The organism is Hymenobacter sp. HDW8 (assembly GCF_011305775.1).
GTDB classification, from domain to species: domain Bacteria; phylum Bacteroidota; class Bacteroidia; order Cytophagales; family Hymenobacteraceae; genus Hymenobacter; species Hymenobacter radiodurans.
This window is the reverse complement of the sequence record NZ_CP049907.1, coordinates 3,907,858-4,138,543: the sequence shown is the minus strand read 5'-3', so window position 1 is coordinate 4,138,543 and position 230,686 is coordinate 3,907,858. Positions and strand designations below refer to the sequence as shown.

General features: G+C 53.3%; 183 protein-coding genes, 4 tRNA genes and 9 pseudogenes (1 of these 196 cut by a window edge). 97 read left to right on the top strand and 99 right to left on the bottom strand.

The genetic code is table 11. The features are described 5' to 3' along the window. The first annotated feature begins 156 nt into the window (after positions 1 to 156). Entirely contained in the window at positions 157 to 810 is a 654-nt protein-coding gene (locus G7064_RS17710) for an HAD family hydrolase (RefSeq protein ID WP_166074617.1), read from the top strand. A gap of 11 nt (positions 811 to 821) precedes the next feature. Here the strand turns inward: G7064_RS17710 and G7064_RS17705 are convergent, their stop codons facing one another. Then, positions 822 to 1,802 carry a polyprenyl synthetase family protein gene (locus G7064_RS17705; RefSeq protein WP_166074616.1) on the bottom strand — a complete coding sequence of 327 codons (981 nt, stop codon included), beginning with the start codon at positions 1,800 to 1,802 and terminating at the stop codon, positions 822 to 824. Between the two features lie 122 nt (positions 1,803 to 1,924). Between G7064_RS17705 and G7064_RS17700 the strand changes: the two genes are divergently transcribed. Together G7064_RS17700 and folK are read left to right on the top strand one after the other, a co-directional pair. After that, positions 1,925 to 2,827, top strand: a complete 903-nt coding sequence (locus tag G7064_RS17700; RefSeq protein ID WP_240935559.1) for an alpha/beta hydrolase family protein — start codon at positions 1,925 to 1,927, stop codon at positions 2,825 to 2,827. 1 nt (position 2,828) lies between these two features. After that, on the top strand, positions 2,829 to 3,341 hold the full coding sequence (gene folK / locus G7064_RS17695) for a 2-amino-4-hydroxy-6-hydroxymethyldihydropteridine diphosphokinase (RefSeq protein WP_240935558.1): 513 nt from the start codon (positions 2,829 to 2,831) through the stop codon (positions 3,339 to 3,341). 80 nt (positions 3,342 to 3,421) lie between these two features. Here the strand turns inward: folK and fabD are convergent. Together fabD and G7064_RS17685 are read right to left on the bottom strand one after the other, a co-directional pair. Then, positions 3,422 to 4,305 (bottom strand): annotated as a pseudogene (fabD, locus tag G7064_RS17690) (ACP S-malonyltransferase). A 200-nt stretch (positions 4,306 to 4,505) separates the two neighbouring features. Further along, on the bottom strand, positions 4,506 to 7,379 hold the full coding sequence (locus tag G7064_RS17685; protein ID WP_166074615.1) for a gliding motility-associated C-terminal domain-containing protein: 2,874 nt from the start codon (positions 7,377 to 7,379) through the stop codon (positions 4,506 to 4,508). Positions 7,380 to 7,613: 234 nt separating this feature from the next. Here G7064_RS17685 and G7064_RS17680 point away from each other — a divergent pair, with 234 nt between their 5' ends. From G7064_RS17680 to G7064_RS17665, 4 genes are all read left to right on the top strand, one after another. Beyond that, a complete protein-coding gene (locus G7064_RS17680) occupies positions 7,614 to 8,285 on the top strand; it encodes a succinate dehydrogenase cytochrome b subunit (RefSeq protein ID WP_133273599.1) in 672 nt (223 codons plus the stop codon). 19 nt (positions 8,286 to 8,304) lie between these two features. Continuing rightward, a complete protein-coding gene (locus G7064_RS17675; protein WP_166074614.1) occupies positions 8,305 to 10,239 on the top strand; it encodes a fumarate reductase/succinate dehydrogenase flavoprotein subunit in 1,935 nt (644 codons plus the stop codon). Positions 10,240 to 10,373: 134 nt separating this feature from the next. Next, a complete protein-coding gene (locus tag G7064_RS17670) occupies positions 10,374 to 11,129 on the top strand; it encodes a succinate dehydrogenase/fumarate reductase iron-sulfur subunit (protein ID WP_166074613.1) in 756 nt (251 codons plus the stop codon). Positions 11,130 to 11,211: 82 nt separating this feature from the next. Beyond that, a complete protein-coding gene (locus G7064_RS17665) occupies positions 11,212 to 11,739 on the top strand; it encodes an NADPH-dependent FMN reductase (RefSeq protein ID WP_133273602.1) in 528 nt (175 codons plus the stop codon). Positions 11,740 to 11,754: 15 nt separating this feature from the next. Here G7064_RS17665 and G7064_RS17660 read toward each other — a convergent pair whose 3' ends face one another. Continuing rightward, the gene (locus tag G7064_RS17660; protein ID WP_166074612.1) at positions 11,755 to 13,029 is read right to left on the bottom strand and encodes a voltage-gated chloride channel family protein; all 1,275 of its coding nucleotides are present in this window, start codon (positions 13,027 to 13,029) and stop codon (positions 11,755 to 11,757) included. A 390-nt stretch (positions 13,030 to 13,419) separates the two neighbouring features. On the opposite strand from G7064_RS17660, the gene G7064_RS17655 reads away from it, so the two are divergent. After that, positions 13,420 to 15,963: an outer membrane beta-barrel family protein gene (locus tag G7064_RS17655; protein WP_166074611.1), complete on the top strand. Its 2,544-nt coding sequence runs from the start codon at positions 13,420 to 13,422 to the stop codon at positions 15,961 to 15,963. Between the two features lie 364 nt (positions 15,964 to 16,327). Here G7064_RS17655 and ftsZ read toward each other — a convergent pair whose 3' ends face one another. The 13 genes and pseudogenes from ftsZ to mraZ form a co-directional block, all read right to left on the bottom strand. Continuing rightward, positions 16,328 to 17,833: a cell division protein FtsZ gene (gene ftsZ / locus G7064_RS17650; RefSeq protein WP_166074609.1), complete on the bottom strand. Its 1,506-nt coding sequence runs from the start codon at positions 17,831 to 17,833 to the stop codon at positions 16,328 to 16,330. Between the two features lie 132 nt (positions 17,834 to 17,965). Further along, on the bottom strand, positions 17,966 to 19,309 hold the full coding sequence (gene ftsA, locus G7064_RS17645; RefSeq protein WP_166074608.1) for a cell division protein FtsA: 1,344 nt from the start codon (positions 19,307 to 19,309) through the stop codon (positions 17,966 to 17,968). 104 nt (positions 19,310 to 19,413) lie between these two features. Continuing rightward, positions 19,414 to 20,178, bottom strand: a complete 765-nt coding sequence (locus G7064_RS17640; RefSeq protein ID WP_166074607.1) for a cell division protein FtsQ/DivIB — start codon at positions 20,176 to 20,178, stop codon at positions 19,414 to 19,416. After that, a pseudogene (gene murC / locus G7064_RS17635) lies at positions 20,162 to 21,588 on the bottom strand (UDP-N-acetylmuramate--L-alanine ligase). The gene G7064_RS17640 and the pseudogene murC overlap by 17 nt, the downstream one beginning before the upstream one ends. After that, positions 21,585 to 22,721: an undecaprenyldiphospho-muramoylpentapeptide beta-N-acetylglucosaminyltransferase gene (gene murG, locus G7064_RS17630; RefSeq protein ID WP_166074605.1), complete on the bottom strand. Its 1,137-nt coding sequence runs from the start codon at positions 22,719 to 22,721 to the stop codon at positions 21,585 to 21,587. The pseudogene murC and the gene murG overlap by 4 nt, the downstream one beginning before the upstream one ends. A 45-nt stretch (positions 22,722 to 22,766) precedes the next feature. Beyond that, positions 22,767 to 23,945 carry an FtsW/RodA/SpoVE family cell cycle protein gene (locus tag G7064_RS17625; protein WP_166074604.1) on the bottom strand — a complete coding sequence of 393 codons (1,179 nt, stop codon included), beginning with the start codon at positions 23,943 to 23,945 and terminating at the stop codon, positions 22,767 to 22,769. A gap of 10 nt (positions 23,946 to 23,955) precedes the next feature. Beyond that, positions 23,956 to 25,335 (bottom strand): UDP-N-acetylmuramoyl-L-alanine--D-glutamate ligase, encoded by a 1,380-nt coding sequence (gene murD, locus G7064_RS17620; protein ID WP_166074603.1) that lies wholly within the window; start codon positions 25,333 to 25,335, stop codon positions 23,956 to 23,958. A gap of 52 nt (positions 25,336 to 25,387) precedes the next feature. Beyond that, on the bottom strand, positions 25,388 to 26,608 hold the full coding sequence (mraY, locus tag G7064_RS17615) for a phospho-N-acetylmuramoyl-pentapeptide-transferase (RefSeq protein ID WP_166074602.1): 1,221 nt from the start codon (positions 26,606 to 26,608) through the stop codon (positions 25,388 to 25,390). Between the two features lie 110 nt (positions 26,609 to 26,718). Next, the gene (locus tag G7064_RS17610; RefSeq protein WP_410505508.1) at positions 26,719 to 28,206 is read right to left on the bottom strand and encodes a UDP-N-acetylmuramoyl-L-alanyl-D-glutamate--2,6-diaminopimelate ligase; all 1,488 of its coding nucleotides are present in this window, start codon (positions 28,204 to 28,206) and stop codon (positions 26,719 to 26,721) included. A gap of 22 nt (positions 28,207 to 28,228) precedes the next feature. After that, positions 28,229 to 30,568, bottom strand: coding sequence for a penicillin-binding protein (locus tag G7064_RS17605; protein WP_166074601.1), 2,340 nt, complete (start codon positions 30,566 to 30,568; stop codon positions 28,229 to 28,231). A 93-nt stretch (positions 30,569 to 30,661) separates the two neighbouring features. Next, entirely contained in the window at positions 30,662 to 31,303 is a 642-nt protein-coding gene (locus tag G7064_RS21970; RefSeq protein WP_205711134.1) for an FtsL-like putative cell division protein, read from the bottom strand. A 6-nt stretch (positions 31,304 to 31,309) separates the two neighbouring features. Further along, positions 31,310 to 32,257, bottom strand: coding sequence for a 16S rRNA (cytosine(1402)-N(4))-methyltransferase RsmH (gene rsmH, locus G7064_RS17595; protein ID WP_166074600.1), 948 nt, complete (start codon positions 32,255 to 32,257; stop codon positions 31,310 to 31,312). Then, positions 32,254 to 32,727 carry a division/cell wall cluster transcriptional repressor MraZ gene (gene mraZ, locus G7064_RS17590; protein ID WP_166074599.1) on the bottom strand — a complete coding sequence of 158 codons (474 nt, stop codon included), beginning with the start codon at positions 32,725 to 32,727 and terminating at the stop codon, positions 32,254 to 32,256. Before mraZ ends, rsmH begins: the two co-directional genes overlap by 4 nt. Positions 32,728 to 33,112: 385 nt before the next feature. On the opposite strand from mraZ, the gene G7064_RS17585 reads away from it, so the two are divergent. The 4 genes from G7064_RS17585 (at position 33,113) to G7064_RS17570 (ending at position 37,544) form a co-directional block, all read left to right on the top strand. After that, positions 33,113 to 33,562, top strand: coding sequence for a hypothetical protein (locus G7064_RS17585; RefSeq protein WP_166074598.1), 450 nt, complete (start codon positions 33,113 to 33,115; stop codon positions 33,560 to 33,562). Between the two features lie 101 nt (positions 33,563 to 33,663). Continuing rightward, complete coding sequence (locus tag G7064_RS17580) at positions 33,664 to 35,970, top strand: TonB-dependent receptor plug domain-containing protein (RefSeq protein WP_166074597.1); 2,307 nt, start codon at positions 33,664 to 33,666, stop codon at positions 35,968 to 35,970. Positions 35,971 to 36,052: 82 nt separating this feature from the next. Continuing rightward, positions 36,053 to 36,445, top strand: a complete 393-nt coding sequence (locus G7064_RS17575) for a heavy-metal-associated domain-containing protein (RefSeq protein WP_166074596.1) — start codon at positions 36,053 to 36,055, stop codon at positions 36,443 to 36,445. 361 nt (positions 36,446 to 36,806) lie between these two features. Further along, the gene (locus G7064_RS17570; RefSeq protein ID WP_133273619.1) at positions 36,807 to 37,544 is read left to right on the top strand and encodes a LytR/AlgR family response regulator transcription factor; all 738 of its coding nucleotides are present in this window, start codon (positions 36,807 to 36,809) and stop codon (positions 37,542 to 37,544) included. Here the strand turns inward: G7064_RS17570 and G7064_RS17565 are convergent. The 3 genes from G7064_RS17565 to G7064_RS17555 all read right to left on the bottom strand — a co-directional run bounded on the left by G7064_RS17565 (position 37,525) and on the right by G7064_RS17555 (position 41,624). Next, positions 37,525 to 39,519 carry a tetratricopeptide repeat protein gene (locus G7064_RS17565; protein WP_166074595.1) on the bottom strand — a complete coding sequence of 665 codons (1,995 nt, stop codon included), beginning with the start codon at positions 39,517 to 39,519 and terminating at the stop codon, positions 37,525 to 37,527. The two genes, G7064_RS17570 and G7064_RS17565, sit on opposite strands and share 20 nt — an antisense overlap. Positions 39,520 to 39,926: 407 nt before the next feature. Beyond that, a complete protein-coding gene (locus tag G7064_RS17560; protein WP_166074594.1) occupies positions 39,927 to 40,679 on the bottom strand; it encodes a fatty acid desaturase in 753 nt (250 codons plus the stop codon). Positions 40,680 to 40,775: 96 nt separating this feature from the next. Beyond that, a complete protein-coding gene (locus tag G7064_RS17555) occupies positions 40,776 to 41,624 on the bottom strand; it encodes a 4-hydroxy-3-methylbut-2-enyl diphosphate reductase (RefSeq protein WP_133273622.1) in 849 nt (282 codons plus the stop codon). Between the two features lie 269 nt (positions 41,625 to 41,893). Between G7064_RS17555 and G7064_RS17550 the strand changes: the two genes are divergently transcribed. Beyond that, the gene (locus G7064_RS17550; RefSeq protein WP_166074593.1) at positions 41,894 to 42,361 is read left to right on the top strand and encodes a DUF2141 domain-containing protein; all 468 of its coding nucleotides are present in this window, start codon (positions 41,894 to 41,896) and stop codon (positions 42,359 to 42,361) included. 9 nt (positions 42,362 to 42,370) lie between these two features. Here G7064_RS17550 and G7064_RS17545 read toward each other — a convergent pair whose 3' ends face one another. The 11 genes from G7064_RS17545 to G7064_RS17495 all read right to left on the bottom strand — a co-directional run bounded on the left by G7064_RS17545 (position 42,371) and on the right by G7064_RS17495 (position 52,985). Next, complete coding sequence (locus G7064_RS17545) at positions 42,371 to 42,841, bottom strand: hypothetical protein (RefSeq protein ID WP_166074592.1); 471 nt, start codon at positions 42,839 to 42,841, stop codon at positions 42,371 to 42,373. 83 nt (positions 42,842 to 42,924) lie between these two features. Further along, the gene (locus tag G7064_RS17540; RefSeq protein WP_133273625.1) at positions 42,925 to 43,767 is read right to left on the bottom strand and encodes a phytoene/squalene synthase family protein; all 843 of its coding nucleotides are present in this window, start codon (positions 43,765 to 43,767) and stop codon (positions 42,925 to 42,927) included. Positions 43,768 to 43,843: 76 nt separating this feature from the next. Then, positions 43,844 to 45,322, bottom strand: coding sequence for a phytoene desaturase family protein (locus G7064_RS17535; protein WP_166074591.1), 1,479 nt, complete (start codon positions 45,320 to 45,322; stop codon positions 43,844 to 43,846). A gap of 243 nt (positions 45,323 to 45,565) precedes the next feature. Further along, a complete protein-coding gene (locus G7064_RS17530; RefSeq protein WP_084444619.1) occupies positions 45,566 to 46,081 on the bottom strand; it encodes a sigma-70 family RNA polymerase sigma factor in 516 nt (171 codons plus the stop codon). Between the two features lie 339 nt (positions 46,082 to 46,420). Beyond that, entirely contained in the window at positions 46,421 to 47,308 is an 888-nt protein-coding gene (locus G7064_RS17525; protein WP_166074590.1) for a MerR family transcriptional regulator, read from the bottom strand. Positions 47,309 to 47,330: 22 nt separating this feature from the next. After that, the gene (locus G7064_RS17520) at positions 47,331 to 47,798 is read right to left on the bottom strand and encodes a sterol desaturase family protein (RefSeq protein WP_133273628.1); all 468 of its coding nucleotides are present in this window, start codon (positions 47,796 to 47,798) and stop codon (positions 47,331 to 47,333) included. 84 nt (positions 47,799 to 47,882) lie between these two features. After that, positions 47,883 to 48,716 (bottom strand): enoyl-CoA hydratase/isomerase family protein, encoded by an 834-nt coding sequence (locus G7064_RS17515; protein WP_133273629.1) that lies wholly within the window; start codon positions 48,714 to 48,716, stop codon positions 47,883 to 47,885. A 149-nt stretch (positions 48,717 to 48,865) separates the two neighbouring features. Next, entirely contained in the window at positions 48,866 to 50,476 is a 1,611-nt protein-coding gene (locus G7064_RS17510) for a ComEC/Rec2 family competence protein (protein ID WP_166074589.1), read from the bottom strand. Further along, positions 50,368 to 51,105, bottom strand: a complete 738-nt coding sequence (locus G7064_RS17505) for a ComEC/Rec2 family competence protein (protein WP_166074588.1) — start codon at positions 51,103 to 51,105, stop codon at positions 50,368 to 50,370. Before G7064_RS17505 ends, G7064_RS17510 begins: the two co-directional genes overlap by 109 nt. A 188-nt stretch (positions 51,106 to 51,293) precedes the next feature. Further along, the gene (locus G7064_RS17500) at positions 51,294 to 51,821 is read right to left on the bottom strand and encodes a GNAT family N-acetyltransferase (RefSeq protein WP_317172785.1); all 528 of its coding nucleotides are present in this window, start codon (positions 51,819 to 51,821) and stop codon (positions 51,294 to 51,296) included. A 78-nt stretch (positions 51,822 to 51,899) separates the two neighbouring features. Continuing rightward, on the bottom strand, positions 51,900 to 52,985 hold the full coding sequence (locus G7064_RS17495) for a PhoH family protein (RefSeq protein ID WP_166074587.1): 1,086 nt from the start codon (positions 52,983 to 52,985) through the stop codon (positions 51,900 to 51,902). Positions 52,986 to 53,126: 141 nt separating this feature from the next. Here G7064_RS17495 and G7064_RS17490 point away from each other — a divergent pair, with 141 nt between their 5' ends. From G7064_RS17490 to G7064_RS17470, 5 genes are all read left to right on the top strand, one after another. After that, positions 53,127 to 53,900, top strand: a complete 774-nt coding sequence (locus G7064_RS17490) for an S-adenosyl-l-methionine hydroxide adenosyltransferase family protein (protein ID WP_166074586.1) — start codon at positions 53,127 to 53,129, stop codon at positions 53,898 to 53,900. Between the two features lie 178 nt (positions 53,901 to 54,078). Then, a complete protein-coding gene (locus tag G7064_RS17485) occupies positions 54,079 to 54,369 on the top strand; it encodes a putative quinol monooxygenase (RefSeq protein WP_166074585.1) in 291 nt (96 codons plus the stop codon). Positions 54,370 to 54,467: 98 nt separating this feature from the next. Further along, entirely contained in the window at positions 54,468 to 55,001 is a 534-nt protein-coding gene (gene hscB / locus G7064_RS17480; RefSeq protein ID WP_166074584.1) for a Fe-S protein assembly co-chaperone HscB, read from the top strand. 19 nt (positions 55,002 to 55,020) lie between these two features. Next, a tRNA-Leu gene (locus G7064_RS17475) sits at positions 55,021 to 55,102 on the top strand. 99 nt (positions 55,103 to 55,201) lie between these two features. Beyond that, the gene (locus G7064_RS17470; protein ID WP_166074583.1) at positions 55,202 to 55,924 is read left to right on the top strand and encodes a M48 family metallopeptidase; all 723 of its coding nucleotides are present in this window, start codon (positions 55,202 to 55,204) and stop codon (positions 55,922 to 55,924) included. Between the two features lie 111 nt (positions 55,925 to 56,035). Here the strand turns inward: G7064_RS17470 and G7064_RS17465 are convergent, their stop codons facing one another. The 6 genes from G7064_RS17465 to G7064_RS17440 form a co-directional block, all read right to left on the bottom strand. Then, the gene (locus tag G7064_RS17465; RefSeq protein ID WP_166074582.1) at positions 56,036 to 57,250 is read right to left on the bottom strand and encodes an aminopeptidase; all 1,215 of its coding nucleotides are present in this window, start codon (positions 57,248 to 57,250) and stop codon (positions 56,036 to 56,038) included. Between the two features lie 549 nt (positions 57,251 to 57,799). Beyond that, entirely contained in the window at positions 57,800 to 58,648 is an 849-nt protein-coding gene (locus G7064_RS17460) for an oxidoreductase (RefSeq protein ID WP_166074581.1), read from the bottom strand. A 96-nt stretch (positions 58,649 to 58,744) separates the two neighbouring features. Continuing rightward, entirely contained in the window at positions 58,745 to 59,662 is a 918-nt protein-coding gene (locus tag G7064_RS17455; RefSeq protein WP_166074580.1) for a DUF6929 family protein, read from the bottom strand. A gap of 154 nt (positions 59,663 to 59,816) precedes the next feature. Further along, positions 59,817 to 61,859, bottom strand: a complete 2,043-nt coding sequence (locus G7064_RS17450) for an RICIN domain-containing protein (RefSeq protein WP_166074579.1) — start codon at positions 61,857 to 61,859, stop codon at positions 59,817 to 59,819. A gap of 165 nt (positions 61,860 to 62,024) precedes the next feature. Beyond that, on the bottom strand, positions 62,025 to 62,231 hold the full coding sequence (locus G7064_RS17445) for a hypothetical protein (protein ID WP_166074578.1): 207 nt from the start codon (positions 62,229 to 62,231) through the stop codon (positions 62,025 to 62,027). A 404-nt stretch (positions 62,232 to 62,635) separates the two neighbouring features. Further along, positions 62,636 to 63,310 carry a response regulator gene (locus G7064_RS17440; RefSeq protein ID WP_133273638.1) on the bottom strand — a complete coding sequence of 225 codons (675 nt, stop codon included), beginning with the start codon at positions 63,308 to 63,310 and terminating at the stop codon, positions 62,636 to 62,638. A gap of 402 nt (positions 63,311 to 63,712) precedes the next feature. Here G7064_RS17440 and gntA point away from each other — a divergent pair, with 402 nt between their 5' ends. Next, positions 63,713 to 64,405, top strand: a complete 693-nt coding sequence (gntA, locus tag G7064_RS17435) for a guanitoxin biosynthesis heme-dependent pre-guanitoxin N-hydroxylase GntA (RefSeq protein WP_166074577.1) — start codon at positions 63,713 to 63,715, stop codon at positions 64,403 to 64,405. Next, entirely contained in the window at positions 64,374 to 64,964 is a 591-nt protein-coding gene (locus tag G7064_RS17430) for a DUF1989 domain-containing protein (RefSeq protein WP_166074576.1), read from the top strand. Before gntA ends, G7064_RS17430 begins: the two co-directional genes overlap by 32 nt. A 195-nt stretch (positions 64,965 to 65,159) precedes the next feature. On the opposite strand, the gene G7064_RS17425 is transcribed toward G7064_RS17430, so the two are convergent. The 3 genes from G7064_RS17425 to G7064_RS17415 form a co-directional block, all read right to left on the bottom strand. Then, positions 65,160 to 66,473, bottom strand: a complete 1,314-nt coding sequence (locus G7064_RS17425; protein WP_133273641.1) for an amidohydrolase family protein — start codon at positions 66,471 to 66,473, stop codon at positions 65,160 to 65,162. A gap of 67 nt (positions 66,474 to 66,540) precedes the next feature. Further along, entirely contained in the window at positions 66,541 to 69,594 is a 3,054-nt protein-coding gene (locus G7064_RS17420; protein WP_166074575.1) for an amidohydrolase family protein, read from the bottom strand. A gap of 108 nt (positions 69,595 to 69,702) precedes the next feature. Then, complete coding sequence (locus tag G7064_RS17415) at positions 69,703 to 70,971, bottom strand: dipeptidase (protein WP_240935557.1); 1,269 nt, start codon at positions 70,969 to 70,971, stop codon at positions 69,703 to 69,705. A 176-nt stretch (positions 70,972 to 71,147) separates the two neighbouring features. On the opposite strand from G7064_RS17415, the gene G7064_RS17410 reads away from it, so the two are divergent. Beyond that, entirely contained in the window at positions 71,148 to 71,366 is a 219-nt protein-coding gene (locus tag G7064_RS17410) for a DUF2945 domain-containing protein (protein WP_205703431.1), read from the top strand. Positions 71,367 to 71,441: 75 nt separating this feature from the next. Here the strand turns inward: G7064_RS17410 and G7064_RS17405 are convergent, their stop codons facing one another. Further along, the gene (locus G7064_RS17405; RefSeq protein ID WP_166074574.1) at positions 71,442 to 73,025 is read right to left on the bottom strand and encodes an amino acid permease; all 1,584 of its coding nucleotides are present in this window, start codon (positions 73,023 to 73,025) and stop codon (positions 71,442 to 71,444) included. Positions 73,026 to 73,234: 209 nt separating this feature from the next. On the opposite strand from G7064_RS17405, the gene G7064_RS17400 reads away from it, so the two are divergent. From G7064_RS17400 to G7064_RS17380, 5 genes are all read left to right on the top strand, one after another. Then, on the top strand, positions 73,235 to 73,642 hold the full coding sequence (locus tag G7064_RS17400) for a multiple ligand-binding protein 1 (protein ID WP_166074573.1): 408 nt from the start codon (positions 73,235 to 73,237) through the stop codon (positions 73,640 to 73,642). Positions 73,643 to 73,882: 240 nt separating this feature from the next. Next, positions 73,883 to 75,331, top strand: coding sequence for an MBL fold metallo-hydrolase (locus tag G7064_RS17395; protein WP_317172784.1), 1,449 nt, complete (start codon positions 73,883 to 73,885; stop codon positions 75,329 to 75,331). Between the two features lie 127 nt (positions 75,332 to 75,458). Continuing rightward, positions 75,459 to 76,685, top strand: a complete 1,227-nt coding sequence (gene sbcD / locus G7064_RS17390) for an exonuclease subunit SbcD (RefSeq protein ID WP_166074571.1) — start codon at positions 75,459 to 75,461, stop codon at positions 76,683 to 76,685. 130 nt (positions 76,686 to 76,815) lie between these two features. Then, complete coding sequence (locus G7064_RS17385) at positions 76,816 to 80,253, top strand: SbcC/MukB-like Walker B domain-containing protein (protein ID WP_166074570.1); 3,438 nt, start codon at positions 76,816 to 76,818, stop codon at positions 80,251 to 80,253. Positions 80,254 to 80,296: 43 nt separating this feature from the next. Beyond that, complete coding sequence (locus G7064_RS17380) at positions 80,297 to 80,815, top strand: SMI1/KNR4 family protein (protein ID WP_166074569.1); 519 nt, start codon at positions 80,297 to 80,299, stop codon at positions 80,813 to 80,815. 12 nt (positions 80,816 to 80,827) lie between these two features. Here the strand turns inward: G7064_RS17380 and G7064_RS17375 are convergent, their stop codons facing one another. Both G7064_RS17375 and G7064_RS17370 read right to left on the bottom strand, forming a co-directional pair. Further along, positions 80,828 to 81,895, bottom strand: coding sequence for a DUF6687 family protein (locus tag G7064_RS17375; protein ID WP_166074568.1), 1,068 nt, complete (start codon positions 81,893 to 81,895; stop codon positions 80,828 to 80,830). 78 nt (positions 81,896 to 81,973) lie between these two features. Then, a complete protein-coding gene (locus tag G7064_RS17370) occupies positions 81,974 to 82,294 on the bottom strand; it encodes an HNH endonuclease (protein ID WP_133273652.1) in 321 nt (106 codons plus the stop codon). 281 nt (positions 82,295 to 82,575) lie between these two features. Here G7064_RS17370 and G7064_RS17365 point away from each other — a divergent pair, with 281 nt between their 5' ends. The 4 genes from G7064_RS17365 (at position 82,576) to G7064_RS17350 (ending at position 86,976) form a co-directional block, all read left to right on the top strand. Then, on the top strand, positions 82,576 to 83,025 hold the full coding sequence (locus G7064_RS17365) for a hypothetical protein (protein WP_166074567.1): 450 nt from the start codon (positions 82,576 to 82,578) through the stop codon (positions 83,023 to 83,025). Positions 83,026 to 83,222: 197 nt separating this feature from the next. Further along, on the top strand, positions 83,223 to 83,531 hold the full coding sequence (gene trxA / locus G7064_RS17360) for a thioredoxin (RefSeq protein ID WP_133273654.1): 309 nt from the start codon (positions 83,223 to 83,225) through the stop codon (positions 83,529 to 83,531). A 220-nt stretch (positions 83,532 to 83,751) separates the two neighbouring features. Further along, positions 83,752 to 86,103, top strand: coding sequence for a TonB-dependent receptor (locus tag G7064_RS17355; protein WP_166074566.1), 2,352 nt, complete (start codon positions 83,752 to 83,754; stop codon positions 86,101 to 86,103). Positions 86,104 to 86,136: 33 nt separating this feature from the next. Further along, positions 86,137 to 86,976 carry a DUF4249 domain-containing protein gene (locus G7064_RS17350; RefSeq protein ID WP_166074565.1) on the top strand — a complete coding sequence of 280 codons (840 nt, stop codon included), beginning with the start codon at positions 86,137 to 86,139 and terminating at the stop codon, positions 86,974 to 86,976. An 83-nt stretch (positions 86,977 to 87,059) separates the two neighbouring features. On the opposite strand, the pseudogene G7064_RS17345 reads toward G7064_RS17350, so the two are convergent. The 3 genes and pseudogenes from G7064_RS17345 to G7064_RS17335 all read right to left on the bottom strand — a co-directional run bounded on the left by G7064_RS17345 (position 87,060) and on the right by G7064_RS17335 (position 91,727). Further along, positions 87,060 to 87,901, bottom strand: a pseudogene (locus tag G7064_RS17345) (purine-nucleoside phosphorylase). Positions 87,902 to 88,552: 651 nt separating this feature from the next. Beyond that, entirely contained in the window at positions 88,553 to 90,316 is a 1,764-nt protein-coding gene (sppA, locus tag G7064_RS17340; protein ID WP_166074564.1) for a signal peptide peptidase SppA, read from the bottom strand. 59 nt (positions 90,317 to 90,375) lie between these two features. After that, positions 90,376 to 91,727, bottom strand: a pseudogene (locus G7064_RS17335) (replication-associated recombination protein A). 169 nt (positions 91,728 to 91,896) lie between these two features. Between G7064_RS17335 and G7064_RS17330 the strand changes: the two are divergent. Further along, positions 91,897 to 92,817: a DMT family transporter gene (locus tag G7064_RS17330; protein WP_166074563.1), complete on the top strand. Its 921-nt coding sequence runs from the start codon at positions 91,897 to 91,899 to the stop codon at positions 92,815 to 92,817. Between the two features lie 61 nt (positions 92,818 to 92,878). Here the strand turns inward: G7064_RS17330 and lpdA are convergent, their stop codons facing one another. Next, entirely contained in the window at positions 92,879 to 94,117 is a 1,239-nt protein-coding gene (gene lpdA, locus G7064_RS17325; protein WP_410505558.1) for a dihydrolipoyl dehydrogenase, read from the bottom strand. After that, entirely contained in the window at positions 94,060 to 94,272 is a 213-nt protein-coding gene (locus G7064_RS23325; RefSeq protein WP_410505507.1) for an FAD-binding protein, read from the bottom strand. The genes lpdA and G7064_RS23325 overlap by 58 nt, the downstream gene beginning before the upstream one ends. Positions 94,273 to 94,491: 219 nt before the next feature. On the opposite strand from G7064_RS23325, the gene G7064_RS17320 reads away from it, so the two are divergent. Further along, entirely contained in the window at positions 94,492 to 94,686 is a 195-nt protein-coding gene (locus G7064_RS17320; RefSeq protein ID WP_166074562.1) for a hypothetical protein, read from the top strand. A 144-nt stretch (positions 94,687 to 94,830) separates the two neighbouring features. On the opposite strand, the gene G7064_RS17315 is transcribed toward G7064_RS17320, so the two are convergent. Continuing rightward, entirely contained in the window at positions 94,831 to 96,075 is a 1,245-nt protein-coding gene (locus tag G7064_RS17315; RefSeq protein WP_166074561.1) for a geranylgeranyl reductase family protein, read from the bottom strand. A 96-nt stretch (positions 96,076 to 96,171) separates the two neighbouring features. Between G7064_RS17315 and fabG the strand changes: the two genes are divergently transcribed. Then, complete coding sequence (gene fabG / locus G7064_RS17310) at positions 96,172 to 96,921, top strand: 3-oxoacyl-[acyl-carrier-protein] reductase (protein ID WP_133273665.1); 750 nt, start codon at positions 96,172 to 96,174, stop codon at positions 96,919 to 96,921. Between the two features lie 365 nt (positions 96,922 to 97,286). Next, positions 97,287 to 99,404, top strand: a complete 2,118-nt coding sequence (locus G7064_RS17305) for a VWA domain-containing protein (RefSeq protein WP_240935556.1) — start codon at positions 97,287 to 97,289, stop codon at positions 99,402 to 99,404. A gap of 35 nt (positions 99,405 to 99,439) precedes the next feature. On the opposite strand, the gene G7064_RS17300 is transcribed toward G7064_RS17305, so the two are convergent. Beyond that, entirely contained in the window at positions 99,440 to 100,153 is a 714-nt protein-coding gene (locus G7064_RS17300; protein ID WP_166074560.1) for a hypothetical protein, read from the bottom strand. 128 nt (positions 100,154 to 100,281) lie between these two features. On the opposite strand from G7064_RS17300, the gene G7064_RS17295 reads away from it, so the two are divergent. The 5 genes from G7064_RS17295 to G7064_RS17275 all read left to right on the top strand — a co-directional run bounded on the left by G7064_RS17295 (position 100,282) and on the right by G7064_RS17275 (position 106,397). Further along, on the top strand, positions 100,282 to 100,767 hold the full coding sequence (locus G7064_RS17295; protein WP_166074559.1) for a hypothetical protein: 486 nt from the start codon (positions 100,282 to 100,284) through the stop codon (positions 100,765 to 100,767). Between the two features lie 143 nt (positions 100,768 to 100,910). Further along, positions 100,911 to 101,693: a pseudouridine synthase gene (locus G7064_RS17290; protein ID WP_166074558.1), complete on the top strand. Its 783-nt coding sequence runs from the start codon at positions 100,911 to 100,913 to the stop codon at positions 101,691 to 101,693. Next, positions 101,690 to 102,631, top strand: coding sequence for an alpha/beta hydrolase (locus G7064_RS17285; RefSeq protein ID WP_166074557.1), 942 nt, complete (start codon positions 101,690 to 101,692; stop codon positions 102,629 to 102,631). The genes G7064_RS17290 and G7064_RS17285 overlap by 4 nt, the downstream gene beginning before the upstream one ends. Before the next feature lie 484 nt (positions 102,632 to 103,115). Next, positions 103,116 to 105,062: a molecular chaperone DnaK gene (gene dnaK / locus G7064_RS17280; protein ID WP_166074556.1), complete on the top strand. Its 1,947-nt coding sequence runs from the start codon at positions 103,116 to 103,118 to the stop codon at positions 105,060 to 105,062. A gap of 189 nt (positions 105,063 to 105,251) precedes the next feature. Beyond that, positions 105,252 to 106,397, top strand: coding sequence for an FAD-dependent monooxygenase (locus G7064_RS17275; RefSeq protein ID WP_166074555.1), 1,146 nt, complete (start codon positions 105,252 to 105,254; stop codon positions 106,395 to 106,397). On the opposite strand, the gene G7064_RS17270 is transcribed toward G7064_RS17275, so the two are convergent. Both G7064_RS17270 and purE read right to left on the bottom strand, forming a co-directional pair. After that, the gene (locus tag G7064_RS17270; protein WP_166074554.1) at positions 106,394 to 107,563 is read right to left on the bottom strand and encodes an endonuclease/exonuclease/phosphatase family protein; all 1,170 of its coding nucleotides are present in this window, start codon (positions 107,561 to 107,563) and stop codon (positions 106,394 to 106,396) included. The two genes, G7064_RS17275 and G7064_RS17270, sit on opposite strands and share 4 nt — an antisense overlap. A gap of 80 nt (positions 107,564 to 107,643) precedes the next feature. Further along, positions 107,644 to 108,198, bottom strand: a complete 555-nt coding sequence (gene purE / locus G7064_RS17265) for a 5-(carboxyamino)imidazole ribonucleotide mutase (RefSeq protein WP_133273670.1) — start codon at positions 108,196 to 108,198, stop codon at positions 107,644 to 107,646. A 156-nt stretch (positions 108,199 to 108,354) separates the two neighbouring features. On the opposite strand from purE, the gene G7064_RS17260 reads away from it, so the two are divergent. Continuing rightward, positions 108,355 to 108,972 (top strand): MarC family protein, encoded by a 618-nt coding sequence (locus G7064_RS17260; protein WP_133273671.1) that lies wholly within the window; start codon positions 108,355 to 108,357, stop codon positions 108,970 to 108,972. A gap of 162 nt (positions 108,973 to 109,134) precedes the next feature. Further along, a complete protein-coding gene (gene hemE, locus G7064_RS17255) occupies positions 109,135 to 110,181 on the top strand; it encodes a uroporphyrinogen decarboxylase (RefSeq protein WP_133273672.1) in 1,047 nt (348 codons plus the stop codon). A 64-nt stretch (positions 110,182 to 110,245) separates the two neighbouring features. Here hemE and G7064_RS17250 read toward each other — a convergent pair whose 3' ends face one another. The 6 genes and pseudogenes from G7064_RS17250 to G7064_RS17225 form a co-directional block, all read right to left on the bottom strand. Beyond that, on the bottom strand, positions 110,246 to 111,301 hold the full coding sequence (locus G7064_RS17250; protein ID WP_166075189.1) for a bifunctional heptose 7-phosphate kinase/heptose 1-phosphate adenyltransferase: 1,056 nt from the start codon (positions 111,299 to 111,301) through the stop codon (positions 110,246 to 110,248). A 239-nt stretch (positions 111,302 to 111,540) separates the two neighbouring features. Continuing rightward, positions 111,541 to 112,761 (bottom strand): pyridoxal phosphate-dependent aminotransferase, encoded by a 1,221-nt coding sequence (locus G7064_RS17245; protein ID WP_166074553.1) that lies wholly within the window; start codon positions 112,759 to 112,761, stop codon positions 111,541 to 111,543. Positions 112,762 to 112,852: 91 nt separating this feature from the next. Next, entirely contained in the window at positions 112,853 to 113,587 is a 735-nt protein-coding gene (locus G7064_RS17240) for a hypothetical protein (protein WP_166074552.1), read from the bottom strand. A 35-nt stretch (positions 113,588 to 113,622) separates the two neighbouring features. Continuing rightward, positions 113,623 to 114,822, bottom strand: coding sequence for a glycosyltransferase family 2 protein (locus tag G7064_RS17235; RefSeq protein WP_166074551.1), 1,200 nt, complete (start codon positions 114,820 to 114,822; stop codon positions 113,623 to 113,625). 190 nt (positions 114,823 to 115,012) lie between these two features. Then, positions 115,013 to 115,620 (bottom strand): annotated as a pseudogene (gene recR, locus G7064_RS17230) (recombination mediator RecR). 84 nt (positions 115,621 to 115,704) lie between these two features. After that, the gene (locus G7064_RS17225; RefSeq protein WP_084444557.1) at positions 115,705 to 115,986 is read right to left on the bottom strand and encodes an ATP-dependent Clp protease adaptor ClpS; all 282 of its coding nucleotides are present in this window, start codon (positions 115,984 to 115,986) and stop codon (positions 115,705 to 115,707) included. Positions 115,987 to 116,147: 161 nt separating this feature from the next. Between G7064_RS17225 and G7064_RS17220 the strand changes: the two genes are divergently transcribed. Then, positions 116,148 to 116,705 carry a hypothetical protein gene (locus tag G7064_RS17220; RefSeq protein ID WP_133273676.1) on the top strand — a complete coding sequence of 186 codons (558 nt, stop codon included), beginning with the start codon at positions 116,148 to 116,150 and terminating at the stop codon, positions 116,703 to 116,705. 55 nt (positions 116,706 to 116,760) lie between these two features. Here G7064_RS17220 and G7064_RS17215 read toward each other — a convergent pair whose 3' ends face one another. Both G7064_RS17215 and G7064_RS17210 read right to left on the bottom strand, forming a co-directional pair. After that, positions 116,761 to 117,432: a YceI family protein gene (locus G7064_RS17215; protein WP_166074550.1), complete on the bottom strand. Its 672-nt coding sequence runs from the start codon at positions 117,430 to 117,432 to the stop codon at positions 116,761 to 116,763. 49 nt (positions 117,433 to 117,481) lie between these two features. Continuing rightward, positions 117,482 to 117,931, bottom strand: a complete 450-nt coding sequence (locus G7064_RS17210; protein WP_133273678.1) for a MarR family winged helix-turn-helix transcriptional regulator — start codon at positions 117,929 to 117,931, stop codon at positions 117,482 to 117,484. Between the two features lie 406 nt (positions 117,932 to 118,337). Between G7064_RS17210 and G7064_RS17205 the strand changes: the two genes are divergently transcribed. From G7064_RS17205 to G7064_RS17195, 3 genes are all read left to right on the top strand, one after another. Next, positions 118,338 to 119,117, top strand: coding sequence for a DUF3667 domain-containing protein (locus G7064_RS17205; protein ID WP_166074549.1), 780 nt, complete (start codon positions 118,338 to 118,340; stop codon positions 119,115 to 119,117). Between the two features lie 94 nt (positions 119,118 to 119,211). Further along, on the top strand, positions 119,212 to 119,982 hold the full coding sequence (locus G7064_RS17200) for a helix-turn-helix domain-containing protein (RefSeq protein WP_166074548.1): 771 nt from the start codon (positions 119,212 to 119,214) through the stop codon (positions 119,980 to 119,982). A 74-nt stretch (positions 119,983 to 120,056) separates the two neighbouring features. Beyond that, positions 120,057 to 120,566, top strand: coding sequence for an SgcJ/EcaC family oxidoreductase (locus G7064_RS17195; protein WP_166074547.1), 510 nt, complete (start codon positions 120,057 to 120,059; stop codon positions 120,564 to 120,566). Positions 120,567 to 120,667: 101 nt separating this feature from the next. On the opposite strand, the gene G7064_RS17190 is transcribed toward G7064_RS17195, so the two are convergent. Next, positions 120,668 to 121,699 carry a dipeptide epimerase gene (locus tag G7064_RS17190; protein ID WP_166074546.1) on the bottom strand — a complete coding sequence of 344 codons (1,032 nt, stop codon included), beginning with the start codon at positions 121,697 to 121,699 and terminating at the stop codon, positions 120,668 to 120,670. A gap of 201 nt (positions 121,700 to 121,900) precedes the next feature. Between G7064_RS17190 and G7064_RS17185 the strand changes: the two genes are divergently transcribed. The 4 genes from G7064_RS17185 to G7064_RS17170 all read left to right on the top strand — a co-directional run bounded on the left by G7064_RS17185 (position 121,901) and on the right by G7064_RS17170 (position 127,559). After that, on the top strand, positions 121,901 to 123,316 hold the full coding sequence (locus G7064_RS17185; RefSeq protein WP_166074545.1) for a dicarboxylate/amino acid:cation symporter: 1,416 nt from the start codon (positions 121,901 to 121,903) through the stop codon (positions 123,314 to 123,316). 276 nt (positions 123,317 to 123,592) lie between these two features. Next, positions 123,593 to 124,243 (top strand): hypothetical protein, encoded by a 651-nt coding sequence (locus G7064_RS17180; protein WP_166074544.1) that lies wholly within the window; start codon positions 123,593 to 123,595, stop codon positions 124,241 to 124,243. A gap of 265 nt (positions 124,244 to 124,508) precedes the next feature. Beyond that, the gene (locus tag G7064_RS17175) at positions 124,509 to 125,105 is read left to right on the top strand and encodes a hypothetical protein (protein WP_166074543.1); all 597 of its coding nucleotides are present in this window, start codon (positions 124,509 to 124,511) and stop codon (positions 125,103 to 125,105) included. A gap of 126 nt (positions 125,106 to 125,231) precedes the next feature. Further along, the gene (locus G7064_RS17170) at positions 125,232 to 127,559 is read left to right on the top strand and encodes a GAF domain-containing protein (RefSeq protein ID WP_133273686.1); all 2,328 of its coding nucleotides are present in this window, start codon (positions 125,232 to 125,234) and stop codon (positions 127,557 to 127,559) included. Positions 127,560 to 127,581: 22 nt separating this feature from the next. On the opposite strand, the gene G7064_RS17165 is transcribed toward G7064_RS17170, so the two are convergent. The 3 genes from G7064_RS17165 to G7064_RS17155 form a co-directional block, all read right to left on the bottom strand. Beyond that, complete coding sequence (locus G7064_RS17165) at positions 127,582 to 128,268, bottom strand: phosphatase PAP2 family protein (protein ID WP_166074542.1); 687 nt, start codon at positions 128,266 to 128,268, stop codon at positions 127,582 to 127,584. A gap of 190 nt (positions 128,269 to 128,458) precedes the next feature. After that, positions 128,459 to 128,540, bottom strand: a tRNA-Leu gene (locus tag G7064_RS17160). A gap of 119 nt (positions 128,541 to 128,659) precedes the next feature. Then, entirely contained in the window at positions 128,660 to 129,379 is a 720-nt protein-coding gene (locus G7064_RS17155) for a phosphatase PAP2 family protein (RefSeq protein WP_133273688.1), read from the bottom strand. 122 nt (positions 129,380 to 129,501) lie between these two features. Between G7064_RS17155 and G7064_RS17150 the strand changes: the two genes are divergently transcribed. From G7064_RS17150 to G7064_RS17095, 12 genes are all read left to right on the top strand, one after another. Then, positions 129,502 to 129,930 (top strand): hypothetical protein, encoded by a 429-nt coding sequence (locus G7064_RS17150; RefSeq protein ID WP_166074540.1) that lies wholly within the window; start codon positions 129,502 to 129,504, stop codon positions 129,928 to 129,930. A gap of 429 nt (positions 129,931 to 130,359) precedes the next feature. Further along, complete coding sequence (locus G7064_RS17145) at positions 130,360 to 132,180, top strand: M61 family metallopeptidase (RefSeq protein ID WP_240935555.1); 1,821 nt, start codon at positions 130,360 to 130,362, stop codon at positions 132,178 to 132,180. Positions 132,181 to 132,194: 14 nt separating this feature from the next. Next, a complete protein-coding gene (locus G7064_RS17140; RefSeq protein WP_166074539.1) occupies positions 132,195 to 133,427 on the top strand; it encodes an MFS transporter in 1,233 nt (410 codons plus the stop codon). A 121-nt stretch (positions 133,428 to 133,548) separates the two neighbouring features. After that, positions 133,549 to 134,127 carry a hypothetical protein gene (locus G7064_RS17135; RefSeq protein WP_240935554.1) on the top strand — a complete coding sequence of 193 codons (579 nt, stop codon included), beginning with the start codon at positions 133,549 to 133,551 and terminating at the stop codon, positions 134,125 to 134,127. A 121-nt stretch (positions 134,128 to 134,248) separates the two neighbouring features. After that, positions 134,249 to 135,262, top strand: coding sequence for an MBL fold metallo-hydrolase (locus tag G7064_RS17130; protein ID WP_166074538.1), 1,014 nt, complete (start codon positions 134,249 to 134,251; stop codon positions 135,260 to 135,262). A 186-nt stretch (positions 135,263 to 135,448) separates the two neighbouring features. Continuing rightward, a complete protein-coding gene (locus tag G7064_RS17125; RefSeq protein ID WP_166074537.1) occupies positions 135,449 to 136,465 on the top strand; it encodes an ABC transporter ATP-binding protein in 1,017 nt (338 codons plus the stop codon). Then, positions 136,458 to 137,846 carry an HlyD family secretion protein gene (locus tag G7064_RS17120; RefSeq protein ID WP_166074536.1) on the top strand — a complete coding sequence of 463 codons (1,389 nt, stop codon included), beginning with the start codon at positions 136,458 to 136,460 and terminating at the stop codon, positions 137,844 to 137,846. The genes G7064_RS17125 and G7064_RS17120 overlap by 8 nt, the downstream gene beginning before the upstream one ends. Then, positions 137,843 to 139,378, top strand: a complete 1,536-nt coding sequence (locus tag G7064_RS17115; RefSeq protein ID WP_166074535.1) for a TolC family protein — start codon at positions 137,843 to 137,845, stop codon at positions 139,376 to 139,378. Before G7064_RS17120 ends, G7064_RS17115 begins: the two co-directional genes overlap by 4 nt. Positions 139,379 to 139,508: 130 nt before the next feature. Then, positions 139,509 to 141,002, top strand: a complete 1,494-nt coding sequence (locus tag G7064_RS17110; protein WP_133273697.1) for a sodium:solute symporter — start codon at positions 139,509 to 139,511, stop codon at positions 141,000 to 141,002. Positions 141,003 to 141,104: 102 nt separating this feature from the next. Beyond that, on the top strand, positions 141,105 to 141,581 hold the full coding sequence (locus G7064_RS17105) for an energy transducer TonB (RefSeq protein WP_166074534.1): 477 nt from the start codon (positions 141,105 to 141,107) through the stop codon (positions 141,579 to 141,581). 117 nt (positions 141,582 to 141,698) lie between these two features. Beyond that, positions 141,699 to 143,534 (top strand): ABC transporter ATP-binding protein, encoded by a 1,836-nt coding sequence (locus G7064_RS17100; RefSeq protein WP_166074533.1) that lies wholly within the window; start codon positions 141,699 to 141,701, stop codon positions 143,532 to 143,534. Positions 143,535 to 143,681: 147 nt separating this feature from the next. Next, positions 143,682 to 144,563 carry a DUF2911 domain-containing protein gene (locus tag G7064_RS17095; RefSeq protein WP_133273699.1) on the top strand — a complete coding sequence of 294 codons (882 nt, stop codon included), beginning with the start codon at positions 143,682 to 143,684 and terminating at the stop codon, positions 144,561 to 144,563. An 89-nt stretch (positions 144,564 to 144,652) separates the two neighbouring features. Here the strand turns inward: G7064_RS17095 and G7064_RS17090 are convergent, their stop codons facing one another. Further along, positions 144,653 to 146,356, bottom strand: coding sequence for a sodium:solute symporter family transporter (locus G7064_RS17090; RefSeq protein ID WP_166074532.1), 1,704 nt, complete (start codon positions 146,354 to 146,356; stop codon positions 144,653 to 144,655). A gap of 237 nt (positions 146,357 to 146,593) precedes the next feature. Then, positions 146,594 to 149,191, bottom strand: a complete 2,598-nt coding sequence (locus G7064_RS17085; protein WP_166074531.1) for a PIG-L family deacetylase — start codon at positions 149,189 to 149,191, stop codon at positions 146,594 to 146,596. Positions 149,192 to 149,412: 221 nt separating this feature from the next. Here G7064_RS17085 and G7064_RS17080 point away from each other — a divergent pair, with 221 nt between their 5' ends. The 4 genes from G7064_RS17080 to G7064_RS17065 all read left to right on the top strand — a co-directional run bounded on the left by G7064_RS17080 (position 149,413) and on the right by G7064_RS17065 (position 156,069). Continuing rightward, a complete protein-coding gene (locus tag G7064_RS17080; protein ID WP_166074530.1) occupies positions 149,413 to 151,875 on the top strand; it encodes a T9SS type A sorting domain-containing protein in 2,463 nt (820 codons plus the stop codon). 116 nt (positions 151,876 to 151,991) lie between these two features. Further along, positions 151,992 to 152,810: an MOSC domain-containing protein gene (locus G7064_RS17075; protein WP_166074528.1), complete on the top strand. Its 819-nt coding sequence runs from the start codon at positions 151,992 to 151,994 to the stop codon at positions 152,808 to 152,810. Between the two features lie 222 nt (positions 152,811 to 153,032). After that, positions 153,033 to 155,228, top strand: coding sequence for a T9SS type A sorting domain-containing protein (locus tag G7064_RS17070; RefSeq protein ID WP_166074527.1), 2,196 nt, complete (start codon positions 153,033 to 153,035; stop codon positions 155,226 to 155,228). A gap of 232 nt (positions 155,229 to 155,460) precedes the next feature. After that, positions 155,461 to 156,069 (top strand): DUF2461 domain-containing protein, encoded by a 609-nt coding sequence (locus G7064_RS17065; RefSeq protein ID WP_166074526.1) that lies wholly within the window; start codon positions 155,461 to 155,463, stop codon positions 156,067 to 156,069. 95 nt (positions 156,070 to 156,164) lie between these two features. Here the strand turns inward: G7064_RS17065 and G7064_RS17060 are convergent, their stop codons facing one another. Together G7064_RS17060 and G7064_RS17055 are read right to left on the bottom strand one after the other, a co-directional pair. Then, positions 156,165 to 156,788: a deoxynucleoside kinase gene (locus G7064_RS17060; RefSeq protein WP_133273705.1), complete on the bottom strand. Its 624-nt coding sequence runs from the start codon at positions 156,786 to 156,788 to the stop codon at positions 156,165 to 156,167. Between the two features lie 103 nt (positions 156,789 to 156,891). Continuing rightward, on the bottom strand, positions 156,892 to 157,551 hold the full coding sequence (locus G7064_RS17055) for a hypothetical protein (RefSeq protein WP_166074525.1): 660 nt from the start codon (positions 157,549 to 157,551) through the stop codon (positions 156,892 to 156,894). Between the two features lie 138 nt (positions 157,552 to 157,689). Here G7064_RS17055 and G7064_RS17050 point away from each other — a divergent pair, with 138 nt between their 5' ends. Both G7064_RS17050 and G7064_RS17045 read left to right on the top strand, forming a co-directional pair. After that, on the top strand, positions 157,690 to 158,211 hold the full coding sequence (locus tag G7064_RS17050; RefSeq protein ID WP_166074524.1) for a GNAT family N-acetyltransferase: 522 nt from the start codon (positions 157,690 to 157,692) through the stop codon (positions 158,209 to 158,211). 107 nt (positions 158,212 to 158,318) lie between these two features. After that, entirely contained in the window at positions 158,319 to 158,540 is a 222-nt protein-coding gene (locus tag G7064_RS17045) for a CDGSH iron-sulfur domain-containing protein (RefSeq protein WP_084444526.1), read from the top strand. A gap of 84 nt (positions 158,541 to 158,624) precedes the next feature. Here the strand turns inward: G7064_RS17045 and G7064_RS17040 are convergent, their stop codons facing one another. Then, positions 158,625 to 158,882, bottom strand: a complete 258-nt coding sequence (locus G7064_RS17040) for an acyl-CoA-binding protein (RefSeq protein WP_133273708.1) — start codon at positions 158,880 to 158,882, stop codon at positions 158,625 to 158,627. Positions 158,883 to 159,064: 182 nt separating this feature from the next. On the opposite strand from G7064_RS17040, the gene G7064_RS17035 reads away from it, so the two are divergent. Then, on the top strand, positions 159,065 to 160,315 hold the full coding sequence (locus tag G7064_RS17035; RefSeq protein ID WP_240935553.1) for an amidohydrolase family protein: 1,251 nt from the start codon (positions 159,065 to 159,067) through the stop codon (positions 160,313 to 160,315). A 137-nt stretch (positions 160,316 to 160,452) separates the two neighbouring features. Further along, positions 160,453 to 161,133, top strand: coding sequence for a DUF4148 domain-containing protein (locus tag G7064_RS17030; protein ID WP_166074523.1), 681 nt, complete (start codon positions 160,453 to 160,455; stop codon positions 161,131 to 161,133). 65 nt (positions 161,134 to 161,198) lie between these two features. On the opposite strand, the gene G7064_RS17025 is transcribed toward G7064_RS17030, so the two are convergent. Next, positions 161,199 to 162,233, bottom strand: coding sequence for a hypothetical protein (locus tag G7064_RS17025; RefSeq protein WP_166075185.1), 1,035 nt, complete (start codon positions 162,231 to 162,233; stop codon positions 161,199 to 161,201). Between the two features lie 134 nt (positions 162,234 to 162,367). Between G7064_RS17025 and G7064_RS17020 the strand changes: the two genes are divergently transcribed. The 3 genes from G7064_RS17020 to G7064_RS17010 all read left to right on the top strand — a co-directional run bounded on the left by G7064_RS17020 (position 162,368) and on the right by G7064_RS17010 (position 165,713). Beyond that, complete coding sequence (locus tag G7064_RS17020; RefSeq protein WP_166074522.1) at positions 162,368 to 163,567, top strand: zinc dependent phospholipase C family protein; 1,200 nt, start codon at positions 162,368 to 162,370, stop codon at positions 163,565 to 163,567. A 327-nt stretch (positions 163,568 to 163,894) separates the two neighbouring features. Continuing rightward, entirely contained in the window at positions 163,895 to 164,800 is a 906-nt protein-coding gene (locus G7064_RS17015) for a manganese catalase family protein (protein WP_166074521.1), read from the top strand. Between the two features lie 175 nt (positions 164,801 to 164,975). Then, positions 164,976 to 165,713, top strand: a complete 738-nt coding sequence (locus G7064_RS17010) for a peptidylprolyl isomerase (RefSeq protein ID WP_166074520.1) — start codon at positions 164,976 to 164,978, stop codon at positions 165,711 to 165,713. Between the two features lie 14 nt (positions 165,714 to 165,727). Here the strand turns inward: G7064_RS17010 and G7064_RS17005 are convergent, their stop codons facing one another. The 3 genes from G7064_RS17005 to G7064_RS16995 all read right to left on the bottom strand — a co-directional run bounded on the left by G7064_RS17005 (position 165,728) and on the right by G7064_RS16995 (position 170,643). Further along, positions 165,728 to 166,123 carry a hypothetical protein gene (locus tag G7064_RS17005; RefSeq protein ID WP_166074519.1) on the bottom strand — a complete coding sequence of 132 codons (396 nt, stop codon included), beginning with the start codon at positions 166,121 to 166,123 and terminating at the stop codon, positions 165,728 to 165,730. A 144-nt stretch (positions 166,124 to 166,267) separates the two neighbouring features. Further along, the gene (locus tag G7064_RS17000) at positions 166,268 to 168,364 is read right to left on the bottom strand and encodes a M13 family metallopeptidase (protein WP_166074518.1); all 2,097 of its coding nucleotides are present in this window, start codon (positions 168,362 to 168,364) and stop codon (positions 166,268 to 166,270) included. 161 nt (positions 168,365 to 168,525) lie between these two features. Then, on the bottom strand, positions 168,526 to 170,643 hold the full coding sequence (locus G7064_RS16995) for a M13 family metallopeptidase (RefSeq protein WP_166074517.1): 2,118 nt from the start codon (positions 170,641 to 170,643) through the stop codon (positions 168,526 to 168,528). A gap of 119 nt (positions 170,644 to 170,762) precedes the next feature. On the opposite strand from G7064_RS16995, the gene xseA reads away from it, so the two are divergent. The 6 genes from xseA to G7064_RS16965 all read left to right on the top strand — a co-directional run bounded on the left by xseA (position 170,763) and on the right by G7064_RS16965 (position 175,438). Continuing rightward, positions 170,763 to 172,211: an exodeoxyribonuclease VII large subunit gene (gene xseA / locus G7064_RS16990; protein ID WP_166074516.1), complete on the top strand. Its 1,449-nt coding sequence runs from the start codon at positions 170,763 to 170,765 to the stop codon at positions 172,209 to 172,211. Between the two features lie 143 nt (positions 172,212 to 172,354). After that, positions 172,355 to 172,684 carry an exodeoxyribonuclease VII small subunit gene (gene xseB / locus G7064_RS16985; RefSeq protein ID WP_166074515.1) on the top strand — a complete coding sequence of 110 codons (330 nt, stop codon included), beginning with the start codon at positions 172,355 to 172,357 and terminating at the stop codon, positions 172,682 to 172,684. 199 nt (positions 172,685 to 172,883) lie between these two features. After that, positions 172,884 to 173,243 carry a hypothetical protein gene (locus tag G7064_RS16980; RefSeq protein ID WP_166074514.1) on the top strand — a complete coding sequence of 120 codons (360 nt, stop codon included), beginning with the start codon at positions 172,884 to 172,886 and terminating at the stop codon, positions 173,241 to 173,243. A 32-nt stretch (positions 173,244 to 173,275) separates the two neighbouring features. Then, positions 173,276 to 174,067 carry a hypothetical protein gene (locus tag G7064_RS16975; RefSeq protein WP_166074513.1) on the top strand — a complete coding sequence of 264 codons (792 nt, stop codon included), beginning with the start codon at positions 173,276 to 173,278 and terminating at the stop codon, positions 174,065 to 174,067. Positions 174,068 to 174,198: 131 nt separating this feature from the next. After that, positions 174,199 to 175,032: a sensor histidine kinase gene (locus G7064_RS16970; protein ID WP_166074511.1), complete on the top strand. Its 834-nt coding sequence runs from the start codon at positions 174,199 to 174,201 to the stop codon at positions 175,030 to 175,032. After that, a complete protein-coding gene (locus tag G7064_RS16965) occupies positions 175,025 to 175,438 on the top strand; it encodes a response regulator transcription factor (protein WP_165963637.1) in 414 nt (137 codons plus the stop codon). Before G7064_RS16970 ends, G7064_RS16965 begins: the two co-directional genes overlap by 8 nt. A gap of 87 nt (positions 175,439 to 175,525) precedes the next feature. Here G7064_RS16965 and G7064_RS16960 read toward each other — a convergent pair whose 3' ends face one another. Next, on the bottom strand, positions 175,526 to 175,888 hold the full coding sequence (locus G7064_RS16960; RefSeq protein WP_133273723.1) for an MGMT family protein: 363 nt from the start codon (positions 175,886 to 175,888) through the stop codon (positions 175,526 to 175,528). 171 nt (positions 175,889 to 176,059) lie between these two features. Between G7064_RS16960 and G7064_RS16955 the strand changes: the two genes are divergently transcribed. The 4 genes from G7064_RS16955 to G7064_RS16940 all read left to right on the top strand — a co-directional run bounded on the left by G7064_RS16955 (position 176,060) and on the right by G7064_RS16940 (position 182,606). Further along, positions 176,060 to 176,554 (top strand): ferritin-like domain-containing protein, encoded by a 495-nt coding sequence (locus G7064_RS16955; protein WP_133273724.1) that lies wholly within the window; start codon positions 176,060 to 176,062, stop codon positions 176,552 to 176,554. Between the two features lie 262 nt (positions 176,555 to 176,816). Further along, on the top strand, positions 176,817 to 177,980 hold the full coding sequence (locus tag G7064_RS16950) for an efflux RND transporter periplasmic adaptor subunit (protein ID WP_166074510.1): 1,164 nt from the start codon (positions 176,817 to 176,819) through the stop codon (positions 177,978 to 177,980). A gap of 52 nt (positions 177,981 to 178,032) precedes the next feature. Continuing rightward, the gene (locus tag G7064_RS16945; protein WP_166074509.1) at positions 178,033 to 181,125 is read left to right on the top strand and encodes an efflux RND transporter permease subunit; all 3,093 of its coding nucleotides are present in this window, start codon (positions 178,033 to 178,035) and stop codon (positions 181,123 to 181,125) included. A 92-nt stretch (positions 181,126 to 181,217) separates the two neighbouring features. After that, positions 181,218 to 182,606 (top strand): TolC family protein, encoded by a 1,389-nt coding sequence (locus G7064_RS16940; protein WP_166074508.1) that lies wholly within the window; start codon positions 181,218 to 181,220, stop codon positions 182,604 to 182,606. Positions 182,607 to 182,665: 59 nt separating this feature from the next. Here G7064_RS16940 and G7064_RS16935 read toward each other — a convergent pair whose 3' ends face one another. Together G7064_RS16935 and G7064_RS16930 are read right to left on the bottom strand one after the other, a co-directional pair. Further along, entirely contained in the window at positions 182,666 to 183,943 is a 1,278-nt protein-coding gene (locus G7064_RS16935) for a zinc dependent phospholipase C family protein (protein WP_166074507.1), read from the bottom strand. Between the two features lie 240 nt (positions 183,944 to 184,183). Further along, positions 184,184 to 186,334, bottom strand: a complete 2,151-nt coding sequence (locus G7064_RS16930; RefSeq protein WP_166074506.1) for a hypothetical protein — start codon at positions 186,332 to 186,334, stop codon at positions 184,184 to 184,186. A 241-nt stretch (positions 186,335 to 186,575) separates the two neighbouring features. Between G7064_RS16930 and G7064_RS16925 the strand changes: the two genes are divergently transcribed. The 9 genes from G7064_RS16925 to G7064_RS16885 all read left to right on the top strand — a co-directional run bounded on the left by G7064_RS16925 (position 186,576) and on the right by G7064_RS16885 (position 197,089). Next, on the top strand, positions 186,576 to 187,034 hold the full coding sequence (locus G7064_RS16925) for a TlpA disulfide reductase family protein (protein WP_240731454.1): 459 nt from the start codon (positions 186,576 to 186,578) through the stop codon (positions 187,032 to 187,034). A 48-nt stretch (positions 187,035 to 187,082) separates the two neighbouring features. Next, on the top strand, positions 187,083 to 187,700 hold the full coding sequence (locus tag G7064_RS16920; protein ID WP_166074505.1) for a thioredoxin family protein: 618 nt from the start codon (positions 187,083 to 187,085) through the stop codon (positions 187,698 to 187,700). A gap of 430 nt (positions 187,701 to 188,130) precedes the next feature. Then, entirely contained in the window at positions 188,131 to 188,904 is a 774-nt protein-coding gene (locus tag G7064_RS16915) for a polysaccharide biosynthesis/export family protein (protein ID WP_166074504.1), read from the top strand. 10 nt (positions 188,905 to 188,914) lie between these two features. Beyond that, the gene (locus G7064_RS16910) at positions 188,915 to 191,263 is read left to right on the top strand and encodes a GumC family protein (RefSeq protein WP_166074503.1); all 2,349 of its coding nucleotides are present in this window, start codon (positions 188,915 to 188,917) and stop codon (positions 191,261 to 191,263) included. Between the two features lie 138 nt (positions 191,264 to 191,401). Continuing rightward, on the top strand, positions 191,402 to 192,421 hold the full coding sequence (locus G7064_RS16905; protein ID WP_166074501.1) for a glycosyltransferase family 4 protein: 1,020 nt from the start codon (positions 191,402 to 191,404) through the stop codon (positions 192,419 to 192,421). A gap of 138 nt (positions 192,422 to 192,559) precedes the next feature. Beyond that, positions 192,560 to 193,912 carry a flippase gene (locus G7064_RS16900; protein WP_166074500.1) on the top strand — a complete coding sequence of 451 codons (1,353 nt, stop codon included), beginning with the start codon at positions 192,560 to 192,562 and terminating at the stop codon, positions 193,910 to 193,912. 18 nt (positions 193,913 to 193,930) lie between these two features. After that, positions 193,931 to 195,175 carry a VpsF family polysaccharide biosynthesis protein gene (locus G7064_RS16895; protein ID WP_166074499.1) on the top strand — a complete coding sequence of 415 codons (1,245 nt, stop codon included), beginning with the start codon at positions 193,931 to 193,933 and terminating at the stop codon, positions 195,173 to 195,175. Continuing rightward, positions 195,141 to 196,016, top strand: a complete 876-nt coding sequence (locus G7064_RS16890; protein WP_166074498.1) for a glycosyltransferase family 2 protein — start codon at positions 195,141 to 195,143, stop codon at positions 196,014 to 196,016. The genes G7064_RS16895 and G7064_RS16890 overlap by 35 nt, the downstream gene beginning before the upstream one ends. Positions 196,017 to 196,036: 20 nt before the next feature. Then, complete coding sequence (locus tag G7064_RS16885; RefSeq protein ID WP_166074496.1) at positions 196,037 to 197,089, top strand: glycosyltransferase family 4 protein; 1,053 nt, start codon at positions 196,037 to 196,039, stop codon at positions 197,087 to 197,089. Positions 197,090 to 197,271: 182 nt separating this feature from the next. Here G7064_RS16885 and G7064_RS16880 read toward each other — a convergent pair whose 3' ends face one another. The 18 genes and pseudogenes from G7064_RS16880 to mltG form a co-directional block, all read right to left on the bottom strand. Further along, on the bottom strand, positions 197,272 to 197,838 hold the full coding sequence (locus tag G7064_RS16880) for a serine O-acetyltransferase (protein WP_166074495.1): 567 nt from the start codon (positions 197,836 to 197,838) through the stop codon (positions 197,272 to 197,274). Between the two features lie 97 nt (positions 197,839 to 197,935). Continuing rightward, entirely contained in the window at positions 197,936 to 198,637 is a 702-nt protein-coding gene (locus G7064_RS16875; protein ID WP_166074494.1) for a GAF domain-containing protein, read from the bottom strand. Between the two features lie 26 nt (positions 198,638 to 198,663). Next, positions 198,664 to 200,058, bottom strand: coding sequence for an undecaprenyl-phosphate glucose phosphotransferase (locus tag G7064_RS16870; RefSeq protein ID WP_166074493.1), 1,395 nt, complete (start codon positions 200,056 to 200,058; stop codon positions 198,664 to 198,666). A 234-nt stretch (positions 200,059 to 200,292) separates the two neighbouring features. Then, positions 200,293 to 201,347, bottom strand: a pseudogene (locus tag G7064_RS23320) (WecB/TagA/CpsF family glycosyltransferase). Next, positions 201,266 to 201,559, bottom strand: a complete 294-nt coding sequence (locus G7064_RS23315; RefSeq protein ID WP_166074492.1) for a transcription termination/antitermination protein NusG — start codon at positions 201,557 to 201,559, stop codon at positions 201,266 to 201,268. The pseudogene G7064_RS23320 and the gene G7064_RS23315 overlap by 82 nt, the downstream one beginning before the upstream one ends. Positions 201,560 to 202,137: 578 nt before the next feature. Next, a complete protein-coding gene (locus G7064_RS16855) occupies positions 202,138 to 203,352 on the bottom strand; it encodes a glycoside hydrolase family 26 protein (protein ID WP_166074491.1) in 1,215 nt (404 codons plus the stop codon). Between the two features lie 266 nt (positions 203,353 to 203,618). Then, on the bottom strand, positions 203,619 to 204,488 hold the full coding sequence (locus G7064_RS16850) for an aminotransferase class IV (RefSeq protein ID WP_166074490.1): 870 nt from the start codon (positions 204,486 to 204,488) through the stop codon (positions 203,619 to 203,621). Then, a complete protein-coding gene (locus G7064_RS16845; RefSeq protein ID WP_166074489.1) occupies positions 204,478 to 205,608 on the bottom strand; it encodes a P1 family peptidase in 1,131 nt (376 codons plus the stop codon). Before G7064_RS16845 ends, G7064_RS16850 begins: the two co-directional genes overlap by 11 nt. Positions 205,609 to 205,872: 264 nt before the next feature. Next, positions 205,873 to 208,122 carry a patatin-like phospholipase family protein gene (locus tag G7064_RS16840; protein ID WP_166074488.1) on the bottom strand — a complete coding sequence of 750 codons (2,250 nt, stop codon included), beginning with the start codon at positions 208,120 to 208,122 and terminating at the stop codon, positions 205,873 to 205,875. A 309-nt stretch (positions 208,123 to 208,431) separates the two neighbouring features. Then, positions 208,432 to 209,691: an efflux RND transporter periplasmic adaptor subunit gene (locus G7064_RS16835; protein WP_166074487.1), complete on the bottom strand. Its 1,260-nt coding sequence runs from the start codon at positions 209,689 to 209,691 to the stop codon at positions 208,432 to 208,434. Positions 209,692 to 209,721: 30 nt separating this feature from the next. Beyond that, positions 209,722 to 210,210 carry a TolC family protein gene (locus tag G7064_RS23120; RefSeq protein ID WP_317172860.1) on the bottom strand — a complete coding sequence of 163 codons (489 nt, stop codon included), beginning with the start codon at positions 210,208 to 210,210 and terminating at the stop codon, positions 209,722 to 209,724. Positions 210,211 to 210,390: 180 nt separating this feature from the next. After that, positions 210,391 to 214,100, bottom strand: a pseudogene (locus G7064_RS16830) (CusA/CzcA family heavy metal efflux RND transporter); the annotation flags it as partial. A 71-nt stretch (positions 214,101 to 214,171) separates the two neighbouring features. Next, positions 214,172 to 214,804: a hypothetical protein gene (locus tag G7064_RS16825; RefSeq protein ID WP_166074486.1), complete on the bottom strand. Its 633-nt coding sequence runs from the start codon at positions 214,802 to 214,804 to the stop codon at positions 214,172 to 214,174. A 231-nt stretch (positions 214,805 to 215,035) separates the two neighbouring features. Next, positions 215,036 to 215,120 (bottom strand) — tRNA-Ser (locus G7064_RS16820). A 25-nt stretch (positions 215,121 to 215,145) separates the two neighbouring features. Then, positions 215,146 to 215,231: transfer RNA gene (locus G7064_RS16815), tRNA-Ser, on the bottom strand. Positions 215,232 to 215,339: 108 nt separating this feature from the next. Continuing rightward, the gene (locus G7064_RS16810; protein WP_133273739.1) at positions 215,340 to 216,335 is read right to left on the bottom strand and encodes a YihY/virulence factor BrkB family protein; all 996 of its coding nucleotides are present in this window, start codon (positions 216,333 to 216,335) and stop codon (positions 215,340 to 215,342) included. Between the two features lie 122 nt (positions 216,336 to 216,457). Next, complete coding sequence (locus G7064_RS16805; protein ID WP_166074485.1) at positions 216,458 to 216,961, bottom strand: acyl-CoA thioesterase; 504 nt, start codon at positions 216,959 to 216,961, stop codon at positions 216,458 to 216,460. A 16-nt stretch (positions 216,962 to 216,977) separates the two neighbouring features. Then, complete coding sequence (mltG, locus tag G7064_RS16800; protein ID WP_166074484.1) at positions 216,978 to 218,054, bottom strand: endolytic transglycosylase MltG; 1,077 nt, start codon at positions 218,052 to 218,054, stop codon at positions 216,978 to 216,980. A gap of 297 nt (positions 218,055 to 218,351) precedes the next feature. Between mltG and G7064_RS16795 the strand changes: the two genes are divergently transcribed. Further along, a complete protein-coding gene (locus G7064_RS16795) occupies positions 218,352 to 218,981 on the top strand; it encodes an L-threonylcarbamoyladenylate synthase (RefSeq protein ID WP_133273742.1) in 630 nt (209 codons plus the stop codon). Between the two features lie 34 nt (positions 218,982 to 219,015). Here the strand turns inward: G7064_RS16795 and G7064_RS16790 are convergent, their stop codons facing one another. Further along, a complete protein-coding gene (locus G7064_RS16790; RefSeq protein WP_166074483.1) occupies positions 219,016 to 219,918 on the bottom strand; it encodes a lysophospholipid acyltransferase family protein in 903 nt (300 codons plus the stop codon). After that, complete coding sequence (locus G7064_RS16785; protein ID WP_166074482.1) at positions 219,915 to 220,805, bottom strand: hypothetical protein; 891 nt, start codon at positions 220,803 to 220,805, stop codon at positions 219,915 to 219,917. The genes G7064_RS16790 and G7064_RS16785 overlap by 4 nt, the downstream gene beginning before the upstream one ends. Positions 220,806 to 220,892: 87 nt before the next feature. Here G7064_RS16785 and G7064_RS16780 point away from each other — a divergent pair, with 87 nt between their 5' ends. From G7064_RS16780 to G7064_RS16760, 5 genes and pseudogenes are all read left to right on the top strand, one after another. Next, positions 220,893 to 221,525, top strand: a complete 633-nt coding sequence (locus G7064_RS16780; RefSeq protein WP_166074481.1) for a WbqC family protein — start codon at positions 220,893 to 220,895, stop codon at positions 221,523 to 221,525. 112 nt (positions 221,526 to 221,637) lie between these two features. Beyond that, a pseudogene (locus tag G7064_RS16775) lies at positions 221,638 to 224,252 on the top strand (ATP-dependent Clp protease ATP-binding subunit). Between the two features lie 172 nt (positions 224,253 to 224,424). After that, positions 224,425 to 225,993: an acyl-CoA carboxylase subunit beta gene (locus G7064_RS16770; protein WP_166074480.1), complete on the top strand. Its 1,569-nt coding sequence runs from the start codon at positions 224,425 to 224,427 to the stop codon at positions 225,991 to 225,993. Between the two features lie 156 nt (positions 225,994 to 226,149). After that, the gene (locus G7064_RS16765) at positions 226,150 to 227,220 is read left to right on the top strand and encodes a M42 family metallopeptidase (protein ID WP_133273746.1); all 1,071 of its coding nucleotides are present in this window, start codon (positions 226,150 to 226,152) and stop codon (positions 227,218 to 227,220) included. Between the two features lie 243 nt (positions 227,221 to 227,463). Then, positions 227,464 to 228,149: pseudogene (locus G7064_RS16760) on the top strand (ABC transporter substrate-binding protein). A gap of 57 nt (positions 228,150 to 228,206) precedes the next feature. Here the strand turns inward: G7064_RS16760 and G7064_RS16755 are convergent. The 3 genes in view from G7064_RS16755 to G7064_RS16745 are tightly spaced (at most 51 nt apart) and all read right to left on the bottom strand, a layout consistent with a single transcriptional unit that may run on beyond the window. Beyond that, entirely contained in the window at positions 228,207 to 229,439 is a 1,233-nt protein-coding gene (locus G7064_RS16755; RefSeq protein ID WP_166074479.1) for a 3-phosphoshikimate 1-carboxyvinyltransferase, read from the bottom strand. Positions 229,440 to 229,483: 44 nt separating this feature from the next. Beyond that, positions 229,484 to 230,530, bottom strand: coding sequence for a 3-dehydroquinate synthase (aroB, locus tag G7064_RS16750; RefSeq protein ID WP_166074478.1), 1,047 nt, complete (start codon positions 230,528 to 230,530; stop codon positions 229,484 to 229,486). Between the two features lie 51 nt (positions 230,531 to 230,581). Next, positions 230,582 to 230,686 carry the final stretch of a chorismate mutase gene (locus G7064_RS16745; RefSeq protein WP_166075184.1) on the bottom strand. 993 nt of this gene lie beyond the right edge of the window, so only the last 105 of its 1,098 coding nucleotides appear in the window; its start codon lies beyond the right edge, outside the window — the gene reads right to left on this strand; the stop codon is at positions 230,582 to 230,584.

Below are 230,686 nucleotides of genomic sequence, written 5' to 3'. Positions count from 1 at the left end.
CATCAGTACCCGCTGGGGCAATCTTCGATGGGTCTTTACACAATACACTTTCAGGCCTGATGGCTGCTTACATGGCAGTCGTCAGGCTTGTTGTTTGAAGCATTGTCTGACCTCGGGCTTTATCCCATTGCGCTATTTCTCTATTAAATCTTCCGAATGAAAGCTTTCATTTTCGATCTGAACGGTACCATGATCCACGACATGGAGTACCACACCCGCTCGTGGCAATCCTTGCTCAACAATGACCTGGGGGGCAATTTTACCTGGGACGAGGTCAAAACTCAGATGTACGGTAAGAATCAGGAGCTGCTGGTGCGGGTGTTTGGCCCCGATAAGTTCACGGCGGCTGAAATGGAAAGCTTATCTTTGGAAAAAGAAAAGCGCTACCAGCAGGAGTACGGGCCGCACTTGCAGCTGCTGCCCGGTTTGCCCGAATTTCTGGCCGCCGCCCACCAGCGCGGAATTCCGATGGCCATCGGCTCGGCGGCCATTCCATTCAACATCGATTTTGTGCTGGATAACCTCAACATCCGCCACTACTTCACGGCCGTGGTCAGCGCCGCCGACGTCACGCTGAGTAAGCCCCACCCCGAAACTTTCCTAAAAGCTGCCGAGCAGCTAGGCGCGGCACCGGCCGATTGTCTAGTGTTTGAAGACGTGCCCAAAGGCGTTGAAGCAGCTAAAAACGCGGAAATGAAAGCGGTGGTGCTTACTACCACGCACGAAGAATTAGAGTTTGCGGATCTACATAACGTGCTCCACTTCGCCGCCGACTTTCACGATCCGTTTATGCAAACCCTGCTAGACTAGGCGTCAAAAGCCTATTTCTCCCGCTCAATCGTGTAATTGATCAGCTGCTCCAGCGACATGCGCGAAGGCGACTCCGGGAATGTGCGCAGAATGGTTAGCGCCTCGTCGCGGTATCGTTCCATCACCTGCACAGCGTACTCAAGACCACCGGTTTTCTTCACAAACTCGATTACGGCCTGCACTCGGTCTTTGCGGCCGTCATTGTTTTTTACATTGAAAATGACGCGTCGCTTGGTCAGCCAATCGACCTGCTGTAGGGAATAGATGAGCGGCAGCGTCATTTTTTTCTCCTTGATATCGATGCCCACGGGCTTGCCGATTTCGTCAGTGCCAAAGTCGAACAGGTCATCTTTGATCTGGAAAGCCATGCCTACTTTTTCCCCAAAAAGCCGGGCCCGCTCAATCGTCTCCTTATCCGCCCCAGCCGAGGCGGCGCCCACGGCGCAGCAGGAAGCGATGAGCGAAGCCGTTTTTTGGCGGATAATGTCGAAGTACACGTCTTCGGTAATATCGAGGCGGCGGGCTTTCTCAATTTGCAGCAGCTCGCCTTCGCTCAACTCCCGCACCGCGTTATTAACGATTTTGAGCAGGTCGAAATCGTCATGTTCTAGGGCCAACTGCAAGCCGCGGGAAAGTAAATAATCGCCTACAAGCACGGCAATCTTGTTTTTCCAGAGCGCATTAATGGAAAAGAAGCCGCGGCGGTAGTTGCTTTCGTCCACTACGTCATCGTGCACGAGAGTGGCTGTGTGCAGTAGTTCAATAAGCGCTGCGCCCCGAAACGTAGCTTCCGGCAGTGGGTCGCCGCCGCTGATTTTGGCCGTGAAGAACACGAACATCGGGCGCAACTGCTTGCCTTTGCGCTTAATGATGTAGCCCATGATCTTGTCGAGCAGCAGTACTTTGGTCTGCATCGAAGCCCGGAATTTGCGTTCAAATTCCTCCATTTCGGCCGCTATCGGGGCCTGTATCACGTCGAGCGTTCCTTTCATGCGGGGCATTGGGCGCTGCAATGATACGCGGCTGCCGCCCAGTTTCCTAACTGGCTACCACAGCGCTGTTCTTGCGCTTTGTTCATTCCAACTCTGTGGGGGGCAAATTTCGTAGCTTACTTTTGCTTCTCTACTTAATCGGTACCAAAATGCCCCCCAGCCTCTCTCCTACCGCCGTTGAGTTCCTATTAACCTGCTCTCGCCACACCCGGCCTTTTGCCGCCGACGCCCGCTTTCTGCCCGATGGCCATCCTAAACCGGTAGTCGTGTTTGTGCATGGTTTTAAAGGCTTCAAAGATTGGGGCCATTTCAATGTGTTAGCCGATTACTTTGCGCGCCAGGGCTTTGTGTTTATCAAGCTCAACCTCTCGCACAACGGCATTGTGCCCGGCGGCACCGGCGACCTGGAAGACATGGAAGCCTTTGGCAACAACAATTTCAGCTTAGAACTGGACGATCTGGGCGCATTGCTCGACAGTCTTTATTGGCCCGGCGAAGCGCCCATTCCAGCCCCTGAGATAGATTTGAGTCGTCTGTTTCTGGTGGGTCATAGTCGGGGTGGCGGGCTAGCTATGCTGAAGGCAGCCGAAGATGCGCGCGTGCGCGCCGTAGCCGCCTGGGCGCCTATCAGCGACATAGATCAGCGCTGGTCGGAGGAGGTAATGAAGCGGTGGCAAGCTGAAGGTGTGCAGTACATCGACAACACCCGCACTGGTCAGCGCATGCCGCTGTACTATCAGCTGGTCGAAGATTTTCAAGCCAATAAAGCCCGCTTGGATATCCCAGGGAATGTACGCGAAAAGCTGAGCCAGCCACTCCTTATCCTGCACGGCGACGAAGACGAAACCTTGCCCGTAACAATGGCCCACGACTTAAAGAGTTGGAAACCCGATGCTGAACTGGTTATTCTGCCCGGCGCTGGCCACATGTTTGGTGGCAAGCACCCCTGGGAAGAGGACCAGTTGCCAACCCTAGCGCAGGAAGTCGCCGACCGTACGATAACCTTCTTTCAAGGCATCAAATAGCTTGGTCGCCATCCAGAATCATACGGCTTACCTTCTGCTCGGCAGTAACCTCGGCGACCGAGCCGCCACACTACGCACCGCCGTGCAGCAACTTAGCGAATTAGCTGGGACGATATCTTCTACGTCATCACTTTACGAAACCGCCGCCTGGGGCTTAGAGCAGCAGCCTGCCTTTCTGAACCAAGCTGTACAGCTTCGCACAAATTTACCCCCCGAAGCATTGTTGGATGTCTGTCTGCACGTGGAGCAACTGGCCGGCAGAGAACGACGTGTACGCTGGGATGCGCGCACCCTAGATGTGGATATCTTGCTGTATGATGAGTTGGTCTTGGATTCGCCCAGGCTAGTAGTTCCGCATCCAGCCTTGCCCCAACGGCGTTTTGCCTTGGTGCCGCTAGCTGAAATTGCTGCCGAGACCGTGCATCCGGTGTTTGGGCAAACAGTAGCCGAACTGTTGGCAGCTTGCACCGATGTGTTGCCTGTGACACAGTATTCTACCTATGAGGCTAACTAATGCAACAGACTCAGATGAGAAAAGCCGCGCTACAAGTATGTGGCGCGGCTTTTCTCATCTAAAGCTAATCAACTAACTGTTTATACAGCCGAACTGGCAGCCACCTGGGGGGCAATTTTCTTGACTAAGCCCTGCAATACTTTACCCGGTCCGCACTCTACGAATTCCGTAGCGCCGTCCTGCGCCATCTGATGAATGAGCTGGGTCCAGCGCACGGGAGCGGTTAATTGGCGCACGAGGTTTTCGCGAATTTCGTTGGGGTCACGGTGCGGAGCGGCGTCTACGTTTTGGTACACCGGGCAAATACCAGCCGCGAAAGGTGTCGTTTCGATGGCGCGGGCCAAGGCAGCTTCCGCCGATTGCATAAGCGGAGAGTGAAAAGCCCCCCGACGCTTAAGGGCAGCGCACGCTTGGCACCAGCCGCTTTCAACTGCTCGCACGCAATCGTGATGCCCTGCTGCGTACCCGAAATAACCAGCTGACCAGGGCAGTTAAAGTTAGCAGCAACCACAATATCTCCTTTTTGACTGATTTCCTGACAGATGCGCACCACTACGTCATCTTCCAAACCTAGAATCGCGGCCATAGTGCCGGGTTGCTCCTCACAGGCCGCTTGCATGGCCTGCGCCCGCTGTGCCACTAGTTGCAGCGCATCCTCAAACTTCAGCACCTTAGCCGCCACCAACGCCGAAAACTCGCCCAACGAATGACCAGCTACCATACTGGGAACTAGTTCTGGGAGGCTCGCGGCCAAGGCCACCGAGTGCAGAAAAATGGCTGGCTGGGTGACATTGGTTTGGCGTAAATCTTCGTCGGAGCCAGTAAACATGATATCAGTGAGGCGAAAGCCCAAGATGTCGTTGGCTTGGTCGAATAACTGGCGTACGGCTGGCTGCTGCTCGTAAAGGTCGCGGCCCATACCGCTAAACTGACTACCCTGGCCGGGAAAAATAACTGCTTTCATAAAGCGCGGATTGAAGCGAGATTTGGAATTGGTTGGGTTTAATGAGCGGCTTCGCAGCCAACTCAACGGTCGCGCAAGCTGCACAAATTGAGTGGTAAGCCCAAAAAAGCCCCCCAGCAACTGTTTTTACGGCCTACCAGAAATGAACAGGGCGAACCTGCTGGCTCGCCCTGTAGATAAGCACCTTATGGAAAGGGAAATCAGCGCGTGATTTCGACCCAGCCTTTATAGGTCCGCTTGGTGCTGTTGAAATCAGCGAATTCCACCTCCGCGATGTAGTAGTACACGCCTTCGGTCAGTTTCACGCCCGCTTGGCCTTCGGTCGCGTTGCTGGTGCCTTCCCAGTCAATCAACGGCTTCTGGTCGCTTTCGTACACCTTCACGCCCCAGCGGTTAAAGGCTTGGAAGCGGGTGCGGCGGATCGGGCTCGCCACCTTGGGCCGGAACGTGTCGTTGCGCTGGTCGGCATTGGGCGTGAAGATGTTGGGCAACACAAAGAACAAGCAGTTGTCTTTGCACTCGATGTTACTGAGTGCACTGCGGTTGCCGACCGCATCCACGGCCTGAATGGCATAGCAGCCCGCAAACGTGGCCTTGCCGGGCCGGTTGGGCCGATCCCGATCCAATCGGTCCACGTAGCTCGGCTGCGTCACCGAGTCGATGGCCACGAGCGCTCCTTCGGGCGTTTCCCGATATAGAATCCGGTAGTAGGCGATTTCGCGGCTGCAATCAGCGGGGGTGTTGCCTAGCGTCCAGCGCAGCTTGTTGCTATATACTTGGTTGGGGGCCGGGAAGCTCGGCAGCGCCGCCAAGCTGTCGCAGTTGGTTTGCACCAGCGTCAGCACCGGCGGACACGGCACCGTATTGAGGGCAATGCACTTCTCCTGACTCTTGTTCAGGAGCGGGTCGGGAATATCCGGGTTGCTGTACGTGCCGTTGGTTTCCACATAGTAGCAATACACCTGCCCTTTGCGCAAGGGCAGCGCCGTCGTCCCCTGATCGACAAAGGTGCCCCCCGTCGCGGTGCCCGTTACAGTTCCTACTTGCACAAACGGGCTACCCGGCGCCGGGTCCCGGCGATAGATAGTCGTGGGCCGTAGCGCATTGTTCCACGGCACTGTATACGTCCAGTTCAACGTGATACGGTTCAGATTCGGGTTGCTGACATCGGCCGTTCCTTCCAACCGTACGCTGGAGGCAGTCGAGGTTTCGGTCAGCACCGCCGAGCCGGGTCCGGCCACGGCATTGCTGAAGAACTCCAGCCGGTAGGTGAAGGTGTTAGCCAACGTATTTATGCCCGTATCGACGAAGGACAGCTCATCCAGATTATTTGTCGTGAAAACCACGGTAGGTGCAGCCGTACCCACGGAGCGCAACAGGCGATAGCCCACGGGCGGCAGGAAACCGCTTTGGCTGAACGGCTTGGTCCAGCGCACCGTAATGGCGCCGTTGGTGGCATCCGTCCGATCAACGGTCACATTAGTCAGCACCGCACTGCGCCCTTGCAGATTCAGACACACCTCAGCCGAGGCAATGCTGGCGCCACCCTTAGGCCGCGGAAACTCGGCGTAAATCCGGTAGCAATAGTTTTTGCCCCGCTCCAAGCCCAGGCCGCCCCGGTCATCCCGGAAGATATCCGTGCCGACGGGCACCGATCCAACCTGCACAAAACCGGAGCTGGCTGGAATACCGGTCTCGCACGGGCCCGGCGTAAAGGTAGACGGCCCCTCTTTCCGATAAATCAGAATGCGGCTGGCATTGCTGCACGTATATCGGTCCCAGGTCAGAATGGCCGTATTGCCTTCGCCGCGCACCCCTAAGTTCTGGGGCGGCGGCCCCACCACCGTAATGCGCCAGGCCTTCTCATCAATTAAGACGGTGCCCGAGGGCGGAATATCATCGGCTTTGAAAACAACGGTATACGGATCGGACGCCACATCCGTACACTGGGGTGTCCAGCGGAACGTGCCACTTGCCTGCGGGGGCCCCGTGGCATTCTGCACAAAGGTGGCCGGCGGGAAAATGCCCCCGAACGCGGCTAAGGTGATCCTGTCATTATTCGGGTCCGTGGCCGTCACGCTGGCCGTGATAGGCGTACCGGCAATCACGCACAGGTCTTGCGGAATGGTAATTGTGGGCCGTAGGTTATTCGTGGGCTCTACTAGGATCTGCATATCCCGGATTACCTCTCCAATCAGGCGCGCGGGCCCCGTACCGGTTCGGCGGTACTCTAAGACGGCAAAGGCAAAATTATACAGGCCTACTCGATTGGGGGCATTCCAGACAATCTGCCCCGTTCGTCGGTCCTGCGTAAAGGTGGATTGCCCGCCCCCAGGGTCATTCAGATAGGGCACCTGCACTCCCCGTGGTGGGGTCAGGTGAGGGAAAACATAATTATTAGTTACTGTCGGCCGGGGCTGGCATTTATCTATATCAACCGTTCCAGGTACTCCGCCAGCTACTTGCTGACTGGGGCGAAGTTCAAATACCAAGGAGTCCCCATCAGCGTCAGAGGCGGCCGGATTATGCAGCCATACCTGATTGACACCAGCCCTATCGTATGCCGGAGCATTTAATACCGGTGAACGATTGATATTCAGTTCAGGAGCGATAGTAACGCGGGTAGAAATATAAAATGTTTGCGAATTGGAGTCTGACATGTTAAGCACCCCTGCGTTGCGCAACTCACCAATATAGCTTACCAAATAGCTACCCGGAGCATTATAAGTATGCTCGAAGTAGTAGACGTTGATTTGGGTACCAGGTGCTACTTGACGTAACGTCGTACGAGGAACCTTAAACCCACCAGGAGGACAAGTACCATCTCCAAAAAATATGGTCACTTCTTTTTCATCAACCGATGAAGTGGCGTTGTCGGTATAAAGCACCATCTTGAAAAAGATGCGCCGCGGGTTGCGAGAGCTGACAGGCAGCGTGGTGTCTGACTTCGCCTGTATGTCGCCAGCCCGGAGGTGGGAGGCATGAGCAGTGGGCGTTACCCCTAAAGAAGCTAGTATACTAAGTACCAGCCCCACCAATAACCAACTAACGCGTCGAGGTAGCGGAAGCTTCATATTAAAGAGCGATTAAAGACAATTTATCGGAGAGCAGAAGGTCAGCAAAAATGCGCTGTTTACCTAACAAACAACGCGCGCGTGGTGTTACATATTCGCTATGAAGCTCTAACGGCCCCGCTGTCAGATTGATTCACGTCTTTTCTAAACGTCGGATGTCGATTGTTTCGTACTTGGTCGGCCCTTACCTTTGACCATATACAACCGACCTTTCCAAAATCACCAATAACTCCTATGAGTTGGATTACGAAGACGTTTACTAGTAGTATCGGCCGCAAGCTAATTGTGGCTATTACGGGCCTTTTTCTCTGCTCTTTCCTTGTTGTACACTTGGTAGGTAACCTCCAGCTGTTTAAGGATGACGGCGGAGCAGCTTTTAATATATACTCCCATTTTATGGGCACCAATCCTGTTATTAGAACCTTGGAATGGGTGTTAGTGCTCGGATTTGGCTTCCATATTTATGAGTCGTACACCCTGGCTGTACGCAACCGCGCCGCCCGCAAAGTAGGCTACGTGGATAGCCGCCCTTCGGAGAACAGCCCTTGGTATTCGCGTAGCATGGCGTTGCTCGGCACCCTGATCCTGGTTTTCCTGATTGTTCACATGTACAACTTCTTTTATCGGGCCCGCTTCGGTGATCTGGATCCTGATATCAATAACAATGACGACCTATATACTTTGGTGGTCAGCTCCTTCAAACAGTGGTGGTATGTGTTGCTCTATGTGGCCGCGCAAGCAGCATTGTGCTATCACCTTATACATGGCTTCCGCAGCGCTTTTCAGACCTTGGGCCTGAACCATCGCAAGTACACGCCTATTATCCGCGTCATTGGTTATGTTTTCGCCATTGTCGTGTGTGCCGGATTTGCGTCGATGCCGCTCTACTTCTACTTTTTTAAATAAGTCCTAACCTCGTATTACGATGAATTTGGATTCCAAAATTCCTGAGGGACCTCTCGCCGAAAAGTGGGAGAAGCACAAGTTTGGTGTGAAGCTTGTGAATCCCGCTAACAAGCGGAAGTACGACGTAATTATTGTAGGCACGGGCTTGGCAGGCGCTTCTGCGGCCGCGTCGCTGGCAGAGTTGGGCTATAATGTAAAGGCATTCACTTACCACGATTCGCCCCGTCGCGCTCACTCTATCGCTGCTCAGGGCGGCATTAATGCTGCGAAGAACTATCAGAACGACGGCGACTCGGTGTTTCGCTTGTTCTACGACACTATTAAAGGAGGTGACTATCGTTCCCGCGAGGCAAACGTGTATCGCTTGGCTCAGGTATCGGTTAACATTATTGACCAATGCGTGGCGCAAGGTGTACCCTTTGCCCGCGAATATGGTGGCTTGTTGGCTAACCGCTCCTTCGGTGGCGCTCAGGTAAGCCGAACCTTCTACGCGCGGGGCCAAACCGGTCAGCAACTATTATTGGGTGCCTATTCTGCACTCAGCCGGCAAATTGCTTACGGCAAAGTAAAGATGTACACCCGCTCCGAAATGCTGGAGTTGGTGGTAGTGGATGGCAAAGCCCGCGGTATTGTAACGCGTAACCTGATTACCGGTGAAATAGAAACGCACGCGGCTCATGCTGTAGTCTTGGCTACAGGTGGCTACGGCAACGTATTCTATTTGAGCACAAACGCCAAATACTGCAACGTAACGGCACCGTGGCGTGCGCACAAAAAAGGCGCTTATTTCGCGAACCCTTGCTTCACGCAGATCCACCCTACTTGTATTCCTGTATCCGGCGATTACCAATCGAAGCTGACGCTGATGTCGGAGTCGTTGCGTAATGACGGCCGGGTTTGGGTACCCAAGACCAAAGAAATGGCTGAGCGCCTCCGTGGGGGGCAAATCCGAGTAGCCGATATTCCCGAAGAAGAGCGTGACTACTTCCTGGAGCGCAAGTATCCTTCCTTCGGTAACCTCGTACCGCGCGACGTAGCTTCGCGCAATGCCAAGCAAGCCTGCGACGAAGGTCGCGGTGTGGGCTCAACTGGCTTAGCCGTATACCTCGACTTTGCCGACGCTATTAAGCGTGAAGGCGTTGATAAGGTGAGCCAGAAGTATGGTAACCTGTTTGCCATGTATGAGAAAATCACCGCCGAAAACCCGTACGAGTTGCCCATGCGCATCTACCCAGCAGTGCACTACACGATGGGTGGCCTGTGGGTTGATTACAACCTGATGACGTCCATTCCAGGCTTGTACGCTACTGGCGAGTGCAATTTCTCTGACCACGGCGCTAACCGCTTGGGTGCTTCGGCTCTCATGCAAGGCTTGGCGGATGGTTACTTCGTAATCCCATACACGATTGGTGATTACTTGGCACAAATGCCCCCCACCCCCGTTACCACGCAGCACGCAGCCTTTAAGGAAGCGGAGGAAGCAGTACACGCGCGTACTCAGAAGTTGCTCAGCATTAAGGGCAACCGGACGCCAAATGAGTTTCATAAAGCGCTTGGTCACATTATGTGGGACCACTGCGGTATGAGCCGCAGCGCCGAAGGTTTGCAATTTGCCAAGCAGGAGATTCAGAAGCTGCGCCGCGAGTTCTGGTCAGACCTGAAACTGACGGGAACCAACGAAGAGTTGAACCAGATGCTGGAAATTGCTGGTCGTGTGGCCGACTTCCTCGAGCTCGGTGAGCTTATGGTGGACGATGCTCTGAATCGCAACGAAAGCTGCGGTGGCCACTTCCGCGAGGAATATCAGACGCCCGAAAATGAAGCTCTCCGCGACGACGAGAATTACGCTTACGTAGCCGCTTGGGAGTGGACGGGTGACAATCAGCCCGAAGTTCTGCACAAGGAAGAGTTACAATTCGAAAACGTTAAACTCACGCAGCGTAGCTACAAGTAAGCCTAGAAGTGGGAGGCAACAAGAAATAAGCGAGACGTTAGCCCGATTTATTTCACTTTTCACTCCCTACTTCTCTCCCCTTAACTCTCAGTTTTCTACATAAAATGGCCGGTAATAACCCTAATGCAAAACCGATGAACCTTACGCTTAAGGTGTGGCGGCAGCGCAACCGTAATAGCGAGGGCAAAATAGTAGAGTATCAGGTAAAGGATATTTCGCCCGAAATGTCTTTCCTGGAAATGCTGGATGTGCTCAACGAAGACTTGTTGCTGAAAGGCGATGAGCCCGTAGCATTCGACCACGACTGCCGCGAAGGCATTTGCGGCTCCTGCGACTTGTTTATTAATGGCCGTGCGCACGGCCCGGAAAAAGGCACTACTACGTGCCAACTCCACATGCGCAAGTTCAGCGATGGCGATACCATCACCATTGAGCCCTGGCGTGCTAATGCTTTCCCCGTAAACCGCGACTTGAGCGTAGATCGCTCAGCCTTCGACCGGATTATTCAGGCGGGTGGCTACGTGAGTGTGAACACGGGCGGCGTACCCGATGGCAACGAGATTCCGATTCCGAAGAACATTGCAGACAAGGCGTTTGAGGCTGCTACTTGCATTTCGTGTGGTGCCTGCGTTGCCGCTTGCAAAAATGCATCTGCTATGCTCTTCGTATCCGCTAAGATTTCCCAATTAGCCTTGTTGCCACAGGGACAGGTAGAACGCAAGACCCGTGTAGAAAACATGGTAGCGCAAATGGACAAAGAAGGTTTTGGTGCCTGCACCAACATTGGCCAGTGCGCAGCGGAGTGTCCAGTGGGTATTTCACTCGAAAATATTGCTTTGATGAACCGCGAGTTTATCAACGCGAAAGCTACTTCTGACAACCTAGCATAGGGTTGTGCTGTTATAGTAAAAGAGGGCGAAACGGCTTCCGTTTCGCCCTCTTTTTTGCCCTCTACTTTCCGCTCCTTCGTACATGATTACTATTATTATCGGGACAAATCGTCCGAACTCCCGGGCCCGTCGGGTGGCTGTTTTATACGCTGACCTGCTGAAAAGCCAGGGTGCCGATTGCCAGCTTCTGGACCTCACTGAATTACCTTCAGACTTTATTACCTCGGCCCTCTACGCCAACACGGGTCAGCACGATGGCTTCAACGAGCTTTTTGAACTGACCAATAACGCCGACAAGCTGGTGTTTGTGGTGCCGGAATATAATGGCTCTTTCCCCGGCGTATTGAAGGCGTTTATTGATGGCCTACCCTATCCTGGCGGTATTCGGGGTAAAAAAGCAGCCTTAATTGGCGTGTCGACCGGGGTGCAGGGAGGCATTTTGGCTTTGAGCCACCTGACAGATATTTTGATGTACCTGGGTACGGCAGTGCTGCCGGCGCGTGTGCGTTTGCCAGCCATTGACAAGTATTTGAGTGACGATGGCAAGCTAACGAACCCGCTGTATCAGCAGTTGCTGGAGGAGCAGGCAGCGCAATTACTGGCGTTTTAAGCGGTGGCGCATCGGCTATAAATCGCGCAGGCGCTTTCCTTGCTGGCGAGCCCACAAACCATGTTTGGATTGCCCGATAATTTGCCCCCCATAAATACCTTGATGGCCCGAAAACAGGTAACTGACTACGCAGGCTAGACCCGCATATAAGCCGCATTCGTGGCCAAATAGCTCCATAGCCATTAGCGTGCAGGCAAGTGGCGTGTTGGCCGCGCCGGCAAATACTGCCACGAAACCCATGCCCGCCAGCAAAGGCATAGGCAAGGCCAGGCCGGGTGCTAATGCGTTGCCTAAGGTGGCGCCAATAAAAAACAAGGGCGTTACTTCGCCCCCCTTAAAGCTGGCGCCCAAGGTGAGGGCGGTGAGCATGAGCTTGAGCAGAAAATCGTAGGGTGGCACGGGTACGTTGAGGGCTTCCTTTATTACAGGAATTCCCAGCCCGATGTAGCGCGTGGTGCCCAGAGCCCATACGGCCAGTGCTACCAGCGCGCCGCCAACTACTGGGCGGAGCGGTGGCCAGACAATCAATCTTTTAAAAAAGCCCCCTAACAGGTGCGTAAGGCCACTAAAGCTCCGAGCGGCTAATCCGAAGATGATACCAGCGGCGGCGGCACTAAGCAGACTAAGCGGTGAGAGGACCGGAACTGCGAGCAACGGATAAGCCGTGTGCCCCACGCCCCAGAGCCGCGTGACGTAATCAGCAAAAATGGCCCCCAGAAAGCTGGGCAGAATGGCATCGTAGCGCAGCCGACCAATTAGGAATACTTCCAGCCCAAAAACGGCACCCGCCAACGGTGTTCCGAATACGGAAGCAAAACCAGCGCTGACGCCCGTAATCAGCAGCAATGTGCGGTCGCGGGGGCGTAGGCGGAGTGGGCCACGGAGCTGGTCGGCCAGCGCCCCACCCATTTGCACAGCAGTGCCCTCGCGGCCGGCCGAACCGCCAAACAGATGCGTCAGCAGCGTACCAATGAGCACAAGCGGCACCATGCGCAATGGCAGTGTAGCTTGCGGAGAATGAATCTCGTCGAGCAGCAGGTTGTTGCCGCCTTCCACGCTTCGGCCAAAAAAATAGTACAGAAGCCCTACCAAAAAGCCCCCCAGCGGCAACAAAGCAATAATCCAGGGGTGCGTTTCGCGCCAGTTCGTTACATAATCCAGCGCTACCAGAAAGCCGGCTGAGGCAGTGCCGGCAAGCCCGCCCACAATGGAACAAATCAGTAGCCAACGACCTGCAAAGAGCAGTAAGGGTGTGTACTCGGCGCGGAGAGCAGAAAAATAGCGATACATGGATAGGCAGTGCCGAGGAGGAAGTCAGGCGAAGATACATATCCGGCAATAAGCTCCTGCGCGTTTGCGTTAGCAGGCCCAGCGCCCAGCTCTGGGGGGCTTTTTACACACCTTATCTGCTTATTCTATAAAATTTAGCTCATCCATAAACAGAACAAGCAACTCCACGCTTGAATATTTGTCTGTTGGGCAAATCTGACTAATACTTACTTCCAGCAGCCGACGACTCTGCTGAGTTGCTCTCCTCCAGTCTGCGCTGTATTCCTTTTTACTTACTATCTCCAAAGCACTTATGCTAACCGCCCGGGAATTCCGGGTTTTGGCCCCCATCTGGCCTCCATTAGTCGAAATAACAAGACAAGCGCCCTTCGTCGCATCTACCTTCGCTTCATGAAACACACATTACCATTGCTGCTGGCCGGACTCGGCCTGTCCTTTCACACTCTTGCCCAAACGGCTCCAGCTTCTCCTTCTACCCCTACCCAGCGGCCTGCGTTGGTTACGCAACCAACTCCCCCGCGTGGCACCGCCGGCCTCAGCGGTACCGTAACGGATAGCAAAACCGGGCAACCAGTGGAATATGCGACCGTTGCACTGCTCGACCAAACCACCGACAAAGCTGTGGATGGAGGCATCTGCGACGAAAAAGGCAAGTTTGCTTTCAGCAAATTAGCGCCCGGCACCTATAAGGTCAGCATCAGCTTTGTAGGCTACCAGACAAAGGTGCTGGATAATGTGCGCCTTGCCGATGGCGACGTGAACCTAGGGGGCATTTCGCTCGCTGCTACTACGCAACAGCTTGGTGAAGTGAAGGTGACGGGTGAGCGGGAACTGGTGGAAAACAAAGTCGACCGCATCGTTTATAACGCCGACAAGGACATCACAAACAGCGGTGGCACGGCGGCTGATGTGCTCAAAAAAGTGCCATTGCTGGCCGTCGACCTTGATGGCAACGTGGAGTTGCGCGGCTCATCCAATGTACGCGTGCTCATCAATAACAAGCCCAGCACCATCGTAGCCTCATCGGTAGCCGATGCACTGCGTCAGATTCCGGCCGATCAAATTAAAACCGTGGAAGTCATCACCTCGCCCTCGGCGAAGTATGATGCGGAAGGCACGGGGGGCATTATTAACATTATTTTAAAGAAAAACGACCTAGCCGGTGTAAACGGCTCCGTAAGCGTATCAGCCGGTACGCGCTCCAGCAACCTGAACACCAGTCTGAATGCGCGCAAAGGAAAAGTAGGCGTAAATGCGAACCTGGGCTCCTTTGGCTTTTATAACCGCGGCCGGGGCGAAACCTTCCGCCGCGACTTTGAGGGCGCCACCACCATAGCGACGCTGACCCAACTCAGCACGAATCGTACCCTCGGTGGCGGCCTTTATGGCCAAGTTGGCGCCGATTACGACCTCACGCCCAAGGATGCTTTCAACATCAGTGCCCGCGGCAACCTGTTTCGCTTTAATGCCCCCCGCACGCTCAGCTCGGAGTACATCACCAGCGCTGGCCCCGACATTTACAGCCGCGATATTGAAGTCGACAACCAAAACCGCAACCTTGATCTGAACTTCGGCTACACCAAAACGCTGGCCAAGCCCCGCCAGGAATTCAGCGTTTTGGCTCTTTACAGCGTCAATAAAGGCCTGAACGAATACGACCTCGATCAATTCCGGCCCGAGCTTATCGAACCCGACTACCGTGAGCAGAGCTTCAACGACAGCCGCAACCGCGAGGCCACTTTCCAGGCCGACCTCGTGCAGCCCATCGACAGCACCAGCACGCTGGAGCTGGGCGCCAAATCCATTCTGCGTCAGGTAAACACCGATTATCAGATCGAAGCGGATAGCGTGGATGGCCGCGGCTTCCTGCTTCTCCCCGACCGTACCAACCAGTTTCGCTATAATCAGGACGTGTACTCGGGCTACGGCACCTACGGCTTTAGTTTGCAAAAAGTATACAGCTTCAAGGTGGGGGCCCGCGTGGAGCACACCCGCATCGGCGGCGACTTCTTCTCCAACGACACCGAAATTAGCCAGCAGTACACCAACTTTATTCCCAGCGTTGTAGCCTCCCGCGACTTTGGCAAGGATAAAAGTCAGAAGCTAAAGGTGAGCTATACGCGGCGTGTGCAGCGCCCTAACATCTACTTCCTGAACCCTTATCTGAACACCAGCGACCCTCGCATTTTCTCGTCCGGCAATCCCAATTTGGACGCCGAGCTAACTGATTCCTACGAACTGGGGTATAGCACGTATATCAAAAAGAGCAACCTCAATTTCTCGCTCTATTCCCGCCGCACCAACAACGCTATCGAGAGCGTCTCGCGCCTTGTTCCACTCAACACGCTGATTGAAACCGACGATACCGAAGCGGAGGTAATCTATACCACTTTCCAGAACGTAGCCCGCAATGCTACGTATGGCATGAGCTTATTTGGCTCGACAAAGCTGACGGATAAGTGGACCGTGAACGGCAACGTGAACACTTATTATGTATCGCTCAAAAGCCAGAGCTTAAATACCAGCAACAGCGGCGTAATGTATAACGCTAATATTTCGTCGTCGTATCAATTCGACAAAGGCTATAGTGCGCAGTTCTCCGGTTTTCTCAACTCGCCGCGTGTGCAATTGCAAGGTCGTACATCGGCATACCAGTACTATAGCATTGCTGCCAAAAAGGAGTTGTTCAAGAAGAAAGGCAGCATCAGCTTAGGCCTGGACAATCCATTCAACCGCACGATTCGCTTCCGTAATGAGCTGGACGCGGCTCGCTTTACCTCCCGCAGCAACAACTACAACTACAACCGCGGCGTGCGCGTGAGCTTCAACTATCAGTTTGGCAAAATGGATGGCAGCGCCGGCCGGCCCAAAAAGAGTATCCGCAACGACGACCAGAAGTCGGGCGGCGACTCTCAAGGTCAGGGGCAGCAGTAAGCAAAAAGAAGCAGGTGGATGCGCGCACCCACCTGCTTCTTTTTGTTATCGTTATTGTTTTCACAGCAACCAAGCCACTCACGTTTCAGCTAACTTTTGGCGACTAAAAAAGCCCCCCAGCGATGAAAAAGCTGTTTTTCCCACTTACGTTGGCCGCTATTTCTTTGCTAGGAGCGTGCAGCACGACAAGTTCTTCCGGCTCGCGAACGCTCAGTCCTGATAGGGAGCAGGCAGATCCGATTCGGCAAGATTCATCTGTAGTCGACACGCTTGCTCAACCTCAGTAAAGTGGTAAGCATAAAAAGGCAGAAGCCGCCGGAGACTCTCCGGCGGCTTCTGCCTTTTTAAGTCTGTTAAGTGAAATCTAATCTACGTTATCATGCAGAAACCGATTGTCGCCCAGCAGTTCATTATCGTCCGATAGATTGAAGCGGGAGATGTCACGCTCATTCGATGGCGTCACATTTTCCAGCTTAACGTGACGACGCAAGTAAGCAGGCGTTTCCAGCTGATCTTTGATGGCATCATTGGTTAACCCATTGCTTAAGTCTTGCAGGCGCCGACGGCGTTCTTCTGCGCGGGCATCCAATGTAGGACGCGGCGCAGCATGCTGCTGGGGCTGCGGTGCGGGCTGCTGCACAGCTACCAACTCTGGAGCCGGCGATGAAGGCGCAGCCACGGGCGGCACATAGTTTGAAACCGACGTTTCCAGATCAAAAGTCACCTTGGGTGGTTCTACCGAAGCGGGCGCGGGTGTAGGCGCAGGAGCCGGCGTGCCAAACGTAGGAACCATAGGCGCGGCGGGCGCTTCCTGACGGTCCTTGTCGAACAAATTGATCTGCGGATCAGGCTCTTGCTCTTCAGCAACCTTGTTGTTAACGAAACCCGTGTTGATAGTGTGGGCATCACGGGCAAAACCCGTAGCAATTACTGTCACACGGATGCTCTGCCCCAAAGTAGAGTCGATACCGTGGCCGAAAATAACTTCAGCGTCCTGGCCGGCTTTATCCTGGATGTACTCCGTAATCTCGGTCAGCTCATCCATTTCCAGCTCTGCCTGATCACCCGACATGATGCTGAGCAGAATTTTCTGCGCACCATGAATGTCGGTGTTGTTGAGCAGCGGCGAGGCAAGAGCCTCTTCGGCGGCGCGCTGAGCGCGGTTTTCGCCATCGGTAATGCTGCTGCCCATCACGGCTGCACCCGAGTCTTTCATGACGGTTTTCACGTCTTCAAAGTCTACGTTTACCTCGCTGGTTACCGTGATGATTTCGGCAATACTCTTGGCCGCCGTGCTCAGCACATTATCCGCTTTCGCGAAAGCCGCCCGGATAGGTAAGTTGCCAAAGATCTCGCGCAGCTTATCGTTAAGAATAACGAGCACTGTGTCGCAGTTCTCGCTCAGCTCCTTAATGCCGTGTTCAGCCTGCTGACGCTTCTTTTTCCCCTCAAAAAGGAAAGGTGCGGTTACGATACCTACGGTCAGAATGCCCAGCTCCTTGGCCACTTTGGCAATAACAGGCGCAGCGCCGGTGCCAGTACCACCGCCCATACCAGCCGTGATAAATACCATGCGCGTACCATTGCTAAGGAGTTCTCGGATCTGTTCGCGGCTCTCAATAGCGGCTTGCTTACCGCGCTCCGGGTTAGCGCCAGCGCCAAGGCCTTCCGTAAGGTCAACGCCGATCTGTAATTTGGTAGGCACGGTGCTGCTGTGCAGCGCTTGCTTATCCGTATTGCAGATAACGAACTCTACGTCCTTTATGCCTTGGCTGAACATGTGGTTCACGGCATTGGAACCACCGCCGCCAACACCAATTACCTTGATGATAGACTTAGAGGTGGAAGGAATATCGAATTTATAATTCATGAGGTGGAGTCTAAATGGGTGAATGGGCGAATGGGTGAACAAGGGAATTGGCGTTTGTTTGATGTAAACAGTCAGCCATTCGCTCATTCACCCATCCACTCATTTAGTATTGCTTATCGTCAAAATCGTCGATCAACAGACCTTTGGTGCGGCTGATGATATCCTGAAAGAACTTGCCGGCACCAGAAGGCTTTTTAGGTGGTGCAGGCGCCTGGGGGCTTTTTGGGTAGCAGCGGGAGCAACTGGCATTTCCATGCGCGGCTCTGGGGCGGCCGGACGATACACTTGCTCTTCGGGCTCGTAGCTGCGGTTCACGCGCTCATCAATGGAACGGTAGCCGGCCAACACCAAGCCTACAGTAGTAGCGTACATCGGCGACTTTACAGCTTCAATACGGCTCTTGCCTAAGTGTTCGTTGGGGTAGCCGATACGGGTATCCAAACCAGTCACGTACTCCGTGAGCTGCACGAGGTTTTGCAGCTGTGAGCCACCACCAGTCAGTACGATACCAGCGGCCAGCTTATCGGCGTGGCCGGTGCGCTGAATCTCGGCGTACACTAGCTCCACGATTTCTTCCATCCGAGCCTCAATGATGTGAGCAAGGTTCTTCAGAGAAATCTCCTTAGGAGCTCGGTCGCGCAGACCAGGAATGCTTACGATTTCGTAATCAGAAGCTTCCTCAGCAATGGCTTTCCCAAACTTTACTTTCAACTGCTCAGCCTGGTTCTGCATCACTAAGCAGCCCTGCTTGATATCAGAAGTCACAATGTTGCCGCCGAAAGGCAGCACCGCCGCGTGACGAATGATGCCATCTTTAAAGATAGCCAAGTCGGTAGTACCGCCCCCGATATCAATCAGCGCTACACCAGCTTCTTTTTCCTCGTCGCTCAGCACCGACATGCTCGACGCCAGCGGCTCCAGAATCAGATTATCGATTTCTAGCCCAGCCTTGGTAACACACTTGTTGATGTTGTTGATGGCTGTGCTCTGAGCAGTAATGATGTGAAAGTTGCCTTCCAACCGTACGCCCGACATGCCCACTGGATCCATGATGCCTTCCTCGTAATCCACCTTGTAGTCTTGGGGCATTACGTGGATGATCTCGGAGCCGGGCGGAGTTACCAGGCGGTACATATCGTTGGTCAGGCGATTCACGTCATCGACGGTAATCTCACTATCCTGCGAGGCCCGCGTGATGCTGCCGTTATGCTGTAAGCTCTTGATATGCTGGCCAGCAATGCCAACGTTCACCACGCCGATATTGATGCCAGATTGTTCTTCAGCCTGCCGAATAGCCTTCTTAATAGCGTCTACAGTTTTGTCAATATTGGACACAATACCGCGCACTACACCCTCTGACACGGCTTTACCCATGCCAAGGATCTCAAGTTTGCCAAACTCATTTTTGCGCCCTACCAGGACGCAGATTTTGGTGGTGCCGATGTCGAGGCCGACTACAATTTTATCGTTTTGCATGGGGTAGGTACTGGCAGGGTTTGCGGGAAGTTGCGGTATGTATCTAAAAAAACGCTATTTAGGACGATTTAAGGCCCTTTTTAGACGTTACAGAGAGTGTATAGTTATTCGCAAATGATCTGGTCTTTGAACTCGACATTGACGCGGTGGTATGTATCCCATCCTAAAACTGGTGGAATTTGCCGGTAAAATACCATTAGTTTCGCGAATTTTTCTGAAATATTCTCTGGAAACCCAAATTCTACTCGTTGATCTCCTATTTGTTGGGTGAAAGCAATCTTGCCGTTTGGCCCAATAAATACTTCGGCTACCTGAGCCCGCCAAAAGGGGTGCTCGTCGATGTAGCGCAACACTTCGAGGTAACGGCGGCCCGTGGAGTCGCGAAAGAACGTAGCCGAAATAGGAGTGCCCCCCTGACGAGCTACGGGCACCACGCGAGCCGTGAACAATGGCGATAGCGGTAACTCATGCCCTTCAGCATCGAGGTAGCTGTCGCGGCGAGTGTCAGCGTGTACTAGGCGGGCTATGGGACGATTCTGGCGCACGTCGGCGTGCAGGTTACCGGCTAGGTCACGGTACACCTCGGCTTCGCGCACAAAACTATGAGCCTTGAGGCGCGCTTCGAGGGCCTTAAGGTTTAATTCCTCGGGCCGGGCACCTTCTAGGCGTTGATAGCCATTGCGTGTGAGCAGAGCGGTTACCTCCTGCTCGCTAATGAAATAGTTATTGAACTCATTACTAATGGTCACGATAACCTGACCAACAGGGCGGTTTGCTTGGCGCAGGCCAGCAAACGCGGCCAAGCCGATGAGCAGCAACAGGCAAGCCGCTGCAAACAAATAATTTTTGGCGTTAGGCTTGAGTTTCATGCCAGCGGCTGGTTAAAATGGTTCGTAGCTGAGGCACCAATTGATCAATATCACCGGCCCCAACGGTAGCCAGCACATCAAAATCATCGTCGACAGCGGCGGCCGCCACGACTTGCTCCTTGGTTTGCAAAGACTTTTTAGGAGCTGTTAGTTGAGATAAAATCAGCTCGGAGGTAACGCCACTAATCGGCAGTTCACGAGCGGGATAGATGTCGAGCAGCACCACTTCATCGGCCAGACTTAAGCTCTCAGCAAAGCCTGGCGCGAAGTCGCGGGTGCGGGTGAAAAGGTGGGGTTGGAAGATGACGCGCAGGCGTTTCTGCGGGTACAACGCACGTAGGGAACGAAGGAAAGCCTCGATTTCGCGTGGGTGATGGGCATAATCGTCAACATACACCTTGTTTTTTGTGGTGACGATAAATTCAAAGCGACGCTTTACGCCCCGATACGCCGCTACCGCAGCGGCCAGCTTTTCAGCGGTTACGCCTTCCAGCTGGGCCGCAAAAATGGCCCCCAGCATATTTTCCACGTTGTGAAAGCCGGGCACAGTTAGCTGCAAGTCAGTTAGGTTGCCGAGGGGGCTATGTACATCGAAGCGAAACTCGTGGCCGTGAGCCGTTACGTTGGCAGCATACAGATTTGCCCCCTGCGCTGCTTCTAAGCCATAATGAATGACCTGTACACCAGTAGGTACCGCAGCGGCTACACTTGCATCGGCAGTATGGTTAAGCAGAAGGGTGCCACCGGGCTTTATTTGGCCCACAAACTGCCGGAAGGACTCTATCAGAGCAGCCTGAGTGCCATATATATCCAGGTGGTCGGCATCCGTGCTAGTTACGATGGCTACATCGGGGTGCAATGTCAGAAAGCTGCGGTCATACTCATCAGCCTCCACTACTACAGGCTTAGCGCCCGCGCCCGTGCCGGTACTCAATAGAAGATTTGACCCAAGGTTCACAGAAATGCCCCCAGGAAGGCTGAGCAATCGACGCCCGCGTGGTGGAGCAAGTGCGCCACCATAGATGAGGTGGTGGTTTTGCCGTGAGTGCCGGCTACAGCAATCGTGCGTTGGCCTTGGGTAAGAAGACCCAGCACTTGGCTGCGCTTGCGTATATCATAGCCCTTTTCGCGCAGCCAGGCCCACTCCTGATGGCCGGCAGGAATAGCCGGCGTGAGCACTACCAGTGTCTGGGGGGCATTTTCGCGTACCTCAACCGGAATATTCTCGACGGCATCCGCGTAATGCACGGCAATACCTTCAGCGGCTAACGCTTCCGTTAGCGGCGTTGGCGTGCGGTCGTAACCGCTTACTTGGTGGCCATTGGCTTGAAACCACCGAGCCAGCGCCGACATACCAATGCCACCGATGCCCAGAAAGTAGACGTAAGGAAATGCGGCTACAGGATTCATCGGCGGTCCATGATAGTGAGGAGTTCATCTACAATGGCAGCCGTCGCGTCGGGGCGGGCAAGCTGGCGCACGTTGGTACTTAGCTTCAATTGGCGCGGCTCATCGGCTAGTAAGCTCAAGGCCTCATCATACAGGCGAGCGGGCGCTTCCGCATCCGGAATGAGTAGAGCGGCTTGATGGCGAACCAAGGCCAAGGCGTTTTTGGTCTGATGGTCTTCGGCCACGTTGGGCGATGGCACCAGTAAACTAGGTTTGCCAGTCAGGCACAGCTCCGAAACAGACAAAGCGCCCGCCCGCGAAACCACTACGTCGGCGGCGGCATAAGCCAGGTCCATGCGCTGTACGAATTCTAATGCCCGAATGCCGTCGGCGGCGAATGGAGTAGTTTCCTCCTGCGCTTTAGGGTAGTAGAGCTTACCTGTTTGCCACAGCAACTGAACTCCAGCCGCTTTCAGGCGCGAAAGTGCCGCGGCAGTAGCTTCGTTCAAGGTGCGGGCTCCGAGGCTGCCGCCAATTACAAGTAGGGTTTTCTTGTCAGGCGAAAGCCCAAAAAACTTCAGTGCTTCGGCACGGTCGCCGGAAGCTATTTCGGTGCGGACTGGGTTACCAGTAAGAACGAGCTTATCCTTAGGGAAAAACTTCTCCATCCCATCATAAGCCACACAAATACGGTTTACGCGCCGACTCAGCAGTTTATTTACTAGACCAGCGTAGGAATTCTGTTCCTGAATAAGGGCTGGAATTCCTCGCGAAGCCGCGGCCAATAGAATAGGAGCCGAAGCGTAGCCACCTACGCCCACAACGGCTTCGGGGCGAAATTTCTCGATGATTTTGCCCGCTCGCTTCACACTCCGAATCACGCGCAACGGAAACAGCAGATTCTGGGGAGTCAGGCGGCGCTGTAAGCCACTAATATCAAGGCCTACAATGTCATAGCCGGCCTCGGGCACCCGGGTCATTTCCATCCGGCCGTTGGCGCCGACAAACAGGATTTCAGCCTCGGGCTGACGACGGCGCAGCTCGTTAGCAATGGCTACCGCCGGAAATATATGCCCACCCGTGCCCCCACCGCTAATAATAATGCGGTAAGGCTCGGGATGCGAAGAAATAAACTGGAGATTCGACTTGGGCATGTAAGCTTGAGCTGTGCGGATTTTTGGGTGGTTAACGTCTTGCTTTTACGCGTAGGCAGTTTTCTTCGGAATGCGAGCGGTGTCTTCCGGCTCGCCCGTCATAGGGCGAATTTCACGCTCACCACGGCTGACGCTCAGAATAATACCAATGCTGATACCCGTGAAAATAAGGGAGGTACCGCCCATGCTGAGCAGCGGCAGCGGCAAACCAGTGATTGGGCCAAGCCCCACGGCCACGCCCATATTTACCATCGCCTGCAAGACCAAACTAAAGGTTAGCCCTGCCGATAAAAGCCCCCCAAAGGCGCCGTAGCTATGGATAACGGTGTTCAGCCCCCGATAGAGGAAGGCCAGATATAGAAATAGGACCACCACACCACCAATAAGGCCATATTCCTCAATAATAACGGCGTAGATAAAGTCGGAATACGGGTGGGGCAGAATGTTGCGCTCGGTGCTTTTGCCGGGACCTTTTCCACTGATACCGCCCGTAGCAATAGCGATGTAGCTGTGCTCCAGCTGAAACGGCACTGGCTTGGTCTTGTCGGTAAAGCTTTCGATGCGGGTAAGCACCGTTTTGTAGCGCTGACCGGAGGAAAGGCCAATACCGCCTACCACTGCGCCGATGAGCACCATCACGGCCATTTGCTTGAGCGGCACCCGACCAATAAACATGAGCAGCAGGCAGGTAGCAAATAAGAGTAGCGCCGTAGAGGCATTACTCATAATGATGATGCCGCAGATCAAACCCACCCACAGCATTACCGGTAGCAGCGTCGTTTTGAAATCTTGCACGTGCTGCTGCCGACGGCTAAGCATACTCGCCAAGTGCGAAATCAGCGCCAGTTTGGCTAAGTCGGAGGGCTGGAAGGTTTGGTTGATGACCGGAATTGTAAGCCACCGCGAGGCCTCGTTGATATTCGAGCCCATGAAATAGGTAAACAGCAACAGCGGCACCGACAGCAATAGCGCGTACAGTGACAGGCGCGAGTAGTAGCGATAATCGATGCGGTGCGCCAGCCACATGAAGGCCAGACCCACGAAGATCAAGCCCGTGTGCTTAATCAGGAAATACTCCGTATTGCCCCCCATCTTCTTGTAAGCCAGCGTACCCGTAGCCGAGTACACCACCGCAATGCTGATGAACGAGAACAGCAGCACGATACCCCACAAAATGGGGTCGCCTTTGAGGTTGCGTTGCAGCCAGAGTTTTACGGGTTCCATAAATCGCAGATTAGGCTGATGGCACTGATTTTTCTTGGGACAATTTTTCCACGGCGGCGGCGAATTGCTGCCCTCGGTCTTCGTAGTTTTTGAATAGATCGAAGCTGGCGCAGGCTGGTGAAAGCAGCACCACGTCGCCGAGTGCAGCCAACTCTGCGGCACGACGCACGGCCGTTTCTATGCTTTGAGTTTCTTCCAGGTGAGGAACAACGGTACCGAAGCTGGCCTTCAGCTTTTCATTATCCACGCCGAGGCAAATCAATGCTTTCGCTTTTTGCTTTGCCAGCGGCAACAAGGAAGTGTAGTCGTTACCCTTATCTGTACCGCCGGCAATCCAGACGATGGGCTGCTGCACGCCATCGAGGGCAAACCATGCCGCCTCCACGTTGGTAGCTTTGCTATCGTTGATAAACTTAACGCTATTGACTTCCCCGACTAATTGAAGGCGGTGGGGGGCATTTTTGAAGGAAACCAAGCCCCGCTCAATTTGCTCCGGTGATAACCCAACAACGCGAGCCGCCAGGATAGCTGCCGCCATATTCTGCTGGTTATGTTGCCCAATTAGTGGCGAGTTGGCAACATTGACGCTATCAACCTGGCTTTTCGCCCATTCAGGTAAGTGCAACCGCAGCGTTCCATCTTGTCCGTACCAAGCGGCTAAGTTTTCGCCTGTATGACCGTCGAATTGCTGATCAAATGCCAAGGCATTTTTTTCAGTCCCTGAGGCTGCTACTGCTTTCCGCGTTTCCGGGTCACCGGCATTATAGATAAAATAACCGCTTACGTTGCGGGCAACGCGCATTTTGGCCGCCGCATAGTTTTCGAGGCTGTAGCCGTAGCGGTCGAGGTGGTCGGGCGTAATATTTAGCAGAATGGCCAGCCAGGGGGCAAAATCGTGGGTATCGTCGAGCTGAAAGCTGCTCAGTTCCACCACATAATAGTCGTGCTCATCCTCAATGATTTGCTCAGCGAGACTGTAGCCCACATTGCCGGCTAGGCCCACACTCAAGCCAGCTTCCTTTAGCAAATGATAGGTGAGTAGTGTGGTGGTCGTTTTGCCATTCGTGCCGGTAATGCAGATACACTTGGCCTGCGTATAGCGGCCCGCCAGCTCGATTTCGGAAATGATAGGCGTGCTTTTCGCGCGTAGAGCTTGAATGATAGACGCTTTTTCCGGAATGCCAGGGCTTTTAACTACTTCGTCGGCGCGCAGTATTTCATCCAGCGTATGCTGGTTTTCCTCGAAGCGGATACCTGCCTGGGTTAGTTTCTGCTTATAAGCAGGCTTAATAGAGCCACCATCGGACACGAAAACGGCGTGGCCTTTGGCTTGCGCCAACAGCGCCGCCCCTACCCCACTTTCTGCTGCTCCGAGAATGACTATTTGCATGACTTATAAACTTGAGTATCTGGCGGTGTAGTCAAACACCGCGGGGTAGCTTTTAGCGAAGTTTGAGGGTTACCAGGGTGAAGACAGCTAGCATAATGCCCACAATCCAGAAACGCGACACGATTTTGGATTCGTGGTAGCCAAGCTTTTGGTAGTGGTGGTGCAAGGGCGACATGCGTAGCAAGCGGCGACCTTCTCCATACTTGCGGCGCGTGTATTTGAAGTAGCTTACCTGCACGATTACCGAGAGATTTTCAATCAAAAACACTCCACATAGCACCGGAATCAACAATTCTTTACGAATAATAAGAGCTAGCACGGCAATGATGCCGCCGATAGCCAACGAGCCTGTGTCGCCCATAAAAACCTGTGCTGGGTAGCTGTTATACCACAAGAAACCTACGCAGGCCCCCACGAAGGCCGTACAGAATATTACCAGCTCACCCGAGTTCGGGATGAACATAATGTCCAAGTAGTCAGCCAGTAGCGCGTTACCACTCACGAAGGCGAAAATGGCTAGCGTGATACCAATGATAGCCGACGTGCCCGCCGCCAGACCGTCGAGGCCGTCGGTGATGTTGGCGCCGTTGCTCACGGCCGTGATGATGAGGATAACGATGGGAATGTAGAGGAAGCTGTAGAGGCCATTGAAGTAAGGGCCGGCGTAGGCGAAGAGGTTGCCGTAGTTCAGCTCATTGTTCTTAGCGAAAGGAATCGTGGTAATCATCAACTTCACGTCCTGATACACGGTGCTGGCATCAACAGCGGAAAGCTGCCCGTTGGGCAGCAAGTATTGGCGGACCGTTACATCGTTGCTGAAGAACAGTACCCAGCCTACTGTGATACCTAAACCAATTTGACCCAGCACTTTGAAGCGTCCGCTCAAGCCTTCTTTATTCTTCTGGAAGACCTTTATATAGTCGTCGAGAAACCCGATCAGACCTAGCCAAACCGTACTCAGCAGCATCAACACGATGTAGATATTGTCGAGCTTGGCAAACAACAGCACGGGGACCAAAATGGCCAGAATGATAATCAGGCCACCCATAGTTGGGGTGCCTTTCTTCTCCAGTTGTCCTTGCAAACCCAAGTCACGGATGCTTTCGCCCACCTGCTTTTTCTGCAAAATTCGGATCAGGCTTTTACCAAAAACCTGCGCAATAAGTAGGGAAGTAATAACGGCCATAGCCGCCCGAAACGAGATAAATTGAAACACGCCCGCCCCAGGCAGATTGTAGTGCTTACTGAGGTACGTAAAGAGGTAATAAAGCATGGGCGAGGGGTCAGCGGATAGAAAGTGGAGTTAGGCCAAGATGCAAAGGTTTAGTTTTTTAGGTTGAGGTCAAACGTTGTGTTTTCCGGATTTTTACTGTAGCGCATGGGTCATTTATTCAGCAAATCGAACATCTCTTGTAAGACCTGCTTATCGTCAAATGCCCCCCGCACGCCTTGAATTTCTTGGTAAGTCTCGTGGCCCTTGCCGGCTACCAGCACGATGTCGCCGGGCTGCGCTAAGGCAACGGCCGTTTTGATAGCCTCGCGCCGGTCGGGAATGGTCAAGACTTTACCTAAATCCTGCGCTTGCACGCCAGCCTGCATTTGGGTTAGGATAGCATTCGGATCCTCGAAGCGCGGATTATCAGAGGTGAGTACCACGCGGTTGGAGCCTTTGGCAGCCAAGTTGGCCATCACGGGGCGCTTGGCCGCGTCGCGGTTGCCACCGCAGCCCACCACCGTAATTACCTGCTGACTCGGTTGGCGAATCTGGGCAATGGTCGAAAGCACATTTTCCAACGCATCGGGCGTATGAGCGTAGTCTACAATGCCAGTCACGCGGGTGCGCTCCGCTACAATAGGCTCAAAACGGCCCGGCGCCGATGTCAGACCCGACAGTACAGTAAGTACTTCGGTTGGGTCTTCACCAAGTAGCACCGCTGCGCCATACACGGCCAACAGGTTGTAGGCATTAAATACCCCAATCAATCGAAACTGCACTTCCCGCCCATCTATTTCCAGATGCAGGCCGTGCACCGCGTTTTCCAACAGCTTCGCCCGAAACGTAGCCAGGCTACGCAACGAGTAGGTTTCGCGGCGGGCGGCAGTATTCTGGAGCATTACTGGGCCACGCTTATCATCGGCGTTGGTTAGCGCAAAGGCATCTTTACCCAACTGATCAAAGAAGCCTTTTTTGGCCTTTAGATACTCATCAAAAGTGCCGTGGTAATCGAGGTGGTCATGGGTAAGATTAGTAAAAATGCCCCCCACAAAACGCAACGCCGTCGTGCGATGCTGCACAACTGCATGGGAGCTAACCTCCATAAATACGTAAGTGCAGCCCGCCCGCAGCATCCGGGCTAGCAGCTCATTTAGCCGAATAGCATCGGGAGTAGTGTGGGTAGCGGGAATTACTTCCTCGTCAATCTGATTCTGAACCGTGGAGAGCAAGCCCACATGGTAGCCTAGCTCCCGGAACAGCTTATGCAGCAGCGTAGCGCAGGTGGTCTTACCATTGGTGCCAGTCACGCCTACGAGTTGGAGCTTGCGCGAAGGATGGCTATAGAAAGCAGCAGCCATGTGAGCCATAGCCTCGGCGCTATTAGGCACCTGCACGTAGGTTGTGGCCGGGTCGAGGATGGGGGGCAAATTTTCGCACACCACGACCGCCGTACCTTGAGCCACAGCTTTATCAATGAACTGGTGACCGTCGGTTTGGGCGCCGCGCAGGGCAAAAAACACCATGCTCGGCCCGGCCTGCCGCGAGTCTAGCGTGAGGCCCTGCACGACTATATCGGTAGGGCCATGCTGGGCCTGCACCGTTACGGCGGCTAGCAAATGGGCCAGTGGGTGCGCTATGGGAGTTGAATTGGTCAAGGTATTCGGGGTGCTGTTTGTGCTAGTGAAGGCTGCTGATTAATACCTTCTTCTTATCCTTACCGACTTCTGGCTTTTTGGCTTCTACTGGCTCCGATTCTTCTTCTCGAAGCTTCTTTTTCAGTTGCTCTTGGCGCAGCAGTAGCTTAGCTCGTGCTTTGGCTGGGTCCGGATCGGCGGGAGTGAGCAGCTTGTTTTCAACCAGTTTGGTGGGGGCCGGCGGAGGCTGCGGCTTCGTGCCCGCCATCGCACCAATGGGTTGCAACTCCAAAGTCACCAGGGTGCCGCGCCGCAAGGGCGTGCCCGCCGCTACCGACTGCCGGTTTACGCGTCCGCTACCTAGGGCTCGCACGCGCAGCCCGCGGTTTTCAAGTAAAAACAGCGCGTCGCGCAGAGTCATACCGCTTACGTCAGGCACTTGGCCGCGACGCACAGGCTGGACTTGCCACGCCAACGAGCGCGTATTCGTATCGGCCCGCACCCATTCTTCACCCGCCGCTTGCGACTGCTGGTTCACACCCAGCTTTTCGCACACCAGCGTTAGCTCGTCCTGCAAACCTGCTTTTACTACAGGCACCTGCGTTTTATTCAGCGGCACCCGCGCCAATAAGGGGCGCTGGCTGGCAATGTCGCGGGCCATTGCTTTGTCGGCCACCTCGCGGAAAACCGGCGCAGCTACATCAGAGCCATAGATACGGCCCCGTTTTGGCGAATCGACCACCACGATGCAGCTATACTTAGGCTTGTCGGCGGGGAAATAGCCGCAGAAGCTGGTGGAGTATGTGCGGGTGTACTGGCCATTCTTGAACTTCCAGGCAGTGCCCGTTTTGCCCGCAATGCTGAAGTCGTTCGATTTGATGGCTTTGGCCGTGCCTTGCAGCACCACGCCTTCCAGCATCGCACGCACTTTGCGCAGGGTTTCCTCCGAGCAGATTTTGGGGTTCAGAATTTTGGGCTCAAACTCCTCAATCACCTTATCAGCCTGCCGAATTTCCTTTACGATGATGGGCTGCACCTTCACCCCATCATTAGCAATGGCATTGTAGAAAGCCAGCGTTTGCAGGGGGGCTAATTTCAACTCGTACCCAATGCTCATGGTGGTAAGAGAGGTGCGGCTCCAGCTCCGATCGGTAGGGTCTTTCACGTAAGGCCGCGCCTCGCCGTGCATCTGGAAGCCCAGCGGTTTGTCGAGCCCAAACCGCTTGAGGTAATCGGTGTACTTATCGGGCTTTTGCTGAAAATGGTCATGGACCAGTTTTGCTACCCCAATATTCGACGATTGCTCAACTACCTTCTGCACCGAAATCTTGCCGTTGGCGTGCGAGTCGGTTTTCACGGCCCCACCGATGTACATACGACCGTTACCGGTGTCTACCATGTCGGTCAGCTCCAAGTCGGGGTTGTCCTCAAACAAGGCCATCATCGACGCCAACTTGAAGGTAGAACCTGGCTCAGTACGACCTTGGTCAGCAATGGCGTAGTTGTAATCTTCGCGGTACACGCCATCGGCCGCTTTGCCTAGGTTAGCTACAGCTTTGATTTCGCCGGACTGCACTTCCATCAGAATCACGCAGCCATATTGCGCATCATTATCCACCAACGACTTGTAGAGGGCGTTTTCAGCCACGTCCTGTAAGTTGATGTCGATAGTCGTCTTGATGTCGTAGCCGGGCAGGGGCTTTATTTCGGTACCATCATAAATGGGCTTATTGCCTCCTGGTAGACGCTCAAATAATGCTTCACCGTCTTTGCCGGCGAGTTGGCTGTTATAGGTAAACTCTAAGCCTGCACCGTTTTTATCTTCATTCAGAAAGCCCACGGTACGCTGGGCCAAGCCACCGAAGGGCCGGAAGCGCTTGTCAACCTTCTCGAAGATGACGCCTCCCTTATTCTTGCCTGCCCGAAAAATGGGCCACTGGGCCAGCTTCTTCTTGTCTTGATAATTGATTTGCCGCGAATTCAACCGCAAGTAGCGCACGGTCTCTTTCGAGTTTTTGGCATTCATCAGCTTGCGCTTGTACTCTTTGGCCGAACGGTCGCCGAAAAACTGCGATAAAAGCAAAGCCAGCGAGTCTACATTGCTGCGGAAGAGCTGCTTATCGACCACGCTTGGGTCCCAAGCCACGCGGTAAAATGGCAACGACGTGGCCATAATACTGCCGTTGTCCGATAGAATAGTACCGCGCGTAGCAAACACGGGCTGATACACTACCCGACGCTCCTGCTCTAGCGCCCGCCACCGGTCGCCTTCCTTAAACTGGATTCGGGACACCTTCCACACGATAGCCGCTGAGAATAGGCAGACGCCCAAAAACGCCAGCCGTACGCGGGTAACGATGGATTTTTTAACGTTGCCTTTCAAAGTATTCCGTGTGTATTGCGTTTAATTAAGTACTTAGGGGCTTTTTTACCCCCGCCACATCATAATCCAGGCTAGTGCCCGAAGCTGTTGTTCCTACTCTTCGACTTCGGTTGCTACTTCACCCTCTGCCAGCGCCACTGAATCAGCGACGACAGTGGCCAATGAATCGCGTACGGCCCGTGCTGCCAACGAATCGGCCGTGATGATGGGGAGTTTATCTAATTCCGCCTCGTCGAGACGGCCAGCGGGCACGGTGATGCGAAACGGCGGCGATGAGCTTTCCACCAAGCCGTAGGCGGCCACCTTACGAGCTACTTCGCTCTGCTTGCTGGCCTCCATATAGTCAGATTTCAGGGTGGTATAGTCAGCCCGTAAATCCTCTGTTTCCAACTTCAGCTTCTGAATGTTGCGGTTCATGCGGTAGCCGTAGTGCGTATTACCGATGTAGAGCAAGGTTAGGAACATGATAAACAGCACGTGCGGCAGATAGCGCACCGGCAGACCTTCTCGAAACAGGCCATCCATGCGCGTGATGCGCTCCAGCAGCGTAAATACGCTCCAGGAACTACGCGGCCGGGTAGGGCGCGGGGCGCGAGGCGCCTCTTCCTCCACAGGTTCTGGCTCTGGTTCATGCACCGGAAGTGGCTCGGGCTCCGGTGCTGGGGGGGCAATTACCGGCCGGGGCACGTTGGCGCGGGGCGTCGCCACAGGTGGTTTGATCGTATTTATAGCCATAACAACTCAACTCTTAGCTTTTTCCTGACTCCGCTCCGCGATGCGCAGCTTAGCACTGCGGGCACGGCTATTCTCGGCTACCTCTTCCGCCGATGCTTCCACCGGACGGCGCGTAAGCACGGTGAAGGGCGTATGTTGGTGGCCATAAAAATCCTTCTCGACATCGCCGAAGAATTTGCCCTTCGCCATAAAGTTCTTCACCAGCCTATCCTCTAACGAATGGTAGGACATGACCACCAGCCGACCGCCAGGCCGCAGCACCTGCGCCGTTTGCACCAGCATTTCCTGCAAAGCCGTCAGCTCATCGTTCACCTCGATGCGCAGGGCCTGAAATACCTGAGCCAAATACTTGTTCTCCTTGCCGCGAGGCGTGCAGGGAGCAATTGCTTTTTTCAGTTCACTGATGGTCCGAACAGCTTGTCCGCGCCGGGCCGTCACAAGGGTATTGGCTAGCGTGCGGGCGTTGGTCACCTCGCCGTACATTCCGAAGATGCGGTGTAATTCCGCTTCCGAATACTCAGCGACCACCTCGGCAGCCGTGCGGTCGGCCTCAGGATCCATGCGCATATCCAAAGGACCATCAAAACGCGTACTGAAGCCGCGCTCAGCGGTATCAAATTGGTGCGATGACACGCCTAGGTCAGCCAGAAGTCCATCGACGGGTAAGGCACCGTGAGCAGCCAGTTCCTGCTGTAAGTCGCGGAAGTTGGCGCGGATGAACGTAAAGTTTGGGCCAGCCAGAGCAGCGGCTTCGTGCTCGGCATCGGCGTCCTGATCGAAGCTGTAAAGGTGACCGGTAGTGAGTTTTTCCAGAATGGGCCTAGAGTGCCCGCCGCCGCCAAACGTGACGTCTACGTAGCGGCCGTCGGGCTTAATATCAAGCGCTTGCAGGCACTCGGCCAGCATCACGGGGCGGTGGTACACCGAGCCGTTGGTGGGCTGCGCGGTACTCATGCGGCCAGTTGCCCACCGGGGGGCGTTTCGGTGGACAAAAACTTTTGGGCTAGTTTGGAGAAGCTCTGTTGGTCTTTAATCAAGAACTCATCGTAGCGCTCCGGATCCCAGATTTCGCAGCGGTTACCCAACCCCACGATAATGGCTTCCTTTTCAATGCCGGCGTAGCGCAGCATAGTGCGCGGCAGCATAAAGCGGCCAATGCTATCAAAATCTACTTCCGTCATGCCGCGAAAGAAGTTGCGCTGAAACTGCCGGTACTCCTCGTTGAACTCATCGAGAGCCATCACCTTATCATGAATGATGCGCCATGCAGCACGCGGGTACAGTACCAGGCAGGGCTCAAAGCCGCGTACCAATACTAACTGATTGCCTGATGCCTCCGGCAGATTCCCCTTCACTTTGGCGGGCAGCACCAAGCGCCCTTTCGGGTCAAGCTTGCACTCATATTCGCCAGAGAGGAGATTCATAGGGGTAGATCAGGCCAACAAGCCATGAAAGAGGGAGGTTAGCAAAAGTACAGATTGCCTATGAAAAGGCAACCACTATTTACCATTTTCTACCACATCTTAAAAAGCCTTTTTTAAGATACTGAGGGCCTTTTTTACAATCTAAAATCGATTTTTGTGAGAAGAGTGGTAAACGGTGGTAGAAGTTTTGCCAAAATGTCAGGCTCCGTTTTGGCGCGACTCGCAAGCATATCCGCTGCAGCGGATTGCTTCCCTCATGCTTACTCTTCAAATCCTTTATCTACTTCTGCATCAAGGATTGCAGCGTGCAGACGCGCATACAGGCGCCCTCTATCTGCACCTTTTCTAGCGCATTTTGCAAGCTTCATATCGTATCTTTGCACTCGTGAAGCGCCCACTTACACATCGGATTTTTAGCGGTCTGCTGGCCCTGCTCATCCTCGCCGCATCGGTGGGGCTCACGGTGCAGCGGCGTACTTGCCACATTAGTGGGAGGAGCACGGCTAACTTCACCTTTAGTGCAGCCGTTGATGCGTGCCAGCCGAGCAACGAAGCGCTCCATTGTAGCGTCTCCGCTACCTCGCAGTGGCGGCAAGCCTGCTGCGACCTTGCCACCGATTTACACAAGCTAAGCGCACCCGCTCCCGCCACGCTGGGGGGCAAATTTCTGGCTGGTCTGGCCATTAATACGTGGGCCACTTCCTCCGTTTGGCCACCTGTTCCGGATGCACCTCTGCTGGCGCAAGCAGCTTACCGCTGGTATGCTAGCGACGCCTCGCCTCCACCCCGAGCAGGCCGCTTACTGCTCGCTTTTGGCTGCATTTTGGTAGTATAAAGTCTCTCCTATTCTCTGGCCTAGCTGAACTGTATCGGCTTAGGTGTGCGGATCATTTGGCTCCGCCATTACTTTAGGAAATACTTCTACCTCTTTCTGTCATGAATTTCTTTTCAGGGCGCAACTTACTGGCGCTGGGGGGCTTTTTGCTACTCTTCAGCCAACCAGTGGCCGCCCAAACTCCGGCCAGCTTGCCCATACGTGGGCAGGTGACCGACGCCGCTGCCGCGGCTCCATTGCCCGGCGCTGTAGTACGCTGGCTCGAAGAGCCCGCGGGTGCTACCACCACCGATGCGGGGGGCATTTTTAGCATCCTGCGACCCGCCCGTGGTGCCTCTCACCGTCTTATTATTCAAGCCTTAGGCTACCGGCCCGACACGGTTATTGTAGGAGCCACGGAGCAACTCTTTGTGCGGATGGCCCTGCGCCGCTCTGCCGAGCTAGGCGAGGTGCGCGTAGAAGAACGAGCGCCTTCTTACTCCGGCATTACTCCTACCAATACGCAGGTCATTACCAGCCGCGACCTAACTAAGTCGGCCTGCTGCAACTTGGCGGAGAGCTTCGAAACCAACGCCGCGGTTGAAGTTTCGACCACCGATGCAGTATCGGGTGCCAAGCAGATTCAGCTATTAGGCCTGGATGGGGCTTATTCTCTGCTTACGGTAGATAATCTGCCAGCGCTGCGTGGCCTGGCTACGCCGTATCGACTAAGCTATCTGGCGGGCCCCTGGATCGAGAGTATCGACATTATCAAGGGCATGGGCTCGGTGGTCAACGGCTACGAAAGCATGGCCGGCCAGGTGAATGTGCGCCTGCAAGATCCCGCCAAAACCGACCGTTTGCTCTTCAATGCGTACGTCAACGACCTCGGCAAATTCGATCTTAATCTCAACCTCTCGGCCCCCGTCAATAAGAAACTCAGCACGGCTCTCCTCCTCCACTCCGACCACCTCGGCCGCCGCGTCGACCGCAACAAGGACAACTTTCTGGATTTGCCTTTGGCCACTCAGTACAACGTGTTCAATAAGTGGAAATACCAATCGGGCAACGGCATTGTGAGCGAATTGGGGCTTGGTGCTCTGCGCGAAACCCGCCAGGGCGGACAAGTTGGGTTTCGGGAAGAAGCGGGCAACCCTTACTACGGCACCTCTCTCCAGACGGATCGCTACACGGGCTTTTCCAAAACCTCTTACACTTGGCCCGGCCGGCCCTATCAGAGCTTAGGCCTGCTGCTAACCGCCACCGATCACGCTTTTGATTCACAGTATGGTCGCCGCACCTACGATGGTCGCCAGCGTACGGGCTTGGCTACTCTGCTTTTCCAAAGCGTACTGGGCAATACTGCCCACACCTACCGCGTGGGGCTGAGCTATCTGCACGATAATTATCGGGAAGTATTATTACAACCTGATTACGCCTCTGCGCCCTCTGAAACGGCCGCCCAGCGCTATCAGCGCGAAAATCGGAGTCGCCAGGAACGGGTGCCGGGTGCCTTCGCCGAATACACGTATCAGAATGCTCGTAACCTAACTGTGGTAGGTGGCCTGCGCCTCGACCGTCATAACCTGTACGGCTGGTTCCTGACGCCCCGCCTCAATATCAAGTACGACGCCACCAAGAATACCGTGCTGCGCTTAGCCGGTGGCTCCGGTTTCCGCACCGCCAATCCCATTGCCGAAAATACGGGTATGCTGGTTAGTTCCCGCGACTTTGTGGTGTCTAATAACCTGCGGCCGGAGCAAGCCTGGAACGTGGGGGGCAGTTTTACCCAATACTTTACGCTACTGGGCAAGCCCGCTACCTTCGTAGCCGACTATTACCACACTGAGTTTCAGAACCAAGTAGTAGCCGATGCCTATTACTCGCCCTATCAGCTAAATATCAGCAATCTGCTGCCCGGTGGCCGCTCTTACTCACGCAGCTTCCAGGCGGAGGTGCAGGTAGAGCCAGTGAAGGGTTTGGAGGCTAAAGCGGCCTATAAATATCTGGATGTGCGCACCGATTACACAGGTCAGCTATTGGCCAAGCCGCTCACGTCTCCCCATCGCATTTTCGCTAATATCGGTTACGCCACTGCCTTTGATAAGTGGCGCGCCGACCTGACGATGCAGGGTTTCGGCAAGCGCCCCTTGGCTATGAGCCCGGGCGTGGAAGGACAGCATAGCGGGCACGTGCCAGGCGAGCCGCTGCCCATGGCGCCACGCTTTGCCTTGTTCAATACTCAGGTTACCCGCGCCTTCAAGCACTGGGAAGCCTACGCTGGCGTTGAGAACTTAACGAACTATCGCCAGCGCAACCCCATTATGGGAGCCAATGACCCATTTGGGCCGAATTTTGACGCAGCTATGGTCTGGGGACCAGTTTATGGTCGACTCACTTACGTTGGTTTTCGCTTCCGGCTGGAGTAGTTAACCGTCGACCTACTGTTAGAGATAATAAAAGCCCCCAGCAGCGTAAAACCTTATTATTTACTTCAAAAACAACCTTCGCATGAAAAGCCTTAAGTCCATCCTCTTCACTTTCCTGTTAGTAGTCTTAGCGCCGCTGGCCCACGCCCAAACGAAGGCACCCGCCAAGGTAAAAGCTGACGCTACGGCCCAGATTGCGCTTAAGACATCCGCCGTGTGCGACATGTGCAAAACCCGGCTCGAGAAGGCACTAGCTTACGAGAAAGGGGTTCAGGCAGCTAACCTCGATGTACCTACTCAGATGCTCACGGTTACCTACCGCCCTGATAAGACCAATCCTGCCGCCCTGCGCACGGCTGTACAGCGCACCGGCTACGACGCCGACGCCCAGCCCGCCGACACGCGCGCCTATGATAAACTGCCTGAGTGCTGCAAAAAAACCAACGCTGTTCATAGCGACGGGGCAAAACACTAGCCTGATGCAATCAACTAAAAAGCCCGGACCAGAAATGGCCCGGGCTTTTTAGTTGAGCTAAACTTTAGAACTACTTCATAGACTTTTTAAGATCTGAGCCTAACATATAACCTATCATAGACAAAAGCTAAAAATGTATGCTCCGGGAACGTTGCAACTTTTCCGGCAATACTTACAAACTGAGAATCTGTCTAAATAAGGCTTATCATTTTTTTATTATGCATTTAATAGATCAAGAAGGGGCAAGAGTAGATCAGCAGGCACTTTTTCTGGTTGAGTACTGAAAGATGTATACCAATGCTATTCCTAACTATCTAAATCTTATTATATTCACAGCCTACTAATTATCAAATTTCCATTTATGAAGATCAGTTGTCTGCTTCTCGACGATGACCCGCTGGTGCTGGAGTTGTTGCAGGCGTATATAGCCATGACGGATATATTGGAAGTCAAGGCCGTATTTACCGATCCGTTGGAGGCCCACAGCTACCTTACCAGCCACGATGTGCAGGTGCTGTTCTCTGATGTTACGATGCCTCACCTCAGTGGCCTCGATCTGGTACGAGCCCTACGTCAGCCGCCACTGGTAGTCCTGATGACTTCCTTTCCGCAGTACGCTATGGAAGCCTTTAACCTCGACGTCATTGACTTCTTATTAAAGCCTATTTCCCTCGATCGTTTTTTGCGCTCTGTCAGCAAAGCAGTAAGCTTAATTCGCAATTCTTCGTCGAGCGAAGCTGAGATATACGACCAGATTCTGCGCCCGGGCTCCTTCTTCATCCGCACAGATTCCCAGTTTGTACGCCTACACTACCGCGACGTACTGTACATGGAGGCCCTTAAGGACTTCACTAAGATTAATACCGCCGACGGGCGCACTCATTTAACACTGGTCAACCTCAAGAATTTGGAAGAACAATTACCCACTGGCATGTTCGTGCGCACCCATCGCTCTTACCTAGTCAATGCCAACCATATCGAGTCGGTAAGCACCCATGAAGTGCGCGTTGGTAGCCATTGCCTCCCTGTAGGGCAAACGTACCGGGAACGCCTGACGGAGGGTGTTATCGGCCGCTCACTTATCCGGCGGCAACATTAGGGTTCCGACTAATTCCGAGAATCTGAGTTGAGGCGGGCAAAGTGAACCGGAAGATACTGCCCTGCCCTACCTCACTCTCAAAGCTAAGTTTGCCGCCGTTGCGCTCCACAAAGTCTTTGCAGAGCAGCAGGCCCAGACCAGTACCTTTCTCATGGGCCGTGCCGAGCGTAGTATGAGGTCCGCCCTGCCCAAAGATTTTCTCCCGATCGGTAGTGGAAATGCCCATCCCTGAGTCGGTGACCGTAATTTCCCACATAGTGCCCAAGGGCTGCGCTGCTACGGTTACGGTACCAGCAGCAGGTGTAAACTTAATGGCATTCGCCACCAGATTGCGCAGCACCAATCGAATCATGTTCAGGTCGGCGTGCACTACACAGGGCTCCTCGACGTGGTTTAGCAAGTAAATTCCTTTTCGTTCGGCATCACTGAGCAGTAGAGATAGGGTTTCCTCCACAGCCTCATCAAGGTATACGGGCTCAAGCCGAGTTGCTTCGCCCCCCATCTGTGCCGCTGACCAATTCAGCAGGTTGTCGAGCAGGCTCAGAGTAGTATCCAGCATTCGGCTAAGCCGTTCGGAGTGTACTGCAAGCCGCTCAGGAGGCAATGCGCCCATGTTGAGTAGGGAAAGCATGGAATACAAAGACCCCAGCGGGCTGCGCAAATCATGCGAAATCACGGAGAACAACGTGTTTTTGGTTCGGTTTAGCTGTCCTAATTCATCACGTTGAGCCTGGATATCTACGTTCTGCTGCTGCAGCAAACTATTGAGGCGGCGATGGCGGCGACGACTACGATATAATACCCCAGCCAGCACAATCAGCACGGCTGTTCCGGTCAAGAGCACATCACGCAACAGTTGCTGACGGCGCAGCTGGCTGGCCTGAATTTGCCGGTCTTTAGTCAGTAACTGAATTTCGCGCTCCTTCTTTTCAGTTTCATAGCGCGTCTGTAATTCGGCTACCTGCGCTGAACGTTGCTCGGCAAATACACTATCCTGCAACGCAGCATAATGACGCAATGCATCCAGACTCAATGAATACTGGTTGTCGCGCTGGTACAGGTTTGACAGCGACTGATAAATGCTACTCACCCGGCTAAGCGCGCCTGCCTGCCGGGCCAAGGGCAAAGCTTGCTTTAGGTAAGCGCTGGACCGCTCATGATTGCCAATTGAATCGTGGGCAGTGGCCAAGGAGTGCAGCAGGTCGGCGGTATAGCCTGGAGCCGTGGTGGGGGGCAAATTGGTAAGCGCCTGGGTATAAAATCCCATTGCCACTTCCTGGTTGTTCATGGCCTGATATACCTGCCCAATGCTGGCAAGCGTTTGGCCGGTGCAGGCGCTATCCTGATACTCTAACGCCTTGCGGTAAGCACGTTGCAGATGATAAAGGGCGCGGCTGTAGTGGCGCTGTTGGCGGTGTACATGGGCCATATTGTTCATGGCTACCACCGTCTGGTACTCGTTGCCAGCCTTTTGCCAAGCTACTAGCGCCTGCTCGTGGTTTTTCAGGGCTTGGGGCCATTTGGCCTCGCTGGTATATAAATGCCCTAGTAATTCATGCCCATGAGCTACGCCAGCTAGGTTCTGAAGGACAGTAAACGATTTCAAAGCAAGCAGATATGTTTCGCGGGCCTTGCCGGTATCGCCTTGGCTAAACTGGGCACTACCTAACGCATACCGAACGGTGGCGGCTTTATCCGAATTACGCGTCCGTACATAGTAGCGTAGCGCGGCAGCGAAGTGTGGCTCCGCCTCATCATAGCGGTGCAAGGCTTCTAGAGCACGTCCTAGCTGCAATTGCGCAACAGCAGTCTGGGGGGCATTTTTAACTTTCGTAGCAGCTTCTAAAGCAATTTTGGCCTGCTTCAGAACGTGAAGTGGATCGGCTACAGTAACTGGGTGACTGGCTTGCTGATGCTGTTGGGCAAAGGTAAGAGGTGTCGGATTTGACGCATACGCATACACTGTAGTGTCCAAGCTGGCACCAATCAACAAGACGAGAATGACCCTACTTGCGCAGTTAATTGAGAGTCCTAATAGTAGGTTTGCTTCCCACCTTGTCCACAGTGAACCCGCCATACTCAGACAAGCCTGCGCTTGTTGAGCCCGGCGGGCACAAGTAGTGATTAAAGCCCTGAAAACGGTGGTAACTATCAAAACGTCAACCTGAAACACTATATAGTGACAAGTTGGTATTTTTTTAGTTATGAAAAAATATTAAGAGATATCTATCTACTATAAAAGAACGATTCAACCTAAACAGGGCCCATTTTGGTCCATTACTGAGTAAAACTATTTTATTTTTAAATATAATTATTCTTATTACAACATTCCAAATACGAACTAAATAAATGCTCAACACTGACCCTGATGTAGATAAAATACTAATGAGCAGCAGTCTCTTTCGCCTGCCACAGCCGCCACCAAGGCAAATAGGGCTGGTCGTGGTGTTCGTAGTGATAGCCGAAAAAATAACAGCTCATGAACGCCCACAAATGATGACGAAACTGACTGCGGGATTTATGCAAGTTGTGCTCGGCGTGCTCGCCGCGGTGGGGCAGATACGTACCAAAAAAGAATAGCTGCACCGTAGCCAGAATAGCCGGCACCATCCAGAAGGCAATGACATTCGCCTGCGGGAAAAATAGCTTTAACACATTGTAGGTTACCGCCATCAGCACAATCTGCCACCATGTGACGTAATTCCAGGCAAAGCGCGCCAGCCAGGGCAAAAAACCTGGGTGATGACCATCGTGAAAATCGGGGTCATCGTGGGTGCCCACATGGTGGTGATGCTGGTGATGCTTCGGCAGCATCCGAGGAAACCAGTTGAAAGCAAATAGCAATGCAGCCACAGTGCCCAAGCCATTATTCAGGCGTTTATCAGCGCTTACCACGCCATGCATTGCATCGTGGGCGGTGATAAATAGGCCCGTATACAAATGTGTTTGGAGCAACAGCAGTAAGTACGGCCACGGCGTGCGCCAATTAGGCTCGTAAAATGCCAGCAGAAACGTTAATAAAGCCCCCCAGCTCAGCATAATCACCCCAGCAACGAGCACACCCTTATTGCCAACTGGCGCAGGTTTGAGGCGCGTAGTAGCTGCGGAAGGATGAGCGGTTGCTGTTGTATGCATCAGGTGTCACTAACGTTGTATGAAGGATGTCCGCGCTTACCAACGCGAAGCATCTTAAAGAGCAAATACTACTTTATAATTCCGTTGTTGTCAGGCTCAGAGCGCCAACAGAGCGTCGCGTACATCTTCCATGAGCCACATGGGCGTACTGGTAGCCCCACAAATACCAACTGATTGGCCTGGCTCAAACCAACTGGCACAAATTTCTTCCACTTTCGAAATAAAGTGGGTTTGAGGATTGGTATCCTTGCAGACTTGATAGAGCACTTTGCCGTTACTGCTCTTCGTGCCCGACACAAATACAATTTGGTCGAACTGGGCGGCAAACTTACGAAGGTCCTTATCCCGGTTGCTCACCTGCCGACAGATGGTATCGTTGGCATTGATGGCGTAACCTCGCTCTTCCAGTTCGCCCTTGATGCGGTAAAAGCTGTCGGTGCTTTTCGTGGTTTGGCTGTAGAGCGTGATGTTGGGGGGCAATTCGTGGCCCAACAACTCGTCTAGGTTTTCGAAAACGACGGCGTTGCCGCTGGTCTGGCCCAGTAAGCCGCGCACTTCAGCGTGACCATGCTTGCCGTAAATGAATATTTTTTCCTGCTTATCGTAGCTGGTTTTTATGCGGTTTTGCAGCTTCAGCACCACCGGGCACGAAGCGTCAATCAAGGTCAGATTATTTTCTAAGCCTGTTTGGTAAGTACTGGGTGGCTCGCCGTGGGCCCGAATCAGTACTTTCTCATCGCGCAATTGCGCCAGGGTATCATAGTCGATGATGCGCAGTCCACGCTCTTCCAGGCGCTCTACTTCCTCGTCATTGTGCACAATGTCGCCTAGGCAGTATAAGTAGCCCTGTTCTTCCAGGATATCTTCGGCCATTTGGATGGCATAGATAACACCGAAGCAAAAGCCAGAGTTAGGGTCGATACGGACGCTCAGATGGTGCGGCATAAATCGGTAACCATGAAAATGGCCGGAAGGTTATCGGCCGAAAGGTGCCCTGCTGATATGGTAAGCAATAAGTTAGGCTTGTAGTTCAGCTTACAATGCATAGAAGCTGATTATCTGTCTTCTACAAGTTCTTAAATCCAATGTTTTCTTCAAAAGGAAAATAACAAGATTAAGCAGTCATGCGCGTTAGAAGGCGGCGGGTGATGTAGCTTTGAGCGCTGATTCAGCTGAACCCTCGCCATCCTACGACCCTTCCCTCCTACTGCCTCTTGGTTCGCTCCTTGTTTTCCCTCACCCTGCTACAAGTAATAGCATTCGTTTCGGCGGCCTCAGCGCTCTGTTGCACCGGCACTACCGATTCCGATATGTCTGCCAGCCATGCCATTAGCGGCAGCGTTACTAACCTGCGGAATGCTCGCGGCACCTGCTATGTATCGCTTTACAACCGCAAAGAAGGGTTTCCGGGCAAGAAGTCGATAGCGACTCAAAAAGTGCAGTTAACGGCTAAGGAGTGCGTTTTCATCTTTGAGAAGCTGCCTAAAGGCGACTACGCCATAGCGGCCTACCACGACGAGAACAACAACGGCCGTCTCGACACCAATTTCATCGGTATTCCTACCGAGGGCTTCGCGTTCTCCAATAACCCAAGTGCTGCGATGGGCCCGCCGTCTTTTGCCGAAGCAAAAGTAGTGGTGCATAGCAGCCGCGTGAAGGTGCAGCTAACGATGAAATATTAGAATCCGATACTAAGCCGTCAGTTGCTCTAGCTCCTGAGCCTGTTCCGCACTCACGTGACCGCGGCCTATTAGGAAGTTACGCACCGTATTGAAGGCCTCCGCATCAAGACCCGACTGCGGATGCTGCCGCAACGCATCCAGCAGATACTGTCTATCTTCCTCTACGTGAGGGCTCAAACCTAGGAAAGACGGAATGTTGCTTTCTACACTAAAACGCAAAAACCGCACTTCGCTATTATTAGAGTCAGCAGCGGCGGCTTGCTCAAATATGCGGGCGGCGGCCTGCGCGTACGTTAGCTTGTTAAACATGGACGCGTCGCGGGCCCTGATGGCCTCAGAAGCCGCTTTATAAGCCAGCGGTAAGGCGTCGTTGCCCTGGTAGTTATTCATGAGCTTATAAAACTTTTCACCGGCGGCTTTATCGGCGGCGGCTTGCTCATAGTGGCTGCGTAGGGTAGCGAGGTCGTAAGAAGAATCCATGGAAGGTGGGTGGGATGCTGGGTTGTGGTTTAGGATTGTCTGAAAAAGCCCCCCAACAGTTGGCTGGGGGGCTTTTTTTAAGATTAGATGGCGCGAAGCCGGTAGCGGAAGTACGAGCCGACCAGCAACAATAGTTTCGTGTTGTCGGGTACGCGCACGCGGCCGCCGAGGATTTGTGTGGCGGGCAACTGGCGGATTTTGTGAAAAAGCTTTAGGTAATACACATACGCGAGGTATACGCCCAGGCGCGCCGCCCGCGGCAACTGCACGATACCGGCGTAGCCAGCCTCAAAATCAGTACGAATGTCGGCCTCAATGTCGCGTTTCACGGTATCGTTGAAATGCTCGTAGCTCACACCGGGAAAGTATACCCGGCCCCGCTCTTCGTAGTCAGAGCGAATATCCCGCAAGAAATTGATTTTCTGGAAAGCAGATCCCAATCGACGCGCTGGCTCACGCAAGCGGTCAAACATAGCGGTATCGCCCTCGCAGAAGATGCGCAGACACATCAGTCCGACTACTTCCGCCGAACCGTAGATATAGTCGCTATAAAGCGACTGGTTGTAGTTGCGATCCTCCAAGTCCATCTCCATGCTCCGCAGAAAGGCCTCAATAAACTCCCGATCAATGCCGTAGCGGTGCACCATCAGCTGAAACGCGTGCAGCACCGGGCTCAGGCTGAAGCGCGTATCGAGCGCCTCGTAGGTCTGGCGCCGGAAATCGGCAAACAGAGCCGCTTTGTCGTGGTCGTGGAAAGTATCCACAATTTCGTCGGCCCAGCGCACGAAGCCATACACGGCGTACACCGGCAAGTGAAACCGCGGGTCGAGCGTACGGATGCCCAACGTAAACGAGGTGCTGTAGCGCTTCGTAATCAGCTTACTACACGCCAAGCTGGTTTGATCAAAAAGAGCTACGTGGTCCAAGGCTATGGAAATGCGAGGAGGTGAAAAGGATTAATTATCTCCCATAAGTGGACTGGGGGGCAATTTGTTCGGGCGGCTAGTCGATTGAGAATTCCTTAAATATTTCCCCGGCCACTACCTGCCCAGATATCAGGGAGGGCGGCACGCCGGGGCCAGGCACCGTAAGCTGCCCCGTAAAATACAGATTACTTACCTTTTTACTTTTCAGCGTAGGCTTGAAAATGGCGGTTTGCTTGAGTGTGTTAGCCAAACCATACGCATTGCCTTTGTAACTATGGTAATCGGCCACGAAGTCGCTGTGCGCATAGCTGCGCTTATAGATCACCGCATCGCGGATGCTCTGGCCGGTCAGTCGTTCCAAGCGGTCCATAATCAGGTGGTAATACCGCTCGCGGGTTTCCTCTGGGTCGGCTAAGTCTGGGGCAACGGGCACTAGCAGGAACAAGTTTTCGCAGCCTTCAGGCGCTACCGTGGGGTCAGTTTGAGAAGGCAAGGAGGCGTAAAACAATGGTTTGGTGGGCCACTGCGGCTGCTCATAGATCTCCTGGGCGTGGCGGCCAAAGTCCTCATCAAAGAAGAGGTTGTGATGACGCAAGTTTTTCAGCCGCTTATTCACTCCCAAATAAAACAGCAACGACGAAGGCGCCATTGTGCGCGAATCCCAATATTTTTCGTCGTAGTGCCGGTGCTGGGGGGCTAATAATTGTTGCTCGGCGTGATGGTAATCGGCGCCAGCTACTACGATATCAGCGGCACGAAAGCCAGCCGTAGTTTGCACGCCCGTCGCACGGCCGTTTTCTACGCGTATCTCTTGCACTTCTTGGTTGTATTCCAGCTTCACGCCTTGCTGCTGGGCCACCTGCACCATGCCTTCCACTATTTTGTGCATGCCGCCCCGCGGGTACCACGTGCCCAGGGCTAGGTCGGCGTAGTTCATCAGCGAGTACAGCGCGGGCGTATTTTCGGGCGTAGCACCCAGAAACAATACTGGAAACTCCATGAGCTTGATGAGCTTCTCGTGCTTAAAAAAGCGGCGCACGTGCCGGCTCATACTTTGCAGCACATCCAAACGCACCGCGTCAACAAGCAAGCGCGGATCGGCGAACTCCATGAGCGAGCGGCCGGGCATGTGTACGAATTTGTTGATACCTACCTCATACTTATATGCTGCCTGCCTCAAAAACTCGTCGAGTTGCACTGCACTTCCGGGCTCTAGTTGCTCAAACATGGCCCGAATAGCGGGCATAGCTGCCGGAATATCCAGAAAGTCGTTATCGCCAAAAATGACGGCGTACGAAGGGTCAAGGCGCACCAAGTCATAGAAATCAGCTACCCGATGCCCAAAACGAGCGAAGTATTGCTCAAACACATCGGGCATCCAATACCAGCTGGGGCCCATATCGAAAGTGAAGCCTTCGGCCCGAAACACGCGTGCTCGACCTCCCGGACCTTCGTTTTTCTCCAGCACTGTGACTTGGTAGCCGCGCTGCGCTAGGGATGTAGCGGCCGACAGTCCCGAGAAGCCTGCCCCAATAACTAAAACTTGTTTACTCACAAATCACAAATTAGGCTGATCGAATGGGTGTGCATAATCGCTTTGCAAAGCAGGTCAGCGCTGCTTCCTTATCATACCGTTGAGCTGGGTATAGGTTTACCAGATTTGCCCCCCAACTCTGCAAACCGTAGACAATCTGCGAAATATGCGATAAAAAAAGCGGGCCGCAGACACGCCACCTTTCGGTTTTGTACTCTGCGGCCCGCTGTACGCCCGGGCGGCGGTATTATCTCTCCCTATACTCTACACACCGGGGGCGTATACTTTCAATGCCTGCTTGAGTTCTTTGCGGGCAATGTGAATACGGTTTTTAACGGTACCAATCGGAATCTGTAGCTTCTCGGCAATCTCCAGGTACTTGTAGCCGATATAGTACATCATAAATGGAGTACGATAATCGGCCGAGAGCGTGGCAATTGCCTCGTTGATGTCGGTTACTACGAAGTCGCTCGAAGCACCATTGTGGGTAATGTAATTTTCGTCGGTATTGAAGTATTGGAAATACTCCGTGCTGTCAATATTGCTATTGCGCTTGGTGATCTTATTATAGTTATTAATGAAGGTGTTGCGCATGATGGTGTACAACCATGCCTTCAAATTGGTCCCAGCCTTGAACTTGTCCTTGTTCAACAACGCTTTGAGTAAAGTTTCCTGTACTAGGTCCTTTGCATCGTCAGCATCGCGGGTCAGGTTCATCGCCACGGGCTTCAGCGAATAGGAAATCTTTTGTACTTGATTGGTGAATTCCAGAGAGGTCATACTGTTTAGCTTTTCGTGGCAAAAAGTTAAACAAATATACGAGAAGATTTTAAAGTCGGATAGTTTTGAGGTAACTATTTTCTTGGGTCTTCAATACTTGCTTACGCTACGACAATGTACGAAGGCGCTGATAATCAGGTAGTATTACCGGAAACAAAATCGCTCTTCGCCCGAATTTGGCTGTTAAACCGGGCACTTTGCCAGACCAACCCCTATTTTCTCACGTTGGAGTTCTGAAGCAGAATAGAGCGATAAATAGGCTCCTTGTAGCCCGCATTTTTCTGTTTTTCAGCAAATATTTTTTACTAAAACGCACGTGTTCAAGACGTACGGTGCTACTTAATGGCGTCGCTCGTCGGCGAGGGCCAAAAAGTCGGTCATCAGACGGAGGCGGGCAGCTCTGGGGGGCAATTGTATTTCCTGATGCTGGGCCTGGCTTCCATACAGAAACAATTCGCTTTCGGGGCAAAGTCGCGCCAACTCGTTCACGTACGCCTGCACATGGTCGCGCTCAGGTCGCGCGGTCATCACGCAGCAAACAGCATGGGGCTTATAGGTAGTATAAACTAATTCTAGGTCATTGAGCGGCATATTCTGCCCCAAGTAGAGTACATGGTGGCCCCGCGAGCGCAGCGCATGATTCATAAATAGGAGCGCTAACTCATGCAGTTCACCCTCGGGTAGAAACAGCACCCAGCGCCGCGTAGTAGCCGGTGCGACCAGCGGTAAGTTGTCGGTAGCAACCAGCATTTTCTGCCGCAGCAGATTAGTAACTAAGTGTTCTTGTGCCGGATTGACACTCCCCGCCTGCCACAAAAGGCCGATACGCTGCAGAAACGGGTACACTACGTACATGATGGCCGTCTCGAAGCCTAGCTGACGAATGGTGGCGGTTAGCACTTTTGCCAACTGTTGCTCATTCATTTCGAGCATGGCGGCCAATAGCGCATTTACTTGGCGCGCATAATCATGCGGGTCGTCGGAGCCAGCCAACACGGCCTGCCCCAATTCCTCCTCGCTAAGCCGGGCAACCTGCGAAATACGATGGCCCCGGCTACATAGGGTAGCTACGTTGAGCAGGCGACGCAAATCAGCGTCGCAATACGTCCGGATGTTGGTAGCTGTTCGTTCGGGACGCAGCACATTGTAGCGCTGTTCCCACATGCGGATGGTGGGCGCCTTAATACCTGAAAGATTTTCCAGGTCACTGATTGAGAACTGTCCCACGGCTATAATTAATAATCAGAGGTTAATTATTAATTTTTTTGCGGCGGGCCAATGCAAAATACTTTGGTGATACCCATAGCATCCCAAACTCCTCGGAGCCGTCGCGGGCGCTGGTTTTGTGATGCATCTTATGGGCCATATTGAGGGCACGCAGATATTTGCTGCGCGATTTGCGCCAGAACCGCAGACGGCCGTGAATCAGGACATCGTGCACGAAAAAATAAACGGTACCGTAGGCTGCTATGCCTACTCCCACCCAAAAAGGCCAGTCCTTCGTTTCCGAACTGTACATTATAAATCCCATTGACAGGGAGCCGTAAAACAGAAAGAAGAAGTCGTTGCGCTCAAAGCGGTGCGGATGGCGCACATGGTGCGAACGATGCAAAAACCATAGTGCGCCATGAAGCACGTACTTGTGCATAAACCAAGCAACGAATTCCATTCCCAGAAAGGTGGCCGTCGTTACGGCAGCGGCTGCCAGTAGTGTCATAGGGGGTTAACCGAGGAGGAAGAGGGATGTTTAAAAGGTGCGTCTGAACTCCAACTGATGAGTTTAGAAATAATACAGCCCCCCTCAACTTCTCACATTAGCATCGGCATCTTCCCAGGTTATTTTCTCCTTACTCAAAAAAGCAGCGATACCCCGGCGGCAGTCGTTGGAGCCACGAGCCTCGGCATTCATCTGCGCAGCATAGCGCAAACTATCCTCCAGGGGCATTTCAGGGATGCGGGCCAGCATCTCTTTCGTCATTTCCATACTTTGCCTTGAGTTTTCGACACAAAGTCGGCGCGCAAACGTGCGCACTTTGTCGGCCAACTCTTCTTTGGGAGCCAGAAAATTGATCAGGCCAAAATCAACCGCCGCCTGGGCCGAAATAACATCGCCTGTAAGCAGCAGATGCTTGGTACGGGCCTCGCCAATTTTACGAAGCAAGAACACGCTCACAATGGCGGGCAGGAACCCTATTTTGACCTCAGTATAGCCAAACTTGGCTTCGGGCACCGCAAATGCAAAGTCGCAGATGCTGGCTAGGCCGCAGCCACCGGCTAAGGCATGTCCCTGCACCTGAGCAACAACGACCTTTTTCAGGGTATAAATCTGATGGAAAAGCTGCATCAGGTGCGTGGAGTCCGACAGGTTATCGGTATAGCTGAACCCCTGAAGATCCTGAATATATGCCAGGTCGGCGCCGGCACAAAACGCGTCGCCGGTGGCGCGTAGCACCACCACTTTGCAGGTCTCGTCGTCTTCGGCGTATTCAAAGGCCAGCTTCAACTCCGATACCATATCAGAGTTGAGGGCATTGCGCTTTTCAGGGCGGTTGAGCGTGATATATCCTATGGCTTCCTGGCACTCATAACGAATGTAGCGCAGGGCTTGCAGGTCCTCGGTTGGTGTGTTTTCCATGGTCGTTGGGATTAGCATTGTACGGGCAGCGCCGGGGAACGGAGAAAAGCCCCCCAGACGCCATTGAGCCGGCGCGGTAATCAAACCTAACAAAAATGGTGCGGTAAAAGAAGCGAAACAGGGTGAGGCCGCCGCTGGTTTTTCGAATTTTACTGCCTCGGCTGCTGCCGAAAAGCTCCCTGCGCAGTTATATCATGCGTGCGGAAACCTGCCTCGCGCAGCACCGAATCTTGGCGGGCCACATACCAGCTCCGGCACGAAGAATCGAAGACGATGGGGGGCTTTTTTCCGAATACCGCCGCCAGCTCGTCCGGCCGCACGCGGGCATTGCGGCGCAGGACTACTACGTCTACCTGCCAGGGTTGGCGAGCGGAGCTAAGGTGTCCTGTCACGAAAGCCAGCCGCAGGCCACGCCACACGACCAGCACTAGGCCATCATCGGCCTGCAAAGTAGCCGGCACGTGCGCTCCCTGCCAGCCCTGATGATAGCTTACACGACGCGCACCTCGTTGAATAGCGCCAGGCACAATACGGTAGGTTCGCTCGGTTTCCGAAAGCGGTAGCGAATCGACGGTTACAATATCAGCGGACGCTCCTTGCCAGAAGCCACACACCGAGCGACGCGGAATACTGTAGATTATCAGCTCCTCTTCGGTGCTTATGCGGTGTGCTGCCCACACGCGGCTACCAGCAAACACACCCAGCAACGCGCAGGCCAAGCTCAGCCAAGCAAGGCGTTTGACGGCCAAAAACAGGAGCACCAAAAGAATAACTGCAAACACCAGCCAGGTTTGAGGCGCCGTTAATTGAACGCCGCTAATAAGGGCATGCGGCATCTGACGCCCAATCCAGAAGATATATTCGTTGAAAGCCCAGATGATATTTTCTAGCAGAACTGCGACCACACGCGGCACTACATCCAGCTTCGAAGCAAAAGCCGGCACCAGTGCGCTAACGCCATGTGTAATACCAGTAATAGCCAGCAACCCCAGGCCCACATACAGCGCTCCCGACGACAGCGGCACGGCCACCAGATTGGACAGCAGGAAGCTGAGCGGAAACTGGTGGAAATAATACAGCCCTAACGGAAACGTCGCTATCTGCGCCGCTAATGTCAGGGCGGTTGCCTGCCATATCCAGTCGGCTGCCCAGCCGCTAGTTTGCCACAACTGCCGAACTAAGTAGGGCTGCCAGGGGCGCTGCCGGCGCGCGGCCCACTCCTGAAAGTCTATCCAGCCAGCAATTCGCGGCTGTAGATATACAATGCTGAGCACGGCCAAAAAGGAGAGTTGAAAGCCAACATCAGCCAGCAAGTAAGGATCGTAGCAGAGCAGTACAAAAGCGGCTACTGCCAACGTATTATACATCGTGCTTTGCCGCTCCGACACCCGCGCTACAATGATGAAGCTAAACATCACGGCCGCCCGCAGCACTGAGGCCGAGCATCCCGTGACAAAGGCGTAGCTCCAGATAACCAGCAGCCCCACGCCTGCCGACCAATACCGAAACCCAGGAGTGCCCCCAAACAAGCGGCGTAACGCCCAGGTAATCAATCCAAACAGCAAGCCTACCTGTAAGCCCGACACGGCCATAATATGGGTGGTACCGGTATTGGCGTAAGCCTGCTTAGTTTCCGAGTCAATATCATCCTTTATGCCCAAGACCAGCGCCGAAGCCAGTGCATATTCGCGCTTGGCCGTGATATAGCGCCTAAATACACCATCGAGTACCTGCGCCACCCGCAAACTAACAGCGCGCACATAGCTGGGGGCAAAAAGTCGATTTGACGGTATTGGTCGGGATGGATAAGCTGCTGATGATAGATTTGATGGTAACCCAGATAGCGCCGATAATCGAACTCGCCGGGATTGAGGGGTGCTTTGGCGGGCGCGGGCTGCCCGCGCACCAACCACACTTCCCCGTAGCGCGGCGCAGCTACGCCTTCCTCGCGCGGTACCGAAACACGAATGCCGCCTATCGCCGTTTGCCAGCGCCCCGTTACGCGTACCGCCGACACGCGCAATGTAGTAGCGTACGTAGCGGGCCGCACCACGGGGTTCTCATCAACTACTGCCCGATAAAACTCTACGGGGCCATGCAGCTGACTTAAATGGCTGGCCCTCCGCGACTCCGTAGCCAGCTGGGCGCTAGTAAGCCCCGCCAGAAACACGACAGCCAACGCCAGCAAACCTACTGCATCGTTTGCCCCAGCTGACCCACGGCGTGCAGCCCACCATTGACCGACAACGATCAGAAAAAAGCCCCCCAAGAGCCACGGCAGCAGCTCAGGCAGGGTTTGGCCTACATACAAATAAGTCAGAATACCAGCTACTAACGCAACAACCAATCTTACAAAAGCAAGAGGAGCCCACTTAATCTGACTCTTCATGATCAGATAATTGAGCAATAATCCACGAAGAAATCTTGATAGCCGTTGCCACTGGTAATTGATAAAAATTAAAATCACCCACTGGAATTATCTATAGCATCTGGGGGGCTTTTTTAGAAAGCAAAAGTCCTTCCGACTTTACGTGGGAAGGACTTTTTACAAATATATGCAGGCGAAGGCACAGCGGTTTATGCCTTTGGTGTGCCGCGCCAAATCATCTTATAATGCTCAATATCACATTCCGTAAACTGCTCACCCACTTTCTCAAACCCGTGGCGCTCGTAAAAGGGAATAGCTCGTAATTGGGCGTGCAAATACAGCGTAGCCTCAGGATAGGCAGCGTGAGCATCTTCCAGCACGCGGTGCAGCAGTGCGGCACCTACTTGCTGGTTACGGTAGTCGGCGAGCACAGCGAACCGCTCCAGTTTCACGCCTTTATCAGTAGGGCGCCAGCGGGCGGCGCCGCAGGGCGTGCCGTCGGCAGCGCGGGCTAAGTAATGGGTAGCGTCGGTGCGGTCGTGCTCGTCATATTCGTCGTTCAGGGGCACGCCTTGCTCGTGAACGAACACGGTTTCGCGGATAGTAAAGGCGTCATCAAGGTCGCGCAGGTCAGTAATTCTTTCGGCGGTAATCACGTGGGTGGCGGTTTTAAGCTGTTTTCGCTGGTGCGAGTAAATGGCAGTTTGGGCACTACTGCTTCGTAAGCGAAGGTACACGGAACAAAAAAAGCTGCCTCCATGGGGAAGCAGCTTTTTTCAAAAGCATTCGAGCTGATAGAGTTCAAAAACTACAATCTACATCTGCTGCTCGTGATTGACGGGCAGCGTCGTGTTGTTGACAGGTGGAAAATCCGACTCCGGCCGAGAATCTGGGTGCGGGCGATATAAGTCGCGGGCGGGGCGGGTAGCTTGGTCGCGCTGCGTCTGTATGTCGTAGCGGTCGTAGGCATACACGATTTCCTTCACTAGGCGGTGACGCACTACGTCCTCCGCAGTCATTTCCACGAAGCCAATACCACGCACATCACGCAGAATATCAAGCGCTTGTAGCAAACCCGATTTTTGCTTGGTGGGCAAGTCGATCTGGCTACGGTCGCCGTTTACCATCACCTTCGCGGTCGGGCCCATACGGGTCAGGAACATCTTGAGCTGAGAAGGCGTGGTATTCTGAGCTTCATCCAGCAGCACGAACGCATTATTCAGCGTTCGGCCGCGCATGTAGGCCAGGGGAGCAATTTCGATGATCTTATTTTCCTGGTAGAACTTCAGCTTTTCAGCCGGAATCATGTCCTCCAGGGCGTCGTAAATAGGGCGCAGATACGGATCAACCTTCTCTTTCATATCGCCGGGCAGGAAGCCCAAGCTTTCGCCGGCCTCTACTACGGGCCGCGAGATGATGATTTTCTTGACCTCTTTATTCTTAAGTGCCCGCACGGCCAGCGCCACCGACACGTAGGTTTTGCCTGTACCAGCCGGCCCTAGCGCGAAGGTCAAATCGTGCTTCATGACCGTATCCACCAGCTTCTGCTGGTTGGGAGTTTTGGCCTTGATGACGCCGCCTTTGGCCCCGAACACAATTACATCGGCTACGGAGGCTGTGGCAATAATGCGTTCTTGCTGCTCATCATCGGCGGCAGCAATGTACTCGGTCACGTTGCGGTCAGTGATAGCTCCGTACTGGTGGTAGTGCTCAATGAGCGATGATAAAATTTCGTTAATGCGGGCAATGACAGGCGTCTGGCCCTGGATTTTTATTTCGTTACCGCGGCTGATGATTTTGCTGCCGGGAAAAGCGGCCGCCAGCTGGCGTATGTTCTGGTTGTCGGGTCCGAGGAACTCGACGAGGGAGACATTTTCGAGGGTGATGATTTTCTCGACCAAATTATGAGTGCTTTAAGGCGAAGAAGAGGATAAAAAAACAAGCGGTAGAGCGTTGGTAGGAGCAAATGCCTACTTTTGCCGCCCCCACCCCAGCTTACAACGGGGTCAAACAATAGTACGAAGAACTCAGGATTTCCGGCAATGGGGTTGATTACGTTTCTGTCCGATTTTGGCTACCGCGACCATTACGTAGCCGCCGTGAAGGCGCGCCTACTGCAATTGGCCCCTACGCAGCCCGTAATGGACATTTCACATGCTATAGAACCCTTTAACATCGCGCACGCCCTACACGTTCTAAATGCGGTATTTCGTGATTTTCCGCGAGGCACAGTGCACCTCCTAGGTATCAATGATTACGGTGGAGCGCAGGGGCGGTGGCATGCTGTACAGTTTGAAGGTCATTATTTTCTGGCCGCCGACAACGGCCTGCTTACTCTGCTCACCGATGGCCGCCCGGCCGATGTAGTGCGCCTGCCCGCCCAGGATACGCCCTCTCCTACCCGCGATATTCTGGCGCCGGCCGCCGTTCATCTAGCCCAAGGTAGTTCGCTCGAAGATCTTGGTCCGCTAACTACAGAGCTATATCAGCTGCTCAACCGTCAGCTGCGCATCCAGGATCACCGCATCACGGGCCACGTGGTGCATGTGGATCATTACGGTAACCTCATTACCAACATCACCCGCACCGCTATTGAAGCAGTAGGCCACGGCCGCGCCTGCGCCGTGCATTTCGCCCGCGAAACCGTGCGCGAAATTGCCCCCCACTTTCAAGCTACTGCGCCCGGCGAAGCAGTATGCATTTATAACAGCCAAGAAGTACTTTGCATTGGCATTAACCAGGGTAATGCAGCCGAATTGCTAGGGCTTTATTTCGATTCGCAGGTAGATGTGCGCTTTGCGCTCGACTCAAATTGAGTACTATTTAAGCTACCAAAAGCCAATAGTATCACCTAGCAAAAGAGCGATTTGAGCCTCCTAAGGCACATAATATTTTGTTTATATATTATGTTAAATTAAATCGGTCAACGTGTCATACTACGAAATGCCTTCCTTTGGGGGGCATTTCTCGTTTCTTAAAAAGCTATTCTCACCTATGCTTATCCGAATCGTGCGCATGACATTTGCGGCAGAAAACATCCCTGCCTTTTTACAGCTTTTTCGGGCCACCGAAACTCGAATTCGTCAGATGCCGGGTTGTCAGCATTTAGAGTTGTGGCAAGATGCTAATACGCCTCATATCTATTGCACCTATAGCCATTGGGAATCAGAGGAGGCGCTCAACGCTTATCGTAAGTCAGCGCTATTTGGCGAAGTTTGGCCAGCTATTAAGGCCTTGTTTGCAGCCCCAGCACAAGCCTTCTCCGTACACCCCATTGCCCCATAGCCAGCTTGGGTAGGCCAATTATGGCTTCTTTTTGTTTCTACTGAATGAGCTAGGCACCCATACTAGTGAGTTCAGACCATTTCCCAACTCCGCAATTCATGACTGATTACTTTGAATTCTACGACTTACCCGAATCCTTTCAGCTGGATGAAGCTACTTTAAAACAGAAGTATTACGCCTTCAGTCGCGAGTTTCACCCCGATTTTCACGCTACTGCACCAGCGGAGCGCCAGCAGGAAATTCTGCATCTGGCCACTCAAAACACCAACGCCTACCGCACGCTCTCCGACCCCGATCAGCGCATGGCCTACATTCTTGGCCGACATAATCTGCTGGAAGAAGGCAAACAGGAAATTCCTTCCGATTTTTTAATGGAAGTAATGGAGCTGAACGAACAGCTGATGGAACTTGAGATGGAGCCCGATCCCAATGTAGTGGCAAGTGTTGAGAATGAGGTGAATGCCATAGCCGCAACCCTCGATGCGGGCATCGAGCCAGTACTCATTGGCTACCCCGGTTTGCCCCCCGATGTACGTCCTCAAGCCCTACAACAAGTGCGCACCTATTATTTGAAACGCCGATACTTGTTGCGTATTCGGGAAAGTCTGGCTAAGTTTGCCACCCGTTCCTGAGTCGTGGGAACGTAGTGAAGCCCAGATGGCGGAACCGGTAGACGCGTTGGTCTCAAACACCAATACCGCAAGGTGTGCCGGTTCGACTCCGGCTCTGGGTACAGAGTAGCAGAAACGAAAAGCCTGAGAAATCGATAATCTGGAAACGGATGCGATTTTTCAGGCTTTTTGCATTCAGTGATTTAATGCATTCACTCCGAATGGCACACATACACATCGACGGCCTGCAAATAGAAGTAGTGCGCAAAAACATCCGCACACTACGCCTGACGGTATATGCCCCCGATGGCAAAGTGCGCGTGGCGGCTCCAATGCGCATGGCTGCCAGCACCATCGAAGAATTTGTAGTAGCCCGGCGAGTTTGGATTCTGAAGCATCAGGCAAAATTTGCGGCGCGTGAGCGGCCTGTTGCCCTTGCGTATGTATCGGGGGAGGCGCATTTTTTTAAAGGCAAGGCCTATCAATTGCAAATACTCGAAGCGAAGGGGCGGCCACGAGTGGCCATTCGGGATGAGCAGTTTCTAGAGTTATCCATACCACAAGACGCTTCTAAGGAGCAGCGCGAAAGCGTGCTAACAGCTTGGTATCGGGCGCGCTTGAAAGAGCAGTTGCCAGCGTTACTTGCTAAGTGGGAGCCAATTGTAGGAAAGCAAGCCACAGCTTGGGGTGTAAAGCAAATGAAAACGCGCTGGGGCACCTGTAATATTCAGGCAAAGCGCATCTGGCTCAATCTGGAGCTGATAAAACGCCCCCCACTCTGCTTGGAATATGTGGTAGTGCATGAGTTGGTACACCTGCATGAGCGCTACCATAACGCCCGCTTTTGGGGATTCATGGACCAGTTTATGCCCGATTGGCGGACCTATAAGGCAGAGTTGAGCCAAGTAACGCTGGGCACTGCATCAGGGTCAGATGCGGATTAAAGGTGCTTTGCGTAGGAGTTGAGGTATTATAGTTTCAATACAATCGGCTAATACTAAAAGCCCCACATCCTCAGCTAGAGGGTGTGGGGCTTCGAACGGCAATTGACTACCTTACTTCTGCATTTTCTTGCCTCCCGAGGCGGCTTTGGCCGTAGTAGGCGACACGAGTTGGCCGTTGCGGACAATTACTTGGCCGTCCACTTCCACCGTCGCGTTGGCGATGGCGAGATTAATGCCAGTGCCACCCTTGTTTTGCCCGCCCTGCAGTTCATTGCCTCCAGCTCCTACTAGTACCATACCCGCAGCCGTAGCCGGGGTATAGCCTTTCTGCTCCTGCACCTTCATGGCCGGGTTCAAGCCGATTGAAAAATAGCCGAGCTTCATCAGGCTAGCATCATTCAGCGCCAACCACTTCTGAAAATCTTCGTCCCCCACTTCAGCCTTCGCGTTCGTCATCTGCCCACCTTTGAACTCAGCCTTGAAGCCTTGAAACGGTTTGCCATTCCACGTGCTGGGGGAGGCCACTAACCGGCCCGTGCCGGAGGTCTCCTGGCAGGTACCATAGATCCGTCCCCCAGGCAGGGCCACCGTGCGGTTCAGAATCATCTTTTCCTGCTGATCGGCGGCAGTTAGCACGCCATCGTCAACAAACATCGGGCGGGCAGCAAGCTGAAAGGTCAGGTCTGTGCCCGAGGGAGAAGTAATATGGACTTTTTTACCTGTCGCTAGCAACTGTTTGATTTGTTGCGCTTGGACTGAAATGGCCGCATAATCAGTACCAATACCCGCCCAAACCATCTGTTCATAGCTCGCGTAGTCCATCTGTTGATTCGCCGCAAAGCTCTTACTAGGGAAGGTTACCGAGACACCCCGCAATTTGGTGGCATCCAGCTTTTGGTTTACGCCGGCTTCGGCCGCCACTTTACTGAATTTGGCTTGGCGTTCCGGCGTTGTGCCTGCGAGTACAGCTTTGGTGTCTTCTACACTAGGTAGGGAGATGAGGACATCTGCCCCTAATAGCCAGTTACTGGATTTCGAGGCTTGAATCGCTGATTCAGGCATTTCTACGCTGGTGGCACGGGCTACTTTGTCCGTATTCAGCAGCATATTCGGTTGCCCCCCTGCGCGGGCTACTTCCACTGCAATAGCTTCCATTAGCGGCAGGGTATGCTTGCCACCGGTAATCATTACTAGCTCTCCGGGCTTGACGCCCGCAGAAGTGTTGACGATTTGCTTGGCGATCTGCTCATAGTTTTGCCCGAAGACAGGACTAGCCAGCAATAGCAGGCCGAGTAGCCCACTGGTTTGGAGGTAACGATTTTTCATGCTAATGGGGATTGGGGTGAGGGGTATATGGATAAAAAAGAAAAATCTGGGCAGCCACAGCTGTCCCAGACCTTTGGTAATGAACAGTAAATTGGTAACGCGTAAAAGCAACTGTTTTTTAATATTACATATAATATTTATAACTATCTCTATATAAATACGGGAACTGCTTTAATCATTTTATCATTCCCCCTTTCTTCATAGCTGTGGCGCTTTTATATATATAATTGGTAGCCAAATAATTAATACGAGCCTTGTTCGGTGGCTTTCCTGGCCAGTTGTTGTCTTATATCGACTGATGCTACTAAAGTGGAAAAATCGCCTTTTAGCGTGTCTTGTTGATTAACTGCAGCGACAAAAAGTCTCTTCAAAAAGAACGCGCCAGCTAGCATAGGTAGCGTATGCGCCCGCTGCTCATAACTCAAAAAATATCTAACCCGAGAGCAATTGAAGCAAATACATGAAATACTAACTTCCAATGCTTTTGAGCAATACAAAAAGCCCGGAAGCTAGTTGCTCCCGGGCTTTTTGTATTGCTTGTATATAATATTAAGCGCCTTCTGGAAAGTCGGCTGAATTACCAATTTCAGCTACCTCTTCTAGCTCCTTGACCAAACTGGTAAACTTGTCGCGGGCGCCTTTCACAGCGGCTTTGCCTAGGGGCAGGTGCAGCGGCGGATTCTCTTGGCGCACAAGGTCATACATGATTTGGGCGGCGCGGTCGGGGTTGCCGGGCTGGCGGCCGCTATAGCTCTGAATGCCTTTGAGGTTTTCGCCAACCGTGGCCCGGTAGTCCTCAATCTGAGTATCGACGAAGCTGGCAGAACGGCCGGCCCAGTCAGTGCGGAAGCCGCTGGGCTCAATGTTGGTCACTTTTATTCCCAACGGCCCTACCTGCTGAGCCAGGCTTTCGCCAATAGCTTCAAGCGCAAACTTCGAGGCATTATAAACCCCTACGCCAGGGAAGGTTTTTAGCCCCCCAATGCTGGTAATATTGATTACGTGGCCGCTTTTGCGTTCGCGCAAATGAGGCAACACGGCTCGTAGGACATGCAGAGGGCCAAATACATTCACATCGAATTGGCGGTGGACTTCCTCAGCGGTAATTTCCTCGATGCTGCCCAGGGAGCCGTAGCCCGCATTATTTACAATTACGTCGAGGTGGCCTAGCGCTTGCACAGCGTCAGCCACGGCCTGTTTTACCTCAGCTTCATTTGTCACGTCGCAGACGAAGCCACGACCATTATAGCCTGCTTTTTGGGTGAACTCGTCGGCTTGTTGCTGTTGGCGGAAGGTGGCGGCTACTTTGTCGCCTTTTTGTAAAAGCAATTCGGCTAGCGAAGCACCGAAGCCAGTGCTTACGCCTGTGATAAACCAGTTTTTAGTGGTGGTTGGCATTGTTCAGATAAACAAGAATGGATACTTAACGACCGAAATAGGTACGGCTGGATTTTTTAACTACGAATCCTGCCTTAGGGTTTAGGCAATTGGTCGCTAAGCCTCCAATTCCACGAGCACGGCGGTGGAGCCGCCGGCATCATCGTCGGTGACGAGTAGCAATTCGTAGCGTTGGGGGGCAATTTCTCGGCGCACGGTTATGCTTTCTACCTTGCCGCGGTAGGGTTGGCCATTGGGTAGAATCAGTTGGGTGAAGCGCGTCTGTAGTGGTCGGTTGGAACGCTGCGCAAGGTCCAGCATGCCTACGAAGCTGCCTAGCACTTCACCATCGGCTACGGGGTCGCTGGTATCTTCTACGGAGGCCGTTACAAACAGATTGCCCTTGTGCGTAGTGGCTCCGGAGAAGCCAGCTGGTATCTTTGCGATGGTAGGCAATTGATAAAACTGCGTTTGAATACTCGGCAGCTGGCTCGAACGATGCTGAATGAAGTCTAATGCCTGTTGCAAAGGCAGCCGAAACAACAGATTTCCTGCGCCCGAGCCCACGGTGCGTTGAAAAAGGAGCAACTCTGTAGTGGTGGCGGCCGCAGCCTCCAGATTCAACACGACGCTCTTAGGTAAGGCCTTACGAAGTGCAGTATATAAAGTACTCAAAGACAGAGGATATACTGCCGCTCCGGCACCCGCTTGCTTGGGCAGCGTCACCCAGAATCCCTTCTCCCGCTCCGCTGTAGCTCCCGATCCGCACACGAGCAGGGCCGTGTCGCCGCCGGCTGCGGGTACGGCTGTTAGGCACTCCAAGTCAGGCTTAAGGTTTTTGGGCAAACGACCGGAGCTAAAATGCACCGTTTCGAAAAGGGTGATACGGCCGTTGGGCTTGAGGGCCCGCGCATCAAAACAATAGAGAAAAGGCGAATCGTCGCCGATGATATAGGCTGTGTCGCCAACCACTTCTACCCCTGACGCCGAGGGCAGGTCGGGCAAATCAAACTGGCGCAGAATGGTTGCTTTCATGTGATAAGCTGCACTGGCTAACGTTGTTCTCTCGCTAACATACGTACGGGCGCCGCTGGGGGGCATTTTTGGCACTCAATAGCCAACGCATCCCCTACTCTACCGACGCATATGCGTCGGTAGAATGTACTAGGAAACCTAGTTGAAATAGAGTTTACTCCTTCGTAATAGTAAACTCCACGCGCCGATTCAGGCGGCGGGTTTCTTCGCGCTCGTTGCTGGCGCGCGGTTTCGTACCGCCGTAGCCTACGGTGCTGATTCGGTCCTCGGCTACACCGCGACTTACGAGGTAGCGCTTCACTTCCGTCACCCTATCCTCCGACAGCTTCTGGTTAAGAGCCGCATTCCCTTGGTTATCGGTGTGGCCTTCCAGACGAATATTTACCGTGGGATTATCGGTGAGAGTGCCGGCCAAGCGGTTCAGCTCCGCGTAAGATGCTCCGAGCAGATTGTATTTGCCCTGGGCAAAAATCAGCGTTGGCAACTCCAGTCGTGAGCCGACTCCAGCGGGCACCAAAAGGAGGTTGCGGGTGAGCGGTGCCGTAACGGTAAGCGTGTCCGTAGCCGTCAGGAACCCTCCGCTTACCGCCGATAGCCGGTAGCGGCCGGGCGGTAACGTAAACTGGTAAGTGCCCGTGCCGGCCTCTACGCGCGAGGTGGCATTGTACGAGAAATTGCCCCCCAGACTCGCGATTTTCACTTCGGCGGCTACTGCCTGCTGGGTTTTCGCATTAATAACGCGGCCCGTCAGCAGCGCCCGTGGTGGGGCAACCGCAAAAGTAGGCGCAGGCACCTTTTCCACTATGGAGTCGGGAGGCACTACGCCAACCTCTACTCGGAATAAGTCGGCGGGGCCATTAGCCGTGCGGGAGGCCGCATAATACGCCTGTTTGCCGTCAGGCGTGAGGCTGAAATATGCATCGAAGCCCGGCCCATTGAGCGTGGGCCCTAGGTTGCGCGGCTCGCTCCACTTGGTCCAGGAGTCGTCGAGGCGGGTGCTGGCGAAGATGTCGGCGCTGCCGTAGCCGCCGTGGCCGTAGGAAGAGAAGTAAAGGGTTTTGCCATCGGGAGAAAGCCAGGGGGCAAATTCAAAGCCCGGCGAGTTCACTATGTCGCCTAGGTTGCGCGGCTCTGACCACGAGCCTTTGCCCGCCGGCTGGCTGATATAAATATCGTTGCCGCCGTAGCCTTCAGGCCGCTCCAAAGAGAGCAGCAGAACCTTCTCGTCGTTTGTTTGAAAAAAAGTAGTGGCTGTACCGGTGGAGTAATAGTTGATAATATCCAGCTGCTCAGTACGGTTGCCATTTTTGCCCCCCACATTACGAGCAGCCCGCGAAATACCATCATCGTGAAAGGTACCGTCGCGCTCATAGTAGCCGCGCACCAATAGATAATAACCATCCTTTACTACGGCCATCACGCCGTTGTGCTGGGGCGTATTGAGCCCATCGAAGCGTGTGGCCGGGTTCCAGGTGCGGCCCTGATCCACGGAGCGGCTCATCCAGATATCCCCCGATTCAGCGTTGCCTTCCATATTGCCGGCAAACTTGGTGCGCACAAAAAACAAGGTCGAGTTATCGGGCGCCAGCACGGGTTGCAGCTCATTTCCAGATGTGTTCAGGGTATTCAAAGCCTGGGGTGGTCCAAAGCCGGGTAGGCTGGCATCCACATTCAGACGAAGCCTGAATAAGCGCCATTGCTGGGTAGCTCGGTTGGCGGGCTTCTGCGAAACCACGGGCGTTCCGTTGGCTTTATCGGCCGAGGCTACAGAGATGCAGCGATCGTTGCCCTTACTAATGAGTTGCAGGCTGCCCGCCGGCCCGCCTGGCACCAAGCGCCACTGCTGATACAGGCTGCCTGTATAGGGCCGCTGCACCAGGGGGGCATTTTCATCGGGTTTGTCTACTGTCAGGCATTTACCGCTTTGGCGACCCTCAATCCGAAAATAGTCGCTGCCGGGCATCACGCGCACAAAGCGCCACTGCTGGCTAGGGGCGTGGGTAAACTCCCACTGCACCATAGCCGCCCCCGACTCAAGCGAGGAATTGGCTACATCCAGCGACCGGCCGCTACCACGGGCGGCAATGCCATAGTAAGCCTTCTCATCAGGAATAAAAGGCGTGTTTTGGGCGAAAAGTGGGCCTGCCGTAGCGAAGGCCAGTAAAAAGAGCAGAAAGCGAAGCGGCGAAGGGAGCATGCACGCGATTAAATGGACTGGGCCGCAAGTTAGCGTAAATCTGAACTGCTTAGTCCCAAACGAGAACCGCCGCTCTTGCCTAGGGCAAGAGCGGCGGTTGATAATGATAAGTGTAGCTATAAGAAATATCGATAGGATTAACGTTACCTAAGCATAAAGCGGTAATTAGCTAATAGCATTGTTGATGTACTTGAAGCGAACGAACCGGTCGTTCTCATAAATAGCTGCGAAGTGGCCAGTTGGAGCGGCGGTGCTCTTGGCTTCTACCTTGCGCTCAGCAGACCGAGAGGTAGGCATAGTCGGAACTGATGGATACGACCCAGGCATCATTCCGGGAGCGTGGCAAATGAAGGAAAGGATCTTGGACGGCATGGTAAGTTTGCTTTATAGTGTGAAATTTTGGTGTGTAGAAATTGTAGGGAAAGTGATACCTGTGGCGAAAAGAACAAGTTCTATTTCTGTGTTTGCCAACTATGAAGATTGAAACATCTTTTTGAACGATGCTAAGGTAGCCTATTTAATATCCAAATGTAAATGCGTATTTCCCCGTAATTTTATGTCTGGGGCAGTACGTAACCTAACATCCGTACTAGCCCGGATACTACCTACGAATAGTGCATTTAAAGCTTAATTAAAGGCTTTATTGATTCGGATAAATCTCACCCTCAGTGCGTAACCTAAAATGATTCTTGATCGTAGGGCCGGCAACTTTGCCCAAAACGCATAAAAAAAGCCCCCACAAACTGTAGAGGCTAAGAGTATGCAGAAAGTTGCATTTACTGTATAAGCTTGTAGCGAAGCGCGTAGCGAATAAGGCCAATAATCGACTTAGAGTTGGTCTTGGTTAAGATATTCTTGCGATGCGTTTCCACCGTTCGTTCGCTGATGAACAGCTTTTCAGCAATGTGATGATTGGAGTACTCTTTACTGATTAGCTCGAGCACCTCCCGCTCCCGTTGGGTCAGGGGCACAGGGGCACCTACTGTAGGAGTTGGCCTCAGGGTAGCAAGCTCCATATTTTGCAGCAGCATCGAGCCTACCTCCGGGCTAAAGTACGTGTGGCCCGAAGCCACTTGCTCAATAGCATGGATTAGCTCATCCGGGCCCAAACTCTTGAGCATGTAGCCACAGCCGCCAGCGTTAAGCACGTCGGTGACGGATGCTTGGTCAAAAAACATGCTCAGCGCCACGATGCGCAGATTCTCGTTGACTTCACGCGCCGCCCGAATAAATTCCAGCCCCGACATTTGAGGCATACTCAGGTCAGTGAGTACTACCCGCACTTCCGGGTGCTTAAGTAGCAACTGCAGCGCATCAGCCCCCCGATTTGCTTCGGCTACCACCCGGATATTAGGCTTTGATTTCAGCAGCGTCTTCACGCCCTCAATCACCATTTGGTGATCATCAAGCACCAACACAGCAATAAAACCGTCGGCTACTGGCTCGTTCATATAGCGCAAATTATCAAGCAGAATAATCTACGCAGCTGCTATCCACCGCAGATTGCAACATGCCCAGATAAGTTTTCATCAACAGCATTTAGAAATATACGTTAAATCTTCTTGTATGATAGTTTCTAGCGTGTCGTATCAATTGCTTTAAAGGCGCAACTGAAACTAGCTTAAAATAGAAACTACCAGCGTCGCTGCGGTTTTCTTTGAGCTCCAAACCTAACGAAACAAAAATAAAAAAAGGCCTTTTTTACTGCGTAAAAGCGTATTTAACAAAACAAACGTTACTGTTCTGTTTAACTTTTTCTTGCAAAAAGCTCAACCTTCCAAATAATCTACTCGTTAACGAAAGCCAGGATTTTAATTATTCCGTGTACGCTTCGTTTCACCTGAGTAGCTTATATGCTTGATACTAAATATAATATTATATCATCGGAATACTTCGATTTTATAAATAACAAAGAATTCCCATGTGTAGCTGCCAAGACTGCCCTTACCTGGAATCAGATAAAGTGCTTGGTAGTAGATCATATGGCCTGCCCTAAGGACGACACAGCCATTCTGCAATTCATTTATGACTTTGTGGATGAATACCGGCAGTCGACTAAGCTATATCACAGCTTGGCCATCATTTTCAAAGGGCCTGAAAACCCCAACGAAGCTCAGTTTGAAGAGTTTTTGTGGCAGCGCTTACAGGCCTTATCCAACCTAGATGCGCAGCGCTACGGCTACGACAAGCGTGTAGTGTCTGACCCCAACTCCCCCGATTTCAGCTTTAGCCTTAAGGAAGAGGCCTTTTTTATCATTGGCTTGCATCCTGGTAGTAGCCGGCTGGCCCGCCGGTTTAAGTATCCTACGCTGGTATTTAATGCCCATGCGCAGTTTGAGCAGATTCGGGCGAACAGCCGCTACGATGGTTTGCGCAACACCATTCGCACCCGCGATGTGGCGTTTTCCGGCTCCATCAACCCGATGTTGGAAGATTACGGCCAAGCATCCGAAGTGTACCAATACAGTGGCAAGGTGTACGACCAAGCCTGGAAATGCCCTTTTTTAAGTCAACATGCAGCAGCTAACCATCATACCGCCGCGTAGCGGTACTTCCTTCTTAGTAAAAAAGGGCCAGCGCCTCCGAGTGGTCGATATCCAGGGCGAACAAGTGGCTGACTTTGTGTGCTATAACTTGGAGGATAAGGCCGAATACCTTTCTTCCGGCCGCACTATAGATTACGCCGAAACCATCTTCCTGACCAAAGGACACCCTTTCTATTCCAACCGCAGCAACATCATGTTTGACATGGTGGAGGATACGGTGGGCCGCCACGACTTTCTGCTTACGCCTTGTAGCGCCGATACATTCCGCATTATCTACGGGCACAAGCAGCCACACCGCGGCTGCTTCGGCAACCTTAGTGCTGCTCTCGCGGAGCATGGTATCAGCCCCGATGCCATTCCCATTTGCTTCAACATCTTCATGCACGTAACTGTGGATGGCAATACCGGCAAGGTGGATGTGCTCCCGCCCAAAAGCAAAGCTGGTGATTATGTGTTACTTGAGGCTAAAATGGATTTGCTGGTAGGATTAACAGCCTGCTCAGCAGAAATGTCGAACAATTACGCCTTCAAGCCCATTGGCTATCAAATCGAAGGTTGATGTAGCTGCCTCTACCATCCAATCTTTTTAATAAGACGGTCATGCAGAGGCGGAGCCGAAGCATCTCGCGTGCTGACGTCTGATTACCATTCTCACTAAACACGCGAGATGCTTCGGCTCCGCCTCTGCATAACACAAATAGAAAAAGCCCCCAGAAATCTTCTGGGGGGCTTTTTTAGTCAGCTTCTTACCTCCTTACTTCACTCCCACCGGCATACCATATTTGCCCCGAAACTTCCGGTTCAGATACACCTGCTTATTCTCTGGGCTGAAAGCGCGGCCATCTATGTAGGCATGAGTGATGTTGTTCGTGCGCATGTCCAGCAGGTCGCCGGTGCTCACGACTAGCGTGGCGCTTTTGCCGTTTTCGAGACTCCCGTAGTCTTTATCAATACCTAGGATGCGGGCCGGACTCAGCGTAACAGCCGTAACAGCCTGCTCTTGCGTGAGACCGTGGCCGGCAGCAGTACCCGCAATAAAAGCTAAGTTGCGGGAGCCGGCTGTTTCCATACTGCCTTCATAATCGAGGCAAAAACGGATGCCCGCTTGTTGCAACATATGCGGCAGTTTGTAGGGCAGGTCGTAGTCGTCGCCGGGGCGGCGGGGCAACGCGTGCGTGCGTGACAGGACAACGGCAATGTCGTGCTGCTTCAGAAAGTCGAGCATCATCCATGCGTCGCGGGCGCCGATAACGGCTACTTTTTGCACTCCTAAGCGCTTGGCAAAACTCACCGCTTCTATAATCTCCTTGCCGTAGTCGGCGTGGATAAACAGCGTTTTGGAACCATCAAAAATCCCCCCCAACGCGGAGAGGCGAAGGTTTTCGCGGCGGCTGGAGGGCAAATTCTTGTAAGCAGCCGCTTCCGTGAACATCACTTCCAGCTCGCGCAGCTGCGTCTGACGCTCCTTGATGCGCCTTTCTACTGCTTTCTCGTCCTCCGCTGGGCTCAGCTTCAGAATCATCTGCGGCCAGTTCAAGTGCATTCCATCATCGGCGCGTACGGCTGCATCCTGCCAGTTCCAGGCGTCAAGTTGCACGATGCTGCTTTGACCCGAAAGCATGCCGCCACGAGGCGTAATCTGGGCCAGCAGCACGCCATTGGTGCGCACCGTCGGGATGATATCGGAGTCGGTGTTGTAGGCAATAAGCGAGCGCACGTTGGGGTTCATCGTGCCTACTTCCTGCTCATCCACCGTTGCCCGAATCGACTCGGTTTCGGTAAGACCTAGGGTGGTGTTTGGTAAAATCAGACCAGGATAAATTTCCTGACCCTTTACGTCAACTACTTCGTAGCCTTCGCGTTGGGTAAAGCCGTTCTGCGCGCCAGCATACGTTATGCGGCCCTTATCGAAGGCCACGGCCGCGTTGGGCACCACGGTGCCGTTGCCTACGTGCAAATTGCCCCCCACCAGCAGAATAGGTCGCCCTTGGGCCGGAGCGGGCATCGGAACCTGCGCCGCCGCTGATACGGCAGTAAGCAGGCTTAAAGAAAGAAGTATATGCTTCATGATTGAGTTTCTATGGGTTTGTAATGCAGTTCTCTTACCCTTGTGAGGGCGGGAATGGCTTTACTTTTTACTTATCTAATTCCTTCTCCTCCCCTACCGAGTCGCAGTGGAAATGGCCAGTTGCTTTGGCGACCGGCGTTTGAGTAGGCGCACCGCCTTTCTTGGCAGCCAGCATTTTCTGCACGATTCGCAGGCGCTCTTTCTCCATTTCCTGGCGCATCACTTTATCCGATTCGATGTCAAACATCTGGCGGCCATCGACGAATGTGCGCTCCGCGTGAGCATAAATACTGAGCGGATGAGCGCTCCACAGCACCACGTCGGCATCTTTGCCTTCCTTGATGCTACCCATCTTATTGTCGACATGAAGCATTTTGGCCGGGTTGATCGTAACCAGCTTCATGGCTTCCTCTTCCGACAAGCCACCATATTTCACCGTCTTGGCAGCCTCCTGATTGAGGCGGCGGCTCATCTCAGCATCATCCGAGTTGATGGCCACCGTGAGACCAGCGTCGTGCATGATAGCGGCGTTGTAGGGAATGGCGTCGCGCACCTCATTTTTGTAGCCCCACCAGTCGGCGAAGGTGCTGGCCGCTGCGCCGTGGGCCTTCATTTTGTCGGCCACTTTGTAGCCTTCCAGAATGTGCGTGAAGGTGTTCACTTTGAAGCCCAAGCGGTCTGCTACGTTGATGAGCATGTTGATTTCGCTCTGCACGTAGCTGTGGCAGGTGATAAAGCGCTTGTTATTAAGGATTTCAACCAGAGCATCTAGCTCAAGGTCGCGGCGCGGGGCTTCGGCTTTTTTCTGCTTGCCTTTGCTGAGCTTGTTGTAAGCGGCCCACTCCTTTTCGTACTCCCTTGCCCGCGTGAAGGCATCGACAAACACCTGCTCCACGCCCATACGCGACTGCGGGAAGCGCAGCACATTGGCCTCTCCCGCGTTCGACTGCTTTACGTTTTCACCCAATGCAAACTTGATAAACCCGTCAGCGCCCGCCACTTTCAAATCCTCGGGAGCACCGCCCCAGCGAATCTTGATCAGCTGCGACTGGCCTCCGATGGGATTAGCTGATCCGTGTAGCAATTGAGCCGCCGTAACACCGCCCGCCAAGTCCCGGTACAAATCCACGTCTTCGGGGTCGAGCACGTCACCAATGCGCACCTCCGAAGTAACAGCCTGTGTGCCTTCGTTTACGCCACCGATTACGGCGATGTGCGAATGCTCGTCGATGATGCCGGGCGTGAGGTGCTTGCCTGTGCCATCAATTACGCGGGCATCCTTAGCCGACAAATTCTTGCCGACTTTGGAAATTTTGCCCCCCACCAGCAATACGTCGGTGCCTTCCAGCTTACCAGCGGCTTCGCTGGTCCACACGGTGGCGTTTTTGATTAACACGGTTTCCTGCTGAGGCATTGCCGCACGCCCGTAGGCCGCAAACGGATACAGCATAGAACCGAGTTGAATGGGTTCAGGCGCTTTAGCCGAGTCGCGCTTGGCAGCTTGGCTAGCTACCTCCTGGCGCTTCGCCGACCACTTCACGAGTGTTGCATCGGGCAATTGGCCGTCACCCTGAAACTGACGGGTTTCGGGCGTAAAGTAGCCACTCAGGCGCACGGAGGTAGTTTTGTCTTTGGGCGTGGGGTTGTACACGATGGTAGCCAACTCGCCCTGCACTGAAATTGCCCCCCGGACAGTGTCTTTAGGTGCCAACGCTATTTTCAGCTCCGGCGCTTCAGGCTTACCTGCCAACCGCATTTGCACGGCGGGGCGATTACCTACCTGCAATGTATACACGCCGCGGTAGTCGGCAGGCAGGTTGCTTAGCTGGTAGCGTTCGCCCTGCACCCAGTTGTCGAGCATCACGTTATCCTCAGCAAACAACCGATTCGAGCAGACCAGGAAATTGGCCGTCAGGCCCGGCTTCAAGCTGCCTACTTTATCCTGGGCTTTGATTAGCTCGGCGGGCGTAGCAGTAAGGGCACGCAGGGCTTGCTCTTCGCTCAGACCATATTGGATGGCCTTGCGCAGGTTGGGCAGAAACTTCTTTTTGTCTTTTAGATCAGTAGCTGACAACGCAATGGGTACGCCGGCTTTAGCAAGCAAAGCTGCGTTGGCGGGGGCCATTTCCCAATGCTTCAGATCTTCCAATAGAATGCGCGAGGCGTCATACACGTCGTCCACGTTGTAAGCATCCGGGAAGTTAAGGTTGAGGATAAATGGGGCGCCGGTAGCCTTGATGTCAGCAATGCGCTGGTACTCGTCGCCGCGGCCTTTGATGATGAACTGCGTTTTGAACTCATCGCCTAGTTTGTCGGCCCGCAGGGCGTTCAGCTTGTCGCTCACCTCAAAAAACTGGGGCAAACGGCGCTGCTCCTGAAATGCGCGCAACGACAAGTTCTGCTCTTTGGTGGGGTTGCGCTGATTCCATTCGGCGTCCAGATACGTTTGGCGCAGCAGCGCGATGCTGCCCATCAACGAGCCGGGATAATTCTGGGTGCTGGTGCCTTTGTTAAAGGAAAATCCAGCAGCAGCTCTGTCAGTAAGTATAACCTCGTTTTCGCGGCGGCCGGTGGTAGCCAGCGTTACGAGCGCCGCGGTACCGCGGGCAATCCCGTCGGGCTGCTGCGTGAGCACCGCCCCAAAGCCCATCTTACGATATGCATCGGCCTGTTCTTCGTTGAGTCGGAAGTCACTGGCCGCGTCGGTTTCGGGGTGCACGGCTTGGTTCCAGTCGTAGGCACCGCCTTTTTTGCTTTCGAACTGTGGCGGCGGCCGGCGAGCGGTTCGTTCCGCTGGCTTTACTTCGGGCAAGCCATAGCTAGCGGCCAAATCCACGAAGCCAGGGTAGATGTACTTGCCTTTCAAGTCTTGCACCACGGCACCAGCCGGAATCTTCACGTTGTTGCCCACCGCTTCTACCTTGCCATCCCGAATCAGGAGCGTAGCGTCGGTGAGCTTGGTTTTGTAATCGGTGAAAATGGTGGCGTGGGTGAAAGCGTACAGGCCCGGTCGCTGGTCGTACACGCCGTTGCGGGGAAATGTGCTGGTTTGAGCGTAGGCGCCGAGGCTACTCAGGACCAGCCCACCCACCAGTCCCAATCGAGGAATAGAAGTATGCATTAAGGTTTTGGGTTAGGTAAAGAACGAAAGAAGTATGCGCGCCAACCTTGCAGTCGGCATCAGATCAAATGTAGAAATAAGCCCCGCTACGGACCAGTAATTCATGCACTAAGGTTTAGAGGTGGAAGCCGTAGCCGGGCGGCTTTTGCCCTTCTCTACTGCTCTCATCACCCGAAATAGGTTGCCGCTCCAAATCTTAGCAAGGTCTCGGCGCGAGTAGCCCCGTCGCAGTAGCTCCTCCGTCAAAGCGGGCAAGTCGCCTACATCGCGCAGGCCGGTCAGCACGCTGCCGCCATCAAAGTCGGAGCCGATGCCTACGTGGTTGATGCCGGCGACTTTCACGGCGTGGTCAATTTGGTTGGCGGCATCTTGAACGGTAGCCAATGGCACCGGAAATTGCTTCTGTAATTGGCGCAGCTCAGCTAAAGCCTCTTTCTGCGATTCGGCAGGTAAGCCGTAAACATTCAACGATGTTTTGATTTGCCATTTAACGAAGAAAGCCTGCTCAGCCGCCACTCGCTCGGGGCTTTTGGCTTCCGTCTTTACATAAGGCCCGTAAAAATTAATCTGAATTACTCCACCATTCCGAGCCAAGGCGCGCAGCATTTCGTCGGAAAGGTTACGCGGCACATCGGCCAAGGCGCGGCAGCTGGAGTGAGAGGCAATGACCGGCACGCGTGAAAGCCGCAGTACATCGTAGAAAGTCGAGTCGGAGGTGTGCGATATATCGACCATCATGCCTAGGCGGTTCATCTCAGCTACCACCTGCTCCCCAAACGGACTCAGACCCTGATATTCGGGGCCTTTAGGGTCGGTAGCGGAGTCGCATATTTCGTTATTGGATGAGTGGCACAGTGTGAGGTAGCGCACTCCCTGATTGTAGTAGGCTTGCACTTTGTTTAAATCGCGGCCGACGGGAAAGCCGTTTTCCATTCCAATAAAGATGGCCCGCTTGCCAGCTTTGCCTAAGGCTAGCGCTTCGGCAGGCGTAGTAGCCATAGCTAACTCCGCAGGATGAGTTTGCACGGCCTTCTCAATACCCGAAAACATTGCCTGCGCCTGCTGCTGGGCTACTGCCGTACCTTCCTCGTTGCGCGGCCCTTGCCCCATATACACCACCCAGAAAGCGGCGTCGAGGCCACCCCGGCGCATTTTGGGCAAATCAACCTGGGCAGAGTCGGGGTTATTATCTTTCGTCAGATCAAAGCGAGGGTTCAGCAGATTTTCATTAGGAGTGTCTTCGTGGCTATCCACTGTATAAAGCCGCTCGTGCAGTTTGCGGGCCTTAGCTTGTTGCTTTGTGGCAGTTTGGGCATAAGCTGGGTCGCCAATCATCGTAACAAAGAAGAGCAGCGCGGCTACGTAACTTTTGGGCATAAAGTATGGCTAGAGGTACAAGACTGGCGGCCTAAAGTACTCATTTGAAGCTGGTAAGCCATAGGCCGGTTGCGCCGCATTATCCTAGCCCGCTTCGCAACAATGTGCTGACTACCTGAGTACACGGTTTATAGCAAACACAGCAGTACGTATCAAGCACTAAGCTCCTAATTCCCATGCGCAAAGGCACCACCGTTACCTGGAAATATGGCACTGGCACGGCCAGCGGCAAAATCGAGGAAGTCCACAAGGAATCCGTCACTAAAAAGATCAAAGGCAGCGACATTACCCGCAACGGCACCGCCGAGAACCCCGCTTTCGTGATTGTGCAGGAAAACGGCGACAAAGTGGTGAAGCTGCAAAGCGAAGTAACCGCTGCCACCAAGAAGAAATAACCTATTCTCTGGTTGACCGCGCAAAAAAAGCCCCCCAGAGTTGTTCTGGGGGCTTTTTTGTGCTCAAAATCGATATTACAAATTGTCTTTGTCGGGCTCGATAAAGGCTTGTTCTTCCATCTCAACCGGCACTACTACAATGCCTTGTTGCAGCTTGCTATTGCGCTTGCCATAGATAAAGTACACAATGAAACCGAGTAGCATCCAGCCCATTGCCACTTTCAAAGTGAACGCATCGAGGGCGGCAATCATGCCTAAGCACACTACGATGCCCATAATTGGCACGAAGGGGAAAGCGGGCGACGACAGCGGCGAACGGAACGGGCGGTGCTGCTGCGGATCGGTGCGACGCATGATCCACACGCCAGCCGACACCAGCACGAAAGCCAGCAGCGTACCAAAAGAGGTCAGGTCACCGGCCAAAGAGCCGGGTACGAAGGCAGCAAAAGCACCCACAAACACTAGCAACGCTAAGTTAGACTTATAGGGCGTGCGGAACTTAGGGTGCAACTCCGAGAAGGCTTTTGGCATGAGGCCGTCATTTGCCATCGAGAAAAACACGCGGCTTTGGCCCATGAGCATTACCAGAATAACCGAAGAGAAGCCGGCCAGAATAGCCACCGTTACGGCCGTAGCCAGCCAGCCGAAGCCGGGCATGTGGGCCGAAATAGCGTAGGTTACCGATGCTTCGCCGCCCAAAGCTGGGTCAGCAAATTCGCGCCAGTTGGCAACGCCCGTCAGCACGTGGCCGAAGAGAATGTACAGAACAGTACACACGGCCAACGACCCCAAAATACCGATTGGCATGTCGCGCTTAGGGTTTTTAGCTTCCTGCGCAGCAGTACTCACAGCATCGAAACCGATGAAGGCAAAGAATACGATGGCCGCACCGCCCAATACGCCGCCCCAGCCATGCTTATTCCAAGCCGTGTACTCGCGCACGACAGTGCCCGCCGCGTTTTTCACTGGCTCGGCGTTCTCAGGAATCAGGTAGGGCGTGTGGTTAGCTGGGTCGATAAACTGCCAGCCTACAGCAATGAAGATCAGAACGATAGCCACTTTCACTACCACGATGATAGCATTGAAAGCTGCCGACTCCTGCGTGCCTTTGATAAGAAGCAGCGATAACGCCACGATAACCAACAAGGCTGGCAGGTTGATGAGTCCGTGCTGCGTTACGCCATCCACCACGGCGCTTTCGAAGGGCGAGTGGCTTAAGTTGTAGGGTATACTGGTGCCAAAGACTTCCAAGAGCTTATTTAGGTACTCGCTCCAGGCAATAGACACCGTAGCGGCACCCAAGGCGTACTCCATAATCAGCGCCCAACCTATAATCCAGGCGACAAACTCGCCCATGGTGGTGTAGGCATACGTGTAAGCCGAGCCAGCGATGGGGATCATCGCGGCGAACTCGGCGTAGCACAAGCCTGCGAAAGCGCAGCCAATGGCAGCCACGATGAAGGCCAGCGTAACGCCCGGACCGGAAGCCTGGGCCGCCGCCGCCGCCGTGCGCACAAACAGGCCAGCTCCGATGATGGCCCCGATGCCCAGTGCCATCAGATTTAGGGCGCCGAGGGTACGTTTCAGCGTGCCTTCGCCGGAACTATTAGCTTCTCCCAGCAGCTGAGCCAGGGGTTTTTTGGCGAAAATGTTTGCCATAAAGGAAGAAAAGAGGAGAAATAGAAGGTGAGAATTGGAGTGAAAAGAGGCAATAGCGGCCCCTAAATAGCGGCTGCGTGGCCCGAATATAGGCGATATTCCGGTTCAGGCGGCGCCAACAGATATAATCTGCTCTTGGCTTGGGGCCATTAAACCTTGGAATGGCATCTGCATCCAAGCATCAAATTTCACCCACAGACTCACTTCCCATGAAAAAGATGCTCATCCTGTTCGCTGCTTTCACTCTGACTGCTGGCGCTGCATTTGCCCAAACTCCAGCCGCCAAGCCAGCCCAGGGCCGTGCTCAACGCGGACAGATGGCTAATAAAACCCCGGAGCAGCGCGCCGAAGCCCGGGCCGCTAACCTATCCAAGTCGTTGGGCCTGAGCGCTGAGCAAACGGAGAAAGTACGGCAATTGAACTTGGCGCAAGCCAAGGAGATGGATGCCGTGCGTGCCAAGAATGTCGAAAACCGCCAGAAAGCCAAAGCCGCCCGCGACCGGCACGATGCTCAGCTCAAATCTATCCTGACTGCTGACCAGTACGCCAAGTACGAACAACAGCGTACCGAGCGTATGGCCAACCGCAAAGGCGGCAGAATGAAAGCCCGCGGCTAAACGCCCGAGCAGTAGCAAAAAGCCCCCCAGCCACTCGGCTGGGGGGCTTTTTTATGTGAAGTCCAAGCGGTGCGCAATGGGTGCGATGAAGCCGGCACGTTCACAGTGAAGCGCATATAGCCGAAGCTCTGCACTTAATTTAACCAAGTATTCGCTTGACAATCATTTGCTTGATGAGTAAACTTAGGTTGGTTTTTCGCAGTTTCTGTTAGAGAAGGCTGCGCCTTCTTATATTTGAAAATGAGCGCTGGTCTAGCCGCCGGCCGCCTCTCCGTTACGGAAGGCGTTGCCTCGCCACCACAACCTACCACCATGAGCCCTTTGCCCAGTAGTACCGGGTCGGTACAGATTCAACAGTTTTATGATAAGGGCCTTGCCCACGCTAGCTACATTATCCGCTCCGGCCGCTACATGGCCATTATCGACCCAGCCCGCGATCCGCAACCTTACTACGATTTCGCCGACGAGCACGACGCTACCATCGTAGCCATTATTGAGACCCATCCGCACGCCGACTTCGTTTCCTCCCACCTCGAAATAGCCGAGGAAACCGACGCCACTATTTATTGCAGCAAGCTGGTAAAAGCACTCTATCCGCACCAGCCCTTTGACGACGGCGACCGCATCACGCTTGGAACCGTTGAGTTGCACGCACTGAACACGCCTGGCCACTCACCCGACAGTATTTCTATTCTGCTGATTGATGAGCTGGGCCAAACCCGCGCCGTATTCACCGGCGACACCCTTTTCGTGGGTGATGTAGGCCGCCCCGACTTACGCGAGGAAGAAGCCGTAGGTGGCCACAAGCGCGAAGAGCTAGCCGGCCAGCTTTACCAAAGCACCCGTCAAAAGCTGATGACTTTGCCCCCCACTACGCGCGTTTATCCGGCCCACGGCCCCGGTTCACTCTGCGGCAAAACTACCAGCACCGATCTGGACAGCAGCATTGGTAAAGAGCTAAAAACCAATTACGCCCTGCAGCCGATGTCGCAGGAGGAGTTTATTAAAGTACTGCTTGAGGATCAGCCTTTTGTACCTAAGTATTTTGGGCACGATGTAGTGCTGAACCGCTTGGGCGCTCAGCCGTTTGAGGATAGCGTGCGGGCCGTACCGCGCGTACATTCGGCTTCTGAGTTGGTGCCCAGCACGCTGATTATTGACACCCGGCCGGCTGCTCAGTTTCGTGCTGGTCACTTGCCGGGAGCCATTAATCTGATGGACGGGGGCAAATTTGAAACCTGGCTCGGCTCAATCGTCGGTCCAAAGGAGAAGTTCTACCTGCTGGCCGACACGCAGATTGCCCTGGATGCCGTGATTCGCAAAGCGGCTAAGATTGGCTACGAAACCAATATTGCAGGCGCGCTCCTCACTCCTGCTCAACTACCGGCCAACAGTCCCGACCTTGACGTTGCCCGCGTGCGCGAGCGGCCCGAAGACTTTACTATCGTAGACATTCGCAACCGCGCCGAAACCCAGCAACCTATTTTCCCGGAAGCGCTGAAAATTCCGCTGCCGGAGCTCCGCGAACGAGCCCACGAAGTGCCCACCGACAAGCCAATTCTGGTGCACTGCGCCGGCGGTTACCGCTCGGCGGCGGGCAGCAGCATATTGCAAGTGGCCCTGCCTCAAGCAGAGGTGTTTGACTTAGGTGAAGCCGTGACAGAGTTTCAGTCGCAGGCCGTGCATTAGTCGAGCTTGCACAAACGTCTCTCAGAGTAAAAACGCTGAGGCACGCTGAGGTCATTTGTGATCTTCAGGGTGTCTCAGCGTTTTTGTGCTGTGGGAACCTCCTGTTTGCGCTTTACCTTTGAAGTCTATGCGTGTACTACATACCGCCGATTGGCACTTGGGCCAACGCTTCAATGGCGGCCACGAGCGTACCGAGGAGCACCGTCATTTTCTGCGTTGGTTGGTTGAAACCATTCAGGCTCAGCGCGTGGAAGTGTTGGTAGTGGCCGGCGACATCTTTGATACCGGCTCGCCCTCCAATGCGGCTCTGGAGCTTTATTATTCCTTTCTGCTACAAATGCAGGCCACTGACTGCCGCGACATTGTGCTGGTAGGCGGCAATCACGATTCGCCGGCGACGCTCAACGCGCCCGCCCGCTTGCTGCGCCACCTGCGCGTACACGTGGTCGGGTGCGTACCCGATTGTTTTGAGGACCAAGTAATTGTACTAGATAACGCCGATGGAAAGCCGGGGCTTGTGGTGTGCGCCATTCCCTTCCTCCGCGACCGGGACGTGCGCCTGTCGGTGCCCGGCGAGGAAGCAGAAGAACGGGAAACACGGATTCGCCAAGGCATTGCTGATCACTACGCCCGCGTATCGGAAATAGAAATGGTGTGGCAGTTAAAAGCTGCTGGTGTGCCCGTGTTGGCCACCGGTCACCTTTACGCAGCTGGCGCTTCGCCTTCCGATTCGGAGCGCACTATTCACGTCGGAAATCTTGGTCAGGTCACCGCCGACCACTTCCCGGCTGTGTTCGATTATGTAGCCTTGGGGCATCTGCACCGCCCCCAACGCGTGGGTGGACGCGAGCATATTCGATATTCGGGTTCGCCAATTCCGCTGTCTTTCTCGGAGATAGATCATCCCAAAGAAGTATTGCTGCTGGAATTTGCCCCCCAGAGCCTTGCCATCGAAGCTCTGCCCGTGCCCAGTGCCCGGCGGCTGATTCGTTTCCACGGACCGCTTGATGAAGTACTGGTACTCCTGGCGGCCTACGACAACACCGGCTACCAACTGCCAGCCTGGGCCGATGTAGAAGTGCGCTCGGAGCTTTCGCAACTGGAAGTAGCTCAGCAGCTGTTGGCCGTCATCACCCAACTCGACCGCACTCAGCTGGAAGTTCTTGCGCGTCGCCACTTTCGCCTGCTCACACTTCGCCCCCTCGGCGAGGAGCCCGAACCGCTTACCCGCAGCCTCCACGATTTTACCGAACGCGAAGTGTTCGAGAAACGGTTGGAGGAAGAACCGGAAGAAGCGCGCACAGAGCTATTGGGCGCGTTTGATGAGTTACTGGAACTGATGCGACAAGGGTAGTCCTACCTTTTAAAGAAGCGGTCATGCTGAGCTTGTCGAAGCATCTCTACCGCTTAGTTGAGATTACCATTGCGGTAGAGATGCTTCGACAAGCTCAGCATGACCGCTTATCATTTGGTTTTATAAGTAAATGAAAATACTCCGCGTCCGTTTCTCTAATCTTAACTCGCTGCGCGGACAGCATGAAATAGATTTCAGCCATTCGCCTCTTTCCGATGCAGGGCTGTTTGCTATTACCGGCCCCACGGGTGCCGGCAAAACCACTATTCTTGATGCTATTACGCTGGCTCTCTATGGTCAGGTGCCGCGCCATGAGGGTGGCGTAGAGCAGGTCATGAGCCACGGTACGGGCGAGAGCTGGGCCGAGGTGGAATTTCAGGTGAACGGGCGGCGCTACCGCTCGAAGTGGGGTCAGTATCGGGCGCGCAAAAAAGCTGAGGGCAAGCTCCAGGATTCGCGCATGGAATTGAGCGAGGAGCCCACTACGCCCACTGACGCGCCCGAGGACAATTGGCCTATCATCGAGAGCTACAAATCCAGGGTGCCAGCGCGGGTGGCGGAACTGAGCGGACTGGAGTATCGGCAGTTTCTACGGTCTGTGCTGCTGGCCCAGGGCGAGTTTACGCGGTTTTTGAAGTCGAGCGCCGGCGAACGGGCTCAGTTGCTGGAGAAGATTACGGATACGCGCAAGTACTCCGATATTTCGGTTTTTGCCTTTCGGAAGGCTAAGGAAGAAGCCCAGCAGGTAGAGGTCCTTCGGACGGGTCTGGCCGGCGTTACGCTTCTATCCGATGAGGATGTAACGGCGCTGGAAACCGAAATGGCTGCTATTGCGCAGCGGGTACAAGCCAGCACTGCTACGCAGCAGCAATTACAGGAAGCCCAAATCTGGCTCACGAAACTCGCTGACTTAGCTACCCGCCAGCAGCGAAACCAAGCTAGCCTTGCGACTCTTGCTGCCGAGGCGGAAAACTTATCTCCCTTGCGGCAGCGCCTTACCGCGCACGAGCAGGCTCTTCCCTTTCGTACACCTTGGGAACTGTTGCAAGCTGCTGGTATCCGATTGCAGCGCATGCGTGAGGAGGAGGCGCTGGCGCTGGAGAAGCGTCCGCAGCTCCGGCAGCAGCTTGATGTGGCACTCGCGAGCAGGGCGACGGTACAGCAGGCCCGCGACGCGGCACTGGCACAGCAGGAGGAGCAAAACCCGAAGCTGCTGGAAGCTGAGAAGCTGGATGCTGTGATTCAGGCTGAGGAAGCCCAGCTCACAAGGGAAAAGCAGGAGTACGAGCAACGCAATGAACAGTGCAAGCGACAGAAAGCTGACTATGAGCAGGCTATAGCACAAGCCAGCCGCCTTAGTGACCAGCTAAAAGAGCTTTCTGCTTGGCTTACGCTGCACGGGCGGCGCATTGACTTGCCAACCATTCGGCCCCAACTTAGCAGTCATCTCGAAGACCTGGCCGACGTAGACCGGGAGCTACAGGAGCTCAAAACCCAGCAGAAGACGCAAACCCTGGCGCTGCAACAAGCCCAGCAGCTAAGCGCGCAGGCAACCGCCCGGCAGACTGAGGCTGTAAAGCAGGCCGGCGACTTAGCGACAGTCCAACAGCAAGCAGAAGCGGAGCGGGATACCTGGCTGGCGCGTTTGCAGCAGTTTGTGGCAGGCTTGCAGGAGCAGCACGCAGCGCAGGAAAAGCATCTGACGGATCTGCGCTTGCTGGTTCAGACCCAGCAGTTGATTTTAAGTCATGAGGAGGCGCGGCACTATTTGGAAGCAGGTCAGCCATGTCCTTTGTGCGGCGCCACGGAGCACCCCTTTGCGCTGGGGGCGCTCGGCGTAACGGCTGATTCGCTGCAACGTGACAAAGAGCGGGAAGAAGCATTGGGCCAACAGGTAAGAGCTCTGAATGGCCGCGTGCAGAAGCTGCTGACTGCGGCGGGCATGCTGGAGAATGCTGGGGGGCAAATTCTGAAGGAGAATCTACAGATTCACCGGCCGCTGTCGGGGGAAGAGGAAGAAATGGCCCCCAGACAAGCGCGCGCACTATCTCAGCAGCTGCGCGAACTTCAGGAGCAGCGTCATGCCGCGGCCATGCGCAGCACGGAGGCCCATGGCGAACAGCAGCTTGCCAGTCAGCAGCAACGCCAGGCGACTGAAGAATTAGCCAAGCTCTCCGCGAAGCTGGAGGATGTTCACGACCGAGCCCCAAAAATTAAGGAGCAGGTAACCAGCATGCTGGCGTACTTTCAACTCACTTTTACGGGAAACAATGGCGCGGCCCTGATTGAGCAGTTGGAGCAGCTGACGACGGAGTTTGAGCAACACAAAGAAGCGCTGAACAAGGCCGAAAGCCAGCGCGCCGCCGTTCAGGCCCAAAGCGAAGAGTTAAAAAAATCGCTTGCCCAAACGCAGGACTGGCTCACTGCGCGCAAGGCAGAACTGGTGCGCCACCACGAGGCAATTCAGCGTCGGCGGGAGCAGCGCCAGCAGTTTTTTGCTGGCTCCGATGTAGAGCAAGCACGTCGGCAGCTAACGGACGCGGTAAAAAAGCTAACGGAAGCGTATGAAAGCAGCCACCAGGCTTTCTGCGAGCACGAAAGTCAATTGTCGCGTGCTGACGAGCGACACCGCCAGTTGGAACTGGAAACGGCTCGTGAGCAGCAGGAGCACGATCAACTCTATACCAAGCTAGTAGCCGATCTGCAAGCCGCAAATTTGCCCCCCAACCCTGAGGAACTACGCACGCACCTCCTCCCCGATGCCGAAGCACGCCGCCTCGCCGACCAGCTACAGTCGCATGAACGTGCCCTTCTTACTACCCAAAGCGCTCTTACAGAAACCCAACAGCAGCTGGAGCTGGAACAAAGCAAGAAGTTGACGACAGAACCGGCGGAGGTAATAAGGGAGCAATTGCGAACTGCGGAGCGAACCGTAGCCGACCTGCATCAGCAGCTGGGGCAGCGGCGGCAGCGCCTACAAGATCATCACCAGGGTTTGGAGCGTCACGCCGAACTAGCGGCGACGCTGGAAAAGCAACAGCAGGAAGCCCGGCGCTGGCGCCAGCTAGCGGAGCTTATCGGTTCGGCTGATGGGAAGAAGTTCAGCGAGTTTGCCCAGGGCCTCACCCTCACGCGGCTAACGGAGCTGGCCAACCGTCACCTCGCCCGCCTCACCGAGCGCTACCGCATCACGCGCAACCCGCAGGAATATCTCGATTTGCTGGTCGTGGACCATTATCAGGCGGACAGCACACGCTCTATGAACTCGCTTTCCGGGGGTGAAAGCTTTTTGGTGAGCTTGGCGCTGGCGTTGGGGCTCTCGGAATTAGCAGGTCACAAAACCCAGATTGAGACGCTGTTTATCGATGAAGGTTTTGGCACCCTCGATGCCGACGCGCTGGAAGTAGCTCTTACTGCCCTCGAAATTCTGCAAGGCACAGGCAAAATGATCGGAATCATCTCGCACGTAGAAGCCCTGAAAGAGCGCGTGAGTACCCAAATCAATGTACGCAAAGGCGTGGGCGGTATTAGCACTCTGCGCGTGGTTGGGTTTGGGGAGAGCGAGTAGCGCTTTATAAAACAATAATTGTCCAACAATTGATATTTACTCCATGCAAGACATAATTAATAAAATAAAAGAACTCGCTGTTTTGTATCCTGATGATGTTGCATTACATCCACCGGCTGGCGAGTTAAGGATTGAGTTTATTGAGTCTAAGCTGCAAACTAAATTACCTGCTGAGCTAATAGAGCTGTATAATTTTAGTAACGGCTTTGCCTTTTTGAATTATGTAGTTGTTGGCTTGATGAATAAAAGACTACTCAATATATTAAGCATAAACCCAATGACTCTTAAGCCTAACGGGTTGCATAAAGAAGTAATTATATTTATGATTACTGAATTAGGCGAAAGCTTTGCTTATACAATCGATGCAAATTCAGATAATTTTCAAGTAATAAAAATGGAAGAATCAGATTCCATCTTTAAAGTGGTAGCGCCGGGTATTCGTTCTTTTTTTGAAAAGTTTTTAGATAAAATATCGGTGCTTCTTGAATATCATAGCCGAGATGAAGACGTGACATTTTTTGAAGATGAATTATTGCCGGAAGAGTTAGCTAAATGGAATTAGCTAAATTATATCTTAGCTAAACTCACCTCCAACGGCCTTCATTTCCGCCCACGTCCAATAGCGGCGGGGCGCGATGCCCGCGTAGCCTTGTTGAAAGAAATCCACCACTTCTTTTTCTATTGTCTCGGCATCAATAGATGATTGTTCGATGGGTCGCTGGTCGGGGTCGGCATAACGCTGGGCTTTGCTGAGCTTTTTGCCCCCCAGACGCAGCAATGGGCCTGTGTCGGTGATGGCATCAAAAACCCAGGCGCTGGGGGGCTTTTCCAGGCTGCTGAGGCGAGTGGCCAAGCCATTCAACGACAAGCGCGGCAGCGTGGGGCGCGACTCCAGATCAATCCAGGTGGTATACTTATACTCCAGCTCGTAGCGCCGACCGGCATAGCAGCTTAGCACAATATCGAAGCCGTTGGTCGGGCCAAACAAGGCGTAATACGGCAGTGGCTCGGGCGTGTGCACCACCAATAAGCCTAAGTCCGGATAGCGCGTGAGACGTGTAGCTGGGCTGTGCATTACCTCAATGGCGCGGCGCACCCGGTTATATTCTGGTTCCCAAGCGGCGCGTCCCCGCTCAGGGTTTTCTAGTATTTCGCCGAAAACGGGCAGAAACCAGGCAAATTTCTCCGCCGAAGCTTCGGCCTCGCTGCGCCGCAGGGCCGGCGCGCCAAAGGGCGGATAAAACAACTCCTTTTCCTTGGCATTGAGCCAGCAAACCAGCTTCAGCGCGTCATCGGCCAGCGGGTTCGCCCAGTCTAGCTCACGGAAGTCGCCGAGCGTGGCCACCAGACGTAGCAACGGTTCATAATGCAAGGCCAACTCGGCATTGAGCAAGCTCCAGACGCCGACAAAGCCGTCGATGTCGAAGTGGTTGGCGCTGACTGCCTGTACTACCATTTCTGGTGTATGAGGTGCGCGCAAAGCTCTGAGCACTGAGCCAGCGCTGGTGTCGTCGCGAAAGGCGACGGGCGTAGCGGCCCCGCGCCAGTGGGCCAATACCAACGCCGCCCGCAGACCGGTGCTATCGACTAAAATGGTGGGCTGATGCTTAGCCTCGGCAAAGGGAACAAAGTAATGCGCCAAAAACAGGATCTGTAAAAAGAGAAGAACCTATGTGCCAAGAACAAATTTCTTCATTCCTGCTCACATAGTATGGCCGGGTTAGCGCCGCTTACGACGATTGGAGATATGCTCTATACGACTACGACGCACCCAGTGCAAATATTTTTGTAGCTCCTCGGCTACCCGAAGGGCATCCACGGAAGCATATTTTTTGGCTAGCTCCCGATTAGTAAGCAGCAGGTGTACGGTACTATGGCAAGGTTGGCAGAGAGCCACAGTAGGCCCAAACCGACCGCCTTCTTCGCGCGGAATGAGGTGATGACGCGACACAAAACGTACATGCCGCTCACATAGCTCACACTGTGGCTCAGGATTAGCCGCAGAATTAATAGAAACATTTTTGAAGCGACGACGGGGCATAAAATGCAATTATGTAAGAAGTTGGCCCGATGATAGCAGAGAGATTCTATAGGAAGTCTGATGAACAAAGATTTTTGCTTACAATCGATCCTACTCGAATAAATTCTATATTTGATTGTGACACTACGTTTAATTACAAAAGCAAAAAACTCTTCACCTTGCTTACAATGTGTTGTTTAGTAGTTGAATTAAATAAATAACCGACTGTACTAGTTCAAAAATTCATCAAAATAGTTCTAAAAATAAATCTCGTCTTTTTCAACACTTTTACCACTTTCCCTATGCAAACTCTTACTCTTCGCTTACCTCGGCGCTTTGCACTTTTACTGCGGGTCGCTGGTTTTTTCTTAGCTCTAATCGTGCTGACGCCGACGAAAGCTCACGCGCAAACCTGGCTGGTTTCGACCGATGCGTACATCAAGCTGGGTGTGATGGATAAATTTGGTCAGTTGGGTACGTACCAGGCCACGTTTATTGTAGTAGATCAAACGTCGGGCAGAGAGTATTTGCTGACGAAAGAAGTAGAGAAGGGCAAAAATGGGATAGATGTACTTTTCCCATCGGAGCCTTCGGAGCCCGATTACTTTAAAACGGAGAAAGGTGAGGCCGCCCGCGCCGTTCCTGGCAAGTATGCCTGGGAATGCCGGGTAGGTGGAAAGCGGGTTGTTGGGGGGCGTTTTGAGCTTCCAGCAGTAGCCAACGATGTGACGGTAGTGGATAACCGCAAATAATTCGCTTTTTTTGTTCTCTCCTTTCCTCACTTAGTACTAGCCCGGCGTTGCAGCGCCGGGCTTTTTTTGTGCGTCTGTGGTAGCAGTGCGTGCCTTTTTGGTCGCAATTGCGTAGTAATAAGTTGGGGCTGGGGGGCGTTTTGCTCACTTGGCGGTTACCTATTTTTATAGTTCCAGCGTCGTTTACACCTCAGATCATGCCTAAAAAATCTTTTGCCGAACTTATCAGCAGCCCCGGAATGCCGGTCTTGGTCGATTTTTATGCCGACTGGTGCGGGCCCTGCAAAACAATGGCTCCTATTCTGGAGCAGGTAGCCAACCAGCATCAGGGGAAGGTTAAAGTGATTAAAGTAGACGTGGACAAGAACCCAGCGGCGGCGCAGCAATTCCGCGTGCAGGGCATTCCCACACTTATTCTCTTCCATAAAGGCCAGCCCGTGTGGCGGCAGTCGGGGGTGGTGCCGGCGCAGCAGCTCAGTCAGGCTATCGGGTCAGTGATTCACTGACGCACAGATTTTGCCCCCCAATCGCCTTTTTTTCTTCTCGGCTGTTATCCCGCTGTAAAGTGGGCTAGCTTGCTTTGCGGCTGTTTGTTTACAAGCAGAGAAAATTTGCCCATCGACTCGCCCAGCGCTCGTTACTTGGCTATTGATCTTCCATCCTACCGTGTCCTTAAATGCTCCCCTGCCCGCATAGTACATTTATGATTCTGTTCGTTGTCAAGCTATGCGTGTAGTGGTACCCTTTGTTCAGTCCATCCTTTTCTTACTGATTCTGTGCACGTTGCCCCAGGTGGCGCTGGCCCAAGCCACCGTTACGCTGAGCGGCTACGTGCGTGGCGCCACCGATCAGGGCGTGCTACCGGGTGCTTCCGTGGCCGTGCCAGCGCTGAATACCGGCGTAACGGCCGATGAGAAGGGATTTTACTCCCTGCCCCTACCCACAGGGCGTTATGAGGTAGTCATTTCCTTTATCGGCTACGAAACGGTGACGCGGGAGATAAACGTAAACCGTAGCCAGCGTATTTCCTTCGTGTTGCCGGAGGCGGCCAATGAACTTGGGGAGGTGATAGTAGAGGGCTCGGGCACTTTAGAGCAAAAGCTGCAAACTACCCAGATGAGCGTGGAGCGCCTCACGACCCGCGAGGCGAAGCTGCTGCCGGCTTTGTTTGGGGAAGTTGATTTGCTGAAAACCTTACAGCTCAAGCCCGGCGTGCAAAACGGTGGCGAAGGCACCAGCGGCCTCTTCGTGCGGGGCGGCTCCTCCGACCAAAATCTGTATCTGCTCGATGAAGCCGTGGTATACAATCCATCGCACTTGTTTGGGCTGTTTTCGGTGTTCAATCCGGATGCCGTGCAAAGCGTAGATTTATACAAAGGCGGCTTTCCAGCGCAGTTTGGGGGGCGTTTATCGTCGGTAGTGGATGTAAAGCTGCGTGAGGGTAACACCAAGAAGCTGGGAGTGAGCGGGGGCCTGGGCCTTATATCTTCGCGCCTTACAGTGGAAGGGCCTATTGTGAAGGATAAAGGCTCATTTATCCTGTCGGGGCGGCGTACCTACTTTGATGTATTTACGCGTCAAATCAATAAGCTAAACGCCGACGACCCGGAGTATAACCCCATTCCTAACTACTACTTCGCCGATTACAACGCCAAAGCCAACTATAAGCTCGGCGATAAAGACCAGATTTTCCTGACAGGCTACTACGGCCGCGACGTGTTTGGCTTCAACAGTACTGGCAGCTTCAACTTCGATTTTACCTGGGGCAATACCGTGGGCGCTTTGCGTTGGAACCATGTGTTTTCGCCAAAGCTGTTCGTGAATACCACGGCGTCATTCACGCGCTACGAGTACGACGTCACCAACAAGATCGACCAGTTCAGCTTCAACCTTGCCTCCGACATTCGCGATATAGCCCTCCGGACTGACTTTGAGTACCAGCCCAATGAGCGCCACACGCTTAAGTTTGGGGCCAGCGCCACCGACCATATTTTCGGCGTGGGCCGCCTGCAAGCTGGCAGCGAAGATGGGCGCCTCGACATTGGCTCCGATGTAAATTACCGGGGTCAGGAAGCCGCTCTTTATGCCAGCGACAACTTTAAGCCTACCGACAAGTTACAGCTAGAATACGGCCTGCGAGCAACTGCCTTCCAAAGCGGCTCCGACCGCTACGCGGGCCTGGAGCCCCGAGCGGCGGCGCGCTATTCGCTCACGCCCAACACATCATTGAAGGCCAGCTACGCCCTCATGTACCAGTACGCGCATTTGGTAACTAATTCGGGCGCATCCTTGCCCACCGATATCTGGTATCCGTCGCGGGAGTCGGTGAAGCCGCAACGCTCTCAGCAGGTGGCAACTGGAGTGAGCTTTTTGCTTGGCGGGGGGCAATTTTTGCTGACCAATGAGGTGTACTATAAGTGGGCTCAAAACCAGATTGACTTTAAAGATGGCGCCCAGCTATTTGTGAACCCCGATCTGGATCAGGAGTTTCTGTTTGGCAAAGGCTGGAGCTACGGCAACGAGTTGTACCTGGAGAAGAAGACGGGCCGCACTACCGGCTGGGTGGGCTACACGCTGGCCTGGAGTAAGCGCAAATTTGCCCCCCAGCGCGGCACCACGGGCATCAACAACGGCGCCGACTTCTACCCTACCTACGACCGTCGCCACAATCTTACAGTGGTGCTGTTGCATCAGCTCTCGGAGCGCGTGAACCTGACGGGATCATTCGTGTATAGCTCGGGCGCGCCCACCACGTTGCCCCAAGGACGATTTGTATTTCAGGAAGTGTACGGCGCCGAAGCCGCCGCCGTGCCCATTTACCCCGACCGCAACTCGTACCGCTTGGCGCCCTACCACCGCCTTGATCTGGGCCTGGTATGGAATATGAAACCTAACCGCTGGTTCGATGAGTCGGATCTGACGTTTAGCGTATACAACTCCTACAACCGGCGCAACCCATACTTCGTGTATTTCGACCAGGTAAAAGACCCCGCTACGGAGCAGGTAACTGGCTACCGCGCTCGGCAGGTGTCGCTGTTCCCAATTATTCCTTCCGTGACCTACAATTTCAAATTCTGACCGATGGCTGTGGTTCAATCTATGGGACTTTGTTTGAAAACAATCCTGACTTGCAGCATCCGGCGCGTACTACCGCTGGCTTTGCTGCTGGGGATTGTCGGGTGTGAAAACCTGCAACAGGACATTGATGTGGTCATTCCTACTGCGCCTGCGCAATTAGTGATTGAGTGTTATTTGGAACCTAACCAGCGCGCCCAGCTTACGGTGAGCGAAACGGCGCCTTATCTTTCTTCGCCCATACCAGTGGTGCCGGAAGATGTGACGGTGGTAATAGCGGGCCCAAATCGGCAACGCGAAACCTTGCTCTACGACCCCGGTTTCAACTTCGTGACGGGCAAAGTGTACACGCACCGCGGCCGCAATCGGCTTCTAATTCAGCCCGGCGACGTGTTTACGCTGGAGGCGAAGGATAAGAAAGGTCGGGTGGTGACGGGCACCGCCAAAATGCCTACCCCCGTACCACTCGATACAGTGGAGTTCAACTTCAACGACCGGCCGGTCCAACTGCGGGAGGCAATTGTGCTGGCCCGTTTCCGCGACCCGCTGGAAACCCTCGACTTCTACCGCTTCCAGATTCACCGCGACAGTATTTCCCAAGACCCTGAAGTAGATTATACCATCGAAGACCGCCTCAACGAGGGCAAGGAAGTGACCTTGGGCACCAGCTACATCTTCGACCCCGGCGACTCTCTGATTGTCTCGCTCTATCACTTCGATGAGCCCTACTACCGCTTTCTGCAATCGACTCAGAACGCGCGCAATGCCAACGGCAACCCTTTTGGCCAGCCTGCGGCCGTGCAATCCACGGTGCAGGGCGGCATAGGCGTGTTCACGATTCTGAGTTACGAAAGGCGCTCACTGGTTATTCCGTAAGACAGCATTAATTCAAACCTTATGATACAAAAAAGCCCCCCAGACAATGTCTGGGGGCTTTTTTGGAACCTTTAAATCAAAATCTACTGACGTTCTATCACCGCCCGAATCAAGGCCGTGAGGCGGGGCTCGGCAGCAGCGGCGGCGCGTAGAATGTCGGCAATATCTACCTTCTTGAGCTTGCCTGGCGAACATAAATCGGTGATGACGGAAATGGCTAGCACGGGCAAATCCATTTGGCGCGCCGCAATAACCTCGGGCACCGTGCTCATGCCCACGGCATCGGCCCCAATGGTGCGCAGGTAACGATACTCGGCGGGCGTTTCGAGCATAGGGCCCGGCAGACTAGCATACACGCCGCGGCGCACATAATTGGTGAAGCCTAAGTCGTGGGCCGCGCGCTGGGCCTGGGCCAGTAGCGTGTGGTCGTAGGGCTCCAACATATCGGGGAAGCGGGGGCCCAGTTCATCTAGGTTCGGTCCGATAAGCGGATTCGTCGGTTGCAGATTCAGGTGGTCTTCGATGAGCATTAGGTCGCTCATGGCAAAGTCCGGATGTAGCCCGCCGGCGGCATTGCTTACAAACAGCTTTTGGATACCAAGCAGCTTCATTACGCGCACCGGAAACACCACCTGTTGCATGGTGTAGCCCTCGTAGTAGTGAAAGCGCCCCTGCATCACCAGCACCCGGCGCCCCGCCAAAATGCCCCCAATAGCTTCCCGGAGTGACTCTCGACGGTCGAGGCCGAAAAGTGGGGCAAGTCGTCGTAAGAGAACTCATGATGGATTTCCAACTCCTTCACCAGAGCGCCCAGGCCGGTACCGAGGATGATACCAAATTCGGGCTGGAAGTCGCCGAGTTGGCGGCGGATGTGGTCAGCGGCTTCGCGCAATTGCGCAGTTTGTTGGGCAGCAGTAAGATTCATGAATACGAAATGATGACAAGCTGAATTTGTAGGCTATACAATATGTGAAGGGTAAGTAATAATCGTTACTTTTTATGTTGGACGCGACCTAAAACAATTACTTTTAGGATATATAATTTATGCAATATGACACGCTCTAATATATACTTAGTAAGCATTTTCGTGACTTTATTAAGTTGTAAAAAAAGCCCCCATCCCCCTTGTCACCACAGAAGCAGGCAGTAGGAAGTTATCGTTTCGATAAAATTATTGCTCGTTATTGGACTATACACCCAAGTGGAGGGCACATAGTGAATTTTAAACGCTTACCAGCAGCCACTTTTGATGTAGTAGCAATCGGTTCAAATTCAATAAAAATCAAAAACTACGTAGTGCCCTATAAGACTATAACTACTGAGTGGCCTGCCGTATCGGGCAAATCGTTGTCGAATTATAGTTTTGGCGATGTCAAAGCAGGAGCCTACTACGCCAGAGTCCATCTAGAGGAAAAAGGTGATAGCATACTTCTTATTTATAAGAATGGTGGGAATCCAGGCCATTTACCGGACACCACCTACTATGGAAGTAGAATACGCTAAGCGTATGCAAACAGAAAGACGAGGCAGTACGGGCCATGTGCCCGTGCTGCCTCGTCTTTCTGTTTGGCAAAACTTACTCAATGTTCATTTCAAACGGCATGCGCGCCTGCACGCCTTCTAGCTTGATAAGCTTTTGATACTGCTCGTACATGGGATAAAGCGGGCCTAGCTCCTGCTTCACCAGTTGCTGCCGCGCTTCTAAGCCAAAGCTCTCGAAGATATTTTCCACGAACGTTTTCTGGCGGGGCAAGCTTTGCAAGCGGTAGTCGCCCTCTTCTAGGTTGGCACGGCGAGCGGCAATGCGCAGGGCATCTTCAAAGGAGCCAAGCACGTCCACGAGGCCGCGCTCCTTGGCTTCCGAGCCCGACCATACCCGACCGGAGGCGTAGCCGCGCAGCTTTTCTACAGGCATGTTGCGGCCCTTGGCGGCTTTCGTGGTGAAGTCGGCGTAAATGCGGTTTACTTCCTCTTGCAGCTGCTGCTGTTCAAAGGCCGTGAGCGGACGCGTGATGGTCGGCAGATCGGAGAACTTACCAGTAGTCACGCGGTCGGTGGTAATGCCGAGCTTGTCGCGCATCAGCGGTTGAATGTTGGGCAACACGCCAAACACGCCAATGCTACCCGTAATGGTATTGGGATGAGCCACGATGGTATCGCAGGCCATGGCAATAAAATAGCCTCCCGAAGCCGCTACATCGGACATAGAGCACACAATGGGCTTCACTTTTTTGGTGAGCACTACTTCGCGATAAATAATATCGGAGGCCAGCGACGAGCCGCCGGGTGAGTTGACGCGCAGCACCACAGCTTTCACTTTGTCGTCGAGGCGGGCCTGGCGAATGGCTTCGGCAAAACGAGTGCTGCCGATGTCGTTGTTGCCGCCCTTGCCAGTTACGATGTCGCCATCGGCGTAGATGACGGCAATGCGTTTGAAGCCGCTGCCTTTGCTGCCACTGTCTTCGCCTCGCTGGTAGGTACTTAGGCTAACAAGGCCGAGTTTTTCGTCCTCTTCCACGCCCACTTTCTTTTTCATAAAGCTTAGGGCCTGATCATAGTAGCCGAGGTTGGTAACCAAGCCGAGACGCTTGGCATCGTCGGCGTTGTGTACCAGCATGGAGTCGGAAATGACGCGCAGACGGGCGGGGGCAATTTTGCGCGACTTCGCCACGTGGCTGAGCATGAATTCGTTCATCGAATTCAGAAACGACGAGGTTTGCAGCCGCGCCGAATCCGACATACTGTCCCGGAAATAAGGCTCTACGGCACTCTTGAACGAGCCTACCCGAAAGATATACGGCTCAATACCCAGCTTTTCGAAGAGGTTTTTGTAGTAGTACGTCTCCGAGCTTAAGCCATTGAATTCCAGTGTACCCTGCGGGTTCAAATAAATCCGGTTGGCCACGGAAGCTAAGTAGTAGCTCTTTTCAGATGCCAGATCATTGTAGGCAACCACAAACTTGCCCGACTTCTTGAAGTCGATCAGCTCGTTACGAATTTCTTCCAGCGTGGCCATACCGGCTTGCACCAGTTCCACATTCAGGAAAATACCCTTGATGTTGTCGTCCTTTTTGGCGCGGCGGATGGCTTCCTTTATCTGGTCCAGTCCGCTGCTGGCATTGCTACCACCGCCCATAAAGCTGCCCAGCGACTCCGGGTTCTCCCGCTCCGAAATAGGCTGATCGAGCTTCAACTCCAGCACCGAGTTCTGGGCAATCTCTACCTCATCTTCGGAGCTGGCAGCCGTCACCAGGACGCCCACGAGCAGCAGAAAGCCGATGAAGGCAAACGCCATTAGACCAACTATCGTGGCCAATACAAATTTCAAAAACTGTCTCATTGGAAGGGGAATTATATCCGCGTGCTTAACAAATGTAGAAGGGTTTGGTCAACGGTGGCTTACTGCCAACGCCCGAGGGTATTAGTAGTCGTATTTTGCCCCCACCACTGCCGCAGCCGCTCGCGCAGTTTCTGTTCGCTAGCGTTGTGGCCAGGGTCGTAGAAGCGCGTGCCGCTGAGGGCTTCGGGCAAAAACTCCTGGGGGGCAAAATTGCCTTCATAGTCGTGGGAATACTGGTATTGCTGGCCGTAGCCGAGCTGCTTCATCAGGCGCGTGGGGGCGTTGCGCAACGGAATAGGCACTGACTGCACGCCCTGCTGGCGCACCAGCGCCCGCGCCTCCCGGATGCCTTTGTAGCTGGCATTGCTCTTCACGCTGGTAGCCAGATACACAACAGTTTGCCCCAAAATAATGTCGCTTTCGGGCAGGCCAATAACCGTGACAGCCTGAAAACAACTTTGGGCCAGCATCAGAGCATTTGGGTTAGCATTACCGATGTCTTCGGAAGCGAGAATAAGCAGACGGCGCGCAATGAATTTCACATCTTCGCCGCCTTCCAGCATCACGGCCAGCCAGTATAGGGCCGCATTGGGGTCGGAGCCACGAATGCTTTTGATAAAAGCCGAAATGACATCGTAGTGCATTTCGCCGCCTTTGTCGTAGCGGGCGAGGTGTTGCTGCGCCAGTTCCTGCACCAACGCATCCGTAATGACAGTTTCGCCCGTTTTCGCATCAGCAGGGCTCGCTTCAACTACTATTTCCAGCAGATTGAGCAGCTTACGAGCATCGCCGCCCGAAATAGTGAGCAGGGCGTTGTACTCGGCTACGCGCACTTTTTTGCGCTGTAGAACTTCGTCTTCGACCAGGGCCTTATCCACCAGTTCAGTCAGTACTTCCTTGCTCAGCGGCTCCAGCACATACACTTGCGCCCGACTCAGCAAAGCCGGAATTACTTCAAACGAAGGATTCTCCGTTGTAGCGCCAATAAGCGTGACCACGCCACGCTCCACCGCCCGAGCAACGCATCCTGCTGCGACTTACTGAAGCGGTGAATCTCATCAATAAACAGCACCGTGCCCGGCCGCGACTTGGCTTTCTCAATCACGTCACGCACGTCTTTCACACCGGCATTAATGGCGCTCAGAGCCACGAAAGGCTGCTTTAACTCTTCTGCCAGTAAGTGCGCTAGGGTTGTTTTGCCCACACCGGGCGGTCCCCACAAAACGATAGACGGCAAACGACCTCCGGCCAAATAGCGCCGCAGTACGCCTTCTGGCCCCACTAAGTGCTGTTGGCCAGCATACTCCGCGAGCGTGCGCGGACGCCGACGCTCTGCGAGTGGAGCATTGGAGCTGGGCTTAGCGGTTTGGGCAGGCGTAGGTTCAGAATCGAAGAGGGAGCCGGTAGTCATGGAAGAATAACGTAAAACGAAGCTCAAATGTAGCGTAGGAGCCGACCGAATGAAGAATACTACAGATAAGCTACTGCTCGGTTGGCAGGTGGTGCAGTACTTGGGCAGGTAACCTTAGCTGAACAAAAGGCGCAGAAGAAGCTTCCTGCTACCCGTACCTTTGCCGGCGATGAAAAATTCCCTGCGCGTCCACGCGGCCTTGTTTCTGGTAGCCCTGATTTACGCTGCCAACTATAGTCTCTCCAAGGATGTGATGCCCGAGTATATGGGTCCCTTCGGCATCGTGACGCTGCGCATTGTGGGCGCTGCGCTGTTTTTTGCCATTCTCAGTCGTCTAATTGCCCCCCAAGACCGCATTCAGGGCCGCGCCGATACTATACGCTCAATTATCTGCGGCATCACGGGCATTGGAGTCAATCAGCTGCTATTTTTCTCTGGGCTGAATTATACATCGCCCATTAATGCGTCGTTGCTGCAAACTATTGCCCCCATCGTGGTAGTCATTGCTTCGGCCATTCTGCTGGGCGAAAAAATCACGAAAGCCCGCGTGGGGGGCATTTTGCTGGGGGCCATAGGTGCTGCTACGCTTATCCTGAGTCGCAACCCCACCGACGCTATCTACCCGAATGCTACGCTGGGCAATATTCTTATTCTGCTGAACGCCACCGCGTTTGGGGTATATCTGGTGTTGGTTACGCCACTCATGCGAAAGTATAATGCCTTCACCGTGCTGGCTCGGATATTTCTCGTAGGTGCCGTAATAGCCGTGCCTTTTGGCTGGCGCGATGCAATTACGACCGACTATGCACACTTCCCGCTTTACATCTGGGCCGAAGTGATTTACATGGTCCTTTTCCTGACCATCATTGCGTATCTGCTTAATAACTGGGCACTGAAATACGCCTCCCCTGCCCTGCTGGGCGTGTATATTTATTTGCAGCCGGTGCTGGCCGTGCTTATTGCCGTGAGCTTAGGCAAAGACCACTTTACCTGGGGCCGGGCCCTGCAAGCGGCCCTGATTTTTGGCGGCGTATTCCTAGTAAGCCGTAAGCCAAGGCCGCAGGTGCCGCTGGAGCCCGTGCAGGATTAAACCTTCACTAAAAAAGCCCCCAGCAAATAGCTGGGGGGCTTTTTTAGTTACTAAAGACGAATTATAAGTGGATTACCTCGCCGTAGGCAGCGGCGGCAGCTTCCATAATGGCTTCCGACATAGTCGGGTGCGGGTGCACCGACTTGATGATTTCGTGGCCGGTAGTTTCGAGCTTGCGCGCTACCACTACCTCGGCAATCATTTCGGTTACGTTTGAGCCGATCATGTGGGCACCGAGCCATTCGCCGTACTTGGCGTCGAAAATCACTTTTACGAAACCATCTTTCACGCCGCCGGCGCTGGCTTTGCCTGAGGCCGAGAAAGGGAATTTACCCACCAAAATATCGATGCCTTTGTCGCGAGCTTCTTTTTCGGTCATGCCGACGCTGGCAATTTCGGGCTGGGCATAGGTGCAGCCGGGGATGTTCTGGTAATTGAGCGGCTCAGGGTGGTGGCCGGTAATGGCTTCCACGCAGATAATGCCCTCAGCAGAAGCCACGTGGGCCAGCGCTGGGCCAGGCACGATGTCGCCGATGGCGTAGATGCCGTCCACGTTGGTTTTGTAGAACTCATCCACGATGATGCGGCCCTTCTCTACCTTAATGCCCAGCTCTTCGAGGCCCAGGTTTTCGAGGTTGGTTTGCACGCCTACAGCCGAGAGTACCACGTCGCACTCAATTTGCTGGTCGCCTTTAGCGGTTTTCACCGTCACTTTGCAGCCTTCGCCCTTGGTGTCTACGTTGGTTACTTCGGCGCTGGTGAGAATGGTCATGCCCATCTTTTTGAAGGACTTCTCCATCTGCCGCGACACCTCCTCGTCCTCCACGGGCACGATGCGGGGCATGAACTCTACGATGGTCACCTCCGAGCCCATGGCGCGGTAGAAGTATGCGAACTCAACGCCGATAGCGCCTGAGCCTACTACCACAAGACGCTTGGGCATTTGCTCCAGCGTCATGGCTTTGCGGTAACCGATGATTTTCTTGTTGTCGATGGGTAGGTTAGGCAGCTCGCGTGAGCGGGCGCCGGTAGCCAGAATGATGTGCTTGGCCTCCACGGTTTCTTTCGAACCGTCGGCTTTGGTTACTTCCACTTTGCCGGGAGCCAGCAGTTTGCCGGTGCCTGATACGGTTTCGATTTTATTCTTCTTGAACAGGAAGTTGATGCCCTTGCTCATGCCATCGGCCACACCGCGGCTGCGCTGCACTACTGCACCAAAATCGTAGCTCGGGTTTTCGACCTTCAGGCCGTAGTCTTCAGCGTGTTTGAAATACTCAAATACCTGGGCGCTTTTGAGCAGCGCTTTGGTCGGGATGCAGCCCCAGTTGAGGCAAATGCCCCCAACGACTCGCGCTCTACTACACCTACTTTCAACCCGAGTTGTGAAGCCCGAATAGCGGCTACGTAGCCACCCGGCCCACTGCCAACCACGACCAGATCATATTGCAATGCCATATTCTTGTGCTTGAGAAGAGATAGAAAATTTCGTCCGGAAGGCCAGCCGCCCGAGCCGGGCAAAGATAACCAGCGTTTGTTACTCTCAACAATAAGGTTTTGAAGAGCTGATTTACGTAAAAAGCACGTGAATTTGCCCCCCGGCGGCGGCCTCACCGTACAATACACAACCGCGTGACAACTGGTCCGGTTTGGGCTTCGTCCTTACTTTCTAGTGTTATGAAAACAGCCTTACGCTCACTCCTTGCGGCCGCCGTGTTGCTGCTCGCTTCGCAGTGCGCTTCCACGCCCGAACAGGAAGCCCCAACTAAGTATAAGTCAACCCCATCGGCCCGCCGGGCCATAGAGCGTGAGCCCGCCGCCCCCCGCAACCTCGATTCCCTCAGCACCACCCCACAGGATTCGACCCTTTAAAATAAGCTCAGTTATCTCACAAGGTGGTCATGCAGAGCGGAGCGAAGCATCTCGCCCGCGCCATTAGATTGCTATTCCTGCGTCAGCACGCGAGATGCTTCGCTCCGCTCTGCATGACCGCCTGTTTAAATTTGAGCGGCATACTTATTTACTACCCAACAACAGCTTCACATAGAAGCTTGGCTGCCGCAGCCGCTCGCGCAGGTTCAAATCCAAGAACATATTGCTAATGGTTTCGGCCAGGGTGGGATTATTGGCGGCGCGATTAGCTACCACATTGAATAACCACGGAAACGCTAACAAGCGCTGCATAGCCCGACTCAGGCGCAACTCCTGCCACAGCCGATTGTATACCGCTACATCATAGCCTTTGAGAAAGGCAGCCGAAAAATCATGCGCGGCTAGGGCCCGCGCGGCCCAATCAGCAGCGTGGCGGCCGCTTACCATCGCGTGACTGATGCCTTCGCCAGAGAATGGATCGATGAGGGAGCCCGCGTCGCCGAGCAGCATATAGGCGTCGCCGGAAAGAGAGCGACGTTTTGAGCCCAGCGGTAAGCCGAAACCGCGCACCGGACCTAAGCGTTCGGCGTCTTTAAATCGCTCACGCAAAGCTGGGTGCGTTTCCAGAATCTCGGTGAGGCGCTGACGCAAATTTATTTTCTTCTGGGAAACGGTTTTGCTCAGCATTCCTACGCCTACGTTGGCCTGTCCATTAGGCAACGGAAATACCCAGAGGTAACCGGGCAAAAATTCTTTGATGAAGTGCAGCTCTATAAAGTTGTCTTTGCTCAAGCCCGTTACGCCCTGATAATACGCCCGCAGGCCGGCGCAATGATGGTCAGGCTCCAGTTGATGCCCGCCAATCTGCCGCGCAAACGCCGACTGCGCCCCGTTAGCCACGAGCAATATTTTGGCTTTAATTTCTATTGCGCCATCAGCGGAGCGCAGGTGCCAGCGGCCATCAGCGGTGCGTTCGTGTTGGGTGATATCTACGCCTTCCAATAGCTCAATTTCGGGGCGCTGGCGCACTTCTTCTACCAGAAAATTATCGAAATCGATGCGTTTGGCGATGTGGCCGGCGGCGGGGTCGGTGGCTTTGTTGAAATGGGGCCGAAACGGAATACCGAGGCGGCGACCGTTGGGCGCAAAGAAATCAATGCCCCATGCGGGCAGTTGGGCAGCATCGGCGGCGAGTCTAGGGGGCAAATTTTCGTTGATGCGGCGCAGTTCACTTACGACTTTGCCGCTGAGCGCATCGCCACAGATTTTGTCGCGGGGGAAAGTGGCGCGGTCGAGTAGCAGGCAGCGCTGGCCGGCGTTGGCTAGGTGCAGGGCTGCTGTAGCACCGCCGGGTCCGGCCCCAAGAATGCAGATGTCGGTTTCACGCATAGATCGGGGCGAAGGTACGATGCCTTTTGAATGCCTACCAGCAGCGTTGCTGCAATTGGTTAGCGGATAATGCCCAGCCTTGTTACCTTCGCCCACATGACAAAACTGCTCGACGGAAAAACCGCCCTCATCACTGGCGCCTCCAAAGGAATCGGCCGCGCTATTGCTACCCATTTCGCCCAACTTGGCGCCAACATTGCCTTCACCTACCTCTCCAGCGTGGAGAAAGGCCAACAGCTCGAACAGGAGCTAGCTGCGCACGGCACCAAAATCAAAGGCTTCCGCTCCGACGCCTCCCTCTACGCCGAAGCCGAAAAGCTGGTCGATGATGTGATGACCGAATTTGGCCGCCTGGATATTCTGGTCAACAACGCTGGTATCACCCAAGATGGCTTGCTCATGCGCATGAGCGAACAGAACTGGGACCAAGTGCTGGCCGTCAACCTAAAATCGGTGTTCAACCTAACCAAAGCCGCCATCAAGCCGATGATGCGCGCCAAAGCCGGCAGCATCATCAATATGACGTCGGTAGTAGGTATCAAAGGCAACGCTGGTCAGGCCAATTATGCGGCGTCCAAATCAGGCATTATCGGCTTCACGAAGTCAGTAGCGCTGGAGCTAGGTTCGCGCAATATTCGCTGCAATGCCATTGCTCCCGGCTTCATCGAAACCGAAATGACCGACGCCCTCGACCCTAAGCAGGTAGATGAGTGGCGCAAGGCTATTCCGCTCAAGCGCGGCGGCACCCCCGAAGATGTAGCCAAAGCCACCGCCTTCCTAGCCTCCGATGACAGCAGCTACATCACCGGCCAAGTGCTGCAAGTAGACGGCGGCATGCTGACGTAGACCGGGGCAGTCGGTAATTGCTTGGTAAATGTCATGCAGAGGCGGAGCCGAAGCATCTCGCGTGAGGTCGTTGTACACACTGCTGCAACATCAGCAAGCGAGATGCTTCGGCTCCGCCTCTGCATGACCGGCAAATAGCTTTACTGTCTAAATTTTTAATATCAATCAGTCGAATACGAGCCGTTTTATTATAGACATTCTCCAATAGGCTATTATTCTCACCGCTATTTGCCCTTTCAACATACTAGACTCCAACTCACTAACTTCGCCACCAGACCCAGCTTTTTCAGCGTCATGTATAGGGCGCGCAACTCTACAGCCTATTTCGGGGTTTTTGGTACTCACACTTGCTGCTATTCCTTTCTTTGATTTCTGTCGCTGCTTCTCCCTGGTTGATTTTGTTGTGCCTGGCCGTGGGCGCGGGCTACGCGGCGCTGCTCTACTCGGCCAAAGCGCCGTGGAGCAAAGGCCTGAATTATGGGCTGGCCGCGTTGCGCTTCGTAGTTGTGAGCTTTCTGTGTTTTCTGCTGCTTTCGCCCTTCGTCAAAACGACTACCACCACGACCGAAGATCCCACCATTGTGCTGGCCGTGGACAACTCTCAATCGGTAGGGCTATTTACCCCGCCGGCGGTGCTGCGCCAGGCTACTACTGGTTTGCAGCAGCTGGCTACTACCTTGCGAGGCAAGGGTTTTCGGGTTGAGACGCAGGTTTTGCCCCCCAGCCCGGCTCGCGCTGTCCGGCCCGACTCGGTGCAGTTTCAGGCTCCTAGCTCTGACCTGGATGCCTTGCTTACGGATGTGCGTGAGGCTTACGACGGGCGTAATCTGGCGGGTGTGGTGCTTGTGTCGGATGGGCTGGTGAACCAAGGCCGCTCGCCGGTGTACTCCGAGTTTAACTTCCCGATTTATAGCGTGGCCGTGGGCGATACCGTGCCGAAGCGCGACCTAAGCGTGCCTACCCTAAACTACAACCGCGTCGCTTTCAGTGGCAACCGCTTTCCTATTGAGGCCGAAATTGCCTACGAAGGTTTCGGGGGCGGCACGGCTACAGTGCAGTTGCGCGAAAACGGCCGCGTGCTGCAAACCAAGCAAGTGAATTTGCCCCCCGGTCAGCGCCGCCAGAAAACCACCTTCTTGCTAACTGCTCCTGCTCCCGGCAAGCGTCGCTACGAAATAGCGATTCAGCCCCAAAATGGCGAATTCACGACACTCAACAACGCTAAAAACGCGTATATCGAAGTAGTAAAAGGCAAGCTGCGGGTGCTACTGGCCGGCGCCGCGCCCCACCCAGATATTAAAGCGCTCCGGGGGGCAATTCTGCAGAACGACAACTTCGACCTGACCATTTATCTGCCCGGCATTGCGCCCTTAAAAGCGCAGGATTATGATGTAGCTATTCTGCACCAATTACCTGCTCGCTTGGGCGTGGGTAATGAGGTCCTGGCCCAAGTGCGCAGCCGCCGCACCCCAACCTTATTTATCATTGGGGCGCAGTCCGATTTGACCGCCTACAATAACCTTGGTGCCGGCCTTACCATTGCGCCTCGCGGCCAGCAGACGGATGAGGTAACCCCCGTGTTGAACACCTCATTTTCGCGGTTTTCGTTCGAGGAAGATGCGCTGCAGCGCTTCGCAGCGTATCCGCCGGCGCCGGTGCCGTTTGGCGAATACCGGTTGGGCGGCGGGGCCGAGGTAGCTCTGTACCAGCAAGTAGGCCGATTGAAAACACAGAAGCCATTGCTGGTGTTTGGCGGCACGCCCGAGCAGCGCCGTGCTACCTTGCTTACCGACGGCGGCTGGCAGTGGCGCCTACAAGAAGCCGCCGACCACGCCGACCGCCCCGATGCTTACGACCGCCTCATCAGTCGCACCCTGCAGTTGCTGACTGCCAACGCCAACAAGAAGCGCCTCGACGTATATCCAACCCAGGATGCCTTCACTACCGCCGACGAAATTACTTTCGGGGCGGAAACATACAACGCTATTTTTGAGCGCATCTATGGCCAAAAAATCGAGCTAACGCTGACCGACGAGCAGCAGCGGACTCGCAATTATTCCTTCACGAATAGCGAAGATAGCGCGCCGCTGCGGCTGGGCACCTTGCCCGGCGGAGTGTACCGCTATGTGGCCCGCGCCACGCTTGGGGGGCAAAATCAGCAGGATCGGGGCGAATTGCTGGTGCAGGAGCAACAGCTTGAAGCTCTCAACGCCCGCGCCGACCACAACCTGCTCTACCAGCTCGCCCGCCGTAGCGGTTCGCGGCTCTATTATCCCCAGCAATTTGATCAGCTTACCCAAGACATTCAGAAAGCGAATTACAAACCTGTGATTTACAGCCAGGAAAACATTAAGGATTTAATAAATCTGAAGTGGCTGTTTTTTCTGCTGGTAGCGCTAGTATCAGCTGAGTGGGCGGCGCGCAAGTACTCGGGGGCATTTAGGTTAGGACCGACTTACCAGTACAAAGCAACGTTGTGCTAGTACAACCGCCCAAACAAATTAGCTAGATGCGTTTCTCAGGAAATCCAGGTTCCTTCAGCCTGTTTAATTCGCCAACGGCCTTGTATTTTCTCCACCCATAGTACTTCTCCAAACCCACACTTTGGGCCACATAGCCACCCATAAGAAAGCAGTGCTTGATCCTGAGATTTATTAAATACCACGTTAGAGAGAGTTAACACCCCGCCTCCTATGTTAAGAGGACGTGTATAAGGACGTGGCCTAGCAGGTAGCAATTTGGATGTACAAAGTTGAAATTCCGCCGCCTGCATCCGTGTTTGGATACCGTTAAGACTATCTAACGCCGCCTGTTCTAGGTGCGGCGCGAAGGTCGTAAGCATAGTCGCAATGCGCGAGCCAGCCCGAAAAGCAGTGAATTGACCAGGTAAATCGGCCAATTTTGGATTGCCTTGCCATACTGTATTCAAATAGAAGGTTTGAAACTGCGCCGTATCTTGGAAGAGTTGACGCTGAAAGCGCACTCGCTGCTTCCCTATCCATATTGAGTCAGCTCGGGTCGGTTCCAACAGGTTTACGCCACTGAAATAACGCTCAATCTCTTTGACGTTTTCGTCTGGGAGATAACTTAGATAGAAGCGTCGCTCAATTAGTTCAATCACCACGTCGTTGTAGAGGAGGTTAGTCGGATTCGTATGTGTTGCAGGACAAACACGATAATCCGATTCACAACTGCCAAGCACTAGAAGAAGTATGAGTAGAGAGAGGCGCATCAGTAATTAGTAGGAAATCAGGGAATACGCGACATGCGTTACATTCGCATCTGTGAATAAAGCCTTGATTTACTTAATTATTATTAGGCAGTATACTATTACTCTGGCTTACGCTTACAACTCACCATATGAAATCTGCCTTTTTCCACGCCTTTGTCCTCCTAGTTTTACTCGCCAGTTGCGAGCAAGCACCTGCCGAACACGCACAAGCAGCCGTATCAGAATATGTGCAGCATGGCATGAGCAAAACGGGCAATTACCGCGCTGAGGCATTCTATATTCAGCCCTTCACACGTCAGGATTCGATTGCTTACGTGGTAAAAATGAATCAGCGCAACCAAGCCACCGCAGCTGTTACAACTGTAGCTGATACTCCTCAGGCTCCGACGGCTGATTTCACCCGTCGTACGCAGGAGCATGAGCAATTATTAGCTCGAAAGACCGACACCACGCGCATAGGCCTTTTCGTGCGCCATATTTACCGCAATGAAGATAACGACGGTACCACGCGCCGTGATAGTGTAGACGCAGTGGTTTATCCACCGCGCGAGGTAACGGTACTGTTCACTGGTCAGGTGGAGCTGCAGCCGAGTAGCCGCGTAAAGGCCAAATAAAAGCCCCCCAGTCGTCTTCTTTCTCCTTTAAGCTAGGTTCTAGCGCGAAAGCGGCTGGTTCTGCCGACCTTTGCTTTTTCGCTGCCTTTTGCGAATCTTGATGGAGGGCAGGGAAACCCACTCTGCTTTACCCCTTCCGCCTCATGCGCTACGTCCTGCTGAACAAACCTTTCGAAGTTCTCACCCAATTCACGGACGAAAACGGCCGCGCTACGCTCAAAGACTTTGTTCCCATCCCCAAGATTTACCCCGTCGGTCGGCTGGACTTCGATAGTGAAGGCCTCGTACTGCTCACCGACGACAAGCCCCTGCAGCATCGCCTGTCGGAGCCGCGCTTTAAGGTGCCGAAAACGTATTGGGTGCAGGTAGAAGGGATACCGACGGAAGAGGCAATTGCTACTTTGCGGCGGGGGGTTGATATCAAAACCAGCTTCACTGCGCCAGCCGAAGTGGAACTACTGCCCGAGCCACCCGCTATTTGGGAGCGCCCTAAGCCCATTCGTTTCCGGGCAAATATTCCTACTTCTTGGCTGCAAATCACGATTTCACAGGGTATTAATCGGCAGGTGCGCAAGATGACGGCTGCCGTGGGTTTCCCTACGCTGCGCCTTGTTCGGGTGAAAATCGCGCATCTGGAAGTAGAAAATTTGGCCCCCGGTCAATGGCGCGAGCTAACCGCACCGGAAGCAGCCAAACTGAAAGCCGCTTTCTCGGCTACCAAAATGCCCGCCGAGCGTCAAGTGCAATCGAAAGAGGCAAAGAGCAAACCCGCTACTGCCTCCACTGCGCCCAGCACTGGTACGCCCGCCCGCAAAACCTTCAAGCCTGCTCCTTCCAATTTTAAGCGCCCGGCTGGCTCAGATAAAAGCCCCAAAGGCGCGAGTGACCGACCCAAGCGCGGCCCCAAAACTTCCCGCCCCCGATGAAACGGAGTTGGCTGACCGCAGGTGCGTTGGCCCTCGTATTGGTCAACGCGGTAGCTTTTTTTCACGCCTGGCGCTTCACCCATTTTTCTGACGAACCCGGCGCCAAGCAGGCGAGCCCCGAACAGCTTTCCGCGTTGCAGAAGGCGGCGCTGCTTCTTACGGGCGTCCAGAATCCGAAGCCGGTCAATCAGGCCACGCCGGCGTTTCCTTACGAGACCGTTTTGCTGGATAGCCCCAATGGGCGGCTGGAAGCCTGGTTTAGCTCCGTGCCCAATGCGCTGGGGCAGGTGGCGCTGTTTCATGGCTACACCGGCGACAAGTCGAAGCTCCTGACGGAGGCCGAGTTTTTTCGCACTCAAGGCTTTTCGGTGTTGCTACTCGACTTTGCTGGCAATGGCGGCTCGGAAGGCGTGCAAACTACCGTAGGGTATCGCGAAGCCGACGACGTAGCCGCTGCTTACGCATTTCTGAAAGCACAACAGCCAACGGCCCCTCTGTTTGTGTATGGGGTTTCGATGGGTGCAGTAGCAATTCTGCGGGCAGAGAGTGAGCTGGGTGTGCGACCAACGGCCGCTATTCTAGAATGCCCCTACGGCAGCATGCTCCAGACCGCCAAAAACCGCTTTCACGCGCTCCAAGTGCCCGCATTTCCGCTGGCAAACCTGTTGGTATTCTGGGGCGGCGTGCAAAACGGCTTCTGGGCTTTCGACCTAGATGCCCGCGCTTACGCCAGCCGCATTCAAACGCCCACTCTCCTACTCTACGGCCTCACCGACTCCCGCGTAACTCGCCAGGAAACGGATGCCATCTACGCCGCGCTAAGTGGCCCGAAGCAGCGCCGCTACTTTGCCGGCGTAGGCCACGAGCCCTACCATAGCAAACACCAAGTGGCCTGGCGCAGCACCATTCAACGGTTTTTGCAGCGAAATATGCTGTAAAAAAGCCCCCCAACGCTTTTTTACCCTTCTGAAGCGACGCCATAAGGACCTCATGCAGAGGCGGAGCATCTCCCGTACTGAGATTGTGCTAATCCAGAACGTCATGCAGAGCGGAGCGAAGCATCTCGCATGCTGATGAGAGGTTACTACTCTTAGTAAACACGCGAGATGCTTCTAGTAAACACGCGAGATGCTTCGGCTCCGCCTCTGCATGACATAGCCGGATACAAGTCATAAGTTCGATCGATTAAGCTTGGCTTAACTAGGCTATTCGTGGCCATCCCCCGACCTGACACACGATGCGACGCTAGTTCTTTATAAAAAGCCAGAGCGGCGGGAAATGGCCGATTGGGATATTCAAAAATGACAATCTGTCACGGAAATGGGCTGATTTGCCTGCTGGTACGCTGCTTGCCATTCACCCCGAGCGAGCAAATCGCATTATACACTCTGACATTTCCACTTACTTAACTATACCATTCAGATGGGCAAAATAATTGGTATTGACCTCGGCACCACGAACTCCTGTGTGGCCGTTATGGAAGGCAACGAGCCGGTGGTTATTCCGAATAGCGAAGGCCGCCGTACGACGCCATCTATCGTAGCGTTTCTTGACGGGGGCAAAGGTGAGCGTAAAGTTGGTGACCCAGCTAAACGTCAAGCCATTACCAACCCGCAGAATACGATTCAGTCGATTAAGCGCTTCATGGGCCGCGGCTTCGGTGAAGTAACTGAAGAGTCCAAGATGGTTTCGTATGCGTTGGAGCGTGGCTCTAACAACACGGTAGCTGTGAAGATTGGCGACCGCCAGTATACGCCTCAGGAGATTTCGGCAATGGTGCTTCAGAAAATGAAGCAAACCGCCGAGGATTATCTGGGCCAGAGCGTAACAGAGGCCGTTATTACGGTACCCGCTTATTTCAACGACGCCCAGCGCCAGGCTACTAAAGAAGCTGGTGCCATTGCGGGCCTTGATGTAAAGCGTATTATCAACGAGCCTACGGCTGCTGCGTTGGCTTACGGCCTTGACAAGAAGCACAAGGACCAGAAAATCGCCGTGTATGACCTTGGCGGTGGTACGTTCGATATTTCTATCCTGGAGCTTGGCGACGGTGTATTCGAAGTATTGAGCACCAATGGTGACACGCACTTAGGTGGTGACGACTTCGACCAAGTGATCATCAACTTCCTGGCTGAGCAGTTCAAGAGCGACAACGAAGGTCTCGACCTGCGCCAAGACCCGATGGCTCTACAGCGCTTGAAAGAAGCTGCTGAAAAAGCTAAAGTGGAGCTTTCCAGCTCGACCGAAACTGAAATCAACTTACCTTATGTAACGGCTACCGCTTCAGGTCCGAAGCACTTGGTAGTGAAACTGAGCCGCGCAAAGTTTGAGCAGCTTGCCGACAACTTGGTGAAGCGCTCGATGGAGCCTTGCAAAAAAGCTCTTCAAGACGCTGGCCTGAGCACTTCAGATATCGACGAAGTGATCTTGGTAGGTGGCTCGACGCGTATTCCACGCATTCAGGAAGAAGTTGAGAAGTTTTTTGGCAAGAAGCCTTCGAAGGGTGTGAACCCTGACGAGGTAGTAGCCATCGGTGCTGCTATCCAAGGCGGTGTATTGACCGGTGAAGTTAAAGACGTACTCTTGCTCGACGTGACCCCGCTTTCGCTGGGCATTGAGACGATGGGCGGCGTAATGACCAAGCTCATTGAGTCGAACACGACTATTCCGACCAAGAAATCGGAGACGTTCTCCACGGCTTCTGACAACCAGCCTTCGGTAGAGATTCACGTGTTGCAAGGCGAGCGCCCATTGGCTTCGCAGAACCGCACCATCGGTCGCTTCCACCTCGACAGCATTCCGCCAGCCCCCCGCGGCGTACCGCAGATTGAAGTAACCTTCGACATTGACGCTAACGGTATCCTGCACGTATCGGCCAAGGATAAAGGCACGGGTAAGGAGCAGAAAATCCGTATCGAAGCTAGCAGCGGCTTGACCGACGCCGACATTGAGCGGATGCGCAACGAGGCCAAGGCCAACGAAGAATCTGACAAGCAGGAGAAAGAGCGCATTGAGAAGGTAAACGCTGCCGACTCAATGATCTTCCAGACTGAAAAGCAGCTTTCGGAGTACGGCGACAAGTTAAGCGGCGGCAACAAGACAGCTATCGAGAATGCGCTTGCTGACCTCAAAAAGGCCCATGAAAGCAAAGATCTCGGTGCTATCGAAACCGCAATGACGGCTATCAATGCTGCTTGGCAGGCTGCCTCGCAAGAGATGTATGCCGCTACGCAAGGTGGCGACGCTCAGGGTCAGCCACAAGGCTACCCAGGCGGCGAAGGTCAGCCAAACGGCAACGGCCAGCAAGGCCAGCCAACTGCTGATAACGTAACCGATGTTGATTACGAAGAAGTAGGTGGCAACAAGTAAGTTGCCACTTCAAAAAAAGCCCCCCAGCAGTCTGTTGGGGGGCTTTTTTTATATGGTTTTGTTTGTAATTAGAATAGCGCGGAGACGCATCGTCGCAGTCGTTGTATATCCAGTGTAGTGCGAGTTGCTCACCTATTAGGCGCGACGACGCACCCTTACGCTGTTCTATTTAAGCTATAGACACTAAGCATGAAATTCATCATCGCTGGGGCAGGAATTGGAGGATTAGCTACGGCATTGGCCCTGCGCCAGCAGAACCACGACGTACAGGTAGTGGAAGCTGCCACTGAACTGCGCGAAATCGGAGCGGGCGTAGTGTTGGGCGCCAATGCCATGCAGGCGCTCGACCGTTTGGGCGTGCACGATGCCGTGCGTGTTGCGGGTTTTCCCATTACTCGGATCAGCTTGCTGGATCACCACGGCCGTATCCTCAATGACATTGATACCACGCCCTTCACCCGCCGCCTTGGCTATGAAAACCTAGCCATTCACCGCGCCGACTTACAACGGATTCTGCTAGCAAATTTACCCCCCGACGTCGTACAGTTGGGCAAGGCGCTGGAACGGTTTGAGGAAAAAGACAACCACGTAACTGCCTATTTCACCGATGGCGAGCACCTGGAAGCGCAGGCGTTGATTGGCGCTGATGGTATTCGGTCGCGAGTGCGGCGGCAGCTACTGCCCTCCTCGCAGCCGCGCTACGCGGGCTACACCTGCTGGCGGGGCGTAATACAAGCACAGTCACTGAACTTGTCCGCAGGTCGCTCTACCGAAACCTGGGGCGGCAACGGACGCTTTGGCGTGGTGCCATTAGGCAATGGACAGGTGTACTGGTTTGCCTGCATTAATAGCGCCCAAGCGCAAAATCCACAGTACCGCGCTTTCCACTTAGCCGATTTGCAGCGGCATTTTGCCGACTATCACTCCCCTATTCCCGAGCTGCTGGCGCTCACTACAAATGAGCAAGTTATCTGGGGTGATATTATTGATTTGAAGCCATTGGGGCGCTTTAACTTTGGCCGAGTGCTGCTCCTTGGCGATGCAGCCCACGCCACTACGCCCAACATGGGGCAGGGCGCGGGCCAAGCCGTAGAGGATGCTGCCGTATTAGCCAGTTGTCTGGCGCAAGCCAACGGCATTGAGTCCGCCTTTCAGGCCTTTGATGCCCAGCGTCGGCCGCGCACAACTCGCATTGTCAATCAGTCGTGGCAGTTAGGTAAAGTGGCCCAGATGGAGCAGCCGTGGCTGGTAGGCCTGCGCAATGCCGTAATGCGCCGCGTGCCCGCCACCGTGAACAATCATCAAATGGCTTTCCTGTACGAAACGGATATCTAGGTAGTCAACTCTTTCTTTTGGTCGGCGCCAGCGGCTTCCTCTAACTCCTCTTCGCGCTCCTCCTGAAAGCCATCCTTAATCTTTTCAGCGGCCTCTTCGTGGTCCTCAGCGTCAGCTTGCTCGGCATTCTCCTTCTGAATATGCTTATCGTGTGGTTCGTAGCTAAGCTTGATGTAGATGGGAAAATGGTCGGAGCCGACGTAGTTGAGCCGTTGAATGTCGTCTACTTTGAAGTCGGGCGACACGAATACGTGGTCGAGGGGCCAGCGCAAAAGGGAATAGTCGGCGTGGAAGGTAGGCAGCAGACCGCGGCCCACGCGTGGGTCCATCAGACCGCTGATGCGCCGAAACAGCTCGGACGTGTGTGACCATGCCACGTCGTTCATATCGCCAAATACAACCGTAGGCTCGTCTTTCTTCTCTATTTCTTTGCCCACCAGCAGCAACTCCGCGTCGCGCTTGGTGCTGGTTTTGGCTTCTTGGGGTGCTGGCGGCTTGGGGTGCAAGCCATACAGCCGAATCCAGGTTTTGCCATCAGGTAGCTGCACGTGGGTGTGCAGGGAAGGCACATCATCGTCGAGCAGGTACTTGATGTGACAGTCGCGGACGGGGAGGCGCGAGAAGAATAGCAGGCCATAGGTGTTATCGAGCGGCTCGTGACAGGTGTACGGATGGGTTTTCTCCAGCGGCCGCAGTTGCTCCAGCCACCATTTATCCGTCTCCACCGCCATGATAATATCCGGATCGATGCGCTCCAGCTCAGCCAGCGCTTCTTTGCCTTTCTTATTGAATTGCAGCACATTCATAACGGCCAGACTTAAGTGGCGGCCGTCATTATCAAGCTCCGTACTGTCGCCCACTTGCTTGCTCGCCAGCGGCGTATAAGGCACAATACGAACCAATTGGTACACCACGGCTGCAGCTAGAGCCAACAAGAGCCCGATGCCCCAATAGTCAGGCAATTTGTGCCATTCCAATACCAATCCGCCGGCAAGAGTCAGGAGGGCCAAACCGACAATTTGCAGACGCGGAAAGTCAAATACCCGTATCCACCAGGCCTCCGCGCGAAGCAGAGGAAGAAGTGTGCCTATTAGTGCCGCAACCGAAAGCAGCAGCACGAGGCCGTGCGCAAGCAAAATCCAAAGTGGTGCGTCGATGTCAGGCATGGGGCAGGAAATATTCGGAATACAAAATTTACTTGTTGAAAGAAAAAATGCCCCCCAACTGCAGCCGGGGGCATTTTACGCTATTCTTCGTTAAAGCCACCCTTTCGCAGCTCATCAATGGTACGCATTACTTTATCCTTCAGCGAGGTACGGTATTTTTCCAACGCATCTACCAGGCGAGCATTAGACAGACCCAAAATTTGGGTAGCCAGAATAGCGGCATTGGTGGCTCCATCAATAGCCACAGTGGCCACGGGTACGCCGGTTGGCATTTGCAGCATGGATAGCGTTGAGTCGAGGCCGCGAATGGAGGTAGTGGAATTGATGGGCACGCCTATAACTGGGATGGTAGTAAAAGAAGCCACCATGCCGGGCAGGTGAGCCGCGCCTCCCCCACCAGCAATTATCACGCGCAGCCCGCGCTTGCGGGCCGATTCAGCATACTCAATCAGGCGGTGCGGAGTGCGGTGGGCCGAAACCAGTGTGAATTCGTGCGGAATATTGAACTGCCGCAGCAGCTCAGCGGCGGCCATCATTACTTTGATATCAGACTGACTGCCCATAATAATGCCCACAATGGGCGTATCACGGGTTTCTTCAACTGGACTTGGAGTAGCAGGTGCGTTGGTGCTCATAAGAAAAATGGAGAAACTATAGGTGCCTCTGACGGCTGTACGCGACTTGTACGCGGCATTACCTCCGCGGTTGGTTCGTCAAACATAGCACTTTCCCGCCTTGCTCCTCTCCTGCCGCCTCGTACCTTTAGCCGCCTTCACCATGCTCCCCGCTTCATGGAAATTCTGCTTGCCACGTTCACTACGCTGTTTTCGGTCGTAAATCCGTTTGGAGCCATGCCGGTCTTTCTGACTTTAACAGAAGAAGACTCCCCCCAGGAACGGCGCCAAATTGGACTACGGGCCTGCCTTTACATGATAGCTGTGCTGACCGTGTCGTTTTTTGCAGGCCAGTATGTACTCAACTTTTTCGGCATCAATATTCACCATTTGCGCATCGCGGGGGGCATTTTGCTGATGCGCTCGGCCTTTGATCTGCTCACGCCTGGCGGCAACCGCGACCGGGTGTCGCCGGCCGCGCTGGAGGAGAGTATGCACAAGAACGATATTTCCTTCACCCCGCTGGCTATGCCGATGCTTTCCGGCCCAGGCTCTATAGCAGTGTGTATCAGCTTGTTCACGGAGCGCCTCAGCTACTTCGATATGGGCTTGATCTTCGTAGGGTTTGTGCTGGTGGCGCTGGCGGCTTATATTATTCTGATGTCGTCGCTGCGCCTCACACGGTTCTTGGGACGGCCTGGCATGGCTGCTCTAGCACGAATTATGGGATTTATTACGCTGGCCATCGGGGTTAATTTTATGGCTACGGCAATCAAAGCGCTATTTCAGGAGTAGCAAAAACCGGCGGCTTAACTCGACTTTAGGCTGACGTCCGCATAGTAAGTTTCTGGGTTGTTGGAGCTATTGCTTTAGCCACGGCTACATTCCTGCGTTGCTAGACGTACCTTTGCTTCCACGCCGCTACCCGGCAAAGCATCCGCCCAAATCAGCAAACCTGTGATTAAAAACGACCTCATACTTCGGGCCGCCCGCGGCGAACAAACCGAGCGTACGCCCGTGTGGCTGATGCGCCAGGCTGGCCGTATTCTGCCTGAATATCGCGCCCTGCGTGCCCGCCTCAGCGGCTTTAAAGAACTGGTAGAAACGCCCGATCTAGCTGCTGAAGTCACGATTCAGCCCGTTGATGCGCTCGACGTCGACGCCGCTATCATTTTCTCCGACATTCTGGTGGTGCCCGATGCGATGGGCCTTACTTACGAGATGGTGGAAGCCCGCGGGCCGCTTTTCCCCGAAACCGTCCGCTCCGCCGCCGACATTCAGAAGCTGCGCATCGCCGATCCGGAGGAGCATTTGGGCTACGTTCTGGAGGCTATTCGCGTTACCAAGCGCGCGCTGAATGGTCGGGTGCCGCTCATTGGTTTTGCCGGTGCTCCTTGGACTATTCTAGCGTATATGGTGGAGGGCCACGGCTCTAAAACGTTCTCTAAAGCGCGGCGCATGCTGTATGCCGAGCCGGCGTTAGCTCATCAGCTATTGGAGAAAATTACGGCTACCACTATCGCGTATTTGCAGGCACAGGTGCAAGCGGGCGCTAATCTTATTCAGGTGTTCGACTCCTGGGCCGGGATTTTGCCCCCCAGTCATTACCGCGAGTTCAGCACCCGCTACATCGCCCAAATCTGTGAGGCGCTGCCCGATGTACCTGTGACAGTGTTTGCCAAAGGCGCTTTTTTCGCGCTGGAAGACTTCGCTCAGCTCGATTGCCAAACCATCGGCCTCGACTGGAACCAGGACCCACGCGCCGCCCGCGCCATTATCGGCGATAATTATACCCTGCAAGGCAATCTCGACCCTTGTGCGCTCTACGGCTCCCCGGAGCAGGTGCAGGCTGCTACCATCGAGATGCTGCGCCAGTTTGGGCCTCAGCGCCACATCGCCAACCTCGGCCACGGCGTGTACCCCGATACCGATCCGGCGAATGTGCGCGTATTTATCCAAACCGTGAAGGAGTTCAGCGCTTTGGCCCGCGAGGGAACCATATAGTTTTCAAACCCATAAAAAAGCCCTCCAGATCATAGTCTGAGGGGCTTTTTTACGAACTTATGCCTTAGTCTCGAATTGAAACTGGCCCTTCTGTTTGTACGATAATGTTTAGTAGGCCTGCTTCCTGAGCTTCTTCCAGCAATCGGTCTTTCTCAATTGGTACTACGCCAACCTGCTCGCAAACCAACCCACCGCCTAGGTTAGCCAGAGCGGCTAATACCGGCGCTTCCAGTCCTAAGGCCACGCATAAAGCAGCAATGCTGATAACGGTGTCGCCGGCCCCAGACACGTCGGAAATAGCGCGTAAGTGAGCAGGAATGTAGTTGCGACCCGTAGCCGGTGCGTCGCTGAATACACCGCGCTCAGAAAGCGTAACTAGAATAATGGCGGGCGTGAGCAACTCACGCAGGCGCTGGACGGCAGCCTCAAACTGCGGACGGTCGGCGTCGGTGTCGTTGAAGTCCAGCTTTAGGCCCTCGCGCAACTCTTTCAGGTTTGGCTTGAAGAGCGTGCAATAGCGATACGCCAGAAAGTTTTTGCGCTTCGGGTCAACGACGGTTGGGATGTTGCGCCGCCGGGCCTGCGCGATGAAATGCTGAATCAGACTCTCATTGAGCACGCCTTTATCGTAATCTTCAAATACCACTACGTCGGCTTGGGGCAGCAGCGCTTCATAGCGCGCAATGAGGTCGGCGGCCTCGGTAGCGTTGAGGTCGGTTTCTACTTCTGAGTCGATGCGCAGCAGGTGCTGGCCGGCAGCCAGGATGCGCTGCTTGACGGTGGTTGGCCGGTCGGCGCTGCGCACAATGCCTTTCGCCGACAAGTTTTTGTCTTCCAACAAGCCCAGCAATTGGTCGCCGCCGGCATCCTCACCTACCACCGCGCACAGCAAGGGCGTCGCGCCAAGGGCCTGCACATTCAGCGCCACATTGGCCGCGCCGCCGAGACGCTGCTCGGTGCGGCTCACGTGCACAATAGGCACTGGCGCCTCGGGCGAAATGCGGCCAGCTTTGCCCCAAACGTAGGCATCCAGCATCACATCGCCCACAATGAGCACCGTGAGGCGGTTGAAGGCAGCAAATAATTCGGGCAGCGAGGCAGGCGGTACGGTGGGGGGCATTTTGACGACTTTCGACGAAGGAAGCCGCAAAGGTAGAAACTAGCCCGATGTAACGCAGAGCATCGGCGCGTCGAATCGTTGCAGCCGTTGCTTCAGGGACTCAACTTCTGCTTCACAAAGCAACAAACCGAGCGCTGGGGGGCTTTTTACGAAAAACCGCAATCGGCTACGAACTGAAGCACAGCGTTACTCCCTCACCCAGTCCAATGATTTCCCAAGCTAAGCTGCTGCTTGTGGCTTTAGTGCAGCTTTTCCAGACTTGCTTTAATGCGGATAAAGGCCTCGCGCAGCTTCTCATCGGCGGCGGCGGTACTGAACCGCATGCAGCTAGGCGCTCCAAACGCCTCACCCGAAACGGCGGCTACATGTGCGTCATTCAGCAGAAACATCGCCAAGTCGGTAGCGTTTTCGATTACGTCGCCTTGGGGGGCTTTTTTACCGAAATAAGCACTCACGTCCGGAAAAACGTAGAAAGCACCAGCCGGCGTTGGCGTCTGGAAGCCTGGAATTTCCTTGGCTAACTCCAACACTAAGTCGCGGCGGCGGTGGTAGGCGGTTACCATTTCATCGGCGGAACTGCGGCCACCTTCCAAGGCAGCCAGCGCGGCGCGTTGGGCAATGGAGCAGGTGCCCGAAGTAATCTGGCTCTGCATTTTCTCGCAGGCACTGGCAATTTCTTTACGCGCGGCCAGATAGCCCACGCGCCAGCCCGTCATGGCGTAGCCTTTGGAAAAGCCGTTTACAGTAATTACCTGGTCTTTAATCTCATCAAATTCAGCCAAGCTCACATGCTCGCCCTCAAAGTTGATGTACTCATAAATCTCGTCGGCCATGGCAAACACCTGCGGATGACGCGCCAGTACGGCCGCAATGTCGGCTAGCTCTTCGCGCGAGAATACAGCACCCGTGGGGTTGCAGGGCGACGAATACATGATGAGTTTAGTACGGGGCGTAATGGCCTCCTCTATCTGCGCGGCCGTGGCTTTGTAGTCGTTTTCCAACGAGCCCATCACCCGCACTGATACACCTTCGGCTAGGCGCACCATTTCCTCGTAGCTTACCCAGTACGGAGCCAGCACAATTACTTCCTCGCCAGGATTTACCATGCTCATCACTGCATTAGCCAAGGCCTGCTTTGCGCCCGTACTCACCACGATGTTCTCGCACTGATACTCAAGGCGGTTTTCGCGGCGTAGCTTGTCGGCAATGGCTTGGCGTAGCTCTACGTAGCCGGGTACAGGCGTATACTTGGTATATCCTTCGTCAAGCGCCCGCTTGGCGGCATCCTTGATGTACTGCGGCGTTTGAAAATCAGGCTCGCCAAAACTTAGGTTAATCACGTTGTGACCCTGAGCGGCGAGCTCACGCGATTTTTTGGCCATCGCAATGGTCTGCGACTCTTGTAGAGCGCTGATGCGATCAGAGAGAAACGTAGTAGCAAGCGTAGCGGAAGCTGACATAGACTGACGGGCTTTGGAGACATACGAAAGTACGGATTCGAGTTGAACCGTTCCTTACATGCACACAACTCTATTTGTGGGCCCGCTACGGCTATTCCTGCCCCAGCCACCGAAAGCGGCGCACCAGGATATTGAGGTCAGTAGAAGGCGTATAATCTTTGGCGTAAAGCAGCTCCAGACGGCGGCGAGTGGCCTCAGGCAACGGCGCGGCGGCCGTATCCGCAGAGTCGGCAGGAGAAAATACGGCCGGCGTGGTGCGGCGCGAGGCATCGGCATGGCGCAGGCCCACCCAGGTGCGCGTACCCAACAGAACCCGTAGACAGTTGCGCAGATAGCCTGCCTTTTCGCGGGCGAACCATACCAGCAACGGCGCCGCCAACAGTAAGCTCAAGCTGGTAAGCACGTCCAGCAGGCGCTTGGTGCGGGCACGTTGGGGCTGAAATAGGTTCAGGGCAATATCAAGGGCGTAATACTCGCCCGGCGCATCTTTCGAGGAGCTACCAATGATGTATTCACTGTCTTCAGGCAAAATCTTGTAGGCCACCGGCGGGTATTGCGGTAGCCGGATCATCAGGGAAATAATGCGGGTGGCCGACAAATCTTTGCCGCAGAAAATCAGCTCATCCAAATCGTGAATTCGGATAATTTCATCAAGCTGATGGAGTTGGCCCAGCAAATAGCGACTTGGCGGAGCCGTTGGGTCGGCCACAGGAGTCACGTGGCCCACAATGCGAGCCTGCACGCTGGCCGTTTCAAGCAAGTGGCGCACGCGCCGGCTTTCTTCCGCCGAGCCCACAATGGCGATTTTTTTCTGGTGGCTCTGCATGAGACGCAGGTTGCGATGCTGCACCACATGGCTCACTAACCGCCGACCAATAAGGGCAATGATACTCCAAATGCCCCCAGCAGAATCAACGCATTGGAGTAGCGGTAAGACTCCAGAAAATTGGAGCCAGCCGAGATAAGCACCGTACCGATGACAATACCCCGAATGATGCGCCAAGCGCTGAAAGGCTTATCATAGCTACCACTGAGGTAAGCGCAACCCAGCCACACGAGCACATAAGCCGGCACTACCACCTCCATCAGTGGGGATGGGTAATCGGCCGGCCCCTTCTTTTGATACTCCTCCCAGTAGTTTTTCAGCACATACATACCGCCGTACAACAGGCCAGCATCCAACAGAATAGGCGCTATGCTCGTGAGCACGCGGCGGCCAACGGCCATGCCCGCGCGCAACCAGATGGCCAAATGAATGAGCAGGGAAAAAACGCCAGCCTGATTGGGAGCAAAATGCTTGCGGGCAAACACGATCATGGCCCGATAAAACACGAATACGTAGTTGACGCTCGTGCGCTTTGTGCTTTCGCCTTTGTAGTGAATGATGCGAGTGCCGGGGAAGTAATAGTTTTTCCAGCCGCCCCGGGTAAGCCGATATGAGAGGTCAATATCCTCGCCGTACATGAAGTAGTCCTCATCGAGCAGGCCAACGGCATTAAGGGCACTTTTGCGCAACAGCATAAAGGCGCCGCTTAGCACATCTACCTCGTGAGTTTGGTCTTTGTCGAGGTAGCCGAGATGGTAGCGGCCGAAGGTGCGCGAACCGGGAAATAAGGCCGCTAGCCCGAAAACCTTGTAGAAAGCTACCCGCGGCGTAGGCAAGCCGCGCTTGCTTTCGGGCAAAAACTTCCCTTGCCCATCCAGCATTTTCACGCCCAGTCCGCCGCCGTCGGGGTGTTCGTCCAGAAACTCGCAGCAGGCGCGGAAGGTGTCTTCTTCCACTACGGTGTCGGGGTTGAGCAGTAGAACGTACTCGCCTTGGGCTTGCCGTATTGCTTGGTTGTTGGCCTTCGCGAAGCCGGGATTATGCTTGTTCTCCAGCAAGATGACCTCCGGAAACCGCGCCCGCACCATTGCCACGGAGCCATCAACGGAGTTATTATCGACTACAAATACCTCGGCGGGCGCATCCAGTTTTTGCAAAGCCCGCCGCACCGACAACAGCGTCTGGCTCAGGAAATAGCTGACGTTGTAGTTGACAATGATAACGGAGAGCTTCACAGTGGGTGGCAGCGGGAGTAGGAGGGGCCGGGGAAAGTTACGGACTAAACACCATCCCCAGATTCATATTTCACTTATCACGGAAGTTGCTCCGTGGAATTAGGCAAGAATAGCAGAAATAAAAAAGGCCTGCCGCGTACGACAAGCCTTTTCAAATGAGTTTAGTGGCCAAAAAAGCCCCCCAGCGCGGCTAACGAGCCTGGCGCTGCCGCTCTACAATGCTGCGGCCCAAGGTTATTTCGTCGGCGTACTCCAATTCGCCCCCACCGGGATGCCACGGGCAATGGTGCTGATGTGCACGTCGGGGAACTCACGGAGCTTACGGGTGAGGTAAAAAGCGGTGGTATCGCCCTCCATGGTGGGGCTGATGGCAAGAATAACTTCTTTGATTTCCGACTCCGGAATGCGCTTCAATAGCGAGTCAATCTGTAAATCGGAAGGGCCGATGCCTTCAATAGGGGAAATAACGCCCCCCAGCACGTGGTACACGCCTTGATATTGGCTCGTATTCTCAATGGCAATTACATCCCGAATGTCGGACACGACGCACACCATAGCGTGGTCGCGCAGCTTGTTAGCGCAAATGCTGCACTCCTCCGTATCGGCAATATTGTGGCAGGTGTGGCAATAGGTTATCTCAAAGCGCATTTTTGCCAGCGCCTCGGCTAGCGAAGCCGTGCTGTCGCTCTCCGCCTTCAGCAAGTGCAGAGCCAAGCGCAGAGCCGTTTTGCGGCCAATGCCGGGCAGCTTAGAAAGCTCCGATACGGCGTTTTCTATCAGTTTGGAAGGAAACTCCATCTAGGTTGAATGAGTGAACGGGCGAATGAGTAAGTGGGTGATCGTTTATCGCACTAATAGTCACCAACTCACCCTTGCAGCCATTTATAGAATATCGGCCGAGATACCACGGTCGTGGATGGCAGTGCACATACCAGCCAGCTCATCGTAGGCGCCGTGCTTTACAGTGCACTGGCCTTTGTAATGAATCAGCAGGGTGCACTGTTCGGCCTGTTCGGGCTCGTGCCCGCACACATCGATGAGGGTTTTGATTACGTGGTCGAAGGTATTCACGTCATCGTTGTACACGATCAGGTCGCGAACGTCGATGGTTTCTTCGAGCAGTAAAACGTCCTCGTTATAGTCAATCTGCGGCTTGGTGTTCATAGCGCAAAAGTACGGATTATCAAGGAAAAAGGCGCAGATTTGGCCCCGCACCGGTCTAGTATAACCACCACGCGGACAGATTCGTTTCGGGGTTTAGACAATCATTTATAGTGTAGCGCACAGCGTCAGACGCGGCGGTCCGCTTGCCCCTCCTCCCTCCTATGCCCGTTCCCTCCACCGATTTTAAAAAAGCGCTAAAGCAACTTCCCGATAAGGAAAAAGAAGCCTTGTTGCTGCGCGCGGTGCGCCGCGACGCGGAGCTCTACGAAACATTCGCCTACGAGCTGCTGCCCGATGTGACCGTGGAGCAGGTGTATGAGCAAACCGCCGACCGTATTCACGAGTTATTCAACGTGGCCGTTACGGGGCGGCTGCTCAACCGCAGCCTGAATAAAGCCCTAAGCAAAGCCACCAAAGAAACCGCCCGCGCCCGCCGCATTACCAAAGACAAGCGCCTCGAAATCGACCTGATTCTGTATACGCTGCGCCTGATTTTTGACAACTACACCGGCCAGTTTGATAGCCCTTACAACGGTTTTTACGTCAGTACCGCCCGTATGGCAACGCGGGCGGTGCAGCTTGTGCTAACCAACCTGCACGAGGATTTGTGGCTGGAATACAAATCGGAACTAGACGACTTTCTGACCCAGTTGCACAACCGTAGCAAAAGCCGAAACCTACGCTTCGAACTGCCGCGCGAGTTGGTCATACCAGATTAAAAAAGCCCCCCAGACTAGGTCTGGGGGGCTTTTTCGGCTTGTTAAAATGAGCTACTTAGTTAGCAGCAACACCATTGCCTTTCTTAGCAATTACGTTGAAGCTCAACGTGAACTCGTCGTAGATGGCTTTGTCGCCAATGCCTTCAAAGAACGACTTCGAGCCGTATTTGATGTCGTACTTGGTGCGGTCGATAGTAGCAACGCCCGTGGCAGCAGCCATACCGTTCTTCACGCCAATTTTAGCGGGGAAAGTGATTGGCTTGGTGATGCCTTTGATGGTCAGGTCGCCGGTGATAGTGGCGTTGTTGGCATCGGCAGCAGCACCTTTAATAGGCGTGATGTTCGTGATTTTGAAGGTAGCCGTTGGGTTTTTCTCCACACCGAAGAAGTCATCAGCCTTCAGGTGGCCTACCAACTTGCCATTGCTGTCAGCATCCTTCAGGTCGGTTACTTTCAGCGAGTTCATATCTACCACGAAAGTGCCGCCTACGAGTTGGTTGCCGCGCACCAGTACGTTGCCTTCTTTAAACTGAACATTACCGCTATGCTCGCCGGTTACTTTTTTACCTACCCAACCCAAGGTGCTGAGCTGAGGCTGAACCGCGTAGGCGGTGCCAGCGGCTTTGGCAGTGCCGGGGGTAGTTTTCTTAACGGCTGGCTGTTGAGCCATTGCGGGAGCAGTAAACAGAGCAGCAACGAAGAGGGCTGACAGAGCAATTTTTTTCATGATTGAGAGAGAAAAAATGGAGAATTAAACTTGAGTTAACTGAAAGCCGTCAGTCACGGATTTTATCAAGCAAGTCGCTGAGTTGAGCGGCTTCTTCGGGGGTAAGATTGTGCAGGCCCGTATTCTGATGACTAACCACGCTTTCCATATTGCGCAGCAGCTCTAGTCCAGCTTCGGTAATATGAATATCGACGGCGCGGCGGTTGCTGGGGCACACGGTGCGGGTAGCTAAATTTTTGGCAACCAGCTTATCCACAATACGGGAGGCGTTACTGGTTTTGTCCAGCATGCGCTCAATCAGCAGATTTACGGTTGAAGCCTTGGGGTGCTGACCGCGCAGAATGCGTAAAACATTGTACTGCGGCAGCGTAACGTCAAACTCGCGGAAAGCCGCTGCCTGACGCAGTTGGATCCAGCCCGTGGTGTATATCAAATTGATATGGGCTTTTTGGTAGTCGTCTTTGAATGTTGGCTGTTTGATTTCGTCTTCGATTTTCATGAGCGTTGGCATACTCCTGCCCAATGATGCTACAAATATATGTACATACATTTAATGTTGCAACATAGTTCGCAAGAATATTTTTTTTATTAAGTATTATATATATTAATTATCGTCACATTGTTTCAAAGTCAGCAAGCTTAAGACTGTTTTATCTCGTCTCAGGATCAAACATAGGCGAAAGTCTCTATTGCGCTGCGGAAGTTGCATGACCCCAGCCCGACTGACTACCGCGGGCGTTTTGTTAATCAGCAATCCGCCACCTAATTTAATACGCTATCCAGCAACAGGTTATCCAACCTTAGAAACAGTTATTTCATTCACTTAAGGGCAATATCAGAGAGGCCATTTAGTATGCTTACGATGAAAAGCCGATCAATCAGAATCACTCTTCTCGTTGCCCATCATGTCAACTGATACTACTGCTGCCTGTTTAAATTGCCAGCAGCAGCTTTCTGCTGGCTCTTTCTGCCCCAACTGCGGGCAGCGCCGCCCCCACCGCCTCACGGTAGGTCATGTGGCGCACGAGGTGTTCCACGTTTTTACCCACGCCGACAATACCATTCTGGGATACATACCGCAGGTATTATTCAATCCGGGCCGGGTGGTAGAAGATTATCTGGCGGGCCGACGCAAGCGTTACTTCAACCCGTTCCAATTTCTGCTGCTGGTGCTGGGCCTGACTACCTTAGTAGCCGTAGCCCTGCACTACTATGAAGCCACGGGCCTCGAAATACAGCAGCGGCTTGCGGGTCGAATGCCGGCTGCCGAACTGGCGCGCATGGTGCAATACTTTCATTACCTGGGCAAATATTACAACCTATGGTGGTTGCTGCTGGCTCTGCCCATGTACTCACTTTTTACGTGGCTGGTGTACCGCAGCCGCGGCGTCAACTACGCTGAAGCTTTCTTCGTGCACGTTGTCATCGGCTCGGCCGCCAACCTCTATTCCGTTCTGATATTATTGGGAATATGGCTCGCAGACCTCAAAGCCTCGGCCAGCACCAATATTAACAGCAGCTTGCAGGTAGTTGTCGGGTTGCTTTACCTGATTTTTATAGGCAAGCACGCCTTTGAGCTTAGCTGGCCGGGCGCAATATGGCGGGCCTTCTTAGCCGTTCTGCTCAGTATGGCTGGCAGTTATGCTATCAATACATTGGCTTTCCGCTGGTACGTATTTGGATGAGGCACGCACTTGAGTGAGAGTTATGGTAAAACCATTCTGCCAATTTTACCGCCCCTGTGCTGCGCTTCAACCCTTCGTCAGCAACTACATGCTCATGCATGTTCAGTTGAATCCGTGTGCGCCTAGGGTGGTAAATCCTTATCCTACCAACCCAGAGCAATGCTTGTTTTTCTACGCTCGCGACCCCATTGAAGTATTTAACTATCGTAAAGGCCAAGAAATCACCAGCCCGTATAGCGTGATAGTTGGCCCCCAAGTAGCGCGGGTAAATCTGCGGATGGGTTATAATCAGCTCACAATAAAGGTGGGTTTTCAGCCTGGGGGGCTTTTTCGGCTGTTTCGCACTCCCATGTGGCAGTTGCTTGATCAGACGGTGGATAGCTATGATTTGGTAGGGCGCGAAATCAATCAAGTGAATGAGCAACTTCAAGCGCTAAACGACTACGCGCAGATGATTGCCTTGGTAGAAACTTACCTGCTGAGCAAAGTAGCCGCGCTCAAAACCGACGCGCACGCAGTAGATAAAGTAGCCCAGCTCATGCTGCAGAGCCATTCACGGCAGTTCAGCTTAGACTGGTTAGCTGATCAAGCCTGCCTAAGTTCGCGCCAGTTTGAGCGAAAATTTCTGGAACGTATTGGCATGAGTCCAAAGCTGTTTATGCGCATCGTTCGTTTTGCCCAAGCTTACCGCTTAAAGGACCGGCAGCCGGAGCTTGATTGGCAAGATATTGTACAGCAGTGTGGCTACTACGACCAGATGCACTTGATAAAGGATTTCAAGCTGTTTGCCGCCGTCACGCCTACTATCCTGCTAAAAGAAGAAGCTGCTTCTCCCCTGCGGCTCTTTGCGGGCAGCCCGTTTTAAACGTCGTTTTTTTACTATTTCTCCCCTAGCTAGCTCTCTACCTTCGATTCATCACTTTAAAACGATGAAACGAAATGAAAAAGCTACTCAGTCTCCTTCTGATTTTGTGCCTGGCCGCCGCTGCCCACGCCCAGACCACTACTACCAAATATTCAGCCGATGAGAAGGCGGTTCTGCAAGTAAATCAAGGCATTGCCGAGGCGTGGAACAAGCACGATACGGATCTGTATTTCAGTTACTTTGCCCCCGATGCGCAGTGGGTAAATGTGGTAGGCATGTGGTGGCGCAATGCAGCGGAGCACAAATACGCCCTGGACATCTTCATGAAGGTCATGTTCAACAAAACCAAGCACAACATCCTGCACACGGAGGTGAGAATGCTACGGCCCGACTTAGCCTTGGTGCGCCACAACTGGGAGTTGGAAGGCTGGGTAATGCCCGATGGCCGCGACATGAGCGATGTATCCACCGGCGTAATGACGCTAATGCTTGAAAAACGCAAAGGCAAATGGCTTGTCATCGACGGACACAACACATCCATTGATAAAAAGGCCCAGGACCCTGTATTGACAATGAAGAAATAAGGGCCAATAAGAAAGTGACAGCCGCTCGCCTAGGTTATTTCTAGCGAGCGGCTGTCCTATTTCAATTGCTACCCATAAAGCAAACTACTTGTTGGGAAACGCTACTTCTCAAGATCAGGCACAGCGGTTTGAGCCCGAAGAAGGCCGTTCTTTTCCTGCACTAGCCCAAATGGCTCGTCGCGGATGATGATGAACCCATCTAGGTCGCATACTTGGGCTTGGCTGCTTATCTGGATTGCCCCCCAGATGCCCAGCGTCGTTTCCACCATGCAGCCAATCATCGTATCGAGGCCGTGGGCGCGGGTTTGCTGGAGTAAGCGCAAGCCGTTGCGGTAGCCACCGGCTTTCATTAGCTTCATATTCACACCGTGAAACTGCTGGGCGATGTCGGCAAAATCGGCGTCGTTGGTTACCGACTCATCGGCGAAAACGGGGTGTGGCGAACGGCTGCGCAGGTAGCGGTAGTGGTCGGTGCAGGCGGCGGGCAAGGGCTGTTCCAGCAACCGAACCGCAAGGCCGGGCAGGGGGGCAATTTTTTCCAGAAACTGCAACAGCGCATCGGCATCAGTCCAGGCTTCGTTGCCATCGATAATCAGTTGGCGACCTGGGAGCGCGCGCGTTACCTCGCGCAGAAGGTCGTAGCCACTGGCTTGATCAACCTTTATTTTAAGAATCGAAAAACGCCCCATATCCTGCTCCTGGATGAAGCTTGCCACATCGCCGGGGGGCATAATGGGGAGCGTAAGCGCAGTAGGAACGGACGCCGCCGGTTCGGGCAAGCCCAGCACCGCCGCCACCGATTGCCCCGTGTGCGCGGCCTGCCAGTGCACGTAGGCCGACTCCAAGGCGAAGCTCAGGGCGTGCGCTACGGAGTGATGTACCAAGAACTCCGTGAGTTCATCTAATGAGGTTACGCGGCTCAGTCCATCAGCAGCCAAGCGCGCAAACTCAGCTTGCAGTCCCTCCGGCGACTCACCGTAGCGCACATTGGGTGCGGCCTCGCCCCAGCCTACAGCACCGCCAGCTTCTTGCTGCACCCGTACCAATAGGTTGGTTTTGGCGGTAGAAGCGTTGCGCGATATTTTCCAGGTGTAGCGTAGCGGCAGCTCACGCGTTTCGATGGTCCAGAGCATGAAATAGAGTATTGAGACTGGCCGCCAGCATATCACGACCGAACGCAAAGCTACTTTTATACGGCACTAAAATCAGCGCTGCGGCGCAGTATAAAAAGCCCCCCGCCACGATTAAATAGCTGCACACTATGCAAACCCTCTAACTGTTGACTGAAAACTTATCTTTGCTGACAATCCCCGGTAATCTCCACCCTACTCTGCATGAAGTTTTCGCGCATCGTTCCGCTCATTCTGATTCTGTCCTTGGTGGCCATTGTGCTCACCGTGCTGTCAGCTTATAATATAGTGGCGTTGCCGCTCGCTGTGCCCCGCATAGCCCGCTGGCTAGCCCTGGCCGCAATGGTGGTCTATGCCTATCAGCGCCGCTCCCTTACTTTCTGGATAGTCGTCAGCATGTTCGTGGGGGCCGAAATTGGTAATGACTATCCGATTTTTGCCCAGAACCTGAAGGTGCTCAGCGACGTGTTTCTGCGCCTAGTAAAAACCATTATTGCTCCTCTGGTTTTTGCCACGTTGGTGGTAGGCATCGCGGGCCACGCCGATTTGAAGCAGGTAGGCAAAATGGGGATAAAGGCACTGGTGTACTTCGAGGTAGTCACCACGTTTGCTCTCTTCATCGGCTTGGCAGCCATTAACTTGAGTAAAGCCGGCGTCGGCATCAGCCAAGCCGGAGCTGATACAAGTGAGAAACTGCAAACCGTAGAACAATCTACTTACGATATTATTCTACACATCTTCCCCGAAAATATTGCCAAGTCGGTAGCGGAAGGACAAGTATTACAGGTAGTTGTGTTTGCTATCATCTTCGCAATTGGCTTGGCCATGGTGCACGGCAAGCACCGCCGGCCGATGCTGGAGGTGATGGAAAGCCTGTCGGAGGTTATGTTCAAATTCACCAACGTGGTGATGTTTTTTGCCCCCCTGGGCGTAGGTGGTGCACTAGCTTATACCGTGGGTAAAATGGGTTTTGCGCCGCTGTTCAACGCTTTTCAGCTACTGCTCACCCTGTATGTGGCGCTCATTGCCTTCCTCCTGATCGTGCTGCTGCCCATTGCCTTTTTCGCCCGCATTCCGATCAAACGCTTTATCCAAGCCATCGCAGAGCCAGTAAGTATTGCCTTTGCCACTACCAGTTCGGAGGCCGCATTGCCGCGGGCCATGGAAGCAATGGAAAGCATCGGGGTGCCGCGTCGCATCGTGGCCTTCGTCATGCCGACTGGCTATTCCTTTAATCTTGATGGCACCACGCTTTACCTTTCGCTCGCAGCCGTATTCGTGGCACAAGCGGCGGGCGTAGAACTAAGCTTCGGTCAGCAATTGGTCATGGTATTTACGCTGATGCTTACCAGCAAAGGCGTAGCTGGCGTGCCCCGCGCTTCTCTCGTTATTCTGCTGGCGACGGTAGCTTCTTTTAACCTGCCCTCGTGGCCAGTCTTTATCATTCTGGGCATCGATGCGCTTATGGATATGGCCCGTACTGCCGTGAACGTAATCGGTAACTGCCTAGCAACAGCCGTAGTAGCTCGTTGGGAAGGTGAGTTTGTAGACAACTACGTAGCCCCGCCCGTCGATGAACTCGCCGAAGCAGACAGTGCCTTAGCGCAGCACACTCACTAATTTACTCGAGGACTAACTTGTCATTCAATAGATTGTCGATTTAACGACACTAGGTTAAGTTGCTAAATTATTAGAATAATGAAAGAGGCCTACTTATTTCTAAGTAGGCCTCTTTCATTTGCAAAACATTAGCCTACCGTATACATAGGCAATCTGGTATTTAATCAATTAAATGTACTATTTATTGAATAACCGTATATAACGCTTCATATTCGGTGCTAAAGTTGTCTTATTTTTGATATAGCCATGCGCTTATCGCTCTGAATGACAACGCTTATGAGACACACTCTACGGTACTTAGCTTTCTTTCTATTGTCAGGAATTATCCTGGCAGGCTGCAAATCGGCGGATAAAGTTTTGTTTAAAGCCACGCCAGCCAGCCTTACCAGCCGCTTGCCAGCTCTGCAGGTCGATGTTGACAATAGTCTACTCATGGTATCGGAGGCCACCGAGTATGACGATGCGCGCAAGATGTTTGAGCAAGAGCTGAATCAAAACATCATTGATGCTGATGACAGTACCAAGTTTGGCTACGTGAAGCTTCAAATAATGGAAGCGTCGGTGTCTCGCCCAAGGAGGGCCGTGCAGGTTTTTCAGATGATGACCTTGCTTACGCCTTCTATGCTGGGCGTGCCGCTGGGCTGGTATTGCAGTCGGGTGAGAGCCGAAGTGCAACTCTATGATGCGCATGGCGAATTGCTGGGCACGTATGCCGGCACGGGCCAATCGTCGGTGCGGGTGGCGATGTACCACGGATATTCCCAGAGCGACGCTCCCCGCCTAGCCGATATAATAGCGCTTCGCCATGCACTCGACCAGATTCGGCCCCAACTAGAAGTAGACGCTGCCGCCCTGAAAACTGAATTCGCAAATCGTGGTCCCGTCGAAGTTATCATGGGCCAGACCGTAGCCACGAGCCCAAACTAAAAAAAGCCCCCAGCAACGTTACTGGGGGGCTTTTTTATGAAATATCCTGAAGCGGCTGATGCCTCAAACAATGGCGGCTACTCCCCTTTGTCCAGACAAGCCAGGCTAGATTATAACCGGTAGCGTCGCGCCCAAAGTACACAATGAGCCAAGTTAAGAGCCTCTGAAGAAGTTAGCAGACTTTCTCACAGCGATGTTCGTTAAGCGGTTGCGCTGGGGGCTTTTCTCCTGCTATCCTCGGCGCAGCTACTTATCTTTACCGGCTATGAGGCGTAACTTATTTACTTGGATGCTGGGGCTATTGGTAGCTATGGCAGTAAGTGCCTGCTGCGGCAGCGTATCCTGCGAGTGCGACGATACCCTGGAAGATGCTGTCTATTTTCAGTTTAACCTTGCTGACTCGTTGGGCGCCACTGGCTTCCGCGCCGCCGATGTAGATACCGTCGTGCTAGTACGCTACCCATATGTTGATCCGTTGGTACAGCTGCCACCAAACGCGCCCAAAGTACCCAATGATACCGCCCGCATTATTCGCTCGCGCAGCCTGGCCGCCGAGCCTATCGTGCTCAATACTTCCGCACCGTTCACCGCAGGCGGGGGGCGCAAACTTGATGCGTATAAGTATCAGCTATTTGTCGTTCGCCATTTTTCAGCCGGCATCAGTCCTCAACCGGTTTACTTCTCGCTTGACTCCATCAGCCTGGCGGGCAAGTTTGTAGGTGATGGCTGCTGCACCTGCTATCAAAACGAGGGCAAAAAGCTGCGCGTGACAAAGGCCGAAAAACCTGGCACTTCGGGCACAATTATAGATGTAACCTCAGCCGTAGGTGCCGAGCCCAAGCCCGTTGTTCTTAGCCGCTAGCGTACTGGTAATGACCGTGTGACTAACGGCATTCAGACTTACTTATCTTGCGTATACTAACAGGGCCGTGCTAATTGGCTGCTGTTTGTAAATCAATTAATCATTACTGGGGTTATACGCTTTGTCATGCTGAAAGAACTATCACCCCACGTCGCCACGGCCTTTCCTTTCACCACCACCCTGAGTCTGGAGCCGCTGATTGCGTACTGGCACGCTCGCGAAACCGATCCAAATCCGGGGGTGGCGCTCTTGGCTCGCTCCATCGGCGAGCAGGTGGCCGCCGCCGAGTGGGCACGTGGCCCCATCATCGACCACGCTACCATTGAGTGCAACTGCGACTTAGTGGAAACGCTGATGCTGGCCGTTATTCCGGCGGCGTCTTTTCATACAGCCATCAGCGGCGTTATTCCGCCTTTCCAGCGCTACAGCTTCTATCATACGCCGCGCTTTGCGGAAGTGCTCCTCAATCCGCAGCAGAACATCAAGCAGCCCCTGAATGTGGATGCGCGCACCATGGAAGTTTACATGGCGCGAATGGCTTATGCCCTGATTCTGGATAAGATATACGGCGTACAGCTACCTATCACGGGCTCCATCACGTTTACTGTCCCCGATTATAACATCGGCCTGTATCGGCACTACAGTGTCGATTTTGACTCTACCTTTCTGGATGTTCGCCTGCTTGGCGAGCGGCCCGCGCTAACGTCGGCGCAACTCGATACGCTGACGCACAACCTGCACCGCACCGACCTATGGCAGGAGCTTTTGCCCCCCAGCAGCTTTGAGCTAGTTGGCTTTAACATTCTGAACCTAGCGGATGTAACGGAGCAGGAAATTCTGTCAGAATTGAAGTACGACCTGCTAGAGCGCGATGTACTGCAAGCCTCCGACCGCCTCGAGCAGATTCAGGAAAAGCTGCGGGTGCTATTCGGACGCCCTTTTTTACAATTAGGCATTGCGGCCTACGATGAGAAGAAAAAGGCATTCGTTGACTTTGGCCGTAAAATCAACCACAGCTTTCTGACCAAACAACTGGCTCACCAAGAGGCAGGTAGCGGCTTCCGCCAGATTTACTCCCAGCTTTGGCAAGACCGCCAGCCGCTGGTACTGGAAGATGTGGAGCAGGCTGACATTCCCGAAGATTTGCGCCAGCAAATTCTGGGCATTGGCATTCGCAGCGCCATTCTGGCCCTACTGCCGTACGGCGACGACACGGTGGGCTTGCTTGAACTGGGCTCGCCGAACGTGAACGATCTGGACGAGTTTTGCCTAGAGAAAGTAAATCAGTTTGTGCCCCTATTCGCGGTGGCCGTAAAACGCAATGCGGAAGAGATTCAGACGCGTGTGCAGGCTATTATCAAAGAGAAATTCACGGCCATCCATCCCACCATGGAATGGCGCTTCACCGATGCAGCCCTGAACCTGCTGGCCAAGGTGGAAGAAGGCAATAAAAACGCTGAGATAGAGCCCATTGTGTTTCATGACGTGTATCCGCTACACGGCTCCAGCGACATTCGCAGCAGCAGTACCGCTCGCAACGACGCCATTCAGGGTGACCTGATCGAGCATCTTACTTTGGCTAATAAAGTGCTGAAAAAAGCCTCCGAATTTCAGGCGCTGCCTATTCTGGATGAGCTCAAGTTTTACGTGTCGAAGCACCTGCGCCGCTTGCGCCAAGGTATTTTGACCGGTGATGAAGTAAGCATTTTCGAGTCGCTGAAGACGGAAGTAGAGCCCCTGTTCGATTATTTGTCTCAGAATACTCCCGATTTGCGGCCTGTCATTGCCAATTATTGGTCTAACATGGACCCTGATCTGGGTATTCTGTATAAGCGCCGCAAGGAGTTTGAGCAAAGCGTAACGTTACTCAATGATACCGTAAGCGACTACCTTGATGAGGAAGAGGAAAAGGCGCAGGAAATGTTTCCCCACTACTTCCAGCGCCTCAAAACTGACGGCGTAGAGCACAACATTTACGTGGGTGCTTCGCTGGTAGAGAACAAGCCTTTTGACCTGGTTTTCCTAAAAAATTTGCGCCTGTGGCAATTGCTGGTAATGATAGAAATTACTCGCCGGACTACCGCGCTTCGGGATCAGCTACCGGTGCCACTAGAAACCACCCAGCTGATTCTTATTCATGGTCAGCCGCTTAACATCCGCTTTCGCCTCGATGAGCGGCAGTTTGACGTGGATGGCGCCTACAACATCCGCTATGAGATTATCAAGAAGCGGATTGACAAAGCCACTGTATTGGGCACTGGCGAGCGACTAACGCAGCCAGGCTATATTGCCCTCGTTTACGCGCAGCAGCGCGAAGCTGATGAGTATCTGGAGTACCTTGATTATTTGCAAGACCGCGGCCTTTTGGAGCCGGAAGTAGAAGAGTTAGAGTTGGAAGAATTGCAGGGCGTAAAGGGTCTGCTGGCGCTTCGAGTGAAAGTGAAGCTCGGCTAAATGATTAGATGAAGAAGTGAATTCAGTCAGTCACTTCTTCATCTAATATGGCTTTCTCGCGCCACCATAGGTGTAAGCCTGCCCGCAGCAGAATGAGCCACGCCAAACCTGCCGCGAAACCTGCCAGCACATCCGTAAAGTAGTGCACGTGCAGATACACCCGGCTCATGCCAATCAGAAAGGCCCACAGAAATAGTAGCGCCGCCCAGGCCGGGTGGCGGCGATGACGCCACAGCAGCCAGGCCAAACAGCCATATAGTGCTAACCCAATCATGGCGTGGCCGCTGGGAAAGCTCAGACCATACTGCTGCAACAAGGCAGTATCGGGGCGCAGACGGTGGAAATGGGTTTTTAGTAATTGATTAAGTAGTGCCGCACCCGCAATAGCCCAAAACACTTCCAACCCTTCGCGACGGTGGTTGCGCAGGGCTAGGCCTGCTGGCAGCAGAATGGCAGCAGCCACCAGAAATGGCGCTGAAGCAAAAAACGTAATTCCGCGGATCCACGGCGTGAGTGCGGGCCACTGGGCTCGATGGGCATCCATCCATTGGAAGGCAGCTTCATCGAGTGCCCCCGACTGCTGCTCAAAGACGATACGTGTCAGGTAAAAAAACACCACAAACGCTGCCAGAAACAGCACACTCACCAGCACAATCTCTACTGTTAGCAGCCCTAAAAGCTTCAGGAGTTTGGTGGTGAGGGTTTTCATACCGGAAAATAGCGCTTCAACTGTTTTCTTCTCATCAATCTTTCCTCTGAAGAATGAGCAAACCAGCTTTTTAGCGTTTAGGTCTTAAGCGTGAGTCTTGTACTGCAAGGCCCAAAATCGAATTCTGGGGGGCTTTTTGCTGGCCCAAAAACAAAAAAAGCTGACCCATGAGGGTCAGCTTTTTTTGTTGTGCGCTCGGGGAGACTCGAACTCCCACACCTTGCGGAACTGCCGCCTGAAGACAGCGCGTCTACCAATTTCGCCACAAGCGCAGCATTAGTTAACTGGCACTTTCCTGATTGGAGGTGTCTTTTAACGCTGCAAAGATAGGAGCAGCCGAGGCTTTTCGACAATTCTTTTCTCAAAAATTTCTACCCAACAAGCTCCTAGCTTAGCTTGCAGGCTGTTCTTCAAGGGATTGCAAGCGGCGAGCAAGACGTTTTTTTGTCTGGATTTCAAGACGCCGCAGCACTGGAATTGCGACTAGCAACCAGACTATGCCAGCGGTGAAGCCAGCCAGCACGTCGGTGGCGTAGTGCACCCGCAGATACACGCGCGTTAGGCCAATGAGCAGAATTAAGGAGCCCAGCAGAGTAATCAGAAGCCAGCGCCAGATGGGGCGGCGCACGTGGGTATATACCAGATAAATCAGCAGACCATAGAAGGAAGCACTGATCATGGCGTGGCCGCTGGGAAAGCTTAGCCCGGACGCGGAGGTAAGCGGCAGCAACGGCCGCGGCCGATTGTAGAAACTTTTGAGTACCAGATTGAGGGAAATGCTACCGAGCGCGACGACTGGAACCAGAAGCGAGTACCACCGATGGCGGCGACGCAGCAGAAACCAGCCAATCAGGGCTAATGCTACCGCGGTAATGAAATTGCGGGAGGCCAGAAACGTGATAGTTTCGACCCACACCTGCCGCTCGGGCCCTAGCAGATTACGAGCCCAGCGAAATGCCTGCGCATCAAAATGAGCCGCGTCCTGGTCGAATACCTCTCGACTGACAGCCAAAAAGAATAGTACGCCCACAACTCCTAAGGTGAGCGTAATGGCAAATTCGGTGATGAATAATAACAAGCCCGCCAATATGCGGCGCAACGTATTCGTCATAAAAGGTAACTACGGGTGCTGAAGTGAGTACGCTGCAAACTTTGGTATGTTTACGCAATGCAGGTAAGGAAGCGTTGGGTATCAGTTCCTTGGTTAAAAGCGGTTGTTGAAGCTGCCGCCGCTTGCTTTCAATAACTACACCATCCACGTCAAACGCGGTACTTATCGAACGCAGATCCGGCTCTTTCGACTTTGTGGCGGCCTTCTACGATCCGCTGGCCCGCCTGGTGTTTGGCTCGGCTTTGCAGCGGGCACAGCAAGCGGCATTAGCACATTTGCCCCCCGTCGCGCCGTACATCCTGATTGTGGGTGGCGGTACGGGCTGGGTATTACTCGAAACGCTAAAGCAGCGGCCCACGGCGCGCATTCTGTACCTAGAAGCCTCGGCGGTGATGCTGCGCAAGTCGCAGGTATTGTTGGTGCAACAAGCGCCTGCTCAGGCTGCGCAGGTTGAGTTTCAGCTCGGTACAGAGGCAGATTTGCCCCCGACGCCCAGTTCGACGCACTACTCACGTTTTTTCTGCTCGATTTATTTACTCTTCCTGATCTGAGGCAGCTGCTCCAGCGTTTGCAAGCAGTTTGTAAGCCCGGCGCGACATGGCTGGTGGCTGATTTTTGTCCCCCAAAGGTATTGTGGCAACGCGTGCTCCTGAAGGTCATGTACACGTTTTTTCGCCTTACAGCCAAACTTAAGGCTCGGCGTCTGCCGCCATGGCCAGAGGAGTTGGCGCGGCTAGGGCTGAGCCGAATAAGTCGGGAGCAATTTTTTGGTGGGATGATAGAGGCAGCTGCTTTCCTGTTTCCTCAATAATGGCTCGTTGCTAAAAAATTCACTTTGCCTTTTGATCTAAAAAGCTCGTTTGGGCAGAGTTTGCGCATTGGGGGGCTTTTTGGCTGGATGGTGAAATATATATTCCGCTAAAGGGTCTGAAAATTCACCCATTTTTACCTTTCCAACCGTCCTATTCACACCTGTTCCTATGCGGAAAATTGCTACTTCCCTCCTCGCTATTCTCGCTATTTCCAGTGCCACGCTTGCCCAAACGCCGGTGCAATACACTGTGGCTTTTCCGAACGCAGTGCACCACGAAGCGCAAGTGACGGTGGTTTTTTCCGATCTAAAACCCGGTTCGTTACAAGTTCGGATGGCGCGCAGCTCACCGGGCCGCTATGCCTTGCATGAGTTTGCCAAGAACGTGTACGCCGTAAAAGCCACCGATTCCAAAGGCAAAGCCTTAACCATCACGCGCCCTGATCCATCGGGCTGGGACGTTGCCGGCCACGACGGCACCGTGCGCTTCAGCTACACGCTTTTCGGCGACCGTACCGATGGCACCTACGCGGGCATCGACGAGCGCCACGCCCACCTGAATATTCCTGCTACGTTGGCTTACGCTCGCGGCCTCGAAGAGCGCCCTGCCCAAGTGCGGTTCGACTTGCCTACCGGCTGGCAGGTAGCCACTCAACTGCGTCCCGAAGCAGCCGCCAACACGTATTTTGCCCCCCACCTGCAATACCTCATGGACTCGCCCACTTCCTTGGGTGCTCAGCAGGTGCGCACGTGGCAAGAGCAAGGCAAAACCATTGAGCTGGCGGTGCTACATGAGGGCACGGCCGCTGAACTGGATTCCTACGCCGACCAGACGAAGAAGATTGTGCGCGAGGCCAGCGCTGTTTTTGGTGAGTTGCCGGCTTTCGATTACGGTCGTTATACCTTCATTGCCAACTACTTCCCCCAAACCAGCGGCGACGGTATGGAGCATCGCAACTCCACCTCTCTCACCAGTTCCCGCCCGTTGCGCGGCCAACAGGCAATTGACAACCTCGGCACCGTATCGCACGAGTTTTTTCATGCCTGGAATGTGGAGCGCATTCGGCCTAAGTCGCTGGAGCCGTTTGAGTTCGACCGCGCTAATCAGAGTGAGGCGCTGTGGTTCGCGGAAGGATTTACGATGTATTACGGCGATTTGCTGTTGCGCCGCGCCGGCGTTCTGACAGAGACGCAGTACATGCAGGAGCTGACGACCATTGTCAATAGCATGGTAAATTCGCCAGGTGCCCGTTTGTACTCGCCGGTGCAGATGAGTCAGCAGGCGCCTTTCGTGGATGCAGCGGCGGCCATCGACCCGAATAACCGCGTGAATACCTATCTCTCTTATTATACCATTGGAGGAGCCAATGCGCTGGCGCTCGACCTAATGTTGCGCCAGAACTATAAGACCGATCTGGACACTTACATGCGTGCTATATGGCAGCAACATGGTAAAGCACAGCAGAATTTTGCCCCCCAGCGCCCCTACACGCTCCCTGATTTGCAACGTATTTTGGGCGAGGTTGCCCGCGACACGGCTTTTGCCGGACAGTTTTTCCGCAGTCATATTACTGGCCACGAACTACCCAAGTATGAAGAGCTATTGGCTCCGGCTGGCTTACTGGTACGCCGCGCTCGTCCCGGCCAATCCTCTTTGGGGTTTGTAGACCTAACTTTTGCCCCCCAGGGCGCCACAATCAACGGCAGCACTTTAGTCGGCAGTCCGCTTTACATAGCCGGCATTGATCGGGAAGACGTACTACTAAAGCTCGACGGCAAGAAGCTTAAGGATCGGGAGGAAATGCAGAAACTACTTAAAAAGCACAAGCCTGGTGACGTGGTACCCGTAGAGGTACGCACTCGCACCGGCGTGCGCACCGTACAAGTGACACTGGCTGAGGTACCAGCGGTGGAAGTGGCACCAGCCCCCATGGCTACGCCCGAGCAACTGGCGTTTCGGGCGGCATGGCTGGGCAGTAAGGTAAAGTAGAGAGGCTTCCTGTTTTGATTCAAAACTCCCGTCTTGCGCTTATTTACGCGGTTATTCTGCTCGATGTGATTGTGGGCTCGGCTATCGGACCGATTCTGCCAGAGTATGTGCGCGCGTTGCCGCAGCCGCAGCTGTGGCTGTCGTTGGGTACGGGGTTGTTTCTGGGAGTACAGCTGTTTTCAGCCCCGCTCCTGGGCCGCCTTTCCGATGGCTACGGCCGCCGTCCCATTCTGATTTTGTCGGCGGCAGGAACCTTGCTGGCCACGGCTTTGCTGTTGCCGGTGCGCACGGGCCTGTACTTCGTCAATCGGCTGAGCGATGGCCTCACCAACGGCATGTATTCCACCATCCGCTCCGCCATTACCGATATTTCGAACAAAGACGACCTGTTCAAAAACCTGGGCATTGAGGGGGCAATTATTTCTTTGGGCTTCGTGCTGGGCCCTATGGCCTCGGGCCTGCTCCTAACCGCCCTGGACGTGCCCCCAGCCGAGGAAGCAACCTATGTGGCAGCTTTGGCGGTGAGTTTGGCCGCGGTGAATGTGGTGCTTAGCTTTCTTCTTCCCGAAACTCACCGCCAGCGCTCACCCGTGCGCGGGGCCGAGTTGCGCGCCGAGCTAAGCCGCGGTCTGAACCCCTTGACGCTCTGGGCCCGGCTGCGCGCCAACGATACCCCCAGTGGCGACCTGCGCCGCATTGTACTCATGCAAGTGGCGCTCACGCTGAGTACGGGATATTATTTCTACTTCGTGCCTTTTGTGAGCTTAGGCGAGCAACAGATGAATGCGCAAGAAATCTCCTACTTCTTTATGTTCTTCGGCACGTTAAGCATTGGGCTTAACTATGTATTCTATACCTACTTTGCCGACCGCATCAATCAACAAAGGGCTATTTTCTGGTTGGCGGCGCTGGGCGTGCCGGTGCTAGCGGCCTACGGACTTATTGGATCGTCGCGGGTGGGCCTATACGTGCTTGTCACGCTGGATTGCATGACCTTTTCCCTCATTCAGGGCTTGCTGGAAGGCCTACTAGCCCAACGCACCACGGAGGCAAACCGGGGCGAAGTTTTTGGCCTGAATCAGGCGTTGCAGGGGTTGGCCAGCTTCGCAACCACGTTGGTATTCGCTGGTTTATCGGTGCTGGATTTGCGGCTGCCGTGGGCTTGGTTTGCGCTGTGCCTAGCGGCCGTGGCGTGGCAGGCACGCCGGGGAGCAGCGTTGGGCCCCGTAACTCAGCCGTCAATCTAAAGCACAACCAAGGGCTTTTCTTTGCTGGAAAGAGCAACCAATTCGGCCTAAGTAGGGTCTGATAGTTTGCGGCTTCGTACCTTGAAGCTGCTTTCCAGATTTGCGTTTCTTGTTTCGACCTATGCTATCTAAAGTATCTGCTTTCCTTATCGGAGCCTGCCTTTTCCTTACAGGCAACGTGTTGGCCCAAACTTCTACTGACGCAGACGTTGTCCCAACAACGCCTAGCTTGCTCCGCTCGCGGGTTTCTTACAATCTGAGTGCTGGTGCTACGTTTGCGGGGCGTTTTGGCTCCGCTACCTACCTCAGTCCTACGGCCAGCTACCAAGTGAATAACCGTCTGCGTTTGTTTACCGGCCTCACCTATCTGCGCGTGTTGCCGGGCTCGGTTTATGCCCGCTCCTCCGATAACCTCCTGGCTACAACGCCGATGGTTACCAATCATTACCTAGTGCAGGCGGGCGCCGAATATGCGCTGAGTCCGCGCGTGTCGCTGACCGGCACCGCTTGGCGCGATTTCTCAAATTTGCCCCCCGCACCCGGCATTCGCGGCTTTAGTGGCGGTAACATGGGTTCGGGCTTCAATATGCGCGCCGACTACAAAATCACGGAAAACATTTCCGTTTCGGGTGGCGTGCGCTACTCAACGGGTGCAACGCCCGGCCTTGGTATGGGCCCCGGCTATCCGTATGGCTGGTAGCCCTTTGCACTATTCAGAAAGCTAAAAAAGCCCCCCAGCCACGGTTGGGGGCTTTTTTAGCTTTCTGAACGGGTTGTTTGTTTACCTTTCTACGTCGCTTTCAACTTCTATTTCGCCTTTTATGGCCGCTCACACTACGTATCGTCGCAATGAGAACCTGAAAACCATTCGCCCCAATTATCCTGGCAACAAGATGATTGGTAGCGAATTCTGCAACGGCGAAGTACTGTATGAGCCCAAATTCAGCAACGTAATCCGCTGGCAGCTAACCGAGAACCCGCAAAAAGCCGAGAAAAAAGCGGACACGTGGGCGCCTGCCGTTGTGCCGTGCGCCGATGCTTTCACCTCCTCCGATGACATGCTGGTGTGGCTGGGTCACGCCACCTTTCTGTGGCGGGTAGCGGGCATCACGCTGCTTTTCGACCCAGTGCTGTACTCGTCTTTGGGGCTGCGTCACCGACACGCGCTGCCTTGTCGCCCCGAAGACATCAAGGGCATTGACTACCTGCTCCTTTCCCACGGTCACCGCGACCATCTGGATGAGGCTTCTATCAAGACAATAGCCCGGCAGAACCCCAACATGCAGGTGCTCGCTCCGCTTAATATGACCAAACTATTGCGCGGCATGGCTCCTAACGTGTCAGTGCAGGAAGCGGGTTGGTGGCAGCAATATAATCTGGGGGGCAATTCTGGGCTAGAAATTACCTACTTGCCCGCCTCGCATTGGCACCGCCGCGGCCTTACAGATATGAACCACATACTTTGGGGCAGCTTTATGTTGCGCGTGGCAGACAGGCTGCTCTACTTCTGCGGCGACAGTGGCTTCGGCGACCATTTTGAGTTGATAGAAAAGCAATTTGGCCCCCTTGATGTCTGCATAATGCCTATCGGGGCCTACAAGCCATCCTTTATGATGCAGCTCAGCCACATGGACCCGCACGAGGCCGCAAAAGCCGCCAATATTCTGCGCGCTGGCCACGTTGTTCCTATGCACTACGGCACCTTCGACCTCTCCGATGAGCCTGCCTCTGAGCCCCTACGCACCCTCCAAGAAGTAGCCAACGGCCAAATGCTGCGGGGCGAGTTGCATGCCCCGGCCGTAGGCGAAATTATGCACTGGCAGGACTGGGAATAGCAGATCTGCACAAGCGGCGAAAACAGATACGACTGCGTGACTGTTGTGTGGAGCTAACGCGCACCAGCTACGGCCTAGTGAGTTGAGTGCGTCAGTAGGGCACGACCCACTATATCGTGGCCAGAATGCGGTTTTTCGCGGATTGCATTCATCTCACCGGCCCGATCTTTTTCACTCTTCTAGTACATGGCGTCACGTTCCCCCAGCTTAGCCCCTCCCCCAACTCCTTGGCAGCGCCTGACCGGCATGCTGGATTCTGAACGTAAGACTATTCGCTTTATTCTTATTTATGCCATTATCACCGGCCTGATTAGCCTTACGCTGCCGCTCGGAACCCAGGCCGTTTTCAACCTCGTCTCGACGGGCGCCATCTTTGGCTCCACGTACATTCTGATTGGCGTGGTTGTGCTGGGCTTATTGCTAGGCGGCATTCTGTTAATTGGCCAGATGACAATGGTGGAAGCTATTGAGCAGCGCTTATTTGCTAAAGCAGCCCTGGAGTTTGCGTATCGCCTGCCGCGCATTCAGCCCGAGTCCTTGAATGGTCAAAACCCACCAGAACTTGTCAACCGCTTTTTTGACATTCTGACGGTTCAAAAAGGACTAAGTAAGCTGCTGATCGACTTAATATTTGGCGCCTTTCAGATAGTCTTCGGGCTGCTCGTTCTGTCTTTTTACCACCCCATCTTTATTGCTTTTGGGCTGTTCACCATCCTGATGCTGGTGCTGATTTACGTTATGCACTACCGGCGGGCACTACGCACGAGCATTCAGGAATCGGCTCATAAGTACGAAGTGGTCGATTGGCTGGAACAGGTAGCTAGCCGGCTGCCGGAGTTTCGCCATAATAAGGAGCAGCAACGAGCGGCCATCATGCGCACCGACGAGCTGACTGCCGAGTATCTGCGCTCCCGCAACGGCCATTTCAAGGTGCTGAAATACTATTTCGGCTACGCGATTTTCCTGCGCACTATCCTCATAGGAGGGCTACTCATCGCCGGCACGCTGTTCGTGGTGTCGCGGCAAATGAGTCTAGGGCAGTTTGTAGCCGCTGAGGTCATCATTGTGCAAGTCAGCAATGCTATTGAGAAGCTGGTCACCAGTATCGGTACCATCTTCGACATGCTGACTGGCGTGGAAAAGCTTGCGGGCGTAACCGATTTACCCTTACTCGACAACGCTACGACGGAAACGCATGCTTAATGTATCCAAACAGAACATCTCCCGGAAGGCGTGGGAAGAGTTTTCTCTTACTACTCGGCAGGAACTGCTCGACCCTAAAAGCGGGCGCCGCCTGGGCCACGTCTTACTCGTTATAGGTATTGCTTTTGTAATTGTCCTGTTTCTGCCCTGGCGCCAGACCATTCAGGGTACCGGCCGCCTCACCGCCCTCACACCCCAAGACCGCCCCCAAACGGTACAGAATGCCATTGCGGGCCGCATTGAGCGCTGGGCCGTGCGCGAAGGAGAGCTTGTAAACAAGGGGGATACGTTGTTGACAATCTCCGAAATTCAGGACGAATACTTCGATCCTAACCTACCAGAGCGCCTACGCGAGCAGCTGGCTGCCAAGCGCGGCAACGTGGCCGCTAGTGCCGCCCAGATTGCTGCCTCTAACCAGCAAATCGAAGCTCTCCAAACCGGCCTGACCGTGCAGCTAGCCGCCGCTGGAAACCGGGTGCAGCAGGCTCGCAACACCGTTACCATCGACAGCGCCGATTTGGTGGCTGTCACCAACTTCTACCAGATTGCCCAAAATCGGCTGGCACGCTACGAGGAAGGGTTTAAGAATGGGCTATTTTCTCTCACTGATATTGAGACGCGGCGCTTAAAGCTTCAGGAGGATTTGGCCAAAGTGGTAGCCCAGCGCAACAAGCTGCTGAATACCCGCCAATCGTTCAGTAATTCGCGCATCGAGCTGGCGGAGATTCGAGCGAAGTACCAGGAAACATTAGCCAAGACGCAGTCCGACCGAAGCTCGGCCGTGTCTAGCCGGGCTAGCTCGGAGGGCGAAGTAGCGGCCTTGCGCAACCGCATCAGCAACGTGGAAGTGCGACGCGGGCTCTACATCGTGCGTGCTCCCCAAACCGGCTATGTTGTGCGTACGCTCAAAGCGGGCATCGGTGAAACTATTAAGCAGGGAGAATCTATTGCTACTCTCCAGCCCGAAGCCCCTGTGCTAGCGGCTGAGTTGTATGTGCGAGCCATGGATGTACCGCTCATTCAGCGGGGCCGGCAGACCAGGATACAGTTCGACGGGTGGCCCGCAATTCAATTTTCGGGCTGGCCCTCCGTGGCAGTTGGCACGTTTGGGGGCGAAGTGGCAGTAATCGACGTAGTCAGCAACACCGATGGCCGTTACCGGCTCCTCATTCGCCCCTCCCGAACGCGCCAAAAAGACCACGCTTGGCCCCAGCAGCTGCGAATTGGGTCAGGCGTATACGGTTGGGTAATTCTGGATTCGGTGCCGGTGTGGTACGAAATCTGGCGGCAGCTCAACGGGTTTCCTCCCAGCCTGCAAGCTGAGCCAAAAAACATTACACCTACTCAGGGACCACCCGACGAAATGGTAAGTTCGTCATGAGGTCTTCTACCTGTTCGAACCGAGTATATGGCTTGTTGGGGGGCTTTTTTCGGTTCCTGATTGTGCTCATCGTAGCGTGGCCCACTATTATCGTGCAAGCGGTGGCTCAGCAGTTGCCGGTCTCACAGCCACTCCCAAGCCAAAGCAAACTACTAGCTGAGCCGCAACTCGTTGATACTGCGCAAGTATTTTCGCTTCAGGACTTAGCCGAAATAGTATTTGCGCATCATCCCATTGTGAAGCAGGCGGCGCTCCTGAGTGCTAAGGCGCAGGCAGAAGTACTGGAAGCTCGCGGGGGCTTCGATCCGCAGCTGGGCGCAGGCTTCAATCGTAAGGTATTTGGCGGTACTGAATATTATAATAAATGGGCTAACGAGCTCACGGTGCCACTGTGGCCCGGCGGCATCGACCTGACAGCCGGCTACGACCGGTACGTAGGCACGTACGTCAACCCCGAAACGAAGACTCCGGTAGCGGGGCTGGCGGGAGTTGGTTTGTCGGTACCATTAGGACAAGGCTTATTGATTGATGCCCGACGCAGCACCCTGCGGCAGGCACGCATCTTGGTGACAGCCGCCGAGGCCGACCGCGTAAAGAAAATCAACGAAGTGTGGCTCCAAGTGGCCAAAGATTACTGGAGCTGGTATTACGCTTATCAGCAGGCGGCGCTCATTCAAGAAGGCCTGGATTTGGCTGAAACTCGCTTCCTGGCCATTAGCCGCAAAGTAGACCTGGGCGACGAGGCTCCTATTGATTCCGTGGAGGCCCGCATTATTGCTCAAGACCGGCTTGTAGAGGCCGAACGGTTGCAGCTGGAACTGCAAAACGCCCGTCTTGTGCTCTCCAACCATCTCTGGAACCAGAATGCGCAGCCCGTGGAGCTTCCCGACCGCGCTGTGCCACAGCCCGCTCGCCGCGACGGGGTAAGCGCTCAGGAGTTTAGCCGGCTCACCGATCAAGCGGCAAAGCAGCATCCAACGCTGATCCGATTGGGGGCCGAAATCCGGCAGCTGGGTATAGAGGAACGCTACCGGCGCGAGTTGCTGAAACCCCGCATCAACGTGAGCGGCACGCTGCTAAGCCAAGGCGACTTTTACCGCACAGAATTGCCCCCCACGTACGACTTTGGCCGCAATAATTATAAGCTGGGAGTAGACTTCGCATTTCCGCTGTTCCTGCGGCAGCAGCGCGGCCAGCTTCAGCAGGTGCGCTTTCAGGTACAGGAGACGGTGCTGGAACAGCAGCAAAGCCAGCGCACTATTCTCAACCAACTTACGGCTGCCTACAACACGCTTAGGGCCTACGAACGTCAACTCACGGTTCAGGCGCTCACTATCGCCAATCAGCGCACCCTACTACAGGCTGAGCTGGAAAAGTACGACTTGGGCGAAAGCACTATCTTCCTCATTAACAGCCGGGAAACCAAGCTAATTGACCTGCGCATCAAGCAGGAAAGTATGCGGGCTAACTATGAAAAATCGTTGGCCGAGCTATATTACTATGCCGGTACCCGCCTGACAGGCCTGGAGTAAGCTGATTATAGTTGTCGGTTGTTGGCCGTTAGATAGTAGCTTTGGTTTTCCGTAGCTTCTGGCTACCGCCCCACCTGCTGATTTTTTTAACAAACCAGCACCTGACCACCACTAACCGGCAACTCAATTTATGTCGCCCACCCTTATTCTGAGCCTGATTGCGGGCTACTTTGTCATTCTTATCGTCATTGCGCTGCTTACTTCGCGCAAAGCTACCAGTGAGAGTTTCTTCGTTGCTAACCGAAATGCCCCCTGGTATATGGTGGCCTTCGCCATGATTGGCACCTCGCTATCGGGCGTCACATTTATTTCGGTGCCGGGCATGGTGCAGTCCCAATCGTGGAGCTATATGGCGGTAGTCATGGGCTATCTGGTTGGCTACCTAGTCATTGGTTTGGTACTAATGCCGTTGTATTACCGCTTGCGACTGATGTCAATTTATGGGTATCTGGAGCAGCGCTTTGGGTTTTGGAGCTACAAGACCGGGGCGCTTTTCTTTTTGATTTCGCGGGCGGCGGGCTCGGCCTTGCGCTTGTATTTAGTGGCGGGTGTGCTCCAGCTAGCCGTGTTCGATGATATGGGCGTGCCTTTTGTGGTCACGGTGATTGTCAGCATCATGCTTATTTACCTCTACACCTTCCGTGGGGGACTAAAAACCATTCTCTGGACCGACACTTTTCAGACCCTAGCCATGCTTACCTGCGTGGGTGTGAGCATTTACTTGGTGTCGTCGGAACTGAATCTGGGTTTTGCTGACTTGGTGCGCACCGTGAAGGAGAGCGACATGTCGCAGATCTACTTCTCCGATGTCAAAGACGACAAGTTTTTCTGGAAGCAATTCGCCTCTGGTGCCTTCATCACCATCGTAATGACTGGCCTCGACCAGGATCTGATGCAGAAAAACCTGAGTTGCCGCAGCCTCGGCGACGCTCAGAAGAATATGTTCTGGTTTACGCTGGTGCTGGTTTTCGTCAATATTCTGTTCCTTACGCTGGGCGTGTTGCTTTATAAGTTTGCCGCCGTAAAGGGCATTCAATTGCCTACCAACGCCGCAGGTAAAATTATCGGCGATGACGTATTCCCGCTGCTGGCTACCGAGCACTTCACCTTGTTTGCGGGCATCATCTTCATTCTGGGTATTGTAGCCGTCACCTACGCCTCCGCCGACTCGGCCCTCACGGCGCTTACTACCTCGTTTTGCGTCGATTTCCTCTCCATTCGCCAGTACCCCGAGGCCAAGCAGACGCAGTTGCGTCAATTCACCCACCTTGGTTTCTCAGTGGTGCTCATTGTTATCATCCTGATTTTCCGGGCCATCAACGACCAGAGCCTTATCACGGCGGTGTTTAAGTTGGCGGGCTACACATATGGGCCGCTGCTGGGCTTGTTTTCCTTTGGCATCCTGACCACCCGGATGCTGCGCGAGCCGCTTGTGCTGCCGGTATGCATCGCGGCGCCGCTTCTCACCTTACTCATCAATGCCAACTCAGAGGCGTGGCTGGGGGGCTATAAGTTCGGATTTGAAATCCTGCTGCTCAACGGATTAATTACGTTCCTGGGGTTATTGGCTATTTCGCGGTCGGCGGTACCAGAAGCAGTGCCGGAGTTGAACCCTGCGCGCTAATAGTTGTTGGAAAAAGGATAGCCCGCTAACTGGTTCGTACCTTTGCCGTACGCACCTAGTTGGGGCAATTTGCCCCCAAGTCTGGTTTATCCCTTTCGCCACGTGAAAACATTTCTTCTTCTGTTGCTGCTTGTGAGTTTGCCGGCTGTCGTATGGGCGCAGCAGACTACCAAAGCTCCCGTCGTGTTAAAGCCTGGCCAAATGCAGGCGCAGGCCAAACCCGCCGCCAATCGGCCCGATGTACCCCCGCAGTTTCCGGGTGGCGCACAGGCAATGAATGATTTTTTTCAGAAGCAGGTAAAGTATCCGGCCGTCGCGCGCGACAAGTCTATTACGGGCAACGTGGTAACGACTTTTACCGTGGAGGCAGATGGGCGCGTCAGCAACCCCGCGGTTATTACCGGCCTGTCACCGGAGTGCGACGCCGAAGCGCTGCGCGTGCTTTCGCAGATGCCGGCGTGGAAGCCAGCAACCCGCAAAGGGCAGCCGGTAGCCGTGCAGGTGCGCTTGCCCGTGCCATTTGGCAATTCATCGATTATTGAAGTGGAGAAGCCGAAAGGCAAAATGAAATACGAATAAGTAGCGAAGATCAAGACATGAGTATAGGCAGATAAGAAGCAAGGTTTGGTTGTACGGCATTGCCATCATTGGCCTGCACCTTAGCCTCGCTTCCTCTACTTACTTTTAATATAAAGAATGGCCAGAAGTGGAATGAACACCAGCGGCACGACCCTTGATCCGGACGTGCCTAAGAAGAAATTAACCAAGGAAAGCTTCAAACAAGGTTTGCGGATTTTCCGCTATGTACTGCCCTACCGCACCAAATTCATCGTGGGGATGGTGCTGCTGGCTCTGTCCAGCGCCACAGTGATGGCCTTTCCTTGGGTTATTGGCAAATTAACCGACGCAGCTAATGGTCGGCCGTTTGTGATGCCGAATGGCGGCGCGCTTACCATTGATACTATCGCGGTGGGCCTGTTTGTGATCATTCTGTTCCAGGGCATTTTCTCCTTTGGGCGGATCTGGTTTTTCACGCAGGTAAGTGAGTTTACGGTGCGTGACATTCGGCAGGCCCTGTACCGGAAGTTCGTAACGCTGCCCATTCCCTACTTCGAGAAAAACCGCGTCGGCGCCATCACCTCGCGCATCACTTCCGATGTCGGCCAGATTCAGGACACCTTCTCACTCACGCTGGCTGAGCTTTTTCGCCAAATTACGACGCTGGTGGTGGGCACCGTTTTTATCATGATGGTATCGGTGAAACTGTCGCTGTTTATGCTGGCGACGTTTCCGCCTATCGTGCTGTTGGCCATGTTTTTTGGGCGAAAAATCCGAGTGTTAGCCAAGGCAACCCAGGATGAGCTGGCCAAAACCAACGTTATCGTTGAAGAAACTCTACAGGGAATCAATACGGTGAAGGCGTTTACCAACGAGCAGTTCGAAACCAACCGCTACACCGCTTCGCTTACCAATACCGTAAGAGCAGCCTTACGCAGCAACCGCTACCGGGGCGGCTTTGTGTCGTTTGTGATTGTTGGGCTGTTCGGGGGCATTATTCTGGTGCTGTGGCGGGCGGCCACGCTGGTAGCAGCGGGTCAGATGACTATTGGTGATCTAACATCATTTGCGCTTTACACAATCTTCATTGGTGCCTCGGTAGGTGGTCTTGGTGAGCTTTACGGCAAAGTTCAAACGACGCTGGGTGCCTCGGAGCGTATCCTCGAAATCCTCGATGAGCCGTCGGAGCCGACGCACCGCCCCCGCATGGCGGGTATTGCTCCTTTGCAAGTTCGCGGGGACATCGATTATCAAAACGTAGCATTCAGCTACCCTACCCGCCCCGATCTGCCAGTGCTTAAGGATATCAGCTTTGATATTCAAGCCGGCGAAAAGATTGCCTTGGTGGGTCCTAGCGGCGCGGGCAAAAGCACCATCGTACAGTTGCTCATGCAGTTTTATGAGTTGAGCGCGGGCAAAATCCTGATCGATGGCCGCGATGTGCGCCTGTTCGACCTGACGGAGCTACGTGGTCATATCGGCATTGTTCCCCAGGAAACTTTACTTTTCGGCGGCTCTATTCGGGAGAACATCGCCTATGGCAAAACCGACGCTACCGACGCCGAAATCACGGAAGCAGCGCGCAAGGCCAACGCTTGGCAATTCATCTCCTCCTTCCCCGAAGGCCTAGATACGGTGGTGGGCGAGCGGGGTATCAAACTCTCGGGCGGACAGCGCCAGCGCGTCGCTATTGCCCGCGCCATCCTGAAAAACCCCGCCATCCTCATCCTCGACGAAGCTACTTCTTCCCTCGATTCGGAGTCGGAAAAGCTGGTGCAGGATGCGATGGATGAGTTGATGAAAAACCGTACCAGCATTATCATCGCTCACCGCCTCAGCACCATCCGCAAAGTGGACAAGATTCTGGTTATTGATGGCGGCCGCATTGTGGAGCAAGGCCGGCACGAGGAGCTCTCAAACAGCGAGAATGGGCTGTACGCAAACCTGTTGAAGCTACAGTTCGAGCTGTCGTAGACTTATTGAAACACATACAAGGGGGTCATGTTGCATAGTGCGCAGCATGACCGCCTTTTTCAGTTTAGACTTAATATGTTTGCTGTTCGTGCCTATCGTGCAGTTTGCCTACTTTTACTGCGTTCAAACACCCATCAATTCCCTCCAATGACTAATTTTTTCAAGACTACAAGCGCCGCTCTAGCTCTTAGCGCTCTGTTGCTAGTCGGCAGTGCCGAAGCTCAAATCAACACGCCCCAGCCAAGCCCGCTCAGCACCGTTACGCAGCGCGTGGGCCTGACGGATATTACGATTACCTATTCGCGCCCCAGCGCGAAAGGCCGCACTGTAGCCGGCAACCTTATTCCGATGGGCAAGCGCTGGCGCACGGGTGCCAATGCTACCACCAAAATCAAGTTTTCGGACGAGGTAATTCTGGAAGGCAAAAAGGTGCCAGCGGGCGAATATGGCTTGTACACCATTCCTAACAAGGATAAGTGGACGGTCGTATTGAGCAAGAACACCAAGCAAGGTGCCAACGTGGACGGTTTCAAGGACGAGGAAAACGTAGCTTCCATCTCAGCTAAGACGTACAACCTAGCCAACAAGGTGGAAACCTTTACGATGAACTTCAGCGACCTTACCCCTGCTACTGCCAACGTGGATATGCAGTGGGAAAATATCGGCGCTAAGTTTCGCATCACGACAGAAGTTGACGCCAAGGTGATGGCTCAGATCAACGAGAAAGTAGTCAACGGAGCCGCCACCGCTACTCCTGCCGATTACGCCGCTGCCGCCGTGTACTACCTCGACAACGACAAGGACATGAAGCAGGCGTTGGCTTGGATGCAGAAAGCCAACGAGAAAGATCCTAAGTTCTGGAACGTACACACAGAGGCCAAAATCCGCATGAAAATGAAGGATTACAAAGGCGCTACCACTGCCGCTGAGCAGTCGAAGAAACTAGCTACCGAAGCCAAGAACGACGACTACGTGAAGATGAACGACGAGCTGATCACTAGCGCCAAGAAAGGCGGCGCTACAAAATAGTTTCGCCTTTTTAATTCAAAAAAGCCCCCCAGCCTAGGCTGGGGGCTTTTTTATTACTAGGATGGCTGTTACACTCGGGGTAGGTACTGTTACCTACCTACCTGAGGGCCTCTGGGCAGCACTTGCTGGCCTATAGTTGCCAGCAACATTACCAGGGCGCACCCAATGATATTATACCACAGATAGGCAATGGTTGTGGTCTGAAAGAGGAAGAATGTTACTGCTTGTGTAACTACAGCGGCCCAGAAAACGGCGTTTCCCCCAATTTTCTTCATGAAAAAGGCCACCACGAAAATGCCCAGAATAGTGCCGTAAAACAGGGAGCCCAAGATGTTAACCGCCTGAATTAGGTTTTCCAAGCGGGCGGCATACAGAGCGAAGGCAATGCCCAGCACACCCCACGTAATAGTGGCCCAACGCGAAACGCCTACGTAGTGCCGCTCATCGGAGCGAGGACGGGCAGGCTTATACAAGTCGATGACGGTGGTGGAGGCCAGAGCATTGAGGCCAGCGGCAGCACTGCTCATGGCCGCACTCAGCACCACCGCAATCAGCAGGCCCACTAAGCCGCGAGGCATATACTGAAGCACGAAGGTGAGAAAAACGTAATCGGTGTCTTTGGCCTCCACTAAAGGAGCGGCCTTCTTGAAAAATCTCTTTGTCTCGGCGCGCAACTCCTGAATGGCTGTTTGAGCGGTTTCTAACTGGGTTTGGGCCGCAGCCAATTGGCCTGCATTATCCTGTTGCAGTGCCGCCACTACTTGCTCAGTGGCGGCGCGCTTTCCTTCAAAAAGCGACGCGTGGCGCTGCTCCAACGCCTGAAGTTGAGGGGCAAATTCGGCTTGCCTAGCTATTTGCTCGCGAACGGGTCGGTTAAAGGTGAGGGGCGGCTGATTGAACTGATAAAACACGAACAGCAGAACGCCAATCAGCAAAATCCCGAACTGCATAGGTACTTTCACCAGGCCATTCATCAGCAAACCCAAGCGGCTTTCGGTAATGCTGCGGCCCGCCAAGTAGCGCTGCACCTGGCTCTGATCAGTGCCGAAGTACGACAAAGCCAGAAAAAGTCCCCCAGTCATGCCCGTCCAGAAATTATAGCGGTCGGTGAGGTCAAACGTGAAATCGATGAGGTTGAGCTTACCTTGGTTTCCCGCTACCTGCATGGCTTCACTAAAACCCACATTGAGGGGCAAATAATGCACCAGCAGGTAGCCCGCTACCACCATACCCGTGAAAATAACGGCCACCTGGCCTTGCTGCGTAACGGCTACCGCACGAGTGCCGCCCGCTACGGTGTAGCTGATCATGAGTCCTCCAATCAGCCAAACGGTGAGGTTGATATTCCAGCCCAGAATAGCCGACAGCACAAGCGCCGGCGCGTACAGTGACAAACCGTTGCTCAGGCCGCGCTGCACCAGAAACAAGCCAGCCGCCAGCGTCCGGGTGCGCCGGTCGAAGCGCGTTTCGAGGTATTCGTAGGCCGTAAAAACCCGCAGGCGGTGATAAATAGGCACGGCCACAGCTGCAATGAGCACCATGGCCACCGGCAACCCAAAGTAGAACTGAATAAAGCGCATCCCGTCATCGTACGCCTGCCCCGGCGTACTCAGAAAGGTGATGGCGCTGGCTTGGGTGGCAATAATACTGAGCCCTATCCCCCACCAGTTGGCCTGGCGCCCGCCTAATAAGTAGCCGTCGAGGGTGCGGCCGGCAGTACGCGTGCGCCACGTACCATAGCCTACAATAAACAGCAGCGTGCCCCCGAGTACCAGCCAATCGAGTGCACTCACGCGAACCAGTAAGTTAAAAGCGTGAACCCGACCAGTTCAACTACTAAGGCGATTATAACCAACGTATACCAGCCGCGCCATGCATCAAAAAGCGGCGGTTTGTTTGTATCAATGAGCAGTGGGGCGGACGATTCAGGGGTGGGGGCATTTCTACTGGTGAAACGATGGGCGGGGAACAGTAAGGAGCGAGCGGGCAGCGGAAGGTTGCTTTCGGGTAAAGAAAATGGTTGGAGCCGCTTACTTACCCAACGAAATCATATTCGTGAGCAAGCGGTAAGCACCGGGTACGCCGGCCGGCAGTTCTCTGAAAAACGACAACCCCGTATAGATATAGTGGCCCTTGCCATAGTCAGCAACCAGAATAGCGCCGTCCTTGGGCGACTCGCCGGGGTCGTTGCTGCTGATAATAGGTTGATACTTCGCGTCCCACTGGCTCGGGTAATATAAGCCCTGCTCCTGCACCCAACCCTGAAAGTCGCGGCTGGTAATTTTGTTTGGCGTATTAAGTAGCGGGTGCTGAGGCTTCAGGAAGCGTACTTCCGCATTTTCAACTGTTACGCGTTCGTTGGACAACTTGAATGGATATGGCCCAATTTCGGGCAATACGGTACCCCGATTCACAGTGTATTGCACAATGAGGTTGCCGCCGTTCTGCACATATTCCAAGAGCACAGTTTGCAAAAACCGCAGTCGATCCACCGTATTATAGGCACGCACGCCCAACAATACGGCATCAAAGCGGCGCAGATTTTCGGCCGTCAGGTCCGATTCTTTGAGCATCGTAACCTGATACCCAATCTGACGCAACGCATCTGGCACCTCGTCGCCGGCGCCCATCAGGTAGCCAATCTCGTTGCCTTTACGCTTGAGGTCGAGCTTAATAAGTGGCGCCGCAGCCTCCGGGAAAAGGGTTTGGGTAGGAATATGCGTATACACAATCGGCTGATAACCGCGAGCGTAGGTCTGCCCATCCACGGTAGCTACGGCCCGAAGCTGACCCGCACTTTCGGTAGTACCAGTCGGCCGCACCCGAAACTCCAGTGTTTGCTCTTGCTCCTTGTTTTGCAGGGTAAACGGTAATGAAGCAGGCTCAGATACCCAGCCGGGGGGCAAATTCAGAGCGACGGTGCCGCGCACTCCGGGCCGCCCAGCTTTCACCGTAACAGGCACCAGCTTCGGCTGATTTTCAGCAAAGACATACGCTTTGCCGCCAATGTTTACTGCCACGGGCGGCACCACCGTCAGCGGCCAATACAGCTCGCCTTCCACCGGATCGGTGCGCTTGTACTGCACAGGCACGCTATAGAAAATGGGCGTGCCGGCAACGTTCAGCAAGCAACCAACATAGGCACTGGCCGGATTTTCGGGTGTACCAATAAGGTTTTGCCGATTGATCAGCAGGGCAGCAGGTTCTTTTTGCCCCCCAACGGGTACTAGGCGCTGACCAGTTACGGGCCCGAGCAAGGCTGAAGAACCGCTCTCGGCTACCAGCAGCTTTTCCGGCACCGCATACATTCCCACCGTACCGGGCAAGCGCAACCAATAGGGCTGCGATGCCTCTACCTGCGAGCTAATCTGGAAGCGCAGCCGCACCCGGTTTAGTTCGTTCATCGCCAGAGGCTTATTTAACGTAGTATCGCGCTGATATGCTATCAACCCAGTTCCAACCCATGTAACGGGTACAGCAGAGCGATTTATAGCTTCTACCGTCACAGCAACGGGCTGGCCTGGCGCGGTGGTAGCCTCAGCAGCCGTAGCCTCCAGGTATACTCCCAGACAAGCTTTTATCAGTTGCTCTACCTGCTCCTGTTTTTCCTTTTTCCAAAATCCATCATCTGGCGCCTTTAGTAAGGCTTCACGCACTTTCAACAAGCTGGCTACGCTGGCGGCCGGATTAGCAGGGTCAAATTCTTTTATGGTCTGGCTTACCAGCTTGCCCACTGGCGCACCACCTTTTATGCGGTTCCAGCTCAGATCAACGCCTTCCAGAAAATCTTTCTGGGCCTTCTCCCCTTTCAACGGTTCCAGGTATTCAATAGCCTCTCCACGCGTGGCGGCCGAGCCAAAGCCCTGGCTTTTGTGCTGAGAGCGGCTAGTAGCCGCAATTTCGCCATAGCTTTTGCCTAGCAGCGCATTGTAGCTGCCCGCATCCACGACAATCTTACCGGTAGCATCGAATTTTTGGCCCTGTTGCAGAAAGAAGGAAGACGTATTCCAGAATAGCCGTTTCGGTTGCCAGGCCTGCACATACTGCAACTGCTCCGGAAAGCGCTTGGGGTCGCCAGCCGCATCAAAGGCATCAAGAGCGAGTTGGGCGCTGGCGGTATGGTGACCATGCGTGCCGCTGGGCTGGGGCGAAAAGCGTGTAATCAGTACATCTGGGCGGCGCTGCCGAATAACCCAAACCATATCAGCCAGTACTTGCTCCCGGTCCCAAATGGTAAACGTTTCTTCAGGAGTTTTGGAGAAGCCAAAATCGTTGGCACGGGTAAAAAACTGTCGGCCTCCATCGGTGCGGCGGGCCGCCAGCAACTCCTGCGTCCGAATGACACCTAGCCCCTCCCGAATCTCCGGCCCTACTAAATTTTGCCCCCCATCGCCACGCGTACAACTCAGGTAACCCGTTTCGAGCAATCGTCCATTGGCGAGGTAAGCAATCAGCCGGGTATTCTCATCATCGGGGTGAGCAGCGACGTAGAGCGCCGAGCCTAGCACGTTCAATTTGCGCAAGCCCAAAGCAATGTCGGCAGCTGAATATGACTTAGGAGTTTGTGCTGAAGCCAGTAGCGGCAAGAAAAGCAGAAGCAGCGCAGCGCGCGAAAAAATGACAGTCATTTGGTGGCAGTTAGCAGCAGGAAGCCAAAGGTAGTTGATAAATGAAGGCAGGAGAAATACACAATCTAGACTACCTACAATCCTCTCGTTAAGATTATATAACCTCTTATAAATAGCACTTTACTTACATTTACTAATTTTAAAGACAATAATTATACAAAATAATATAACTTCTTACCTACATTTGCCCGTATCAGGACTTTAAAAACAATTCTGCCTATATGAAATCTTTACATATTGCACTAACGGCTTTGGGGGCCGTTTTTCTCTCGCTCGGCGCGCCGCAGGGAGCCCATGCGCAGTTCCGCACCCCAGTTATTGATGGTGCTTCAAGTCTTGCCGAATACGGCAACCAATATGCAAGTCCAAATAACAACGACCCTAATTTGCTTTGGCGGGTCACTTGGGATGACACTAATTTGTATGTAGCCATCGAAGATGCCAATCTTCAGGAAGGTACTGCCATTTATATAGATCTTGACCCTCAGTTACCAGTCAACACACTAGGCGGCAACGTACAAAAAGGGTTTAATAACTATCTGAATACCAACGGCAATTTACCCATTCAAGCAGATCTCGTTATTTACGCGGAGAAATTCTACCGTGAATACCGTTTTTTTAACAAGGAAACCAACACATGGGGTCCGAAACAGGAATGGGCACTTACAGGAAGCGAAGCCTTTGGCCAGTATGCTGATAACGGTGGCGCCGACGGTGAGCGGTGGAGTTCACAAAATCCAGATAGGAATTTCCCAGGTACAGTGAAGGAATTTGCTCTGCCATGGGCCAGAATTGGGGCTTTAACGGCCACAGGTGAACGTAAGCGCCCAGAGAACTTCAACTGGTTTGGTCAAATTCACTATGCTTATGATCCAATCAGTCAAGATGATCCAGACACTGAGGAACAAGAGCCAAATATTCCTAATCCCAACGCAGGCGGTATCTATGGTCAAGTACCAATAGAAAACGAAAGAGGTGACCGCGCTAACGGTGCTCTGTACCGAGACTTTAACTGGTCATATTACTTCACTGTTCTTAATACATCAACTGGTTCGGACAACAGTGCTTTTGGTCCCCGCCTAGGTCCAGATAACAGTTTCCTGTCCAGTTATTCGCACACTGGTGGCAGTATACCCAACTTCGGCAGCATTCGGGCTTATGATTTCACGCTGAATACATCAGGAGTCACTATTACCCGCACAGACGCCGTTGTTACCCCTCCTAATACCGTAGAGTGGAATATCTTGGGCAATTTGGTTGTAGGTGCTGGTAGCACTCTGAATTTTAACCCTTCAACTGCTCCCCTCAATCTCTCCGGCGATCTGATAATTGATCCATCAGGGTCATTTACTTTCCAGAACGCTACTGCTGGCCGTTTCAGGGCGGGTGGCGATATAATCTTTACAAACTCCACTTCGTTCCAAACTAACGCCGAAGTAATCCTAACGGGTACCACTAATCAAACTATCACAGGCGGTACTTACCGGGCGCTGGTTGTTGAGGGCTCGGGTATTAAGACCTTAACCAGTAACACTACCATCACATCCTCTTTAGCTGTTAATGCCGGGACGCTTGCTACGGTTGCTAATACTGTAACCCTAGGTAATGGAGCTACTTTCTCGGAAAATGGCGGCTATTTGTTAGGTAGAATATCTGCCTCAACGCCTACGTCCGGATCTCCCTTAGCAGCCCAGGGAGGTACATATGCTTTCGGAGGTATCGGTTTGTCACTTACAATACGCGGTAATGATCCTCTACTTAGTGCAAATGTCCTGCGTATAACTGGTGGTCGAGGACTTCTTGCGGCAGGCACGCCGGGCAACGCTCTTCAGACTATTTCTCGGCGCTTTTTAGTTAATGCAATTCCTGCGTCGGGCAATACCAATACAAACAGACCTCTAGATGTTGCGCTAGCGTTCAACTATCGTATTGAAAACCCAAATGAATTAAATGGCAACAATGAGGCATCATTATCCCTTTATTCAACTAACTCAACTGATCCAACTGTAGGGCCTTATACTTTAGTTAACACCATTGGCAACAACCCTCCTCCTTCACGCAACTTAACAACCCACACGCTGACCTTTCAAGGCCCGTTGCGGTTAGATAATACTTATTTCTCCTTAGCTGATGGCACTGCTCCCCTACCAGTCGAGCTAATCAGCTTCACCGGCAAAGCCGAAAACAACGCTGTCCGTCTAACTTGGGCTACGGCTTCGGAGAAGCAGAATAAAGGTTTCGAAATCGAGCGTCGCACTGACCAGAGTGAGTGGCAGACCTTAGGATTTGTGGCCGGCAATGGCACGACCAACCAGCGAAACAACTATACCTATGTTGACCGTTTAGCAGTAGCGGGTAACAACTACTACCGCCTGCGCCAGATTGACGTGGATGGCAAGTCAGTATATACTCAGCCCGTAACGGTACAGCTTCGTAGGGCTGGCCCGGTGGCTTTCTCCGTAAGCCCCGTGCCTACTACCGATGTCTTGACCCTCAATGGGTTAGGAGCCGGTAAACATGTAGCGGAGATCTACAATGCCCGCGGGCAGCGAGTGTTGAGTCAAGAATTTAAGGATTCGACTCCCACCACGCTCTCCGTGCGGACGTTGCCCGTGGGCGTATATATGGTGCGCGTGCTCGGGCCCAACCGCAGCACCCACACTGCTCGCTTCATCAAGCAATAAGTAGTTCCTCCCCTTCCCATAGCTTCGGCGCAGTGGCTTCCACTGCGCCGAAGCTTTTTTATGGAACCTGTATCCTGAATGAACGGCGCATTTGTCGGACTTCTTACCTTCGCCGCATGGCTACTACTCTGCATCTCCAAGACCTCTATATTTATCCAATTAAGTCGCTGGGGGGCATTCGTGTGCAGGAAGCCACTGTTGAAGCCCGCGGCTTGCGCTACGACCGTCGCTGGCTGATCGTAAATGAGCGAAACCAGTTTATGACGCAGCGCCAGACCGCCGAAATGGCCTTGCTACAAGTAGCACCGGCGCACAATGGCTTTCTTGTTACTCACCGCACCCGCCCTGATTTATTGCCCTTATTTGTGCCCTTTGACGCCACGCCTGAGCGCAGCTTATTCGTGACCATATGGGACGACTTTGTATTTGCGTGGCGCGGAGAGGTTGCCGCCGATCAGTGGCTTTCGGAAGCGCTTGGATGCACCTGTCGGTTAGTGCACATGTCGGATATGGCCATGCGCCCCGTCGATCCAGCCTTAAATTCAGCCGACGCAGTGGTGAGTTTCGCTGATGCTTACCCATTCTTACTTATCGGCCAAGGTTCGCTGGACGAGTTGAATAGTCGTCTCGCTTATCCGGTACCGATGAATCAATTTCGGCCTAATCTTGTATTCAGCGGCGGCTCGGCCCATGCTGAAGACGCATGGCATGAGTTCCAAATAGGCGAACTACGCTTCAAAGCCGTCGAAGCCTGCGGCCGTTGCGTAGTTACAACAATTGACCAGATAAGTGGGCGCAAAAACCCTGAAACACTGCGCACGCTGGCCTCTTACCGCACCCTGGGGGGCAAAGTTATGTTTGGTCAAAACGTAACAGGACCGGGCTATGGCCAACTGCAGATTGGTGACGCCCTGACGGTGGTCAGCTACAAATAGACAATCGATTTCTTACCTGTCTTCAGCCTTGGTCTAACTTCGGATCAAGGACAAGAATCTGCGCACAAAAAATTATTAAGCCCCACCTTATAAGAAACATATAGGGGCGCAAATAATTTGCACTTATAGATGAATGTTTGTTATATCTAATTTGGCAAGCACAACATTATCTGGTTTACAATCTATATTGCATGGGTTATAACCTTAATAAATATCGCCTATATGAAATTTTTACCTGCTGTAATGACAGCCCTCGGGGCAGCTTGTCTTACGCTAAGCCTAACTCAAACCGCTCAGGCTCAATTCAAAACACCTACTGTTGATGGAGTTATCAGCGGGGGTGAATACGATAACCAATATCGTAGCCCAAGCGGCACTGCTGCTGATCAGGATCCTAATCTGACTTGGCGAATAACGTGGAACAATTCGGATCTTTTTATTGCTATTTCGGATGCTCGACTTGCTGAAGGAGCAGTTGTATACCTAGACCTTGATCCGCAAACCATTGTAAATGCTCCCGGTAGTGGCACATCTCAGGGCCTGCCGCAGAGCTATGAGGGATCAACGGGTACACTTCCTTTTCAAGCAGATGCCATTCTGTTTATCAGAAGTGATTACCGCGAAGTTCGGACCTTTAACAGAGAAACGAATCAGTGGCGGGATGCGGTAATATATCCTGGGCAATATGCACAGGTGGGTACCGATGCCCGCGACCAACCACGGGTACGGGAATTTTCCATTCCCTGGGCTACTATAAATGGTGCAGCTGGCCGACCTGCCAACTTTAACTGGTTGGGTTATATAGCCTTTCCAGGAGGTGGTGCTTATGGTCAGGTACCCGTAGCCAATCCAAAAGGCAATATCGGTACGAGCGCCAATTTCGTTCGCTACTTCACTGTACTGAATACCGCAGCTGGAAGTGCTTCGAATGCATTTGGACCAAATGGCTTAGACAGCTATTCACATTCTGGCCCAAATGAAAATACTTTTGGGGCCATCAACGTCTATGACTTCACTTTAAACACAGCCGGTGGGTTTATCACCCGGGCTGGTGATGGTTCTGCGTGGAATATTCAAGGAAATTTGCGTATCGGAAACGGTACTCTCAACCTTGGTAATTCAGTTGCCGCTGTTCAGGTAGCGGGCGACTTGACTTTCACTGATCCTGCTGCGTTTACGTCTGGCAATGCGCCTATTATTCTTAACGGCAACGGCAACCAAACGATCAGTGGAGATACCTACAGCTCCCTAACTATTCAGGGAACTGGCGTCAAAACCATCACGAGTGATCTGACCATTGCCCAATCGCTCATAATAAACAATGGCACCTTAGCAACTGGCCCTAATACGGTGATTCTAGGGTCGACAGGGCGGCTAAGCGAATCGGCAACTGGTTATTTATTAGGAAGAGTTTCTGCCTTAACGCCTACTCCTTTGGCCAGTGAGGGTGCATCCTCTGATTTTGGTGGTATTGGCTTACGACTAACCCAGCGACAGCCCCAGGGACAGGGCCAGAGCGCCTTTCTAAATACTGTAAGCGCGGTACGTATAACAGGCTTCCCAGGTACTCTGCAAGGAGGATCTGACCTTAAAAGAACGATAAGCCGCCGCTACAGTATCAATGCTAATCTTAACAACAACCCTGGTAACCGGTCCTACGAAGTAGCCATGGATTTTGCCTATCGTAGAAGCCCAATTGATGAATTAGGTGGCAACGATCCATCCTTATTGGAGCTGTACCAATCTGAAAGTGCGTCTAACTTTAACGGCACCTACAGTAAAGTCAATGGTGTAGCATACAACCGCAATACGACTAATGTAGTGGGGGCTACTGGCTCGCTTCGGCTTGATGGCGCCTTTTTCTCGCTTGCCGATGGAGCAACGCCTCTACCAGTTGAGCTGATCAGCTTCGCGGGCAAAGCCGAAAACAACGCTGTCCGTTTAAATTGGGCTACGGCTTCGGAGAAGCAGAATAAAGGTTTCGATATAGAACACCGCTCGGATCAAAGCGAGTGGAGTAAAATTGGTTTCGTAACGGGCAACGGCACGACCAACCAGCGTAACAACTATAGCTATGTTGATCGCGCAGCCAGTGCCGGCAATAATTATTACCGCCTGCGTCAAGTTGATCTGGATGGCAAATCAGTATACTCGCAGCCTGTAACGGTGCAGGTAGGTGCCATTGCCTTCTCGGTGAGTCCGGTGCCGACTACTGATGTGCTTACCATTAACGGCTTATCAGCGGGCCAGCACGTGGCGGAGATTTATAACGCCCGCGGCCAACGGGTGATGAGCCAGGAGTTTAATGACTCAGCGCCAGCTACCCTCTCCGTGCGGGCGCTGCCCGTGGGCGTGTACATGGTGCGCGTGCTCGGGCCAGATAGAAGCACCCAAAATGCCCGCTTTATCAAGCAATAGATGTGTTTTAGTTTTCTTTGCCGCATCGGCGTTCTGGATAGCCCAGAACGCCGATGCTGTTTTATGGAACCTTACAAGTTGACAGACTATTGTTTGCTCGACAGTAATTTACAAAGACACTAATACATCTGGCAGATACCCTTACCAACCGGATGTTCATCGAAATTAGCCTCATGAATCTTGCACCCGTTCTGAGTTTTTTGCGCGAATTGGCCGATAACAATAACAAACCTTGGATGGACGCCCACCGGGGGAGTACCAGCGGGCGCGGGCTGAGTTTACCGCCCTGGTTCACACGACGCTACAGGGCTTGCAGCAGTTTGAACCTGAGTTAGCGGGCCTTACTGCCGCCGCCAGTCAGTACCGCATCAACAAAAACGACCGGTTTCAGCAAAGCGACGAGCCCTACAAGAAACACATGGGCGCAGGCTTTGCCCGCGATGGGCGGCACTCGCCCTGGGCAGGCTATTTTTTGGCCGTTGGCCCCAACGGGACCAGTTGGGTAGGAGCCGGCAAGTGGCGACCCGAAACGCCGGCCGTGGCCCGCATTCGGCAGGAGATTCATTACAATGCTCCCGCATTTCATGCGCTGCGCCAAGAGTCAGAAATGACACGCTACTACCCCGATGGCCTAGAAGGCGACCGGCTCCAGCGTCCGCCCAAAGGCTATGACAAGAACGACCCCGATCTGGAATGGCTGAGGCACAAGGATTTCTTTGTGTCGCGCTCCTTTACGGATGCGCAGGTGCTTAAGCCCAACTTCGCGCAGGAAGTAGTAGCGTCTCTTAGAGCTGCTCAGCCTTTGGTTCGCTTTCTGAATCAGGCGCTTACGGAGGGCTAGTTGCGCACTCGACTCCTTAAGCTGTTGCTTGTTCGCTGACACAAAAAAGCCCCCCAGAAGTATTCTGGGGGGCTTTTTTGTGTAGGTGCTTATTCCTAGAACAAACCAAACAAGGTGCTGTTGATACGCTCGATAATGACGCCTAGGTCCTCCGGGTTATTCACGTAATCGAGGTTGTTTACGTCAATAATGAGCAGCTTGCCTTCTTTGTAGCTCCCAATCCACTGCTCGTAATGCTCGTTGAGGTGCTTTAGGTACTCGATTTTGATATTGTTCTCGTAGTCGCGGTTGCGGCGCTCAATCTGCTGAATGAGTTTCGGCAAATCGGCGCGCAGGTAGAGCAATAAGTCCGGCGGATCGACCATGCTGATCATGGAGTCGAAGAGACTGCGATAATTGTCGTAGTCGCGCTCGGCCATCAGGCCCGACTGGTGCAGGTTGGTGGCGAAAATATGCGCATCCTCGTAGATCGTGCGGTCTTGAATGACACCTTTATTCGCCGTCTGAATTTGCTTAATGCGCTGGGTCTGGCGGAAGCGGCTGTTGAGAAAATACACCTGCAAATGAAACGCCCAGCGGGGCATATCATCGTAGAAATCCTTCAGATAAGGATTATGATCAACGTCTTCGAGAAATACTTCCCAATTGAAGTGATGCGCTAGCTTATTGGCCAGTGTGGTTTTGCCGGCTCCAATGTTTCCGACGATGGCGATGTGCATGAGCGAGGGGGACAGCTAAAATGTGAGGCGCAAAAGTAGCGCATCCACACCGAAGCCCACCTACTATCTCCCACGAACCGCCTCAACTCGCTCAAATAGCGGCTCAGCGGTTATCGATGACTTCTTTTACGTCGCGGGCCTTCTCCAGCGTCCGGAATTCGGCCTGCCACGACCGCACGCGCAGGCGCTCTTCCGTGGGCAGTTGGGTCCGCACTTCTTCGTAGCGCGCATTGAGGTGGGCCAGCACCGCCGAGGCCTCGCTCCAGTCGGCGGCCGTCCAGCGGCGGCGCTGGTCGCGGGTATTTTCCAGCAGACGAGCATACAAATCGGGCAATTCAGTGGCGCGGGCCCGGTTGATATCTACTTTTTCGCCCAGCAGTCGGCTTTGCGTATCTGCTACGGTTGCGGGCTCATTCGCGGCGCTATCGAGGCGCTGTTGCTCGGCGGCCCATACTTTGTAGCGGGCTTTTTGGGTAGCATACTCGCGGCGCGACTGTACCGACAGGCTATCGGTGGCCCGGTCGAGGCGAGCGCTTTGGCGGTCATAGTCGGCCATTACGCTGGGCCACTCGCGGCGGGCACCATCTTCCGCCTTGGTAACTTTTTCACTTACCCAATCGCTGAAGCGGCGCAGATCGCGCTCCACGGCAGAAACTGGTTTGGTAGAAGTGGAAGACTGTTGCGTCTGTTGGGCGGTGGCCGCCAACGGAGCGAGTACTAAGCTAGCGGCTCCGAAGACCGTTGAAAGCAAAATATTTTTCATGGTGATTAAGGAAAGAGTAGCGTGAAAACGCCCCCCAGGGGGCAATTTATTGCTGGCACAATACAATTTCCGTCCCAAAATGCCCCCCAGACCGAAGAATGCACGTTTGTTATCTTAAAATTTGCGTTTTTGCAGCTTATGCCCGCCACCGATACCGCTTCCGTCAGCATTCAGCCGGCCACCTTGGCTGATATCCCGACTATTATTCAGTTGGCCGAAGCCACCTGGGAGCCCACTTACCGCTTCATCATCTCGAAGGAGCAGATTGATTACATGTACCGCGTCATTTATACGCCGGCTTCGCTGGAGCGCCAAATGACTACCGAAGGGCATGTATTTTTGCTGTTGCGCACCGATGGACAGCCAGCCGGCTACGCCTCCTTTTCTCGTTTGTCGGTGCCCACTGAAACCATTTTTAAGCTGCACAAGATTTACGTTCTGCCTTCCCATCAGGGGCAGCAGTTGGGGCAGCAGCTGGTACTGGCGGTGGAGAAAGCAGCCCGGGCCGCCGGTGGCCAGGCCTTAGAACTGAACGTAAATCGGTATAACCCAGCCATCAGCTTCTACGAGCGGCAAGGCTTCCAGCAGCACCGCGAGGAGGACGTTCCCATTGGGCCCTACTGGATGAACGACTACGTGATGCGCAAGGAACTGAAGTAGGCTTTTCCGTTTTCAGTATTCAATCGTATAGGGTATGGCTCAACGCGCCACCAATCCTTATGGGCGCATTGCTCTTCATCACATAAGACTCATCAACCAACCAAAACATGGCTACTAAACTCACTGTGCTCAGCAACGGCTCTCTCCGCGTAGAAGGCGATATCGAACTCGTTGATGCCCAAGGCAATGCTTACGGCCTCGGCGGCCGCGAACGAATCAGCATTTGCCGCTGCGGACTTTCCAGCAACAAACCTTTTTGCGACGGCTCGCACAAAGGCCATTTTGAGCACGATGCCACGGCCTTCGATTTGCCTGCCCCAAAAGTGTAGGCTCTAATTTTCGGAACAAAAAAGCCCCCAGAAAATATCTGGGGGGCTTTTTTGGTGCCTGAGAAGAAATGGTTGATAGCTAATTTATGCGTCAGCCAGAAACTTTACCAGATCCACATACTCCTGGCGGGCCGCGTCCTGCGACTTACCGCTGATGCCAGCCCAAGCGTCATATTTGGCAATAGCCTTAAAGTCGAAGCCGCCGGGCCGGTCGCCGGATACGTCGCCTTCGGTTGCTTGCTTATAGAGGGCGTAAAGTTGGAGCAATACTAAGTTGGATGGCTTGGTGGGCAGCTGTTGGGCGCGCTGCGCGGCAGCTTCAAACTCTTCGGTAGTGGCCATGAAGGTCAGGTTTTGAGGTAGGAATTACAGGTTATCTACTAGGAGTTGCGAGTTACGAGTTTTCTGCTGCACCTTGCAAATAATGCGGCAGCCCGATATACGTCGAGACAGTCCGCTTCAGCCCACTCCCAACCACCAAACCCCTACCCCATGCGTCTTTTTACCGCGCTCTTGGGGGCTTTTTGCTAAGCCTCTCGTCTGCTTACGCTCAAAAAACCTACGTGCAGTGCGGTCGTCTGCTCGATGTGCGCACCGGCCGCATTCAGCCCGAAATGACTATCGTAGTCGAGAAAGGGCGCGTGGCCGCCGTGCAGAATGGCTACGCTACCGGCAGCGGCACCGATCAAGTGATTGATCTGAAGAATAAAACGGTGATGCCAGGCTTGCTTGATATGCATGTGCATCTGGAGCACCAAACCAGCAAATCTAACCAGCTCGACGAGTTCATTAAGAACCCCGCCGACGTTGCCTTTGAATCGCTCGAATACGCTCGCAAAACCCTCATGGCCGGCTTTACTACCGTTCGCGACCTAGGCGGCTCAGGCGTGAATGTGGCATTGCGTAACTCCATCAACCGTGGCCAAGTGGCTGGTCCGCGCATCTTCACGGCCGCAAAGTCGCTCTCCGGCACTGGCGGCCACGCCGACCCCACCAACGGCTACCGCCAGGATCTGATGGGTAATCCAGGCCCCAGCGACGGCGTCGTGAATAGTCCCGACGAAGGTCGTCAAGCCGTGCGCCAGCAGTATAAGAACGGCGCCGACCTGATTAAAATAACCGCGACCGGGGGCGTGCTCAGCGTGGCCAAAGACGGTAGCAGCGCCCAGATGACCGAAGCTGAAATCCGGGCAATTGTAGAAACCGCCCGCGACCTAGGTTTGAAAGTAGCCTGCCACGCCCACGGCGCCGAAGGTATGAAGCGCGCCATCCGGGCTGGCGTCACCAGCATCGAGCACGGCACACTCATGGACGACGAAACCATGAAGCTGATGAAGAAAAACGGCACCTGGTACGTTCCCACCATCACGGCCGGCAAGTCGGTGGCCGACTCCGCCAAAATCACAGGATATTATCCGGCTCTGGTAACACCAAAAGCCCAGAGCATCGGACCGAAGCTGCAAGCCACGTTTGGGCGGGCGTATAAGGCCGGCGTTAAGATTGCCTTTGGCACTGATGCCGGCGTATTTCGCCACGGGGCCAACGGGCTGGAGTTTGCGTACATGGTGGAGGCCGGCATGCCGCCCATCGAAGCCTTGCGCGCCGCTACCGTTTATGCTGCCGACCTGCTCGGCCAGAGCGACCAGCTTGGCACTCTTGAAACTGGTAAGCTCGCCGATATAGTAGCCGTAGATGGCGACCCGCTACAGGACATTACCGCTATGCAGCGGGTACGTTTTGTCATGAAGCAGGGTATGGTATTTAAGCAGGAATAGGCATGAAGCTTGCCTAACCGAATTAGGCACTGAAAACCGAGGGTGAATCGGCCATTACGAGCTACTGGAGCACGTATTATAGCCCATTCATCTTCGGTTTCTTTTGCACTAAATCTATCCTCTACCTTTTTTATCGCATGAAAATTTTTACTACCGTAGCTACGCTATTGGCCTTGTCTGCTGGGGTACCTGCCCTAGCTCAAACTCAGTTGAATACCCAACCGCCGGCGCAGCCATCTTCGCCCATGGCTCCTGCTACTCGGTCTACCATCTACGCCGAGCAGCAAGTGCCCGCTGCTGGTCATAGCGTTAGCCTTTACCGTACTTCCTCCATAGGCATCGACTTGGGCTGGGGCGGACCATACGGAGGTATCGGCTTTTACTACGCGCACATGATTGGTGAGGGCACGGATGTGAATGCGGGCCTTGGCTTGGGCGTGGGGGGCAAAATTGGGGTTGGCGTGCGGCATTTCTTCAGCCCGGCTAAAGCTGTTTCTCCTTATATCGGCGCCAACTTATCTCGTTCGGGAAAAATAAATGATGTGCGCATTGCCCTGAATGAAGGCACACCTTCCGAGGAGGAAGCGTATTATAATTTATCATCGAGCGGCGTGCTTAACCTGCGCACTGGCTTTCGTTGGCAGCCGGGCCGCGTAGGCCTCATTGGCACCCTAGGCTACGGTGTGCGCTTCACCGGCGACCCCGTCACGTACACAAACGGCTACCGCCCCTCTCAGGAAATGCGCGATCTAGTTAACGCAGTTAGCCCCGGCGGTTTAGAAATTTCCTTGGGTATGAGCATTGGCTTAGGACAATAACCGTTTACTAGCTTCCCACAAAAAAGCCCCCCAGAAACGTTTCTGGGGGCTTTTTTGTGGGAAATCTATTCTGGTCGCGGGCGGCCCAGCATGAGCCGCAAATTCAGCCGCACAATGTCACCCATGGTGCGGCAGCGGTTGAATTGGGTAGTGTGGTGGTGCTGATTCAACTCTTGTTGCAAAATCGTCGTCTTTTCGGGCGTTGATAGCTCGTCGGGGCGCATGCAGTCCATTAGGTCCTTGAGGCGGTAGCGCTCGGCGCGGGCCCGGCGCGCCATGAGCGTGCGCTCTTCGGTTTGGTACTGCCGGATGCTTTCGCCCGTGAGCAGCTTGCTGCACAGCTGTACCACGGCCCGATTATCCTTGAAAAACTGAGGCAGATACATAGTCTTTTTGCCCTCGTAGCTCTGCTGATCGAAGTCGATAGCCCGGACGCGGTACTGCTCATCCTCAAAGTCGGGCGTCACGTCAATCACGTAGTTGTAGGCGCGCATATCGCCCAGCAGGCGAGCAAAGCAGCGCTCATTGAACTTGACAAACTCCTTCGCAATCCGCACCTGATTGAGGTGGGGCCGCTGTAAATGGTCGCGAATAAAATCGTCGCCTGGAATACCGGCAATATGCTCTTCAATCAGCGAGTCGCCACTGACCAGGTAGTTGATGCTGTTGGGCGACAAAATATGCTCCAATTCCAGCCCATACACCCGCGAGGCATCGGCCCGCTTCACGTAGAAATAGTCATAGTTGTCGTTGAACTGATTGACGATACGCACCCGAAACGGATTGGAGTTACCGAACCGGCAATAGTCAATTCTATCGGTGAGCAGATGCTCGCTGAACGACAGGTCGCCGTCAGTTTTCAGCAGCGCGTACACTTCAGTCAGGCCAGCGGCTAGTTCCTGCAGCGTTGAGGGTTCGTAGAAAACCGTTTCCCAGAGCGTATCACGGCCGTTGCGGTCCAGCAGCGGATAGGCGCCGCTTATGCGCGTAAGGTCTTGATAGGTGACCGGCAGGCGGGTTTCGCGGTCATATTCGTGCAAATACTTCCGTAGCGGCTCACCAATGGGGTAATAAATTTTCTTCTTGGAGATATTGGTCATGGGCGGGTGCGGCGGAATGAGGTAAGTTACCAAAAGGCGAAAGACGTTCTTTTTTACCTAGCCGTTTTTCATCTACCTACTCCGAAAAATACCGAACTTCGCGGCATCCTTCTATTTGGCTTTCTACTGCCGTTATGAAAAAACTCTTTATCACACTTACGTTGGTGCTGGTGTTGCCGGTGCTATCCAATGGCTGGGGGTTCTTTGCCCACAAAACCATTGCCCAGGTAGCCGTGTATGCTCTGCCCAACTCTATGCAGGCCTTTTACTTTCGCCATCTGAATGAGATTGTGAAGCTGTCGATTGCCCCCGATGAGCGCCGCGAGGCCGACCCCGCCGAGGCGCCGCGCCACTTCATCGACATGGACCACTTCGGCGACGACCCGTTTGGCGACATGCCCAAGGGTTGGGATGACGCGGCGGCCAAATACACCGCCGACACCCTACGCAAATACGGCACCGTGCCGTGGACGGTATTGGAAGTCAAGGAGAAGCTAACTGAGGCATTCCGCCAGCGCGATACCACCGCAATCATCGCCCTCTCCGCCGACCTGTGCCACTACATTGCGGATGCGCACGTGCCCCTGCATACCACTATGAACTACGATGGCCAGCTTAGCGGTCAGGCCGGTATGCACAGCTTATGGGAATCGAAGCTACCGGAGCGCCACATTGCGAAGTATAAGCTGGACAGCAAGCCGGCGAAGTACATCAAAGATCCGCAGGCCGCTATTTGGGCGGTGGTGCAGGAGTCGTACGGCTTTCTGGGCGCTACTTTCGATTTGGAAGAGGCGGTAACCCGCAACTTCACGCCCGAAACCAAATACACTTTCTCGCACCGCTACGGCAAAACGCGCCGCTCCTACTCCGATGCCTTCGCCGATGCATACCACGATAAAGTAGGCGGCATGGTGGCCTACCGCCTCAAGCAAGCGCCTACGGCCGTAGCCTCTATGTGGCTCACTGCCTGGCAGGATGCTGGCAAGCCCGACCTTAATGCTCTTATGACCCGCAAGCCTGGTAAGGAAGAGAAAGCTAAGCTTGCTGCCGAGCTAAAGCTGTGGGACAAGAACGAGCTAGTGCCGCAGAATATGCTGCTGGCTATGCAGAAGGAGAAAGTTGTAGAAAAGGCTGACGAGATTAACTCAGCCGATCAAGCACCCGCAGCGCCCGCCGAGGCTACTCCAGCACCAGCCGCTACACCGGCCATCGTGCCGGCACCTGAGCCAGCATCGGCACCAGCCGCTCCCGAAAAAGTAAAAACCAAAGTCAAAACGGAAGCCGGCAACGTGAAGCAAAAGGCCAAAGCCAAAAAAGCCGACGACGGCTGGTAAAATTGCCCCCCAGCGTCGCCTTTAGCGGCCCTTTTAACGGTCCCCCAATAGTCCACGCCGCTGGATTGTTGGGGGACGTTTTTTTGACTTAAGTACGTAAGCCATAATAATTTCTACGCTCATCCGTAGCCGAGATTATAGGCGCGAAACGGTTATAATCAGTTAGTTAACGCTCATCGGTTTATTATTATATAGTTGAGCTTCAATTATTTAACCCGAACTCAAGAACAACTGGTCCGTAAGGTTACTAGAGACTTTGTCGGGCTAAGGTCTGGGCGAGGTAAGCTATTCTTTCATTTCACTCCACACCCTTACCAAACTACCGCTATGATCTTACGCTATGATCGGCTAGCCATTGAGCTGCCCAAACCAAAAAATCCATCAGCTAACGATGCAGCCGCCATTCAGGAGCTACTGGGGGGCAAATTTGGGGAGATGTCGACGTTGATGAACTACACGTTCCAGTCGTTTAACTTCCGGGGCCGCGACCGGCTTCGTCCCTTCTACGACCTGACCTGCTCTATTGCCGCGGAGGAGTATAGCCACATTGAGGCCCTATCCTACGCTATTAACCTGCTGCTCACGGGCACCAGTGAGCGTAATCCAGACCCATCCTCGGCTCCACTCAAGGACGCTACCGACGCCCGCAACACCTACCACTATATTGCCAGCGGCCAAGCAGCCTTACCCGTCGATTCGATGGGCAATCCTTGGACTGGCCAGAACGTGTTCAGCAGCGGCAACCTGAAGCTGGATCTGCTGCACAACTTCTTCCTAGAGTGCGGTGCCCGCGCCAACAAAATGCGCGTGTACTCAATGGTATCGGACCCCTGCGCCCGCACGGCCATCGGCTATTTGCTGGTGCGCGGTGGCCTGCACGTAGTGGCCTACGCCAAAGCCCTCGAAAAGCTGACTGGCGTGGAAGTAACCAAACTGATTCCAGTACCCGATCTGAGCAACGATGCTTACCCCGAGGCCAAAAAGCTTCAGGACCAGCAAAAGCTACACCTCAAACTCTACACCTTCAGCCCTGATGACTACAAGCAGGCCGGTATTATCTGGAATGGCAATCACCCGGAAGACGGCCAGCCGCTAGAGCTGATTCAGGGTGGTTTCATGGGCGTACCGTATCCAAAGCTGGAAGAAGAGCCCCAGCTTAACTCGCCCGGCGCTGAAGACTACGACCCCGAGATGTTCAAGGATGTCGCTAAGAAAATGGGCATAAAGCTGTAGCCGCATAGTTTTGGCTTTAGCTACTTAGATTTGGGTGCTGCCTTCGTAAGAAGGGCAGCACCCTTTTTTTGGCTTCACCAACGGGCGGCGAGTAGGTGCTGGCTCGTGCAGCTGCACTGACCGTATGCATTTCTTCTCCGCTGCATCTCAAATTTGCCCCCCACATTCGCGCGCAATGCTGGTAGCGTTGGGACTAGCTCTCGGATTTCTATCGGCTTGTAACCAGTATCAGCCCCCTGCCGAAACCGCTGAACCCGAGGCCTCCACCACGCCCAACCTTCCCGGCCCCAACCTTATTGCCCTATCCGACAGCAACGTAGCTGCCCTCCTTACGCCTTACCTTCAGCAATATCCCGCCGATGAGGTAATTATTCGCACCCGCCACGGCAATATGCGCGTGCGCCTCTATGATGATACGCCGGTTCATAAAGCCAACTTTCTGCTACTGGCGCGGCGCGGAGTGTTTGATGAAACCGTTTTTAACCGAGTTGTGAAGGGATTTGCGATTCAGGGCGGGCGGGGCGAGAATCGCACCGTTCGAATTGCCCGCTACCGCCTGCCGCCGGAGTTTCAGGCCCAACGTTTTCATAAGCGTGGCGCCCTGGGCATGGCCCGCTACGATGACGACGAGAATCCCGACCGCCGCTCCTCCTCCACCGACTTCTACTTCGTGCAGGGAGAAAAACTCACCCCCGATCAGTCGCGCCAAATGGCGGGGCGCTCTCTCACTCCCGAGCAGGTTCGCACCTACGCTAGTGTAGGCGGCGTACCTGCTCTGGATGGGAAATACACGGTATTTGGAGAAGTAGTAGAAGGCTTAGACGTAATTGATAAAATAGCCGCTGAGCCCGTCGATCCTTACAAATGGCCGCTGAAAGACGTGCCTATCAAAATTGAGGTAGTAGAGAAGTAGAATGTTTCTTGTGCTTATTCGCGGCGAATAGTTGTCAGCAGAATCTTATAAGCATCGCCGGGCTGCGCTTGAGTAAACTCTCGCAGTTCCTGGCGCGAGAAGCTTTTGATATCATCGGGGTTGAATAAGTTAGGCTCCTTCTCCAGGCTTAGGTCTGCCGTAGTCACCTCAAGGCGGGCCGGATGAAAGAAAGCGCTGTCGGCGGTGAACCGGACGAGCTGATAGTAGAAGTAGCTGGGCTTGGTACTGCCTGCGGGCTGGTAGCTCACCACATACACATCGCCGGCCTTCGGATTGGTTAGGTGATCTTGCAGCTTTTCTTCTGCACTCTGACAGCTTGCCAGCAGCCCAAGCAAGGAGAAGATACTGGGCAAAAAATACCGTAGTCGCGCTATTGATTGGCTTTTCATAAGCTTCTGGGGGGCAAAATGGATGGGCAAGTAGTAGCTTGTGTAAGCTCAAACGTGACTTGCTATAACTTAGGTATAAATACACAAAAAGGCGGTTCGCTGTATGCGGACCGCCTTTTTGTGTATTTCAAAAAGCGAATTGCTTTACCAGATAACAGCACGTCTGGTTTCAGCACGAACCATCTTTGCGTCTTCCTTGCAGCCAAAAGCCTCATAGAACTGGGGCATATTCTGGAGCGGACCAATGGTGCGGAACTGACCCGGTGAGTGCGGATCTGTTAATACTAACTGGCGCAAATACTCCGGCCGAGAATTGCTACGCCATATCTGGGCCCAAGCCAAGAAGAAACGCTGCTCTGGGGTCAAGCCATCCACTTTGGTTTTGGGCTTGCCTTCCAGCTGCTTCTGCAAAGCAGTGTAGGCAATGCTGAGGCCACCGAGGTCAGCGAGGTTTTCGCCCATGGTCAGCTTACCATTTACGTGCACTGAGTCGAGAGGCGTGAAAGCATCGAACTGAGCGCCTACGATAGCCGCGCGGGCTTCAAACTTCTCCGCGTCTTCCTTGGTCCACCAGTCGCGCAGGTTGCCTTCGGCGTCGTATTGGCGGCCTTGGTCGTCGAAGCCGTGCGTGATTTCGTGCCCGATGACCGCGCCCATACCACCGTAGTTGACGGCGTCGTCAGCGTTCGGATCGAAGAAGGGCGGCTGCAGGATACCGGCCGGGAACACAATTTCATTCATCGACGGATTATAATAAGCATTTACCGTCGGTGGGGTCATGCCCCACTCCTTGCGGTCGATGGGCTTACCAAACTTGCTTACGTTGTCATTGAAGGCCCAAATACGGGTATTAATGAGGTTCTGAGCGTAGGAGTCACGACTAATATTTAAAGCCGAATAGTCCTTCCACTGATCGGGATAGCCGATTTTCACTGTGAACGCATCCAACTTTTTCTGGGCTTCGGCTTTGGTGGCGGCGCTCATCCAGGTGTTTTTCTGAATGTGCTCCGACATAGCGGCACGCAGGTTCTTTACCATCTCCATAGCCTTTGCCTTAGCTTCAGGCGAGAATGCTTTATCCACGTAGAGTTGGCCGAACGCTTCGCCCAGGGCACCATCGGTGGCGCGCAACATGCGCTTCCAGCGAGGCTGCTGCTGTTTGGCACCGCTGAGCACCTGGTTAAAGCGGAACGACTCATCCACGAATGACTTCGGCAAAGCCTGCGTCATGGAGGTCACGAAGTGCCAGCGCATGTACGTTTTCAGGTCCGCTAGGGGCGTGTCCTTCATAAGACTGCTGGCTTCCTTAAAGAATGCAGGCTGTCCTACGATTACTTCTTTGGCGGCACCCAACTTATTATTAGCGAGCAGAGTAGACAAACCCAGATTTGGGAATTGCTTATTCGCTTCAGCCACGGTCATTTTGTTGTAGTTGGCGTACGGGTCGCGCAACTCCACACGGGCTTTGCTGGCTTTGGCAAGGCGCGTCTCAATGCGCATCACCGTGGCCGCGTTTTTCGCAGCCGTAGCTGCGTTATCACCAGCGAGCTTAAACGTGTTGGTCAAATACGTTTGGTAAGCCGTGCGAATGGCTTTTGAGCGCGCGTCGTCCTTGAGGTAGTAGTCACGGTCGGGCAGGCTCAGGCCACCTTGGTACAGATTGACAGCATATTGAGTGCTAATCTTGTCATCTTGCCCCACGTAAGCTCCGAAGAAGGCACCGGTACGCAGCATTTGATGGCGAGCCACCAACGTTTGTAAGCCTTTCAGATCCTTCACGGCCGCCAAGCGGTCCAGTTCAGGCTTTAGAGGCGTCATGCCCGCTTTTTCGATGGCCATCGAGTCCATGGCCGTGAAGTAGTAGTCGCCTACTTTTTGGGCGTTAGAACCCTTAGCGGCGCTGGTATTAGCAGCGGCCTCGTCCAGAATCTGCCGCATTACGGCGTTGTTCTTATCAAACAACTCATTGAAGCTACCCCACGACGACTCGGCCGCTGGCACGGGGTTGTTCTTCAGCCAATTACCGCTGGCGTACTGATAGAAATCCTGGCAAGGATCAGCCGTTTTATCCAGGTTGGCTACATCCAGCCCTACCCCTTTTACCATGGCTTCTTCGGCTGGGGCGGGAGTAGTGGTGGCAGCCGTGTCGGGGGTGGCGGGCGGAGTGCTGGTGGCGCAGCTCGTCAAAGCTAGCCCGGCCGCGGCTACCATAGCCAGGGTCAGGCTTTTCTGTTTTTTCATAAGTGGGTGGAAATGCAAGAAAAGAGGGGAAATAGATAATTCGGGGAAGAAAGGTAAAGAAAAGCCGGAGCGCAATAGTGAGGCGAGGTATAGTAAGTCACAAAAAAGCCCCCAAATGTTTCTGGGGGCTTTTTTGTGCTTAAAATAAGATGAGCAAATACTTACCAAATGCGAGCACGCTGGTTTTGAGCGCGCACCATTTTGGCATTTTCCTTACAGCCAAATGCCTCATAGAATTGGGGCATATTCATGAGCGGGCCGTTGGTGCGGTACTGTGCCGGCGAGTGTGAATCGGTTAGAACTTGCTGGCGCAGGTACTCGGGCCGAGCGTTGGTACGCCAAATCTGAGCCCACGACAGGAAGAAGCGCTGCTCCGGCGTAAAGCCGTCGTATTTAGGCACGTCGCCGTTCGGATACTTCTTCTTCAGTTGCTTCTGCAAAGCAGTAAAGGCAATGTTCAGGCCGCCGAAGTCAGCGAGGTTTTCGCCCATCGTCAGCTTACCATTCACAAATACCGAGTCGAGGGGCGAGAAAGCGCTGTACTGCGCACCTACCATGTCGGCGCGCTGCGTGAACTTCTCCGCGTCCTCTTTGGTCCACCAGTCGCGCAGATTGCCTTCGGCATCAGACTGGCGGCCGCGGTCGTCGAAGCCGTGCGTGATTTCGTGGCCGATTACGGCACCCATACCACCGTAGTTGACGGCGTCATCGGCCTTCGGATCGAAGAAGGGCGGCTGCATAATGCCGGCCGGAAACACAATCTCGTTTAGCGACGAGTTGTAGTAGGCATTTACCGTAGGTGGCGTCATGCCCCACTCACCCCGATCAATCGGCTTGCCGAACTTGTTCACGTTGTACTTATAATCCCACATGCGAGCGTTCAGCACGTTTTGCACGTACGAATTGCGTGAGATGTCGAGCGCGGAGTAATCTTTCCACTTATCAGGATAGCCGATTTTCACCACGAACGCATCCAGCTTTTTCTGGGCTTCGGCCTTAGTGGCTGCACTCATCCATTCTAGCTGGCTGATGTGCTCAGACATGGCCTCGCGGATGTTGTTGACCATTTCCATGGCCTTCTCCTTGGTTTCGGGCGTGAAAGCCTTATCCACGTAGAGTTGGCCAAATGCTTCGCCCAGAGCGCCGTCGGTGGCGCGCAACATGCGCTTCCAGCGCGGCTGCTGCTCTTTAGCACCCGTCAATACCTGCGTGAAGCGGAACGACTCATCGTTGAATGACTTTGGCAACGCATCGGCCACCGAGGACACCACGTGCCAGCGCAGATAGGTTTTCCAGTCGGCCAGAGGCTCGCTTTTTAGGGCTGTGCTGGCTTCTTTCAAGAAATCGGGCTGGCCTACAATCACCTCTTTTGCCGATCCTACGCCCAGTTGCTGCAACATACCGGGCACGTTCAGGTTCGGGAATTGTTTGCTGGCCTCGGCCACGGTCATTTTGTTGTAGTTGGCATACGGGTCGCGCATCGCTACGCGGTCCTTTGATGCCTTTGCCAACCGCGTTTCCAAACGCATCACCGTGTTCGCGTTCTTAGCGGCGGTAGCTTCATTGTCGCCGAGCAGCTTAAACATATTGGTCAAATATGTCATGTAAGCCGAGCGAATGGTTTTGGAGCGGCCGTCCTCTTTCAGGTAGTAATCGCGGTCGGGCAAGGTCAAGCCGCCCTGCGACAGATATACCGCGTACTGAGTGCTGATTTTGCGGTCTTGGGCCACGCCAGCGCCGAACACAGAACGAGTCCGGAGCATCTGCTGCCGCGCCAACGACGCCTGCAGCCCTTTCAGATCTTTGATGGCCGCAATACGATTCAATTCAGGCTGAAGAGGTTTCAGGCCGGCGGCATCAATAGCGGCCGAGTCCATGGCGGAGGCGTAGAAGTCGCCTACCTTTTGCAGGTTGCTGCCTTTCGTAGCGCTGGTATTGGCAGCGGCGTCTTGCAGAATCTGGCGCATCACGGCCTCGTTCTGGTTGATGAGCCCGTTCCAAGAGCTCCAGCGCGATTCGGCGGCCGGGATGGGGTTATTCTTCAGCCAAGTGCCTGAAGCATATTGAAAAAAGTCTTCACATGGATCTACCGACGTATCAATATTAGCCGGGTCCAGGCCTACGCCCTTCACAACGGGCGCCGCAGTGGTGGTAGTCGCGGTAGTGGTAGTGGTCGAAGCGGTATCCGAGGTGGTCGGTGTCTTCGACGAGCTACATCCGGCCCAGGCAAGACTTGCCGCGGCCACGGCGGCCAACGTCAGACTGTTGAGGTTTTTCATATGAACTTGGATGAGTGAAAATGAGGTTGAGGCAAGAAAGATAAGTGAAAGCGTCCAAACAGATGAAGGCTTAATTCTATTCTTCCGACTTGAAAAGCTATACACTATGCGGTTTTTCCTTGTTCCCGCTGCCCCCAATTCCGTACTTTGCTATCTATGCCGCCCCTCTTCAATCGTCGCTCCGAGCCAAATTTGCCCCCAGCCGACCGCCACTGGCTTTGCCGTTGGCCGAGTTGCTGTTGCGCGTAAAACAAACGCTCACCGAGCGCTTTGCCGAATCGTATTGGGTTATCGCTGAAATCGCGGAGCTAACCCCGCCCCGCCACGACGGCGCTCACTGCTACCTTACCCTCACCGACCAGCATCGTACCGGCCGCGGGGCCGAGCTGAAGGCTCAGGCCCGCGCCACTATCTGGAGTCAGCGCTTTCAGACACTAGCCCCGGCTTTTTATGAGGCTACCGGCCAGGAATTGCAGCCGGGCCTAAAGGTTATGCTGCGGGTGCAAATCAAGTTTCACGAGCAGTATGGTCTGAGCTTGGACGTGCTGGCTCTTGATCCCACCTATACCGTCGGCGACCTGGCCCGCCAGCGCCTCGATACTGTGCGCAAGCTCACGGCAAAGGGGCTGCTTGAAAAGCAGAAGCGACTGCCGCTGGCTATTGGTCCGCAGCGCTTAGCTGTCATTTCTTCGCCAACGGCCGCTGGCTTTCAGGACTTCATGCAGCAGCTCAGCGAGTCGGTGTTTGATTTCTCCGTAACGCTGGTGCCAGCTTTGATGCAGGGCACGGAGGCACCGGCCAGCATTCGGGCGGCCTTGGACCATATTCGGCCCCGCCGGCGCTACTTCGATGCGGTGGTCATTATCCGGGGTGGCGGCGGCAAAACTGATTTGCTGGCCTTCGACGATTATGGATTGGCGGCCGCAGTGGGTGCTTTCCCGTTACCTGTAGTTACCGGTATTGGCCACGAGCGCGACGAGGCGGTAGTGGATCTGACGGCGCACACGGCCCTAAAAACGCCTACGGCCGTTGCTATTTTCTTTCTGGACCGCCTGGCTCGCCTCGATGCTGCTTTCGACGGCTACGCGGCGCGTATACAGGAGTTGGCTTTCGAGCAATTACAAACCGCTGACGATCAACTCCGACGCCTCGCCCGGCACACACAGCAAGCAGCCCAAACGCAGTTTGCCGAGCAGCGCACCTTGCTGCATCAGCGCATCCGACAGGCAGCCACGGCACCGCGGGCACAGCTGCGGCAGCAGCATCGCCTTCTGAATCGGACGCGTCATTCAGCGCAGCGGGCGGCCCAGCAGGCGCTGGCTGGTCAGCAACGACAACTGCGCACCTTCGGCCGGGCGTTGGCCCAGCGGTTTCGGCGCCATCAGCAGCGCCGCCAACTGCACCTGCTGCGTAAGCGCTACCAGTTGCAACTGGCCGCTGAGCGCCTATTGCATCGCACTGAGCTACGGCTGGCACAATTGCGGCCCACAACTCAGCCTGAAGCACTGGGGGGCTTTTTGGCTAATTCCGCAGTTGTATTTCCACCGCAGGACTCTGCTTTCGGCTAAATTTCTACTTGTAGGCTAGCTTGTTGATGCAATTAGCCCATACGGTTATTGCCATTTGCCCTTAAAAAAGCCTCCCAGCTTTACATTTATCTCTGTTCCCGCACGGCTAGCCTATTTTGGTCAACGCCGCTCTACACATTCCCATGACAAACAACCTAACCTACCGCCAAGCTATCGAAGAGTTGGAAACCATTTTGCGCGCCCTCGAAACCGATACAGTGGATGTAGACGACCTAACAGCGCGTGTTCAACGCTCTGCTGAGCTAATTCGACTGTGCAAGCAAAAGCTCCGCAATGCGGAGTCGGCTATCGACCGCGTGTTTGAGAACCTAGATGAAGAAGACGAGTTGGATGAGGATGTACCAGCTGACGACGACGACGAGCCCGCACCTCGTGTTGTGCCTAGCGGTAAGAGTCCGCGCGTGCGTCCTACGGCCCCACCTCCCCAGTTACCCGGCGAGCTACCTTTTTGATACGACTACCAGCACTATTCGATAAAGCTAGCTTGCGCCCAGCCTGAGAAGCGCGGGGGTATGCTCGTCTTTATTTTGGTGATTAGAGAAGCCGTGGGTTTCAAACCAATAGCCTGTCGCTATATTTGAATTCGCTACTACGCCCAATTTCTACTTGGGCAATTTTCTCTCTTACCCACATCTATTTTCTTCAATTCTAATGGAAGTTTTAAAAGATCCCTTCGACCCCAAAGCCGGGAAAAAAATCAAGTCCAAAGAAGCGGCACGCTGGACCAAGAACTATCGAACCAACCCTGGCAAGCAGGAAGAAACGCTGACCTTGGCCCATTACTTTGGCAAAGAGTTTCTACTGAGTATTTTGAACGAAGATGCTTGCGCTGGCTTACGCATCTACCAAGCCATCGATGATGAGGGCGCAAGCCGCTTGTTGGTAGTCGGGGTTGATGCCAAAGGCAAGGATCTGATTAGCCCCATTGATGACGACGGGGATGGCGCCGTGGGCGATACCCCTATGATGTGCCCTGATAATTGCGACCCAAATAGTCCGCTGATGCAGTAGCATTGTCGTTATTTACTACCAATCAAACTACTATGGACTCTTGGGCGCGGCTTCATCTCGTTAATCGGGTTTTAGAGGCCGCGCCTTTGTTGCCGTTTGCGGTGGCTTTTCTAAGGCGGCGCAATATTCCGTATAAGCTCAAGCCAGTCTACTACTACATTGGCGCCGAAGCATTTTTCTTTTTTTTAGATAGAATAAGTCGACTTACAATTCGTAACAATATCTATATCTATCACTTAGGCACGCTTCTATTCGTCTTTTTTTTAGCTCAGACTTACCGCCGCCTTCTACCCCCTGGGCGCGTTCGAGCTGCTATTCCGATAAGCTTAGTTTTCTTTTCAGTAGTTGCCTTCCTAGATGCTACTTTTTTGAGTGGCTTCTTCACTCTTCTCAATGCTAATTCGCATTCTTTCGGCTGCACTATCCTTATTGTTTTGGCATTGGTTCATATTTCCCATTTAATCAACTCATCACCTTATACTGCACTGGAAAAACAACCAGACTTTTTTTTAAGTGTGGCGGTGCTGATGTACAGCTCATGCTCCATTATTTCTTTTATAGCTGTCAAAACGATCTATTCATCCGACTATGACAGACTTACAACGCTGTATCTGGACAGGCTTTTTACTACGCCAGATGTTCTGCTGTTTGCCATTGCTATGGCCTTATTAGCGTGGATGTTCACTTTCTATCCACTTAGCACGCCTCCGCGCCGCGCCCTACCTAAATGGCTGCATTACAGTAGTTGGCGCCCGCGCCCTTTCCGCTTGCTGTACCAACCACTTATGGAGCAATTACAGAAGGAGGAACTGCAAAAGCATTGAGCATTTAACCTACACTCTTACTTACCTTTATGCATACGATGGGGGACTTTTCTCAGTATCCTTGACTGTTGTTTTAATCTAATATCTCCCCTCCCGCTAAGTACGTATCCATTAGTAGATGGTGCGACCTAGTGAAGCTGTCCATTATGTCGAAGGAGCTTATTGCCCTCCTGCTTATCACACCCATTCTGCTGCTGCTGGCGGGCGGCATTGTGACGTTCGTGATTCGGGATCAGCGGCGGCGCCTACGACAGCAACTGGAGTTGCAGCGGATGCGCGAAGATGGTCAGCAGCAAGCCCTTGAAGCAGCACTCCTTGCCCAGGAAGAAGAACGCCAGCGCATTGCCGCCGATCTGCATGATGGGGTTGGCACCACGCTGGCCATTGCCAAAATGCATCTGCACTCTCTCGGAGACCCTAATCGCACCAAAGAAGCCACCGACCTGCTCGACCAGGTGATTACGGAGGTGCGTCGCATTTCTCGTAACCTGCTGCCGGCCGCCCTACAGAAGTTTGGACTACCCTTCGCGCTTGATGCGCTGGCTCGCACCGTGCCGCCTGATGCGCGAACCAAAGTATATATCGACCAAGACGGGACCCCGCGGCGTCTTGATCCGGGGCTGGAATTGATTGTGTATCGCATTGCGCAGGAGTTGCTGGGTAATGGCCTCAAACACGCGCAAGCCGACACGTTGCGCATTGCCGTTAACTTTCAGCAGCAGCAGCTCAGCTTGCATTATAGTGATGACGGAATAGGATTTAATCCTATTGTAAACGAGACAATACCCTCCCCCGGCACCCGTACTGGGCTGGGACTTACCAACTTACGAAGCCGGGTGGCCGTACTGCGCGGAACCCTCCACCATGAGTCTGCACCGGGAGATGGCACTCGTGTTTGGATTACACTCCCGATTCCCTATCTTGTTACCGATCAGGCAAATATCAATGCATCTCTCCATGAATAGTAATATAATTCGCGTCGCGGTTGTCGATGACCATTTGTTATTTCGCAAAGGTTTACGGGCACTGGTAAGCGGATTTGCCGGTATGGAGGTTCTCTTCGAAGCCGGCGACGGGCAGGAACTTCTGGAGCGACTAGACTTTGGAGTAGTGCCCGACGTGATTCTGATGGATCTGCAGATGCCTGTGCTCGATGGTCTGCAAACAGTTCGTCTGTTGCGAGTTCAATATCCGTATGTGCGCGTCATTATCATTTCTATGCATGACGAGCCGGAGCTGATTGAAAATTTGCGGGCGGAAGGCGCGCATGGCTACCTGCTCAAGAACGCGAATCCGGAGGAGGTTCGTAAAGCTATTGAAATGGTTATCCGTCAGAAGACATCTCGCCCTACTTCTTTGGTTAAGCATTGATTCCAGACAAGATATAGTATTGCTTCAGCAAAAAGCCCCCCAGATACTTTCCGGGGGGCTTTTTTGTTCTCCTATTATGAAGCATGACTAAAGCAGTTCCTGAGCCGGGTCCCAGAAGAGCTTTTTGAAGTTCTGCACCTGGTCGTCTGCTACCTGCACGCCTTCGGCCTCCAGCGCCTCCTGCATAGCAGTAGGCGTAGCGAAATGATGGCGCCCCGTAAGCAACCCGTTCCGGTTGACGACGCGCTGGGCCGGCACTTGCTCTAGTCCGCGGGCTGGTACAGCAGCAATGAGAGCATATCCCACCATGCGCGCGCCGTGGCGGGCGCCCAGGTAGTGCGCAATAGCACCATACGTACTCACCCGACCGGGCGGAATCAGACGCACGACCTCATGTACATCCTGAAAAAAATTACGCTGAGTGTCCGCCGGTTCTTTAGGTGTTTTCATAGAGCAAAGTAAATGGAAAACTTCATCCTAATCGATCCTCAAAACAAGCTCAGCAGTAGTAAAAACCCGCTTTTTATACTAACCCGACCTCCCTTCCAGTCGTACCATAGCATGTGAGGCTCCCCGGAACCTCGCTTTCTATCTCCAACCCATCCAACTTAACAAACTGCTATGTTCGACAAACTAAAAAGCCTCGACGATTTATTAGAAATGCAACTCAAAGACCTTTACAGCGCCGAAAATCAGTTGGTGAAGGCATTGCCCAAAATGGCTGCCGAAGCTAAAGATGGCCGGTTGCGCCAAGGATTCGAAAAGCATCTCCAGGAAACGCAGAACCAGGTAGCCCGATTGGAGCAAATTGGTAAGGCCATGGACCTAAAACTAAGCGGCCACACCTGTAAAGCAATGGAAGGCTTGATTGCAGAAGGCAAGGAAACGATGTCGGAAAACGCAACCGATGAAGTAATGGACGCTGCTCTGATTGCGGCTTCCCAGCGCATTGAGCATTACGAAATTGCTGGCTATGGCACCGCTGCTCACTACGCCGAGCGACTTGGTCATAGCGAAGCTGCTTCATTGCTCCGCCAGTCGTTGCAGGAAGAGCAGATGACCGACACTAAGCTCAACGACTTAGCGAAGAACTACCTGAACCAGAAGGCGATGTAAGCTTTCCAGATATTTTTACAAAAAAAGCCTGCAACCTGCAGGCTTTTTTTGTGTCATAAGTGGCTAAGCGAACCGTTCTTAAAATGGTATTAATAGCCTTGGGGGGCAAAATAACGTTACAGACATTGTGTTTGAAACACCTATTTACTCTTTTACAGCGGCCGCGACTAAACTTACTAAGGGGCCACGGCGTTCATATACATCGCTGCCCCAAAAGGTCTTTATACCACTGATACTGAGTTGGGAATAGCTCCCTCACCACATGCAAACTAAGGAGAAAGAAGTACTTGTGCCCGAAGTAGAAGAGTCGCGCCCCGGGCGCAGAATACTCTGGATTGTATTGACCATAGCGCTCATAGCGGCTGCGGTATTTGTTAAGATGCGCTATTTCCCTTCTCCCACAGCAGGGGGCAAAGGAGGTCCGGGGGGCAAAAGTGGCCCAGGTGGCGGAGGCGGTGGTGGTCGCGGAGGTGCCGGTGGCGGCGCGGGCGCTAAAGCTCCCGTGCAGGTATACGTGGTGCAGGCCACTAACTTATCCGATCAGGTAGCGGCCACGGGCTCCGTCCTTCCCGATGAATCGGTGGTTATCAAAAGCGAGCTATCGGGCAAAATCACTAGCCTGAATATTAAGGAAGGCCAGCCGGTGAAGAAAGGCCAGTTGCTTTTCAGTATCAATGCCGATGAAGCGCAGGCCGCTATTCGCAAGCAGGAATACAACATTAAGCTTTACCGCGACCAGGAGCGGCGCCAGCGCACGCTCCTGGAGAAAGAATATATCAGTGCCCAGGAATATGAGCAGGCGAATAATCAATACCTCACGGCTCAATCGGACCTGCAAGCGTTGCGCGCTACTCTCGACCGCGCTTTCGTGCGCGCGCCCTTTGATGGTGTGCTAGGCCTGACCACGGCCACAGTAGGTACTTATGTGAGTCCCGGTTTTGAAATTACCACCCTTTCCCGCGTGCGGCCCGTCAAGATTGACTTCGCCGTGCCCGGTCGCTTTGCCAATAATGTTCGCGTGGGCGACGTAGTAAGCGTGACCGACGAAAGCACCAATAAGCAGTACGATGCTAAGGTGTACGCCATTGACCCTCAGATTGACCCCGTTAGCCGCACCCAGCCTGTGCGGGCCCGCTACTCCAACACCAAGGATGAGCTTCGCCCCGGCGCTTTCGTAAAAGTAAACCTGAAGCTCGGCGAATCGACGGATGCGTTGCAGGTACCGACTGAGGCCGTTATTCCGGAAGCGAGCGGCTACAGCGTGTACACCGTGAAGAACGGAAAAATGGTCCCCAAGAAGGTGAAAATCGGTATTCGCTCGGATAAAGTGATTCAGATAACCGACGGCCTGGCCGTGGGCGACACTGTTATTCGGACTGGTATTCTGCAAGTGAAGCCCGGCGACGCCGTGCGCGTGATTAAGTAAGCCTACTTCTGCTTTTTAGAAGCGGGGGGCTTTTTTTACTCTTATCATCCTTATGAGCTTATCCTCAACCAGCATAACCCGCCCCGTTCTCGCCATCGTGATGAGCCTTGTCATCGTGATATTTGGCGTAATCGGGTTTCGGTATTTAAGTATCCGGGAATATCCTAGTGTCGACCCGCCCATTATTACGGTGTCGGCCAGTTACACCGGTGCCTCGGCCGACGTAATGCAGGGTCAGGTGACGGAGCCATTGGAGGAAGCCCTGAATGGCATTGCCGGTATCAAGAACCTGACGTCTAACTCTCGCGATGGTCGCACCCAGATTACGGTTGAGTTTGACCTGGATGCTGACCTCGAAACCGCCGCCAACGACGTGCGCGACAAGGTTTCGGGTGCCCAAGGCCGCTTGCCCCGCGACATCGATCCGCCCGTTGTAAGCAAGGCCAACGCCGACTCGCAGCCCATCGTGATGACCTATCTCAGCAGCAGCAAGCGCACCTTGCTGGAGCTGACTGACTACGCTAACAATACCCTCAAGGAGCGCCTGCAAACCATTCCGGGCGTATCCGAAATTCGGGTGTATGGCGAGCGTAAATACTCCATGCGTCTCTGGCTCGACCCGGTTAAGCTGTCGGCGCTGAGCGTATCGCCGGTAGATGTGCAGGCGGCACTTACCCGTGAAAATGTGGAGCTACCCAGTGGCGCGGTGCAGGGTGAAAACACCCAGCTTACCCTGCGTACCATGGGCCGCCTAACGTCGGTTGAGGACTTCAATAACCTGATTATCCGCAAAGACGCTTCCTCCTTGGTGCGGCTTTCCGACATCGGCTACGCTGAGCTGTACCCCGAAAACGACCAGACTATTTTCAAAGTGAATGGCGTGCCGATGGTCGGCTTGGCTATTATTCCGCAGCCGGGCTCCAACCAGATTGATATTGCCGACGAGTTTAATAAGCGCATTGAGTTGTACGGTAAGGATCTGCCCGCCGACTTAGTGCTGAAGCCGGGCTTCGACAACTCGGTTTTTATTCGTCAGTCTATCACGGAAGTAGAGCATACTATCATCGAGGCCTTTGTGCTCGTGGTAATTATCATCTTCCTATTCTTGCGCGACTGGCGCTCTACCCTCATTCCAGTAGTCGCCATCCCAGTGTCGTTGATTGGTATCTTCTTCGTGATGTACCTCCTCGATTTCTCCATCAACGTGCTCACGCTGCTGGCTATCGTACTCGCTATTGGTCTGGTAGTAGACGATGCCATTGTGGTACTGGAGAATATCTACTCACGCATCGAGGATGGCGAAGACCCAAAAACGGCCGCTATTAAAGGTTCTGAGGAAATTCTGGTGGCTGTAATCAGTACGACTATCGTACTAGCCGCGGTATTCCTACCGGTAGTTTTCCTGACTGGTATTACCGGACGCTTGTTCCGCGAGTTTGGGATTGTGGTAGCCGGATCGGTATTGATTTCAGCGTTTGTCTCGCTTACGCTCACTCCCATGATGTGCTCGGTGCTGCTGAAGCGCGAGGAAAAGCACAATTGGTTTTACCGTAAAACGGAGCCGTTTTTCGAAAACCTGATTAGTGGTTATAAAAGTAGCCTCGAAACATTTCTGCGTAACCGCTGGCTGGCTTGGCTGGTGGTAGCTGGTACGGGCGTTGGTATCTGGTTTTTCATGGGTGTCATTCCTTCCGAGCTGTCTCCTGTAGAAGACCGCAGCCGGATTAATATCAATGCAACCGGTCCGGAAGGTGCTTCTTTTGAGTTCATGGATCAGTACATGACCGACCTCACCAGAGTAGCCGTTGACTCGACGGGCGCGGAAAACCTAAGCAGTGTATTTGTCGTGACTTCACCAGGTTTTGGTGGTGGCTCCAATTCTGGTATTGCCCGCGTATTGTTGGTTGATGCCGACAAACGCACAGCCAGCCAGGATAAGATTGCAGCTAAACTGACAGCAGGCGTTAAGAGCCTTACAGCGGCCCGCACTTCCGTTTCTCAAGATCAGAGTATCGGTGGCGGCGGTGGTGGCGGTGGTGGCTTACCAGTACAATTTGTTATTCAAACCCAGGATTTCGATAAGCTTCGCACAGCCGTACCTAAGTTTCTAGATGCTGCCCGCCAAGACCCTACATTTCAGTTTGTCGATGTCAATCTGAAGTTTAATAAGCCCGAGTTGCGCATTACTATCGACCGCGAAAAGGCGCAGAGCTTAGGAGTATCGGTGCAGAGTATCAGCCAAACGCTACAGGCAGGCTTGAGTGGACAGCGCTACGGCTACTTCATCCGCGAAAGCAAGCAGTACCAAATAATCGGTCAGGTGGCCCGCGAAGACCGCAACCAGCCGCTGGATGTGCGTTTGCTTTCGGTTAAAAGTGCCGATGGAAAGCTTGTACAGCTCGACAACGTCATTCGCTTGGAGGAAAGCAGCACGCCGCCCCAGTTGTACCGCTTCAATCGCTATAACTCGGCTACGTTCTCGGCTTCCCTGTCTCCTGGCCAAACACTGGGCGACGGAATTGCCGCCATGCAGGCCATTGCTGATAAGCAACTCGACGACACCTTCACTACTGAGCTTTCGGGCGCTTCCCGCGACTTCCAGGAAAGCTCTTCTTCCCTCCTCTTTGCCTTCGGCTTGGCGCTGGTGCTGATTTATCTGGTGCTGGCCGCGCAGTTTGAAAGCTTCCGCGACCCGATTATCATCATGGTGACGGTACCGCTGGCGTTGTCGGGAGCACTGCTGAGCTTGTGGTATTTCAATCAAACGCTGAACCTGTTCTCGCAAATCGGTATCATCATGCTCATCGGTTTGGTGACTAAGAACGGTATCCTGATTGTGGAGTTTGCCAACCAACGCGTGGAACAAGGAGCCGATTACATGACTGGCCTCATAGAAGGTGCTACCGCCCGTTTGCGCCCTATCCTGATGACCAGCTTGTGCGCCATTTTGGGTATTCTGCCGATTGCCATAGCTACTGGCGCGGGGGCACTTAGCCGCCGGGCCATGGGTATTGGCGTGGTTGGCGGTCTGTTTTTTGCTACTGGCCTCACGCTGTACGTAGTGCCCGTGATGTATTCGTATTTCGCCACGGCTAAGAAGCACACCAAAAAGCAGGAAGAGGCCGAGAAAGCCTTAGCCGCCTGATAGTTGCCCCCCAGAATGCTCAGCCGAGGTTTCGGTTGCTGCATATGTCTGATGGCCCACCTTTTTTAGTAGTCTGCCTTTTTGTGGTAAGAATGTCCTTGTTTTCTCGTTCGCTGTTTTTCTCTTTTCTGCTGTTCAGTATTTCGCCGCTGGCGTGGGGGCAACAAGACCAAACGGCGAAGCCCCAAACCGTAGCACCCGCCCCGCCGCTCACCTTGCAGCAGGCTATCCAGATTGGGTTGGAAAACAACTACGGCATTCGCTTGGCTCGCACCGACGAGCAGATTGTCAGCAACAACGTGACTCGGGGCAATGCAGGCCAGCTGCCTTCGGTTAATGGCAACTTCACGCGCAACTTCACTCGCAACAACGTTCGGCAACAGCTCGGCGACCAGGACCCGCGCATTGCCAACGGGGCTGAATCGAACCAGCTCAACGCCAACGTAGCGCTCAACTGGACTGTGTTCGACGGCTTGGGTATGTTCATCGCCTACGACCGTTTGAAGGCACTAGAAAAGCAGCAGCAGCAAATAACCCGCGCCACGATTGAGGAAAGTATTGCCAACATCACCGATGCTTACTACAATGTGGTGCGAGAATCGGGCAAAATTCGCTCTCTGGAAGAAGCGCTCAACATTGGGCAGCAGCGCATCGACCTTACCCAAGGACGCGTAGATGTAGGTGTGAGCGCCAAGGTAGAAGTACTGACGGCGCGCGTTGATTACAACGCTGACCGCTCGCTGCTCTTACAACAGCAAGAATTGCTGTCAGCTGCTAAAATCAACCTAAACAATCTATTGGGCCGCACTACGGTTATTGATTTCCAACCTGTCGACTCCATTGTCGTTACGACCGGACTGAGGGCTGAGGAGATTGTGCAGGGCGTACTTGATAAGAATCCACGGTTGCAACAGGCGCGTTTAGGTGTCGATGTGGCCCGCTATGAACGCCGCCTGATCCGGGCTGACCGCTGGCCTCAGGTAAGCCTGACGAGTGGCTACGGCCTGACACGCAACATCAACGGTGCGGCCTTCTTTGGTACTCAGCTCGCCACCAACGTTAGCCGCAACCAAGGACTGAATTATGGTGTGGTAGCCACTATTCCTATTTTCAACGGCTTCAATCAGCGACGCCTTGAGCAGAACGCCCGCGTGGTAGAAGAGCAGAGCCGTCTGCTCCTAGACCAGACCCGCCTCAACCTTGACGCCGAAACCGAACAAGCACTGGCTCGCTACCAGAATCGTCTGCAGCTACTGGAGTTGGAAGAGGAGAACATTCTGCTGGCTCGCGAAAACGTGAATATTGCCCTCGCACGCTACCGTCTAGGCTTACTCACGCCGCTGGATTTGCGCGTAGCCCAGCGCAGCCAGCTCGACGCCGAAGTACGACTGCTGGATATTCGCTACCAAGCCAAGCAGGCCGAAACAACCCTGCGCCGCCTCAGCGGATATTTGGTGCAGGAAGGCACACCCCGCCCTTAGGTTCAGCCACGAGCATAAAAAGCCCCCCAGTGCTGGGTTTCGGGCTTTAGTACTACCGGCTAAGGCTTGGCTTCTATACCAGCCGGTGCTTGTATGTTTCGCAGTTCTTGCAGCGCTGCCCGGGTTTTTTCGAGGTTCTTGGCTTCTTTTTCCTCCTCATCCACGGGCAGCTTCGACATATCACCGAAGAAAGCCAAGATGTTTTGCCGCTGTGGGGACGAGATGCTCTCAAACTTCTTGTCGGCGAGTTTGCGCACCCACTCCCCGTACGTTTCATCGGCGAGAGCATACTCCCCTGCCTGCGTGGGTTTCCCCGTGTCGAAGTCGGCATTGGGTAGAGGCGGTGATTTGGCAGTTTGCTCCTGCTGAGCCAAGCTGCAATACTCTTTCATCACGACCCGAACGCTTTTCTTAAACAGTTCCTGGGCTTCGGGTGTCGGGAGTTTGAAAGCGAAGGGCTTTAAAGGTCCAATCTTGGGCAATACCCGCACCACTTTAGACAGCACCCGAGCCCCAAATCCGGGCTTCTGGTAGTCAGCCCCATACTGCCGGCGATACTCCCGCTCGCTTTGCCGGTACGTATAGTCGCGGCGGCGCGCTCCAGGGCTGAGCTTTCTGATTTCATCACGTTCAGCGTGCCACGCGGCCCGGGCAGCAATCGGAATTAGCTCGCGCACAGCAAACCGGTAGCTGCCAATGGCCAGGTCTACATTAGGCAGCACCTGACCTAATTCCAGTCCGTAAGTTTGAAGAAAAGCTCTTTCTAGCACCGGCTTACTCACCTGAAAGCCAATAAAGCTCTGATAAGCAGCGGAGCGGTAGCGGCCCGTCGCTAATTGCACTACATCGAAAGCAAACTCCAGCTGGGTGTGCTGTACGGGCGCTTCGTGGTAGGTAATGGCCGTCCCGAATTTAGCCTTAAGCTCGGGGTACACGGAGGCCATCGCTAAGTTGGTGCCTTGGGGATGGCCCTTGATATCGGCGACGTAATGCGCCAGCGCACCGAGTGCGAAGGCGTATTCATTGCGGTCGTGGGCCTGATCGAGAAGGTTTCGCACGAAGTCGCCGCTGCGCACGTAGTGGGTAAGATTAGTAAAGAGCTTAGAGCCAAATGGATAGAAGCCCATATCCTGAATAATTGCCCCCCCGTAGGCAAAAGACTTAGCCTCTATCCACTCCTCGCGGGTAGCGGTGCCAAATCGGCTTTTTATAAGCGGGACTAAGCACACGTCAAACGTTGAGTCTATATTGGCCTGATGGGTTAATACAGAGTAAGCAGAGGCTGATGGCACGCAAAATAACAGAGCCGCCAGAGCGGAGAAAAGCCATTTCAGCATAGTAGATGTGGAAAGCAAAAGGTGGGATGCTGAAAGTTGGATTTTTAGAATACTCAGTACGTGAAAGCTCGACCGGAGTTATGCTAGGTGGCAACAGACTTTATGTCTGGGTAACTAGTACGCGGTACTGCGGGGGGCTTTTTGCATCCCTTGAGCAAGAACATTACCACGAAGCTTACGAATCTGCATTAGCGCGACGGCACTCCGCAGCGGTTGGGCATCCCGGACGCATTTACGCAGCTATTCCATCGTGTCGGTAAAAGCGTCGGGTACACCAACGCTGCTCAGCAGGCCCTCAACCATTGCCATGCGCCACACCCAAAACACAGAATGAGTCAGGTCGCGGCCAATTCCAACTTTACCAGGCTCCAACGCTTGACCAGGGCGGCGCGGGTTATTACCGCGCACAATCAACCTATTGGTTAAAAAGGACTCTGCGCGAGTGAACATATTTTTTTTATCAGGGCCACGACTCCTTTTGATAAAGGACACCTTCAAATCAGAATAGCGCGTCCAGACGGTACCGCGGGCACCCCGCCGATCAAACTGGAAGTTGCACTGGATATGCTCGACCTGCCCCCGTTCGAAGCGAATGCGGGCGCTTGGCTCGCTTACTGGATTCAGAATAGCGAAAGGGGTCGGCCCAAACGAGCCCACCAAACTGTGGCGTCCCTGCGGATCGGCAAAATTGAATTTAAACACCCCTTGCATAAAGCACTTGTCCTCCAACCAGCCCGAAACACGCCCGATGGATGGGCTGGCGCTCCGGTACGTGGGGCTATTTGTGAATGGGCTGATACTGGCATGGAGGCGGGTGATGGAGAAATTAACGGGAATTGTGCTGCCTTTGGCAATTTCGGAGCTTTGGAAGCTTAAGTTGATGATTTTTGCTGTGCCCAAGTGTAGCCGAAAAGGTAACCGCCGAAGCTGCTCCGGCGACACTACCGACAAATCAGTTGGCTGTGGATAATTCTCATTACCGGTAATCTGTAGCCGCGGGTTGTGTAGCTCCAGCGCCTTAGCCACTAACTCCCCGTTGCGTGCCCAGGTGGCGCAATTCAGCCCTACCAGCCGCAGCTGTGTCAGGCGAGCCGTCAGGCGGGTTGCGGAGAGGCGTTTGCGGCGGGCAAATTCGGCGGGGCCCATAGTGGGCGTCAGGGTCAAGCCATCCGCCTGAGCCAAACCTGTGCGAGAATCTAGTTGAAACTTTTCACAGCGAGCCCGATAAAAAGGGGCATCCACTAGAGCCGTGGCTGGGCCAGTGCGTACTTTCCAGGCTACGGCATAAAAAATTCGCGTTGGGTCGTGGGCGCCCAACGAGTCTATTCGCATGTCGACAGCTTGCACACTAACGCCCCGAACGGTGGGTGACCCAGCCATTTTAGGCAGCCGAAATTGCCCCCCAGATAAGCCTACATAGCGCAACATGCAACGCTTCAGCCAAGGTGGCAGCTGCTGGTGCAGAGGGCGCACCTTGGTTTTTGGAGTCGGAGAGCCTGCCAGAAAGGTGGCCTCGGGAGACGTTAGAAGCAGAGAATCAGCCTGTAGCAACTGGCGGGTTAAGGGCAGAGCCTGAAGACCAGTGAGGCGCACTTGAGGTAGCGAGAGCGTAAGTCGTGCCGTGGTTGCAGGTTCTTTGCTCTGCTGTATAGCCTGCACGCGCACAGTATTTAGCTCCAGCAGCTGGCGGTCGGAGGAAAATCGTAGCGCCTTCACGCTTGCTATATGGTTCTTCGCCACTACGCGAGCATCGGCTAGCTGAAAAGAGGTGCGGCGGGCATAGCTCACGCGCTGTGAATCGGCGGCCCCAACCGGGCTGATGAGAATGTCATGTGCCTCTAAGTCGCCGCGGCCCAGGGTAAATACCGGCTGCTTATTGGGCGTATAATTGCCCCCCACGTTGACCAGAAACAGATGATTGAGGCGTATCCCTTTCACGTGCAGCGGCAGGCGCTCATACAGCGGTTTCGACGGCTTGGTAGTGCTGGGGGGCATTTTGCCTACTTCCAGACGTATGGCTTCTATCATCACTTTATTAATCGGCACTACGCCTCTGCGCAGCAAGCTCAGCAACCCTATGCCCTGCACGCGAACTGTGTTCACATCTGCGCGCACGGGCGGGAGTTGGCTGCTCGGCGTCGGACCGGAGCGCAACTGCACTCCCCGTGCTGTCAGGGAGCGGGCCCATAAGCTGGTGTGAAGCTCTCTTATTCGGAGGCTATAAAAGCCCCCCGACGCCTGACTTACCTGTTGCTCCAGGGCTTGGTGCAGCCAAGCATCAAGTCGGCCCAGGGCGACCGTTACAAGGCTGATAATCACGGCGGCTCCAAGCAGCCAAATCGGCCAGCGACGCTTCTTTTTCTCAGGTTGAACTTCAGTCAGGAGAGGCATAGAAACAGCGCTATCAGGAACATGATACCTGGATCGGGCCCCTACTAGCACACGCCTCCGTAGTGGCTGTTATTCAACTGAGGATGTTGGTGTTATCCTGTCTATAATTTAGAAAAAGAAGGTGAGTTGAGAAAGAAAAAAGTAAACGTGCCACTTCTTTCATTTTCTTACGTCTTTCGTACCAAAGCCTCACTGTCAACGTTAAGTGCCTATGCTACTAGTAAGAATACTTTTTGCCGGCATGCTATTGCTGTTTGCCGCGCCTAGCCAGGCGCAGCAGGTGGAAGTGGTGAAGTTTCCGGCCCTGCAAAAGCGCTTGAGCCAACCCAACGACACAACCTACGTGGTCAACTTCTGGGCAACGTGGTGTGGTCCCTGCGTTAAGGAGCTGCCTTATTTTGAGCAGGCCAACAAGACCTACGCCGGCCAGAAAGTAAAAGTGTTGCTGGTGAGCCTCGACTACGCTTCTCAACTAGACAAGAAAGTAAAGCCCTTTGTGCAGAAGCGCGGGCTTAAATCGGAAGTGCTCCTGCTCAACGAAACCGACCCTAATTCTTGGCTTGGAAAAGTAGATGACAAATGGTCGGGGGCTATTCCATTCACGCTGATGCTCAACAACAAAAAGCAGAAGCGCGTCGGCTTCGAGCAGGAGTTTACGCAAGCTGAGCTTACTACCCAACTCACCAAGTTTTTGCGCTAGCCAGGTGGTCAGGCGCGTATTTCTCACTCTTAACTTGTTTGCCTCCCGATGAAAAAGCTAACCTCCTTCTTCGTCCTTTGCTTCGGCCTCGTGCTGCTGAGCGCTTTTGTCCGGCCTTCCGGCGGCTACAAAGTAGGCGACACCGCCACCGACTTTAAGCTCAAAAATGTGGATGGCAAGCTTATGTCGCTGGCCGACAACAAGGCTGCAAAGGGCTTTATCGTGGTGTTTACCTGCAATACCTGCCCATACGCGCAGGCCTACGAAAGCCGGATTATTGATCTGCACAAGAAATTTGCCCCCCAAGGCTATCCCGTGGTAGCCATCAACCCCAATGACCCCGCCGTAGCACCCGGCGACTCATTCGATAAGATGCAGGCCCGCGCCGCCAGCAAGAAGTACCCTTTCCCTTATTTGCTGGATGAAACGCAAAAAGTGGCGCAGACCTACGGTGCTACCCGCACACCCCACCTCTATGTGCTCACCCGCCAGGGCAATGCCCTAAAAGTCGCCTACATCGGGGCCATCGATGATAACTCAGAAGAGCCTACTGCGGTGAAAACCAAGTACGTGGAGAATGCCATGACCGATATTATGGCGGGCAAACCCGCTGCTACCAACGCAACCAAAGCCATTGGTTGCACTATTAAGTGGAAGAAAGCCTAATAAAGCCCCCAGTGGTCTTTTATACCTTCTTCTTCATTTTAGTTTCTATACAAAAGCCCCGCTTGCCTATGCAGGAAGTGGGGCTTTTTTGTGCTTTAAGCCGAATAAGTGACGCTTGAGCATTTGTGTAGTCTGCTAAGATTGTTACGTCCGTACAGAAACTTTGCATAATTCTGTAGCAAGTTGCTACTACCGATCAGTTGTGATACAGCTACTTTATCCTTGAAATGTACTAAACTTGTGCTGTGGTAAGTTCGACTCAGCCAGAGGTCAAGTCATTGTACTACTATCATTGCCTAGACAGTATCGGCAGTATAACTTGTCCCTTCAGGACATAAAGCTTTGGTTTTTGAATGCTGTTCTGAGTCAGAAAAGTCAGCTTCGGGTTACTTCTTTTCTCCACTATAATCGCCATTTATTACCCGCCTCTATGATTAGATCTTTTCTTGTGCTGCTTTTAGCGACGCTGTTGGTGGGATGCGTTAATACACGTAAAGCAACTTACTTCAATAACCTAAAGGAAAACAGTGAGTTTCAAGAGCTCAGTGCTCCGGAACACATCATTCAAGCGAATGATATTTTAGCCATTACAGTCAGCAGCCAAAACCCGGAAGCTGCCCGCATATTCAATGGTCCAGGCCGTCCGGAAGTTCGTAGCACTACGCCCGCCGGCACACAGCTGGAGCTTGCGGGCTACCTTGTCAATAAGGCAGGACTGATCCGCTTTTTGATGCTCGGCGACGTCCAGGCACAGGGCTTAACTACTGATCAGTTGCAGGCCTCCCTCCGGAATGCCATTGTGAATCGTAAGCTGCTAGTAGATCCTGTAGTGGAAGTACGAGTGCTAAACTATAAAGTAACCGTGTTGGGGGAAGTTGCTAATCCAACAGTGATTAGTGTACAGAACGAAAAGATCTCCTTGCTGGAAGCACTGGGCCTAGCAGGTGATATTACGTTATACGGTAGGCGTAACAATGTTTTGGTGATTCGCGAAGTCAGTGGTAAGAGAGTGACACACCGGGTTGATTTGAACTCTTCGGAGCTCTTTACCTCGCCTTATTATTATCTTCAATCCAATGATATCGTATACGTTGAGCCTAATAAAGCCCGCTTAGCTAGTGTCAGCCGCCTAAATCAATACTTGCCAGCTATTGTCAGCAGCTTCTCGGTTTTGGTACTAGTCATTAACATCTTATCAAACTAGCAGGGTCTCTATGAAACCTGAACGAAGGTCACCAGTACGTTCCGATGTTAGTTTGATAGGGTTATTAGCCTCACGCTATATTCCTTATTGGCCCCTATATGCGTTGCTGTGTGCCAGCTTATTTGCTCTCGCCTTTATTGCCACCAAATACATCGTACCGGTATACAGAATCAATGCTACTTTAGTTATCAATGACAAAGCCAAAGGAGTAGAAGAATCCGAAACGCTGCGTTCCCTTAATGTCTACGCTGCCAACAAGACGGTAGAGAATGAAGTGCAGGTGTTAAAGTCTCGCACACTGATAAATACGGTGGTGCATAACTTACGTCTTTACGCTCCCACATTCGAAGTCGGTCGCCTAAAAGCTGCTTCTGCTTACCTCAGCTCTCCAGTACGGTTGGAAGTCCAAAACCCGGCTTCATTGAAGCCTCAAAAACAAGTCTTATTCACCTACGATTCTAAAGCAGAACAGGTAAGGATAAACGGACAAGCGTATTCTCTTCAGCAATGGGAAAAGACCCCCTACGGGGTGTTAAGGTTTAGCAAAAACCCAGCTCAGAAGAGGTCTACAGACCGCCCACTATACTTCTCGCTGCTTGACCCGAAAGAGGTCACAGATGACATGATTACCAACTTGGAGGTAAGTGCAAGTAGCAAACTCTCCAGTGTCGTGGCCGTCCAATATACCGATGCCGTACCGGAGCGAGGAGAAGCTATAGTTAACTCATTACTTGAAGTTTATAACAGGGCTTCCGCAGTCAACAACAATCAGTTAGCCTCTAACACGCTGACTTTCATTACGGACCGCGTGCGGCTCGTGGAGCGAGAACTAGATTCGATTCAGAATCAAATTCAAAAATTTAAGTCTTCGCAAAACGTCGTTGACTTAAGTCAGCAAGGACAGCTATATCTGCAGAATGTAGCCGAGAATGACCGGGAGATTGCTGAAATAAATACCCAGTTGGCCGTGCTGGACAAAGTGGAAGACTATATGCGGGCGGGCGGAAGCAGAACCGGCATTGTGCCCACAACACTAGGTATAAGCGACCCAGTCTTGGCTGACCTCTTGCAAAAGGTTAATGAGCTTGAGTTGCGACAAGCTAACTTAAGCACCTCGTCTGGGGCAAACCATCCATTAACCAGAGCAGTCGAGAGTGAAATACAGGAGATAAAGCCGGGAATTAGCAATATTGTGCGCAGCCAGCGCAACAGGTTGCTGGCTAGCCGCGGCACTCTTGCGGGCAGCTCTGGTCAGTACAACTCGGTGCTGCGCACACTGCCCAGCAAGGAGCGAGAGCTGCTTGAAATCAGCCGCCAGCAAGCTATCAAGAGTGATGTTTATGCCTTTCTGCTGAAGCGCAAGGAAGAGGCCGAACTTAGCTCTGCGTCCAACTTAGCGGATAATCGTGTTGTAGACCGCGCCGAAGCTAGTGTGAAACCCGTGGCCTCCAAAAGGATATTGGTATTACTTGGAGCTCTCCTAGCAGGCTTCGCGTTGAGCACAGCCTATGTTTTTATTAAAGAAGAAGCGGGGGGCAAAGTTATGTTTCGCTCAACCCTAGAGAAGGCTACCACGCTGCCCGTAGTAGGGGAAATTAGTAGTAGCTGCCGTTTCTGGCTCCGGCGGGCGGTACCTCCGGCTGTAATCGCCCGACAGTTTGAGCAACTCCAGGCTGCACTAGGGTTTTACGACAGCACCCGCAAGCAGCAGAGCATCCTGGTTACCTCTCACCTATCAAATGAGGGAAAGACCTTTGTCAGTACGCAGTTAGCGGAAAGTCTGGCAGTGGCTGGCTATAAAACTATTCTTCTGGATTTAAACCTACATGCCCCGGAAACCACGCACGTCTACGGGCTAACCAGTAAGCAAGGAGCAGATGATTTTCTTCGTGGCACAGCCCAGCTTTCGCAAATAATTCATGCGACTTCTACGCCAGGGCTAGATGTACTGGGGGCGGGCTCGAGTCAGGCGGCTGCTTCCTTGTACCTAAGTCCAGCTATGGAGCAACTCTTTGATCATCTACGGGCAACCTATGAGTACATCGTCATTGATACGCCCCCGATAGAACTTGCCATCGACGCCTATATCTTAAGCCGTTGGAGCGATGTAAGTATGCTGATAGTCCGTCAGGGTTTTACGCCCTTAGCTATCGTGCAGCACTTAGATGAAAATAATAAGCTGCTGGCTATGCCCAATCTATCTATTGTATTTAATGCAGTTAAGCCCCGGGGGTTCTTGACCAGCTATACGGGCTACGGATACGGGTATGGGTATCAAAAAGTGTATAAGGGCAGTGCTCTCTCTACCAAACTCAACCTGACTACCACACGCCGGGAGTATGGAGTGCCTATCACGTGAGTGCACCTAATTGGGTTCTTCTACAAACCTTGTAGTTATATTCTGCTACATTATATTGTATTTTCTCCATAACCATTTGTATGTTGCTGCATGAAAATAGCAATAGTTGGACCGAGCATTACCCGAACCAAGGGTGGTATGGCTACAGTAATCCGGGACATGCTTGCTAATACAGCATCTGGAGTTGAGTTCATTCATTTTGTATCTCATGGAGAGGGAAGTGCAAGCGAAAAGATAAGCAGTGCATCCCGAGCTTTTTTGAAGCTACTGCAGGAGTCTGACATTGATGTTGTGCACATCCATGTAGCTTCCGATGCAAGCTTTTACCGCAAAAGTCTTTTCGTATTGCAATGTCGCGTGCGTCGCATACCAGTAGTCATGCATGTACATGGTGCAGACTTTGATACCTTTTATAATCAGTCAGGGGCTCTGCAAAAGGCATATATCCGAAAGATATTCTCTCAGTGCAGCAAGATCTTGGTGCTATCGAGCTTTTGGCAGACCTTTTTTCGCCAGAACATCACCCCCGACAATGTAGAGGTGCTCCATAATGGTGTGTATCCGGCGGCTTTCGCTTCCTGCTTCACTACGCCAGACAACCTGAACCGCTTTCTGTTTCTTGGCCGCTTAGGGCAACGCAAAGGGGTATACGATTTACTGAAAGCGGTTGAAGATCTTAAAAACAAACACCCACAAACCAATCTGCGCTTTTACCTTGCCGGGGATGGGGAAATCGAACAGGTGCAGCAACTGATAGAAGCCAAAGGCCTTATAGAGCAAGTGAAGGTGCTGGGCTGGATGGGCGACGAGGAAAAGCGCCACTGGCTACAGCAAGCCGACACGATGGTTTTGCCTTCCTATAATGAGGGATTGCCAATGTCCATTCTGGAAGCCATGGCGGGGGGCAAAATTATTATCAGCAGCCGCGTGGGGGGCATTCCTGACCTAGTAACGGAAGGAGTCAACGGTTTCCTGATAACACCAGGCGATGTAGAGAGTCTTAGTAAGCATATCACCTATGTCGCTACTCACCCCGCCGAAATGCTTCAAATGGCGCGCAGTAATCAGCAGAAAATTGAGGCAGATTATAACCTCGAGAAACTTAATGCTTGGCTAGTAGCCATGTACCACGACATTTCGCAGGTACCTACCCCTTAATGGACGGGCTTACTGGCTCATCGCCATTTGTGGCTAAACAGATTATTATTCTTCCGCCTAGTATTTCTCTTTAGCGCCTATTAACAACTCTACGGCGGCTGGTATCAAACTGCCGTATTAACCGGCTTAATTTCTCAAATGGCGGCATTGGTAAAAGAGAACAGCAGCCTGTTCAAGAATTTCTTATCGTTGAGCCTGCTGCAGGCTGCCAACAACGTGCTGCCCATTATCTCGATTCCTATTATCGTGCGCATCATTGGCCCCGACAAGTTTGGGGTAATCAATTTTGCCAGCGTGGTTATGTCCTTTTTCATTCTGCTGACGAACTATGGCTTTGATCTGACCGCTACTCGTGCCATTGCCATGAACCGCAACAGTGTCCAGACCCGCAGCAATGTCTTCAATGAGGTGCTGTACGCCAAGCTGCTGCTGTTTGGAGTGTCGCTACTGATTTTTTTGGTGCTGCTCAATACGATCCCCCAGCTGCGGGAGGAAAAGCTGGTCGCTATTTATTCCTTCATTCTTGTATTCTCCTTTGTGCTTACCCCTAGCTGGCTTTACCAAGGCATGCAGGAGTTGTACAACATTGCCATTTTCAACTTTATCACCAAGCTCTTATTCACGGTTTGCGTGCTGATCGTTATACGTGAGAAGCAAGACTACATCTGGCAGCCCTTTCTTATCGGAGTAGCGCACATTATTGTGGGTGTTGTTGCATTCATCTGGGCCATCCGCAAATACGATATAAGCCTTTTTTACGTCCCCCTTAAAAAGGTACTGCGCCATATCTGGAATGAGCGGGTCATCTTCTTTTCCTTTATCTCTATCAACGTGTACTCGTATGCTCCTACCCTTATTCTGGGATTGGTGCAAAGTAGTGAGGCAGTAGCCTTCTTTTCCGCTGCCTGGCGTCTGGTCGTCATTATGCACACCACCGTAACCATCCCCCTTGGTATGGCCTTGTTTCCCTACATCGGGGAGAACTTTGGTATCAGCCGCGAGAAAGGTATTGAGCGGATCCAAATGACGGCCCCATTTATCGTGTATCTCACAGTGCTGATGGGCGCCGGAGTATGGCTGCTGGCGCCATTCATTATCACGATTTTCTATGGCAATGCCTTCCACCCTTCCATTACCGTGCTACGCATTTTGTGCTTTATTCCTGTGCTAATGGGCATGAGTAATTTGATGGGCGTGCAAACCATGGTAAACCTAAAAATGGATAAGCCCTACACCAAAATAATTGCCTTGGGGGGCATTATTGGCCTAGCGCTCAATTTATTGCTGACCTCTCAATTTAGTTACCTGGGTGCTGCTTGGGCCTGGCTGCTCACTGAGCTATCCATTGCTCTGATTATGTGGATCTATCTGCGCAAAAAGGGAATACAGGTGCTCAACAGCAGCTATTTCCGCTATACTTATGTATCGGAAGCAGTAGTGCCCATGGTGCACAGCCTGCAGCAGAAATTCGGTCGCAAACCAAGTAACTAGTTATCTCACCAGTGAGCTATGGACGCCGAAAAGGAAATATCGATCTTGCCTTTGGTGCTGGTTCTCTTCCTTTTCTTGGGCGCCAATGTGCTCGACGTACTACACTACCCCCAGTCCGACCCAACTAGCGGCGCACTATTTCGCCTGCATCCCGCCACTTACCTACTGTTTGGGCTGTGGGGAATTCAAAGTGTGAAATACAATACGCTCTTCAACCCGCGTAGCGCAGCAGTGCGTGCTTTTGGTTTGGTGGTGCTTTTAGTATTTGTGTACTCTATCACGCTAGGAAAGTCGAAAGCCAACTTCTTCATCCTAGACACTCTGTTTGCCCCGGTCCTGCTTGTATTGCTGCTGCAGGATGCAACAGACGAATTGAAAGACAGAATTCTCTATTGGCTCAAAGTGTTTTTTGTTGCCAACTGTGGGCTAGCCATCCTGGAGCGGGCCTTGAGCACCATCATTCTCCGCCCCACCGAGGAGGCCGTTTTTGAGTCATTTAGGTCGTATGGCCTATTGGGGCACCCGCTCAATAATGGCTTAGCAATGGCCTTCCTGACCTTGTTTTTTGTCATTATTTCGGATACTACCATTACGAAGTTCTTTTACCTCGGCCTTGGTCTGTTGGCCATTTTCGCATTTGGCGCCCGCACAGCGCTGGGGGGCATTTTGCTAGGCTTTCCATTTCTGCTCTACTTCGATTTGCGAAATTACGATCAGGACGAAGCGGCGGGGCGGTTCTTCACTTACTTGCTGCTCTTTTTTGTGATGTTGAGCTTGTGCGCCTTTGTATTAGTCAGCACACCCTTTGGGGAACGAATCTTCGCCAGTGCCAGCTTCGACGACGATAGCGCCGATGTCCGCTCCCGAGTATTTGATATGTTTCGTCATTTCACCCTCAGCGACCTCAGTTGGGGCATTGGCGAGGATCAGATAATGACAGCAATGTATCTGGAGAAAGTCGACATCATTGAAAACTTCTGGATTATCTGGGTTTTCAAGTATGGCTTCATTCTGACAGCTGTACTGGGTTTTTCCTTTGTGTGCTTTTTGTACAGCTTGTTTCATAACCTAGCTGTTCCCATCCGACTCGTTTTGCTGGGGGTGATTCTGTTGATAGCGTCGGGTAATAACTCAATGGCAACTAACACTACTACCATTTCCATCATCACCTTAGCTTCACTAGTAGGCTTTCACGCCTATTCCCTCCCACCCGAAGAACAGTCGGTACATGAAGAAGATATCTATCGTTATTCCGGTGTATAACCGGAAAGCCGATCTGCCCCGCTGCCTGGGCAGCATTCAGGCGCTTACGGCTGATTACGAAGTAATTGTAGTTGACGACGGCTCCACCGACGGCTCCTATGAGTTGCTTCAGACCATGGATATCAAGCAGATGAAGCTGTTTAAAAACCCCGCTAATAAGGGAGTAAACTACACTCGCAACCGAGGTATTGAGCAGGCTAGCGGTGATTATATCCTTTTTTTGGACAGCGACGACATGCTCCTTCCTCATGCGCTAGATACGGTTTCCAAGTATGTAGATGCGAATCCGCATGTCCAACACTTCCTTTTCCTAATTACTGGCAAACAAGAAGTAAAGGCTACCACCCCTTACACTATCAGTTACAGGGATTGGCTAACTGAAAGCGTATACGGAGATTTCACGCACGTAATCTTGCGCGACATAATGCTTCGGTTCCCGTTTTTTGAGCAGTTCCGCGCCTATGAAAACTTAAACTGGATGCGGGTCAAAAAAGTCACCGAGCCGCAACTGGTAATCCCGGAGATAGTGACTTGGGGTGACATGACCCGCACAGACAACCTTACCAAAACGCTAAACCTGCGAAGCACGGAGGCCATTACAAGTAAGTTTTACTACCTAAAAAAATACTTCGAGTTGTATGGTGCCGACCTCTATGCTATGGCCCCAGCACTCTACCAATCTAAGTTTCGCCACGCGGTGCTATTAGGCATCGCCGCTGCCAAAAAGGATGATGCGCGGGCTATGGTTGAATCCTCGTATGGCCAGATTAAGAGTTTGTACAAAGCACTGATTTTCCTCACCCCGTCGGCAGCTTTACGGACCTTAATAACCCTTAAATAGCTCGATTAAAAGCAGACTTTATGAAAATTGTACACTGCTTTTTTACGCTGGAGATGGGTGGCGCTCAGGTTCTGGCCGTCGACTTGCTCAATAAGATGTGCTCGCAGCATGACATGGCCCTCATTGTTGTGAATAATATTCACAGCCAGGCGCTTTTGGATAAGCTTGACAAGCGCGTGGCCGTCTATAAGATAAACCGCAAGGAAGGCAGCCGGAATCCATGGCCGCTGCTAAAATTCAACTTGTTGCTACGCCGCCTCAATCCCGATATCATTCATTGCCATGAGCCGGATATTGGCAAAATCATTAAAGCGGGGGTTGGCAAACTACTCTATACCATTCACGATGTAGCCATTCCCACGACTTATTATCATTACTATTCTACTTTGGTAGCCATCTCTGATGCTGTACAGCAGGAATTAGCCCAGCGCTTCGATAGGCCCATTAAGAAGGTTTATAATGCAATCGACGTCTCCGCCTTTAAGAAACGGACGGATTATTCAGGCGCGGGCAAAAAAATCAAGCTTGTGCAAATTAGCCGGCTCATGCACGAAAAGAAAGGCCACGACGTATTATTGCATGCCTTAAGCCAGCTTAAAAAGGACAGTGTCTCGAGTAATTTTTCTCTCGATATAGTGGGTAGTGGTGATTCCCTATCTTTCCTACAAAATCTGGTTTCTACTCTAAATTTAACGAGCGAGGTATCCTTCTTAGGCGAACGAAACCGGGACTGGTTGTATCAAAATCTTGCTCAGTATCATCTGCTCGTGCAGCCCTCCCGGTACGAAGGTTTTGGCCTGACCATTTTAGAAGGATTTGCAGCCGGCCTCCCAGTTCTGGCTTCGGATATTGAGGGGCCAGCAGAAATTATTAGTCGTACTCCGCGCGGCTATTTATTTAAGAAGGGCGATAGTCAGGATTGTGCCCATGTCTTACAAAGCATTCTGGACGACTACGAAAGCGGCCGCATTGCGCTCTTGATGCAAAACTCTAAGCCTGTTACCGAACAGGAATACTCAATTAGCGCATGTGTGGGGGGCTATTTACAAGAGTATCAAGCCTTACTCACGTAGTTAATTCGCTCGTCGAATATGTTTTTAATTTTAATTACCCAAGGTAAATATTTTCAGATTACAATTTTATAGTTATAGCTACCCTTGTAGAAAATTCTTGGCTGTAAGAATTCCTTATTATAAGATTATACTATCTAAAGCCAGGTAAATCTTTATTAACAGTTATAACACTATCGATTAAATCAATTAACAACTTCCCATTTTTTTATAACATAATCCTTGGACCCTGCATCAGATACGATTTTGGCCGGGTTTCCAGCATATACTTTATGCTCAATACAATCGTTTAGCACGACTGAATTAGCTCCAATAGCAACATCATCCGCAACTTTAATTTTTCCCACTATTACCGCTCCGGGTGCTATAAAAACATTGTCCCCTATTTCTGGACAGCCTTCTTTACCCGGACTCGCACTATAGCCAATAGTTACGCACTGAGAGATATTACAGTTATTACCAATAACAGCGCTTGAATGTATAATTAGGCTGCCAAAATGACCAATGTAAAATCCATATCCAATAGAGGTCGATGCTGGTATATCAAACCCGTACTTATAGCTATAGTGCCGCAGAATAAGTCTAAAAAAAGGGTAAAATATGTATAGTTTTCTTCTTTTTATGCCTTGGCATATTCGAAAGAAAAACATGTATTTAAACCCTGGCGTAATGAAGAAGTGAAATACAAACTCCTTTATAGTTACTTTCCCTGAGTACCTTATTAGATCTGATTTAATAAAGTTAATTGTCATATTTTACTATAAATACGGCCAAAGCCTTCGACTGGATTGCTATATATAAAGGAATATTAATATGATATAACTACACTAGATTATACATAAAAGGAGTTTAGGCTGGCGTCTCATCCAACACATGCTGCAATGATTTTGCTGATTCTAGCAACGAGTTCACCTGCTTTATTTCGTCACTATTATTAGTGCTTTGCATCGAGCCAATGGTTTGAATCATGGTCTGCAAAATAGGCTGAGCGGCGGTTACCTGTCTCTGCTTTTTTTCCAGCTCTAGTTTCGTGCGCCGTAACTGGAAATGGGTATTTACTAATTTAGCTAGTGCCTTAAGCGATTCCAACTTATGTTCTGATAACTCGCGTGGCCTGCTATCAATGACACACAGCGAGCCCAAGGCACGCCCTTCTGCGTCTTTAACCGGCACCCCAGCGTAAAAAATTAACTGTGGATCACCCAATGTAAATGGATTATCAGCAAAGCGTTCATCATAACGCGCATCAGGTACTATCAGCGCTTCATTGGGATTCAAAATAGTATGAGCACAAAAGGAATTATCCCGTGAGCCAGTGAGGTATTCTCTAACGGGTATACCCACACTCCCTTCTTCCTGCTCGTGAGCTGATTTTGGCCATTGGTGGTTATCGGCAATTAGGTTGATTGCGGCTATAGGAGTTCCACATATTTCGGCAGCAAGGCGCGTAATGTCATCATATACCTCTTCAGGTAGCGTATCTAATAGATTATGATCTGCCAGTGATTTTAAACGTTCAGATTCATTTGAAGGCAAAGGAGCAACTAGCATAAATTTTTAGGTTTAGTTATAAGTGTTTAGAACGCGTTTTCTTCCCCTTTGAAGACATTATATACTGTCAGGAAAATTATTTTCAGATCCAGTAATAAACTCCAATTTTCTAAATACCATAAATCATACTCTACTCTCTTTTGAATGTGTTTCAATTGAGATATTTCACCACGGTAGCCGTTTACTTGGGCCCATCCAGTGATACCAGGCTTCAAGAATTGGCGTATCATGTATTGATCCTCCTGCGACTGAAAAAGCTTAGTGTGCTTTAGCATATGCGGCCGAGGTCCCACAATACTCATCTGACCAAATAGCACATTTAAGAACTGCGGGAACTCATCGAGACTTGTTTTGCGCATAATACGGCCAATTTTGGTTACACGGGCATCATTACGGGTAGCCTGAGTACTATTCGCCTCTTTATTGACCGTCATGCTGCGAAACTTATAACAGCGAAACGGTTTATTGTTTTTGCCACTACGCAGCTGCACAAAAAAAATGGGCCCGGGCGACTGCAGATAGATGATAATACCTAGCAAAGGAATCAGCCAACTGAGAATAAAAACGGTAACTCCAAGACTTACTATTAAATCAAAGGCCCGTTTCTTAAAGTTATTCATCACTTCCTGCAGTGGTTCTTTCCGCACCGACAAAACCGGCATATCATATAAGTAATCTACATGCACTGGCCGGTCGATGAAAAATGTAAAATCAGGTACCAAACGAAACCGAAGCAAGTTCTGATCAGCCTGCCGCATTATATTGTATACACTACTATTATTCTCCGGCATAATAGTAGAATATATTTCCGTAGCACGTTGTTTATTGGCTATTTTCAATGAATTGCTAATTCCCGAAAATACTGGGTAAGTAGATAGCTCGGTTATTTTTTTGGCTTCATCTACAAAGCCTACAATGCGGACATTCAGTTCTTCGCTCTCTAAGTATGCGGCTAATCTTTTAGCTAACTTATTATGTCCTAAGATGATGATTCGGCGATTCAGTTCCGACTTTTCACGTGCCCATATTTGAACAGCAAAGAAAATCAGTCGATTGAATAAAAGCCCCCCAGCAAACCATAAAAGCGTTGCATAAACAAATACACGCGCTAAAGGAAAAAAATCGCGCAGAAAAAATGAAAATACTAAAACCAAAAACGACCATACAAAATAAATATGGAATGTTGTTTTAGTGAAGCGTCTAAAAGTTGATATTTTACGGTAAGCATATATCTCACCTATCCATGTTGTAGCAATCCAGAACACATTTAATACAAACCAGTAAAAGGTATTACCAGACATAAAGTTAGTATTAGCCGGCTCAGTAATATACTGTTGCGTAAATAGATAAATAACATTCAGGATAAATAAGTCGAGGACTAAAAAAAATATTTGCAGAAACTGTAGAAAACGTCTGTCCATGACTATTTCGCGCTTAGGCTATTATTATTAAGCTTGTATTTGAAAAAGCAATCAAAATTTCACGATGCAGAAGTACTTGTTTTTCTGCTAGGTAAACGGACAGATTTTCCGTTCCCCGTACTTAGAAAATAGCCAGTGAAGAGGCTTACTCCTATTTTTATTCGCTCAATTATAAGCAAACGAAAATGTCAATGAATATACTAGAGAAGTAGCTACTCAGTAAAGCCGTGTATCTTAACTAGGTGACTGATGCAGTCCCTTCATTTCTAATGGGTTGACTGGATTTGGATTGCCTTTTCTGCTTTCCTCCAGCTGGCGATAGATGATTGGAATAAACTTATTACTATCGACAAAATAGCGCTTAAACAAGCGAGTGGGCTCGCTAGAAAAACGCCAAAACCACTCCATACGCATATCGCGCACCGGTTTGGGTGCGCGCTTAATCGTACCTGCTTCAAAGTCAAAAGAAGCACCGATGCCTAGCGCCACGTTAATGTCTAAGTACTTTAAGTTGCGGTACATCCACTTTTCCTGCTTTGGCGCTCCTACCCCAACGAAAAGTAAGTGTGGCTTTACTGCATTGACCATATCGAGAATACGGCCATTCTCTATATCGTCTTTGTCAAAGCCAAAGGGTGGGCTGTATGTCCCCACTACCTGCAGACCAGGATACTTTTTAGTTAAGTTAACGGCAGCCTTCTCCGCTACGCCTTCCAGCCCCCAAGGAAAAACACCCGATATTCCTGTTCTGCAGCACGCTTGCACAGGGCCGGAAATAAATCAGAGCCAGTAACCAGTGCTTTTAGCGGAGTGCCCAGAACTTTAGACGCCCAGATTAGTGGATTACCATCGGCAAGGATGAGCCCAGCCTGAGCATAGCAGCGTTCAAACTCGGTATCCTGCTCCAGCTTTACAATATGATCCAGATTAGGCGTAACCACATACGTCTTCGCATTACTGGCAATCAGGCGCTCAATTTCCAGAATTGCCTCTTCTTGCGTTACGTTATTCACGTAGGCTTTGCCAATCCGTACCTTATCTCCCTTGACTACTTTGCTCTCTGCCAACAGGGTGCGACCCAAGGCAGGTAGTCTCAGTTTTACGAGGCTTCGTGTTGCTCCTCCCTCCGTTTCTCCTGACCTAAAGTCCAGGTTATCACTTAGATTGGCTCTTTCAGTGGGATTTACAGCTATTTTATCTTCTTGCACTAATGTATAGTGCTGCAAGAATTTTTCAAGCAGTTGAATATCCTCCTCGTGCACGATGGCGCAACTGTCGCCATAATACATAAGATTTGCCCCCCCTTTACCTTGGCAATCTCCTTTAGCTGATCAGGTTTGGCATATACAAAGAAATAACCCGGGAAAATGGGTTGTAGCACTTTACCCTTTTGCTCGTCTGTCAGTTGATGCAAAGGCAGATATGCTTCGTATTTTTTGGTAAGATTCTTAACTACTTTCTGTTCGTAGCCAAGCTTTGTCGAAAGAATGTACCAATTCATGTACCAATAATATGAAAATTAATCCATGAATTATTACCATTCTCGGATTATTTCAAAATCATATATAGATGAGTTTGTACAGTATCATAAATTGGATAAACATCACTAGCATTATCCTCTATTAAAATTTTGATTATCTGATATTTACGTGATAATAACTATAGAGTATGTGACGCCAGATAGTCTGTCCGTATCTCTTTACCCTAAGTAACACAGGTAATCAATGTATAAAATAGCTAGAAAACGGCATATGGTTTTACATACCAATTACTATGGCTAAATTTTAAGGAATAGTAATCTATGGAGGGCTTTTCTGGGTGTATGAGTCGGCTGAATTAAGCCAGGAGATAGTTTTTGAAGCATACTGCGCATAGACCTTATGCATACAATTGTTTAACAAATTCTCTAGACATCTTCACGCAATACTGAACTAGTATAAATACACAAAAAAGTAAAAAAGTAAAATTATTACATAATTAATAACTCATTCAATATAAAACAGCAAAATCAGGACGAATAAAAGCTTTTTACTTGATATACTTAATAATAATTTCTACCATGATCGTGACGAATTATCATTATAATTCGTCACTAAAAACTATAGATGATTCGTTTTTGAAATCAATGAAATCGTTCACAGCTGGGTGGCCTACATAAGGCGTCCAATACATATCAGTTGTGTTAGACCATAGCATCAAATAAGAAATTTCTATTGATTGATTTTTTAGCGCAGGCAACAGCATTTGCGTAAACCAATTAGCTTTATATACTTTATCTAGTCCAGTCTCAGTAAAGGCAGCAATTTTATTTTTTTTAATAGCGAAGTCAGAGATGATCTTTAGTTTTTCACCAGCTACACTTGGATCATTACCTGGCAATAAATCAAAATAGTTATCAATACCTACAATATCTACATAGGCGTCTCCAGGGTAATACTCTAAATACTGTGTTTCTGTGGTAAATGCCCTGTCCGGCGACCAAGCAAATAAGAGATTGTGTACGCCTAAATCATCCCGTAAGTACTTAACAGTAAATTGATATAACTGCTTGTATTCCTGAACTGTACAATGTCCTTTTCCCCACCAAAACCAGTCACCATTCATTTCATGAAAGGGACGAAGAATGATAGGTATTAGCTTACCATCAGCGCCAATTAAAGAATTTATATAGTTGGCTAATTCCTTCAAAGATTTTTTATAAACTTCATGGTGGCTCCCGCCAGGTAAAATATGCTTAACTGCTTCAACCTGAGCATCCTGCCACCAAATACCTTCCTTTGCTACTGGGTTGTGGTAGTGCCAACTATAAGTGTTGATACCACCCCTGTTATATGCTTCTATTGTAAGGTTCCGCGTAATATTAGTTTCCCAAGCTTTTCTATCGCCAGTATAGAAATCTATGATCCTCGATAAGTCCCAGCCATACACAACCGGATAAGCACCAGTTACTTTCTTTACATCTGAATCTATAATATAGGGCGCATTCATTTTTTGAAAATCATATTCATTAGCCCAATCGTAACCAGTTTTAGTATCATCCTGATGCCCGAATAACGTATGTAGCTTTCCTGCGTTTTTTAGATTATTATATAAAGCAATTGTTTCTAAGGTAGCGTCTTTATCTATTGTGGAAATGATTTTCTGTTCTCCTACTGGCCTATCCGCCTGCATTTTTAGAGAATAAAAACCTCCTTGATTCTTTGACTTCATTGGCATCACGTTTTTGCAAGAGCCCAAAAGAAATAAAAGCAGTAAAGCCACATAGTGCTTGTTGAAAAAATAGTGAAGCTGCATAATATAGTAAGTTAGTATAAAGGTGTACCATTCTGATTAGGCTTCGCGACAATACGGTTTGTATTCTCTGCTTCACTTAATAAGAAATCAACCTAAGACCTTACAATTTACAAGTCAAGTTAGTGACTGTTGTGAGTCTATTAAAGCGCAATATCAATCTTGAAGCAATTGAGAATACTACCCAAACCCTATCTATGTAAAAAGGAAAGCCCCCGCATCTACTTGGACGCGGGGGGCTTTTTTGAAGATAGGAATACAGAGAGCTTCTACCTTGTTGCTACTGCCGTTTGCTGCTGTTTTTCTTCTACTTCAAGTTCAAGCAGGGCCTGGAGCAAGGCTAGGGTTACCGGTCCGGGCTTGCCGGTACCCAGTACTACATCGTCAATTTGTACTACCGGCAGCACGCGCTTGGTAGTGCTGGTCAGAAATGCTTCTTTGGCCTGATATAGATCCTCGAGAGTTATCGTGCCGACTGACACGGGATAGGGCGACTCAGGCAGCGCCAGAATATTGCGGCGCGTGATGCCCGCCAGCACATCGGTAGCGGGGGTAATTACCGTATTATCCTGCTTTACCAGGAAAAAATTGGCGCGCGGAAACTCCGTTACCACGCCCTGATGATGATAGAGCACATCGTCGGCACCGCGGGCTTTGATCTGCTTGATTAGGCGGATGCCCATGGAATAGTTAATGGTTTTGGCCGGCGGTATTTCGCGCAAGTAGTCGTGCGTTATTACCTTGATGCCCGTCGTTACTTGCTCAGAAGTGGGCAGCACTAACGGCTGCTCGGTAATAAGCAAGTTGGGCTCGCTTGGGTCATAGCCGTTGGCTGAGTAGCCGCCAGTCAGAATCATCTTGACACCGGACAGCGGCAGGTCGTTGTGTCGAATAAGGTCTTGAATGACTGCCAGCAACGTCGGACGTGCCAACGGCACAGCAAGTTCCATGAGTTGGGCCGATTGGTAGAAGCGGTCGAGGTAGTAGTCGAGAAATAGAGGCTGGCCCGCATGCACTTTGAAGAAATCGAACACGCCGTAGCCGCGCTGAATAGCCAAGTCGCTGATGTGCAGAAAAGCCTGGTCGAGGGGCGTAATTTGGCCGTGGATGTACGCGTACAGAGGCGAGTTAGCGGGCATGGTGTTGCTTTAAAATCTTTAGAACTTTATCCAGCGGCAAGGCCTCAATGGGCTGTAACTGCTTGCCCTGCAGAGTTTCGGCCTTGAAAAGCGAGTTAATAATCGCTTCTTCCGTGGCCTCGATAGCCGCCATAAATAGCGGCGACATGGCATCGTTGGTAAGCGTGGTCGTCGTTTGGGTAGGGGTCGTAGGCGCGTAGGGCACGCGCAGGCCCGGATGCGTTGAAAAAGCAATGATGTAATCGCCGCTGCCGTTGGCAGCAATGCCGCCCGTTTTGGCCAGGCCCAGAAAGGCCCGCTTGGCGAGTCGCTCCAGGTTGCGGGCATCAATGGGAGCGTCAGTAGCAACTACAATCATGCAAGAGCCATCGGCGCGGTCTTTCAACTGCTGACTCAGGTAAAACTGCTCCAATTCCTGCCCAACCGGTACTCCATTGATCTGAAGCACCCCACCAAAATTCGTCTGCACCAGTACTCCTACGGTATAGCCACCTTGCTTGGCAGGTAGCAGGCGCGAGGCCGTGCCGATACCGCCCTTGAAGCCAAAGCATACCGTACCCGTGCCAGCGCCTACGTTGCCCTCGGCCACCTGACCAGTCCGGGCCTGCTCGATGGCGGCCAGTACATGTTGCTCCGTGACATGGCGGCCCCGGATGTCGTTGAGTGCCCCGTCGTTGGTTTCCCCTACCACGGCGTTTACCGACTGTACCACTTCGTTGCCAGGCTGTCGCAGCACGTAGTCTACCACCGCGTTCAGGGCCGTGCCCACACTGAGCGTATTAGTCAGGACGATGGGCGTTTCTAAGATACCGAGTTCTTCTATCTGGGTGCTACCTGCCAGCTTGCCAAAGCCATTGCCAACGTACACTGCCGCTGGTACTTTCTGCTGAAATACGTTGCCCGCGTGCGGCACAATGGCCGTTACGCCGGTTCGTACTGCCTGGCCCTGCACCAAGGTGGTGTGCCCTACGCGCACGCCAGGCACATCGGTAATAGCGTTGAGCGCACCTGTGGGCAGTACGCCAATACGGATGCCGTACTCCCTGGCGCGTTTACGTTCCTGACTTCGAGCTTGTAAGGCGCAACCCAAGAGAAGCAGCACTAGTAGGGTTAATCTCATGCGGGTACAGATAAGGTAAGTAAATGTATCAGGCTGAGCGTTAAATACCAGTGGGCAGTTTTGTGTGAGTAACCCCAGATACAAGCTATAAAGGGTAAAAGCAGGTAAGGACGAGCAACCAGCTACGCGCTTTTTCCATTCATACTAATCGGCTTTGATCATAACATCATGATGGCTGATGTGATGACGACAAAACCTGTTGATACCGGGCCTGAGAAAATCATTGGCCGTAGTTATCAGCTTAAAAAAAGCCCCCCAGCTCATTTACCGGTAGCCGAAGGGAATGCCAATATTGAAGTACGGCAGTACTTTTTTTGACACATCAGAGTACATCAGGCTAGCATCAATGGGACCCAGAAAAGAGTTGATACCCAGCGTAAGTGAGCCGCCGTATATGACGTCGGAGGGCTGAATGTTGGTGTTATCATCGATGAATCCGTGGTAGAGCGCGTTTGCTTTGCCCGTAATAAATACGCGCGGCCCAATGGCATATTGGTAGCCCACCAAGCCAGCAACGGCACTGCTCACAAACAGTCCAGCTTCGGGCAGACCCGCAAAGACAATTTGATTGCGGATCACGTGACTGAGCCCACCCACCACGAAATCGTTGGCAACGGCCTGTTTGTACCCTTGGTTGATACCAGCCTGGGCCTGTAAAAGTAGTGTGGAACGCTTGGTCAGGGGCACGTACTGTTCGGCCTGCAGTCGGTAGCGCGTGTAGGGCTTGAACGAAAAATCAGGCGAGTCTTCGGTGCCCACCACTATATCGCCATTCAATACCTTAAAGTCTGCGCGCTGGCTGTACACTACGCCCGCTTCCGCCTCTATTCGACGGCCCTTCGTAGGATACGCCACGGCATTTAGGGTATTTTCCTCGTACAGCAAGTAGCTATTCAGCAGGCGCAACCGCCCGTCTATCTGTAGCCTTGAAGTGATTTCCGGGTTGAAGCGGCCGTACTCGTAGCGTGTGCCAACACCGAGCCCACGGTTGCGACCCAAGAGCTTAAATAGCTGCGCATTAGCCGTCACATAGCTCTGCGTATACAAGCCAGCCTTATCGAAGCGGTTGGTGTAAGTCGTAATGCTCACGCGCTCGCCCTGCGCAATAAAGCGCCCCACCACGTCTTTGCGCTTGGTTAGGTATTGGGTGTGCTTCAGCCGCAGCCGTGGGTTTTCGCCTATATTGATTGCTACTTGGCTAGTAGAGGACGGCAGCAGCAAATCTTGGGCGGCGATGCTCCCAATTAGGCCGATGCCGGTAAAAGAATTGTAGTGCAACCCCAGGCCCACGCGCGTACGAGCGTTCCGTTCGACATCGAACACGACCCGGGCCGTAGAGTCGAAAATGGGTTGCAGCGAGTAGATTATTTTGCGGAAGTAACGCGTTCCAAACGCATTGCGGATGGCCGACGATATCTGGGGCGCGGTGTAGAATCGATTGGCGCTAAACTGCATCTGCTGCATCAGGGCCGGTACCAGGGCGGGCTCCACACCTTGCACGGCGTATTCTGCTATGAAAACGGAATCGGCTCGTGCAGCCGGTGTGGGGGGCAAATTTGGGCCATACAGGGCGTTCAGCGAGTCGTTGAGGGCGCGCAGGCGCGGAAATACAACGCGTCCTTTTTGCAAGCCAAGCGTAGTGATGGGGGCCGAAGCCGAGAAGCTGCCGCTGCTATAATCGCCCAGCGGATAATCGACGTACACCGTACATAGGAGCTTCTGCATTTTGAAGTCGGCGTTGTCCTTAAAGGAAGAAATCTGCAGCAGCACATCCACGGGGCTCCGCAGGTTGGCATCGGTGTAGGCGCCCGCCGACACATTGCTGCCAATAATTACATCGGCCCCCATGGCCTTCACCTCCGAAACCGGAAAATTGCGCACAATGCCGCCGTCTACTAGGCGTCGGCCGTCGTATTGTACGGGCGTAAAAAAGGACGGAATAGCCATGCTGGCCCGTATTGCCGACACAATTTCGCCTTTCTGCAACACGGCCGGCTCCCCGGAAATTACATCCGTAGCGACGCACCGAAAGCCGCGCTCGAACTGGGAGAAGCTTTTCGTCTTGTAGTAGGGAAAAAATAGCTCACTAAGCTTGAGCCACAGTTCCTCCGACTCAATAACACCACTGGAAAACTGGAAAGCGCCATTCACATACGGTAGCTCCACTAGGAAGCGCCCAAAATCGTCCTTTTCGGGTAGCGTTACCGTGCGCAGCTGCGCGGCGTTGGTCAGCAAGGCATTCCAGTCAAGCTGATTTGCCACCTGTTCAATTTCGGCACCGGAATAGCCAGCGGCATACAATGAGCCAACGATGGCCCCCATGCTGGTACCCGTAACATAATCGACGTGTACCTGCGCCGAGTCGAGTGCTTTTAATAGCCCAATATGGGCCAGTCCGCGGGCGCCGCCGCCGCTCAATGTTAAGCCGATGCGGGGGCGCGATGTGGGCGTTTGGGCGTGTAGCACACCAGCGCAGCTTACCAGTAAGAATAACAAGTAGAGTTTTCTAGTCATGGCCATACCGATATAATGGTTGCGCCCGCAGAAAAAGCTCTCAGGCAGCTATTTTACTGTTCAGGTAATATATAGCTGCAACTATAGTTCATTGTTTTATAATTGTCTGTATTTCAGAGATATTATCAATCAATGCCTTCTCCGTCTCAGTAAAGCAGACCAGCATTTTGCTCCCCCGAGGCCCCTCGATTCCTGAGTTTTCTGGCGTAGGGTGCTATCGTTCCCGGCTAGTAGCCTAAGGTTGGGGTATTTGCTCATCCTGCTCGAGCAGGCCCCCGGAGATACAGTACGCCACAGTTCTGGGGGGCTTTATTCCTGACCTTTTGTATACTCGGCCTCCAGGAAATAGGCGCCGCGCTGCACCAGTTGGGTGCTATCGGGCAGAGAATCAAGAGGCGTAATGGCTACGTCCCCGTGTTGGACCGGACCGGCTTTTACCTTGTAGCGCCGGAATTGATACCCGTCGGGGGTGGCTCCTACCCTGGCGTACACATAGCTCACGTCGCCGGCTTGAATCACGGCATCCTCGGGTAAGGTGCGCTGCCGAGCCCCCGCCGTCTGGATGCGGGCCGCCACATACTGGCCTGGTAAGAGAGCCGCAGCGGTTTCGTCCTCCAGGTGAGCGTGCACCGTTACCGTATGCGCATCGTTGTCGAACGCCTTGCCGACGAGGTAAATGGACGCACGCTGCTGCTGATCGGTTGGGCTATTGGCCAGCTTGAAGAGCACCGTCTGGCCGGGGCGCACCTGGGCAATGTCCTTCTCAAACACTTTCAGCTCCAGATGCAGATGCGTGCGGTCTACTACTTCCACCAGCACATCCTGAGGATTAACAAACTGGCCTGGATTGATATTCACCGCTTTCACGTACCCGCCGATGGGGCTGGTCAGCGTGACGCTGGGCGTGAGCGACGTAGCCCGAAGCCGCTCCGGTGTCAGCCCGATCAGGCGCAACTGGCCAGCCAGGGCGCGCTCGGTGGCTTGCTCAGTTTGGTAGTCAGCCTGGGCCTGCTGCAACCGGCGCTTGGAGCCGACGTCCTCGGCATCTAGCTCCTTCTGCCTATCCAGTTCCTGCTGCAGAAACTGCAGGCGCGCGCGTGCCTGCAAGTATTCCTGCTGCAATTTCAGATAATCGGGGTGGCGCAGAGTGGCCACCACAGCGCCCTTCGCTACGAACTGACCCGGCAGCACTTTCACCTGCTGCACATAGCCCCCCATCACGGCGCTTATGGAGGCATAGCTCTGCGGAGGCACATCAATAAGCCCATTGGCTGCAATATCAGTGGTCATATTCTGATGCGTAAATCCGCCGGTGGTAATGCCGGCCCCCTGGTATTGCGTCGGGCTGATAGACAGCACATTTTGCCCCCCGGCCGAAGCGGTCGAGTCTGGGGAGGCTGCTACTGGAGCCTGCGTAGTGGCAGGTTCACTCTTCGACTGACAAGCCCCTAAGAGGGTTGCTGCGGCCAGCAGCAAGCCAATCAGTGCTAGGCCACGATACGACCAATGAACCAGGAACAGAGAAAAGGAAGACCGCCGAACAAGCATGATAAACGAGGAGAGATTCATGAAATAAGAGGGAGAAGCCACTGTTGGAGGCTATTGAACTTCGGATCCGGCCAGCGCCTGCAGCGCAATAACAAGCTCATTATACTGGGTGGCCTGGTCGAAATAGGCGGCCCGAATCTGCCACGCTGGCTCGGTATTCACCACGTAGGTCACGTAGTCGATGTCGCCTGCCCGCAGGCTTTTCTCGGCGGTGGTAAGGATAAGGCGGGCCTGGGGCAAGGCGGTCTGCTCGTAGTAGGTGATGGATGCGCGGGCGCGGGCAAGCTGCTGACGCAGCCCAGCCAATTGCCCTTTCAACTGTGCGGTGGCATAAGTCAGCTGAGTTGCGGCCGTCTGTTCGGCAATGCGGGCGGCGGCAACTCTATTTTTCTGCACTCCACCGAGCAGCGGCAGCGATACGCCCACCTGCCCCACGTTAAAGCCGCCTTCCTGATTGATAGTCTGATTGAAGTACCCAGCCCGCAGGTCGGGCAAGCGGCGTAGCTGCTCTACTTTGGTTTGCTGCTGACTCGCCACCATTTCCTGCCGTAGCAAGGCAAGTGTGGGGTTGGTATCAGCGCTCAGGCCAGCAGTGTCGGCGGCAGTCAGCGGAGCCAGCAGCTGGGTGGTTGTGTCGATGGTGGCCAGCATGCCGATGGTGCCCAGTAGCACACCCAACTGCTGACGCTGCACCTGCACCTGAGTGCGCAGCGTAGCCAGACGATTACGCAGCTCCAGTGAACGGGCCGCCGCCGACACCTGCTCGAGGCGGTTGGTTTCGCCGGTACGGTAGCGCACTTCGGCCGCGCGAGCAGCCCGGCTGTAGAGGCTATCCTGTTGGCGCAGCAGCGCGGTGCGGCGGTAATCGGTCAGTAATTGATAATAGGCGCTGCGAATCTGCTGGGCAAGTTGGCGGCGCTGCACCCAGCCACGCTGCTCGGCTGTTAGCACTTGGCTTTCCAAAAGGCGGCGTTGCGCGGTATACACCATAGGCAGAGAGGTTTGCTGAATGATATTCACCGTTCGGTCGTTGAGCGGCCCCTGAATCTTGCCATACTGAATGTCGACCAGGATGCGCGGAATGTCGTAGCCAGTGCGCGTTAACGCCCGTTGCCGACTCACCTCCAGCGTCGCTGATTCGATGAGCAGATTTTGCTGCAAACCGGTTTGCAGAGCCTGAGCCAACGTGAGCGGCGTGCCCGGCGGTGGCAGCACAGGCGGTGAAATCGGCGCTGCCGACGAGGTTTGCGCGCTGACGGGCGTAGTCAAGCCCAAGATTCCCAGACCAAGGCCCGCGAGCAGCACGGCGCGGAAGGCGTGGCTGGCACCTGCCAAAGCTGGCTGCTCGGATGCCTCGGCGGGGTCGTCGGATTCCGTCGGGCTTGGCTCTCCATCTTTGGTAAACAGCGTATACAGAACCGGCAGCAACACCAGTGTGAGGAGAGTAGCCGAAATTAGCCCCCCAATAACTACCGTGGCTAAAGGTTTCTGCACCTCAGCGCCGGCCGCCTTCGAGAGGGCCATGGGCAGAAAGCCCAGCGCCGCCACCGCCGCAGTCAGCAGTACTGGACGGAAACGCTCGGCGGTGGCTTTCAGCACGCGGGCGTGCACGCTTTTCACGCCCGCACCAGCAAATTCGTTCACGCTGGCCAGCAGCACGATACCATTGAGCACGGCCACACCAAAGAGAGCAATGAAGCCCACGCCAGCCGAGATACTAAAAGGCATACCCCGCACCCACAGCGCCAGGATGCCGCCAATAGCAGCCAGCGGGATGCCAGTGAAAATCAGCGCCGCCTGTTTCACGGAGCGGAAAGACAGGTACAGCAGCAGAAAAATCAGGCCCAGGGCTACCGGCACGGCCACTTGCAGGCGGTCTTTGGCCTGCTGCAAGTTCTCAAATTGCCCCCCATACGCCAGCGAGTAGCCCGTGGGCAGTGGTAGGCCCTTCGTCAGGGTTTGCTGAATTTCTTCCACCAGGCTTTCCACGTCGCGGTTGCGCACGTTCACCCCAATATTGATGCGCCGCCGGGCATTATCACGCGACACTTGAGCCGGGGCGTTGCGAAAAGCCACCGTAGCCACCTCCGATAAAGGTATTTTTTGTCCGCCAGGCAAGTCTACATACAGGCTGTTCAAATCCTGTAGGCCCCGCCGGCTGGCCGAATCGAGGCGCACCACCAGGTCGTAGCGCCGTTCGCCCTCGTACACCTGCCCGGCCACATCGCCGGCAAATGAGGCGCGCACCAGCACGTTCAGGTCGGCCACGTTCAGACCGTAGCGGGCCAACTTCTGGCGGTCGTAGAGGACGCGTAGCTGCGGCAGGGCCACGATTTGTTCCACTTTCAGGTCGCCCACGCCAGCGAGCGGCCGAATCAGGGCGGCGGCATGGTTAGCTTTGTCGTAGAGCACGTCCAGATCGTCGCCATATATTTTGATGCTGATATCGGACTTGGAACCCGAAATAAGCTCGTTGAAGCGCATCTGGATGGGCTGCTGAAACTCCAGCGTGATGCCCGGAATGCCGGCCAGGGCCTCGTTCATCTTACTGGCCAGTTCCTCGCGCGAGTCAGCCGAGGTCCACTGACTCTGATCTTTAAGCACTACAATCTGGTCCGAATCTTCCAAGGACATCGGGTCGGTGGGTATTTCCGAAGTCCCAATTTTGCCCACCACCTGCTCTATCTCCGGAAACTGGTTTAGCAGGATTTTCTGGACTTTGGTAGTAGTGGCAATGGTTTGGGAAAGCGAGCTGCCGGGCTTGATGCCCACATACACGGCGAAGTCACCCTCGTCGAGCTGGGGGACAAATTCGCCCCCCATACGCAGAAAAATGCCCCCGCAACCAGCAGCAGCACCACGGCGCCACCCACCACAGCGCGACGCATGCGCAACGCGCCGTAGATAATGGGACGATAGCCGCGGTACAGGAATTTCATCAGGCGGTCGGCCAGCGTACCTTCCTCCTTGATGTCTTTGCGCAGCGCCCATGCGGCCACCGCCGGCACGTAGGTCATGCACAGCAGCATGGCCCCAAGGATAGCGAAGCTCACCGTGAGGGCCATGGGCCTAAACATCTTGCCTTCGATGCCGGTCAGGGCCAGAATGGGGAAATAGACGATCAGGATGATGAGCTGCCCGAACAATGCCGAGCGCATCATGCGGGTGGCAGCTCCTTCGGCTATCTGGTCCATAGTTTCGTGCTGCGACTGGGCGCGGTGGTGTACCAACTGAAAAATCATGGCCTCCACAATAATCACCGCCCCATCGACAATCAGCCCGAAGTCTAGCGCCCCAAGCGACATCAGGTTGGCCGACACGCCGAAGGTGTGCATCAGCCCCAATGCGAAGAGCATGCACAGCGGAATCATGCTGGCTACCACCAGCCCCGCGCGCAGGTTGCCCAGCACCAACAGCAGCACCAGAATAACAATAATGCCCCCCTCAATCAGGTTTTTGCTTACCGTGTGAATGGCCTTATCAATGAGCTTGGTACGATCCAGAAACGGATCAATAGTCACACCTTTGGGCAGCATTTTCTGGATTTCGACTACCTGCGCTTTTACCCCCTGAATAGTTTGTTCCGACGAGGCACCTTTGAGCATGAGCACGATGCCGCCCACAGTCTCGCCCTTGCCGTCGCGCGTCATGGCTCCGTAGCGCATGGCGTGGCCGAAGCCCACCTCGGCCACATCGCGCACCAGCAGCGGCGTAGTCCCCGATTGCTTCACCACGATGTTGCCGATGTCCTGCAGGGAAGTAACGCGGCCCTCACCGCGAATAAAGTAAGCGTTCGGACCGCGCTCTAGGTAGCTGCCGCCCGTGTTAGCGTTGTTGGCCTGCAGGGCCCGAAACAGCTCGGCCATGCTGACACCCGCCGCGTTGAGGCGGTCGGGATTGACGCTTACCTCGTACTGACGCACATAGCCGCCGAAGCTACTCACTTCCACCACGCCCAGTACGCTGGCCAGCTGCCGCTTCACTATCCAATCTTGGAGGTCGCGCAGATCAGACAGGGAGAACTTCTTCTCGTAGCCTGGCTCCACGCGTAGGGAGTACTGAAAAATTTCGCCCAAGCCCGTAGAAATCGGCCCCATTTCGGGGCGGCCGGCGTCAGCGCCGAGGTTGCCTTCGGCTGATTTGAGCTTTTCGGCTACCAATTGGCGGTTGCGGTACGTATCGGCATCGTCGTCGAATACGACTGTGATGACCGAGAGGCCGAAGCGCGAGTTAGAACGAATTTCCGTCACGCCCGGCACTGTCCGCAACTGCTGCTCAAGGGGCACAGTGAGCAATTGCTCCACTTCCTGCGCGGCCAGCGCCGGCGATTGCGTGATAACCTGAACCTGATTGTTTGTAATATCAGGAATGGCGTCCAACGGCAGGCGCATGGCCGCATAACCACCCCAGGCAACGAGCCCCACGACCATCAGAAACACGAAAAGCTTGTTGCGGATGCTGGCCGCGATAATCTTAGAAAGCATACGATGAGAGGTTGTGCTCAGAGGCTGCGCCACCAGGGTGCAGAGCCGAATGGTACGAACTGGCGCGGGGCTAGGGGGACAAAAAAGCCCCCCACCAGACTCGAACCAGATAAGCATAGCGATGTTGCAGTCGCTAATAGCGAGTTGCTGCAACAGTGAGCAAGAAGTAAAAGCAAATAGGTCAGGACAGACCTGGGGCTTGGCCCCTTAATTCGGGCTGGGCACATAACGCCCTTGATTACCTCAGAACTAGGCTCGCGGTGGCTGCAAAAGCCCCCGCAGTAAGCGTAGGTGTAAGAAACCGTAGCCACCGATTGATACGAGCAAGCCGGCCTACGCGGACCTGAGATAGCCACAATCAACTGCTGTGCAGGCACCACGTATTCCAGATTTGGGCAATGGTGCTGCCCATGGAGCGGTAGCTGATCGTGCTCAGGCGAGGGAGGACACTGATACATAGCCGTACTGCCTGCGCCGTAGTGCGTACCCAGAAATTGCCGAAACGAGAGCTCCCCGCCTTGTATGGACTGGTGGAATTTGTAGTGTTGCACCAGCTGCGGCAGCTTACCCAGCTCTTCCACGTCGTTCTGCGGCATTAGGCCACCAACGAGCATAATCAGGCTAAGAAATAGGGCTACAACTGGTTGCATACAGACCACAAAGGTAAGATGACTCGCCAATAGTAGCCTCCAGCAGAGATAGAATTATGAAAACGGGCTGGCGTTGGCCGGCCAACATAGTGGGTACACTCCCTAACAGTGCGCAACGCCTAAAAATTGAAGGCAGTAGATTTTATAGGTCGGGAGAACAGTGCACGCGCCCCTACGCATATTCTTAATAAAGCAAAAGCCCCATTTCCTATTCGGAAACGGGGCTTTTTGTAGAGAGCGAGGGATTCGAACCCCCGGAGGTTTAACCCTCAACGGTTTTCAAGACCGCCGCAATCGACCACTCTGCCAGCTCTCTAGGTCACGCGTAATTTTAATCAATGCAGAGAGGGGGGATTCGAACCCCCGATACCGTTGCCGGTATAACGGATTTCGAATCCGTCGCATTCGACCACTCTGCCACCTCTCTAACGTTTCCCCAATCAGGCGGTTTGGGGACGGCAAAAGTAAGAGGCAAATGACAATTAGCAATAAGTACGGCGTAATTAATAGTTGAAATTTTACGCTCTGCTCAATTTTAGGTTTTCTCAACCGTGGCCAGACGCCGTCCACTGATAGCCACAGGTAGGTTTGCAATGGTCCGCAGACGCCCCGTAACGGCATCTATACTGACGTTCACCTCAAAGCCCAGAATCAGGGTCATGCACACAAAATCCAGCCACACCATAAAGCCCACCAGCGTACCGATAGAGCCATAAAAGTGGTTGTAACTGTCGAAAATCTTGATGTAGAGAATGAATAGAAAAGATACCAAAAAGATGAGCAGCGTAGCTACTACCGCGCCTGCCGAGAGGAAAGGCCATTTGTCGTGCACGGGTGGCACGTAATAGTAAATGACACAGGTGATGAGCAGGAATAGCCCGGCAACCGACCCGTATTTGAGCAGGTTAATCAACTGATTAGTCAGTTCAGCGGGCACTATTTCGTAGAACACCAGCGTGTCGATGATATAGGTGCCGAAGAAAATACCCGCTATAGCGAACAAAAGCACGAACGACAGCACAATCGTCAGCAGGGTGGCAATGACACGCTTGCGCACGTAGGTTCGGCGCTTAAACGACGGATATTTCTTCTCAAACGCATCCAGCAGGGCCATGATGCCATTGGAGGAAAGTACTAGCGCCGTCAGAAAACCGAAGGACAGCAACCCGCCGTGCGGGATGTTGATGATGTCCTCAATGGTATCGGCCGTAGCCACATACATTTCGCGGGGCATGATATCGCGCAGAAACTGAAGGATATCAATGTTCAGCTGCGGAATAGGGATGTAGGGAATAAGCGTGAACAGGAAGATGATAGTGGGGAAAATGGCGATAGTAAAGTTGAACGCCATGTAGCTGGCCCGCTTGGTGATGCTGTCCAGCTTCAACTCCTGAATCATGCGGTCGAGCACATCGTACACCGATGCTTGGCCGTGGTTGAAGCGCAGGCGCTTGAGCCACACGATAAACTTGCGGTATGAACGCCGGCGGCGCACCTCGGAGTAGTGGTAGCGGCGAACGGGGTTTCTCATAGATCAACGGTCAACGTACAATCGGCATAACAATTTGCCCCCCAGAAGGTGTTCATCGTTTCCTGCTTTCCTTTCCAATCACATGAACTCAGTGACAGGAGGCTGCTTGCAATCCAGAACTGTTACTTATCCTTTTTGGGAGCAAAAGCCGCGGGTGCTGGAGCGTCGGGGGGCAATTTAGAAGACGTAGGCGTAAGTGGCCCAGCTGTTTCGTCGTCGGTAAAGTAGGGTGCGAGCTTATTCTGGATAGCGTCGGGAATCGGAACTGGCCGACCTGTAGCCGTGCTTACAAACACCATCAGTGTATGGCCTTCGGTGAGTAGCTCTAAGCCTTCGTTGTAGATCTCGTACTCAAACATCACCCTCGACCCTTCCGCTGGCTGGCGTAGCAACAATCTCACCGTCAGCAAGTCGTCGTAGCGGGCGGGGCGGCGGAATCGGGTGCGTATCTCCCCTACCGGCATGCCTACGCCGTCGGCTTCCAAATCTTTGTACCGGATACCTAATTGCCGAAAAGCTTCCGTCCGGGCGACCTCGAAGTAGGCGGCATAGTTGCCGTGGTACACGTAGCCCATCTGGTCGGTTTCGGCATAGCGGACGCGGATTTGGATATCGGAAGTGTACATAGACGGCAGTTAGGGGTTACTTCATAATGCCGCTCCGCGTGAGAGCAGCTTGGTAGCGGCGGGCATTCAGCAGATGGTCGCGCTTATTGGTTGCGAAGGCGTGGTAGCCGCTGAAATCTTCCTTAGCGCAGAAATAGATGTATTGGTGTTTCTCGGGGTTCAATACGGCATCGATGCTGGCAATGCTGGGCAAGTTGATGGGCCCGGGGGGCAAACCTTTGTATTTGTACGTGTTATAAGGCGAATCTTTCGCCAAGTGTACGTTCAATACGCGCTTGATGCCGAAGTCGCCATTAGCATATACCACCGTAGGGTCGGCCTGAAGCAGCATGCCGCGCTCTAGGCGATTGAGATACACGCCAGCCACGCGCGGACGCTCGTCAGCGTGCTGCTGCTGCTCGGCTTCTACAATACTGGCCAGTGTGCTTACCTGCGCCCGGGTCAGACCTAGCGCTTTGGCTTTGGCGTCACGGGCTGGCGTCCAGAATTTATCGTACTCCTTTTTCATGCGCTGCATGAGGTTTTCGGCCGAGGTATTCCAGTACAACTCGTAGGTATTCGGGATAAACATGCCCAGAATGCTCGTCGTGTCGAAGCCTAGGGAGCGAGTGTAGCTGGGGTTGCTGAGCAGGCTATCGAACTCGTGCGGGCGGGCGTCGATGGTGGTGCTGAGCTTCTTCGCCAAATCTTGGCGCAAGCGAATATTTTGGAAAGTCAGGCTGAGCGGCGACTGAATTCCGCGCCGTAAGTCGTTGACCATTTCCCGGTTGGTGTAGCCATCTTTCAGCTCGTAGCGGCCGGGCTTCACCAACTCGTCATACTTCATCAGCTTGGCCACGAAGCGAAATGAAAGCCGATCAATGATGACATTCTTAGCATCAATCGAGTCCATGACGGCCTTGTAGCTCTGCCCCTGCCGGATAAGCAGGTAGGTCGGCTGGCCTTTGGTCTCGACGTTGGGCGTGTAGAAAACCTGGTAGAAATAATACGAGAACGACACAAACAAGACGCCGAGCACCGCTACCACGGCGGCATACCGGTTGCGGCGCTTCTGGGCTTTGGCTTTGGATTCGGCGCGGGAAATTTGAGACATAAGTGAAATTGATACGGCTAACGAGAATGAACCGGCGGCGCGAAGCACAACTTTAGCCAGCTTAATTTTTCGGGGCCAAAAGTACACGTTCTTGACTTCCGGTTTTGCTAACGCGAAAAAAGCCCCCCGTGTTCGATTACGTTCGGTTGGGGGGCTTTTTTGGATTTAAAGAGCGTAAAGAGTAACCTTCAGCAAAAAAATTGCGAAGGAGTGACAGGTATTTAGCTCTCGCAGTATCTTGCCCGATTCTGGCCCGGTGCCGGTTTTCTTCGTTTTTCACCTTATATCCGCTCCCCCATGTCTGCTACCCTGCTTCGCATCCACCCCGATAATCCGCCCCAAAACCGTTTGCTGCAAGCCGTGGAAGTGTTGCGCAAAGGAGGAGTAATTATTTATCCCACGGATACGATTTATGGCTTAGGTTGCGACATTCACAATGCGAAAGCCGTCGAAAAGCTCTGCCGCATTAAGGGTATTCATCCCGAAAAAGCCAATCTGTCGTTTATATGCCACGACCTTTCCCACATCACTGACTACGCTCACGGCATCACCACACCGGTATATAAAGTGCTTAAGAAAGCGCTGCCCGGTCCGTTTACTTTTATTTTTGAAGCTAGCCCAAAAGCTCCGCGCTACGGCGGCGTGAAACGCAAAACGGTGGGTATTCGCGTTCCCGACCACAACATTTGCCTGGGTATGGTGCGGGAGTTGGGCAATCCCATCGTCAGCACTTCCATTCACGACGAGGATACGCTGATCGAATATTCTACCGACCCGGACCTAATTTTCGAGAAGTATCGCCCGCTGGTGGATCTAGTTATTGACGGCGGCTTTGGCAACAACATCGCCAGTACTGTAGTCGACTGCACCAATGATGATTTCGACATTATCCGCCAGGGTGCTGGGGATATTGAGCAGTATTTGTAATGCTTGACTTAGTGAGAATATTCTTCTTACTTCATCATAAAGCGGAGCGTTTATGTTTCCAGCGGCGATGCGACCAGAGGTAGTCAGCCGGATCCGCTTGTATGTCAACTTCTAGCTGGCGGGCAAAGTCCTCGGTAATCTGGTGGCCGGCTTTGGGCAAAGGGGTTTCGCCGTCGTAGAGCTCGACGAGGCGCATTTCATAATAGCCACGCCGTAAGCGCCGGATACTTACGTATACCACGGGGCACTGAAACTGAGCAGCCAACTTATCGGCGCCCGTGTAGAAAGCGGTGTCTTGGTGAAGGAATGTTGTCCAGTATTGCTGGTCGGCGCGGCTGGGGCTTTGGTCGCTCAGCATACTCAGCACCCGGCCTTCGTTGCGGTGGCGCACCAAATGGCGAAGCGTGTCGCGCATGGGCACAAGTTTGGCGCCCGTTTGGGTACGCAGCCGGTACACGAAATCTTCAAAAAACGGGTTGGTAAGCGGCTTGTACACACCATCTGCCCGCGGACCTAGCCACACAGCACCGGCTGTAATAATCCATTCCCAGTTGCCGGCGTGCGAACCAAGTGCCAACACTGGCTTTCCTTTGGCCAACAGGTTTTCCAGCACTTCGGGGTTGGGCATGAATACGCGGCGCTTCAACTCAGTTACAGAAATGCCCCCCAGCTTCAGAATTTCTATCAACAACTCCGCAAAGTGCCGGTAAAAGTCCTTCGCCAGCTGCTCAATCTGCGCTTCAGTTTTGTCAGGGAATGAATTGCGCAAATTTTCCAGCACTACCCGCCGGCGGTAGCGCAAGCCATACAACATCACCAGATAAAACCCATCGGCCACCACATATAGCACCGACAACGGCAAGTGAGCCAAACTGGTCAGAAACCATTCTAGCGGGCGATAATACCACGGATATGTAGTGTGGGGGGCTTTTTTCATTTAGGAAGAACAGCCGCAGCGGGCGCGTATTCGTCGGGGCGGCGCTGTAGGCGCGTGGTATGTGAGGTCAGGAGTTTGCCTTTGGCGTCGCGCACTTCTATGATCAAGTCGTAATCGCCGGCCATCAAATTGGCAATATTCATATCGCCCAGCACCAAATGCGGACCACCAGCTACTGAACGGGCCAGCCCAGCGGAAGTGAGCACGTCAGCGCCGCCGGCCGCTGGCCGGATGCGGCAGCGTGTGGCCAGCACGATGGGCGCCGGCGCATCATATAGTTCAGCGTACCAAGCCAGACGGTCGGCCCCGCGAGCGTAGAGGCCGTTGGGCGTGCGGGCAAGGCTGTAGCCACCACGGATAAAGTTGTCGCCCGGCACGGCAGATCGGCCCGCTGGTCGCGCCAGTAGCACAATGTCGCTCAAACGCGTTTTGGGTTCATTAAAGTCCAACACCAGCGGTTGCTCGATGGTGGCGAGGTTCTTTTTGTTTGTTTGGTCCTGTACTTTAGCCCGCAGCGTGTACTGTCCATCAGGAAGTTCGATTCGTTTCTGAAAACTAATCGGGTTTTTCAGCGCTATGCTCGTGTCATTCAGTACAGGTGGTTTCAGGGTAATTATCTCCTGATACGCTGCTGAGCCATCGGCCCGAACTGCTTCCAGCGTAACGACAGCTGCTGCCTGAAATATTTTGGGAGCCCGCTTGCGATAAATCAGGGCATTCCCGGGCACAGTAACGTACAGTTCTACCACGGCTCCCTTCGTAACGGCATTCTCATTCCGAAAACGGGCTACGTCGAGTAGTAAGCCGGTTTTTTGAGCTTGGGCTGCGAGGGCATTGCTGAACATGAGCAAGGCGGCAAACAGCCGTAGGGCAAATGATGTTGTCATTTTGACTGATTAATGGCGGGGCAAAAGTACTTCCGATCTGTTTACTATTGCAGCGTTTCCTCTTTTCGCGCCCGACTTGCCAGCATCATGCCCGTTTTATTTGAATTGCCTTATAATCCACCGATTGCCTTTTTTGCCGAACTAGTAGGGGCCGATTCCTTGTTACTAGAAAGCCACGAAAACTATCGCAAGCAAACCTATCGTAACCGGTGTCTTATCCTGACGGCCCAAGGCGTGAAGCCTCTTACGGTGCCTGTAGTAGACGGTAATCGAAGCGAGAAAGTCAAAACAGCAGAGTTAGAGATAGATTATCGGCAAAACTGGGTGCACCAGCATTGGCGTACGCTGCAAACCGCTTATGGTGGCAGTCCGTATTTTGAATATTACGCCGACTATTTGCACGATATCTACGTACAAAAACCTCGACTGCTTTTTGACCTCAACCTCAACCTACTGCACTTCTATCTACGATGCCTCCGGCTGCGAATTCCGGTGGCATTTACCGCTGAATATCATCCCTCCTACCTCGACCCTACGGTGCGCGACCGGCGCGATTGGCTGACACCTAAAGCACCCGCTCATCCCGAACCTGACACTCCGTCCGAACACGGCCGGGTGCGGCCTTATTCGCAGACCTTTGGCCTGCAATTTGTTCCTCATTTAAGCATATTGGACCTGCTCTTTTCGCAGGGACCCAACACCGGCAGCTATCTCGCGTAGATTTCCTTAGTGCTGCCCCCGAACCTTCGCCCGCCCTTTCCTGTTTTCAGGTTGATCCGGCCCAACCCGCTTTTTTAGCGGGGATCTATATTTTCTTCACTACCTTATCTGCATGGAAGCTAAATTCTCAAATCGAGTCAAAGAGGTCATCTCTTTGAGCCGGGAAGAAGCCATCCGGCTCGGGCACGATTATATCGGCACCGAACATCTGCTGTTGGGCATGATCCGCGAAGGCGAAGGCACTGCCATCGGACTGCTCAAGAAATTGGGTGTTTCGGTGGAAGAGCTTAAGTACGCATTGGAACAAGCAACCCGCAACACGGCTACACAAGGCACGAGCATTACCGGCTCTATTCCGCTGACCAAACAAACCGAGAAAGTACTCAAGATCACCTATCTAGAGGCTAAAATCTTCAAGAGCGAAATTATCGGCACCGAGCATTTGCTGCTGTCGATTCTTCGCGATGAAGACAATATTTCTTCGCAAATCCTCAGCAAATTCAACGTGAACTACGAATCCGTACGCGACTCGCTGGACTATCACGGCAACCCTGCCCCACCGACCGCGCCCCCGACACTGACGACGACGACAACGACAAGCTCTTCGGCGGCTCTAGCCGCGGTAGCAGCTCGGGTAGTAGCTCCGCTGCGAAAAAGCCCGGCGAAAAGTCACGCACCCCTGTGCTCGACAATTTCGGCCGCGACTTGACCAAGCTGGCCGAGGAAGACAAGCTTGACCCCATCGTAGGTCGTGAGAAAGAAATTGAGCGTGTAGCTCAGATTCTGTCGCGCCGCAAGAAGAACAACCCTATCCTCATCGGTGAGCCCGGTGTTGGTAAAACCGCTATTGCAGAAGGCCTAGCCCTGCGCATTATCCAGAAGAAAGTATCACGTGTGCTGTTCGGCAAGCGCGTCGTGACGCTGGATTTGGCTTCGCTGGTAGCTGGCACTAAGTACCGGGGGCAATTTGAGGAGCGTATGAAGGCCGTGATGAACGAGTTGGAAAAGTCTCCCGACGTTATCCTCTTCATTGACGAGCTGCACACGATTGTGGGCGCTGGTGGAGCTTCGGGCTCGCTGGATGCTTCCAACATGTTCAAGCCGGCTTTGGCCCGCGGTGAGATTCAATGCATTGGTGCTACGACGCTGGACGAGTATCGTCAGTACATTGAGAAAGACGGTGCCCTAGCTCGTCGTTTCCAGATGGTGATGGTAGACCCTACCACGCCTGAAGAGACGATCGAAATCCTGCACAACATCAAGGATAAGTATCAGGATCACCACCACGTTATCTATACCGATAAGGCGATTGAGTCGTGTGTGAAGCTTTCGGACCGCTATATGTCCGACCGCTTCCTGCCCGATAAAGCCATCGATATTCTTGATGAAGCTGGTGCCCGCGTGCACATCAACAACATCGTGGTTCCCGAAGATATTCTTAAGCTCGAGGAGCAGATTGAGAACATCAAAGTGGAGAAAAACCGCGTGGTAAAGTCGCAGAAATACGAAGAAGCCGCTCAGCTTCGCGACAAAGAGAAGAAGCTTCTGGAGCAACTCGACTCAGCTAAGAAAAGCTGGGAAGATGAGACCAAGAAGAAGCGCTACACTGTGAAAGAGGAAAACGTGGCCGAGGTAATCGCCATGATGACTGGTATTCCGGTAGTGCGTGTGGCCCAGAACGAAAGCCAGAAGCTGCTCAACATGGGTGAGGAGCTGCAAGGCAAAGTAATTGGTCAGGATAAAGCCATCAAGCAATTGGTGAAAGCTATCCAGCGTACTCGCGTAGGCTTGAAAGATCCGAAGAAGCCAATCGGCTCGTTCGTGTTCCTTGGCCCAACCGGTGTAGGTAAGACGGAGCTTGCTAAAGTGTTGTCTACTTATCTGTTCGACAAAGAGGATTCACTCGTGCGCATTGACATGAGTGAGTACATGGAGAAATTCAGCGTATCGCGCCTGGTGGGCGCGCCTCCCGGCTACGTGGGCTACGAAGAAGGCGGTCAGTTGACGGAGAAAATTCGTCGCAAGCCTTACTCGGTTATCCTGCTAGACGAGATTGAGAAGGCTCACCCCGACGTGTACAACCTGCTGCTGCAAGTACTCGACGATGGTATCCTAACCGATGGTCTGGGCCGCAAGGTGGACTTCCGCAACACGATTATCATCATGACCTCTAACATCGGTGCCCGCGACTTGCAGGACTTTGGTGCAGGTATTGGCTTCGGCACTAAAGCCCGAGTTGATAACATGGATGATATCATGAAGGGCACGATTACCAATGCCCTGCGCAAGACGTTCTCACCCGAGTTCCTTAACCGTTTGGATGACGTGATCGTCTTTAATGCTCTTGAGAAAAAAGACATTCATAAGATTATCGACATCTCGCTGGCTAAGCTTCTGTCGCGTATCCAGACATTGGGCTACAAAGTTGAGCTGACGGAAGCCGCTAAGGACTTCGTAGCTGACAAAGGCTATGATCCAAAGTATGGTGCGCGTCCGCTGAACCGGGCTATCCAGAAGTATATCGAAGATCCGATTGCGGAGGAGATCCTGAAAGCAGAGATTGCACAAGGTGATATCATCACTGCTGATTTCACAGAAGGGGCTGAAGAGCTTGTCTTTGCAGTAAGCAAGAGTGGTGAGAAGACCAATCTGGCCAGCGATGAGCGGCCAGAGGAAGCTCCCGAGCCAGACGCCGATGACGTGACTGATAAGGGCAAGGGCAAGTAAGTTTTAGATTACCAAAAGGGCCGACTTCTGTACAGAAGCCGGCCCTTTTACTTTGTAAAGCATTTTATGCGTAACCACTAAAAAAGCCCCCCGATTAGAGTGCGTCATTTTTGCGCCCTTCGGTTACCTTTGGCTTCCTAACCTAAGTAGCTACATCAATTTCCACCCATATATGTCCGATCCTCACGCCGACGCCCAATTAAGCAAACTTGAAATTCTCGACCGCAAAAATGCCGAAGCACTACTTGGCGGGGGGCAAATTCGCATCGACGCGCAGCACAAAAAAGGCAAGCTGACGGCTCGAGAACGAGTAGACTTATTGCTGGATGAAGGTTCATTTGAGGAAATCGGCAAATTTGTGATGCATCGCTCCAAGGATTTTGGCTTGGATAAAGAATATTATCTCGGTGATGGTGTAGTAACGGGTTATGGCACCGTGAATGGGCGGTTGGTGTATGTTTTCTCCCAAGATTTTACGGTCTTCGGTGGCTCTTTGAGTGAGACGCACGCTGAGAAGATTGTGAAAATCATGGATCTGGCGATGAAGAATGGAGCGCCAGTGATTGGTCTGAATGACTCGGGCGGGGCCCGGATTCAGGAAGGCGTTGTGAGTTTGGGCGGTTACGCTGATATTTTCTATAAAAACACCCTCGCCTCTGGAGTTATTCCGCAGTTATCGGCCATTATGGGACCATGCGCGGGTGGCGCTGTGTACTCGCCAGCCATCACCGACTTTATCTTAATGGTGGAAAACACGAGCTATATGTTCGTGACGGGGCCAAACGTAGTAAAGACCGTAACCCACGAAAATGTAACCAGCGAAGAGTTAGGCGGCGCGAGTACGCACTCGGCTAAAAGCGGCGTAACGCATTTCTCTTGTGCTAATGAAGTAGCCTGCATTACCCACCTCAAGCAGCTGCTGAGCTACATGCCACAGAACTGCGAAGAAACAGCCCCTACCCTACCCTACGAGCCGCAGAGTGATGAAACGCGGCCTGCGCTTAACAGTATCATCCCCGAAAACCCAAACCAGCCTTATGATATCCGCGAAGTAATTGAGGGAATCATTGATGCTGAGTCATTCTTGGAAGTCCACCAAAATTTCGCTGAGAACATTGTCGTGGGATTTGCCCGGCTAGGCGGTCGAAGCATCGGGATTGTGGGCAATCAGCCGGCGGTACTGGCTGGCGTACTCGACATCAATGCCAGTACTAAAGCTGCCCGTTTCGTACGTTTCTGCGACTCCTTCAACATCCCGTTGTTGGTGCTGGAAGATGTACCCGGTTTTTTGCCTGGCACTGATCAGGAATGGCGAGGCATTATCACGAACGGCGCGAAGCTACTCTATGCTTTTTGCGAAGCTACGGTGCCGCGTATCACAGTTATTACTCGCAAAGCGTACGGTGGCGCCTACGATGTGATGAACTCCAAGCACATTGGAGCCGATATGAACTACGCCTGGCCAACCGCCGAAATCGCGGTGATGGGGGCTAAAGGTGCGGCCGAAATCATTTTTAAGCGCGAAATAGCCACCGCGGAAGACCCTGAAGCTAAGCTGGCCGAAAAGGTAGATGAGTATCAGCAGAAGTTTGCGACTCCTTATCGTGCGGCGCACCGGGGCTTTGTAGATGAGGTTATTCTGCCGGCTCAAACGCGCCAGAAATTAATCCGCGCGTTTAAGATGCTGGAGAATAAGGTAGATGTGCTGCCGCGCAAAAAACACGGAAATATTCCGCTTTAGAGCTGCCATTTGCTGTAGCTCGCGGCTTTTAGCGCATTTACTTAGCCATCCTAAATGCACTGATTTTAACGTATTCACGACCGATTAGCTGGTATTTGCTTCTTTCGGCTCCTTGATACTCTTTCCCGGATGGCAGCTTCTTAACCTGACCTACCCATGCGTAACGAATCTTTCGACTTCCTCCAGAAATATCTGAATAATCCTTCACCAACCGGCTTTGAGAAGGAAGGGCAAAAGCTGTGGCTTGACTACGTAAAGCCCTACATCGACGAATATTTCGTGGATACTTACGGAACGGTAGTTGGAGTTATTAACCCAGAAGCCAAGTACAAAGTAGTTATTGAAGCGCACGCCGACGAGATTTCTTACTTCGTGAATTACATCACGAAAGAAGGCTACATCTATGTGCGGCGCAATGGCGGCTCTGATGCGTTGGTAGCTCCGTCCAAGCGTGTAAATATTCACACGGACAAGGGAGTTGTGAAAGCCATCTTTGGGTGGCCGGCTATCCACGTGCGCAAGGTAGAGCAAGACAAGGCTCCAACGATTGAAACCATTTTCCTGGATTGTGGCGCCACGTCGAAGGAGGAGGTGGAGAAGATGGGCATTCACGTCGGCTCGGTTGTCACCTTCGAGGATGAGTTCATGGTGATGAACGAGCAGTTCTACGTGGGGCGAGCGCTGGATAATCGGATTGGCGGTTTTATGATTGCGGAAGTGGCTCGGTTGCTGAAGGAAAACAAGCAGAAGCTGCCTTTTGGCCTCTACGTGGTGAATGCCGTGCAGGAAGAAATTGGCCTGCGGGGGGCAGAAATGATTGCCCACCGCATTCAGCCCGATGTGGCCATCATCACGGATGTGATTCATGACACCCAGGCGCCCATGTACGAGAAGAAAACTAGTGGCGACCTGCACTGCGGCAAAGGCCCGGTAGTTACCTACGGTCCGGCGGTGCAGAATAATCTGCGTGAGCTGATCATCGAAACAGCCAAAACCTCTGACATTCCGTTTCAGCGTGCTTCCGCAACCCGCGCCACTGGCACCGATACCGATGCCTTTGCTTACTCTAATGCTGGTGTGGCGGCAGCACTTATCTCTCTTCCACTCAAGTACATGCATACCACCGTGGAGACGGTACACCAGGATGATGTGGAGAACGTAATTCAGCTGATTTACCAAACGCTGCTGCGCATCGAGGACGGCCACGATTTCCGCTACTTCAGCTAATAGTGCTTATCCAGAATAAGAAGTCACAACGCCGACCTGACACCATATTGTCAGATCGGCGTTGTGGCTTCGTAGAAAGCTTTATCGTGTTTTTGGCTTCGTATGTCTCAGTTCCCTCCTCCCCCACCTGCTCTGCCTCTGACCCTCACCGATCAGATGGGACGGCGCGTGGTGGTACCGTATCCGCCGCAACGGATTGTGTCGCTGGTGCCTTCTCAAACGGAGTTGTTGTATGATTTAGGTTTGGGGGAAAAGGTAGTTGGGTTAACCAAATTCTGCCTTCATCCAGCCGACGCGCGGCAGCAGGCTACTGTAATAGGTGGCACCAAAAACTTCGATTTTGAGAAGATTGCCGCGCTAAAGCCTGATCTTATTATCGGGAATAAGGAGGAAAATTATCAGGAAGGCATTGAGCAGTTGGCCGCGCTTTATCCGGTGTGGCTCAGCGACATTAGCACCCTTACCGATGCCTTGCGCATGATTCGGCAGGTAGGCGTGCTGGTAGGTGCCAAGGCCAAGGCTGACCAAATGGCGGCCGCTATTGAGCATTCCTTTGCGCAGCTTTCGCCTCTTCAGCCGTCAGTACTAGCTGCCTATTTCATTTGGCGCAAACCGTATATGGCGGCGGCGGCAGACACGTTTATAGATGATATGCTGACGCGGGCAGGTTTTACCAACGTATTTGCCCCCAGCAGCGCTATCCAGAAATTTCGGCAGAGCAGTTGGCTGCGGCCGCGCCGCGTGTTATCCTGTTGTCGTCAGAGCCCTATCCATTTGCAGATAAGCACATTGCGGAGTTTCTGGCAATTTGTCCTTCAGCCCAAATCCGGATAGTAGACGGAGAATTATTCAGCTGGTATGGCAGCCGGCTGCAACACTCGGCGGCGTATTTTGCTAAGTTGAGAGCCACTGTGGTAACTAAAGTATAAGAGGCGGTCATACTTCGCTGCTGCTTTGTATGACCGCCTTTGGAAACCGCTTCAGCCCTATGATTTGAAGCCTGCCTGTTCCAACTCATTCCAGAAGCTGGGATACGACTTGCGAACGACCTGGGGGGCATTTATGGTTAGTGGGCCGCGCAGCGCTAGCGGAGCGAAGGCCATAGCCATGCGGTGGTCGTGGTAGGTGGCGATGGTTTGGCCATCTACTTTAAAACCAGCAGCCGCAACGCGAAATGCATCGCGCTGCACCTCAGTGAATGAAGCGCCGAATTTGGCTAGCTCGGTTTGGAGGGCCAGAATACGATCCGTTTCCTTGATGCGCAGGCTTTCTAGGCCAGTCATTTCTACGTTTACGCCTTGGGCAGCGGCTACTACGGCTACGGTTTGAGCCAGATCAGGGCAATCGGTGAAGTCTTGGGAGAAGCCACCCGTTATGGGTTGCTGGATGAGCTGTACGCCATCGGGCAGAAATTCGGTGGCAACGCCCAGCTTCTCCATTATGCCCACAATTGCCTGGTCACCTTGCAGGGAGTGGCGCCGCAGCCCTGGCAGGTAAATTTGCCCCCCAGCCGGCGATAAAGCCACCATCGCATACCAATAGCTGGCCGCCGACCAGTCGGCCTCAATGGCATAATCGGCGGGTTTGTAGGGAATAGGGCGCACTTCCAGCACGGAGCCCAGATCGCGACAGTCGGCGCCAAAATGCTGCATAAGTGCCAGCGTCATGCGGATGTAGGGCCGTGAACCGACTTTGCCTGTCAGGAATAACCGCAGCCCGCCGAGGAGTTGGGGCCCGATCATCAGTAGCGCCGAAATGTATTGGCTGCTAATATCGCCGCGCACGGTGAGTTCAGCCATATCTGTAGAAGGCAAATTTGCCCCCCAGCCCTTGATATAAAGCGGTGGATATCCTTCCTTTTCCGCGTAGTCAATCTGCATTCCGAGCTGGCGTAAAGCCTCAACGAGGACGCCGATGGGACGCTCCCGCATGCGGGCAGTACCGGTGAGCAGCACGCGCCGGTCGGTGACGGATAAGTAGGCCGTGAGGAAGCGCATGACAGTGCCCGCATCTTCCGCATCGAGCGTATCGGCAGCGGGACTAGCCAACAGCCGACGCATGAGCTGGGTATCGTTGGCGTCGGAAAGATTGGTGAGTGAGCCGTTACCAGCAAGGGCCTGAATGATGAGGGCGCGGTTGCTTTCACTCTTAGAGGCTGGCAGTTGGGCAGAGCCCTGTAGAGGGCCGCCGGGCCAGGAAAGCGTTATTGAATCGGGCATTCGGGTGCTTAATGAGAAACGCCTAGTGCGTAGTAAACTTGTCTTTAGCTCAACAGGCGGTGATAGTAACGCAGGGAGCTAGCTATTTCATCTACAGTAACGGGCTGGTCGTAGATGGCATTGCCAATACCTTCCAGCAAGGTACAATTGATGACAGAACCAGTATTTTTCTTGTCCTGTAAAGCTAGTTCGGCAATAGCATCGGTTTCGAGCGTAACAAACTGCACCTTTTCGAATACCGAGAACAGAAAAGTCTCAATTTTATCTAGCTCTTCTTCACTCAGAAGGCCTTTCTGCACAGAGAGCCAGCTTTCGCAAATCATACCGGCGGCAACGGCTTCGCCGTGCAGAATCTCACGGCCGGGCTGACTGAGCAGGTAGCTTTCGAGGGCGTGGCCCACGGTGTGGCCGAAATTAAGCACCTTGCGCAACCCACTTTCTAGCGGATCAGCAGCCACAATGCGTTCCTTAGTCACGACTGATTCGTGAATAATTGGGCCCCACTCATCCACAAAAAAGCCCGTACGCCGATGGTGTTCAAACGCGGCAGCGTCGGCAATCAGCCAGTGCTTCACTACTTCCGCGTAGCCGGATTTGAGCTGGCGGGGGTCGAGTGTATTTAAAAACCGAGGCTCGATGAACACGGCCGCTGGCGTCTGAAATACCCCGAGCTGGTTCTTAAAATTTTGGAAATCGATGCCGGTTTTGCCCCCCACACTGGCATCTACCTGGGCCAGCAGCGTAGTGGGCACCTGCACGAAACGAATGCCGCGCTTATACAGAGCCGCGCAAAAGCCCCCCAAATCCGTAACGACGCCGCCGCCGAGGTTTACGAGTACCGCAAAACGGTCGGCGCGGGCTTCGGTCAGCGCTTCCCACACGGTTTCGCAGGTAGACAACACTTTATACTCTTCCCCGTCAGGAATCTCGATAGTTACGTGATTATCAGGCAAAAATTCGCGCAGCCGCGGGTAGCAGAGTCGAATAGTATTGGCGTCGGCTAACACAAAAACCTGACTTACCGCCGGTTGGCGCAATAAGTCGGCGAGTTCGATCAACGCGTGGGGGCCAATGGCGGGAGTGTCTTGCAAGGGATGGATGGGTTAGCGGAGAACAATCGAAAGCACAGGTAGTAAAGACGGCTATTCCGGGTTCTGGTTCATAATCTCGGTTTGCTTACGAATGCTTTCCAGATGAATCAGCTCGTACAGTTTGGCCACAAACGGGTCATTCAGGCGCAATTTTGC

Coding starts and splice junctions, on each gene's coding strand:
- G7064_RS16945 (WP_166074509.1), top strand. CDS start 178,033: ATGAGCTTATCCTCAACCAGCATAACCCGCCCCGTTCTCGCCATCGTG.
- G7064_RS17405 (WP_166074574.1), bottom strand. CDS start 73,025: ATGGCAAACATTTTCGCCAAAAAACCCCTGGCTCAGCTGCTGGGAGAA.
- G7064_RS17170 (WP_133273686.1), top strand. CDS start 125,232: ATGCTGAAAGAACTATCACCCCACGTCGCCACGGCCTTTCCTTTCACC.
- G7064_RS17295 (WP_166074559.1), top strand. CDS start 100,282: ATGAAATCTGCCTTTTTCCACGCCTTTGTCCTCCTAGTTTTACTCGCC.
- G7064_RS17445 (WP_166074578.1), bottom strand. CDS start 62,231: ATGCCGTCCAAGATCCTTTCCTTCATTTGCCACGCTCCCGGAATGATG.
- G7064_RS16940 (WP_166074508.1), top strand. CDS start 181,218: ATGTCCTTGTTTTCTCGTTCGCTGTTTTTCTCTTTTCTGCTGTTCAGT.
- G7064_RS17220 (WP_133273676.1), top strand. CDS start 116,148: ATGCCCGTTCCCTCCACCGATTTTAAAAAAGCGCTAAAGCAACTTCCC.
- G7064_RS17190 (WP_166074546.1), bottom strand. CDS start 121,699: ATGCTCTGGACCATCGAAACGCGTGAGCTGCCGCTACGCTACACCTGG.
- G7064_RS17020 (WP_166074522.1), top strand. CDS start 162,368: ATGAAAAAACTCTTTATCACACTTACGTTGGTGCTGGTGTTGCCGGTG.
- G7064_RS17015 (WP_166074521.1), top strand. CDS start 163,895: ATGATCTTACGCTATGATCGGCTAGCCATTGAGCTGCCCAAACCAAAA.
- G7064_RS16960 (WP_133273723.1), bottom strand. CDS start 175,888: ATGAAAACACCTAAAGAACCGGCGGACACTCAGCGTAATTTTTTTCAG.
- G7064_RS17060 (WP_133273705.1), bottom strand. CDS start 156,788: ATGCACATCGCCATCGTCGGAAACATTGGAGCCGGCAAAACCACACTG.
- G7064_RS16890 (WP_166074498.1), top strand. CDS start 195,141: ATGAAGAAGATATCTATCGTTATTCCGGTGTATAACCGGAAAGCCGAT.
- G7064_RS17000 (WP_166074518.1), bottom strand. CDS start 168,364: ATGAAAAAACAGAAAAGCCTGACCCTGGCTATGGTAGCCGCGGCCGGG.
- G7064_RS17075 (WP_166074528.1), top strand. CDS start 151,992: ATGGCTACTACTCTGCATCTCCAAGACCTCTATATTTATCCAATTAAG.
- G7064_RS17675 (WP_166074614.1), top strand. CDS start 8,305: ATGAATTTGGATTCCAAAATTCCTGAGGGACCTCTCGCCGAAAAGTGG.
- gntA (WP_166074577.1), top strand. CDS start 63,713: ATGCTTGATACTAAATATAATATTATATCATCGGAATACTTCGATTTT.
- G7064_RS16905 (WP_166074501.1), top strand. CDS start 191,402: ATGGCTACAGTAATCCGGGACATGCTTGCTAATACAGCATCTGGAGTT.
- G7064_RS17040 (WP_133273708.1), bottom strand. CDS start 158,882: ATGGCCACTACCGAAGAGTTTGAAGCTGCCGCGCAGCGCGCCCAACAG.
- G7064_RS17425 (WP_133273641.1), bottom strand. CDS start 66,473: ATGAAGCATATACTTCTTTCTTTAAGCCTGCTTACTGCCGTATCAGCG.
- G7064_RS16765 (WP_133273746.1), top strand. CDS start 226,150: ATGCGTAACGAATCTTTCGACTTCCTCCAGAAATATCTGAATAATCCT.
- G7064_RS17120 (WP_166074536.1), top strand. CDS start 136,458: ATGCTTAATGTATCCAAACAGAACATCTCCCGGAAGGCGTGGGAAGAG.
- G7064_RS16950 (WP_166074510.1), top strand. CDS start 176,817: ATGCAAACTAAGGAGAAAGAAGTACTTGTGCCCGAAGTAGAAGAGTCG.
- G7064_RS17100 (WP_166074533.1), top strand. CDS start 141,699: ATGGCCAGAAGTGGAATGAACACCAGCGGCACGACCCTTGATCCGGAC.
- G7064_RS17135 (WP_240935554.1), top strand. CDS start 133,549: ATGCTATCTAAAGTATCTGCTTTCCTTATCGGAGCCTGCCTTTTCCTT.
- G7064_RS16875 (WP_166074494.1), bottom strand. CDS start 198,637: ATGCTAGTTGCTCCTTTGCCTTCAAATGAATCTGAACGTTTAAAATCA.
- G7064_RS17670 (WP_166074613.1), top strand. CDS start 10,374: ATGAACCTTACGCTTAAGGTGTGGCGGCAGCGCAACCGTAATAGCGAG.
- G7064_RS17010 (WP_166074520.1), top strand. CDS start 164,976: ATGCTGGTAGCGTTGGGACTAGCTCTCGGATTTCTATCGGCTTGTAAC.
- G7064_RS17330 (WP_166074563.1), top strand. CDS start 91,897: ATGAAAAATTCCCTGCGCGTCCACGCGGCCTTGTTTCTGGTAGCCCTG.
- G7064_RS17180 (WP_166074544.1), top strand. CDS start 123,593: ATGAGACACACTCTACGGTACTTAGCTTTCTTTCTATTGTCAGGAATT.
- G7064_RS17455 (WP_166074580.1), bottom strand. CDS start 59,662: ATGAAAGCAACCATTCTGCGCCAGTTTGATTTGCCCGACCTGCCCTCG.
- G7064_RS17275 (WP_166074555.1), top strand. CDS start 105,252: ATGAAATTCATCATCGCTGGGGCAGGAATTGGAGGATTAGCTACGGCA.
- G7064_RS16965 (WP_165963637.1), top strand. CDS start 175,025: ATGAATAGTAATATAATTCGCGTCGCGGTTGTCGATGACCATTTGTTA.
- G7064_RS17155 (WP_133273688.1), bottom strand. CDS start 129,379: ATGACGAATACGTTGCGCCGCATATTGGCGGGCTTGTTATTATTCATC.
- G7064_RS17080 (WP_166074530.1), top strand. CDS start 149,413: ATGAAATCTTTACATATTGCACTAACGGCTTTGGGGGCCGTTTTTCTC.
- G7064_RS17465 (WP_166074582.1), bottom strand. CDS start 57,250: ATGAAAAATCGTTACCTCCAAACCAGTGGGCTACTCGGCCTGCTATTG.
- G7064_RS16920 (WP_166074505.1), top strand. CDS start 187,083: ATGAAAAAGCTAACCTCCTTCTTCGTCCTTTGCTTCGGCCTCGTGCTG.
- G7064_RS17145 (WP_240935555.1), top strand. CDS start 130,360: ATGCGGAAAATTGCTACTTCCCTCCTCGCTATTCTCGCTATTTCCAGT.
- G7064_RS17660 (WP_166074612.1), bottom strand. CDS start 13,029: ATGTATCGCTATTTTTCTGCTCTCCGCGCCGAGTACACACCCTTACTG.
- G7064_RS17460 (WP_166074581.1), bottom strand. CDS start 58,648: ATGCCAACCACCACTAAAAACTGGTTTATCACAGGCGTAAGCACTGGC.
- hscB (WP_166074584.1), top strand. CDS start 54,468: ATGACTGATTACTTTGAATTCTACGACTTACCCGAATCCTTTCAGCTG.
- G7064_RS17085 (WP_166074531.1), bottom strand. CDS start 149,191: ATGACTGTCATTTTTTCGCGCGCTGCGCTGCTTCTGCTTTTCTTGCCG.
- G7064_RS16925 (WP_240731454.1), top strand. CDS start 186,576: ATGCTATTGCTGTTTGCCGCGCCTAGCCAGGCGCAGCAGGTGGAAGTG.
- G7064_RS17710 (WP_166074617.1), top strand. CDS start 157: ATGAAAGCTTTCATTTTCGATCTGAACGGTACCATGATCCACGACATG.
- G7064_RS17705 (WP_166074616.1), bottom strand. CDS start 1,802: ATGAAAGGAACGCTCGACGTGATACAGGCCCCGATAGCGGCCGAAATG.
- G7064_RS17285 (WP_166074557.1), top strand. CDS start 101,690: ATGAAACGGAGTTGGCTGACCGCAGGTGCGTTGGCCCTCGTATTGGTC.
- mraZ (WP_166074599.1), bottom strand. CDS start 32,727: ATGAATCTCCTCTCTGGCGAATATGAGTGCAAGCTTGACCCGAAAGGG.
- G7064_RS17095 (WP_133273699.1), top strand. CDS start 143,682: ATGACTAATTTTTTCAAGACTACAAGCGCCGCTCTAGCTCTTAGCGCT.
- G7064_RS17315 (WP_166074561.1), bottom strand. CDS start 96,075: ATGCGTGAAACCGACATCTGCATTCTTGGGGCCGGACCCGGCGGTGCT.
- G7064_RS17420 (WP_166074575.1), bottom strand. CDS start 69,594: ATGCATACTTCTATTCCTCGATTGGGACTGGTGGGTGGGCTGGTCCTG.
- ftsA (WP_166074608.1), bottom strand. CDS start 19,309: ATGCAAAACGATAAAATTGTAGTCGGCCTCGACATCGGCACCACCAAA.
- G7064_RS17215 (WP_166074550.1), bottom strand. CDS start 117,432: ATGAAAAAAATTGCTCTGTCAGCCCTCTTCGTTGCTGCTCTGTTTACT.
- fabG (WP_133273665.1), top strand. CDS start 96,172: ATGACAAAACTGCTCGACGGAAAAACCGCCCTCATCACTGGCGCCTCC.
- G7064_RS17570 (WP_133273619.1), top strand. CDS start 36,807: ATGAAGATCAGTTGTCTGCTTCTCGACGATGACCCGCTGGTGCTGGAG.
- G7064_RS17165 (WP_166074542.1), bottom strand. CDS start 128,268: ATGAAAACCCTCACCACCAAACTCCTGAAGCTTTTAGGGCTGCTAACA.
- ftsZ (WP_166074609.1), bottom strand. CDS start 17,833: ATGAATTATAAATTCGATATTCCTTCCACCTCTAAGTCTATCATCAAG.
- G7064_RS17410 (WP_205703431.1), top strand. CDS start 71,148: ATGCGCAAAGGCACCACCGTTACCTGGAAATATGGCACTGGCACGGCC.
- G7064_RS17045 (WP_084444526.1), top strand. CDS start 158,319: ATGGCTACTAAACTCACTGTGCTCAGCAACGGCTCTCTCCGCGTAGAA.
- G7064_RS23315 (WP_166074492.1), bottom strand. CDS start 201,559: ATGAATTGGTACATTCTTTCGACAAAGCTTGGCTACGAACAGAAAGTA.
- G7064_RS17640 (WP_166074607.1), bottom strand. CDS start 20,178: ATGAAACTCAAGCCTAACGCCAAAAATTATTTGTTTGCAGCGGCTTGC.
- G7064_RS17185 (WP_166074545.1), top strand. CDS start 121,901: ATGAAGTTTTCGCGCATCGTTCCGCTCATTCTGATTCTGTCCTTGGTG.
- G7064_RS17050 (WP_166074524.1), top strand. CDS start 157,690: ATGCCCGCCACCGATACCGCTTCCGTCAGCATTCAGCCGGCCACCTTG.
- G7064_RS17490 (WP_166074586.1), top strand. CDS start 53,127: ATGGGGTTGATTACGTTTCTGTCCGATTTTGGCTACCGCGACCATTAC.
- G7064_RS16845 (WP_166074489.1), bottom strand. CDS start 205,608: ATGAGATTAACCCTACTAGTGCTGCTTCTCTTGGGTTGCGCCTTACAA.
- G7064_RS16755 (WP_166074479.1), bottom strand. CDS start 229,439: ATGCCCGATTCAATAACGCTTTCCTGGCCCGGCGGCCCTCTACAGGGC.
- G7064_RS16995 (WP_166074517.1), bottom strand. CDS start 170,643: ATGAAAAACCTCAACAGTCTGACGTTGGCCGCCGTGGCCGCGGCAAGT.
- G7064_RS16880 (WP_166074495.1), bottom strand. CDS start 197,838: ATGACAATTAACTTTATTAAATCAGATCTAATAAGGTACTCAGGGAAA.
- G7064_RS16900 (WP_166074500.1), top strand. CDS start 192,560: ATGGCGGCATTGGTAAAAGAGAACAGCAGCCTGTTCAAGAATTTCTTA.
- G7064_RS17680 (WP_133273599.1), top strand. CDS start 7,614: ATGAGTTGGATTACGAAGACGTTTACTAGTAGTATCGGCCGCAAGCTA.
- G7064_RS16980 (WP_166074514.1), top strand. CDS start 172,884: ATGGAAGTTTTAAAAGATCCCTTCGACCCCAAAGCCGGGAAAAAAATC.
- mraY (WP_166074602.1), bottom strand. CDS start 26,608: ATGCTTTATTACCTCTTTACGTACCTCAGTAAGCACTACAATCTGCCT.
- G7064_RS17125 (WP_166074537.1), top strand. CDS start 135,449: ATGGCGTCACGTTCCCCCAGCTTAGCCCCTCCCCCAACTCCTTGGCAG.
- G7064_RS17665 (WP_133273602.1), top strand. CDS start 11,212: ATGATTACTATTATTATCGGGACAAATCGTCCGAACTCCCGGGCCCGT.
- G7064_RS17365 (WP_166074567.1), top strand. CDS start 82,576: ATGCAAACTCTTACTCTTCGCTTACCTCGGCGCTTTGCACTTTTACTG.
- G7064_RS17575 (WP_166074596.1), top strand. CDS start 36,053: ATGAAAAGCCTTAAGTCCATCCTCTTCACTTTCCTGTTAGTAGTCTTA.
- G7064_RS17580 (WP_166074597.1), top strand. CDS start 33,664: ATGAATTTCTTTTCAGGGCGCAACTTACTGGCGCTGGGGGGCTTTTTG.
- G7064_RS17110 (WP_133273697.1), top strand. CDS start 139,509: ATGTCGCCCACCCTTATTCTGAGCCTGATTGCGGGCTACTTTGTCATT.
- G7064_RS17655 (WP_166074611.1), top strand. CDS start 13,420: ATGAAACACACATTACCATTGCTGCTGGCCGGACTCGGCCTGTCCTTT.
- G7064_RS17515 (WP_133273629.1), bottom strand. CDS start 48,716: ATGGAAAACACACCAACCGAGGACCTGCAAGCCCTGCGCTACATTCGT.
- G7064_RS17545 (WP_166074592.1), bottom strand. CDS start 42,841: ATGGATTCTTCTTACGACCTCGCTACCCTACGCAGCCACTATGAGCAA.
- G7064_RS17290 (WP_166074558.1), top strand. CDS start 100,911: ATGCGCTACGTCCTGCTGAACAAACCTTTCGAAGTTCTCACCCAATTC.
- G7064_RS17370 (WP_133273652.1), bottom strand. CDS start 82,294: ATGCCCCGTCGTCGCTTCAAAAATGTTTCTATTAATTCTGCGGCTAAT.
- murD (WP_166074603.1), bottom strand. CDS start 25,335: ATGCAAATAGTCATTCTCGGAGCAGCAGAAAGTGGGGTAGGGGCGGCG.
- G7064_RS17195 (WP_166074547.1), top strand. CDS start 120,057: ATGAAAAAGCTACTCAGTCTCCTTCTGATTTTGTGCCTGGCCGCCGCT.
- G7064_RS17505 (WP_166074588.1), bottom strand. CDS start 51,105: ATGAAGAGTCAGATTAAGTGGGCTCCTCTTGCTTTTGTAAGATTGGTT.
- G7064_RS17030 (WP_166074523.1), top strand. CDS start 160,453: ATGAAAATTTTTACTACCGTAGCTACGCTATTGGCCTTGTCTGCTGGG.
- G7064_RS17470 (WP_166074583.1), top strand. CDS start 55,202: ATGGCACACATACACATCGACGGCCTGCAAATAGAAGTAGTGCGCAAA.
- rsmH (WP_166074600.1), bottom strand. CDS start 32,257: ATGAGTACCGCGCAGCCCACCAACGGCTCGGTGTACCACCGCCCCGTG.
- G7064_RS17300 (WP_166074560.1), bottom strand. CDS start 100,153: ATGCGCCTCTCTCTACTCATACTTCTTCTAGTGCTTGGCAGTTGTGAA.
- G7064_RS17320 (WP_166074562.1), top strand. CDS start 94,492: ATGAAAACAGCCTTACGCTCACTCCTTGCGGCCGCCGTGTTGCTGCTC.
- G7064_RS16785 (WP_166074482.1), bottom strand. CDS start 220,805: ATGACAACATCATTTGCCCTACGGCTGTTTGCCGCCTTGCTCATGTTC.
- G7064_RS17520 (WP_133273628.1), bottom strand. CDS start 47,798: ATGACACTACTGGCAGCCGCTGCCGTAACGACGGCCACCTTTCTGGGA.
- G7064_RS16975 (WP_166074513.1), top strand. CDS start 173,276: ATGGACTCTTGGGCGCGGCTTCATCTCGTTAATCGGGTTTTAGAGGCC.
- G7064_RS17400 (WP_166074573.1), top strand. CDS start 73,235: ATGAAAAAGATGCTCATCCTGTTCGCTGCTTTCACTCTGACTGCTGGC.
- murG (WP_166074605.1), bottom strand. CDS start 22,721: ATGCCCAAGTCGAATCTCCAGTTTATTTCTTCGCATCCCGAGCCTTAC.
- G7064_RS16835 (WP_166074487.1), bottom strand. CDS start 209,691: ATGAATCTCTCCTCGTTTATCATGCTTGTTCGGCGGTCTTCCTTTTCT.
- G7064_RS17225 (WP_084444557.1), bottom strand. CDS start 115,986: ATGAACACCAAGCCGCAGATTGACTATAACGAGGACGTTTTACTGCTC.
- G7064_RS17245 (WP_166074553.1), bottom strand. CDS start 112,761: ATGTCAGCTTCCGCTACGCTTGCTACTACGTTTCTCTCTGATCGCATC.
- sbcD (WP_166074571.1), top strand. CDS start 75,459: ATGCGTGTACTACATACCGCCGATTGGCACTTGGGCCAACGCTTCAAT.
- G7064_RS16915 (WP_166074504.1), top strand. CDS start 188,131: ATGATTAGATCTTTTCTTGTGCTGCTTTTAGCGACGCTGTTGGTGGGA.
- G7064_RS17025 (WP_166075185.1), bottom strand. CDS start 162,233: ATGACCAATATCTCCAAGAAGAAAATTTATTACCCCATTGGTGAGCCG.
- G7064_RS16930 (WP_166074506.1), bottom strand. CDS start 186,334: ATGCCTCTCCTGACTGAAGTTCAACCTGAGAAAAAGAAGCGTCGCTGG.
- G7064_RS17115 (WP_166074535.1), top strand. CDS start 137,843: ATGAGGTCTTCTACCTGTTCGAACCGAGTATATGGCTTGTTGGGGGGC.
- G7064_RS17355 (WP_166074566.1), top strand. CDS start 83,752: ATGCGTGTAGTGGTACCCTTTGTTCAGTCCATCCTTTTCTTACTGATT.
- G7064_RS16795 (WP_133273742.1), top strand. CDS start 218,352: ATGTCTGCTACCCTGCTTCGCATCCACCCCGATAATCCGCCCCAAAAC.
- G7064_RS17385 (WP_166074570.1), top strand. CDS start 76,816: ATGAAAATACTCCGCGTCCGTTTCTCTAATCTTAACTCGCTGCGCGGA.
- purE (WP_133273670.1), bottom strand. CDS start 108,198: ATGAGCACCAACGCACCTGCTACTCCAAGTCCAGTTGAAGAAACCCGT.
- G7064_RS17625 (WP_166074604.1), bottom strand. CDS start 23,945: ATGGAACCCGTAAAACTCTGGCTGCAACGCAACCTCAAAGGCGACCCC.
- G7064_RS17205 (WP_166074549.1), top strand. CDS start 118,338: ATGTCAACTGATACTACTGCTGCCTGTTTAAATTGCCAGCAGCAGCTT.
- G7064_RS21970 (WP_205711134.1), bottom strand. CDS start 31,303: ATGGCTATAAATACGATCAAACCACCTGTGGCGACGCCCCGCGCCAAC.
- G7064_RS16855 (WP_166074491.1), bottom strand. CDS start 203,352: ATGCAGCTTCACTATTTTTTCAACAAGCACTATGTGGCTTTACTGCTT.
- G7064_RS17130 (WP_166074538.1), top strand. CDS start 134,249: ATGGCCGCTCACACTACGTATCGTCGCAATGAGAACCTGAAAACCATT.
- G7064_RS17530 (WP_084444619.1), bottom strand. CDS start 46,081: ATGACCTCTCTGGAATTCACCAATCAAGTACAAAAGATTTCCTATTCG.
- G7064_RS16770 (WP_166074480.1), top strand. CDS start 224,425: ATGTCCGATCCTCACGCCGACGCCCAATTAAGCAAACTTGAAATTCTC.
- sppA (WP_166074564.1), bottom strand. CDS start 90,316: ATGAGACAGTTTTTGAAATTTGTATTGGCCACGATAGTTGGTCTAATG.
- G7064_RS16885 (WP_166074496.1), top strand. CDS start 196,037: ATGAAAATTGTACACTGCTTTTTTACGCTGGAGATGGGTGGCGCTCAG.
- G7064_RS17070 (WP_166074527.1), top strand. CDS start 153,033: ATGAAATTTTTACCTGCTGTAATGACAGCCCTCGGGGCAGCTTGTCTT.
- G7064_RS17210 (WP_133273678.1), bottom strand. CDS start 117,931: ATGAAAATCGAAGACGAAATCAAACAGCCAACATTCAAAGACGACTAC.
- trxA (WP_133273654.1), top strand. CDS start 83,223: ATGCCTAAAAAATCTTTTGCCGAACTTATCAGCAGCCCCGGAATGCCG.
- G7064_RS17270 (WP_166074554.1), bottom strand. CDS start 107,563: ATGCCTGACATCGACGCACCACTTTGGATTTTGCTTGCGCACGGCCTC.
- G7064_RS16810 (WP_133273739.1), bottom strand. CDS start 216,335: ATGAGAAACCCCGTTCGCCGCTACCACTACTCCGAGGTGCGCCGCCGG.
- G7064_RS16955 (WP_133273724.1), top strand. CDS start 176,060: ATGTTCGACAAACTAAAAAGCCTCGACGATTTATTAGAAATGCAACTC.
- G7064_RS23120 (WP_317172860.1), bottom strand. CDS start 210,210: ATGGTGGCGAGTCAGCAGCAAACCAAAGTAGAGCAGCTACGCCGCTTG.
- G7064_RS17055 (WP_166074525.1), bottom strand. CDS start 157,551: ATGAAAAATATTTTGCTTTCAACGGTCTTCGGAGCCGCTAGCTTAGTA.
- G7064_RS17440 (WP_133273638.1), bottom strand. CDS start 63,310: ATGAACGAGCCAGTAGCCGACGGTTTTATTGCTGTGTTGGTGCTTGAT.
- G7064_RS16805 (WP_166074485.1), bottom strand. CDS start 216,961: ATGTACACTTCCGATATCCAAATCCGCGTCCGCTATGCCGAAACCGAC.
- G7064_RS17415 (WP_240935557.1), bottom strand. CDS start 70,971: ATGCCCAAAAGTTACGTAGCCGCGCTGCTCTTCTTTGTTACGATGATT.
- G7064_RS17485 (WP_166074585.1), top strand. CDS start 54,079: ATGCTTATCCGAATCGTGCGCATGACATTTGCGGCAGAAAACATCCCT.
- mltG (WP_166074484.1), bottom strand. CDS start 218,054: ATGTCTCAAATTTCCCGCGCCGAATCCAAAGCCAAAGCCCAGAAGCGC.
- G7064_RS23325 (WP_410505507.1), bottom strand. CDS start 94,272: ATGGCATTGCAATATGATCTGGTCGTGGTTGGCAGTGGGCCGGGTGGC.
- G7064_RS17200 (WP_166074548.1), top strand. CDS start 119,212: ATGCATGTTCAGTTGAATCCGTGTGCGCCTAGGGTGGTAAATCCTTAT.
- G7064_RS16895 (WP_166074499.1), top strand. CDS start 193,931: ATGGACGCCGAAAAGGAAATATCGATCTTGCCTTTGGTGCTGGTTCTC.
- G7064_RS17175 (WP_166074543.1), top strand. CDS start 124,509: ATGAGGCGTAACTTATTTACTTGGATGCTGGGGCTATTGGTAGCTATG.
- G7064_RS16790 (WP_166074483.1), bottom strand. CDS start 219,918: ATGAAAAAAGCCCCCCACACTACATATCCGTGGTATTATCGCCCGCTA.
- G7064_RS17555 (WP_133273622.1), bottom strand. CDS start 41,624: ATGCCGCACCATCTGAGCGTCCGTATCGACCCTAACTCTGGCTTTTGC.
- G7064_RS17395 (WP_317172784.1), top strand. CDS start 73,883: ATGAGCGCTGGTCTAGCCGCCGGCCGCCTCTCCGTTACGGAAGGCGTT.
- G7064_RS17240 (WP_166074552.1), bottom strand. CDS start 113,587: ATGCAGAGCCACCAGAAAAAAATCGCCATTGTGGGCTCGGCGGAAGAA.
- G7064_RS17560 (WP_166074594.1), bottom strand. CDS start 40,679: ATGCATACAACAGCAACCGCTCATCCTTCCGCAGCTACTACGCGCCTC.
- dnaK (WP_166074556.1), top strand. CDS start 103,116: ATGGGCAAAATAATTGGTATTGACCTCGGCACCACGAACTCCTGTGTG.
- G7064_RS17380 (WP_166074569.1), top strand. CDS start 80,297: ATGCAAGACATAATTAATAAAATAAAAGAACTCGCTGTTTTGTATCCT.
- G7064_RS17685 (WP_166074615.1), bottom strand. CDS start 7,379: ATGAAGCTTCCGCTACCTCGACGCGTTAGTTGGTTATTGGTGGGGCTG.
- G7064_RS17450 (WP_166074579.1), bottom strand. CDS start 61,859: ATGCTCCCTTCGCCGCTTCGCTTTCTGCTCTTTTTACTGGCCTTCGCT.
- G7064_RS16850 (WP_166074490.1), bottom strand. CDS start 204,488: ATGCCCGCTAACTCGCCTCTGTACGCGTACATCCACGGCCAAATTACG.
- G7064_RS16780 (WP_166074481.1), top strand. CDS start 220,893: ATGCCCGTTTTATTTGAATTGCCTTATAATCCACCGATTGCCTTTTTT.
- G7064_RS16870 (WP_166074493.1), bottom strand. CDS start 200,058: ATGGACAGACGTTTTCTACAGTTTCTGCAAATATTTTTTTTAGTCCTC.
- G7064_RS17250 (WP_166075189.1), bottom strand. CDS start 111,301: ATGCCCCCCACCGTACCGCCTGCCTCGCTGCCCGAATTATTTGCTGCC.
- G7064_RS17005 (WP_166074519.1), bottom strand. CDS start 166,123: ATGAAAAGCCAATCAATAGCGCGACTACGGTATTTTTTGCCCAGTATC.
- G7064_RS16840 (WP_166074488.1), bottom strand. CDS start 208,122: ATGACTAGAAAACTCTACTTGTTATTCTTACTGGTAAGCTGCGCTGGT.
- G7064_RS17430 (WP_166074576.1), top strand. CDS start 64,374: ATGCAGCAGCTAACCATCATACCGCCGCGTAGCGGTACTTCCTTCTTA.
- G7064_RS16825 (WP_166074486.1), bottom strand. CDS start 214,804: ATGCAACCAGTTGTAGCCCTATTTCTTAGCCTGATTATGCTCGTTGGT.
- G7064_RS16910 (WP_166074503.1), top strand. CDS start 188,915: ATGAAACCTGAACGAAGGTCACCAGTACGTTCCGATGTTAGTTTGATA.
- G7064_RS17260 (WP_133273671.1), top strand. CDS start 108,355: ATGGAAATTCTGCTTGCCACGTTCACTACGCTGTTTTCGGTCGTAAAT.
- G7064_RS16935 (WP_166074507.1), bottom strand. CDS start 183,943: ATGCTGAAATGGCTTTTCTCCGCTCTGGCGGCTCTGTTATTTTGCGTG.
- xseB (WP_166074515.1), top strand. CDS start 172,355: ATGACAAACAACCTAACCTACCGCCAAGCTATCGAAGAGTTGGAAACC.